The organism is Vibrio celticus (assembly GCF_024347335.1).
GTDB lineage: Bacteria > Pseudomonadota > Gammaproteobacteria > Enterobacterales > Vibrionaceae > Vibrio > Vibrio celticus.
Genome location: NZ_AP025463.1, coordinates 2131143 through 2361828, shown reverse-complemented (window position 1 = coordinate 2361828; position 230686 = coordinate 2131143). Strand labels below are relative to the sequence as shown.

Below are 230686 nucleotides of genomic sequence, written 5' to 3'. Positions count from 1 at the left end.
AAGCATTGCTACTAGACAGATAACTAAAACACCAACTGGGATAACAATCTTATCTACAAATGATAGACGCTTAGCACGCTCTTTGTCACCAATTAGACCGTTGTTATCTAGAAGCATAGTTAATGCCCATGCTAGAACTGGGTTAACAACCGCTGAACCGAAGATACAGATACCGGCTGCTTGAGAATCTTTAGAATCCTTAACCATTTGCATACCTGCTTCAAGTAGAGGTAGAGATACACCTACAAGTAGCGCAACACGCATCACTGGTGGCCATACTGCTACGTCCATTGGGAAACCAAGAATCGCAACAATAATACATAGAGAACCAAGCAAGATTGCGCCGCCAGGAATTGGACGTTTCGCGATAGCTGCTGGGATCATGTAAGTACCCCAAGAAGATGTGATGTTACCACCACCAACCGCAGTACCCACCATTTGACGAACTGAACACATAGTCATTGTGTCATCTACATCCATAAGTACTTTTTCAGACTTTTTAGGGTAGTTCAGTTCTTGGAAGATACGGTGACCTAAGAAGTCAGGTGACCACATCGCTACTGCAAGAATTGCGAATGGTAGAGAAGCGATGAAGTGTTCAACGTTTGGCAAGCCAAGCATCCAACCTTCAGAAGTAGAACCCCACCAGTAAACTGGGTTTAGGTTTGGAATGCCCATTTCAGTTTCGAATACGATGTCGAAGCCAGCGCCTAATACTAATGCAATAGCAAGGCCTGTGAATGCACACACTGGGATAGCCAACCAACGCTTGTTTACTTTTGCTAAGAAAGCGTAGATAGCAATAGTAATAGCAAGAACGATTAAACCAACGTAACCCATACTGCCCGCTTCAACAGTAGAAGATTGAAGACTAACCGCCCATGTTTGAATTGAGTTAATTTGGCTCATGGTGCCCGTTAGGCCTAAGAAAATGAGCAAGCCACCAGCAGTACCTTCCGAAGTTAGGTTAACCAGCTTGGAGCCGCCTTTTAGGAAACTTAGGATTAGACCGAAAACACCAATAAGAATTGCCAATGCAAGAGGGTGAGCACCAGCTAAAGCAATGGTACCAATAAGAGGAATCATTGGGCCGTGGTTACCGGCAAGGTTTGCTTTAGGGTTAAAGAAACCAGAAGCAAGGATACAGAACAGCAGTGCAGGGATAAGCATTTCTACACGAGCGACTTCAATCGCAAACTCTTTACCTAAGTTTACGTGATCCCAAGCTTGAGTTAGGCCATCAGCCCAAGACATCATTACTGCTGAGTACATCGCGATGATACCAATGGTACCAGCAAGTGCAGGAACAAGGTCTTCAAGTTCAAAGCGGAAGTCACGACCAGGAAGGTTTAAACCGAATCGGCGAGGCTTCATGATTTGAAGCTCATGATCTAGATAATCTGAGCGGCTCTCAAATTCAGAAGCAGGGCGGTGTAGCTCTTTATAGCTTTTCTCTTCTACTTCAGAGTTCGCATTGTTCACAACGTCTGACATAGATTCCTCATATTTTTATGTTAGTAATTCTAAAATTGAATTCTATAAGTTCGCGTAATTGCGTTATTTCTTAGTTATAACTCATTAACATTATGTTGCACGGTTTTGATGTGCTTTATGCAGCTAAGTTAAAAGAAATGTTTGGCATTTTTAATGCCTTATTCTTTGCTGAGGAGTCTAACAATCTTACCCTTTAGGGTGATTGATCTTGATCACTTTATGAGTGTATGTGAAAGAAAGCTACAAAACGCAGCGATTCATTAACTTCCCATTGATGAATTGTGTAATTAGTTTTCACAAATTGACGTAAATGTCGTCTTGTAGCAATTTTCATCCTTTATAACTGCGGGTGTTAACGATTGGCTTATTTCTTGCTTTATTTTCGTCAGATATTTAATTTTTGGCGAGCTGTTGCCACAAACAGGACGGAAATCGATGAAAAAAACACAAATGTTGCCACTAGCGGTAATGATCTCAGGACTACTGGTTGGTTGTGGCGGCGGAAGCGGCGGCGGTGGTGGTGGTGCGCCATCAACGAAGTTTGACTTTATGTTTTCTGCCCCGAACACAATTATTGAGAGTAACAATACTTCAAACTGCACAGTCTATGAGCGCGGAGAGAATAGTAGTCAACAGACAACGGTATTGACTTACCAACCTGCGATTGAGTCACAACTAAATAATGAAAATGTGATTGCCTACTACTCGGATGCATCGGGGGCAAGGGTTGGTGATTTAATTGCTCCTAGTAACTTGAAGTTATCATTTACTTTGGAAGGTATACCTGATGATGGCTTTATTACGTTCCAAATTCGTGAAGCTAACAATACGCATTTTACTGCAAATACATTTTCTAAAGAGTACTTAGAAGATTTAACGCTTAGGAATGCGACATTTGGTATGAATCGCGAAGCCGTTAGTAGCTGTAACAAAGGTGAAAACTACAATAGCACCACACGTAATGACTTGTCTTATAGTGCTGTAGTGTCTGAAGGCGGAAACTATATTTTTCAATCGCAGTTAGCTGAAGAGTCGGTACCGACATATTCGATTGATAGTCTAGATGCGCGTACCTTGCCGAATGGGACTACTGAATCAACTATCGTAACGCAGTTCAAGGGTGACTATTTGCATCAATACGGTGTGCGTGATTGGAATAACGCTAATACTCTAGATTTGGTAAGTATGGCAGGAAACAAAGCTCAATTGACGCACACAAATGACTTTGATTACTCGAGTGTTGAGATTAAGGTTAGTCAGGGCGAATTTAGCTACGACATAGTAACGATTCCTAGCACTCAGGCAGATTTTACACATCCAGACACTCCAAGTACTGAAAGTTGGAGCTTGAGCGTTGAGTCGGATACTCCATTAAATGGTTGGAATATTGATGTTAACAAGAAGTTGTATGTTGAAGGCGCTTGGGATGTAAGCGTTGCGACTGATTCTTTATTTGACTTGAATTCTTTGCCAGCTAACTTCCCGACACTATCGGGCAATAATTTAGATCTTGATTTTAGCTTTACGGATGAAGTCGGAAAAATGAGAGTCGCTTATACGACAGAAAGCTTAAATAGCGGCCTACATAAACTGACACATAAGCTGTTTACTCACTTAGAAAATACAGTAGTAGTTCCCGAACTTTATTACTATGACTACTCTAAAACTATAAAGAATGAGTTACAGCTAGATCCATCTGTAGATCCTATCCACCAGACAGTTCTAATCGAAACAGAAGAGTCAGACATTACAGGCTACGACTTCTTGACTGCATTCGCGCACGGTAATGTCACTGATTTGGATGAAGACTTGGACGGGCTTGCTATTAATGAAGTTGCCCTAAATAAAACAGGTGTGAAGGTCCAGAATCAAAACTATTTAATGATTAGCAAATAGTTTGAGTTAACAAAAACGAAACATGAAAGCCCCGTCAATCGGGGTTTTTTTATAATTCTTATTCATGCAATTGAGAGGAAAACGCTACCTAGTGCATAATAAGTCAGAGTGAATCGCTATTTATTCCTAAATGACAGGTTAATAATTTGTTGCATGTTGCTCCGTGGGGTGCTAGTTTGTATCGCATGAAAAGGTCGGAGTACCTTGCATTTTCACAAACTTGGGAGAGAAAGCGCATGAAAGATGTACCAGCGCTGGACATAAAGGATCTACACAAAACGTTTGGTCAAAATGAAGTTTTAAAGGGAATTTCACTTTCTGCGCATAAAGGCGATGTAGTATCGATTATCGGATCTTCAGGGTCGGGTAAGAGTACTTTCCTTAGATGTATCAATCTTTTAGAGACACCTACCGCAGGCGAGATTTGGGTTAATGGCGAATTAATTCAAATGAAAAACAACCGCCAAGGTGTTTCTGTTCCTGCCAATGAAAAACAAGTACAGCGAATCCGTTCTCGTCTGGCGATGGTTTTTCAGGGTTTCAATCTGTGGTCTCACCTGACCGTTCTCGAAAATGTTATCGAAGCGCCTGTTCACGTCTTAGGCGTACCTAAAGCACAAGCGATTGAAAATGCAGAGTTACTACTTAAGAAAGTAGGGCTGTATGAGCGTAAAGATTACTACCCGGGTCATTTGTCTGGCGGCCAACAACAGCGTGCTGCTATTGCGCGAGCGCTAGCGGTTGATCCTGAAGTTATGCTGTTTGATGAACCTACATCGGCATTAGACCCTGAGTTAGTCGGCGAAGTGCTTGGTGTAATGCGCGATCTAGCAGAAGAGGGAAGAACCATGCTTGTGGTAACGCACGAAATGGCTTTTGCTCGTGACGTATCTAACCATGTGATGTTCTTGCATCAAGGTCTAGTGGAAGAACAGGGCGATCCAGCTAAACTGTTTACGGAACCTGAATCCGAGCGTTTACAACAATTTATCTCATCGATTTACTAATCAGAATTGAAATGCCGTTGCCAAGGCAAACAGCGACGGTGTGAACAATAAAACACAACAAGTAAGTTAATAAGCAACAACAAACACAATATTAAAACTAGCAAAACATAAAAACCTAAATCACAGGAGTAGGGATATGAAAAAGTGGTTATTAGTCGCGGCACTTGCTGCAACTGCTGCAACGGGCGTAGCTCACGCAAAAGAATGGAAAACAGTACGCTTCGGTATTGAAGGTGCTTATCCTCCATTTAGCTGGACAGAAGCTGATGGTTCACTGAAAGGCTTCGATGTTGATATGGCTAACGCGCTTTGTACTGAAATGCAGGTGCAGTGTAAGATCGTTGCACAAGATTGGGATGGTATTATTCCTTCTCTACTTGCTCGTAAATATGATGCGATCATCGCGGCAATGTCTATCACGGAAGAGCGTAAGAAAAAAATCGATTTCACTGGTAAATACGCACTTATCCCAAATAAGTTCATCGCTAAGAAAGGCGCAGGCCTTAACTTTGACGATCTAAGTGGTCAAAAAATTGCGGTTCAACGTGCAACAACCCACGATAAATACCTGACAGATAACTACGGTGACACAGTAGAAATCGTTCGTTACGGTTCATTCGATGAAGCTTACCTTGATCTAGCAAACGGCCGTGTTGCTGCTGTACTAGGTGATGCATCTGCTCTAGAAGAAGGTGTCCTAAACAAAGCTGGTGGTGAAGACTACGAGTTTGTAGGCCCATCACTAACGGATCCTAAGTGGTTCGGTGAAGGTTTTGGTATTGCTCTACGTAAGCAAGACAAAGATCTGACTAAGCAATTAGATGCGGCAATCCTTTCACTTCGTGAAAAAGGCATCTACCAAGATATCGCTGCTAAATACTTCAACTACGACGTATACGGTCAGTAATCTCTAGCGCCAATTCTTAAGGGAGAGGCTCTCCTCTCCCTGTCTTACCAACTTTTCGCAGTTCTGTTGGAATTCATTATGTTTGATTTACAAGGATATGAAGCTTCGATCCTGAAAGGGGCGGTGCTTACAATCGAAGTTGCCTTGCTGTCGCTAATTTTAGCTATGGTTCTTGGTATGCTAGGTGCCTTAGCAAAACTCGCGCCTTATCGTTGGGCTCGCGCTATCGCAACCCTCTATACAACCGTCATTCGAGGCATTCCCGATCTAGTCTTGATGATGCTGATTTTCTTTGGTGGACAAATCCTTCTAAACAACAGTTTGTATTCCATCAATGAATGGCTCAATGAGTGGTTCACATCAAGTGATCCTAACCACGAATGGACCGCTTACTTACCTGATTATATCGATGTCAGCCCATTCATTGCTGGTGTCTTAACCATTGGCTTTATCTTTGGCGCTTACATGGCTGAAACTTTCCGTGGAGCAATCATGGCGGTTGATAGCGGTGAAATGGAAGCAGCAAAAGCTTATGGCATGGGCCCTGTCTTAGCATTCCGCCGTATCCTATTACCGCAAATGATTCGTCACGCATTGCCAGGTTTCGGTAACAACTGGTTGGTTTTACTCAAGACTACCGCGTTGGTTTCCATTATCGGTTTAGAAGATATGGTGCGTGTTAGCGCATTGGCGGCGGGTTCAACCAAAATGCCATTTACCTTCTATATGACAGTGGCACTTATCTTCCTATTCTTCACCAGTGTTTCGACGGGCTTACTTAAGTTGGTTGAACGTAAATTCAGCATCCACGCGAGGTAGTTATGGACTTTTCATTGATAATTGAAAGCCTGCCGATTTACCTTAGTGGTTTATGGACAACGGCTTGGATGGTTTGCGTAGCTTTGATCATTGGCTTATGTGTAGCCATACCATTAGCTATCGCTCGTAACAGCCCAAATATGCTGATTAACGCTCCTGCTTGGTCGTTCATCTATTTCTTCCGTGGTACGCCATTATTGGTGCAGTTGTACCTGATTTACTACGGAATGGATCAGTTCTTCCCTGTAAAAGATACACTATGGGAAAATGCATGGTTTTGTGCTTTGGTGGCATTCATCCTTAACACATCGGCATACACAGCTGAAATCATTCGCGGTGCGATTAACGGCTTACCAAAAGGTGAAGTTGAAGCAGCAAAAGCGTATGGCATGAGCACACCTAAGACATACCGACGTATCATTCTGCCAAGTGCACTACGTCGTGCATTACCGGCTTACAGTAACGAAGTTATCTTTATGCTTCACGGCTCAGCCGTTGCAGGTATTGTGACGATTATGGATCTAACGGGTGCAGCTCGTTTGGTTAACTCTCGCTACTATGCTCCGTTTGAATCTTTCCTAACAGCAGGTCTGTTTTACATGGGGTTGACGTTTATCATCATTGCGATTTTCAAATTCGCAGAGAAACGTTTCTTAGCTTACTTAAGACCACTTAGCTAATTACACATCATAATTAACAAAACGGCGCTTCTATAGCGCCGTTTTTTATGAGCAGATTCTGTTGCTGTTGATTACTTAAACGTCGACCAAATTGGCGCGTGGTCAGACGGCTTTTCGATGCCACGCAGTTCGTAATCGATGCCTGCTTCAGTACACTTATCAGCAAGCTTCTGAGTCGCAAGTACTACATCAATTCGTAGGCCGCGGTTGTCCACGAAACCTTTTGAGCGGTAGTCAAACCACGAGTATTGGTCGTTTACTTCAGGGTGCAACAAGCGGAAGCTGTCCACAAAGCCCCAGTCCATCAATGTTTTCAACCACTCGCGCTCTTCTGGTTGGAAAGAACATTTACCTGTTTTTAACCAACGTTTCGCATTAGGTTCACCAATGCCGATGTCTGCGTCGATAGGGCTGATATTAATGTCGCCCATCACAATCACTTGCTCATCTTTGTTGTGATAGTCGTTTAGGTAAGTCATTAAGTCTTTGTAGAATTGGCGTTTGTACGGATATTTTGTTTCATGCTTGATGTTGTCCCCTTGAGGGAAGTAGCCGTTTAGCACGGTAACCTTTTCACCATTTTCATCTTCAAACGTCGCCATGATCATGCGTTTTTGATGGTCTTCATTATCTGTTGGGAAACCCTTCTGCACAGAGATTGGCTCTTGCTTACACAACATTGCCACACCGTAGTGGGCTTTTTGACCGTGGAAGTAAACCTTGTAGCCCATTGCTTCAACATCAGCAATTGGGAAGGCTTCATCGTGCACTTTTATCTCTTGCAGACCAATCACGTCGGGTTGGTGTTTGTCGATAATAGCTTGCAGTTGGTGAAGGCGGGCTCTAAGGCCGTTGATGTTGAAGCTAATTACTTTCATTTGTTTTTATACCTCTCGTAAACCTTTGTTACTGCTTGTCTTTAAAGGCTTTTGATTTGGTGGATTTCATGGTTCATCGTATTTAACCATGCTTAATAATTTCTGTCGCCACTTTGTAGAGACAAAATGGCGACATTAAATGATGTGAATACTTACAGTTACGTAGAATCTATTGAGTCTTTAGTAAATCCAAAAAGAACGCGTATTCAAGTGCGTCTTCTTTTAGTCGTTTAAATCGACCAGAAGCGCCACCGTGACCGGCTTCCATATCGGTTTTGAACAGTAACACGTTGTTGTCTGTTTTCATCTCCCGCAGCTTCGCGACCCATTTCATTGGCTCAAAGTACTGTACTTGTGAGTCATGGAGACCTGTTGTCACCAACATGTGCGGGTAGCTTTGCACTTTTATATTGTCGTATGGTGAGTAACCCAGCATGTAATCGTAGTAGGTTTTATCGTTCGGGTTACCCCATTCGTCATACTCGTTGGTGGTTAGAGGAATCGATTCATCAAGCATGGTTGTCACAATGTCTACAAACGGAACATGTGCACCAATACCACGGTACAGTTCTGGTGCTTGGTTGATGATTGCTCCCATCAATAGACCGCCAGCAGAGCCACCAACGGCGAACACTTTATCTTTTGCGCCGTAGCCTTCTTCAACAAGCCCTTTGGTTACATCAATAAAATCGTTGAACGTGTTTTTTTTGGTCAGCTTTTTGCCGTCTTCATACCAAGGGCGACCAAGCATTTCTGAACCGCGGACATGTGCGATGGCATAAACAAAACCTCTATCCAGTAGGCTTAGGCGAGTTGAGCTGAAGGTAGGTTCAATCGTAGAGCCGTAAGACCCATAGCCGTATTGGTATATTGGGTTAGTGCCGTCTTTCTTGAATAAATCTTTGCGATAAACCAAAGAGACCGGGACTTGCTTACCATCGCGGGCCGTAACCATGATTCGCTCTGATTGGTAGTTATCCGCTTCAAAATCACCTAATACGGGTGTTTGCTTCATGAGCTCGGATTCACCTGTGCTAAGGTCGAAATCATAATAAGTACCTGGCGTGGTTAAGCTGCTGTAATAGATACGAACTTTTGAGTTATCTAATTCATAGTTACTCGTAAGGTAAGCGGCAAATGCGGTGTCGTTAAATCCAAGTGGGAACTCATTGCCTGTTGAGAGTTGGCGAACTTTCACTGTAGACAAGCCATCCGCGCGTTGCTCGTAAACAAGATGGTCATCAAACAACTCGAAATCAACAAGTTGAGTATTGTCGTCCGCTGGGATGACATTGACCCATTTTGAGCGGTCATGCATCTCTTCAGCTGCGACTTTCATTAAACGAAAGTTGACCGCTTGGTAGTTGGTGTAGATGTAATACCAATCACCTAGCTTAGCGATGCTGTACTCTATGCCTGTCTCTTTTGGGTAGAAAGCCTCAGCTGTAGCCTTTGGGTTGTTGGCATCGATGACTGAAACACCGCTGGTTTCTGTGCTCGAGTGCCAAATGTAGACCTGTTCACCATCTTTGCTTTTACTCAAAGAGGTGTAGTAAGCGCTATCGGTTTCTTCGTAGATTAACTCATCGCTTGCCTGAGCTGTGCCTAAAACGTGGCGGTAAACTTGATAACCCAGCAATGTTTGTGGATCTTTTTTGATGTAGTAGAAGGCTTGGTTGTCGTTTTGCCACGCGATAGCACTCGAAGCGCCTTCAATTTCATCTTTTAGGTATTCACCTGTTGTGAGATCTTTAATCTTGATGGTGTAAATTCGTCGGCTCAGCGTATCTTCGCCATAGGCCAACAAGTTTTCGTCTGGGCTGATCGTTAAGCCACCAATACTGAAGAATTCATGCTCTTTGGCTAGCTCGTTAACATCTAAGATGACTTGCTTGTCTGTGCCTAAAAAGTTTTTTTCACGCAGGTGAACTGGGTACTCGTTGTCGCCTGTGACCTTATTCGAGTAGTAGTAACTGCCTTTGCGAACCGGTACCGAATTGTCGTCTTTCGCGATTCGGCCTTTAATCTCTTCAAATAATTGTTTTTGTGCAGCTTCTGTATGTTTCAGCACTGTATCTGCGTACTGATTCTCTTGCTCAAGTTGTTGCAAAATCTCTGGATCTTGGCGTGCATCATCGCGCAACCAGTAGTAATCATCGATTCGGGTGTCACCATGAATCGTCATTGCGTGAGGGACTTTCTTAGCAACGGGTGCTTGGGTTTGTTGAGCGACGAGTTGTGATCGAGAGTAGTGGTTCATGGTTGAGATTCCTTGATTGCTGCATCCGGCGACAAGCGCTATTGATACGGCTAATGTGGTTAAAGCGATACGCATCTATATATCCTTAGTCTGTACCTTACTCGTTTTTATGCCAGCATCCTTTGTTGTGAGAGCTCAGGTACGTTGGTGTTCTTCCAGTGATGTTATTTATAATTGGATTCTGGATATGCACCTTCATCGTAAGTGTCTGTTATTGTTTTCAAAAAATCAAAGCAATGTTAAATGAAATTACTGATACGTGAGAGTGGAAGGAATAAATGTGCAACAAAAAAAGGACACACTTTTCAGTATGTCCCTTTCTTTTGTTTGGCCGGATTTGAGCTTTACGTTAAATAGCCAATGGCATTTCGTTTGAGTGGTCAGGTTTACGATTAACCCAACGTAAACCAAGCATAGCGATGAATGACATTGCAATCATCAAGCAACCGAGTGGCAACTGGTCTTGAGCTGGGAAGAACGACGCCAATAGTGTTGCGATGCCAGCACCCAGGTTTTGCATGCCACCTAAAATCGCGCCTCCAGTGCCAGCGTGGTACGGGAATGGCGAAAGCGCCCCTGTTGTCGCAGCTGGAAATAAGATGCCAGCGCCCAAGAAGTAAATGGTGGCACCGCCAATCAGAGTCAGTGCTGTCGTTTGACCAAACAGACCAGGTATCAACACCACTGTTGAGCCTACCAATATAGCAACCAGACCAACATTCAGTGCGCGGCGCTCAGAGCGACGTTGTGCGATGTAACTAGATAAGCCTGCACCGACTAAGTAACCTGGAATCGGCAAAACAAACAGCAAGCTTACTGTGGTTGCCGGTAAGCCAAGTACGCCACCAAGCAACACACCTGCAGCGGCTTCAAATACGGCTACACCAGCAAATGTTGCGACCAATACCAATAAGAAACCTTGGAAACGTTTATCAGACAGAACAAATTTGTAGCTGTTGGTAACCGATTCATGCTTGCGTCGTTCTTTCGGCAGTGTTTCCATCATGCTCGTCATCATAGTGATCACAACAGCAATACCAAACAGCGCAAGGAATAAGTAGCTAGAACGCCAGCCGAAAGCTTCGGTTAGGTAACCACCTAATACAGGTGCCATCAATGGTGAGAAAATCACACACATGCTAATCAAGCTGTTTGCACGGTGCAGCTCCGCGCCTTCAAAACAGTCGCGAGTCAATGTACGAGACATCGCACCGCCACAACCGATCCCCAAACCTTGGATAAAGCTACCAGCTAAGAACCATTCATATTCGTGAGCGAACAATGCTACCAAAGTACCGATGATGTAGATGATCAAACCAATCACGATGATCGGTTTACGACCTAGGCGATCAGAAAGTGGGCCGTAGACAAATTGCGACAGACCATAAGGGATCAAGTAACACGCCATCACTGCTTGCAGTGAAGATGCCGAAACTAAGAACTCACCTGCCATATGACCGATAGAAGGCACGTACATCGTTTGAGTCATTTGACCTACGGCAGTCAGAATAGCGATTAAAAAGGTAAGTTTCGCTAATGGAAACGAGGCGGACATGTGCGTATCTCTCCAAAAATTAAGACGTAAAAAGCCTTAGCGCTCCATTAAAGGAGAGCCAAATAAATAAAGTGTTCAGGGAATCTAGGCGCGAGATATTAGAGCTTGATTGCAGGCTTAGCAATCAAAAAGTGTGAAGTTGAGCAAGATAAAAACCTATAACTTGGATTATAAAAACTAATCCGAAATCACTACATTTTAAAGATATGAAGGGTGGAGTGAGCTTCCTTTAAATATCGATGTTTTGGCTAAGTCCAAAGCACTAAAACCTAAGCAACATAGCCAATGATTGTATGAGTACATTATTTGGAATCACAGAAAAAAGGAAGAAAATCCGCGCTATTAACATTTGTGTAAACTTTCGTTTTATATGTAAGCAATTTGTGCTGTAATTATCCGCTAAGCTATTCGTCTAACTCATTTACATTGTGTACAGCAATTCGTTGTCGATGTGATAGTTATGGTTATGGAAGTCTTTTGGCTTAAATAAGGATATTAAATGCGCTCTCTATCGGTACAGTGGAAAATAACCCTCTTAGCAGGTTGTTGTTTAATCATTACGTCACTGTCTCTTATTGGTTTCTCGATCTACAACGCAACGAGCAATCAACAAGTCATCAAATCTCAAAGTTCAGAATCAGTGATCAATAAAACTCAGCAGCTGCTGGCGTCTGTTTCTCAGCTTAATGCTCAAGAAACTCAACGTTATGTAGACGAAGCTATTTACCGCGCAGAGATGCTTGCGGCCAGTGCTCAGTTTCTAAAGAACAATGCAGACGAAAACTTTACGCCAAGTGAAGAGCTTCGTACCGCCTTGGATGAAATGGTTCGTCGCTCGGTTTTAAACTTCGACTCTATTCAAGGTGCGTATCTAGTTTTCAAGCCTGATTTACTCGATAGCGAAGATGCGAATTATGTCGATGCTGATTATGTTGGTTCTAACGAAAAAGGTCGTTTTGCTCCTTACTGGAAGGTGGCAGATAACGGTGAAAATGTTCTTGCGAACGTTCTTTCAGAATCTATCTTGAATGATGACAGCAATAGCGAACGTTTTTACTGTCCTTTGTCTTCAGGGCAAACATGTATTAGTACGCCTCGAGTGGTTAACAGCGGAGGTGTGGCACTACTTACGTCCTCTATTTCCGTACCTATCTTAGTCGACGATGTCGCTATTGGTTTTCTTGGTATTGATCTAAGACTCGATGGTTTAACCAGTGTGATTACGCAATCTGACCAGAGCTTGTTTAACGGTGCGGGTAAAGCTTATGTGGTTAGTCTAGATGGTTCGGTCATCGCCTCTGATGATTCAAGCATTGCAGTCGGTTCAACCTTCCAAAGTGACAATACAAACAGTGATTTAATGACCGACTTTATCTTTGGTGGTGAAGTGACAACGCAATGGAGCGAGAACGGTGAGTGGTTACTTGCCTTTGCACCTGTTGTTGCGGCTAACCAAACTTGGGGTGTGTTGTTCGAGATCCCAAGAGAGAGCGTCGTCGCTGATGCCAACAAATTGGACTCCATCATTAGTACTAAGCTAAGTGAAGGCATTAAGACGGAAGTGATTGCCGGTACTGTGTTCATTTTGTTCGGGTTAGCCATCATCGCATTTGCTTCCCTTTCAATTGTGAAGCCTATTCGACAAGTGGTCGAGCGACTTAATGATATTGCTTCTGGTGAAGGGGATCTGACACAGCGTTTAGAGGTTAAGTCTCAAGACGAAATTGGTCAGTTGTCTAAAGGATTCAACTTATTCTTAGACAAGTTACAACACACGATCAAAGAAGTGATTCACACCACTGAACAAGTGGCGAGTACGACAAGCCAGGCTAAAGCATCGGCATCAAGCACTCGAGAAAGCAGTGAATCTCAATTTAAAGAAGTCGATCTTGTGGCGACAGCGGCCGAAGAGATGACTCAAACAGCGGGCTTAGTGGTACAAAATGCAGAAGTGGCCGTTGATGCTGCTTGTGAAGCGAATCATTCTGCTCAACAAGGTCAACAAGTTATCGAGCTTTCAGCCGGTGAAATGAGAAAGCTGGTGGAGCGTATGTCGAGTGCTGTTCCAATTGTTGAAGAATTGGCAAAAAATAACGGCAACATCACCGAGATCTTAAGTGTTATTGAAGGGATCTCTGAGCAAACTAACTTACTGGCATTGAATGCGGCGATCGAAGCGGCTCGTGCTGGCGAACAAGGTCGTGGCTTTGCTGTTGTTGCGGATGAGGTAAGAAACCTCGCAAGTCGCACACAATCATCGGTTGGTGAGATCAGAGCAGTGATCGACAAGGTTCATGCTGGAACTCAAGATGTCGTTGAAGCGATACAAGAAGGTAACATCCTAGCCAATGATACGGCGTTACACGTTCAGAAAGCTGTTGAAGATCTAGGTTCGATCTTTACTTCTATTGAGGCGATCAGTGATATGAACAGTCAGATCGTTCGTGCAGCCGAAGAGCAACAATCGGTTTCCGGTGAAGTAAATCAAAGCGTGGTTAATATTCGCGATTTGAGTGCGAAGATCTTGGAGCAAGCCGCGGCTTCTGAGCAAGTCGGCAATGAAATTGACCAACTGTCTCAACAACAACAGAAGTTGGTCAATCAGTTCAAGGTATAAGCATTAAGCCTTAACCAGTTCTTGAATAGAAAAAGGGACAAATGAAGATTTCATTTGTCCCTTTTTTAATTGTTTCTTTAGAAGCTAGCCAATAACCAGCGGTTGACGCTGCTTACTCTTCGATAAACCAGTAGCCTTTGTTGACCAATTCAGTCACGACAGTTACGCCCGAAGGAGATAGGGCAGTAGCCGAGGTAATCATGGTCTCATCGCAAAGTATGTTGAGTAGCGAAGAATCCGCTTCATCCACCTTAACCACTTCGCCATTGATGTAAGCCGTGTTGCTTTCATTTTCGTGGTAGAGCGCTTTTAAGCCTGATACTCGGTGAATCTCACCTTCAGACTCTAAGTGTTGAGCGATCTCTTCTTGAGTCCATAGTGGCTCTGGAGCAACGATATCAAGCTGGTGGCGTGATTGGCTTAGCAGACAACCCATGAATTCACTGATGGTTTCAGGTTGCTCTAATGCAGATTTCAACATGTCAGTGAGATTGCTTAAATCCGATGAACGAATTTTGCCGTAGCCACCTTGCGTTTTGAATTCTGGATCGTGCAGGTGTACGTCACCCATATCATGAGCAAGCACAAAATCGGCAAAGTTGCTGATCAGCTCTTGTTCTTTAGGAGAGCGGTAGCCAATAGAGTAGCTCATTGACGGCTCTAACGTATTCCCTTCATGTGGGAAACCTGGTGGGATATAAAGGATATCGCCCGGCTCTAAGGTTTCATCAATGATCGGGTCAAAACCTTCAATTTGACGAAGTGCAGAAGCTTGAACAGTCTCTTTGTATTGGCCAACATCTTTAGCGCCAACCTTCCATTGACGTTTGCCCTGACCTTGAATGATGAAGACATCGTATTGATCAATATGTGGGCCTACGCCGCCTTCAGGTGCTGAGTAGCAGATCATGAGATCGTCGAATAACCAGTTTGGTAACGCTTGAAACGCCTCAGTCAGCTGACTTGCGCCTTGGTGCCAGTGGTTCGCTGCTTGAACGATCAGTTGCCAATGAGTTTCGGTTAATTCGCCAAATTTTTTTTCAGAGAATGGACCGTGTTCTGCAGTCCACTGATTGTCGAGGTTAGAGACAAAGCGAGAATCCACTTCTTCTTCCATCGATAAACCAGCAAGTTCTTCCGGCGAAATTGGGTCGACGAAGTTTTCGAAGCCACCCTTTAAGATGGTTGGTTTTTTATGCCAGTAGTTTTCAAGAAACTCGGGCATAGAAAAGCTAAGTTGGTACATGTGAATCCTGTATATTTTTATGCTAGATGCTAGATGCTAGATGCTAGATGCTAGATGCTAGATGCTAGTTTGGCTTGTAAATCTTGCTGAACAATTTTGATTGCTTCTAACGCGACTTTTGGATCGATTTCGTTGCTTTCGAGCAGATAGATCAGGTCGACAGCTAACTTAACTTCTTCTGGTGCATTATCCAGTGGTGATGGTGTGTTATCAGTGTTCATTTCGCTTAGGGTTCTCTAAGTTAATCAGTCTCTCAATATTTTTCATTGAGTCTTCACAGCGTTCTAATCGCTCTTTGGCTAACTGCCAAGCCTCTTCCGCTTTTTTCTTAATGTGGCGAGGCGCAGAATCAAACGCTAATTTTCGTACTCGCACTAAATCGACCAATCGCTTTTGCCAGTCTTGGTGCTGAGCGAGTTCGTTGTATAGGTCGTTAAGGGTTTTCCCGGACTTACTTTTTCGGTCTAAACGTAAATCATGGTTGGCTAACTCTCTTTGGATTGCTGCAATCTGATTTGTCAGCTTTTCTGTGAGGTAGTTGGCTCTGGATGCGGTCAGTTGATTTGTGGTTTGTTCACGTACAATGGTGCGGTACGTTGCCTGAGTTTCAAGTGCATAGGGAAGTAAAACAGAGGCGCCACATTTAAATAAGGCTCGGTCAAACAAGGCTTGATGATAAGCCCCTCGAGATTTATCAACCTGAGAGCAATGGCCAATCAAGGTATCAATGACACTTTTTAGCTTTGAAAATTGATTCATTTCACTTCCCGTTGGCTACTGCCTATAAGTTCACAAACCAAGCTTCGTATGCCAGTTTAATTGCAAGTACGCTTACTACGGTAACAAACACCGGTCGTATAAATGTAGCACCGAACCGAATAGCAGAGTGAGCACCAACAAACGCACCTGCCATTAAACAAAGACCCATGGTTAAACCTAGAACCCAATCAATATGACCAAGAATCGCGAAGGTCACCAAAGAGGTAAAGTTACTGGTAAAGTTCATGGCTTTGGATAGGCCAGAGGCAAGTAAGATGTTTAAGCGGTAAAGCGCCATAGAGCTTACCGTCCAAAACGCGCCAGTTCCTGGGCCAGCAACCCCATCATAAAAGCCAAGAATGAATCCTTGGTACTTTTGCTTTCTCTTAAGTACAGGACAAGGCTTAGGAGACACATTATGACTCACATCTGGAGTCTTATGAAAGATGGTATAGACCGCTGCGGCAAGAATGACTAACGGCAATACCTTCTCTAACCACTCGGTACTAATAGCATCAACAGTGAGTGTGCCGATGGTCGCACCGATTAAAGTAGATATGAATGCATTTACCCAACACTCAGGCTTGAACAGCTTTTTACGGTAGTAAGTGAATGCAGCTGTAGATGAAGCAAACGTTGCGGCCAGCTTATTAGTTCCGAGTGCAATGTGTGGCGGTAAACCAAGTGACAGTAAAGCTGGAACGGTTAACATCCCTCCGCCACCTGCTACAGCATCAATAAAGCCTGCTGCAAATGCAACCAGAGCAAGTATGACCAACATGGTTGGCTCAATCATTTCCATAAATAGCTAGTGTTCTCGTTATCGGCTGATAGGGCAGCCACATGAAAAACCGGTGGATTAGTCATGTTGGGTTGTGAATGCAAGGGCCTAGCGATGAAGGCCCATAACTACCTCAAAGGCAGGGTATATTAGTATTTTATTGTTCTTTTAAAAGGCGGTAGTGAATCGAGTAGGGACTTTCCGTATCGCTTCGTTACTATTCGTCTATCAAGGATCGTGACTTTACCAGAATCTCTTTCCTTACGCAGTAGTCTACCTACAGATTGAATAAGCTTTTTACTCGCATCTGGAACAGTAATCTGCATAAAAGGGTTACCACCGCGTGATTCAATATATTCTGAATGTGCTTGCTCTACGGGAGAGGTCGGAACACCAAAAGGAATCTTAGTAATAACGAGGTTTTCAAGAAGCTCACCCGGTAGATCAAGACCCTCAGAAAAGCTGCCAGTTCCAAAAAGAACGCTGGTTTTACCTTGGTCTATTAGCTTTTTATGTTTTTTTAGAATTTCAGTTCGTGAAGTATCGCCTTGAACCTGCAATGCCCACGACTTTTTAACGAAATCTGTTGCTAAAGCCGCTGCAACTTTGTTCATTTGCCAGTAAGAAGAGAATAGAACGAGATTGGCTTTTTTGTCTTCTATTACCTTAGGCAAAATTTCAATAAGATATTCGGTAAACTGAGGTGCTTGTGGTTCGTACTTCATTGCCGGCACGATCAGCTCAGCCTGATTCTGGTAATCAAACGGTGATGCCAAAGCCAAAAATTGTACGCCATCTTCTGCTTTTTGGCTGATTCCGGCTTGATGACAAAAAAAGCTGAAAGAGTTGAGCGCCCTCATGGTTGCAGATACTAATACCGCGCCAACACAGCGGCTCCAGATTTGTTGATCCAGTTGCCAACCTACCTCTAATGGCGAAACATTCACAACGAAATCGCCTTCGCTTTCTTTATTCAGTTCGAGCCAACGAGCCAAAGGAGCGCCTTTTTCTCTCTTCGGTTCAGCCATTAAGCGCCATACTTGAGCAAGGTTCTCTGTTCTTTGTATATAGAAGCCAATTTCTGCAAGTGCTGGCTCTGCAAGTTTTGCTGAAAGCTCGCCGTCTTTAACTCGTTCTGCAATCAGGTCTGCAATCTTCGCAACGGCTTGACTCGCCTTTTGTGTGAGCTGCTTGAGATCTTTAGATTCATTCTCTAACCACTCAGGTAAGTCGCCATGTTCGAAGCGATACAAGCCGTCTTCAAAGTGGTTAGCGTCAAACTGTTTACTCATTTGAGTCAGGGTAGGGATCAGCTGTTGCACTGAGTCTTGCAGTTCATTTCTAAATCGGTGGACACGCTTCTCGTCAGCGAGGCCTGAAAGCTTAGTGATTGATTGATTCAAACGCTCTAACCACGATGCTGCGCCTTTTAGACTCGCAGCCGCAGAAGAGTGATCTCTGGCTACATGCGGTAAATGGTGAGCTTCATCGAATATATAGATGCTATTTTCTGGTTCAGGCAGTATCACACCGCCGCCTAAGTCAGCATCAGCCATCACTAAACTGTGATTGGCGATAATCACGTCTGCTTTATCTAACTCTGAGCGCGCTTTCTGGAAAGGACAGTCTCTATGCGTGGGCATACTGTTGTTACAGCTGTGCTTATCACTGACAATCATCTGCCAAATCATATTGTCGATGGGTTTTGGCCACGAATCGCGGTCACCATCCCATTTACCTTGGGTTAGGCTGCGGTACATGGTTTGAAGTTGGTCGATATCCTTTTTCTTCGGCTTAGATTCGAACATGGCCATTTGTCCGCCATCAACCCCGCAGGCAGCGGCTAGTTTTTCGGAACAACAATAACGCTGTCTACCCTTCGCTAATATGAAAGAAAACTCTCGATCAGTCAGTCTTCTATATAGAGGGAGATCTTTATTGACGAGCTGTTCTTGTAGCGCAACGGTAGCTGTTGAAATAACTATTTTTCGATTATTGAGCACAGCGACAGGAATAGTAGCCATTAAATAAGCCAGTGATTTCCCGATCCCTGTCCCCGCTTCTGCAACTATCATGCGATTACTTTTGTGGTATTGACCACAAAGTGTCTTCGCTATTTCTGCAACAAGGTAATTTTGAGCACGTCGAGGTACAAAGTTGTCCAACTGATCTTGGAGGTTTTGATAACTGGTGCGAATAGATTTTTGAATTTTAGTAGTTAGCATACTGTGACCTACGTAACGGAGCGAGGATAGTAGCACATATCACTAGTCGGTACATTTACGGTGAAATAGCTTGCTTTTGAATCAAAGGTAGATCTTGTTCACAAAAAAAAACTGAACCTTCAGGAACTTAACTATTTTATTTATGTTGCGAAATATAAATATTAAAAAAGACTGGCTTATAGGTGTTAAATCCTAAAGTGTAGCGTTTTTGTGAGTTATTTGTGGTGTTAAATGCTGTTTTGTTCTTTTTTTGGATTATTATATTTCCTGATAAAACTAAGGATAAGCTGCTCGTAAAACAATGAAAAAAAATGTAAGTGGTTGATTTTGATTGCTTTGTGTTTTTTTTAGGTTTGTTTTTGGTTTATTTGACACGCAGGATAATCTTTTGCAATCTAGACCTCGAAATTTAGTGACGGTGATTAACCAACAAAGAGTGGTAATGACCAGTCATAAAAATAAAAGGGAACCGGGCAAGGATCTCCCATTCTTAGAAAAGGCAGTGGATTTATTATGAAAAAGACTCTATTAGCACTTGCAGTTGTTGCAGCGGCAGGCTCAGTAAACGCAGCGGAAATTTACAAATCAGAAGACGGTTCAGTAGATTTCTACGGTCAACTACGTACTGAGCTGAAAATCTCTGATGACACAAAAGAATATGCTTACAACGATGTTAAAGACATGTTCGAAGGAACAGTTGAGGAAGGTAACACAACTATTGGTGCTGGTGCTTCACGTGCAGGTGTTGATGCAAAATATGCACTTAACGATGATTTAGATATTATCGGTAAAGTAGAATTCTCTACAAAGTCAGATGAAATGAAAATTCGTCAACATATCCTAGGCTTCGCTGGTGACTTTGGTTCAATTAAAATCGGTCAGCAATGGACTGTTGCCGATGATATCTACGGTGCTGATTACTCTTACTTCTACGGTGGTTCTGCTCTAGGTTATTCTAAGCTTAATGGTGCTTTACATGACTCATTGATTAAGTATAACTACAATTCAGATAACTTTTTTGTTGCTGCTAACTACGGTCTAGATGAAAATGATAGCAATCAAGAGCTTGCTGAAATTTTTGTCGGTGGTTCTGCTGGTGATCTAAGTGGTCACGTTGGTTTCGGTAAAACGACAGATGACACTAGTACTGACGCTGATGCTGATAAAATAGAAGATACTTACTTCCAAGCAACTGTTGAGTACTCATTTGGTAAAGCTGGTATTGGTTTTACATACTACAATACAGAAATCAAAAACTCAGAGTATAAAGTCACTATCGATGGTATCTCATTGGCAGGTACATATGCATGGGCTGACAACGCAACAGCTTACGCGGGTTACGAATACACAGATCAAGATACTGGTAACATCAGCGTAGTTGGTGAGTTTGGTGAAGAAGACACTTCTACAGTTATTTATGTAGGTACTGATTACCACTTTAACAGCTGGTCTCGTATCTATGTTGAAGCTGCTTACCTAGACGGTCGTACTCTAGGTTTCACAAACAAAGAATCTGATTCTTTTGTTAATGAGCCAACTATCGCAGACGGTGCTCTAGCATTCGCAACTGGCGTACGTGTTTACTGGTAATATATTAGACTAATAACATATTAGTTTGACTAAATTATAGAGCCCAGCGTAAGCTGGGCTTTTTTGTACTTGATGGATTATTATGAAAATACAAGCAATTACATTAATGTCTGCCATGTTAGTTAGTATGCCTGGAATCTCGGCATCTCTAACTGTCAAAGATACAGTAGACCTTTTAGCTGTTAATATGAAAAAGCCTGAAACCTCAGGTCAGGCCTTCAAAGCATCTACTGTTGTCACTTTAAATACAGGTCAGAACCAAGTCGTATTTCAATACGAACCTGTAATAGAAAAATCAGGTGATCGTAAAAAAGTTTATGGCAAAAACCAGATTGTTACGTTCAATATAAATGCTGATCAAGATGTTGAATTTTTAATGCCTACTTATCGTTCAGTTCGCTCTGCTGAGAAAGGTTTAAAAGATCTGGAGTTTAAGATTGTTGATCAACATGGTGTTGAGGTAGATAAGGTTGTTGATGAGCTTAAATCAAATGGAGTTCAATTAGGCCGGAACTATATTGAAGAGATTCGAGAGTATAATATTAATGGTGGGGTGGCGGCTGTCGCTGTTTCTTATGTTGCCATTGATAATCAAGCAGTAGCACAGCCTGAAAAAATAGTTGAGGCTGTAGCTCTTCCTGTTGAGAGTATGGATAAGGTTCAATCAGAAGAACTAGAACAGCTTCAAGCTTGGTACCTGAAGACTTCAAAAGAAGATCGTAAAGAATTCCGCAAGTGGATGATCGATCAAGATTAATGAAGTTGCACAAAATTGATGAGAAAAGCGAGCGTCTGTTTTAGAAGACCTCGCTTTTTTACTCTTTAATTTAAGAGTTTGATTCCGGCAGAATCAGATCTCTTTCCACTCACCAGGCTGCAGCTGCCCCACATTCATATTACCCATTGAGTAACGGATAAGACGCAGGGTAGGGAAGCCGATATTGGCTGTCATTCGTCTTACCTGACGGTTACGTCCTTCAATGATTGTAATAGCCAACCATGTTGTCGGTATCGCGGCTCTGAAGCGGACTGGAGGATTTCTATCCCACACTTCAGGTTCTTGCATCACTTCGACTTTTGCAGGCAGTGTCATGCCGTCTTTTAGTTCGACACCTTTTCTCAATTTATCTAAATCTCCCTCAGAAGGTGCGCCTTCAACCTGTGCCCAGTAAGTCTTTGGGGATTTTGAGTTTGGTTGAGTCAGCTTAGCTTGAAATATCCCATCGTTGGTCAAGACCATTAATCCTTCGCTGTCGCGGTCGAGGCGACCTGCAGCATAAACGTCTTTCACTGGAATAAAGTCCGCTAGCGTTTTCCTCCCTTCGCCATCTGTAAATTGGCTTAGAGTATCGAAAGGCTTGTTGAACAGAATTACTTTGCGATCTTCGAGCGCTACCTTAGGTTTTGCATTTGTAGGCTTGCCTTTATATCGGTGCTTGCTTGAGTGAGATTTGTTGTGCGAATTGCCAGTGTTATTCTTATCACTGCTTCGGCTTTGTCTATTACCGCTTTGTTTTAATGTTGCACCAGAACGAGCCGGTTTGTCTGAACGAGATGCGCTGCGTGAGCGAGTAGACATGTTAACTACCTTGCAAAAATGTAAACGAAGTGTGCTGAAAAGTTTTCACTGAAACGGAATTGAGCTATCATTTGCGCGCCTAAAAGACACAAAATAGAACAAGTTTATGGACTCTTAAGCCTGATTTGTTTAATTATACCTTCGTGTTTTATTATAACTGGCTCTTTTATTAAAACAATGCACTCACGGATTTGGTTCATGCTGTCATCAAGATTGCATGAAAAATAAGATAGAGTACGACTATCGAGTAAGCAGTTTTCACTCTTTGAGTGGCTTACTGGTCAATTTATAACATGCTCACTATTTTAAATGAGCTTGTAAGAACTATAGGGAAATTTCATGCCTACTGAAAAACCAACGATCATCTATACCATTACAGACGAAGCTCCGGCGCTAGCAACTTACTCTCTGCTGCCTATCATTCAATCTTTTACAGCTTCTTCTGGTATTAACGTTGATACTCGCGACATTTCACTTGCAGGGCGAATTATTGCCAACTTCCCTGACTACTTGAACGACGAGCAACGTATTGGTGATGCATTAGCAGAACTAGGTGAATTGGCTAAGACACCAGAAGCAAACATTATTAAGCTTCCAAACATCTCTGCATCTGTACCTCAGCTTCAAGCAACGATCAAAGAGCTACAATCAAAAGGTTACGCACTTCCTAATTACCCAGAAGAAGCAAACACTGACGAAGAGAAAGCTGTTAAAGCGACTTACGACAAAATCAAGGGTAGTGCAGTAAACCCTGTATTACGTGAAGGTAACTCGGATCGCCGCGCTCCACTTTCTGTTAAAAACTACGCGAAGAAGAACCCACACTCAATGGGTGCTTGGTCTGCAGATTCTAAGTCGCACGTTTCAAGTATGGACGACAAAGACTTCTTCGGTAGCGAAAAGTCAGTAACCATTGAAGGTGCTACAGAAGTTAGCATTGAATTCGTTGGCAAAGATGGCGCGAAGAAAACATTGAAGCCAGCTTTTGCACTGCAAGATAAAGAGATCATTGATGCGGCAGTGATGAATAAGGCCGCTTTGGTTGCGTTCTTCGAAAAAGAAATCGCATCGGCTAAAGAGCAAGGTGTACTGCTTTCTCTTCACATGAAAGCGACGATGATGAAAGTATCTGACCCAGTGATCTTTGGTCACGCGGTTAGGGTTTATTACAAAGACGTATTCGCTAAACACGGTCAGCTGTTTGAAGAGCTAGGTGTTGATGTGAATAACGGCATCGGTGATGTATACGCGAAGATTGCAGCGCTTCCTCAAGATCAAAAAGAAGCAATCGAAGCTGACCTGCAAGCGGTATACGAGACTCAACCACCACTAGCGATGGTTGATTCGGACCGTGGCATTACTAACCTACACGTACCAAGCGATATCATTGTGGATGCATCTATGCCTGCAATGCTGCGTTCTTCTGGTCAAATGTGGGATCCAGAAGGTAAGCAAAAAGATACGAAAGCAATGATCCCAGATCGTAGCTACGCGAGCATCTACCAAGCGGTTATTGATTTCTGTAAAGAGAACGGCGCTTTCGACCCTACAACGATGGGTAGCGTACCAAACGTTGGCTTGATGGCTCAAAAAGCGGAAGAGTACGGTTCTCACGATAAGACTTTCATCCTTGAAGCTGCTGGTCAGGTTCAAGTTGTTGACGCTTCAGGCGCTGTGCTTCTAGAGCAAGACGTAGAGGAAGGCGATATCTTCCGTATGTGTCAAGTTAAAGATGCACCCATCCAAGACTGGGTTAAGCTTGCGGTAACTCGTGCTCGTGCATCGGGTGTTCCAGCGGTATTTTGGCTAGATGCGTCACGCGCGCATGATGCTCAGCTTATTAAGAAAGTTGAAGCGTACCTTCCTGAGTACGATATCGATGGTCTTGAAATTAAGATCCTCGCTCCACTTGAAGCGACTCAATACTCATTAGTTCGTATCAAAGAAGGTCTAGATACCATTTCGGTTACAGGTAACGTATTACGTGATTACCTAACTGACTTGTTCCCGATTCTAGAGCTTGGTACATCAGCTAAGATGTTATCGATTGTTCCACTAATGAACGGTGGTGGTCTGTTTGAAACAGGTGCTGGCGGCTCTGCTCCTAAGCATGTTCAACAAGTAGAGAAAGAAAACCACCTGCGTTGGGATTCCCTAGGCGAATTCTTGGCATTGGCTGCATCTCTAGAGCACCTGAGTGTAGTAACAGGCAACGCTAAAGCACAAGTTCTAGCGGACGCGCTTGATAAAGCAACGGGTGAATTCCTAGACAACAACAAGTCTCCTTCACGCCGAGTAGGTGAGCTTGATAACCGTGGTAGCCATTACTACCTAGCGGCATACTGGGCTAAGGCGCTTGCTGAGCAAACGGCAGACGCTGATCTTGCTGCTGAGTTTGCAGGTGTGGCAAGTCAACTGGCTGAAAGTGAAGAAGCGATTGTTGCAGAGCTGAACAACGCTCAAGGTGTGGCTGGTGACTTAGGTGGTTACTACCTACTTGACGATGCATTGGTTTCAACACTAATGCGCCCAAGCTCAATGCTAAACGCATTTATTGATGCATAGTGATTGGACTCATCGTTAGTCAGTCATGAACGTGATTTGCTAACGAGTTGCTTAGTCTGACAGCTAAGTTATAGATAAAGTCAAAACGAAAGACGCTTTAACGATAATGTTAAAGCGTCTTTTTTTGTTCTTTTGTAATACCTCTAAGACCTAGCTTAATAAGAATACATCCGCGAACTAATGGTTTAGTGAGCAACCTTATAGCCCCAAAACGAAAAAACCGCTCACGTAAGCCTGTATTACAGGTGCTAAATGAGCGGTTTCAATATTCTGTTTACCTTTCAGCCGTTCTTTCAGCCGTTAATGACGAATGCTGGAGGTTAACATGAGTTGGCATTCGCCTATTTTGCGGCGCTGCCTTCTACAGGAACAACGGAGCTAGCATGCGAGCCTTTAGGTCCACTTTCTACTTCATAGTCGACCTGCTGACCAGCCTTTAAGGTTCGATAACCTTCCATTTGTATTGTGGAGTAGTGCGCGAAAATATCGCCGTCTTCACCTTCTGGACAAATAAAGCCAAACCCTTTGGCATTGTTAAACCATTTTACTGTACCTGTAGCCATGCTATACATCCCTCATGCATTTTGTTACTAACGTTGTTATATCAATTGTTGTAAGTGCGATTGATATCATTCCTACCAGCTAAAGAATTTCAGCTAATATCTTGAACCTCGTACATTGCTAACGGAAATTAACGCTACCCTGCGTAATTATTCCTTGTTGTTAATTTTTGAAGCGTGTTACTGATTTTAAATCATGTTGCAAAAATGTATTAAAAAACCCTTTAGCTCCAATGTAGCTAATGATTGAGCACAGTCAATAGCAAATTGGTATAAAAGTGATCAATTTTAATAACAAATCACATTCGAGATTAACTGCAAACTATTAACTAAATAGTAACTTAGCGGTGATCTTATCGTTAGTATCAATAGTTATGGCTTCTTTTTAATCAATCACATATGTTAATCCTGTTAATCGAGATCTTTTATTTGCAGCGATGGAAATGGTGGATTAGGCTCAGTATAGAGGAATATTTTTTGGTACTGTTTCTCGGTGCAGTTTCTTAGTACACCGTAAAGCGTGAATGTGGTAAATTTGAGTTAGGTAAACACTCACGACTTCCGAAAAATAACCCTTAGCAAAGCGATATGAGCAGAAACTTTGAATGGGCATCTCCAGGCTCAGATTTACTGGAGAAAGAAGCAACAAAAGTAAAGCCACCGGCGATGTATAACGTTGTGTTGAATAACGATGACTATACGCCCATGGACTTTGTAATCGAGATCCTAGAGCGATTCTTCTCACTAGATATCGAAAAAGCAACGGAAGTGATGCTCAAGGTTCATTATGAAGGTAAAGCTATATGCGGCACATACAGTGCTGAAATAGCGGAAACAAAGGTAGCGCAGGTCACGATGTACTCAAAGGAAAATGAGCATCCGCTACTATGTACAATGGAGCAAGTATAAATTGCTCGAACAACACTGTTGTTCCCTTAGGAGGTACTTATGCTAAATAAAGAATTAGAGACGAGTTTAAATGGCGCATTTGCTCGTGCGCGAGACAAGCGACATGAATTCATGACTGTTGAACACCTCCTACTAGCATTATTAGAAAATGATGCGGCCAAGGAAGCGCTCCAAGCTTGTCAGGCTGATCTCGATGCTCTTCGCAATGAGCTCGATATTTTTATCGATCAAACGACCCCACTTATCCCTGAAAGCGACGAAACTCGCGAAACTCAGCCAACGTTGAGCTTCCAACGAGTACTTCAACGCGCTGTTTTCCATGTTCAATCTTCAGGTCGCAGCGAAGTAACAGGTGCTAACGTACTTGTGGCTATTTTTAGTGAGCAAGAATCTCACGCGGCATATCTTCTTAAGAAAAACGACATTAGTCGCTTAGATATTGTTAACTTCATCTCACACGGTATTACCAAAGCGAGCAACGAAGGCGACAGTCCTTCATCATCCGATTCATTTGGTGGTGCAGAAAATGCTGAAGAAGCTAACTCTGAAGACCGTTTAGAAAATTTTGCTACTAACCTTAACGAAGTCGCAAAGCAGGGCAATATTGACCCACTAATCGGTCGTGACAAAGAGCTAGAACGCACTATCCAAGTTCTGTGTCGTCGTCGTAAGAACAACCCTCTGTTAGTGGGTGAAGCGGGTGTAGGTAAAACTGCCATCGCGGAAGGTCTTGCATGGCGCATCGTTGAAGGACAAGTGCCTGAAATCATTCAGAGCAGCGTAATTTATTCTCTAGATATCGGTTCACTGTTAGCCGGAACCAAATATCGTGGTGACTTTGAGAAACGTTTTAAAGCGATTCTTAAGCAACTGGAGAAAGAAGAAGACGCGATTCTGTTCATCGATGAGATCCACACCATTATCGGTGCCGGGGCTGCATCGGGTGGTCAGGTTGATGCGGCAAACTTAATTAAACCACTACTAAGCAGTGGTAAATTACGTTGCATCGGTTCAACAACGTACCAAGAGTACAGCAGTATTTTTGAGAAGGAGCGTGCTTTAGCTCGTCGCTTCCAGAAAATCGATATTATTGAACCATCGCTAGACGATACGACCAAGATTCTGATTGGCTTGAAGCCAAAATACGAAGCTCACCACGAAGTGCGCTACACCAATAAAGCGTTGCGTGCCGCTGTGGAGCTGTCTGCTAAATACATTAATGAACGTCACCTTCCAGATAAGGCCATTGACGTAATCGATGAAGCGGGCGCTCGTAGCCGTTTGGCACCTGCAAGCCGTCGTAAGAAAACGGTAAGCGTGGCTGATATTGAGTCAATGGTTGCGAAAATGGCGCGTATTCCTGAGAAGTCAGTATCGTCTTCAGACAAAGATACGCTGCAGAAACTGGATGACCGCATGAAAATGTTGGTATTCGGACAAGACCCTGCAATCGATGTATTGAGCGAAGCGATTAAGCTAACCCGTGCTGGATTAGGTGCAGACAATAAACCTGTTGGTTCATTCTTGTTTGCTGGTCCTACTGGTGTCGGTAAAACAGAGGTGACTGTTCAGCTGTCTAAGTTGATGGGTATTGAGCTTCTGCGCTTTGATATGTCTGAGTACGGTGAGCGTCACTCTGTGAGCCGCTTGATCGGTGCTCCTCCTGGTTATGTTGGTTACGATCAAGGTGGTTTGCTAACGGATGCCGTAATCAAGAACCCGCACTCCGTTGTGTTACTGGATGAAATCGAGAAAGCTCACCCAGATATCTTTAACTTGCTACTGCAGGTAATGGATAACGGCACGCTAACTGACAACAATGGTCGCAAAGCGGACTTCCGCAATGTGATTCTAGTGATGACGACCAACGCAGGTGTGGCTGAAACCGAGAAGAAATCGATCGGCCTGATCCAACAAGATCATGCGCCAGATGCGATGGGCGAAATCAAGAAGGTATTTACTCCTGAGTTCCGTAACCGTCTTGATAATATCATTTGGTTCAACAGCCTTGACCCTAGTGTGATCAGCCAAGTAGTTGATAAGTTCATTGTTGAGCTTCAGGTTCAACTGGACGCTCGTGGTGTGTCTTTAGAGGTTTCTGAGGATGCTCGTCACTGGTTAGCTGATAAAGGCTATGACAAGACCATGGGTGCTCGTCCAATGGGGCGTGTGATTCAAGAGAAGCTTAAGAAGCCACTTGCTAACGAGTTACTGTTTGGTAGCTTGGTTGATGGCGGTACGGTTAAAGTATCCCTGAAAAAAGACGAATTGGATTTCATCTATGTTGGTGCTAAAGAAGAGGTTATGCACTAACGAAGTGATTGATAATTCAAAGGCTTAAATTTAAAACGCATGACTTCGGTTGTGCGTTTTTTTATGCTTGCGAGCTGCGAGCTGCGAGATTGATGTGCTTGTGCAGTAAAAAGTTCAGGCAATAAAAAACGGAGCCTTAAGCTCCGCTTCTTATTGTATTCGCTAATTAAAAATTAACGAGCACGGAAGACGATGCGGCCTTTAGAAAGGTCGTATGGAGTCATCTCAACAGTTACTTTATCACCAGTAAGAATACGGATGTAGTTCTTACGCATTTTACCAGAGATGTGTGCTGTCACTACGTGACCGTTTTCAAGCTCAACACGGAACATTGTGTTTGGTAGAGTATCAAGGACAGTGCCTTGCATCTCGATTACGTCTTCTTTAGCCATCTAATCCTCTTTCGAAATTTGGCGGTTTTCAACGGCTTGATTGTGCCGTTAAAATCAAAATATGTAAAGTTGTCGCGTATTCTACCCTTGCCACCGCTGATTTACTAGCCTTTGATGACGTTGAAATCGTACTTTATAGTTCATCGCAGGGCATTCATCGATTTGATAACCCAAATATAACCATTGTTTTTGTTCTTTCTGGGCATGTTGGATCTGAAATAGAACGCCAAGTGTTCCCATCGAAATGTCTATATCAGGATCGAAGAAGGTATAAAACGCGCTCGTACAGTGAGCCATGATGTCGGTTACGGCGATACCAACCAACTTGTTCTCATCATAGATGTGCATGAACTTTGTAGTAAGCCACTCATTTTTAGAGAATTGTAGAAACTCTTCTTTCTTGGGTGGGTACATGGTTCCCGAACGGTGACGAGCGGTGATATAACGACTGTATAAGTCAAACCAGTTACCATCCATCTCATCTTTCAGTTCCCAACGCAGTGATTTCCCTTTGTTCAGGATCCGTCGTTGGCTTTTGGAAAGCTTTACCTCAGGAATTGAAAGACGAATTGCTTGGCATGCTGAGCAATTATCGCAATGTGGCTTATAAATAGTTGAACCACTGCGGCGAAATCCATTCGCAAGCAGAACTTCATAGTTATCTGAGGTGTGCATGTGTTCGTCAAGCGTGACTGCCACTCTCTCTTCGAGGTGAGGTAAGTAGCTGCAAGCGTGATTGTCTGTTAATCCAATTCTGATTTGTTGTAAATCTGGATTCATTAAGGCATTTCCTTTAGCCATTGGGTTTTAAAGCATGCATCGTTAACGGAGAACTCTTTAAGTAATTGCAGAGAACCTAGGAATTCATCCCTATCAACCTCGATAGCGCCTAAGGATTCCAAGTGAGGGTTCATGACTTGGCAATCAATCAGTTGTCCGCCGAATTGTGTAAAGTGTTCACAAAAGTACCACAGCGCAATTTTAGAGGCATTAGTCTTCAGGCTGAACATCGATTCACCGCAAAAGACTTGGCCTCTTTGTAAGCCGTAAAGTCCGCCGATCAGTTCATCATCTTGCCAAACCTCAACCGAGTGGCAGAAACCTAATGAAGCGAGTTTGCGGTAGGCTGACTGCATGTCGCTGTTTAGCCAGGTTTCTTCTTCGGGTCTTAGTGAAGAGCAATAACCAATTACTCTGTCCGTCGCTTGGTTGATGCTGACTCGGTAATTGTGCTTTCTTTGAAACTTTTTAAGACTTTTTGACGGTTCGAATGTCTTAGGATTAAATACAGCTCGCGGTGCAGGGCTCCACCAAAGTATAGGCTCACCTGGGCCATACCATGGAAATATACCTTGGCTATAAGCGTTTAAAATTCGCATTGGTGATAAATCACCACCGAAGGCGAGCAGACCGTTGGGTTCATCAAGCGCGTCGAAAGGCGAAGGAAACTCTATACTGGTAGTATCAAGTTCGGTTAGGTATATAGTCATAAGTACCGCATTACAGATTAATCACTGACCAAGAGGTCTTTAGGAGTTTTACCATGAAGAAGTTGCTTTGGATTTTACTTGTTTTGCCCATGTTGGCAAATGCAGCTTACAACAGAAACCAAGCTCGACCAGTAAACGAGGTGGTTTATGGTGAGATTGATACGGTCAGATACATCACTCAGCAAGAGATCGTTGAGTCGAAAGCGAATGGTTGGGAAACCTTGTTAGGTGCGGCGATTGGTGGCTTGATTGGTAATCAGTTTGGCGGCGGCACCGGTAAAGAAGTGGCGACAGCTGTCGGTGCAGTAGCGGGCGCGGGTATTGCTCGTAACCGAGGTAACACACAATATAAAGTAGAATACAAACTGGTCGAGTTATTGGTCAAAACCAAAGACGACAAGTTGGTTAACATTATCCAAGATGTCGATAACTCGATGCTGTTCAACCGAGGCGATGATGTACGAATTCTCTATTTTTCAGATGGTGTTCGAGTTGATATCGTGTACTAGTATGCAAATACGACTGATTGGCTAATTAATCATCGGTTTGAGCGGGATTAGCTCTGGAGTTCGTTGGGAAAGTTCGTTAGTCTGCAAGTACGAAGAATTATTCATCACCCGAAAATAAATACGCGCCAGTGACTTCGGGTGGTACAAGGACTATAAGATTTAATGGAAAGCCTTACGTTACAACCAATTCAAAAAGTGAACGGGGAAGTTAACCTACCTGGTTCAAAAAGCGTTTCCAACCGTGCACTTCTTTTGGCTGCACTTTCTACGGGAACCACTCGCCTAACAAACTTGCTAGACAGTGATGATATTCGTCATATGTTGAATGCATTGACTCAGTTAGGTGTTGATTACCAGTTGTCTGCAGACAAAACCGTTTGTGAAGTGACAGGTGTTGGTGGTGTATTTTCAAGTGACAAAGCCCTCGAGCTTTTCTTAGGTAACGCGGGTACGGCGATGCGTCCGTTGGCGGCTGCACTATGTTTAGGTCGCGGTGAATACGTTCTTACTGGTGAGCCGCGCATGAAAGAGCGCCCAATTGGCCACTTAGTAACAGCACTGCGAGAAGCCGGTGCCGACGTTGAATACTTAGAGAACGAAAACTACCCACCATTGAAGATCACAGGTACAGGTCTGAAGAGCGGTACGGTTTCTATCGACGGTTCAATCTCTAGTCAATTCTTGACGGCATTTTTGATGGCTGCGCCCTTAGCTGAAGGTGAAGTGACCATTAAAATTGACGGTGAATTGGTTTCTAAACCTTACATCGATATTACGCTGCACATCATGAAGCAATTTGGTGTGGACGTGATCAATAACGATTACCAAGAGTTTGTGATTCCTACCGGGCAATCTTACTCGGCACCGGGTGATTTCTTGGTTGAAGGTGATGCATCATCTGCGTCATATTTCCTTGCAGCCGCTGCTATAAAAGGTGGTGAGATTAAGGTCACTGGTATTGGTAAAAACAGTATCCAAGGTGATATCCAATTCGCTGATGCGCTTGAGAAAATGGGTGCAGAAATCGAATGGGGTGACGACTACGTTATCTCTCGTTGTGGCGAGCTGAAAGGCATTGATATGGACTATAACCATATCCCAGATGCTGCGATGACTATCGCGACAACCGCATTGTTTGCGAAAGGCACAACGGCAATCCGTAATGTCTACAACTGGCGTGTGAAAGAGACAGACCGCTTGGCTGCAATGGCAACAGAGCTACGTAAAGTCGGCGCTGAAGTGGAAGAGGGTGAAGATTACATCATTGTTAACCCTGTGGCTGAACTGACTCACGCGGCGATTGATACTTACGATGATCACCGTATGGCGATGTGTTTCTCGCTGGTTGCCTTGAGCGATACGCCTGTGACGATTAATGATCCAGGTTGTACGTCAAAGACATTCCCTGATTACTTCGACAAGCTGAAAATGCTAAGTCTATAAAAATGCTTATTATGTAAAGGTTTAGGAACAAAAAAGCTTGCCTAAGTGGCAAGCTTTTTAATTATTGCTGAATTGTAAATTCTTTCGAAAGGTGGTGCGCTAAGTATTTAAACATGTTAAATACCGCGGTTGTATTCTCGGTCGGCATTCCATTGCTGTCTAAGAAGTATTCACCTTTGAAGACGAGTACATCGTCTTTTTCTACTACGCTGTTTGCGCGCATGCCTTCAATGTAGTCATCATGTGATTGGATAATTTGGTTTGCGATAAGCAGTAAATCAAATTCTGCTATTACTTTCTTTGTCATGAGTTTATCTCTGATAACTGAATATAACGTTGAGTTTATGGTGTCGAACTAGAAATTCAATGATTTCACAACCGATTAAGAGAGTTTTTTCAAACATCCACAATTTATTTTGTGATTTACGGCAAAAATAATTGAATGGGGCTCGCGTTAGATTCGCGGACAAGCTTAGTATGAGCCCGTTTAGACGTAATGCCTGATGAATAGGCTCTTGCAAGTATTCTTAGTGAGTACTTTATAGCTTCTTTATATTGTGACCCTTTTATCTATGAGTCGTCGAATTGTCGAGCGATCAGATCCAATTTTGAAAAAAGCGGTTGATCTTCTAGTAATCTCGCACAATAGTAAAAAAAGAAGCAATGAATTTAGAATATCATGCGTAAAAGCCCACAAGCTAAATTGTTGGTGCTGAAGCATCGTGATTAAGGACGTTAGAGTCAATATGGGTAAATCGCTCGTTATAGTGGAGTCGCCAGCCAAGGCTAAAACTATCAATAAATATCTTGGCAAAGACTTTGTCGTTAAGTCGAGTGTAGGTCACGTACGTGATTTACCAACGGCGGGTCAAAGTACTGGTCAAAAGGCTGCTGCAGTTTCAACCAAGGGTATGAGCCCAGAAGACAAAGCTCGTATCAAGAAAGAAAAAGACCGCAAAGCTCTTATCAAAAAGATGGGTATCAACCCATATAAAGAGTGGGAAGCGAACTACCAAATCCTACCTGGTAAAGAGAAAGTCGTCGCTGAATTGCAAAAACTGGCTGAGAACGCAGATCATGTTTATCTCGCAACCGATTTGGACCGCGAAGGAGAAGCTATCGCATGGCACCTTCGTGAGATCATCGGTGGTGATGAAACGCGATACAAGCGAGTGGTTTTTAACGAAATCACCAAGAATGCTATTCAACAAGCTTTCGAAACTCCAGGTGAGCTAAACATCGATGGCGTAAACGCACAACAAGCACGACGTTTTATGGACCGTGTTGTTGGCTTTATGGTGTCACCTCTGCTTTGGAAAAAAGTAGCACGAGGCTTGTCCGCTGGCCGTGTTCAATCAGTAGCGGTAAAACTACTGGTAGAGCGTGAGCGCGAGATCAACGCCTTTATCCCTGAAGAGTTCTGGGATGTGCATGCTGATACTAAAACTGCAGAGAAAACCGACTTTAGACTGCAAGTAGCGCAGAAAGACGGTGTTGCGTTTAAACCTGAAAACGAAGCGCAAACACAAGCTGCTGTTAGCGTTTTAGAAAAAGCGCAATACGAAGTATGTAAACGTGAAGACCGCCCAACCAAGAGTAAGCCGTCTGCACCTTACATCACGTCGACACTGCAACAAGCGGCGAGTACGCGTCTTGGTTATGGCGTAAAGAAAACCATGATGCTGGCTCAACGCCTGTATGAAGCGGGTTACATTACTTATATGCGTACTGACTCAACCAACTTGAGTTCAGAAGCTGTAGAAGCCGCTCGTGAATACATTGGTTCTGAGTACGGCGCGCAATACCTTCCACCTAAAGCACTTGTATACGGCAGCAAAGAGGGCGCTCAAGAGGCCCACGAAGCGATTCGTCCTTCAAGTGTAGATGTTAAGTCGGAAGACCTAAACGGCGTAGACGCAGACGCACACAAGCTTTACTCGCTAATTTGGAATCAATTCGTTGCGTGTCAAATGACGCCAGCTCAATACGATTCAACGACAGTAAGCGTTAAAGCAGATGAGTACACGTTGAAAGCGAAAGGTCGTATTCTTAAATTTGATGGTTGGACTCGTGTTCAGCGTCCAATGGGTAAGAACGAAGATACGATCCTTCCAGCAGTTCAGATCGGCGATAAGCTTGATCTGATCGCGTTAGACCCTAAGCAGCACTTCACTAAGCCACCGGCTCGTTTCACTGAAGCAGCGCTAGTTAAAGAGCTTGAGAAGCGTGGTATTGGTCGTCCTTCAACATACGCATCAATCATCTCGACAATTCAAGATCGTGGTTATGTAAAAGTTGAACAGCGTCGTTTCTATGCTGAGAAGATGGGTGAAATTGTTACTGACCGTCTAGACGGCAGCTTCAACGACCTAATGAACTACGACTTCACTGCTCGTATGGAGCAGAAGTTAGACCAAATCGCAGAAGGAGAAGCAAGCTGGAAAGGCGTGCTGGATAACTTCTTTGAAGATTTCACTGGCGATTTGGAAAAAGCGGATCTTGATGAAGACGCTGGTGGCATGAAGCCAAATCATATCGTGGAAACCGATATTGAGTGTCCGACTTGTAGCCGTAAAATGGGTATTCGTACTGCTTCGACAGGCGTATTCCTTGGTTGTTCTGGTTATGCGCTTCCACCAAAAGAGCGTTGTAAGACAACAATCAACCTGGGCGATGAAGAAGGCATTATCAACGTGCTTGAAGAAGACGTTGAAACAGCAGCACTTCGAGCTAAAAAGCGTTGTCCTATTTGTGAAACGGCAATGGATGCTTATCTAATCGATGATAAGCGTAAGATGCACGTATGTGGTAACAACCCGAACTGTGAAGGTTATGTGGTTGAGCACGGCGAATTTAAAGTGAAAGGCTACGATGGTCCACTTGTTGAGTGTGACAAGTGTGGTTCTGACATGGTTCTGAAGAACGGTCGTTTTGGTAAATACATGGATTGTACCAATGACGATTGTAAGAACACTCGTAAGATTCTGAAAAATGGCGAAGTTGCGCCACCGAAAGAAGACCCGGTACATTTTCCTGAACTTCCATGTGAAAATTCAGACGCGTACTTTGTTCTTCGTGATGGTGCTTCAGGTCTATTTATGGCTGCAAGCAACTTCCCTAAATCACGTGAAACACGTGCGCCATTAGTGGAAGAGCTGGTTCGTTTTAAAGACCGTATCTCACCTAAGTTCCAATACCTAGCATCAGCGCCAGTTGCTGACCCTGATGGTAAGCCGACAGTGGTTCGTTTTAGTCGTAAGACTAAAGAAAACTACGTTCGTACTGAAGTAGATGGAAAACCGTCCGGTTGGACTGCGTTGTACATCGACGGTAAGTGGGAAGTTACGGATAAGCGTAAAAAGCCGAAAGAGAAGTAACTGAACGTTATTGATGAAAAAGCAGCCTAATGGCTGCTTTTTTTTTGATCTCAATATGACTAATTATGCAACTTGTTGACTTGGTGTTTCGTCGGCGGGAATTTATTAAATTCAGACTGCGAAATAAATGACGGCAATTAATCACATCTTCTTATGCAACTTTAACGAGAATGTAACTTAATTAAAATACTGTAACTCACAGATCAGCGTTTAGTTGTATACCTGATGTGTGTCGGGTGTTAATGTAATGTTTCGTCTGGACGGTGTAGTGTGAGCTGCTTTAAGTCTTAGGAAAGCAATCAGCTTACGTACCACAGAATGGCGTATTAAAAATTGAATTCGGCCGAAAAGTCGATAACGTATATAAAACCAAGTGCAAAGAATAGTGCACACATAACAACGTTTGGCTTAGGATATTGTCACTGTATGTGAATGGATATTCGCTAAATACCGAAATAAGTGTTGGTGCTCATCCCCCAGAGGAAGATACCTCTACGAGTACTAACATCGACAAGCTATAGATATATGGAGAATAAAATGGCTGGTGTATTGGGAATGATTCTTGCTGGTGGTGAAGGCTCTCGCTTAAGACCTTTAACTGAATCTCGCAGCAAACCCTCGGTTCCTTTCGGTGGTAGTTACCGCTTAATTGATTTCGCTTTGAACAACTTCGTTAATGCTGATCTAATGAAGATCTACGTATTAACACAATTTAAGTCACAGTCACTGTTCCACCATATGAAAAAAGGCTGGAATATCAGTGGTATAACAGACCGTTTTATCGACCCAATTCCTGCGCAAATGCGTAAAGGAAAGCGTTGGTATGAAGGCACAGCAGATGCTATCTACCAAAACATGGGCTTTATGGAGTTGGAAGAACCTGATCAAGTATGTATTTTTGGTTCAGACCATATCTATAAGATGGACATCAAACAGATGCTTGATTTCCATAAAGAGAAGAAAGCGGCTCTAACAGTATCAGCATTGCGCATGCCGCTTGCTGAAGCATCAGAATTCGGTGTTATTGAGGTTGATGCTGACGGCCGTATGATTGGCTTTGAAGAGAAACCTGCAAATCCGAAGTCGATCCCGGGCGATCCAGAATCAGCGCTTGTTTCAATGGGCAACTACGTGTTCGAAGCGAAAGAGCTTTTTGCTGAACTAACAGAAGATGCTGATAGAGAAGGTTCGACACACGATTTCGGCAAAGACATTATTCCAAACATGTTCCCACGTGGTGACGTGTTTGTTTATGATTTCAGCACCAACCGTATTACTGGTGAGAAAGAAGAAGTTTACTGGCGCGATGTAGGTACGATTGACGCGTACTGGCAAGCCCACATGGACCTTCTTAAGAAAGATGCGCCATTCTCGCTATATAACCGTAAATGGCCTCTACACACTTATTACCCGCCACTACCACCAGCTACGTTTACTGATTCGGCAAATGGTCGAATTCAGATCATTGATAGCCTTGTGTGTAGCGGTAGTTATGTACGTGGTTCGCGTATTGAAAAGAGTGTACTGGGCTTCCGCAGCAATATCGCATCAGCGTGTGATATTAGCGAAAGCATCTTACTCGGTGATGTAAAAGTGGGTGAGGGTTGTATCTTGCGCCGCGTTATCATTGATAAAGACGCAGATATCGCACCGGGTACACAGATTGGTGTAAATCTGACAGAAGACAAAAAGCATTACCACGTATCTGACGATGGTGTCGTAGTGATTTCTAAAGGAGCACGAGTTGGTTACTAAGACTCTCTCGGTACTTTTTGTAGCGTCTGAAGTTGAAGGCTTGATTAAAAGTGGTGGCTTGGCTGATGTAGCCAAGGCACTGCCGAAAGCGTTGCAAACACTCGAACAGGACGTTCGAGTGACTATCCCCGCATATAGAAACATTCCAAACATTGATTCAGCAGAAGTTATTTTATCGACTGAACTCGATCATTGGCCTCATACAGCTTATCAAGTTAAAACACTGAGCGTAGAAGGCGTTCCAGTTTTTGGTATTGAATGTGCCAAGTATTTCGACCGCTCGGAAATGTACGCAGAAAACAATCAAGCTTATGCTGATAACGGAGAGCGCTTCTCGTTCTTTAGTGCAGCCTGTCTTGATATGCTTCCTAAGCTTGGTTTTCAACCGGATATCATTCATGCAAATGACTGGCATACTGGTTTCGTTCCTTTCTTGCTTAAATCGCGTTATCAACAACACGATTTCTTTGAAAATACGCGCAGTGTTATCTCGATTCACAATGCGGTTTTCAAAGGTGTGTTCGCATACGATGAACTTCAATTCCTGCCAGAGATGCACAGTTACCATGCGCCTGAAGCTTCAGTGAGTGACACTCATGTCACTATGCTAAGAGCTGGAGTGATGTGTGCGGATAAAGTGAACGCAGTAAGTCCTACCTATGCAGAAGAGTTGAAAACGGAATTAGGTAGCCACGGTATGGCTGCAGAATTCCAACACAGATCAGCTGATCTGTTCGGCATTTTGAATGGGTGTGATTACGGGGCTTGGAATCCGGAAACTGATGCTTTCCTACCTCGTAAATACAAAGCGACCAAACACAGCATGGCTCGCGGAAAATCAGCTTGTAAGCAAAAACTGCAACAAGATGTAGGTTTACCCGTTGCCGATTGCGCGGTTTATGGCATGGTTTGTCGCTTGACGAATCAAAAAGGTGTTCATTACTTACTGCCTATCATTGAACAGTTTTTGAAAAATGATCTTCAGATCGTGATTGTCGGTACTGGCGATCCGGTTTTGGCGAGTCAATTGAAAGAGCTATCAGCCCTTCACTTAGATAAGTTCTCGTTCGTGGAAGCGTACAATAATGAACTTGCGCACTTGGTTGAAGCGGGCTCTGATTTCTTCTTAATGCCTTCGGAGTTCGAACCGTGTGGCTTAAACCAAATCTACAGCATGGCTTACGGTACTTTGCCGATTGTTCGTTCTGTGGGAGGTTTAAAAGACAGTGTGAATGATTACGATGAGGAACCTGAAGTCGCGACTGGGTTTGCTTTTGAAGAGCCAACACCGCAAGCGTTATTGGCTGTGTTACATCGTTCATTACTGCTTTACGCACAAAACCCATCTGAAATTAAGCGTGTTCAGCTTTATGCGATGCAGCAAGATTTTAGTTGGGAAGATGCGGCTAAAGAATACCTAACTATGTACCATTCAGCATTTTAACTTGTTGACTTAGTTTTAAAATTAGCTGGCGAGCGACAACCGCTCGCAATAAATGAAGGCGCTCTAATTGTAGAGTGCCTTTTTGTTTCCTGGTCAGATCACATCACGTTTACGAAGACAAAGCTTGCAAACTCATTTTAGTCAGGTAGAAAAGGTGAGGTAGGTATTCACATGACTAATGATAGGTTTGACACTATTATCACTTAAAGTTCTTAATAGCGTGATATCCTTAGTCATCGCCTCGTGATGAGGCATAGCTCCATTCCAATAATTAAAGCGATAGGTATGTCTGAGAGTTTACTATTTCATAAAACATTTACTCACCCTACGAGCGATGAGTGGGTTGTATTTGTGCATGGCGCAGGAGGCAGCTCCTCCATCTGGTTCAAGCAGATCAAAGCGTATAAACAGCATTTCAACTTACTTCTCATTGATCTGAGAGGGCACGGTAAATCAGACAATATACTTAAAGGGCTGATTTCGAATCGTTATACGTTCAAATCAGTGACGCTTGATATTCTTAAAGTGTTAGACCATCTTAAGATCCGTTCTGCACATTTCGTTGGCATGTCTTTGGGCACGATTATTGTGCGTAACGTTGCCGAGTTAGCGGCTGGCCGTGTACGTTCAATGGTACTAGGTGGTGCCGTGACTAAACTCAACACTCGCTCTCAAGTGTTAATCAAGTTAGGTAACCTCAGCAAGCACATCATTCCTTATATGTGGTTGTACAGTCTTTTTGCTTACGTTGTGATGCCACAAAAAAGCCAAAAAGAATCGCGTCACCTATTTATCCGCGAAGCCAAAAAACTGTGCCAGAAAGAATTTAAACGCTGGTTTATCCTCACGGCTGATGTAAACCCCTTGATGAAGTATTTCAAAGACAGAGAATTGCCGATCCCAACCCTTTATTTGATGGGCGAACGCGACTACATGTTTATTAAGCCTGTAAAAGAAATGGTCGCAGCGCATGAGTCGAGCGAGCTAGTAGAGATTCCGAATTGTGGGCACGTATGTAACGTGGAAAACCCGGAAGAGTTTAATCAGCGTTCGATTGCGTTTATTCAAAAACAAATTCAGTGATTTTCTAGGCGTGAAATCAAAGATGATTTAATCGAATTGAAATAAAAACGGGAAGCTAATTTTAGCTTCCCGTTTTTATTTGGAGGAGGTATCTGACCGAATCGTTCTATCAGGTCACTGAAACCTTGCTATTCAGGTGAGGCAGCACCGCACTGCCAGCAAGAACCGAATTGCGCTTCGTTGACTTCATGACACTCACCACAACGCCACTCTTCATAGATGATCGAATCTTGCTGCTTTTGGTAGTCATTTACGAGCATGCGAGCTTTACTGGCCAATTCTGGCTCATATAACCATACGTAAGGGTCAGTTTCTTCAGTGAATGGGATTTCCCCTTTCAATCCGAACAACCCCTCACCACGGACTTCACAGGCGATATTCTCGCTTTCTAACAATCCACAGATGATATGAGCTTCTGTCGGATTCGATGCACTGAAGATTTTCATTGAAATAGAACCTTATTCGGCTATCTGTGTTATTTAGCTATTATAAATTATTTAGCTATTATAAATTATTCAGCTATATACGTTATTCCGCCACAGGCGCTGAACGAAACTTACCCATCAACCATTTAGCAACTATTGGGAATATCCCCAATAACGCAAATGACAATAGTACTGAAGGGGAGACGATGCCTGAAAGTGAATCAATTTCTGCGAGCTGAGTACCAGCATTCAAGAAAACCGCCGTCCCCGGTAACATCCCGATCTGACTTGTAATGTAATAACGACTCACTGACATCGGTGTTAGACCCATCAATAGGTTGATAAGGAAAAATGGGAATACAGGAATCAGACGCAGAGAAAATAAGTAAAATGCGCCGTCTTTTTCAACTCCCTTGTTAATTGTCGCCAATTTGTCACCAAACTTGGTTTGAATCCAGTCACGCAACAAGTAACGGCTACTTAAGAAGGCTAAGGTCGCACCGATCGCACTTGCGAAAGATACTAGCAGCAAGCTATTCCAGAAGCCAAATAGCGCAGCCCCTAATAGGGTCACAACAGCGGCTCCGGGAATGGAGAAAGCCGTAATCATGACATACGCGACAAAATAGATAGCGGCAGCAGCAATAAAGTTGCTGTCAATATAGTCATTTAACACAGCTTGTTGGGCCTTAGCATTTTCAAGCGTTAAGTACTGGCCGAAATTGATGCCTAACACCACGATGGTTACGACCAACACAATACCCAATATCATTTTCTTACTCATTGATACTTCCTCTAAATTTTCAATGCATACCGATAGTATAGATAGACAGGCAAAGCATAGATTAACTTTCATCAGATATAAAAAAAGCCGCAGTAAATGAACTGACCCCCAATAGTTGGACACCAATTATTGGGGGTCTTTTTATGTCCAAATATAGCCGAGAGCTAAAATGTATCATTGCTAAGCAATACTTAGATGGCACGTCATCTCTCTACTTAGCAAAACAATATTCAATTTCTTCAAGGCAGATACGGTATTGGGCTCAAGTCTTTGCCATCCATGGTACTGATTCATTTTTACCAACTAAGCATGCCGCGACTGCTCAAACAAAACGAAAAGCATTGAATTTAATGTGGACGAATGAATGGTCTCTCACGCACACTAGCGCAGTATTAAACCTCTCATCCCTGGGATACTCTCTGTCTGGCTCAAACGATTTAATGAGCTCGGTATCAAGGGGCTCAAAATGCGCCAGAAAGGAAGACCCTCAATGAAACAGCAACCTCAACGAACCACTAAGCCTGATAATGAAATGACACTTGAGGAGCTAAAAGAGGAGTTAGTCTACTTACGAACCGAGAATGCTGTTTTAAAAAGTTGGAAGAGTTGGAGCAGGAAAAACCGTCGAACAAAGAAAAAGCGGTCATAGCTCTAACTCTTAAAGGCAAGTACCCGTTGAAGCACTTACTGCAGACTCTACAGCTGGCAAAAAGTGTCTTTTATTATCAGGCTCAAACGAGCAAGCGCCCAAATAGCTACGAACGTGAGCTGCGGTTGATAAAGTCAATTTATCATGAACATAAGGGCCGATACGGTTATCGTCGTATTCATTTAGAACTAAAAAATCAGGGGGTCGCGCTTAATCACAAAACGGTTCAAAGGCTTATGGCTCAGCTCAACCTTAAATCGACGGTCAGGATTAAAAAGTACCGTTCATACCGAGGAGAGTCTGGAACAGCTGCTCCCAACGTGCTTGAAAGAGATTTTAGTGCGACTCAACCCGATGAAAAGTGGGTAACTGATGTCACGGAGTTCAAAGTCAAAGAGCAGAAAGTATACTTGTCTCCAGTTGTCGACTTGTTTACTCAGGAAGTGGTAGCTTATAGAGTGGCCAAAAATGCCTGCTTGCCGCTTGTCACGGATATGCTGACGGAGGCTATATCAACGCTTAAACCCAACTCAAAGCCAATTATACACAGCGATCAAGGTTGGCAATATCGCCATCGACAGTATCAGAAAAAGGTAGCGGAGAGTGGGTTAACGCAAAGCATGTCGAGAAAAGGTAACTGCTTGGATAATGCTGTTGCTGAAAACTTTTTTGCTTTACTCAAAACCGAGATGTATCACAACCAAAGCTTTGAAGATGCAGATGCTCTGATAGAGCAAATTAAAGAATACATCGAGTACTACAATACCAAACGTATAAAAGTGAAACTAAAAGGCCTGACTCCGATAGAATATCGAACTCAGGCCTTGAAAGCCGCTTAACAGAAATGTCCAACTTTATGGGGTCACTTCAAAATGCGGCTTAGTTATGTATATAGATTGCACTGACAAAGTTAATTGACGCGATTGATAAGCTCTTCACGACGCTGCTGAGGTATAACAGACCAATGTGTTCCATTGATCGCGCCTTCTAGCGCCCAAAGTAGTTCAATACTGACAGAAGACGCATGCGATTCTTTGATGGCGTTAAATGCGTTTACAGAGCCAGATTCATATAAACGTTCTACAGAATCGATCCCTGCCTTTTTCAACATACGCTCGGTAGCGAGTCGAAGATTAGGCAGATCCTTGAGTCGGGTCGGCTTGGCAGAAGACTGCTCAGCTTTTTCTTCTTTAGCAAAACCTAGAGACGTGGTTGCAAGCTGCAAGATTTTCTCTTGATCTTGCCAGAGGCCTTCAGGTAAAGCGAAATATTTAGTAACGACAGGGAAACCACGTTTTTTGTAGACGTATGGTTGAAACCCTTGTTGTTCGAATTGTTTCGTTGTGCCTTTGTCTGCGCGTATGTGCAACTGGTCATTTACAACCAGAGCAAACATAGTGTCATCAGCAAAAAGACCGAAGCCACCAAACATTGAGCGTGATTTTATTTTTCCTAGGGACTCAAATAACTTCATCGAGTCCTTTAGTATCGGTTTATCCATGTTATTTATCTCGGTGTATTTGAACTACGCCACCAAATAAGCAGGTCCGAGAGATTAGCAAAATGTTGCAATTAAATTGTCAATAAGCCGTAAATTACTAAATTATTAGTAGTTACTGCATTTTGCCATCGGTAACCCCGCTACCATACCAACGAGTGGTTTAGGCCGGAAGCTTTGCGTCTCACTCTTTCGAGTGGTTTGCCCTGTGCGTGACTGATTGAATAGAATAAAGTTTTTGTTGAATGAAGCTCACAGTTGATATTTCAAAATGTGACATTGCTTCAATTAATGATCTTTCATTTATGCATAAGGGTTCATTATGGTTGCTGATAAAAAAAGCGCACCTAAAGGTGCGCTTGATGAAATTAAACTCGAATTATCAATTAATTTAACGTCTTAACTGTACTTCGTTCAACAATTTCAGGGTGCATTTCGAAGACGCGTTTTTCGTGGTCTTTGTCTTTGATGCGCTCCAATAGAATTTCGAATGCATTCTTACCAACACGACGTTTTGGTTGGTGAACTGTCGTTAACGGCGGAGAGAAGTATTCAGCGAGTTCGATGTTGTCGTAACCGATCACTGAGATATCTTCAGGAATGCGGATGCCTTTTTCTTGCAGTCGGCTCATTAAGCCGAGTGCCATTGTGTCGTTAAAGCAGAATACTGCCGTTGGACGATCTTCCATCTCAACGATTTGTTCTGCAGCAAGAACAGCCGTATCACACTCAAAGTTGCCTTCGATGATCATATTTTCATCAGCAGAAATCTTTGCTTCGTTGAGTGCGCGCTTGTAACCGGCAATACGTTCAACACATGCTGCTTTGTCTAAGTGGCCACTTAAACATGCAATCTTAGAGTGACCGCGTTCAATAAGGTATTTGGTCGCTAGGTAGCCACCTTCTTCTGAGTTATCGATGATCTTATCAGCCTGAGAGCTCTCTGGACCCCAGTCCATGATAACTTTAGGGATGTCAGCGTGACGGTCTAACATCTCTCTTAGTTCTTCAGTTAGGTCAGAACACATAACTAAGATGCCATCTACACGTTTCTCTGCAAGCATTCGAATGTAGTCACGTTGCTTCTCATAGATGCCGCCCGTATTACACAGGATCAAAGTGTAACCTTGACGGTAGCAGTAGCTTTCAACACCATCGATAACTTCAGAGAAGAATAGGTTAGTTGATTGAGTCACTAGCATGCCAATAGTGCGTGTTGTATTACATTTCAAGCTACGAGCAACAGCACTTGGTGCATAGTTCAGTTCATCTACGGCTTTGTTTACTTTTTCTTGAGTTGCTTCTGCAACAAAGCGAGTTTTATTAATTACGTGAGAAACGGTTGTTGTTGATACGCCGGCTAAGCGAGCGACATCTTTTATAGTGGCCATGGTTTTATCCTATTAGAAGCTACTTTCCCAAAGTACGGAATAAAGTAGCCGTTAAGCTACCTAACTAAGAGCTTAAATTTGTAGGGCTCTTTGGGTACTAAAGTGCTAAAAAACAAAAAACCGCTATTGAGCGGCTTGTCTTAACACCGAAATGCTCTGAACTTTAATAAGCATAGCATTTCGTGAATGTTTCATATTTTATCGTTTGCGGTCACAATTTTAGACTGACTAGAAATTACTCGCAATAAAATTCACCCAGAAATCCGGGTGAATTGTCACATTCTGCTGAATTTATTTACCTAGTCATCCAATAAGCTATTCACCGGCTAAATATTGAGTGTCTAATTGACAGAATGCGAGTAGCAAAGATGAGACGGAGGCGTAGAAACCGAATTCATCAACGTCATGACATTTCACGTTGAACTTTGGTACCCAAGTCAGCAATTGTTGTTCGATAAACTGCTGTTGAACGGCAAATGAATTCTCTAGCTCTTCTTCAATATCCGTTTCGTTTGAACGAATGATTAAGTTACCAAGGAAATCGAGTTCAATAGCAATGTGGTCTGCTGGCTCTTTTAGATCTTGGTTCACGACTAAGTTGTGTTTAGCCATGATCTCTTCCATATCTTTTGCTGGCTTATCATTCAAGAGGCCAGTTTCGCCGATATACATTGAAGCGTAAGGAAGAGCGCCGTGTTTATCTGTCTTTAAGAATAGGTCGCAAAAGTCTGCAGACAGTTCTAGCTGAGCATCTTCACGTGTTTGTAGGCGGTTCAGCGCATCCACTAACTTATCAATCGCTGGCTTTAGTGTCTCATTTTCGCCTAAACCAGTTAGGAAAGAACGAATTTCAACAGAGTGGTAGTGATCGAGTTCTTCTTGAGTGAGCTCTTTGGCAAATAAGCTTGATAGCCACCAGTATATTTCTGCTCTTTGCTCGTTGAACGCTTTCGTATCTTTCATTTGTTAGATCCTGACTTAGTCTTGTGATGTTGCTTATATGCATCTTGAAGTCACTTGGGCATAAGCACACCAAGGCTGAATAACAAGGCTATTTGCAAAACGCAAAGTTACTCGTTAGTAGTAATGCCTATATTGAATTGCGATGGACGATAAATAGCAAGGTTTAAGATTGTCTTGTATCAAAAAAAATCCATGTTTCTGGCTTTTATCTTCTGTACCACTAGAATTGTTACTAGTTATGAATAGAATAGTCACTGAAACTATTAAATAAGAAAAGTGGTGTAGATGAGCTATCACGTATTAGTCGTAGAAGATGATGTGGTAACCCGCAGTAAACTGGTTGGATACTTCCAGAACGAGGGTTACACAGTGAGCGAAGCAGAAAGCGGCGCTCAAATGAGAAACGTGTTAGAAGAAAACAACGTTGACCTCATTATGCTGGACATCAACTTACCAGGCGAAGATGGATTGATGCTAACTCGCGAATTACGCAGTCAATCAGACATTGGAATTATTTTAGTTACTGGACGCACGGATAGCATCGACAAGATCGTTGGCCTTGAAATGGGCGCTGACGATTACGTTACTAAACCCTTCGAACTTCGCGAGTTATTAGTTCGAGTTAAAAACCTACTTTGGCGTATCTCTGCTGCTCGTAAAACAGCAGCGGGCGCAGTCGAAGAAACATCAGATGAGTCTGTGGTTCGTTTTGGGGAGTGGACATTTGATATCCCTCGTCGCGCGTTAAGCAAAAACGGCGAACCGGTGAAACTGACCAAAGCAGAATACGAACTGCTAGTGGCTTTGTCTTCTTACCCTAATCAAGTATTAAGCCGCGAACGTATTTTGAATATGATTAGCCACCGAGTGGACGCGCCTAATGACCGTACTATCGACGTATTGATTCGTCGTATGCGTGCAAAAATGGAGTTCGATCCTAAGAACCCACAAATCTTTGTGACGGTTCACGGTGAAGGTTACATGTTCGCTGGTGATTGATTTCCTTCGGGAGTGATTAATCAACAACGACATTTTAACGTAAAAAGCCGAGACATCATTGATGTCTCGGCTTTTTTATTACTCAGCTTTTACTGTTAACGACCAGAGAATCTACAAATACTTGGCGACTCTGTCTGCTCAGATGAGTTTAAAGATTTAATGGGCTTATTGAGGCTGGGCCGCAGAAACTTCACCGTCATCTTCAATTAAGCTGGAAGCTTCTGGAATAACAGGCTCTTCAACAATGTCATTGCTTGTATCTAGCCAATCACGCAGGCTTTGCCAAACCAATCCCATGGTTTCGTGCCAGTAACGCTCAGTCTGCTCAAGGTATAGCGCTTTTGGCATGTACTTATTCCAAGGCTCAACAATACCTTCTTGTGCAAGATAGTTGGTTGGTGCAGGTAGTGGTTTCATGCCTGCAGCATTGAACTCATTCAGTACGCGAGTCATATGGCTCGCTGAAGTCACCAACACCATTCTTTTATTCTTAACGAACGCAGCGGCTTGGCGGGCTTCTTCCCAAGTGTCTTTTGCGGTTTCAAGCAGAATGATGTCGGGCTTTGCTACGCCAAGAGCTAGTGCAACTTTAGCCATCATTCTTGCGTTACTTACTTCAGTGCCTGCGCCATAGCCAGACAAAATGAGTTTTGCACCAGGGTAGAGGCGTAGAATACGAATCCCTTCACTTAAACGCATCAGGCCGGTGCGGCTAAGTTCTGATGTCGGTGGAATTTGGTCGTCTACGACGTGACCACTTCCGAGAACCATCACGTAATCGACGGTTTCATCGACAGGTAAAAATGCGGTGTGTTGCCTTTCCATTGGCATTAAAAGTTGACTAGAAACTGGTTGGAAAGCGATTAGGAAAATACCAGATAGGGCTGAAAGGGTGATTAGGCAACCCGTCTTCCTTTTGGTAGTAAACATCACTAGGGCTAAACCCAGAAAAGCGAGAATTAACATTGCTGGCAGTGGCATCAATAGCGAAGACACTACTTTTTTCAGCTCAAACATATCCGAATAGTCCGAAAAAACATCACTTAGTAGTAAAAAGAGACATCGCCTCTTTATTCCTGAAATTCCTGTGACAGAATAGCAGGCACGATAGGACATAATAACTCAAGTAGCCGTGACTGAAGACCGTAATTTCGACGATATTGCCCACAAATTTGCAAAAAACATTTACGGCTCTGACAAAGGAGAGATCCGTCAGATCATCGTATGGGAAGATTTAGAACAAGCTTTGAGCAAATTTGAGCAATCAGCTTCGCCGCTGCATGTGCTTGATGCTGGAGGCGGACTTGCGCAGATGTCGCAAAAAATTGCCGCGCTTGGGCATAACGTTTTTCTGTGTGACCTCTCTTCTGAAATGTTGAAGCTCGCAGAAGAAAGTATCAGCGGAGCGGGTTTGTTAGAGCAATATCGATTTATTCATTCACCAGTACAAAAAGTCGCAGAACATCTCGATGAAAAAGTCGATTTTGTGATGTTTCATGCCGTAATGGAATGGTTAGCCGATCCTAAAGAGGCACTTGATTTATTGCTTGAACAAGTTAAACCGGGTGGCGTCGCCTCGATAATGTTTTACAACCACCACGGATTAGTCCTGAAAAATGTGATTTGTGGCAACATTCCTCATGTATTGAATGGGATGCCACATCGAAAACGGTTTAAGCTGCAACCACAAAAAGGCTTGAAGCCGGAAGAGGTTTATCAATGGATAGAAGACGCTGGTCTAGAAATCTGTGGTAAATCAGGCATTCGCTCTTTCAGTGACTACATAGGTAATATGGAGTACATGGGCGATTACCAATTTGAAGATGTATTGGAACTGGAAAAACAGCTATGTCGCCAAGAGCCATATCTGTCACTAGGCCGTTATATTCACGTTTGGGCTCAAAAACCTGCGCAATAACAGCGGTGAATGTGGTAAAAGAAGCCACAACATGCGCTATGCAATCGTAAGAAGCCCGCGTCATAAAGAAATAGGCGTCATATCTAATACATTCGATATGACGAAGAACAGTAACAGGAACCACAATGAGTGAAATGACTCAAACTGCCGAAGAGCAGCCAATTGATGAGTTGGTGGGCTGGGTCAAGCAGCATGATTTTTCATTAAACTTGCCACCAGAGCGCTTAGCATTTTTGATTGCTATCGCAGTACTAAGCAATGAAAGGTTCGATGAAGAGTTGGGCGAGGGTGAACTGCACGATGCATTTACCATCGTCACTCGACTGTTTGAAGATACTGGTGAAGCGTCCGCGTTTCGTGCCAACAATGCCATCAACGAGTTAGTTAAACAGAAGTTGATTAGCCGCTTTACCAGCGAAATCACCGATGGTGCGAGTATTTATCGCTTATCACCATTGGCGATTGGTATTTCAGATTATTATTTACGCCACCGTCAGTTCTCTAAGTTGAAACTGTCTATCCAGCTTTCTATGGTTGCGGACGAGATGGCAAAAGCCATTGAAGCAGCACAAAAAGGCGGAACTCCAGGACATTGGAGAAAGAATGTTTACGGCGTGCTCAAGTATTCTGTTGGTGAAATTTTCGATCAGATTGATCTTAACCAACGTGTTATGGATGAGCAGCAGCAAACGGTTAAGCAACAAATTGCCGACCTTCTTAACAAAGATTGGCGAGAGGCGATTAACAACTGTGAAACCTTGCTTTCAGAAACCTCGTCCACGCTAAAAGAATTGCAAGACACCTTGCAAGCGGCGGGTGATGAACTGCAAACACAGATCCTCGATATTCAAGAAATTGTCTACGGTGACGATGAACTCGAGTTCGTTGGCGAAACCCTGTTCGGCTTGCAGATGAAGCTCGATCGAATCACCAGTTGGGGCCAACAAGCCATCGATTTATGGATCGGCTACGACCGCCATGTTCACAAGTTTATTCGTACCGCGATTGATATGGATAAAAACCGTGCCTTTAGCCAGCGCTTGCGTCAATCAGTCACCGACTACTTTGATGCGCCTTGGTTACTGACCTACGCCGATGCTGAGAAGCTGACGGATCTTCGTGATGAAGCGCTTGTGCTTCGTGATGACGAAGTGATGGGACAAGCACCAATCGACGTAGAGTACGAAGAATTTGAGCAAGTGAATGACCTGCTTTCAGATCGAATTGCAGAGATGTTAAAAGCTCACAAACAGCAAGGCGCGCCAATTGATCTTGGCCTTGTGTTACGCGATTACCTCGCTGCACACCCTCGCACACACCATTTTGATTTAGCCAGAATTGTTGTCGACCAAGCCGTACGCTTAGGTTACTCAGAGTCTGACTATCAGGCTATTCAGCCAGATTGGCAGGCAATTAACGATTTCGGTGCAAAGGTACAAGCAAATGTCATTAACAAGTACTGATGATTACATGCCAGAGAAACTGGTAAAAGCGATAGCGAACCCACTGTTCCCTGCGCTAGATAGCATGCTGCGTTCAGGTAAGCATGTTTCAACAGAAGATCTAGATAACCACGCGTTGCTGTCTGATTTCGAAGTGGAACTTCAGCATTTCTATCAACGCTACAATACGGAATTGGTAAAAGCGCCGGAAGGTTTCTTTTACTTGCGTCCGCGTTCTACGTCTCTGATTGGTCGTAGTGTGTTATCTGAGCTCGACATGTTGGTTGGTAAGGTGTTGTGTTTCTTATACCTAAGCCCAGAACGTCTGGCTCATGAAGGTATCTTCACCAACCAAGAATTGTTTGATGAATTGATGTCGTTAGCGGATGAGAAAAAACTCATGAAGCTAGCAACCAACCGTGCGTCTGGTTCTGACTTAGACAAAGAAAAGCTGTTCGAAAAAGTACGTACTTCTCTGCGTCGTTTACGCCGTATCGGCATGTTGATTGCGATTGGTGAAACGGGCAAGTTCCGTATCAGCGAAGCGGTATTCCGTTTTGGCGCTGACGTTCGTGTTGGCGACGATATGAAAGAAGCGCAATTGCGTCTTATCCGTGACGGTGAAGCTGTGGTTCATACCCAAGAACCTAACCAAGGTAGTTTGTTGAATGAAGAACAAGCGGAAGCCACATCAGAAGTAGATGCAGACGTAGACGAAAACGGTCAACAAGACATTTTTAACGATCAAGCTGACTTTGACCTTGAGTCAAACGCTGGCGAACAAACAAAAGTAGAAGGTGAAGCATGATTGAAAGAGGTAAGTATCAATCATTAACCATGGTCAACTGGAACGGCTTCTTTGCGCGTACTTTTGATATTGATGGATTGGTTACAACGCTTTCTGGCGGTAACGGTGCGGGTAAGTCGACCACAATGGCGGCATTCATCACAGCACTGATCCCTGACCAAAGCCTTCTGCATTTCCGTAACACAACGGAAGCGGGTAGCTCGCAGTCATCTCGTGATAAAGGCCTTTACGGTAAGCTTCAGCCAGGCGCATGTTATGCCGCGCTAGATGTTGTGAACTCTCGTAATCAGCGTCTATTGTTTGCAGTAAAACTGCAGCAAGTTGCGGGTCGTGATAAGAAAGTCGATATCAAACCGTTTGTTATTCAAGGCCTTCCAAGCCATGTGAAACCAACGGATGTGTTGATTCAAAACGTTTCAGACAGCCACGCTCGCGTATGCCAGTTGAACGACGTGAAAGCGGCGGTAGCGCAATACGAAGGCGCACATTTCAAAGCCTTCTCTTCGATTGTTGATTACCACTCGCAGATGTTTGAATACGGTGTGGTACCGAAGAAACTGCGTAACAGCAGCGACCGTTCTAAGTTCTACCGCTTAATTGAAGCATCGCTTTACGGTGGTATCTCTAGTGCGATTACGCGCTCTCTGCGTGATTACCTTCTACCGCAAAATGGTGGTGTGAAGAAAGCGTTCCAAGACATGGAATCAGCACTACGCGAAAACCGTATGACGCTAGAAGCGATCAAAACGACTCAGTCGGATCGTGATTTGTTTAAGCACTTGATCACTGAATCTACGAACTACGTGGCAGCAGATTACATGCGCCATGCTAACGATCGTCGCAACAAGCTTGATCAAACCATGAAGTTCCGTGGTGAGCTGTTTGGTTCTCGTGAAACCTTGCTTGATCAAAACAACTTGTTGAACCGCGTTCAAGAAGAACTAGAGTTACTTGTCGATCAAGAATCAGCACTAGAGCAAGATTACCAAGCGGCTTCGGATCATCTGCAATTAGTTCAAACTGCACTTCGTCAGCAAGAGAAAATTGCCCGCTACAGCGAAGATCTAGAGGAGCTTAACGAGCGTCTAGAAGAGCAAATGATGGTGGTTGAAGAAGCTCAAGAGCGAGTACTTCTTGCTGAAGAGCAGGCAACCATCACTGAAGAAGAAGTGGATAGCCTGAAAACTCAGCTTGCTGACTACCAACAAGCGTTGGATGTTCAGCAGACTCGTGCGCTTCAATACCAGCAAGCGGTTCAAGCATTAGAGAAAACTAAGCAGTTACTTGGTGATGAATCTATTACGGCAGAAAGCGCACTAACTCTGGTTTCTGAGCTAAAAGCACAAGAAGAATCAAGCACGCAGACGCTACTGTCTACTAAGCACAAGCTAGACATGTCTTCTGCAGCTTCTGCGCAGTTCGACAAAGCGCTCGCTCTTGTTAAAAGTATTGTGGGTGACGTTGAGCGTAAAGAAGCGTCTCACAGCGCTAAACAAGCGTTAGAGAAAGGCCGTAACGCAAAACACGTTGTTGAAAATGAACAGCAATGGCGAGCTCAGCATCGCGACATGGCTCGTGATGTAGCGCAGCAGCGTCAAGCAAAAGAGCTTGCGACTGAATACCAAAAGCAACACAACATCTCACTGACTGACGAAGCGGTTTTCGATGAAGAACGTGAACGTCACGCGATGCAGATCGAGTCTCTTGAGTACGCTCAAGAAGAGCTGCGTGAAGCGAAGAGTGAGCAACGTCGTGTACAACAAAACCACGACCAAGAGATTCAAAAGCTTGAGTCCATTGCTCCAGCGTGGATCACGGCAAACGATGCACTTGAAGCACTGAGAGATCAAACAGAAGCTGAGCTAGAAGATAGCCAAGCGGTGATGACTCAAATGCAGCAAGTGCTTGAAGACGAAAAGTCTCAAGCGGTAGCAAAAGATCAGTTGGCAACGCGCCGAGCTGAACTTGAGCAAGAGATTGAGCGTTTAGCTTCTCCTGGTGGCTCTAACGATCCTCGCCTGAAAGGCCTAGCGGATACGCTTGGTGGCGTACTGCTTTCTGAGATCTACGATGACATCACGATTGGTGATGCGCCGTACTTCAGTGCGATGTACGGCCCAGCTCGTCACGCAATTGTGGTTTCGGATCTTGATGGTATCAAAGAGAAGCTGCTGGATCTTGATGATTGTCCAGAAGACCTTTACATCCTAGAAGGCGATGTCGACGCGTTTGATGACAGTTCATTCAATGCCGATGAGCTTGAAGGTGCGGTGTGTGTTCAGCTGAACGATCGCCAAATGCGTTACTCACGTTTCCCTGAGATCCCACTGTTTGGCCGTGCGGCTCGTGAACAACGCCTAGAGAAATTGCGCGAAGAGCGTGACGTTGTTGTTGAGAACCACGCGAAAGCAGCGTTTGACTCTCAAAAGCTGAATCGCCTATATCAAGCATTCAACAGCTTTGTTGCGAAGCACCTGCACGTTGCGTTTAACGCAGACCCAGAGCAAGCACTTGCTGCGATTCGTGATAAGCGTAATCAAATTGTTCGTTCTCTGGCTGAGCTTAACTCTAAAGAGCAGCAGCAACGCAGTCAGCTTCTACAAAGCAAGCAGGCACTAGGTGCGCTAGATAAATTAGCTCCAATGGTTCGTATTTTAGAAGACGAAACATTGGCTGAGCGCTTAGCTGAATTAGAAGCACAACTAGAGCGTTTAAGTGAAGCTAAGTCTTACTTGAATACGCACGGTAAAGCGCTTACTTCTCTAGAGCAAATCGTATCTGCACTAGACGCTGACCCAGAGCAGTTCGAAGCTTTGGAAGCCGAGTATCGTCAAGCCGATAACGCGTTACAAACTCTAAAAGGTAAAGTGTTCGCGCTGTCTGATTTGATTGAGCGTCGTCACTACTTTGCTTACGCGGATTCTGTTGATTTGCTTAACAAGAGCAGTGAACTGAGCGAGCAATTAAAAGCGAAGTTGGTTCAAGCTGAACAAGCAAGAACCAAAGGCCGCGATGGCTTGAAGCAAGCTCGCGAACAGATGAACCAATACAACCAAGTATTGGCGGCACTGAAGAGCTCACATCAAGCGAAGCAAGAGACGGTTCAAGAGTTCAAACAAGAGCTACAAGAGTTTGGCGTAAACGCTGATGAAGGCGCTGAAGAGCGTGCTGTACGTCGTCGTGACGAGCTTCAAGAGCGTCTACACACATCTCGCAGCCGTAAGAGCGAATACGAGCGTACGATTACGTCAACAGAACTTGAGATGAAAGCCCTAGCTAAGCGTCTTAAGAAAGTTCAGAAAGAGTACATAGAACTTCGTACCTTCGTTGTTGCAGCAAAAGCAGGTTGGTGTTCAGTACTTCGCTTAGCTCGTGAAAATGATGTTGAACGTCGTCTGCACAAGCGTGAACTGGCTTACCTAACGGCGGGCGAGCTTCGCTCTATGTCGGATAAATCACTGGGTGCGCTACGTCTGGCTGTGGCTGATAATGACGACCTACGTGATTCGCTGCGTCTATCTGAAGACAACGCGCATCCAGAGCGTAAAGTCCTGTTCTACATTGCGGTTTACCAGCACCTTCGTGAGCGTATTCGCCAAGACATCATTCATACGGATGATCCGGTTGAAGCAATCGAAGAGATGGAAGTTGAGCTTGCTCGTCTAACAGAAGAATTGACGCAGCGTGAAAACCGCTTAGCGATCAGCTCTGAATCGGTAGCAAGCATCATCAAGAAAACGATTCAGCGTGAGCAGAACCGTATTCGTATGCTCAACCAAGGTCTGTCGAACATTTACTTTGGTCAGGTTAAGGGCGTTCGTTTGAACGTTAAGATCCGTGAAAGCCACGAGATCTTGCTATCAGGTCTAGCGACTCAACAAGAGCAGCATAAAGACTTGTTCGAATCAACGCGCTTTACCTTCTCAGAAGCGATGGCGAAGTTGTTCCAACGTGTTAACCCACATATCGATATGGGCCAACGTTCTCCGCAAGTTCTGGGTGAAGAGCTACTTGATTACCGTAACTACCTAGAGCTAAGTGTTGAAGTTAACCGTGGTTCAGACGGCTGGTTACAAGCGGAATCGGGCGCACTGTCTACGGGTGAAGCGATCGGTACCGGTCAGTCTATCCTACTGATGGTTGTTCAAAGCTGGGAAGAAGAGTCTCGTCGACTTCGTAGCAAAGACATCGTTCCATGTCGTTTGTTGTTCCTTGATGAAGCAGCCCGTTTGGATGCGAAATCTATCTCTACCTTGTTCGAACTGTGTGACCGTTTAGGTATGCAACTTCTGATTGCAGCACCAGAGAACATCAGCCCAGAGAAAGGCACAACTTACAAACTGGTTCGTAAGGTCTTTAAAGATCACGAACACGTACATGTTGTTGGCCTGCGCGGTTTTGCTCAAAACAAACCGGCATCTCCAGTTCAAGAGCTTATTGAAGAAGCTGAGCAATAAGCTTGATAGCTGAACAATAGCTTTGATAGCTGAGTTATAACCTTGATAGCTCAGCTATAAGCTCGAAAGCGACTCAATAAATTTATTCAAAGCCCCTAATCAATAGGGGCTTTTTTGTACCTTGAATCTAATTCCTTATTTCTTACTTCTACAGTAGAACCTCTCCCGCTTAATCCTCTCTTCGATACTGATAAGACCACTCATACCTTATGGTTATTATCAATGGAACTTGTTTGAGGTCACACGCACAAAACCACAAATAATGTATGGTAATGACATAGATTTAATAATATTAATAATATTGTATTACTTGAATTTTAATTATTGATAACTCGCGTGTGCGAAAGGTAAAGGTAGGACTTAGGTATGATTCAAATCGTTATTGATGGGAAATATCGAATCGTCGAGCAAGGACAAACCGTTCTTGAAGCGGCAAAAACATGTGGTTTGGAGATCCCATCTTTATGTGGTTTGAATAAAACAGCGGATAAAGTACCGTGCGACCTGTGTGTGGTCGAAGTGGATGGCGTTGGTGTTACTCGCTCTTGTGAGCTTGAAGTGTCTAATGGGCTGAATATTACCACTCAGTCAAAACAGTTAACGAACCATCGACAAGAAGCGTTGAATCGCATTATGACCGATCACTACGCTGACTGTGAGGCGCCATGCCAAACAGCCTGTCCTGCTGGGGTCGACATCCAATCTTACCTGCACCATATTGCTCAAAATGATCACATCAAAGCGATTGAAGTGATCAAAAAGACATTACCAATGCCGCTTTCAATTGGTCGTGTGTGTCCTGCTTTCTGTGAAACCGAATGTCGTCGTAACTTGGTTGATGAATCCATCGCGATTCGCCAACTCAAACGACACGCTGCCGACGCGGATTTAGCGGCTCAAGAGAGCTACATGCCAGCTAAGAAACCGAATAAAGGCAAGAGTATTGCAATTGTCGGTAGTGGCCCCGGTGGGCTTACGGCGGGTTATTACTTATCTAACGAAGGCTATGATGTCAGTGTCTATGAGTCGATGCCGCAAGCGGGTGGTTGGTTGCGTTACGGTATCCCGGAATATCGCTTGCCTAAGTCGATTCTAGATAAAGAAATCGAGTTGATGTGTCGCAACGGAATGGTGGTTGAGTGCGGTAAAAAACTCGGTGTTGATTTTACACTGTCTGATTTAAGTAACGATTTTGATGCAGTTTGTTTAGCGGTTGGCGCATCGCAAGCGGTCGAGATGAATTACCCGGGTAGTGAACTCGGCGGTTGTTATTTGGGTGTCGATTATCTGAAAGATTACGTGACCGATCAGCAGTATGTCACTGGTAAAAAGGTCGCAGTAATTGGTGGCGGTAATACCGCGATTGACTGCGCTCGAACAGCGGTTCGTGATGGAGCGGATACTACGCTGATTTATCGTCGTACTCGAGATGAGATGCCAGCAGAAGATTACGAAATCGAAGAAGCTGAACATGAGGGTGTGAAGTTCCACTTCTTAACCAACCCTGCAGAAAACATAGCCGATGAAAATGGCCATGTATCAGAAATACGATTAGAACGAATGGCTTTGGGTCCTGCTGATGCTTCAGGCCGACGCAGCCCTAAACCAACTGGCGAGTTCTTTGTTGAAGCGTTTGATACGGTTATTGCTGCCGTGTCGCAAAAGCCTGATCTGAGCTTTATGGACAATGAAGCGATTAATATTCCTCTTACTCGTTGGAATACCGCAGATGCTGATCCACAAACCATGCATACCGGAACCGGAAATATTTTCAGTATTGGTGATTTCCGACGCGGCCCTGCAACCGCAGTCGAAGCGGTGGGGGATGGGCGTATTGCTGCACAAGCGATCGATCGCTTCTTCCATGGTGATATGGAAAATATTCCGGCTAAACCGTTTAACTCAAGAAAGCACAAACAACTCAAAGCGGTGGATCCTGAGCAATACCAGTCGATACAGCGCATGGCTCGTAAGATCATGCCGGAACTAACGCCCGAACAGCGTGAACAAAGCTTCGATGAAGTAGAAACAGGGTTTGATAATGCCGATGCAATCGCTGAAGCTGCAAGATGTTTAGAGTGTGGCTGCCAAGCAAATACCGATTGCGACCTACGAGACTACTCGACTGAATACAAAGCAACGCAAACCCATCCAGAATACAAAATCGATGTGGCTTCGAATGAGAGTTGGCAGGCGATTCGCGCAGAAGAAGCGAAAGTCGGTTTAACAAGACAAAAATTTTCGGTTGATGACAGTTCTGAGTTCATTATCTTTGACGCCAACCGCTGTATCAGTTGTGGCCAGTGTATCCAAGCCTGTCGAGAACAGAATGTTCATGGCGTTCTAAGCTTCATGAACCAATCGGATGGCAAACCTGCATCAAGACCCGAATGTCGTCCTAACTTTGGCGCAGACAAGACCTTAATGGGCGACTCAAACTGCGTTCAATGCGGATCGTGTATTCAGGCGTGTCCAACTGGTGCAATGGTTGATGCACGTGATAGAAAGCAGGGAGACACAGACGTACTCAAGAAAGTCGATACCATCTGCACCTATTGCGGTGTGGGCTGTAAGCTAACCATGCATATCGATGAGCAGAAAAACAAAATCCGCTATATCGAAGGCGGAGACTCTCCGGTTAATGAAGGCATGTTGTGTGTTAAGGGACGATTTGGCTTCGATTTTGTGGGCAGCGATGCGCGTTTAACCACACCATTAATTCGTAAAGATGGCTGGTTGCAACCTGTAAGTTGGGATGAGGCAGTTAAGCTCATTGCCGAGAAGTTTACTGCGATTAAGCAAGGCTTTGGCAGTAACGCTTTAGCGGGTTTCTCGTCGGCGAAAACCACCAATGAAGATAACTATGCCTTCCAAAAATTCATACGTCGTGAACTCGGCACCAATAACGTCGATCACTGTGCGCGCCTTTGTCACGCATCGACAGTTACTGGTTTAGAGGCTTCGCTGGGCAGCGGGGCGATGACCAATGATATTCCAAGCATCAAGCACTCAGATGTGATCTTTATTATTGGCTCAGACACCACGTCAGCACACCCAATTATTGGCTCGCATATCAAGCAAGCGGTGAGACATGGTGGAGCGAGATTGATCGTTGCCGATCCAAAACGAATCGATATTGCTGACCATGCTGAGCTTTACTTAGCGCACCGACCGGGTACCGATGTAATGCTGATCAATGGTGTGATGCAGCAGATCATCAAACACGGTTGGTACGACCAAGAGTATATCGAAGATCGTGTGGACGGCTTTGATACCTTGCTCCAAGAGGTCATGTCACCAAGCTATTCACTAGACAAAGTGGAGCTGGTAACTGGCGTTAAAGCGGAAGACATCTTCGCAATGGCACGATTGATTGGTACTGCAGAGCGCACAGCGGTGTACTACTCGATGGGCATTACGCAACATACCACTGGTCACGATAACGTTCGCTCTATCGCTAACCTGCAGCTTTTGTGTGGCAACATCGGAATTGAAGGCGGTGGTATCAACCCATTACGTGGTCAATCCAATGTTCAGGGTGCGTGTGACATGGGCGCATTGCCAAACAACCTTCCGGGTTATCAGAAAGTGTATAACCCAATGGTTCGTCAAAAATTTGCGATGGAGTGGGGTGTTTCTGACTTACCGGCTGAAACAGGCTTAACGCTGACCGAAATTATTGATGGTGCGTGTAATCGAGGTGTTCGTGGCCTGTACGTAATGGGCGAGAACCCAGTGCTGAGTGACCCGAACCAAGCGCATGTGATTGAAGGTCTTGAAGCATTAGATTTCCTCGTGGTTCAAGATATTTTCTTAACCGAAACCGCTCAATATGCCGATGTGGTTCTGCCGTCTTGCTCGTTTGCTGAGAAGTCTGGTCACTTTACTAATACCGAGCGTCGTGTTCAGCGTATTAACCCGGCGGTATTGCCTCCAGGTGAAGCGAAAGAAGATTGGGTGATTATCCAAATGCTAGCCAACGCAATGGGCGGTGGTTGGGACTATAAAACCGTTGCTGATATCACCAATGAGATAGCGCGTGTCACGCCACAGTATGCTGGTTTACGTTGGGAGAACATTACGGTCAACGGCGTGCAATGGCCAAGTAATAAGAACAACCCAGATGGCACTCGTATCATGCACCAGACTCAATTTACGCGTGGGCGTGGTCAAATGGAGGCGATTCCGTTTAGATACGCTGCTGAACTACCGGATGCGAAATACCCGTTAGTATTAACGACAGGCCGTATTCTAGAGCAGTTCCACACAGGAACCATGACACGTAAAACCAAAGGGCTGGATAACTTAGCAGGGCCACGTGCAATGGTGAGTGTTCATGATGCTGAGGCGTTAGGTATCTCAAATGGTCAGATGCTTAAAGTATCAACGCGTCGTGGCGAAATAGAAATCGCGGCGTTTGTCACTAAGCGAATGCAAAAGGGCGTGGTGTTCATTCCATTCCATTTTGTTGAATCACCGGTTAACCGTTTGACTACCACAGCGACCGATCCACACGCGAAGATCCCTGAATTTAAGGTGGCGGCTGTGCGTATTGATCCTATTCTTGAGCCTGAAAGTGAAGTAACAGAGGCTTAGTCATATTAGCTAGGTAAAAGACGGCAGACATTAAAAAGCCGCGTAACTCTCAGAGTTATGCGGCCTTTTTATCGAGCTAGCTTCAGTATCAATGGCTGAGTCGTTTCGCTTTTAATTTAGATGAGCTTAGCTTGGAAAAATTTCGCTACCGTGACCGTGAACACCAAATTGCTTAGCAGCGTAGGCAACGCGCTCTGCTGGTTTTGGATATTCAGCGGGTGTGCCCAGGTTTTCAATATGATGCAAGCGAGGTAATAAACCTGCGCCGTTTGCAATCTGTATTGCTAATCCAGGACGAGCGTTTAGTTCCAGTACCATTGGGCCTTCTTCTTGGTCTAAAACCATGTCCGTACCCATGTAGCCAAGGCCTGTCATTTCCCAAGCACTTGATGCAAGTGTCAGCAGCTTTTCCCAATGGGGTACTTGTAGTAGCGCCAACTCTTTACCCGTATCTGGGTGGTGAGTCACTGGGTGGTCAAACTGAACCGCACGAACAGCTTTACCCGTAGCGATACAAATACCTACGCCCACAGCACCTTGGTGCAAGTTAGCTTTACCATCAGAAGCTGAAGTCGATAGACGCATCATCGCCATGACAGGGTAGCCCTTGAATACAATGATTCGTACATCTGGAACACCCTCGTAGCTGAAGCCGTCAAAACACTCGTCAAACTTGATGAGGTTTTCAACTACCGCAACATCGTTCTTACCACCGAGCGAGAAAAGACCTGCGAGAGCGTTACTGATGTGACGCTCTACGTCTTCTTCATTGATAGTCGAACCTGATGGCTTGGTGTAAACGCCGTCCTTGTGAGAAGTCACAACAAGGATACCTTTACCACCACTGCCTTGAGCTGGCTTGATTACGAAACCCGGCCACTCTTTTACCATCTTGTGGATTGTTTTTACTTCAGCTTGATGACCAATCACGCCAATCAGTTTTGGTACAGTAGCACCAGCCTGTTCAGCAATGATTTTCGTCTTAAGCTTGTCATCAACGAGTGGATACTTGGAACGATCATTGTAGCGACCAATATAACTATGGTTACGCTTGTTCATTCCCATTATGCCTTTGTCTTTCAACCTAAACGGTGAAGTAAACTGATCAAACATAACTTAGTCCTCCGCTAGCGGTTTAAAGCGACGAAGCTCGGTTAGACGGTATCCTGTGTAGTTACCTAGTAGCAAGATGGTCGCTAGAATAACAAGCTGTAAACCAATAAAGTTAAACGTTAAGTGCTGAATGAACGGGTTAGTCATGCCTAAGTAAACAAGAACCGCAGTGAATAGAGAACCACCACCTTGTAGCATTACTTCTTTCGCGCCTTCTTCTTCCCAAAGGATAGACATACGTTCGATAGTCCAAGATAGGATGATCATTGGGAAGAACGTAATTGACAGACCTTCAGTCAGACCGACTTTAAACGCGACCACGGTAAACACAGAGATAATCATGATTACCGTAATGATTACGGCGGATATCCTGGCTACCAGTAGCAAGTTGAGTTTGGACAAGTAACTTCGAATGATAAGACCCGTACCAACGATCAGTAGGAAGCCCACAATACCCGTTACCAGCTGTGTTTGAACAAACGCCACCGCAATCAGAACTGGCATGAAGGTACCAGACGTTTTCAAACCGATGATGACACGTAAGAACACAACAATAAGCGCACCGATAGGAATCAGCATGATGGTTTTAAACATCGCCTGCTCTTCTAACGGTAGGCTGTGAATTGAAAGGTTTAATAGCTGGTCAGCCGATACTTTACTGTTGGTTGCTTCAGTCGGGGAAACCTCTTGAGCAATCATAGAGAAGTGAACTTTACTGTTCTGACCACCCATAACATCAAGCAGAGACACATTTGATTCGTCCCAGATAAGTAGGTTTGGTTGAACTTGCTGTTCGCTAGATTCAGGAGAGAAAAGAATCCACTCATCGTTATCCCAAATCTGAATCATGTTCTGAATCGATTGGCGACGACGGCCATCTTCTAGCTCGATAACACCAACCACTTTGTTGTGTATTTTCGCTGCTGAAAGTAGCTTGTGTGTCGCTTCCACTTTGGTCATGTTGTTCAGAATCAGCGCCGAGTTTTGGCTGTCTGGATCATTAAGCGTTTTGATGAGCTCACGAGTGAACGTTAGATTGTCTGCAGAACGCTTTGTTGCCCTATCAATCAGAGCAAGAGACGCCGCTTCTTCCGGACCGTCGAAGCTTGGTTGAACCACTTCACCTTCTGGTGGTGTATCGTTCACTTTAGCTTGGTTGTCTACGAGGAATTGTGTCTTGTAGTAGATGGTTTGAGGACCATCTGCGTAACGAATAGACCACTCAGCACGACGACCTGACTCAGTATTTAGGTAAGAAATACCGTAACCCGGCGATGAAGCCGTTTCGCCGATAAGTGTGTAGTTAGACTGAGTATGAGGAGCTGCTAAGGAAACTTTTGCTTCTTTGCCTACTGCGTTGAACTCGATGCGAGCTTCAACGTCCCAAACCTGTCTGGTTTCCCCTGGAGTCCAAGGTACACCGTAGGTCGTATGTCTGAACATACTCAGTGTTATACCTGCCACGATAAGCAGGAATATAGAGATATAAAATGGAATTCTTGACGTCATAGCTTACCCTACTATTGTTATTTAACTTCCGTTTGTACGTACTTTTTACTTACATCTACTAGCGCTATGTCTTTGATAAATTCGCGCCCTAGTAATACAGGGTGACTCATTTGAGAGCGATCCGCCAATGTAAATTGCGCTTTTTCATGGATTTTTCCAACTTTCACCCATAATTCGATCACAGCTCGACGTTCTGCTTGATCATTGGTTGATTGACGGATTTTTACATAACGTACAACAGGCGCTTCAATCCATTTCTGGTCTTCTTCAGCTTGGGCTTTGTCGTCTAGGTGAAATTTAACCCAGTTCTTACCGTTACGTTCGAATTCTTTGATATCGACAGCGTTTAAAGAAGAGGTGGTTGCGCCAGTATCTACACGTGCATCAAAGCTTTGCTTGATAGAGTCGATAGACACTTTTTCGATGCCGCCAAGGATAGTCGGTTGTGATGTAGGAGCGATAGGAGCAACGGCAACAGCGACAGGTTCTTCTTCCTCTAGCTCTTCAAGAACCTTGTGTTCCATGCTCGTTAGATGGGTATCTAATTGATTAGAAAGGGTAGTGATTTCGTCTTCTAAGCTTTCAATATAGTCACTTTGATTGCTTAGTTGCAGTTCAAGATTTTGAACCTTATTTGCGATGTTTGTCTCTGAGCGGGAAATTGCGTCGAGAGTTTCTTGGTGGTAGGTAGCACCGTTCGTGAGGGTACAACCAGAGAGCAAACCAACCGCCACAATAGACGATAATCGCTTAAACATAAAAAAAACCTTTGAGAATTTGAGAATAGTTCAGACTATTTAGAAGTTTAGCCCACAAAAAAGGATGCGTGAAGCATCCTATTGTAAGAGTCTGGTCATATTGAATCGCAATGTGAGCGCTACGCCAATTATTGCTATTTGAAATAGCTCACTTATTAAACATAAGTCAATTTTTGTTCAATTCGTGAGCTCAGGAAGCAAAGTTCACCGCGAAATTAACGGTGGCTTTTTGACCATGCAAGCAATTGTTGTGCTGCCTTAATAGGCTTGTGCTTTATTTACTCAATATGCCACTGCTTTGTGGGCAGTAAATCTATGGTTTTGTTGCTACCAGAATCGCACGTCTCGGTGCAGGGTGACCTTCAACCGTTTTACTTGGATCGTTCGGATCGAGGTAATCTGGAAGAGAGTTGTGTGTCATCCATTCTGTGGTGCGTTGTTCACCAGTTGTCGTGACATTTTCGTCAACGATTCGTACGTCTTCAAAACCAACTTGTTCTAGCCAGCGTTTCAGTGCGCGAGCTGAAGGGAAGAAGTAGACGTTTCTCATTTGCGCGTAACGGTCAACAGGAACCAGTACCGCATTTTCGTCGCCTTCGATAACCAAGGTTTCAAGAACCAGTTCACCGCCAGACAGCAATTGGTCTTTTAGTTGAATCAAGTGGTCCAGTGGTGAACGACGATGGTAAAGCACGCCCATGCTGAATACCGTGTCGTAGGCTTCTAGCTTTGGCAGCTGCTCGATACCTAGAGGTAAAAGGTGAGCTCGTTGGTCATCACCCATCAACTTACGAATCGCTTCAAACTGAACCAAGAATAGGTGAGAAGGATCGATACCAACCGTTAAGCGAGCACCTTCACCCAGCATGCGCCACATGTGGTAACCATTGCCACAACCTACATCGAGAACCGAACGGTTTTTTAATGGAGAGATATGTGGAAGCACACGATCCCATTTCCAGTCACTGCGCCATTCAGTATCGATATGAATATCGTGAACCGTGTAAGGGCCCTTTCTCCATGGGTGGAACGTCTTTAATAGGCTTTCTAGCTTTTTAAGTTCGCCCGTGTGAAACGGTGTTGAGCTACCAATCGTCACTGAGTTTTTCAGGTCAACTTGGTCTGGCACACCTTGTGGAATCTTGTTTAGTGCACGTAACCAGCGGTCAAAGTCACCGTGCTCTGCATTTTGCCAATCGGTCAGTTGCTGTGGCAGGACATTTAGCCACGGCTGAAGGCGAGTATCTTGGGCAATAAGTTGATAAAAATTGGCAAAATTAAACATAGGTTTTCACTGAGTTGGTGGTGTAGAAATTAAATTTGTCACTCCATTAAGAGTGTGGACAAACATGCTAGAGAATCTCGTTTATCGTGTTTGATAAGAGATCCCCAATTCGTTTGTTCCTCGCTCTTGAGGATGACATTTTAGTACGTGCTAACGGTGTCGCGACTGTTACGTAATCGAAAATATTTACTTTATCGCGAACATTGAACCAAAGTTGAAACATTGGAACCAGACTTCGCTGCTTGAGAAACCAATCTTATCAAATCGCTCTCTGTGAACAGGGATCGAATCCGGGCGCATCACGTTTTCAATTGCGCTACGTTTCTGACTTACTTCTAGCTCGCTGTACCCGTTAGCACGTTTGAAATCATGGTGCAGGTCGATAAGCAGTTCATTTGAGCTTTCATCTTCGAATACGTATTTTTCAGACAGGATTAAGATCCCGCCTGGGCGCAAGCCAGCATGAATTTTCTCAAGCAAAGCGTATCGGTCGTCCGGAGAAAGAAATTGCAGCGTAAAGTTGAGCACCACAACAGAAGCGTCTTTGATTTCCACTTCACGGATGTCGGCTTCAATCACTTCTACCGGCGTGTCACTGCGGTAAGCATTGACGTGCAATTTGCAGCGCTCAACCATGGCTTCTGAATTATCGATCGCGAAAATCGTGCAGCCTTCTTGCTGAATGTGACGACGCATTGAAAGTGTTGCAGCACCAAGCGAGCAGCCAAGGTCATAAATATTTGAATGTGGCTTTACAAAGCGCTCAGCCAGCATGCCGATTGCAGAGATGATATTGCTATAGCCAGGCACCGAACGTTGAATCATATCCGGAAATACTTCAGCAACCCTTGCATCAAAGGTGAAGTCTCCAATTTTATCAATAGGAGCGGAAAAGATATTGTCTGTGTTGCTCATGGCATTTTCTCTCGACAGTCAGCGTAATTGGCACAAAATTCGTACCAAATAAAAGGGGACGCATTTTACGTAAAAAAAGCGCCACTGTCACGAAAACTGAGATTTAGCTCAAGGTTCGAAGCTACTCATAGATGATGAGTTAAAACATCGAGATTTGGTTATTGCCTTTTTGAGCCGGAAACTGAGCCAGATCGGGAAGTAATAATGATGTATTTTCAGACACTTGCTTTTGTAGTCTCTTATAAATAGCAATCGCAAGTTCGGGCGCGTGGTTATTGTCTGGGGTGTGGATCATTAAATAGGGTTGTTTGCCTTCATTGAGCCAGTTTGGGATTTTGGCAAACCAAGGCTTAAAAAACTCAATGTTAGGTTCTTGGTCTGGGTGCCCAATAAATCGAATCATCGGGTTATTGGCGGTCGCAATTGCATGAACAGGAACACGCGGTTTTTTCTGATGCGCATCGATCACCGCTTCTGTGGTGGGTGGCGCAGAGAAAACGGGGCGGCTGTCCATAATGATGCGATTGATGCCTTCCTCAACCAGCCATTGGTTGAAGCGTTTTTCCGCATCGCCCTTATCAAAGAAACCTAGGTGTCGAACTTCGACGCCAAGCTGCATATCTTTTGGGAATAAGGTGCAAAACTTTTGTAGGGCAGGCAGCATGCTGGGCTCAAAACTGTGCGGCAGCTGAATCGTCCATTGACCAATGCGGTCGTGCAGTGGCGACATAGTCATCAAGAACTCTTTGAGCTCTGCTTGGCAGTGTCTGAGTTGCTGCTGGTGGGTGATGAATTTGGGTAGCTTAAACGTGAACCTGAAATCATCGTGACTCGCGGCTTTCCAATTGTGAACGGTAGACATACTCGGCGTCGCGTAAAAGGTCGTGTTACCCTCGACGGTATGAAAAACTTGCGTGTACTTTTCTAAGCGTTCAGCAGGCTTGGTGCCTTTACCGTAGAACTGACTTTGCCACTCAGAATGAGACCACATAGTTAATCCAAGTCTTAGAGGTAAAGTGTCCATCGTTTTTGCACCATTAGTCATCACATCACTGCTTTTAATCGAAATGAAAATCTACTTTACGAGAGTTTTGCTGATTAAGGTACTTTCGAGATATAATTATCGCAATTTTTTCGGTTTTGATGAATCTTTGCGCACTTGATGGGCTAAAAAGCAGCAAAGCCAGATAAAACACAATAAATTCGAATGTGGAAGGTCGATTTTAAGCGAGTTTCCGCGTATAAATGTTCCTTTGCTCTGTAGGGTTATTTTGACACCTACAGCTTGGAAATTAGTAAATTATTAAGAGATTGGGAAATTCATTATGCGTACCCATTACTGTGGTAACCTGAACAAGTCCCTGGCGGGACAAACTGTAGAATTGTGCGGCTGGGTAAACCGTCGCCGTGATTTAGGCGGTCTTATCTTTATTGATATGCGTGATCGTGAAGGCATCGTTCAGGTTGTTGTCGATCCAGATATGAAAGATATCTTCCCGATCGCTAACCAACTGCGTAATGAATTCTGTATCAAGTTTACTGGTGAAGTACGAGTTCGTCCGGACAGCCAAGTAAATAAAGACATGGCTACTGGTGAAGTAGAACTTTACGCGACGGGTCTAGAGATCATCAACCGTTCAGAAGCGCTTCCACTTGACTTCAACCAAACGAACTCTGAAGAGCAGCGTCTTAAGTACCGTTACATCGATCTTCGTCGTCCAGAAATGAGCGACCGTATCAAGCTTCGTGCACGTGCTTCTAGCTTCGTTCGTCGTTTCCTAGATGAGAACCTATTCCTAGACATCGAAACGCCAGTACTAACAAAAGCGACTCCAGAAGGTGCTCGTGACTACCTAGTACCAAGCCGTGTTCACAAAGGTAGCTTCTACGCACTTCCTCAATCTCCTCAGCTGTTCAAGCAACTGCTGATGATGTCTGGTTTTGACCGTTACTACCAAATCGTTAAATGTTTCCGTGATGAAGACTTACGTGCTGACCGTCAGCCTGAATTTACTCAAATCGATATCGAAACATCTTTCATGACTTCTCAAGAAGTACGTAACGTGACTGAGAAGCTTGTTCACGATATGTGGAAAGAACTTCTAGATGTTGAACTGGGTCAATTCCCAGTAATGCCTTTCTCTGAAGCGATTCGTCGTTTCGGTTCTGATAAGCCAGATCTACGTAACCCACTAGAGCTAGTTGACGTTGCTGACTTGGTTAAAGACGTTGAGTTCAAAGTATTCTCTGGCCCAGCTAACGACGAAAAAGGTCGCGTAGCGGTTATCCGTGTTCCAGGTGGTGCTAAGCTAACTCGTAAGCAAATCGACGGCTACGCTGAACACGTAAACATCTACGGCGCGAAAGGCCTAGCTTGGATGAAGGTTAACGACCGTGCTGCAGGCATGGAAGGTATTCAATCTCCAGTTGCTAAATTCCTAAGCGAAGACGTAATCAACGGTATTCTAGATCGTACTCAAGCTGAATCTGGCGATATCATTCTGTTCGGCGCAGACAAAGCGGGCATCGTTGCTGAAGCAATGGGCGCACTTCGTCTTAAACTAGGTACTGATCTAGAGCTAACAGACACATCTGCATGGGCTCCACTGTGGGTTGTTGACTTCCCAATGTTCGAAGAAGACGGCGAAGGTAACCTACACGCAATGCACCACCCATTCACATCACCACTAGGTGTGAACGCGGAAGAGCTAAAAGCGAACCCAGCAGCAGCAAATTCTGATGCATACGACATGGTAATCAACGGCTACGAAGTAGGCGGCGGTTCTGTACGTATCCACAACGCAGAAATGCAAACAGCGGTATTTGGTATCCTAGGTATCGAAGCACAAGAGCAACAAGAGAAGTTCGGCTTCCTACTTGAAGCGCTTAAGTACGGCACGCCACCGCACGCAGGTCTAGCATTCGGTCTTGACCGTCTAGCAATGCTACTTTGTGGTACTGAGAACATCCGTGACGTTATCGCATTCCCGAAAACAACAGCTGCAGCATGTCTACTAACAGACGCGCCAAGCCTAGCGAACCCAGCATCATTGGAAGAGCTAGCAATCGCAGTTAAATTGGCAGAGAAAAAAGAGCAAGCGTAAGCCTGTTATCTTTTCTTGCTGATGAAGAGATCCTAGTTGATAGAGAGCTCTTAATTAATTAGCCAGACTAGCCAGTAAATTAGAAAATGCCCGTTAATTTGACGGGCATTTTTTTTTGCGTTCGATATACTAAGCTCATAAAGCATGTATAAATAATCAGTATTTGAAGTTATGTCTATTATCTTAGGGATTGACCCTGGCTCGCGTATTACCGGCTATGGCGTGATTCGTCAAAATGGTCGCCATCTATATTACTTAGGTAGCGGTTGTATTCGCACTTCCGAAAAAGAACTGCCGGGCCGACTTAAACAAATCTACGCCGGTGTGAGCGAAATCATCACTCAGTTTCAGCCAGATGTGTTTGCGATAGAGCAGGTCTTTATGGCGAAGAATGCAGATTCTGCACTTAAGCTGGGACAAGCGCGTGGCAGTGCGATAGTGGCAGCGGTAAATGCTGATCTCCCCGTTCATGAATATGCGGCTCGTCTAATCAAACAAGCGGTGACAGGCAATGGTGGTGCAGATAAGTCGATGGTTCAGAACATGGTGATGAGCATGCTTAAGTTACCCGCTAAACCACAGGCCGATGCTGCCGATGCTTTAGGCGTAGCGATCACTCACGCCAATACTAATAAAACCTTGGTTGCGCTGGCAGGTAAAGCGACAGGCGCGAGAAAAGGGCGCTACCGTTAATCCCATCCCTCTGCTTTCTAAAAGCTTCCATTACATGAGCCTGACGCCTCGTTTGGCTCATATCAAAACAATACGCCCCTAAATCCTTGATGAAATGAGATCTTTCGAACAGAACCCAGATAATAACATTGTGTATTATTTAACATGTTATTAACATTGGTCGGAGGTCTTACAAGTTAATCAAGGATGATCACTGATGAACCCAATCAAGCTGTGGCGCGTGCTGTTTCTACCTAAAAGCAATGGGTGGGGTAACAACGAAGTCAGACAAGCCGATATCTTATTACTCTTCACTTTTATCGCATTCTTTGTGGGTGTTTATAGCTTAATCAAGTGGACTAAGCACGAAGAGCAACTTCTGATCGCCACATCTGTATTTCTTATCGTATTCGAACTGATCTCTGCACTGCTACTTCGTGTGACGAGTAAGCCGAGCCTTGCACTTAACTTTGGTTTTGTCGGCATGGCGGTACACGCGTTGAACATCATTTATCAAAGTGGTGGGGTTGTGGCTTCCACTCAAGCTTATTGGGTGCCGTTGTTAGTGGTCGCTTTTTTCTTATCAGGAACTCGAATTGTCGCCTTAGTTTGGAGTGGGCTGGTTATCGGCGTGTCACTAGTAATGACCTCAGCACATCTCAATGGATTTGCATTTCCTCTACTTGAGCTAACCCCCGATGCGGTAGTGGTAGAAACTTGGTCTGGTGTGATTATGCCGCTGGTGGTGATCTGCATTGCCCAAGCCTTTACCGCTAAGCAAAAAGAGGTGGCAATCGAAATGGCAGAGGATGCGATTTCAGAAAGCCAACACGTTGCCAACCAAGCGACGCAAAGTGAAGGTCGACTTTCTATTGTCCTAGACCAAGCTAACTCAAACTCTGAAAGCTTACAGGGCGTATCTGTTCATTTAGACCAGCAGTCGCAAGATCTGCATGCTCAAGTTGAGGTGTTGAACATCAATTGTGAATCTCAGGCGAGTGCAGCAGAACAGATGAGCCAACAACTGCATCAAATGACTCAAGGCATCGAAGAATCCAATTCATTTGTGGGCGAACTGAAAGAGCGCAGTGAAGCGGTCGGAACCAAAGCGCAAAAGAGCTCAGAATCACTAGAAGCTTCAACCAGTGCAATCAGCCAGATCATTCAAAGTAATCAAGAAATCATGAAAGTCGCGGACTTGATTACCTCGGTTGCCGAGCAAACCAACCTATTAGCACTCAATGCAGCTATAGAAGCGGCTCGTGCCGGTGAGCAAGGACGAGGTTTTGCGGTAGTTGCAGACCAAGTGAGAGAGCTATCTGCGAAAAGCAGCCATTCCGCGATAGAAATTCGAACCTTATTAGACCGAAGTAAAGAAGAAGTGGAACATGGCAGAGCCATCATTGAAACTACGGCCAATGAAATGAACGGCATTATCTCTGAGGTGCAAACCATCTCGACCGATGTTAATCAGCTCACCAATATTATGGCGATGCAGATGAGCTCATTGAAAGAACTCGATCTCGCCAGTTCAGAAGTGGCGCAGAGCGTTGCAGAAACCAAATCCGTGTCAAGTTTAGTCGCTAATTATGGTTCTGAACTGACCGGGCATGTCACCTCAGTAAAAGAACTGGTCGAAAGCTTAAACAGCGTGGTTTCCCAAGCTAAGCAAGCTTAAATAAATCATCCTAATAAACACAAAGAACTGGATAAGCATCCAGTTCTTTTATATTCTGTCCCTCAAATTATATTCCACCAAGAGAGTGAATTGTGATCGGACGTCTACGCGGTACATTAATAGAAAAACAGCCACCAGAATTACTAATCGAAGTGAGTGGCGTTGGCTATGAAGTTCAAATGCCAATGAGCTGTTTTTATGAATTACCAAATGTGGGCGAAGAGGCAATCATCTACACGCACTTTGTTGTACGTGAAGATGCGCAGCTACTTTATGGTTTTAACACGGTTAAAGAGCGTGCGCTGTTCCGTGAAGTGATCAAAGCAAACGGTGTGGGCCCTAAGCTTGGCCTTGGCATTCTTTCAGGCATGACAGCTAGTCAATTTGTGCAGAGTGTTGAGCGTGAAGACATCTCGACGCTGGTTAAACTTCCGGGTGTGGGTAAGAAAACCGCTGAACGTCTGGTTGTTGAAATGAAAGACCGTCTGAAAGGGTGGGGCGCGGGTGACTTGTTTACTCCAGCGACAGATGCAGCTCCTATTGATTCTATGCCAACCGTTCACGACGCGGAAGAAGAAGCGGTAAGTGCACTACTTGCATTAGGTTACAAGCCGACTCAAGCTTCTAAGGTGATTTCTCAAGTGGCTAAAGATGGCATGACCAGCGAACAGTTGATTCGCGAAGCTCTGAAATCGATGGTTTAATACCCGATATACTTGTTCGACAAAATAGACTCATTCACTTTGCCTTTACACAGCGTCAAGAAGCGCAGAGTCAACAAGAGCATAGTTAGGAATAGCAGAATTTATGATTGAAGCCGATCGCCTTATTGCACCGGATAACCCAGTATTCAAAGATGAAGATGTCATTGATCGTGCAATACGCCCTAAAGCACTTGCTGACTATCAAGGTCAGGATCACGTTCGTGGCCAGATGGAGATTTTCATCAAAGCGGCACAGTTGCGTAACGAGGCGCTCGACCATCTGTTGATATTTGGTCCTCCAGGTTTGGGTAAAACCACGTTGGCGAACATTGTTGCCAATGAGATGGATGTCAACATTCGTACGACTTCAGGCCCTGTTCTAGAAAAAGCAGGCGACCTAGCGGCGTTACTGACCAATCTCGAAGAAAATGATGTCTTGTTCATTGATGAGATTCACCGTTTAAGCCCTGTGGTTGAAGAGGTGTTGTACCCAGCAATGGAAGACTACCAATTAGATATCATGATTGGTGAAGGCCCAGCGGCACGCTCTATCAAGATCGACCTTCCTCCTTTTACTTTGATTGGCGCAACCACTCGTGCTGGCTCACTGACATCGCCGTTACGTGACCGTTTTGGTATTACTCAGCGTCTTGAGTACTACAAGGTTGAAGATCTACAAAACATCGTTCAGCGCAGTGCAGATTGCCTTGGTCTTTCTATGGAGTCCGAAGGGGCGCTAGAAGTTGCTCGCCGAGCTCGTGGTACGCCACGTATTGCTAACCGTCTACTGCGCCGTGTTCGTGATTATGCGGAAGTAAAAGGCGACGGGCATATTTGCCCGGAGGTTGCTGACAAAGCGCTAAACATGTTGGATGTCGATGCTAAAGGTTTCGACTACATGGATAGAAAGCTTCTGCTGGCGATTATGGAGAAGTTTGGTGGCGGTCCGGTAGGTATCGACAACATGGCTGCCGCGATTGGTGAAGAGAGAGACACTATTGAAGATGTGTTAGAACCTTACTTGATTCAACAAGGTTACCTACAAAGGACGCCAAGAGGTCGAATCGCGACCGACAGAGCGTATTTACACTTTGGAATAGATAAACCCTCCAATCGTTAAATTATTCATTTTTAAAGATCCCAGTTGCATAAGCGCTGGGATTTTTTGCTTTTTACTGAATAACAACTCTTTGAGCGAGTCGATAAAAAGATCGAAAAGGGATCTTCAAAAATGGAAACTTTGATTTCAGGTTTGATTTAGATGACAGGAAATGAAATAAGTTGTCATATTTTTTGTTAATACCTTATAGGTAGTTGTAATTCGGATGTTGAGGCGGTGCTGAGCATTTGTCACAGATATCATGCGCTGTTATTAAGACAAGCATAATAGGTGTGATTTTAATCATAATTGTACAAAAATAACTCTAATTTGCTCGAATAAATTTGATACAAATCAACGCAGGGTTCTCCCATAAACCTTTTGAAACATACTGATTTTACCAGTAATATTAGCGCCAGCTATATTAGCTCATGCTTAACAATAATCTAACTATAACGGTACGTTTTTGCTACAAATTTCAACTTGTAATAACAATTACATAAATTGTTTTAACATGGATTTTTGCGGTGAATAATCACACAAGTGTCATTCAGCCGACACAAAGGAGTTACCATGATTGATGTTGTTGATCTGTCGCGATTGCAGTTTGCATTTACAGCGATGTATCACTTCCTATTTGTTCCACTGACTTTAGGTATGGCATTTCTACTTGCCATTATGGAGTCAGTTTATGTAATGACTGGCAAGCAAATTTACAAGGACATGACCAAGTTCTGGGGTAAATTGTTTGGTATTAACTTTGCTCTTGGTGTAGCGACAGGCTTAACCATGGAGTTCCAGTTTGGTACTAACTGGTCTTACTATTCTCACTATGTTGGCGACATTTTTGGTGCTCCGCTAGCTATCGAAGCGCTTGTTGCATTCTTCCTAGAGTCTACTTTTGTTGGCCTATTCTTCTTCGGTTGGGACAGACTGTCAAAGCGTCAGCACTTAGCGGTAACTTGGTTAGTAGCACTTGGCTCTAACTTCTCTGCGCTTTGGATCTTGGTAGCAAACGGCTGGATGCAAAACCCAGTGGGTGCGGAATTTAACTTTGAAACTATGCGTATGGAAATGGTGAGCTTCGCTGAAGTTGTACTAAACCCAGTAGCACAAGTTAAATTCGTACACACAGTAGCGTCTGGTTACACAACGGGTGCAATGTTCATCCTTGGTATCAGCTCATACTACATTCTTAAAGGTCGTGACCTTGCCTTTGCTCGTCGCTCTTTCGCGATTGCAGCGTCTTTCGGTATGGCGGCGATCTTGTCAGTAATCGTACTAGGTGATGAATCTGGTTACGAGCTTGGTGAAGTTCAAAAAGTGAAGCTCGCTGCTGTAGAAGCGGAATGGCACACTGAAGAAGCACCAGCAGCATTTACTGTTTTTGGTATTCCAAACCAAGAGACAATGAATACTGACTACGCAATTAAAATTCCTTACGTAATGGGTATCATCGCAACGCGTTCGCTTGATACTGAAGTAACTGGCCTACGTGACCTACGTGATGACCACGTTGATCGTATCCGTACTGGTATGTACGCGTACGAGCTGCTTGAAAAGCTACGTGCAGGCGATAAGTCTGAAGAAAACATGGCTGCGTTCGACGAAGTGAAAGGTGACCTAGGTTACGGCTTGCTTCTTAAGCGCTACACAGACGACGTTGTTGATGCAACAGAAGACCAAATCCAAATGGCTGCGGATGATTCTATCCCAACAGTTTGGCCTCTATTCTGGTCATTCCGTCTGATGGTTGCTTGTGGCTTCATTATGCTGTTTGTATTCGGTGCTGCGTTTGTTCAAACGTGTCGTCAGAAAATCGAACAGAAACCATGGGTACTTAAAGCTGCGCTATTCTCAATCCCACTGCCTTGGATTGCGATTGAAGCAGGTTGGTTCGTTGCTGAGTTTGGTCGTCAACCATGGGCGGTTGGTGAAATCCTACCGGTTAACGTTGCTGCATCAGCACTGACTATTGAACAGCTTTGGACTTCTCTATTCGCTATCCTGGCACTTTACACAGTGTTCTTGATTGCTGAAGTTTACCTAATGCTGAAATTCGCACGTAAAGGTCCAAGTAGCTTGAAGACAGGCCGTTACCACTTCGAACAAAACGATAACTCTGTTGAAGACAAAGTTAGCCGTTCAGTTGAAGTATAAGTGAGGGAATATTATGTTTGATTACGAAAGCTTACGACTTATTTGGTGGGTATTGATCGGTGTTCTACTGGTTGGTTTCGCCGTAACTGATGGCTTTGATATGGGTGTTGCCGCTCTGTCACCTGTTATCGGTAAGAGCGACACTGAACGTCGTATTATGCTAAACACGATTGCCCCTCACTGGGATGGTAACCAAGTTTGGCTTATCACTGCGGGTGGTGCATTATTTGCTGCATGGCCACTGGTTTACGCAACGTCGTTTTCTGGCTTCTACTTCGCAATGTACGCGACGTTAGCAGCGCTTTGGTTACGTCCACTTGCACTTGACTACCGCTCTAAGATCGAAGATCCAAAATGGCGCAAAACTTGGGACTATGCACTTTGCTTTAGTGGCGCAGTACCACCAATCATTTTCGGTGTGGCATTTGGTAACCTACTACAAGGTGTTCCATTTGAACTGAACGAATTTATGATGTCTAAGTACCATGGTACGTTCTTCGCTTTGCTTAACCCATTTGCATTGCTTTGTGGTGTGTTGGCTCTGATGTTGTTCGTGATGCAAGGTGCAACATGGCTTCAAATGAAGACAACAGAAGAGCTGCACGCTCGTGCTCGTAACGTTGCTCAGATCACTGGCCTAATTGCTATTGCTCTATTCGTTATTGGTGGTTTCTGGGTTCAATCTATCGAAGGCTATGTAATTACGAGCACTATCGATACGTTTGCTGACTCAAACCCATTAAACAAAGAAGTATCACTTCAAGTGGGTGCTTGGATGACAAACTTCGAAACATATCCAGCAATGTGGGCTGCGCCGATCCTTGGTGTAGCGATGCCACTGCTTGCTGTGATTGCATCTCGCTTTGAGCGTGGTGGTTTCGCATTCTTGTTCTCAAGCCTATCGAACGCTGGTGTTATTTTAACGGCTGGTTTTGCAATGTTCCCATTCGTAATGCCATCAAGCCTGAACCCTAACCAAAGCTTGACTATGTGGGATTCAACAGCGAGTGAGCTAACGCTTGGTCTTATGACTGTCGTTGCGGCGGTAATGGTTCCTGTGATTCTTGGCTACACAACTTGGACATACTACAAAATGTTCGGTCGTCTAGATAAGAAACACATCGAAGATAACGACGTTTCAGCTTACTAAGCTAGAAGTTAAATAACTTAGGAGAAATTTTATGTGGTATTTCGCATGGATTTTGGGTGTACTTCTAGCATGTGCATTCGGCATCATCAATGCTCTATGGCTAGAGCATTCAGAAATGATGGACAAAGACAGTGAGTAATCTCGCAGAGCAAATCGCTAAGCTGCATCAACCAATGGATAAGACTCTATTAAGAGCTTTATCCTTGGTATTGGGTTTCATGCATGTTGGTTTAGTGATGTGGGATCCTGAAGCGTATGCGACAAGCATCGGGGGCTTTAACGCGATCATCGGGCCAATGTTTATCTGGGCAGTTTGCTCAAGCATGGTTTACGGTATTGGATTTAAGCCAAGAGCTTGGATGTGGCAGCTACTGTTTAGCCCATACGTTTCACTCACAATTTTGCTCTACCTAACGGTGCTGCGCCTTCTATAAAAGGCAAAGGATTTAGGTTCATAACGATGTGAATCTTTATACTTGTTGGGTTTTTAGCCAAAAAGAGGTCATCTTATACAGATGGCCTTTTTTTTCGTCTGTTAAATCAAAAAATTCACAGCGATATACTATTAATGATAAGGAGTTAGGTTATAGTGAGATCTTTATCGTTTTGGATTGTGGTATCAAATTGCAGGGATTATCTAAGCCATTTACGTGGCCAGTGACAGTGTATTACGAAGACACCGATGCAGGTGGTGTTGTATACCATTCAAACTATCTTAAGTTTTTCGAACGCGCTCGAACTGAGATGTTGCGCTCAATTGGCGTTTCTCAGCAAGTCTTGTTAGAACAAAACATCGGTTTTGTAGTCCGACATATGGACATTGATTTTATTCAAGGTGCGCGCCTTGATGATTCTTTACAAGTCATTACAAATATTTACGAGTTGAAGCGAGCTACCTTGGTCTTCTGTCAAGAGATCGTAAATCCTGATGGCAAAGCATTGTGTAAAGCAATGGTTAAGGTAGCATGTATCGACAATCAAAAAATGAAACCAAAGGCAATGCCAACATTTATTCTTACGGAGCTAACGAATAGTGACTGCTGAAATCTCAATCTTAGGCCTAATTTTAGAAGCTAGTTTATTAGTTAAAATGGTCATGCTAGTTCTTATGGGCATGTCTGTTGTTTCTTGGGCGATGATCATCAAAAGAAGTAAAGTATTATCTCAAGCTTCGAAACAAACAGAAGTGTTTGAAGACAAATTTTGGTCAGGCGTTGATCTTGCAAAATTGTACCAAGAGAGCAATAAACGCAAAGACGAGCTTTCTGGTACTGAAGAAATTTTCTACGCAGGCTTTACTGAGTTTGCTCGCCTTCGTAAATCGAATGCAACATCACCTGACTTCATTATGGAAGGCTCTGGCCGTGCGATGCGCGTTGCTGTTGCTCGTGAAGTCGATGAACTAGAAACTAACTTACCTTTCTTGGCGACCGTTGGTTCTATCAGCCCATACATCGGCCTATTTGGTACGGTTTGGGGCATCATGCACTCATTCATCGCATTAGGTGAAGTGAAGCAAGCGACACTCGCAATGGTTGCTCCTGGTATTGCAGAAGCGCTGATCGCAACCGCAATGGGTCTATTTGCTGCAATTCCAGCAGTAATGGCGTACAACCGCTTCAGCAGCCGAGTAGGCAAGCTAGAGCACAACTACGCGACTTTCTCTGAAGAGTTCCACAGTATTCTTCACCGTCAAGCGATGGCTGGCAGGGAATAATAGATGGCTGGATACCAACCTAAAAAACGCAAAATGACAGCAGAGATTAACGTTGTACCTTACATCGACGTTATGCTTGTTTTGCTGATCATTTTTATGGTGACTTCGCCGTTTGTTACTCAAGGCGTTGACGTTGAATTGCCTCAGGCTTCAACGGCTAAATCGACACAAGACCTACTGGGGGACGACAACGCAAGTTTCATCATCGTTGAAGTGAACAAAGACGGTGAACTTGGCTTGAGCGTTAATGACGAAGAAGTACAGCGTGGTTTATCTATGGAAGATATTATCGTCCGAGTGAAAGCTGAGTTGTCTTTGAAGCCGAATTCTCCAGTGGCGGTTGGCGGTGATGCCGCAACGCCTTACGCTGAAGTGGTTTTATTACTTGATGAATTAAGCCGTGCAGGTGTGCCAAAGGTTGGCCTTTTAACGGATATAAGGGAATAGCTCCGTAGCATTCATGAAAGCGACTAATAAAAAATCCAATAGTTTCAGAAAACCGCTTCTTATTTCACTTGGGCTGCACGTCATTTTATTCGTTGCGCTTATTTGGGGAGCGGATTTCACGATGTCAGAACCTAAGCCGACAGGGCAGATGGTTCAGGCTGTGGTGATTGATCCTCAGTTGGTTCGCCAGCAAGCTCAACAGATTCGTCAACAGCGAGAAGCCGCGAGCAAGAAAGAGCAAGAGCGTTTAGACAAACTGAGACGTGAAAGCGAACGACTTGAAAAGAATCGTAAAGCTGAAGAAGAAAATATTCGTAAGCTAAAAGAACAACAAGCGAAAGAGGCTAAAGCGACTCGTGAAGCTGAAAAGCGCCGAGTTGAGAAAGAGAAACAACGCAAAGCTGAAGAAGCGCGTTTACAGCAAGAGAAAAAGAAAGCCGCTAAAGCCGAAGCTGATCGCAAGCTGAAAGAAGCTGCGTTGGTGAAAGCCGAGAACGAGCGTAAGGCCAAAGAAGCGGCAATCGCAAAAGCTGAACAAGAACGCGTGGCAAAAGAAAAAGCCGCGAAAGAGGCAGCAGACAAAGCTCGCAAAGAGAAAGAAGCCGCTGAACGCGCTGAAAAGCAACGCATAGCGAAAGAGAAAGAAGCGGCAGCCGCAGCAGAGAAAGCCCGTAAGGCAAAAGAAGCTGCAGCAAAAGCAGAAAAAGAGCGTAAACAACAAGAAGCAGCATTGAACGATATCTTTGCTGGGCTTGAAACGGAAGCGACTCAAAACTCTTCAGCAAGACAACAATTTATCACTGATGAAGCGCAACGTTACGGGGCGATCTATACCCAACTGATTCAACAGAACCTGTTGTTAGAAGACAGCTATCGAGGACGCTCATGTCGAGTGAACCTTAAGCTGATTCCAACTGGCTCTAATGCGATATTGGGTAGTTTGAGTATCTTAGATGGCGATAGCCGTTTGTGTGCAGCAACCAAGCGTGCGGTGGCACAAGTGCAATCTTACCCGTTGCCTAAAGACCCAGACATTGTGAACTCACTGAAAGACATTAACTTAACTGTATCACCAGAGTAAAAGGACGAACTTGTGTTAAAGAAACTATTACTGAGTTTTGTTTTCTTAATAGCTACAAGCAGCCAGTTTGCACATGCAGCGCTGGAGCTGGTTATTACAGACGGTATTAACTCTGCAAGACCTATCGCTATTGTACCTTTCCGTTGGGAAGGCACAGAGCCATTGCCACACGATGTATCAGCGGTTATCGCTTCTGACTTACAACGCAGTGGTAAATTCAGCCCAGTTGCAACAAGCAAAATGCCTCAAACGCCTTACAGCGAAGGTGAGGTGAATTTTGATGCTTGGACTAACCTAGGTGTTGATTCACTGCTAACAGGTAGCATCACTAAAAATGCCGAAGGGCAGTATGTGGTGAACTACCAACTGATCGACATTGTTCGTGGTCAACTGACTAAAGGACAAAGCCGCGCACTAAGCGATGAAGGCCAATTGGTACTTTCTAAAGATCACGTGTTGTTCAACAAGAAAGCGACAGTGCCTGGTAAACGTTTGAGAGAGTATGCACACCGTATCTCGGACTTAGTGTATGAAGAGCTAACCGGTGAGAAAGGCGCGTTCTTAACTCGTATCTCTTACGTAGTTGTGAACGACAAAGACCAATACCCATACCAACTGCGTGTTGCTGACTACGATGGCTTCAACGAGCGTTTAGTTCTTCGTTCTAAGCAACCTCTGATGTCACCTGCATGGTCACCAGACGGTAAAAAGCTTGCTTATGTGAGTTTCCAAAATGGCCAAGCGGAAATATTCATCATGAATATTTACACTGGTGAACGTGAGAAGGTGACGTCATACCCTCGTCATAATGGTGCGCCAAGATTCTCGCCAGATGGTAAAACATTGGCATTGGTATTGTCGAAAACAGGCAGCCTTCAGGTGTACACACTTGACCTTGCTAGCCGTAAGCTGACTCAAATTACCCGCGGCCGTTCTAATAATACTGAACCATTCTGGCACCCAGATGGCAAGTCTCTTATTTTCACATCGGATCGTGGTGGTAAACCACAGATTTATAATGTAAATTTGTCCAATAATTCGACTTCTCGTATTACTTGGCAAGGTAGCCAAAACTTAGGTGGCCAGATCACTCCTGATGGTCGATTCATGATCATGGTTAATCGCAACAACTCAGGTTTTAACTTGGCTAAGCAAGATTTGGAAACCGGTGCGGTTCAGGTACTAACAAAAACATTGTTAGATGAGTCTCCAAGTATTGCACCGAATGGAGGTATGGTTATCTATAGCTCTATTTACAACAAAACAAATGTACTATCGATGGTTTCTATCGATGGCCGTTTTAAAGCTAGATTACCGGCAACTAACGGACGCGTAAGAGCGCCTGCATGGTCACCGTTTCTCTAGTGATTTTGATACATTCTTTTAGCTATTGATAGTGTTAACTATTGTGGCATTTAACTATCTATAGCACTCTTAGTCGCTGTAGAAACTAAGTTTGATAACGTAAGGAAAAAAAGATGCAACTTAACAAAGTTCTTAAAGGCTTGATGATTGCACTACCAGTGATGGCAGTAACGGCATGTAGCTCAACTGATGAAGCAACATCTGCAACATCTGGTACTGAAAGCAACCAAACAACTTCAGGTTCAGAAGGCAACGTAGACACAACTGTTGTAACGCCAATTGACGCTAACGGTCAACTGTCTGAGCAAGAGCTTAAAGAACAAGCGCTACGTGAAACTCAAACAATCTACTTCGCATTCGATAACTCTACTATCGCTGGCGATTACGAAGAAATGCTAGCAGCTCACGCAGCATACCTAGTTAAGAACGTTGACATGAACGTTACTATCGAAGGTCACGCTGATGAGCGCGGTACTCCTGAGTACAACATCGCACTTGGCGAGCGTCGTGCACAAGCTGTAGCGAAATACCTACAAGCTCTAGGTGTTCAAGCTGACCAAATCTCTATCGTAAGCTACGGTGAAGAGAAGCCACTTCTTCTAGGTCAATCTGAAGATGTGTACGCTAAAAACCGTCGCGCAGTACTAGTTTACTAATTTTAGTAGACTATATAATTGAGGAATTGCCTCATGTTCAGTAACACAAAGCGAGTCATTTTGCTTTCGTTACTGGCAAGTGCAGCGAACACCGCGTTCGCTGCACCAGCTCCAGTATCCGATCTCAATAGCACCGCAACCAATTCATCCTCCTCCTCTCGATCAGCATCTAACGAATCAGATATTGAGCGTTTAGAGCGCCTGCTTCAAAATCGCAATCTCGTTCAGCTTCAAATGCAACAGCAAATCGACGACATGGCACTGGAGATCAGTGAACTTCGTGGTGAGCTGGAACGAAACAGCTACGATATGAAGCAAATGCTAGAGCGTCAGCGTGAACTGTTCATTGAACTGGATCGCGTAAGAGGCGAGGTGAAAGCAGCAGGAACAGCAACGGTAGCAGTGGCAGCGAGCGAAGGCTCTAAAGACGCTTCTGGTACGTTCAGTACTGATGTGGATGAGCAAACTGCTTATCAAAATGCTGTAGATATGATTCTAAAGCAACGAGACTACACGGGTGCTATCGCTGCATTCCAAAAGTTTCAAAAAGACTTCCCAGATTCTACCTTCACACCTAACTCACATTACTGGTTAGGTCAGCTTTATTTCGCTAAGAAGCAAGATAAAGAAGCCGTGAAGAGCTTCGCTGCTGTTGTGTCGTACAAAGACTCAAACAAGCGAGCAGATGCACTGGTTAAGCTTGGTGACATAGCAGCGCGCAACAACAACGCGACGCAAGCTAAGAAATATTACCAACAAGTCGTAACCGAGCACCCAAACAGTGCTTCGGCTAAAGTGGCCAAAACCCACTTATAACCAAAATAGGGGTGCTTAGGCGCCTCTTTTTTATACCTGTTCACTTCCGTTTAGTGTTTACTTCTCTTGCTAGTGATGACAACGCATCGCCTTGTTTATGCGTTTTAAGCATTAGCTAGCCACCGCTTGCAACCAATCCTTTTTGATCCCAATCGCTGTCCTGTGTAGAATACTCGGATTCTCGGAAGAAGTTGCGTAGAGCAAGAGCAATGAGTCATATACTAGATAAAATCGATACAGTTTACCCGTTTCCGCCTAAGCCAGTTCCATTGAGCGACGCTCAGAAACAGGCCCACATCGCAAACATCAAAAAACTACTTCAAGAAAAAGATGCAGTTCTAATTGCACACTACTACACCGATCCTGAAATTCAGGCTCTGGCAGAAGAAACTGGTGGTTTCGTTGGCGATTCATTAGAAATGGCTAAGTTCGGTAACCGTCACTCAGCAAGCACTTTGATCATCGCTGGTGTTCGTTTCATGGGTGAGTCTGCAAAGATTCTTACTCCTGAAAAACGCATTCTAATGCCAACACTTGAAGCTGAATGTTCGCTTGATCTTGGCTGTCCGGCTGATAAATTTACAGAATTTTGTGATGCTCACCCTGACCACACCGTGGTTGTATACGCGAACACCTCTGCAGCTGTTAAAGCTCGTGCAGACTGGGTAGTGACGTCGAGCATCGCTTTAGAAATCGTTGAAAGCCTAGACGCTGAAGGCAAACCCATTATTTGGGGCCCAGACCGTCACCTAGGTTCTTACATTGCAAATCAAACTGGCGCTGACATGTTGCTTTGGCAAGGGGAGTGTATCGTTCATGATGAGTTCTCAGCTGATGCTTTGAAGAAAATGAAATCGGTATACCCAGAAGCGGCTATTTTGGTTCACCCAGAATCACCAGCAAGCGTGGTTGAACTGGCTGATGCTGTAGGGTCAACAAGCCAACTGATCAAGAAAGCAAAAGAGCTGCCTCATCCACAGATGATTGTTGCGACAGACAAAGGCATCTTCTTCAAGATGCAGCAATTGGTTCCTGAAAAAGAGCTAATTGAAGCGCCGACAGCGGGTGCTGGTGCAACGTGTCGTAGCTGCGCACACTGTCCTTGGATGGCAATGAACGGCCTTGAAGCGATTGAAAACGCGCTTGAGAATGGTGGTGAGCAACACGAAATCTTCGTTTCTGACGAATTACGCGTTAAGTCTCTTATTCCATTGAACCGCATGCTAGATTTTGCAGAGCAGCTAAATGTGCAGGTAAAAGGTAACGCGTAAGCGGTTCTTTTATCTAACCAACGAAAAACCAGCCAATAGTGCTTAATGCCGATCAGTTAAAGCCAAAGTGATCGGTTGAACGATCCTTCAGAGCTGTCAAAATCCAAGTGTATTTAATGCACTTGGATTTTTTTATGGATGTTTCTCAAGCTCTAAACATAATTAATGATTGGAAACCTAGCAACGTTGAAACTTTGTCTGACTTGCTTCCAATTGACCTCATCGACGAAGCTTATTCTCTTACTGATACCGTCACGATGAGAAAGAGGAAATTAACTTTAGAATCCATGGTGTGGCTGCTTGTTGGAATGGCTATCTATAACAGTAAATCCATGAAAGATTTAGTGAACCAACTTGATATTGTCGACCGTACAGGTAAAGCTTTGTCGCACCAAGTGCGTTAACTCAACGTCGAAAGACGTTGGGTGAAGACGCAATTAAAGCGGTCTTTGAGCGAATGACTACGTCATGGTTAAAAAGTGCAAAGTTACCCCAGTGGAATGGATTAACGCTTCTTGGCGTCGATGGCGTTGTTTGGCGAACGCCCGATAACCCGCAAAATGAAAAGGCATTTTCTCGACAAAAAGGGACGCAATATCCGCAAGTGAGAATGGTCTGCCAAATGGAACTAAGCAGTCACATTATTACGGCCAGTGCCTTTGATAATTACAATACAAACGAAATGATATTAGCTGAAAAACTGATAGAAACAACACCAAACCATAGCGTGACAATGTTCGATAAGGGTTCTATTCTTTAGGCTTATTACATAAATGGCAAGACTCTGGCTCAGAGCGTCATTGGCTTATCCCCCTCAAGAAAAATACACAATATGACATTGTTCAATCTTTAGGGCGAAATGACAAACTGGTTCAATTACACAGTAACCCAAGGGCTAGAAAGCTATGGCCTGATTTACCAAAGTCGATAACCGCTCGACTTGTCACTCGTAAAATTAAAGGAAAAGACTACCAAGTATTAACCTCCATGACGGACTCCCTGCGTTACCCATCAAAAGATATTGCAGGCCTTTATGAACATCGTTGGGAAATTGAGCTAGGCTACCGAGAGCAGAAACAATACATGCTTGGAAATCGTCTCACGCTGCGAAGTCGTTTACCAGAACTGGTAAAGCAGGAGTTATGGGGCATCTTGCTTACTTACAATTTAATCCGATACCAGATGGTCGAGCTCTGCTTCAATCTAAAGGAAATTACCTTCCTTATCAACTCAGTTTTAACGGCACATTAGCTCATGTATCTGCGTTACTTGTAGGCTTACCTTACTCAACACCAGGCGCAATACCTCGTCAGCTAAAGGGGTTCCACAACATGGCTGAAAGCTTAATACTTGAAGGGCGAAGGGAAAGGACATTCCCTAGAACAGTTAAACCCAGACCACAACGGTATGCTAAGAACAAAAATGCCGTTCACTCTTAAGTGAACGGCATTAGCCAATAGTGCTGGTTTTTTTGTATCTGCGTATAGGCCACCAATATCAATCTTGTGGTCATGTATCTTTTTCTGATGATACATCTTGTTGATATCGCGTATTTTTTCTAGCATGTAACTAAGAGGAAAAGATTAGAGGCTCGAATGATAATCTGGTTACAACTCAAACGCTGGATCAAAGCAAACATCTTTGTTTTGAACGGCAAAAACTTACTGTTCACTTTTCTTGGCTACATCGCTTTATCGTGGTCGATGCTGTATTTGGCGGGTGAAACAGATTTAACCAGTTCGGTTACCGTATTCGCTTACTACTTGGTGGTGACGGCTTCTACAGTTGGTTATGGTGATTTGTCTCCGACCACGGTAGCGGGGCAGTGGATCGTTATTCTATTTGTGATTCCAGGCGGGTTGAGCCTTTTCGCCGCGTTACTCGGTAAAGTGGCGACAGAAGGTGTTGAATATTGGCGAGCGGGCTTGCTAGGAAAAAGGAGAGTTAGAGTGGACAACCACATTTTGATGTTGGGGTGGAATGAGCAAAGAACCATTCATCTCATCCGCATGCTACAACACGAAGAAACGGGTAAACGACCAATCGTGTTATGTACGCGTTCAGATATCGAGAACCCGTTACCCGGTGAAATTAATTTCGTTAAAGTAAACAGCTACACCGATGGCAAAGAGATGGAGAAAACGGGCATTGAGTCGGCAAGTTGCATCCTGATTGATAATCCAGAAGACGATATTACGTTATCTGCGGCGCTTTACTGTGCCAACCGAAATCCTAAGGCACACCTTCTGGTTTACTTTAAAGACGAAGCGTTGAGCGATTTGCTACACAAGCATTGCCCTAACTCAGAGTGTATTCCAGCTGTGGGTGCTGAGATGCTAGCAAAGGCTGCAGTAGACCCAGGATCAAGTGCGCTTCATCAAGAGTTATTGAGCTCAACAAGAGGTATGACACAGTATTCAACGTACTTCCCTGAAGACGCTGAGCCTGTCACCGTCGCGCCTATTTTCTCTGTGTTTAAAGAGAAGTATCAAGCAACACTGATCGCGATTGATACGGGAAGTGGTATTGAACTCAACCCAGAGTTAGATCAAGTGGTCAGCAGTGGTACTAAGCTGTTTTATATTGCCGACGAGCGAATTGGTGACTTCGATTGGAAAGGCTTCTAAAGCGACTATTTTCATCTCGTCTAGAAACTAAAAAGGGCCTCATAATGAGGCCTTTTGGCATGTATAAAGCTAACTTTTATTGAGCTTCAGCCAGTGCAATTCCGCGCTGAGTTAGACCGCAAAGCATTACAGGAACCGCGTTAAAGATCTCTTCGAACTGCTCTAGGCCTTCGATGCCTTGTTCTGCAAGCGTAGCAATTGACGTTTCTGGATCGTAAAGCATGCTCAGTGACAGCAGGACACCGCCAACGAGTGCGTTATCTTCGCTCTCTTCAGGCATTAGTGTTTCCCAATCGTCGCGAGCAATCTGCCAGCCTTGAAGCAAGCCTTCACAAAAATCACGAGCGGCGGTGTTCACCACTTCTTCGTCGTCTAATTGACAAGCTTCAGGCCAAACCCAAGTCCCTTCGATCAGTTCTGGGCGGGTTTTATTCCAAAGCTCGATGATAACTTCAATGTAGCTTTCTAGCTGTTCACCATCCGTAAAAGGTGCGACTTCTTCGCCACCCCATAAGAACGGTAGCCACTCATGCGGGGTTAACACATTCGGTGCCGCTGCCATTGCAGTGACAAAGCCCGTTGTTTTGTGTTCTGTGATTAGCTTTCCTTCCAACTCTGGAAGCGCAAGAATATCTTGTAAAGTCAAAGTGAGGTACCGTAAAAGGGAACAAATTTGCGCTTATAGTACCAATGAACTTGTGCCAATCAAGCTTCAATCTAAAAAGGCTTGATGTCATGGATGATAAACACTAGGTTTAACAGAAAAGAAAACAATAAAAGAATTATGCAGATACGGTCGTCTTTAAAGAAAAAAAGCATGGTAGCGCTTGGATTATACCTTGCGATGTTTATTGCCATTGTCGGTAGTGTGACGTATTACGTCGTAGAATCCCCTGTGCGCGCCAAATTACAACAAAACCTCGACTTGCGTACGCAACTGTTATCCGCATTGATTACAGAGCCACTCAGTAGTTCTCGAGGCTTCGTAGACAGTCTCGTTGGGTTTGCTCAAGCGCATCGTAACGGTGATGATGTTATTCCGCTCTTTAAGTCCATGTTGGCGGCGAGCGACGATACGATTGTCAGTGCCGGTATTTGGCCCGAACCTTATGCGCTTGATTCTAAAAAGCTTCTCAACAGTTACTTTTTTAATAAAGCCGACGATGGAATAATCGACCAGATATATTCTTACAACAACCCCAAAAATGCCCCTTATCAAGAAGAGTATTGGTACACCTCTGTCGTCAACCAAAAACAAGGCACGATCTCTTGGAGCGATGTCTATATCGATCCATACACACACGTTCGAATGATTACGGCGTCTTCCCCTTATTATTACGACGGTACTTTTGCCGGTGTTGCCACGGTGGATCTCTCGCTCGAAGAGCTGCTTGGTTTTATCAAGAACCACGCCGAAGAATACAACCTTGGCATTACGCTCAGAGATAAGCTTAACCAAGTGTTGGTTTCGCATAACTTTAATCTCGTTGAAGGCATTTACATCAGTAGCAATCAATTTGGTGATTTTGGCTGGCAAGTGGATGTGGTGAACTCCAAATCACGGGTAGCAGACGAAGTGTTTCGTCAGGTGATGAGCATCGAAGGCGGTATTGTTCCGCTGCTACTACTTTGTGTCATGGCGGGGTATTACTTATTGAACCGTTATTTGATTAGTCCAATCACAAGGATTGCAGCACAGGTTGATAGCTCGAAAGCGGGCGAAATCATTGATGTGGATTACTCGAGTGATGACGAAATCGGCCATTTGATTAAAACCTTCAACGAAAAGACCATTTATCTCGAAGCTGAAAAGGTAAAAGCTCAGGCATCCACCAATGCAAAAACTGCTTTCCTTGCGACCCTTTCGCATGAAATTCGCACTCCTATGAATGGGGTATTGGGTACCGCTCAAATCCTATTAAAAACGCCTCTAAATTCTGAACAAGAGAAGCATCTTAAGAGCTTGTATGAGTCCGGCGATCATATGATGACTCTACTCAACGAGATCTTAGACTTCTCGAAGATCGAGCAGGGCAGGTTGGATCTTGATGAAACGCGTTTCCCGCTTGATTCGATCATCGGCAGTATTAACAGTGTTTACTACACATTGTCTTCCGAGAAAGGGCTTCAATTCAAAGTATACTCTGAGGTACCTTCGGGTCGTTGGTACTTCTCAGATAAAGCTCGCCTTCGCCAAATCTTGTTTAATCTATTGAACAACGCGGTGAAGTTCACCTCCAGAGGCTTTGTTGAGGTGTACCTGAAAGAAGTGGTTGAGGGGAGTGACACCTATCTAAGCATTCGAGTTCGTGATACCGGAATTGGTATCTCTAAAGAAGCTCAAAAGCGTATTTTCAAACCGTTTGAACAAGCGGAGTCTTCGACCACAAGGCGTTTTGGCGGTACTGGCCTTGGTCTCGCGATTGTGAAGAAAATTGCCCAGTTGATGGATGGCAGTATTACCGTCACCAGTGAAGAAGGGATAGGCACGAGCTTTGATGTTCGCTTGAAGATTCAGCCATGCCAGCCAGGTGAAATCGAGAGCTTGCCACATAAGAAGTTGGACTATTCAGGCTTAAAGGTACTGATCGTCGAGGACAACCGAACCAATACGGTGATCATTGAAACCTTCATGAGCAGTAAAGGCTTTACCTGTAAGAGCGTCGAAAACGGTGAACTTGCAATACAAGCCGTGGTTGCTGAGCGCTTTGATTTGGTACTCATGGATAACCATATGCCTGTGATGGACGGCGTTGAATCAACCACTGCGATTCGTGCTTTGATAGGCGATGTGTCATCGGTATTGGTGTTTGGTTGTACGGCTGATGTCTTTAAAGAGACTCGCGAGCGTATGCTGGGGGCGGGTGTGGATTATATTATCTCGAAGCCGATTGATGAGCGTGAACTGGATGATGCCTTGTTCCGCTATTCAAATAAGCTTTATCAATACCATGAAGTAAAAGCGGATGAGCTCGATAGCCAAGACGTAAAACCACACGATTCGAAAAGTAAAAGCGAGTCACTGCCTAAACCTGATCTTCGAAACAAAGATAACACTGAAGAGCTGTTAGTGACGCTGTATGTGGCGCTAGAAGACAACAACCTAGAACTGATTCAATTTGCACTACAGAGCCTACGTGTCCACGTTGAACCTATGAACAACGCGGAACTTACTGAACAAGTCGATAAAGCGTTAGAGCAGGTTGCTTTAGGATCACCACCTACACAAGATGTCATTAATATCATTACTGTAAATCTACCGATGGCTTAAATGTTGTTTAATTACGGTAAGTAAATGACGAATTGTCCAATATTTGACCTTGGTTGGATTTTTTGGTGAAAGTGACTGCTTTTAAAGTGGTTTTTGGTTGTTAATTTACAACTTGATTTTTAATTTGGAATGTATGACTACTAATCTTGTGATTTAATAGCGACATTATCTGGTGAGGTGCAAATGTGCCTTGTTTATATGTTACTAAATCACTAATTAAGCAGTGATATATTTTAGGTTTGTCGTCAATGAAGTCTCGTGGTCCATTTTGTATTCGAAACGCAGCTGCGGATACATTTGCTATGGTCGTTTTCTGTTTTATTTCTGGCATGATCGTAGAAGTGTTTATTTCTGGTATGACGTTTGAGCAATCTCTTGCTTCTCGAACGTTATCTATTCCTGTAAACATTGCTATCGCTTGGCCTTATGGCGTTTTTCGTGATTGGTTCTTGCGCAATGGTGCAAAACTTTCAGAAAGCTCATTGATGAAAAACTTGTCTGACTTGATGGCATACGTTTTATTCCAGTCTCCTGTGTATGCGGGTATTTTGTTGGCAGTGGGTGCTTCAGGCGACCAGATCGTTACGGCTGTCACCAGTAATGCCGTTATTTCGTGCGGTATGGGCGTACTTTACGGCTACTTCCTCGATATGTGTCGTAAATGGTTTCGAGTTCCAGGCTACTATCAACAAGCTTAAGAAAAGCAACAAGCGTAAGTGCAGCGAAAGAATGAAATTTGGTTTGTTTTTGATCTAATGAGTTAATTTGTAATCGAACAAACCGAAAAAGCCACTTTTTTTGAGAATGCCCCTTGACCAAAGCAAGCAGAATCAATAAAGTAGCGCCTCGTTGAGTGACATGTTCAACACACAATTTGTGGAAGGATGGCTGAGTGGCTTAAGGCGCTCGCCTGGAAAGCGAGTATACGTTTATAGCGTATCTGGGGTTCAAATCCCCATCCTTCCACCACTATTCAAAACCCTAGCAGAAATGCTGGGGTTTTCTCGTTTTAGAGCCCCTATATTCCACCTCATCTGTATATCTCCCTAGTATCCGTTCCTTTAATCATTTCTTTATAGTTATTACCTCTATTAATACCGTCGCAGAATTAACCATATTAGGTGTTTTTATCATCGATAATCGCTTGATTTTTTGGCATGAACCTAGATTATTAATAGTACGCAATATTATGAATAATCTAACTATTAGGAATCCATAACCTCATGACAGAAACCCTCGTTTCTCCAATGCTCTCTTTTACGATCGCGATTTCGTTACTGTTTATCGGTAAAGGTTTGATTGAGCGATCTGAAGTATTAAGAAAGTACTCACTGCCAGAGCCTGTGATTGGTGGCTTTGTCTGCGCGGCGACCGTAGCGGCGCTTTACTATATTTTTGAAATCCAAATCACTTTTAGCCTAGATGTCAGAGACTTTTTGCTTCTCTACTTTTTTGCTGGCATCGGGCTCCAAGCGGATATTAAAACACTGATTAAAGGCGGGCGACCGTTGTTCATCCTACTGTGTCTTGCTGCCATTTTTATCGTGTTGCAAAACGTAGTCGGAATGGCAGTCGCTTCTGGCTTTGGAATGGATGCGAAAGCTGGCTTGCTGTCCGGCTCTGTTAGCTTAATAGGCGGCGTAGGCACAACGTTAGCGTGGGCGCCAATGTTTGTGGAAGAGTTTGGTATTGCTAACGCCCTCGAACTTGGTGTCGCTTCAAACACGGTTGGTTTAATTGCAGCGTGTGTGATTGGTGGCCCGATTGCCAACTACCTGCTCAATAAACACAAAGTAAGCCCTTCTAATGAAGAAGAGGTTACGGTTGGTGCATTCCAAGAGAGTGAAACAAAAACAGAGCTTAGCCACTACGGCGTTCTGTGGGCGTGGTTGATTCTTAACTTAACACTAATGCTGGGTTACAGCTTGAGTGAAGTTATCGACTCGATGGGCCTAAAACTGCCGTTATTCGTTAGCTGTTTAATCGCAGGTATCCTAATCGGAAACGTCGGTCGCGCATTGTTTAAGAAGCGTCGCACGCAAGAGAAAATCGCTCAAGGCCGAAAAGGCTTAGCGATGATCTCTGATATCTGCTTAGGCATGTTCTTAACCATGGCATTGATGGGACTTCGCATCTGGGATCTTGATGGGTTGTTTGGCTACATCTCTGTGGTCATGAGTATTCAGATCTTGCTTTCGCTGTTGTTTACTGTGTTTGTCGTTTATTACTTGATGGGAAGAAACTACGATTCTGTGGTGATATGTTCAGGCTTCGGTGGTATCACTCTAGGCTCGACAGCAACAGCAATTGTGAACATGACCGCAGTAACTCACCGCTATGGCGCAAGCCCACAAGCGTTCATTGTGGTGCCATTAGTGTGTGGTTTCTTTGTTGATTTGATCAACGCGCTAGTGATCAGTTTCTTTGTTGGTATGTAACTTTGTCGGCTAGTTCATAAACGCAGATTTCAAAGCCTAGCGGTGATGCTAGGCTTTGTTGTATTCAAGTATGAGCATTCTCTTCTACTAAGTGTATGTTTAGCTCCGAAGGTAATTGGCTGCTATTGGTGTATATGCGGTCAAAGTCATTCAGTGACGCTACCTTTAGTGCAGCAAAGCGTCCCCATTTACTGGCATCCGCGACGAGCCAGCTTTCGCGGCTGTTCTTAATAATCGACTTGGATAGGTCTGCTTCAACTTGCTCATGCTCCATGGCGAAATGACTGTCTGTTACTGAGCCACACCCACAGATGCCAATGTCAGCTTCAAAATCGGAAAAGAAGTGAACTACGCTACTGCCTACCATGTCTTGGTGTTCTCGTCTGAACAAACCACCGGCCAAATACACTTCGATTTGTTCATTTGCTTCAAGGATGCGAGCCACCTGAAGGTTATTGGTGATCACTCGTAACGCTGGCTTTGCTAACAAATATTGAGCGATGCGAGTGACGGTGGTACCAATCCCCATCATGACCGTTGAACCTTCGGGTATCGCGTCGGCAACCGCCATTGCAATACTGTCCTTTGTCTCTGACTCAACACCAGCACGGAATCTATAGCTAGTGTTGGTGAGCGTAGTGGGTAAGCTCACGCCTCCATGCACTCTTCGCGCTAGGCCTTGCTCACACAGGTGGTTTACATCACGACGAATGGTTTGAGTGGTAACAGAAAAAAGCTCGGCTAAGTGGTCGATCTGTATATCTTGATTAGCCTTAAGCGTTGCGAGTATTTCTTTCTGACGATGGTTCAGTTCCATAGAAGCTCACTAAAATTGGTTTGGTACGTCGGTGATGATGTTATCGACACCAAGGTTGAAATATTTAGCCGCCAATTGAGGATCGTTCAGTGTCCATATTTTAAGAACTGCGCCAGAAGCTTTGATTGCTTTGGCCGTTTTCTCGTCAAGAATTCGGTGGTCAATATGAATGCTGTACAGATCGAGTGATTTGAGTGATTCCAAGCTGAAATCATTCCACACTTCGCAGATAAAGCCTCGTTTAACTTCTGGCATCATCTGTTGGCAAAGGCTTAGTGCCTCCTTTTTGAAGCTTGAGATGAGTAGCTTTTCAGTAGGGAACTGCTTTTGTTCAATCAGTGCCGCGACTTTCTCAACTAAAGGTTGGATAGCCTTATCGTCGTAAATTTTGATTTCAAGGTTCAAAGTCACATCGAGCTCTAGACACTTGTCGAGCGCTTCACTCAACGTAGGAATAGTTGTCCCCGCGAACTCGCTACCAAACCAACTGCCAGCATCTAGCGCCTTGAGTGCGGTTAAATCTAAGTCTGCAATATTGCCCGTTCCGTTGGTGCAACGATTTACCGTCTTATCATGAAAAACCATTGGGGTGCCATCAGCGCTTAACTGGGTATCAATTTCAATCCATTTAGCACCAGCTTTCGCGGCTTGTTCAATACTCACTAACGTATTTTCTGGTGCTAAAGAAGCGGCACCGCGGTGGCCTGTGATCATAATTCAATCTCGGTGTTCATTTGAAAATTCAGGAAACAGTATCTCTACTTTATTACAGATTTATTATCTATCCGCCATATCTGCTTACTTTATATGAGAGCTAGCTTAAGGGTATTGTACAGAGTTTGTACAATAGTGAGACCTTATGCTCACAATGTTCAAATAGCTAAGATTAATGTTCATATGAATGTAATAATTCGCTTACATACTCTACGAAAACTTAATAACACCCTCTATATTTAGAAAACGATAGCCAAGAAAAGGTGATTAGAAATGAAAAAGCTATTAGGTACAGTAATTATGGCGGCAACGCTGCTTGTTGGTTGTGGTGAAGCTGACAAGGCTGGTTCTGAAGCTAAAGATGAGCCGATTAATATCAACATGAGCCTTGTGTTCACTCAAAATGAATTGTTAACACAAGAACTTATTAAAGCGACCGACAAAATTAGAGAAAGAACCGATGGCTCGGTCAACATTAAAGTTTTCCCTGGTGGTCAGTTACCTGTTTATAAAGATAACTTGGAACAAGTGGTTAACGGCGCAAACTGGATCGCTGTAGAGGATTTGACTTACCTAGGTGATTACGTACCTGATTTTGCAGCGCTTGCAGGCCCAATGTTGTACAACACTTACGATGAATACTTAGCGATGATGGACACTGAATTTGTCGCTGGTCTAAAGGCTAAAGCCGAAGAGAAAGGCATCAAAGTACTGAATGCAGACTACATGTTTGGCTTCCGTCACATGATCACTAATAAAGAGATCGTGAACTCTGAAGGCATGAAAGGCATGCGTATTCGTGTTCCACAAAGTCAGCTATTCATTAGCACGCTTTCAGCAATGGGCGCAGCTCCAGCTTCTCTACCATTCCCTGAAACCTATGCAGGCGTTCAACAAGGTGTTGTTGATGGCCTTGAAGGTTCTATCTTGACGATGTACTCAACCAAAATCTACGAAGTGGCAAAGAACATGTCTTTGACTAAACACTTCCTTGGTACTGTGGGTATCTACATTTCACCAACGCTTTGGGACAAATTTACGCCAGAGCAACAACAGATCATCAACGAAGAGCTAGAGGCAGGTGCTGAATCTAACACTGCTGAGCTAGTTAAACTGGATGTTGAATACACTCAGAAACTTGAAGAGCTAGGCGTTACCTTCAATGAAGTGAATTCTGATGAATTCAACCAACTGACTGCGGATGTATACAACCAATTCCCAACATGGAGCGAAGGCATACACGCGACGATCATGAAAGAGCTAGAAACGCTCCGAGCTGCACAGTAGTTCTGCATAAATTAATTAGTTAATGATTACGGCTTAAATATTCTTAGGCCGTTTTATTCCTGAAATACCACGTTGTATTAGGTATTTCACTGGAGAAGTCTTTTGTTTTTATTGAAAAATATTGAAGAAATCCTCGCTTCTATCGCTATTTCGATCACCGTTTTGGTTGTGATCGTTAACGTCGTCTTGCGTTATGGATTTGGCTTTGTTGTCCCGTGGAGTGAAGAGCTGTCGGTTATTTGCTTTATCTGGGCTGTCTACTTAGGAATTAGCTCCTGTTACAAACACAAGCTTCACATGGGAGTCGATGTGGTGGTTGCCATGTTGCCAGAAAAAGCAAAAATCCCATTTAGGCTATGTGTTTCCGTTTTCCTACTGGCTCTGAACATCTTAATGGCTGTTCTGAGTTATCAGTATCTCATGCTATCTAACAAGGTAACGCCAGTAATGGGCGTGTCATATTTTGTTATCAATGGCGTGCTGTTGCTTTGTTTCTCATTGATGGCGATCCACACCGTTCGATTTATCGCGAGCGATGTCGCTTCTCTAAAGCGCTCTTCTAAGTAGGTACGATTCATGGAAAGCTATCTTCCAATCCTTATTCTGTTTGTTCTGTTTCTTTTGAACATCCCCATCGCGTTTTCTCTGATCGCATCAGCGATGGTTTACTTTCTTTTTATTAATGACTCAATTCCGGTGAGCTTGGTGATGCAGCGCTTTATTAGTTCTGCTGAGTCTTTTCCTTTGTTGGCCATTCCGTTCTTTATCATGGTTGGTTCGGTGATGAACTATGCGGGGATCAGTAAGAGCTTACTTGCCTTTGCCGACTCAATGATTGGCCATAAAACTGGTGGTCTTGCTCAAGTGAATGTCGCACTGAGTACACTTATGGGCGGTATCTCTGGCTCTGCAAATGCGGATGCAGCGATGCAATCGAAGATTCTAGCCCCTGAAATGACCAAGCGTGGTTATGATTTGCCATTCACGGCCGCTGTGACAGCTGCGTCTTCAAGTATCAGTCCTGTGATTCCACCGGGTATCAACTTAATCATTTTTGCGTTGTTAGCGAACGTGTCGGTTCATCAAATGTTTATTGCGGGCTACGTTCCTGCATTTTTGATGGCGCTGTCGCTGATGGTCACTATTGCGTTTATCGCGCGTAAACGTCGTTACAAACCTTCTCGTTCGGAGCCTGCGTCTGCCAAAGAGCGTTTTCATTACTTCCTGAAAGCGATTCCTGCACTGCTGATCCCGTTCGGCATTATCCTAGGCATGCGTTTTGGTTTGTTTACTCCGACAGAAGCGGGGGCTATCGCCGTATTGCTTTGTGCGATTATTGGCATCTTCGTTTATCGTCAACTGGGTTTACGTCATATCCCGCTCATCATGCGTGAAACCGTGCAGGGCACAAGTAGCGTTATGTTCATCATTATCGGTGCCATGGTTTTTGGTTACTACATGACGCTAGAGCAGATCCCACACAATGTTGCTTCTGCTTTGATTGAACTTACCGACAACAAGTTAGTCTTGCTGTTGTTGATTAACGTGCTGCTGTTAGTGGTTGGTATGTTCATCGAAGGCGGCGCTGCAATGATCATACTCACGCCATTGCTGCTTCCTGCTGTACTTAATCTAGGCGTTAACCCGGTTCACTTCGGCATTATCGTGATTGTGAATATCATGATTGGTGGTGTGACTCCGCCATTTGGCTCGATGATGTTTACGGTTTGCTCGATTTTAAAAGTTCGTATGGTCGACTTCGTGAAAGAAGTGGCTCCTTTGTTGCTAGCACTACTCACGGTTTTGATGTTGCTGACTTTCTCTGAAAGCTTGGTGATGTTTTTACCGAATTTGCTTTAACACTGTTTAGTGATTGATTATTTAGAGGTGTAGAAATGAATTCGGTATCGAATGAATTGAACCAAAATTGGAAAAAGATAGATTGGGTGTTAACCGATTTGGATGACACCTTAACATGGCAAGGTCAATTGCCACCTGAAACCTTGATTGCGTTAAGTAAACTGCGTGATTCAGGGAAAAAAGTGGTTGCGGTAACGGGCGCTTGTGCTGGTTGGTGTGATCACATTGCTCAGCTGTGGCCTGTTGATGCGGTTCTCGGTGAGAACGGCGCGTTTATTATGGAAAAGAAAAATGGCTATCTGACATTGCGCTCAGATATTCCTTTACCAGAAATCAGTGCCAATCAGGGTAAGCTGAAAGAACAAGTATTGGCAATTTTGGGCGATTACCCAGAGCTCAGTTTAACGCTGGATCAGTCTTACCGACTGTGTGAGGTGGCAATCGATATCGGTCAAAACCGTCCTAAAGTCGACGATGCCATTATCGAAGAGATTGTCTCTAAGATTCACGCGTTAGGTGCTCATGCGACAGCAAGCTCTATTCATATCAATGCTTGGTATGGTGAGCATTCTAAGAAATCGACATCGACCGCTTTTCTTAAGGAGAAGGGGTTATCTGACCAAGAGATACTTGAGCGTAGTTGCTATGTCGGTGACTCGATGAACGACCAATATATGTTTGAAGCCTTATCAAATAGCGTTGGGGTATCTAACATTCAGCACTATTGGCAACGTCTTGAACACCATCCAGTCGTTGTGATGACTCAACCTGGCGGATATGGTTTTGCCGAGTTTACGGACAAGTTACTCGCGCTAAAATAGTCAGACAGACATGCTCAAACCCTTCATAGACAAAAGTGAAACTACCCTTAAGGTGGTATCTGTACTTTCTGTCTATGAAGGTTATTTTTAATAAGGATTCATTGTCTGTTGGTGTTTTATTTGGTTTCTTGGTTCGATTTAAATAGAAACTAAAAATAATTTATCTTCCCACAAGATCTACTTCCCCTCTTTATTTATCCGCTAATGGCCTATATTTCTGATATCCATTTAATTAGACCTTATTTTCATTTTTATCAGTATTAGCATGAGAAATAGACAGCTCATTCCTGTAAATCTCGCGCGATAGTGATTTATTAACATTGTTGTGATTAACGGAATTTCATTTTTTCGAGTGTCTGTCTGGTATCTTTATTTAGGGTAGAGACCAAAATCTGCTGTTAATATCAAATTTGTCATTGAGATCAGCATCTCACTTTTATTGAATGAATATCACTTTTTTAATCAAAGTTATGTGTATTTTTTGAACCGAAATTCGGTTTTTTTAAGACTTTGTTCACGTTTTTATCAATGGAAAATAAAGGGTTATTGTGTAATTTATAATTTACATCAAGTGTCTAAAAATCAAGGTCTTGTATTATCTTTTTTGTTAATTAACGGAGGTTTTGTATGAATTTGATGTGTGAGATCAATAGAAAATAAATATATTTGGCTCAAAAATGAATCAAACTATAAATTTGGTCGTTTGAATGTTTAATTTTGAGGATATAAGATTGCGACAAACTTTTTCGATGTTGGTTCCAAATGTCTTCAAATAAAAAAATAGTTCGCTTTTTCATAGCGCTATTCGCGTTGCTTGTTCTTTCTGGCTGTCAATCTACAAAACCTGAATGGTATCTAAAGCCTAAAGTAGACAGTGACGAGTACATTCATGCAGTTTCTCAAGCGCGAACTCTATCTCATGCTAAAAAAATTGCTGTAAACAACATCAACGAAAAGTTATGGACTCAAGTCGAGTCGTCTTTTTACATGAGAGACACCGTTCGAGAAACCAATGGTAAGGGTTTTTCAAATAGTCTAGTTGATAACAAAGTTAATACTAAGACTGAATCCTTGACCTTAAATGGTATCGAATATGTACAAATGGAAGAGAATGATCTTGGTGCGTTTGTCGAAGTAAGAGTGAAAAAGTCACTCGTGACTCAACAGTTGATTCGCGAAATAAAAGATCTAAACCGTAAATCTCAAATCGAACTTGATGCGCTTTCTCACGAAGATAAATTACTTTGGTGGTTAGACAATCGCAGTGTTTATCAAACTGAACACGATGTTTCTGTGCGTATCGCAATGCTTTCATCTCTGATTCCTAGTTATAAAGCTGACATCAGCGCAATCGAACAGCTGACTATTACACACCAAAAATTAAGCAGCCAAATTAACATCCGTCTCTCTTCAGATAGAGAGTCAAGAAAAGCAATTGAACTGCTGGGGAACCAGTTATCAGAGTTCAACATCGCGACCTCAACTTCAAAGAACAAAAACCAAACTCATGTGTTGAAAGTGGATTCTGAGCGTCGAAGAAACAAAGTCGGAGACGCGTATATTTCAACCTTGGTCTCTAATGTTAAAATTATAAATAAGAAATCTAAAACAGTGTCTCGTAGTGAAATTATCTCTACAGGAAACTCTGTAACTAGCTACAAATATGCCGACGAAGGGGCTGCTCGCCACTTTGATGAGCAAATAAAAGAGAAAGGGATTTGGACTGCGCTGGGCTTAATTAAATAGCGAACCTCTAGTCCTAGAAAAATAAAATAAACATATTCGGGAGAGAATATATGTTAAAGAAAACGTTAATGGCTAGTGCTGTAATCACTGGTTTAACTGGCTGTGTTATCAAGGAAGATGTTGTTTGTACTCCTGATACGCGTGTAGATATTGAAACTGCTGAAATTCAAATCCCATCTTCAGAAAATATGAAGGTTGTTGTTCTTCCTGTCGACATTGATTTTGAAAACTCTGCTTCGAAAAAAATCCAGTCAGCAATGCGAAATGCAATAGAGACCCAGATTGACGAGACAGGTGCAAACCTTGTTGATCGCAAAATTGCCAACAAAGTAAAAGGTGAAATTAAACTGGCCGAGCGGAGCGGTCGCCTAAGCACTAAAGGTGTACCAATCGCCGATTACGCGATTATTACGGAGGTTACACACGCTGACCTAAGTACATCGTTTAGCGAGCGCCGCACATATAAAAACGATGATGGCGAAACAGTGGAAATCGCGCCTTCATGTAGCTACGACTTTGACGTAGAAGCGGTAGCAAAAGTTGTTGTACTGCCAAGTATGGAAGTTGTTAAGCGAATCAAGCTTGAAGGCGACGAGTATTCCTCTACGGAAACAAATAATTCACGTTGTCCTGTTAGTAACGCGACTTATGGCTCCATGGCTGCTAAAGCAGCAGCAGAAGCGGTCAATTACTCTACCGAACTTAACAAAATGCTAGCGGCAAGTGCACCTGTTCTTGAGATGCGCCAATGTGAGGCGGGCACACAAGTACGCATTGCGATGGGTAAAAACCAGAAGATTAAACCAGGCGCAGATATTTTGTTCTCTAACGCTATGAAATCTATGGAAGGCGAAACTGAAATTCACCCAATCGGTGAAGGCTACGTTGTAAATAATGAGCAAAATGCTGTAACTAACAAGTATTCTTGGGTGGTAATTGATGAAGAAGTATCACTGAAAGTTAAGCAAGGAACAATTAGTAAGGTAGATGCATCAAGCATTGACTGCCCTCTGTTGGATCCATCATGTCATGTCGAAAACTTAAAGAACGAATTTTAATTTATGAAAAAACTACTTATTGCAACTTCACTAGTAGCAGTTCTAGCTGGCTGTCAGAGCAACAACGCGACGGTTAAGGAAGCGCAAAACTTCGCTCCATGTACTTTCCCAGATGCACCTACCGTATCTGCGCCGGGTTGGATTTGTGATGTGATACCAAGCGATATCGCTGCAGCGGCAAAAGGCTACTCCAAGAAGAGTGCAGCTGGTATGAGCGTTATGCGAAAAGTTGCAGTCAATGATGCTCGTGTAAACCTTGCAGCTGAGTTTGAAACTGACGTGAGCAACCTATTCCAAGCGGCTACTGAAGGTGTGACTTCTACATCGGCAGCAGAGGGTGTAACGCTAGTGACTGAAGATGTTCAAGAGACATTCGAGAACATCACTAAGACAGTCGTGAATAAAACGCTTACTAGCAGCCGCATTATCGTAAGCCAAGCAAGCCCAACGGGCGGCTTGTACGTTCTAGTCGGTATGGACCAAGCTGCATACGATGCGAATATGAACAAAGTAATTGATGAAGTTGGTGGTGAAGATTCTGCTTTGTGGGATCAATTCAACAATGAGAAAGCGGCAGCAGACCTTGCGGCGGCGTTCGATGCATTGAAAAAATAACCGCGAACGGAACCGCGATTAGTATTAGTGAAAAAGGCCGCCATTTGAGTGGCCTTTTGTCTCTATACACTCTGGGAGTGAACTATGTACAAAATGATCAATAAGACCGTGTTAGCTGTAGTTATTTCGGCAGCTATTAGTTCTCAGGCATTTGCTGTGTCAGAAGAACAAAAGCAGCAGCTAAACAATGCTGTTGCCAAAGCAAGCCAGTCTCAAGAAGACAAAGTCAAAGAGTTTCATGCTTACGTTAATGCTTATTTGGATGAGTACGAAGCTTGGCGTGATGAATATACTAACAACCTCGATGAGCGCAGAACCGATCTAATCAAGACATGGGGTGAGGGTGAGGTTTCATCTCAAACCAAGCAGGTGGATTACTCTCAAGACGATCAGGTGAAAACTTCAGTCGATTACGAAACTAATACTGCAACAGTATCTGTATTGGTGGATGAAGATAGCAGCCCTGAAGAGATTAAAGCGCTTGTTAAAAACATTCCGGTTGAGGTTGCTGGTCAAAACGTTGAGCTAGCGGAGCTAAAAGCAGAAGACCACGCGGTGCTTTACTCTTTGGAGAAAGAGCAAGAAGAGAAAAACTTCGTTATCCAGCAGACGCAAAGCCAGATGAATGAGTTGGATGTGCAAGCCGAGCGATTGATTTTATCTGATACTGGTATTCCAGACTCTTTTATTTACCAGCGTGCTCATAACAAGAAAATGGCACTACTGGCAAAAGCTCAGGAACGTATTGCGGCGCAAACCAAGCTGTATGACGAAATGCGTGCCAAACATGGTATTGAGGTTAAACGACCAGAGCCAGAAGTTGAGATCGTAAAGCCAGCTGAAAAGGTTGAAGTATCAAAAGAGGTTGCCAAGCTAGAGCCCGCGCCAACAGAAAAGCAGCCGCCAAAAGTTGTGGAAAAAGTCGTCGAAAAAGCGCCACAGCCACAAGTGGTAAAGCCTAAGCCAGCCGTTGACGTTGCGGCGGCCCCGGCTAAGCCGAAAAAAGTGATCAGTTACAAAGTTAAGCTTCCTGAGAACAGCTTAAAAGCGCGCGCGAGCAAGTACAGTGCGTTGGCTGAGAACGAGAGTAAAAACTGGGAAGTTGATGCTGCACTGATTATGGCAATCATGCACTCGGAATCGGCGTTCCGTCCGGATGCGAAATCACACGTGCCTGCGTTTGGTTTGATGCAAGTGGTACCAACCAGTGCGGGTCATGACGTTAACAAACAAGTCCGTAATATCGACGCGCCAATGAAAGTGGCGGATCTGTATCAACCAGTTATCAACGTAGAAACAGGTACGGCCTATTTGGACATCCTAAACAGTAAGTATCTTCGCAAGATAAAGAATGACGAAAGCCGTTTGTACTGTGTCATTGCCGCATATAACACTGGTGCGGGTAATGTGGCTAGAGCGTTCAATAAAGATCGCTCCACCAGTATTGGCAAAGCATCGAAGATTATCAACCAGCTGACGCCTCAACAAGTCTATGATCAGCTAGTGGTTAATCTGCCGTACGACGAAACCAAAAATTACTTGAAGAAAGTAAACAGTCGTATCGCTTTGTATAAGTAATAAATTAGTTAAGCAAAACAACCAAGTACATGTCATTGGCATGTACTTGGATTACCAGTTAATGAATTGAGAGTAGCAATGTTTAAAATTTTCGCTTTAGTATTTATCGGTATCGGCATTTATCTTGGTCTTAATTACAGCGATGAAATTGAAAGCACCATGGACACGGATGCTTTTGAGCGAGTTCAAGAGAAGGCTGAAGATGGTACAGATGCGCTAATGGATAAAATCGACGAGATCAAAGGTTAAAAATGTCTGAAGAGCAAAACAAGGATATTCAAAAAGATATACAGGAAGAGTTACAAGAACTTCAAGACACTCAAGAGTCTCTGTTGGAAGAGCAGAAGAAGGGCGGTATGGCACGCACTATCGGCTTAGTGTCGGTTATTTCCATTGCTTTGGGCGGCTTTAATGACAGCTTTGATGCGCTAGAAAAGATGTTCGATTTTGGTCTTTCTCAAATGACAGACATTCCATCGCATAGAAAGTTGGACAAAATCTATATTCGTTCATCTGCCGAAACCTTAGACCAAACATTTGGTGCGCCTGTTTATATTAAGCGCGCTACAACGGATGATGTGATTAAGTACTACCAGGACGACAACTTCATCCTTTCTGCGATTACTCGAGATAATGCGATCGTCGCTTATCTGGTCTTCCCAAATGAAGACTTTGCTCCAGAAACATTCGAGCATGCAGGTGGTTCTGAGTTTTTTGCACAGACGTTTAGTTCTATTGAAAGTGTCAATGAGATCCGTGCATCGTTTGCAAGAACAGGTAACTACTACATTGAAGAGAATAATGGTGGCGAATTTGGCTACTTGTACTCATCAATCAGTGGTGCGAGTGAGTTTATTTCGCCGATGTCACAAGAGAACAGGAAGTTGCTTTCGGAAGTGGTAGACGCTTTAACAATGGACGAGAACGTTGTAGAAAGCGTACAGTCTTTACGTTTGAATGCGAAACCTAATTTCTATGGTTACAGTACGTTAGGTGTGGGGGCTTTAGAAGAAGCTATTTTGTCTAACACCGAATATCGTTTAATTCATAAGAGTTAACCATTAACACATCAGTTCTAGCTTATGATCAAGCTAGAACTTTATTAGCAGTGGGATTATGGCAAATTTAAAGTTCGAAAGCTTTCTAGAACGGCTTAAGGGTGATGACAGAATCATTATTCAAGCTCATGACTTCCCCGACCATGATGCGATTTCTTCCGCATACGCTTTAGCATACTTATTAAAAAGCAAAGGGTTGCGCCCATATATTACGTTTCATGGTTATATAGATCGAGTGTCACTCAGGAACTTAATAGATTGGTTAGATATTCCAATCTATCAGCCAAAAGATTTGAAACTACAACCGGATGACAAGGTTATTGTTGTTGATGGCTGTATTGGTGAGAAAAATGTCATCGATTTTCCGGGGCTTGAGGTCGGAGTGATCGACCACCATCAAGTGAAAGCACCTGATTTTGTATGGTATTCCGATATACGTTCAAACTATGGTTCAACAGCAACCATAATGGTTGAGTATTATCGTTATTTTTCTCTGCAGATGCCCCAAAATATTGCGACAGCACTATTGGTTGGTCTGAGTTTTGATACCGCAAACTTTACCCGAGGGGTAGGGACTGCAGATCTAAAAGCATTGTTGTATCTTCAAGCGAAGGCCAATAATGATATGGTTAACAAAATTTGTCGTAATCAAGTAGAGTTCCATGAATTAAAACTTTTCTATTCCATGCTCGATAGCTTACGTCGTGAAAAAAACGCAGCATTTGCTGTGCTTCCTGAAGGTTGCCCTAAAAATATGCTTGGCGTGTTAGGTGATTTCTTGCTGAGTGTTGATGAGCTCGATATTGTTGTTCTCACTGCTAGAAATAGAGAGAAGACCTTTATCTCTCTCCGTTCAGAGTGTTCAAAAAACAATGTCGCGAAGATAGTTAGAAGGGCCCTTAATGAAAAAGGGATTGGTTTTGGCGGCGGGCACCCTCATATGGCTGGCGGCATTATCAACAAACAGTTTGAATTCAGCAGTGAACTTGCTTGTGTTTATGACTTGATTCGACCGAACCTTTTACTTGATGCCTAAGTCCATCAGTGAAAATGATTGTTGCTTTACAAGAAGTAACAACTCAAAGGTGATGACGAAAGTTGTCGCCTTTGTTTTATCGACAGCAAGCTAAAACACGTATATCAGCCTTTGATGTGATGTCTTGAAGTGACTCGGTGCACAAGTTAGTAAGTGCAATTACAATCTTGATAAATTGGGATATATGTTCGCAGTAAAATTGTGAGACGCTTGATTAAGTGTTAGTCGAATCACAAGGAAGTTGAATGCACCACTTTAATATCCGTGCTCTTGAGTATTTAAACGCGTTGTCAAAATATGGGTCGTTACGTAAGGCATCTAAGATGATGAACGTTGATCCTGCGGCAATGAGTCGAATGCTGACACAATTAGAAGCGCAAGCGGAAATGAAAGTATGGGAGCGCAACAACCGCCAATCACTGTTAACCGAAGCGGGTAATGAGCTGCTGAATTACTACCGTTCCATTGTTCGTGGAGAGGCGGCAGTGCTTGCTCGACTAACCAAGCTTAAAAACCTGAAAGGAGGCAATGTCAGCATTGCCATCGGTGAAGGGTTTATTACCAACTTGGTGTCAAAACCGATGCAAACCTTCATGACTCGTTATCCTGATATCAATCTTTCTATTGAGATCGCTGGAGCATTGGATGCAGTCAAGATGTTGGAAGATCAACAGATAGACTTTGCGATTACCTATGCGTCTGCACCGCACCCTAAACTGCACTCTCACGTTGAACGCAGCCATCCGCTCGAATTGATTGCTCCTAAGGGGCATTTCCTTACTATGAAAGAAGCACCAGTGGTAATGCAGGATATTCAAGACGCTTCTCTCGCCTTGATCGATAACTCGACTGGTATGGGGAGGCTGGTCAAGCAGGCCGAACAAATGTCCCATCTTACCTTGCAGCCAAAGCTTCAAACCAATTCGGTGACTGCACTGACTAACTTTGTTTCAGCAGGGTTAGGCGTAACCTTTATGCCCAAGCTCACCGTGATCGATGAGATAAAGTCAGGGCAGATTGAAGTGGTTGCGACCGAGTTGGAGATGCTATCGAAGGCGACGGTTAAGGTTCAATCTTTGAAAGGCCGTGCACTCACGCTACAAGCCGAAACCTTGTTGGATTTTTTACTCGAGAACGCCACTTTCTTGAGTCATGACGCTTACAATATCTAGGCTTAATCGATTTACTTAGCGACTCCTACCTAAGCTTTCAAATACCGCCAATATCACAGTTTCAAACTGCCGAATTAGTTTTTAAGTAGAATTGATATTTTATCAACACCATCTCTATTGTTAAGTCAACATGTAAGAAATAAGTTACAAATCATTAACGAAACGAGTTTTAGACTGACAGCTGTGTTCGACAGGTTTTGGCTTTGTCGGGCATTAGGGGAAGAGAATGGAAGTTATTGTAATTGGCAGCGGTGTTATTGGATTGACCAGCGCATGGTACTTGGCAAAAGAAGGTCACTCGGTCACGGTTATTGATCGTCAAGATAGCAGTGGCAAAGAAACCAGTTTTGCGAATGCAGGGCAAATTTCTTACGGGTATTCTTCACCATGGGCGGCGCCTGGTATTCCATTGAAAGCGATGAAATGGCTTACCCAAGAACATGCGCCACTTAAAGTGAAGCCGTCACTTTCTCCTGAGTTGGTGACTTGGGCGACTAAGATGCTCGCCAACTGCAATGAAGCCAAATACGCACAGAATAAATCGCGCATGTTGCGAGTCGCTAACTACAGCCGAGATTGTCTGACTGAGCTAAGAACCAGTGAACAACTGGCTTATGAAGGTAGGCAGAAAGGCACCTTGCAAGTATTCAGAAGCGAAAAACAATTGGACGCTATTCAGCAGGATATGAAGCTATTAACAGAGAGTGGAATCAAACATTCGCTGTTTGACGTTGAGCAATGCCTATCCATTGAACCAGGTTTATCAGATGTGAAAGATAAGCTGGTTGGCGGCCTGTATTTACCACAAGATGAAACTGGTGATTGCCATCAGTTCTGTTTAACCTTGACTGAGAAAGCCAAGCAACTCGGCGTTCAGTTCGTGTTTGATACTGAAGTGGTCAAGCTCAATCATCAGAATCAAACCATTGTGAGTATTACCACGACTCAAGGTGAATTCAAAGCGGACGCTTACGTGGTCGCTTCAGGCAGTTATTCTCGAGACTTGTTGAAGCAAGTCGATTTGTCGATACCTGTCTATCCAGTGAAAGGGTATTCGCTAACACTACCGATCGTGAGTGCAGATAAGTCGCCGACCTCTACAGTAATGGATGAAACCTACAAGGTAGCGATGACTCGTTTCGATGACCGAATTCGTATTGCAGGGACGGCAGAGCTTGCTGGCTTCAATTATCTTATTCCTGAAAAACGTAAAGCCACGATTGATATGGTGATTAAAGATCTTTTCCCACAAGCGGGTGACTTTTCTAAGGCTGAATACTGGACTGGGTTAAGACCAATGACACCAGATGGTACGCCTATCATAGGAAAGACGCCTATCAAGAACCTATTTACCAATACGGGCCATGGAACTCTAGGTTGGACAATGGCATGTGGCTCAGGAAAGATCTTGGCAAGCGTGGTCGGTGGCTCTGCCAGTGATATTAAAACTGATGACTTAAGTATCCATCGCTATATGTAGTGAGATGATGCAGTGATAATTAAACAACCCCATTCTTAAGCTTTAGAATGGGGGTTATGGGTTCTGAGGGAGATGATTATCTGGTGGTGGTTTCTAGCACATGGGTAAATCTATCCCAGGATTTTTGGTCAGCTTCTTGTTGATAGTTGTTTGAGCCGAAGACGGTGAAGGCGTGTGGCGCACCACTATAAGTGATCATCTCATGCGGAACTTTGGTTGATTCAAGTTGAGCGGCGAGGCTTCCAAAGTCGTGCATTGAGATCATGGCGTCTGCTGTGCCATGGAATACGACAACTGGGGCTTTGGTTTGCGAGTAATCTTGTCCTTTCGGTGTCGATAAACCACCGTGGAAGGTAACATAAGCTTTCGAAGGGATACCTGCACGAGCCGCTTCTAAAACGGCAGCGCCGCCAAAACAGTAACCCATCATCACGTTATTATCTAAGTTACCTCCAAGCCTTTCGGCTTCCATTGCTCCCGCATTAAGTAGCGTACGTATTTTTGCTCTGTCTTTATACAGTTCGCCGGTGTGTTGCTTTTTGTCTTTCACTTCTGTTGGACGAATGCCTTTACCAAACAGGTCGATGGCGAACACGTTGTACCCAAGCTCATTGAGCATCTCAGAACGTTTCTTCTCGTAATCGGTTAAGCCATCCCAATCGTGTACTAATAGCACTAAAGGTGCTTGGTCGCTGGCTTCACTCCAATAGCCTTCGTAATCCACTCCATCCACTTGGTAAGTGACGTTTTCTCCTGAAATCGCTGAGATGGGCAGTAAAACTGACAAGCAGCCGAGCATAGTGAGTTTTCGCATACGTTATTCCTTTCGATGACAATTGCCGTTCCAATCGAAAGTATAGATAACGCGATGATTCTCGCCAGATTTCTGTCTTTAATTTGAAGTGTAAGAGTAGAGGTAAAATACGAAAGTGAAACGCTAAAACAGCCATCACGATCAAGTGTGATGGCTGTATGACGGTGTTCTCAGATTACGGAAATTCGAATATCCAGAGCTCGGTGTGACGGGGCAATTACCAGGAAGCGTTAGTCGTGCTACGGCACATATCTGGATATTTTCGCTGATAGCGTGGCAGCATCGATTCGTTACCTAAGATACCGCCTTGGTGAATGTAGATAATGGTTTTAGTTGGGTTATCTTCTTGCCATTGTTCTAAGCATTGCCACATCAATGGGTCGTAAAGCAGGTCAAACTCGATGTCGGTTTGCTCTTGTAGATCCAACCAAGTTTGATAATCCTGTTGATACAATTTTCCAAAGTGGTGTTTGGTTTCGAGCGATAAGATCTGTGGATGTTCGGTTTCACCTAGCTCATTAAATTGCTGCGTTAAATAGTCGCTGCCACCAACACAAGCACACGTTAATACCGGGATGTTGTGCAGCTTTAAATGCTTATGAAGATAGAGAGCTGTGCTACCTGTCCCTGCGGGGAGTGCGACCACAAAATCGTGTTGGTTTTCGAAGCGAGTCCAGCTCAGTATTTCCATTGCCAATTGCTTAACACCATACTCAGCAAGCTGAGAGCGTCCACCCTCTGGTAACACAATGCAGTGGGAGTCAGGTTGTCTTACTTGCTCAATATACTCTTTAGGATGAAGCTCAGAGCCTGTCTCTTTGACTGAAATCACCTTAGCGCCAAGGTCTACTGCACCACGGTAATTACCTATTGGGCATTCTAGTAGCCACTCGGGAAGATGATCGACGTAGAACTCAAGCGTCCAACCTTTGATCTTTGCCAGTGCCGCGAGTGAGAACAGAGAGTTAGCCTGCGCAGAACCATAGCTGATCAAGGTTGTGGTCTCTGGGTGCTCGTCTTCAAGCAGCTTCATGAACTTGCGGGCTTTGTTACCGCAAAAGTGTGAGTGAAGTTGATCGTCACGCTTTAAGAAAAAGGTGTGGTCGTTAAATTGATGCTGAGTTACAGGGCTATTATTTAGTTTCATCGCACTTAAACAAAATGCTGACTAAAGAGCCAGCATTTTTAAATCAAATAGGACGGACGAGTATCTAGTAGCCAGAGGCGGCTGTAAACCAACTAAATCAAGTTTTCGTTCGATATTGACGCGGATGAATCGGCTTGAAAGGTGATCTTGGCTGTGCATCCACCACAGCTGCGATTAAACAATTCAAAGTCCCAATGAAAACGCTGACACAAGTCATCGACAATCAACAAACCTAGCCCGTGTCCATTCGGGTTGTATTGCTCCTGCAGGCCTTCGCCTTGGTCTTCAATAATAAGACTGTCTTGAGAAAGGGTAATAGTTACTGTACCGCTATTAGTGGCTGCAATCGCGTTTCTTAACAAGTTACCGACCAACATATTCATGATCGCGCTGGTGGATTGAATGGTTGGTTCTGATTGAACTTGTAAGGTTATCGCGACTTCCTTCTCGTCAGCCTGCAACGAATTTTTAGAAACGATAGTCTCTAGCTCTTGCTGGCTGAATAAACGTAGCGGTGCATCGTCACTGTTTCTTTCATAGCGAACGAGACCAAGCAGTGCATCGACCATTTCAGACATTTGAACAATGGCTTCATCAATACGTTCAACCTGACGAGATTGAAATTCGGTTGTTTCGCTTCTCAGTAACAGTTTGTTGGCACCACGAGCAACAGTCAACGGAGTTCTTAGTTCATGACTTGAGTAGCGTGCGAAAGCTTGCTCGCGTTTTACTAGAGAATTGATTTCTCTTCTGTATTGATTGAGTTGATCCGTCAACTGACGAAACTCCACCGCCGCATCGTCATTCACTCCAAATTCTTCGTTTAGATTGAGCTTATTGGATTCAAGCTGTTCAGACAGGGAGTTGAAGGGCTCAATCAGCCGTTTAGACAACCGATAGAGCAGAGCTCCGAAGCTGAATATTAGAATAGAGAGAAGGGCTAATACAAATGTGGTGGCATAAACGAGCTCAAAGACACTAAGCTCGACACGGTCTATTTCAGAAAGCAGAACAATAGGGTGAGTTCTACCTTCATGAGTATACTCGCCAACATAGACCATACGAGATTCTGGATCTTCACCGACCTCACCAATGAAATTTTCTTTGCCTTCAATATACTTTAAATACTTTTTCGGTAGATAGGAAAGATCGTTGTAAGCGATAGTCAGGTCATCAATACGAAGCTCTCCACTTTCGCCTGACTGGAATAACCCGACTGCATAGTTGCGGTCAATTAGGATGCGTCTTTCACCCACGCGGTCTTCCGACAAGTACAGGGCTGTGATAAATACCACATAGACAAATACCGACACAATTACGGCCATTAACCCAAAGAAAACCGCTAAGCGGCCCGTTAGGGTTTTTGTGCTTGTAAGAACATTTGAAATCAATTCGATGGCTCCAATCGGAAGCCAACTTTAGGCACCGTAATTAACATCTGAGTGTCAAAAGGCTTGTCGAGTTGATTACGTAACTGATAAATGTGACTGCGCAACACATCATTGTTGGGCTCGTTTTCTTCCCATAACTTGTAGGAAATAGCTTCACGAGTGACTACTTCAGGTGCGCTTTGGCACAGCATCTCAAGTATGGTGTAAGTGGTTGGATTGAGCGCTAGTAGTTTATCTTGGCGGTAAGCTTTACGGGTTTTTTGGTCGATGGTGAGTTCATCGAACTGAAGTTTTGAAGAGGCGACTTTTCCGCGGTAACGACGGACTAACGCGTTCATTCTTGCTTCTAGAATATCCAAATCAAAAGGCTTGGTGAGGTAATCATCGGCACCGTGTTCAAAGCCTTTCAGCATATCTTCTCGGCTATCTAAGGCGGTCAGCATCAAAATAGGTGTCGCGTTACCTTGGTCTCGCAGTTTATTACAAACCGTTAGGCCGTCCATTCTCGGTAACATTAGATCCAATATGATGATATCAAATGAGTTTTCCAACGCGAGTTGTAGGCCAAGTTCACCGTTGTCTGCGTAATCGAGTTCCATGCCAATACACTCAAAATAATCAAACAAGACACCTGCAATTTCACGGTTATCTTCGACTAATAGAACTCGTTTCATTTTGATTCTCATACAGAAATAGACAGTAACATTATCCTGAGTGAGCGTGAAAAATATGTCAATAACATAACTTTCACTTATGGGAGGGTAGATTGGCTTCAGATTAAAAAATAGAAGAACGTATTATGTCTGAACTTCATATTAGCCGCCCTAAGATATCTACATCGCAGATCAATCCTGCGGTCTCTTTGTCTATCATTGTGCCTTTTTACGATGAACAAGAGGTATTGGAAGAGTTCCACTCTCGCCTTACCAAGGTGCTTGATAGCTTACCGATCACGAGTGAGATTGTTTATGTCGACGATGGCAGCAAAGACAACAGCTTGGACTTGGTGAGTTCATTCACTTCAATCAACAGCTCAATCTCGGTGATTGGTTTAAGCCGTAACTTTGGTAAAGAGTCAGCCATGAGTGCTGGCCTTGAGCATTGCCGAGGACAAGCGGTGATCTTGTTAGACGCAGACCTGCAAGATCCGCCGGAGCTGATCCCACAAATGGTTGCCAAGTGGCGCGAAGGTTATGACGTCGTCAATATGCAGCGTAGCCAGCGCGACGGTGAAACATGGTTTAAGAAGTTTTCAGCAGCGAGCTTTTACAAAGTAATGAATGTGGCGGCGAAGATTGATGTTCCTGAGAATGTGGGTGATTTCCGACTGTTAAGCCGGGAAGTTGTCGACCATATCAATCAGCTTCCAGAGCGTAACCGCTACATGAAAGGCATTTTTTCATGGCCGGGTTTCCGACAAGCGACGCTCCAATTTAAGCGTGATGCTCGCTTCTGTGGTGAGACCAAGTGGAACTACCTCAAGTTAATCGGATTGGCGATGGATGGGATTACCTCGTTCTCTATCCGACCTCTGCGTATTGCGACGGCCGTTGGTGGTTTAGTGGCGCTTACTGCTTTTGTGTATGGCGTCTTCATCGTATTCAAAACCATTATGTTTGGTGAGCCTATCACGGGTTACCCGTCAATGATGGTCGTGCAACTTGCCCTTGGAGGTATTCAACTCCTGAGTATTGGTTTAATGGGGGAATACATAGGTCGTATTTTCATTGAAACCAAGAATCGTCCTTTGTATCTGATCCAATCGGTGGTCGATACCCCTGCATTAAAAACACATTTCAAATTAGAGGAGTCAGCATGAGCCTGAACAGAACGCACCTATGGTATTTGTTGGCTTTTGCACTGGTTCTAAGACTCCTATCTTTGGCGACTTATCCGTTAATGGATACTACGGAGGCGCGCTACGGAGAAATGGCTCGCTTGATGGTGGAAACCGGCAATTGGTTAACACCTCAGTTTGATTACGGCATTCCTTTTTGGGGCAAGCCACCGTTGTTCACATGGATGAGTGCTGCTGGTATTGAGCTGTTTGGTTTGAGTGAGTTTGCTGTTCGTGCACCTCACTGGTTAGCGGGAGTAGCGACAATTTTGTTAACCGCTTACATGGCGAAGCGAACTGGGCAAAGTGCGTTGGTTGCCGCGGTAGTGTTGGCGACATGCGGTATTTTCTCTATTGCCGCGGGCGCTGTGATGACAGACATAGCATTAACCTTAGCGATGACCATTGCCATGTTAGGCTTCTACTTGTGTTGGCTAGGAGGAGAGGGTTGGAAAGGTGAAGGCAGTGCGAAGACTAATCGATCTTGGGGTTATGTTGGTTTCATTGGCTTAGCACTAGGCTTGCTTGCAAAAGGGCCAGTAGCGATTGTGATCATGGCTATCGCAGTTTTCCCTTGGTTAGTATTACAACATGGCTTCTTTGGCGCTTTCAAAGTGCTTTGGCAACGCTTTCCATTGTTGTCTGGCTTGGGTGTGATGCTAGCGATTGCTTTGCCTTGGTACATCATGGCTGAAATGGCAACACCGGGCTTTATTGATTACTTTATTGTTGGCGAGCACTTTAAGCGTTTTGTTGTGAGTGGCTGGGAGGGCGATTTATATGGTTCTGCCCATGACCAAGCAAGAGGTATGATCTGGCTGTTTTGGCTTCAAGCGGCTGCGCCGTGGTCGATTGTATTACCTATATTGGCATTTGCTCGACGTAAGAAAATTGCAGAAATTAATACTGAAAATCGCGGCTTGTTTTCATTTCTTGTCTGTTGGTTGATTTCACCTCTGATTCTTTTCACTATGGCGGGCAATATTCTCCCAGCTTACGTCCTGCCAGGTATTCCGGCTCTTGGCTTGTTGATTGCTATACTCGTAGTGGAAAAAGATAAGAAGTGGTTCTCGAGCGTGGCTTTGGTTCTACCTGTGTTACTAATGATTGCGATGGTCTACCTGAATCTCGGCAAGGCGAACGAGAAAAGTGACCGTATTATCTTCGAACAGATTACGGATTCTGCGCCAAGCTTTTACGTGGGTAAACGACCATTCTCTGGGCAATTTTACAGTCATGGTCAAGCGAAAAAACTTCTCGATATCGAGCAGCTAGATGGCATTGATAAGTTCTATCTGATTGGTAAAAGATCTGAAGTGGAAACCAAGATAAAAGAGAACGCATTAACGTGTATTCTAGAGCCAACGGTGAAAATAAAGCGTGCTTTATTCAGCTGTCATAGCTCAAGCATCAAGCCAAATCTATCGTTGAGTCATATTCAAAGTGGCAACGATGTTCAGCGTTAACTCGGGGTTACGAATGTTCAACAACAAGCTTCAAACGCACAGTCAGAGGTTACAGTCCCACCACAAGGTGGTTCGATTTGCTGTGGTTGGTGTTGGTGGGTTTGCTGTTGATTGCTTAGTGTTTGCGTTACTGCATTATGCCGTTGGGCTGCCTTTGATGAGTGCACGGATAGGATCTTTCATTGCAGCCGCCACGACAACGTGGTTTGGTAATCGAGTGCTAACTTTTGACTTCAAAGGGCAGGGTAGTTGGTCAGAGAAGTTGATTCAGTGGCAAAAGTTCATGTTTTCCGCATCGATATCGGCGATACCTAACTTGCTGTGCTTTAAGCTGATGACGGAATTGCTTCCTGCATTTACTGGCGCTCTGTTTATCGCAATGGCCGTTGGTATCTTGGTGGGCATGGTCACTAACTATTTGTTTAGTCAGTATTGGGTCTTCACCCGTTAAGCTCTCTTGTAATCAATTAGCCAAGTGAAACCTTGGGTTAGTGATCGGTAACAGACACAAAAAAGCGCAGCTAAATAGCTGCGCTTTGTATTTTTATGATAACCAAGTAAATGGGGTCGCTATATTAACGCTGTGTTGCGCGCTGGCGATTCTTTCCGTTACTTGCAGGTTTACCACCTTGACCATTACCCGCTTTGCTACGGTTTGGCTTGCCATTCCCGCCGCCATTGCCTTGAGATTGCTGACTAGCAGGGGCTTTTTTGATGAAGCCAGTCGCTGGTTTATTACCATTACCGTTCTGCTTTCCGTTGCCCTGGTTGCCGTTGTTTTGGCTACCTGTTGGCTTCTTACCACCCGGTTTAGGCTTATTGCCACTAGGCTTAGAATGGTTACGTGGGCTTTCGCCACCAAGACCCGGTTGAGCTTTACTGTGCTTAGTTGCGAAACGTTGTGAACCATGACGACCAGACTTACGACGCTGTGCTGGTGTTTGAGCCTCAAAATCTTCTTCTGGCACTAAGCAGTTCGCTTTGTCACCAATTAGGTGCTTTTTACCCATGCTGATCAGTGCTTCACGGATGATCTTCCAGTTTTCTGGATCGTGGTAACGAAGCAATGCTTTATGCAGACGACGTTGACGATCGCCTTTAGGCACTGGAACATCTTCACGTTTTTTGTATTTCACGCGCTTCAGAGGGTTAGTCTCTGAGTAGTACATCGACGTTGCGTTACACATTGGCGATGGGTAGAAGTTCTGTACTTGGTCACACTCGTAGTTGTGCTTTTTCAGCCACATTGCAAGGTTAAGCATGTCTTCATCTTCTGTGCCCGGGTGAGCAGAGATGAAGTAAGGAATTAGATACTGTTTCTTACCGGCTTCAGCGCTGTACTTCTCGAACATCTCTTTGAAACGATCGTAAGTGCCCATGCCCGGCTTCATCATCAGGTCCAGTGGGCCTTTTTCAGTATGCTCTGGAGCAATCTTCAAGTAACCACCAACGTGGTGAGTCACGAGCTCACGAACGTATTCTGGAGATTCAATCGCTAAGTCGTAACGTACACCAGAAGCGATCATGATCTTCTTAACGCCCGGTACTTTTCTCGCAGAGCGGTACAGGTCAATGGTGTGTTGATGGTCTGTGTTTAGCTTTTCACAGATTTTCGGGAACACACATGATGGGCGACGACAGTTAATTTCAGCTTTTGGATCTGAACAACCTAAACGGTACATGTTCGCCGTTGGGCCGCCCAAGTCAGAAATAGTACCTGTGAAGCCTGGTACTTTATCTTTAATGTCTTCGATCTCATCCAAGATAGATTCTTTCGAACGGTTCTGAATGATACGACCTTCGTGCTCTGTGATTGAACAGAAAGAACAACCACCAAAACAACCACGCATGATGTTAACCGAGGTTTTGATCATGTCGTATGCTGGGATTTTCGCTTTGCCGTACATAGGGTGTGGAACACGCTTATAAGCAAGGCCAAACACGTAGTCCATCTCTTCTGTGGTCAATGGAATTGGCGCTTGGTTAACCCAAAGTTCGCGATCACCGTGACGTTGAATCAGAGCACGACCTGAGTACGGGTTTGTCTCAAGGTGCAGAATACGGCTAGCGTGAGCGTAAAGAATACGGTCATTGTTTAGCTTTTCGTAGCCTGGGATACGAACTGCTGTTGTTTTTGCATCGTGACGAGAAGGACGAATCGTAATCGGCTGTGCTTTTACTTCTTCTTTTTCGTCTTTCTTGGTATCACACTGGGTTTCAACTTCGTACGGGTTCACCGGAACGTACGCTTTGTTCGGCTTTTCGATACGAGAAGAGTCAATGATCTTGAAGCCCTCTGGGGCCACAGGAAGATTGATAGCAGTACCGCGGATATTGGTCAGCGTAGACATGTCTTCACCATCAGCAATGCGGTGTGCTACTTCAACTAGTGCACGCTCAGCGTTACCAAAAAGAAGAATGTCTGCTTTTGCATCAAACAATACAGAGCGACGAACTTTATCTGACCAGTAATCGTAGTGAGCCACACGACGTAAGCTCGCTTCAATACCACCAAGCACGATTGGCGTGCCTTTGTAAGCTTCACGACAGCGTTGAGAGTAAACCAGAGTTGCACGGTCAGGACGCTTGCCACCTTCATTGTTCGGTGTGTAAGCATCATCGTGACGTAATTTGCGATCAGAGGTGTAGCGGTTGATCATGGAGTCCATGTTACCCGCTGTGATGCCGAAGAATAAGTTAGGTTTACCTAGCTTCATGAAGGCATCTTTATTGTCCCACTTTGGTTGAGCAATAATGCCCACGCGGAAACCTTGAGCTTCAAGCAGACGGCCGATGATAGCCATACCAAAGCTCGGGTGATCGACATACGCGTCACCAGTTACAATAATAATGTCACAGCTATCCCATCCAAGAGCATCCATCTCCTTTCTACTGGTAGGCAAAAAGGGTGCTGTTCCGTAGCACTCGGCCCAGTATTTTTTGTGTTCGTGTATAGGAGTGATATCGCTGTACATATTTCAACCTCTGATTTTTGAGGCGGGAATTATAGCGGCATGAGCCTAGACTAGCCAGTAGAACATGCCCCTGTTAGTTCTGGTGTCTTTCGTCTTTTTACGGTAAATGGCGACAAAAGAGCCATACAACAGCATAGTTGAAGCCCTGAGTAACGTCGCTAATTTGTGATTTTGATTAGTGTTCGCAGCAGTTTTTGATATTATTCGCGAAAATAAGTCTGAAGAAGTAGATCCACAATGGTCGAAACGTTATTAGTACAATTTGCTCCGATGCTTTTAGGAGCCCAACTGATCTTAACCCTTATCTTGGTGAAAGGGGATATTTGTCCAGGGCAGCGTGGCCGTATCCACAAGATGTTGCCTGCGATTGGCGTGCTGTGGCTTGCCGTCGCTTCAGTAAAAATTGAAGCCTTTCTGGTCGTGTTTGCGATCTTTTACTTCTATTCTCAAGTCCAAACCAAGAAGACACGCGATTCTGGCCCTATTTGGGTGATGTACTTAGCTTGTGGTTTGGCATTGTCTTACGTGGCTATTCAAGCGACGGAACAAGCAACTACTGTTGGCATTATCACTACTGTATTGCTAGTGGCACTGTTAGGCTCAGCGTTTGGACATTTATTGCTGACGATTGCAAGAACACGCTTACAGGCATTTCACCGAGTTCTGCCCGTTGTTGGTGTGCTGACGGGTATGTTAGTGGTTTTGGCGACAGTCGTGAGTGTTTATTCTCTTTCTGAAGCTCAATTAGAGCCTGTGATTTCAACGCTACTGTTCAGCTTTGCTTTGTTAATCTCCGCTATCGTGGTTTGGTGTTGGCATTTATTGTTCGTTAAAACCCCGGAAAAACTGCAACTGACAATTTCGTTACTGATGTTATTGGCGGCAGCTGTGGGTTTAACGCCAGTGTGGGCACTTTAATCGCGCACTTTCATTAATTACGTACGCTCATTAATCACGTATTCTCTTTAAGAAGTGTGATCAGTTTTTTAGCATGGCGTTGGTAAGCGTTCTAAACTTAATTCTAGTCGGTGTGTTCGTAAGGAGTACGAGATGGATTTAAGCAACGTCAAAGGTTTCGATAGCATTATCTTGCTGGGAATCGTGAATGAAAAACTTCGCCTAGAGTGCGATAGCTTTGAAGAGCTGATCAGTATGTATGAAATGGATATAGAAGGTGTCGTGGGTAAGCTGGATATGCTTGGCTATCAATACGACCCATTGACTAACCAGTTTAAGTCTTATCCAAGATAGTCTATTTTCGCGAATCAACAGATATCGAAAATCATCGGTACTGAAACTAAAAAGTCACAGATTATCTGTGACTTTTTAGTTTCTGGCGTTTGCCTATCCGATTTAACACAGGCTTAAGCTAGCCCAATAATGAATCTCTTAAACAACCTCAATGCCATCTAAGTGACTCTTACTTTGCTGTCTTGCTGTGCTAAAGAAAGCCTGCAGGTAACGTTTGTCTTTTTCTGAGTTTCTTACCGCTGCAAACAGTCTTCTTGAAAGCCCTTTACCTAGCGGCTTACTGGCTATCAAACCTTGTCTTGAGAACTCACTGATCGCCCAGTTTGGTAATGCCGCGACCCCTAAACCCGCTGATACCATTTGCACCAACATCAAGGTGTTGTCTGCTTGTTTCCATTTCTTTGGTTCCACACCTGCTGGTTGCAAAAAGTGTTTCACGACGTCTAAACGCTGTTTTTGAACTGGATATGAGAGCATGGTGAGATCGCTAAGATCTTGCGGATCAATGCTCGCTTTATCGGCCAAAGGCGAGTTGATCGCGGTGATAAGGCGCATCTCAAAATCGAACAGCGGTTCGTAGTGAACTTCAGAACGAGGCTGTATATCTGAGGTGATCACCAAGTCCAATTCACCAGCCATTAATGCCGGTAGCGGTTCAAAACCAAAACCTGACGAGAAATCTAGGGTCACGCTTGGCCATGCAACTTGATATTCCTTCAAAGCGGGCATTAGCCATTGGAAGCATGAGTGACACTCAATCGCCATGTGCAATCGACCATTCACATCCTCTTTCAGGCTCGCCAACTCATTCTCTGCTTTAGCGATTCTTGGCTGTATCTCATCTGCGAGCTTAAGCAAGATCTCACCCTCAGAGGTGAATTTCACTGGCCTAGTTTTACGCAGGAAAAGCTGACCATCAATACGTGCCTCTAGGTCTTTCAACTGGTGAGACAGTGCCGACTGAGTCAGGTGAAGAGAGGTTGCAGTCGCGGTTAGTGAGCCGCTGTCTCTTAAGGTAGTCAATGTTCGAAGGTGTTTAAGCTCTATCATGAGTATTCCTCATATTCCCTAAGCCAATTCAATATTTCTTAATAATCACCCTACGGGGTTTTTTATCATTTGTAAACGTCTAGATGTCCAGATGGATTTGGTTTGTTCATCTTCGGTCTGTTCAAGATGAATATTTTTAATAAACAAGATGAATATTTGGACGTTGTTCATCGTTCAGATTAGGTGGCTAGTTTAGCCATCCAGACGCCTTTTTGTAAAAGTAAAAACCATGACAGGCAGTCTGACCGGAAATTAAAATTATCGAATAAGGAACAGGCTCATGACGACAACAACGCATATTCTTGGCTACCCACGTATCGGCGAAAAACGTGAACTCAAATTCACACTAGAGAAGTACTGGCGCGGCGAGATTGGTCAATCTGAGCTCAAGCAGCTCGGCAGCGAATTGAGAAATCGTAACTGGAATGTACAAGCCGACGCGAATCTAAGCTTTGCAACTGCGGGTGACTTCGCATGGTACGACCATGTTCTAACAACGACGTTACTTTTAGGCCATATACCTAAGCGACACGCAGGTGGTAGCGAAGACGAAAAAGCCTTCCCAGACTTAGATACCTTGTTCCGCGTTGGTCGCGGTCAATCTCAAACTCAAATACAATCTCAAAGGCAGCCAACTTGTTGTGGCGCTAAGCATAGCTCTGAAAGCGCTAAAGATGGTGCAGCAGCATCAGATATGACGAAGTGGTTCAACACTAACTACCACTACATTGTTCCTGAGTTCAGTAAAGACGACACCTTTGAAGTGAGCTGGCCGCAGCTGTTCGATGAAGTAAATGAAGCGATTAAAGCAGGACACAAAGTTAAGCCAGTTCTTCTCGGCCCGCTGTCTTACTTATATCTAGGCAAAGAAGTGGAAGAGGGCTTTGACCGTTTAACCTTGTTGCCGCGTTTGCTTACTGCTTACCAAGCGATTCTGGCTAAACTTTCCAAGTTAGGTGTTGAGTGGGTGCAAATCGACGAACCTATCCTTTCTCTGGAACTTGAAAAACGGTGGTCTGATTCATTCAAGTTGGCTTATCAAGTGATTCAAGGCGATGTGAAACTGCTGCTTACCACTTACTTTGATTCTGTGACTGATACGTTAGACAAGATCGTGGAACTGCCCGTCAACGGCTTACACATCGATTTGGCTGCCGCACCGCAGCAACTCGATGAAGTGGTGAATAAGTTACCGGAAGATTGGGTACTTTCTGCGGGTGCAATCAATGGACGCAATGTTTGGCGAGCAGACTTAGCTTCTCAGATTGAGTTACTGCAACCTGTGAAAGAAAAGCTAGGCGATAAACTATGGGTCGCAAGTTCATGTTCACTGCTGCATAGCCCGGTCGACCTTGAGTTAGAAGAGACGCTTAGCGAAGAAGTGAAGAGTTGGTTTGCCTTTGCAAAACAGAAAGTGACCGAGGTGAGCTTATTGGGTGCCGCGTTAGACGGCGACCAAAATGCCATTTTAGCGTGTGAGACTTACAGCCAACCTATCGTTGCACGCAAGAGCGCGACTCATGTGAACAAGCCACAAGTTCAAGCTCGTCTTAGCACGATTACTAAAGCGCTAGCAGAGCGCACTGCTCGATACGCAGAACGTGCCGCGCACCAGTCTGAGGTGTTGGGTTTACCGTTACTGCCAACTACAACCATTGGTTCGTTCCCACAGACAGGCGAGATCCGTGTTCAACGTAGCGCTTACCGCACTGGCAAACTGAGTGAAGCGGAATATAACACTGCATTGAAAGGCCATATTGCGGATGCCGTTAAACGTCAAGAAGCACTGGATTTGGATGTGCTTGTTCATGGCGAAGCTGAACGTAACGACATGGTGGAGTACTTCGCAGAAAACCTAGCAGGCTTTCAAACCACTAAGTTTGGTTGGGTACAAAGCTATGGCTCACGCTGCGTGAAGCCGGCGATTGTGGTCGCGGATATTGAACGAGAAAAACCAATGACGGTGGAATGGTCGACCTATGCCCAATCTCTGACCTCGAAGCAGATGAAAGGGATGCTGACAGGCCCAGTCACTATCTTATGTTGGACATTCCCACGTGAAGATATCTCGCGTAAAGAGATCTCCAATCAATTGGCGTTTGCGCTGCGCGATGAGGTGTCGGATTTGCAAGACGCAGGTATTAACATTATTCAAATTGATGAGCCTGCTATTCGCGAAGGTTTGCCACTGAAAAAGCGTGACCATGCCGAATATTTAGAGTGGGCAGTGGATGCCTTTAAGATTTCAGCAGCGAGTGCCAAGCCAGAGACTCAGATCCACACACACATGTGTTACAGCGAGTTCAACGAGATCATTGATTCAGTGGCTGCGCTAGATGCCGATGTGATTACCATTGAGACTTCTCGTTCGAACATGGAACTGCTGAAAGCGTTTGAAGAGTTCAACTACCCGAATGCGATTGGCCCCGGTGTTTACGATATTCACTCGCCGAACATTCCTTCAGAAGAGTGGATTGTGGGTTTACTTAAGAAAGCGGCAGAAAAAATCCCAGCAGAACGTTTGTGGGCGAACCCAGATTGTGGGTTAAAGACACGCAACTGGGCAGAGACAGAAGCCGCACTAACTAACTTAGTTTCGGCGACTAAGACACTGCGTAAAGAGTGGGAAGCCGCAGAAGCTTGAGCATAACTAATACTAGGGTTTGATTACCCGCTAATCCACGATGAACTACAAAAAAGGCCTCGCAAATGCGAGGCCTTTCTGTGTGATGCTTGTTCGAATCTAGCTGCTGCTCTGGCAAGTATCTTTGCTGATCAGCTTCTCAACCATCAATTGTCCGCGAGTGTTGCGAATCTTGATGTTGTAAGCCAAGCCCATGTCTAGGTTTGCTCTTACTTCTGAGTTGGTGCAGTAGCTATTCACACTCATATCGACAACTTGGTTTAAAGGCTTAGCACCTTTTGCATCTTGGTTGTAAATCATCATGATCTCAATCACGGTGTTTTTCGCAAGCACACGCATGACCGACAGTGGGCCATACTCAATCGGCAGGCCTGCAGATAAAACGCCAGCACGGTGTTGTGCCATCATTTCAAGCTGTCTTTGTTTGTCTTGCTCGCTTGAAGCACAGCCTGCAAGCAGAACCGCTGCCAGTGAGCCAATAATCCATTTTTTCACGTTAAAATACTTTCTTGAATGGTTTTACAATCACATTTTGGTAAACGCCAGCATCAATGTACGGGTCAGCGTCTGCCCATGCTTGTGCATCTTCCAAAGAGTTAAATTCAGCAATCACAGTTGAACCTGTAAAGCCCGCTTCGCCAGGGTTATCTGAGTCAATAGCTGGCATTGGACCCGCTGTTAACAGTCGGCCTTCATCGTGAAGTGTTTGTAGGCGTTCTAGATGTTGTGGGCGAACACTTAGGCGTTTTTCTAATGAATTTTCGACGTCTTGAGAAAAAATCACGTACCACATATTGAGATATCCTTATTTTACTTCACTAAATTGAGGGCGTTTAAATTCGCTATCTTGCTAATTTACGCGAACTAATTGGTATTGGAAGAGCTAATGATAAGAAATTGTGAAATGGTGCGGGAGAGTGAGAAGGTCTTTAGCATTTTTAATCGAAATGGCTAAAGACCTTTCAGTGCGATAGGGCTGTCGAAAGTACTATTTATTGATTGGGCGAGGCTTACCACTTTCATCAACCGCAACGTAGTTGAATGTCGCGCCACACACCTTGTAGCGGTCACCGATACCGTGGTCAAGTACAGGCTTAACCCATACTTCTAAGTCGATATTCATCGAGCTGCGACCAATCTTAGTGCAGTCACCATAAACACACACAACATCACCCACTGAAACCGGCTGTTTGAACTCGATACTCGATACTGAAACCGTGACTATCTTGCCGTTAGAGATCTCTTTAGCCAATATTCCGCCAGCCAGATCCAGTTGAGACATTATCCAACCACCGAATATTTGACCTGCTGCATTGGTATCAGAGGGCATCGCCAAAGTGCGAAGAAGTAAAGAACCAATCGGGTTCAAAGTTGATTGAATAGTCATTGTTGTACTCTTAATGGTATTGATTGTTTTAAATTTAAATAGATGTGTTTGCGGGACTCGCGGTGGTCGTTTTTTAACGTATTCAACGAACACAAACAATCAGTGGCCAATGATCACAAGTATCATTGGCCACTGTTAAATCGCATATTGATAATAATTGTATCAAAAAGGGGATGAGGACTCATCCCTAAGGGTTACTTCTCGTCGGTATTTTTATCCGTTAACTCTTTCTGCTGATCTTTTTGTAGATGCTGGTCTTTTGGTAAATGCCTGTAGATATAAACACCCGTTAGCAAGGTAAATGCAAAAGTAGCGATCAGTAAGCCAAATACTTTGAAGTTGACCCACACATCCAAAGGCAGGTTGAAAGCAACGTAAACATTGAGGATTGCGCACAATGTGAAGAACAGAGTCCAAGCCCAGTTGATCTTGCCCCATACCGAATCAGGCAGTGTGATCTCTTTGCCTAACATACCTTTAATCGCTGATTTGCCCATGATGTGACTGACGGTCAGACCAATAGCAAACAGTGCGTAAACGATGGTGACTTTCCATTTAATGAAGTTGTCATCGTGCAAGAAGATGGTCATGCCACCAAATACGGCAACCATTAGAAAGGTGATGACCTGCATTTTTTCGACTTTCTTGTAGATGAAGTACGTCATAATAATTTGAACTGCAGAGGCAACGATCAAAGCACCGGTCGCGGTATAGATGTCGTACATCTTATAAAGCGCAAAGAAAATAATGAGAGGAATGAAATCAAGAATTTGTTTCATGAGACACTGACTATCCAGTTAGTTGAGTTGATGACAGTCTAACGAAAACTGTCTCGATGCTAAATAGCCCGAGACAATTGGGTGCCAATTAATTCAATCTAACCGCTCATCGTGTTTTACGAGTTTTAACAGGTTATCGCATTGACGAGGTTTGGTAGCGAGGTATCAGCTTCTTGATGTCTTCAAGATAACCTTCGCTTTTCAAGCTGTCTAAGGTGTTTTCGAGTTCTTGTTCGCTCATGGCAAAACACGTCGATTTACCTGTCGTTAGGTCGAGATACTCGTGATATTCACGCTCTGTGAAGTGGCCAATTCTGTCCATTAATAATGTTTTAATTCCATGGTGAATCAAGCCGTAATACGTATGTCTTTGTAAGGTCATAGCCTATCCTCCGTGACAAGCTGCAGTGAAACTGTTGCAACCTGCTGTATATTGGTTGGGTTATCTATGACAAAGCAATTCGAATGCCATTTTCTCCAACTGAACAGAATAAATACCCGACTAAATAGAATTGAACTTCTTTTCAAATAGTTAAAGGAAGGTACGTTCTATTCTCTGACAATCAATACGAAACAGACCTCAAATAGTTTCATTTTGAGAACGGTAAAATTCTCATTATGACGCTCTACTACCGCTTATAGTGTGAGCCTTTCAACGGTGATGCCGCTAATCGACCAGCCAATCAACCAGCGTAGATAAGGATGTATTTTGTCGATTCTTGGGTTGCAGCAAGAAGTAACCATTTCCAGAGAAGACACTGCCTTCGCTCACTTTCACCAATCTACCCAAATCAATATCTTGCTTGGCCAGCGTGATGTCGCCAATGGCAATACCAAACCCTTGAATGGCGGCGTTCATCGCTTGATCGAGTGTCGCGAATTGTTGGTTGTTCTTGCTTGAAAGGTCGTGGCTGCCTATGTGTTCTAACCAAAGTCGCCAATCACTTTGCTCGTTGTTGGCGTGTAGCCAAGTGTATTGGGCAAGCTTGTGTGGCTTGATGATGGTCGACGCGTCGTTGACAAGATGGCTCTGCGTAATGCTTTGTGCTTGGCAAACGGGCGCTAGCTGCTCGTTAAACAATAATTGGCTGACAATCGATTGTTGGTTTGGCTTCTTACCATAGGTAATTACGGCGTCAAACGGATCAAAGCTTGGTTCGAAGACGTGCTTGATGGTCGACGTGAGTTCGACATCAATTTCGGGATAGGCTTGCTGAAAAGACATCAACTTAGGTAGTAACCAAGAGGTAATACAGCTCGGTGCGTTGAGTTTGATCTTAGAGGGAGAGCTAGCCACTTGATTTAGAGCCGATTGCAGCTGATGAATCGTTCCTTGTATCAGGGGAACCAGTTCTTCTCCTTTCGGCGTTAAAGACAACCCACGAGCATGGCGATAGAAGAGATCACAGCTAAGGCTTTCTTCAAACGACAATACCTGACGGCTCACTGCACCCTGCGTAACATTGAGCTCATGTGCCGCGCGTGTAAAGTTGAGATGCCTTGCCGTCGACAAGAACGCGAGTAAGGTTTTGGTAGAAGGAAGTGTGCGATTCATATCTTTACCTATGACTTTTTATCATGGCTATTATGTGATTATTTCGATTCATTTATCAATAGTGTTCTGTTTGAATGTAAATACTTAATCATCATTTGTGATTCAATATGTGTATAAGTCACATTTTTTGAATATGAAGGCAATGATGAAGACATTGTGATTTTGTGAAAGGGATAGCTTCTTGACATCTTTTATTGATAGCTTAGTGCCTCAGGCTGTAAAAAAATTAATACCTTATCAATCGGCAAGAAGAATTGGTGGTGATGGACGTGTCTGGTTAAACGCCAATGAATTGGAAAGCTCGCTGTTTCTAGGAGAAGCAAGCCACAACCGATACCCAGACTTCTTACCACAAGATATTGCTAAGGCTTACCAAGATTACTGTGGCACTGATGCCTCGACTGTTGCTGTTCGTGGTGCAGATGAAGCGATTGATTTGCTGATCAGAACATTCTGTAAACCGGCGAGCGACAACATACTTATCTGCTCTCCAACGTATGCGATGTATGAGTTTTGCGCTGATGCATTGGCGATCGATACCTTGGACTCTCCGTTGCAGGAAGATTTCAGTCTTGATGTCGCTGATATCGTGAATAAGGCAGAACTGGCGAATATCGTGTTTCTTTGCTCACCAAACAACCCAACGGGTAATGTGATTCCTAAATCGGATTTGATTCAGGTACTGGAAGGCACGATTGGGAAGTCGCTAGTGGTCGTCGATGAAGCGTATATCGAATTTGAACCACAAACGTCAGCCGTTAGCCTTATTGAGCGTTATCCGCACTTGGTTGTGATTCGCACCTTGTCTAAGGCATTTGGATTGGCTGCGGTTCGCTGTGGTTTTATCCTAGCGAGTCAAAATGTGATGCAGTATGTCGCGAAGCTGATTCCACCGTATCCGATGCCAGATTGCTCATCGCAAATCGTGCTAGACGCTTTGTCTGATGAACGAGTCTCAGTGATGCAAGACGCGACGCAGAATCTGGTTGAGCTGCGTAACTGGTTTGCTTGTGAGTTAACGCAGTTTGATTTCATCGAGTCTGTTTACCCTTCATCGACAAACTTCATTTTGCTGCGTCAAAAAGCTGGGCACGAAGTGTTCAGTGTCTTGGCGAAGGATGGCATTGTGACAAGGAACCAAAACCATGAACCTGCTTTACGTAACTGTGTTCGAATCAGTATTGGTAGCCAAGAGAGCATGCTAGAAGTGATAACGTCACTAACACGTTACCAAACCGAATTAGAACAGAGTCAACAAGGCAAACAAATTCAACAAGCTCAACATAAAGAAACTCAATCTCAACTCGATAAAGATCATATCTAGGATGGCAATGATGAAAAAGATAATACTAGGACTCGCTTGTGCGGCCGCTTTACTTGGTACAACGGTACAGGCGAAAGAAATCCGTTTGGCGTCGGACTTTACGTATCCGCCATTCAACTATAAAAACAGCGACGGTGTGCCTGTCGGGTTTGATATTGAGATAGCTGATGCCTTGTGTGAGCAAGCTAAACTCGATTGTACTTGGGTTTCACAAAGCTGGGATTCTCTAATTCCAAGTTTGTTGGCAAGAAAGTCAGATGTGATTATGGCTTCGATGCGTATTACTGAAGATCGTAAGCGTAAGATCTTATTTACTGATAAGTACTACCAAACACCAGCCGTATTTGTTGCTGTTAAAAGCGCGGAGTTCAGCGTCGATCAGGCAGGCTTAGCGGGCAAAACCATCGGTGTTCAGCAAGGTACGATTCACGATCGCTACGTAACCGACAAGTTTGGCAGTGTTGCCAACATTAAGCGTTACACAGGGCAAGATGAAGTGTATCTGGATCTGAAAAACGGCCGTCTAGATCTAACCTTCGGCAACTCAGATCAACTATCATTGGCTTTCTTAGATAAGAAAGAAGGTGAGGGCTTTGAATTCAAAGGCAAAGCAGTAACCGATAAAGCTTACATTGGCGAAGGTACGGCGTTAGCACTAAGAAAGCAGGATTCAAAATTGGCGAAACAATTCAATGCCGCGATTGAAGAGATCAGAGCAAACGGTACTTACGACAAGATCGCTGCTAAGTACTTTACGTTTGATATCTACGGGGCTGATTTGTAATTCGTCTAACGCCTAAAAATTAGAACACTAAAAACAAAAATCCGAGGGCTGTAAGGCGCTCGGATTTTCTAGTTTATGCTGGTGGTGTCAATTCAAGTCACCACCAACTTAGCGCTTAATATTACGCTTGCTGTTTTTGTAGCTCAGCTTCTTTCGCTTCGTCTTCAATTAGAGAGTCAACGATAACTGCACATGCTGCATCACCAGTGATGTTCAGAGCAGTACGGATCATGTCGAAGATACGGTCTAGAGCGAACAACAGAGGTAGACCTTCGATAGGGATACCAGCCGCTAGAAGAACCGCAACCACTAGGAAAGAAGGACCTGGAACACCCGCTTGACCAACTGCGCCTAGAGTCGACGTTACGATGATAGCAACGTAAGCGCCCATAGAAAGGTCGATGTTGAACAGCTGTGCAAAGAAGATAGCAACTAGGCCGTAGTAAATTGCATTACCAGACATGTTGATTGTCGCACCAAGTGGCAGAACGAATGAAGCCGTAGAGTTGCGAACGCCAAGTTCTTTCTCTACCGTTTCCATTGTTACTGGTAGTGTCGCCATTGAAGATGCTGTTGATAGTGCAACCGCTTGAGGCTTCTTCATTGCCACTAGGAACTTCTTAGCTGAAGTCTTAGTGAAGATTTGAATCATCAGTGGGTAAGCAACAAAGCCGAAGATAAGAATCGCAGCGATGTAAACAATGAACAGCTTGAACACGACCATAAGCGCGCCAAAACCAAACGTACCTACTGCTTCAGCCATTAGGCCGAATACGCCAAGTGGTGCAATGATCATAACTTTGTTGATCATCCATACCATAGCGTCAACGATAGCATTTACACCGTTGATGATAGGGTCACGTTTCTCTTTTGCTTGTTTAGAAATCGCAATACCAAAGAATAAGCAGAAAACGAGAATTTGCAGAATGTTTGCTTCATTCAGTGATTGGAAAACGTTGGTAGGGATCATGCCAGTGATGGTTGCCCAGAACGTTGGAAGTTCGCCTTTCGCAGCGTATTCTGAAGAGAACATACCTTCAACGCCAGAAACATCGATACCACGACCGGGTTCGAACACTTCACCCATTACAAGCGCTAGTGCTACAGCAAGTGCAGACGTTAGTGCAAAGTAACCCAGTGTTGTTACACCGACTTTACCAGCCGATGAGCTATTACCTAGACCTGCAGCACCTGAAATTAGGGCAACCGCGACTAGAGGAATAACCAGCATCTTGATCAAATTGATGAAGATAGCACCCAGTGGAGCGAACATAGTTGCGCTGTCACCCATCATCGCACCGACTACAGTACCGATGATCATTGCAATAACGACTTGAATGCCGATGTTGCTTAGTAAACTCTTTTCTTTTAACACTTCCATAACCTCTGTGCTACTAAATATAAAAATCCCAGAACTACTCACCAATGTACGATGTACCATTGGATTAATATTTCGCGACGAGTTTTACACGTATCCTTTACATTTATCAATATGAGCAGAGGTGAAAGTCTCTGAAAAACAGGTGGTCTAATGTCATTTGTTGATTTTGCACAACAATGCAATCGTTTGCTTTTTGATTTGTCATTATTTTTATAAATGGTGGTGATGTTTTGGTGGGGTATTATAGATGTGCTACAGGTTTGTATGAGGTGTTGTTTTTATCAGAAATTTAACAATTGAGAGGGTTTGGACGTGTTCTCGGAGAAAAACTCCCACAGCGCAAATTATCGCACTAGTGGGAGCCTATTTATTATTTTTGCGTTGCCGCTTTCATTGGCGTAACAAACTCCGCAAGTGCTTTAAGCATTGCTTCTGGTTGTTCAACGTTATTTTCAATGATTTTCACAACCGCTGAGCCAGAGATAGCACCTGCAGCGCCAGCTACAATTGCTTCTTTCACTTGTTCAGGAGCCGAGATACCGAAACCAAGCAGTGCTGGTGGCGCATCGAACTTGTTCAAACGATCAAGCAGTGCGGTTACTGGCATGTTTGCTTTTGTTTCTGCACCCGTTACGCCAGCACGAGAAAGTAGGTAAGTGTAACCACCACCAAGTTCAGATACTGACTGAAGTGTTTCATCGCTCGCTGTTGGTGGAGCAATAAAGATTGGATGAACGCCAAACTTCTTCGCAGCAGCAACAAATTCGCCGCTTTCATTGGTTGGTACATCAGCAATCAATACTGAATCGATACCTGCTTTTGCGCAGCGTTCGTAGAAGTTCTCGATACCACGTGCGTACACCAAGTTCGCGTACATCAGTAGGCCGATTGGCAGCTCTGGGTATTTAGCGCGAATTTGACCGATAAGATCGAAACACACATCTGGCGTTACTTTAGAATCTAAAGCACGAATGTTTGCACCTTGGATTGTTGGGCCATCTGCAAGCGGATCTGAGAATGGTATACCAAGCTCAAGTGCATCTGCACCCGCTTCAACCAAGGTTTCCATGATCTTAAGAGACTGTTCAGGGTTAGGATCGCCAACCGTTACGAATGGTACAAATGCGCCCTGATTTTTTTCAGCTAAGCGAGTGAAGAGTGATTGATAGCGATCCATTATAATGCTCCTTTCTCTTTAAGAATGTCGTGTACAGAGAAAATGTCTTTGTCACCGCGACCAGATAAGTTAACGACTAATAGCTGTTCTTTCTCAGGGTCGTCGTGAGCCATTTTAACTGCATGAGCCAAAGCATGAGATGACTCTAGCGCTGCGATAATACCTTCTTTACGTGCAATCAATTGGAACGCTTCTAGCGCTTCGTCATCGGTCACGTTGTCGTATTCAGCACGGCCAATCGCATTTAGGTGTGCGTGTTGAGGACCAACTGATGGGAAATCTAGACCCGCAGATACAGAGTAAGACTCTTCTACTTGGCCGTTCTCATCTTGCATCAGTGGGGCTTTCATACCGAAGAAAATACCGGTTTTACCGTGTTTAAGCGGCGCGCCGTGTTGGTCAGTATCAATACCTTTACCAGCAGGCTCTACACCGATTAGGCGAACAGACTCTTCTTCAATGAAATCAGCGAACATGCCGATAGCGTTTGAACCACCGCCAACACAAGCGATAACGGCATCAGGAAGGCGACCTTCACGAGCTAAAATTTGGTTTTTCGTTTCTTCACCGATCATGCGTTGGAAATCACGAACAATCGTTGGGAATGGGTGAGGGCCAGCCGCAGTACCCAGAAGGTAGTGCGCGTCTTCATAAGTTGCAGACCAGTCACGTAGTGCTTCATTACATGCGTCTTTTAGCGTTGAAGAGCCAGAATGAACAGGGATAACCTCTGCGCCCATTAGCTTCATACGGAACACGTTCGGGCTTTGACGTTCAACGTCTTTTGCACCCATGTAAACACGACACTTAAGGCCCAATAGAGCACACGCTAGAGCAGTAGCAACGCCGTGTTGGCCCGCGCCAGTTTCAGCGATGATTTCTTGCTTACCCATACGTTTAGCAAGCAGCGCTTGGCCAAGTACTTGGTTGGTTTTATGTGCGCCGCCGTGAAGTAGATCTTCACGCTTTAGGTACAGTTTGGTTTTTGTACCTTTAGTCAGGTTACGTGCTAGCGTTAGTGCCGTTGGACGACCTGCGTACTCTTGCAGAAGCGTCATGAATTCACTGCGGAACTCAGGATCGGCTTGTGCATCGATAAATGCTTGTTCTAGTTGGTCTAGTGCTGGCACTAGGATCTGCGGTACGTATTGACCACCGTATTCACCGAAGTAGGCATCGAGTTTAGCCATTGTGTTATTCCTTCAATTCTATTGATGTGTATTCACACCAAGTCATTTAATCTTGCTTGAGCTTCGCAAAAGGCAAAGCCCACAAATATGTTTTTAGTTTCTGCTTTCTGCTTTCTGATTTCTAGCGCCGAGTTTGGACTAGTAATTACGAATCGCTGCAAAAGCGCGTTGCAGTTTGTCTGCGTCTTTTTTACCCGGAGCTGATTCAACGCCAGAGTTTAGGTCTAATCCTAAACAACCCAACTTAGCGGCTTGGTTAGCATTTTCTGGATTTAGGCCTCCCGCTAACATGATTGCGCTTTGGTTGTTGATTAGGCTCCAATCGAACGCTTGGCCTGTACCACCCGTTTGAGAACCCACTTTAGTATCTAGTAGGTGACGAGTCACGTTGCTTTCTAGTAATTCTGGTAGCGAGCTCTCAGCATCGGGAGCAACACCATAAGCTTTCCAAATCTCAACGCTTTCAGGCAGTGACTGTTTTAGTTCATCGACATACGCTTGAGACTCATCACCGTGCAATTGCACAGCGAACAGGCCTAGCTCAGAAACTGTTTTCGCAACGTCTGCCACGCTGTGGTTTTGGAACACACCCACGTAGTTCAAAGGTGCGCCGCTCATAGTCAAACGAGCCGCTTCGATATCCACATGACGCTTAGACGCTTCAACGAAAATCAGACCACCGAATACCGCACCAGCTTGATAAGCTTTCACTGCATCATCAGAGTGAGTTAAACCACACACCTTGTTTTCGCCCAGCGTTACTTTACGCACCGCAAGCTCAAGGTTCTTTTCTGCCATTAGAGAGCTACCGATTAGGAAGCCATCTGCAAACGTTGAAAGGTCACGAACTTGTTGATGTGTGTAGATGCCAGACTCTGAAATCACGACTGCGTTTGGAGCCAGTTCGCGAATCAGGGGCGCCAACTCTTTAGTACGGTTTAAATCAGTCGAAAGGTCACGAAGGTTACGGTTGTTAATGCCGATTACTTTCGCGTTTAGAGCGACTGCGCGGTGAAGTTCTTCTTCGTTGCTGACTTCGGTCAATACACCCATGTTGAGTGAGTGAGCGACTTCCGCCAGCGCTTTGTACTCTTCGTCATCTAATACCGATAGCATTAGCAAGATAGCATCAGCTGAGTAATGACGAGCTAGGTACACTTGGTAGGTATCAACCATGAAGTCTTTACACAGGATAGGCTGCTTAGCAATGCTGCGAACCTTAGGTAAAAACTCAAAGTCACCTTGGAAGTACTTCTCGTCTGTCAGCACAGAAATCGCGTTTGCGTGGTTGTTGTAAACCGACGCAATGTAGTCGAGGTCAAACTCGTCACGGATTAGACCTTTTGACGGAGATGCCTTTTTACATTCAGTGATGAAAACTGTTTGCTCTCCGCTCAGAGCATCATAAAAGCTGCGGTCTGTTGCAGCTAGTGACGCTTTAAACTCATCCAATGGCTGAGTCTGCTTACGTGCTTCAACCCATTGGTATTTATCACGAACGATTTTTGCTAATACTTCCGCCATTTCAGCTTCTTTGACTGAAACGTGGGTCGACAGTTTATCGGTAGTCTGTGTCATGTTCTTTGTCTCAATTCGTCGTTCGTTAAGCGTGTGCAGCTAGCTTTTGTACAAGCTCGTACGCTTTGCCAGAGTTCATCGCGTCAATCGCTTGCTGTGCGTTGGCTTTTAGGTCTTCGTGACCAAACAGACGCATCAATAGAGCAACGTTGACTGCCACTGCGCCAACTTGAGCATCAGTACCTTTACCCGTCAGGATATCAGTTGTGATGGCTTTGTTCTCTTCTGGCTCGCCGCCCTTAATCGCTTCAAGAGGGTGAGTGTTCAAACCAAAGTCAGCCGGTGTCACTGTGTATTCGTGAATCTCGCCATCTTTGATTTCAGCAACGATAGTCTCGCTGTGAATCGCCACTTCATCTAATCCGCTACCGTGAACAACCGCAGCACGCTTCATGCCCATTTGCAGCATGGTTTCTGCGATAGGGCGAACCAACTCTTTGCTGTAAACACCCATTAGCTCGATGTTAGGGCGAGCAGGGTTAATCAGTGGGCCAAGAATATTGAAGATAGTGCGCGTTTTCATGGTTTGACGAACCGGCATCGCGTGACGTACACCGACGTGATACTGCGGAGCAAATAGGAATGCTACGCCAAGCTCATCAACAGCCGTACGTGTATCTTCTGCTGTCATCGCTAGGTTGATACCGAACGAATCCAGTAGGTCAGAAGAGCCTGATTTGCTCGATACGCTACGATTACCGTGCTTCGCGACTTTTAAGCCACATGCTGCGGCAACGAACGCAGAAGTCGTAGAGATATTAATGGTGTTGTGACCGTCGCCACCTGTACCTACGATGTCAGCGAAATCGTAATCAGGGCGCGGGAACGGGTTAGCATTCGCAAGTAGTGCTTTTGCTGCACCTGCAATCTCATCGGGCGTTTCGCCTTTGATTTTTAGTGCAGTCAATGCAGAAGCCATCAAGATTGGGTCTAGTTCACCCTTGATGATCACATCAAACAATTGTTGGCTTTCTTCTTGAGTAAGAGACTGCTGTTCGTAAAGTTTATTAATCTGTTCCATGATCGTTTCCTATATCGTCTTTTTCTCAAGAGCCCATTCGATCGCGTTTGCTAGAAGCGTTGCACCGTAGGTCGTCATAATTGATTCAGGGTGGAATTGGAATCCACACACCTTGTCTTGTTCTTGAACCACTGACATCACCAAATCATCGACTTCAGCGGTCACCGTTAGGCTATCAGATACATGCGTTGCCACTAAAGAGTGGTAGCGAGCGATAGCCAGTGGCGAAGGTAAGCCTTGGTAAGTCGCATGGTTTTGGTGTTCCATCATCGACACCTTACCATGAATGATTTCGCCAGCGCCTGCAACGGTGCCGCCATAGGCTTCAACAATTGCTTGGTGGCCTAAGCAAATACCAATCATTGGTACTTTACCTTTTAGCAGCTGAATCAGCTCTGGCATACAGCCCGCATCTGCTGGAGCGCCAGGGCCTGGCGAAAGCAGTGCAACAGGGTTGTCTAGTTCGTTGATCGCCGCTTCAACAACCTTTGCCGGAATGTTGTTACGGTAAATTTTTACGCTGTGACCTAATGAACGAAATTGGTCTACAAGGTTGTAAGTGAACGAGTCGAAGTTATCGATGAATACAATATCAGCCATGATTACGACTCCTTTTTATTTGGTGTGCTTTGGCTTGGTGCCGTATTTTTAGTATGTGCAGCTTGAATCGCAGAGATAACCGCTTGTGCTTTGCCGCGAGTTTCATCGGCTTCTGCTTGTGGATCTGAGTCGAATACCACACCAGCGCCAGCTTGTACTTGCGCCATGCCATCTTCAACGTAAGCAGAACGAATTACGATACAAGTATCTAGAGTCCCTTCACCAGTTAGATAACCGACTGCGCCACCGTAGCTGCCACGACGCGTTTTTTCTACGTCACGAATAAGCTGCATTGCGCGGATTTTTGGTGCGCCCGTTAGCGTGCCCATGTTCATACAAGCTTGGTAAGCGTGCAGGGCATCTAAGTCTTCACGGAGCTGACCAACAACACGAGAAACTAAGTGCATTACATGGCTGTAGCGGTCAACTTTTAGCAAGTCTGCTACGTGACGAGTGCCAGCTTCGGCAATACGTGCCACATCGTTACGCGCTAGGTCGACTAGCATCATGTGTTCCGCGTTTTCTTTCTTGTCGGTACGCAGTTCAAGTTCGATACGGCTGTCTAGGTCGAAATCGATTTGACCGTCAGGGCGCTTACCACGACGACGAGTACCAGCAATTGGGTAAATTTCGATTTGGTTGGTTTCAGTTTCGTACTTCAGTGCACTTTCTGGAGAAGCACCAAACAGAGTAAACAGCTCGTCTTGCATGTAGAACATGTAAGGGCTTGGATTACTTTGCTTGAGTTCTTTGTAAGCCGCCAGTGGAGCAGGGCAAGGTAGCGTGAAGCGACGTGAAGGTACCACTTGGAATACATCGCCTTTAACTACGTACTCTTTTAAATCACGAACCGTTTGGCAGAAGTCTTCATCTGAAACGCTTGGTACAGCGTCAACATTGTCTAGTGGCGTAACTTCTGTGATGGCTTTCAATGACTGACACTGTGTTTGAATGTCGGCTAGGCGCTCTGTTAATTGCGCTTTGATGCTGTCATCTTGAGCGAACAAGCTCGCGTGAAGTAGGCCTTCGTTCTCTTGGTGGTCGAAACGCAATAGTGTTTCAGCTACGTAGAAGACAAAGTCAGGGCAGTTGTTAGTCGCTTCAGCATCACCTAGCGGCTCAAAGTTTGCCACGATGTCGTAAGCGAATAAGCCCGCCATGAATAGCGCGTGTTTGTTATCTGCGTCTTGCTCAAAGCTGTGCTGAACTAAACGTAGAGCATCAAATGAAGAGGCTTCTCTTAAACGTGAGTCTTCGTCTAATTCGTTGCTTGGCTCGACAAAAGTCAGCGTCAAAACGTTATCAGTAAGGTCAGATTTAATTTCTGATTTCACGTTTTGAGTGAGATGTTCGATAAGCGCTTGACCGTTTTCAGTCAATGCTTGAAAGGTTACTTCATGTCCGCGACATACGATGCGAACAGCAGAGTCGATAAGGAGTAGGCTTGTCAGGTTCTGTTTAGATTCAATCTCGGCAGATTCCAACAAAAGACTATCAGTTTTGTTTTCACACAAAGTATGGAAAACGCTGGTTGGATCTTGCGAGTAAGGAACTGAAGAATTGATGACCTCAATGGTTCCCAGCTTTTTGATTTCAATGGCCTTGTTCACAAGACCTCCTTTATGATTCTTTGAATTTCCTGCCGTACATAGTCGCATAAAGATACCTTTCACCCAATCTAGAATATGGTCAATTCGATGATTTGTTAGTCAGTTGAATGTGAGATGTTCGACAAATTAAAAAGCCCGCTATTAAAGCGGGCTTAGTGATAACTTTTTTATAAACAAACTGTTTAACTAGAAGTACACGTTAGCCCACCAAGAACTTGTCCAAGTGCGCCACCAATTAAGCTCAGAACTTGCTTCTACTGAAGAAAGTTCTAAAACTTTATCTTTATGGTTTTGGTTAAATTCTTGTAACATGGTGAACCTATCAAATGTGATACTTCGTATTTGTGTACTAGTTAACTAGTTTTCTGCTTGCGGGTCAAGTGTGTTGACACAAATATAACGATAAAAATTGAAAACAATGAAAAAGAATATATGAGAATTGATCTACATAGTCATACAACAGCCTCAGATGGCCGACTTACTCCACCTGAGCTAATTGACCGAGCGCTTGGCTTTAACATCGAAGCGCTAGCGATTACAGATCATGACACGACTGATGGGCTTGCTGAAGCACGCAACTATATTGCTGATAACAACCTCCCTATTCAGCTGATCAACGGCATTGAGATTTCGACTGTTTGGCAAAACAAAGATATCCATATTGTTGGGTTAAACGTTGATCCTGAGTCACCAGAGCTTAAAGCGCTCATTGAGCAACAGAAGCAACACCGCATTGGACGTGCAGAGATGATTGCTCAACGTCTTGAGAAAGCGACTCGTGAAGGAGTGCTAGAAGAAGTTAAATTGATTGCGGGTGATGCGCCTATTACTCGCGCTCACTTTGCTAAGTGGTTAGTCGACAACGGCTACGCAAAAACCATGCAGCAGGTGTTTAAAAAGTTTCTTACTCGCAATAACCCAGGTTATGTGCCGCCTACGTGGTGTTCAATGAGTGATGCTGTCACGGCTATCCATGCTGCTGGTGGACAAGCCGTGCTCGCTCACCCTGGGCGATATGGCCTTACAGCCAAGTGGGTTAAGCGCCTGCTAGCGGCATTTGTTGAAGCGAAAGGGGATGCGATGGAAGTTGCTCAACCTCAGCAAGCGCAACAAGAAAGACGCACACTCGCGGATTATGCTATACAATACAAACTATTAGCCTCCCAAGGCAGTGATTTCCATTACCCATCTCCGTGGATGGAACTTGGACGGAATCTCTGGCTACCTTCTGGGGTCGAAGAAGTATGGAAAGATTGGGAGTTTCAAACGGTTTCACCATCTGAATAGTCTTTAGGTGAGCCAGCTCCTTCTGATGATAGAGTCGAGAGATTCGATAACGAGGATCAACAATGAGCCAGTTTTTTTATGTACACCCAGATAACCCACAAGCACGCTTAATTACTCAAGCGGTTGCGATTATTCGCAATGGCGGCGTTGTGGTTTATCCAACAGATTCCGGTTATGCGCTGGGCTGTCAGCTTGAAAACAAACAAGCACTTGAACGTATCTGTAAAATTCGTCGCATCGATGACAAGCACAACTTCACCTTGTTATGCCGTGATCTTTCTGAATTATCACTGTATGCACGCGTCGATAACGTGGCTTTCCGTCTACTGAAAGCACACACGCCAGGTGCTTACACGTTTATCTTTAAAGCAACCAAAGAAGTGCCAAAGCGTTTGATGAACGCCAAGCGTAAAACGATTGGTATTCGTGTCCCAGACAACAAGATTGCACTCGACCTGTTGGAAGCGATGGGCGAACCATTGATGTCGACGTCACTGATTCTTCCGGGTAACGAGACTACGGAGTCGGATCCAGAAGAAATTCGTGACAGCCTAGAGCATGCGGTTGATGTGATTTTGAATGGCGGTTACTTAGGTGAGCAACCGACGACGGTTATTGACTTCAGTGACGATGATGCCGTGGTTCTACGTCGTGGTGCGGGCGATCCTGCGCCGTTTGAATAATCGCTTTACTGATTAACAGTCTGTAACGATACAGCAAACCTGCCACAGTAAATAACAAGTGCTTTTTGGCAGGTTATTTGCGATAATACGCGACCGCGATTTGGTCGCGAAAAATTCATTCGACGTCTGTGAAGACGACAATTAGGTAGAAAAGAGTAAATGAGCGAAAAATTACAGAAGGTTTTAGCGCGAGCTGGTCACGGTTCTCGTCGTGAACTAGAAGGTTTAATCAAATCTGGTCGTGTAAGTGTTAACGGTCAAGTTGCGAAACTGGGCGAGCGTCTTGAAGACGAGAACTCAGTGATCCGTATCGATGGCCATACTGTTTCAGGCAAGGCTTCTGAAGAAGTGGTTTGTCGTGTACTTGCTTACTACAAACCTGAAGGTGAGCTTTGTACTCGTCACGATCCTGAAGGCCGCCGTACTGTTTTCGATCGTCTACCTAAGATCCGTGGTTCTCGTTGGATTTCAGTTGGTCGTCTTGATGCAAACACATCGGGTCTTTTGCTTTTCACTACTGATGGTGAGCTTGCAAACCGTCTAATGCACCCAAGCCGTCAGGTTGAGCGTGAGTACCTAGTACGTGTATTCGGTGAAGTGACTGAGCAAAAAGTTAAAAACGTTACTCGTGGCGTACAACTAGAAGACGGCATGGCTCGTTTTGAAGATGTGGTTTACGCTGGCGGTGAAGGTATGAACCATACTTTCTACGTAGCGATTAACGAAGGTCGTAACCGTGAGGTTCGTCGTCTTTGGGAATCTCAAGAAACGACAGTAAGCCGTCTGAAACGTGTACGTTACGGTGATATCTACCTTGATAAGAAACTGCCTCGTGGTGGTTGGAAAGAGCTAGATCTTCAAGAAGTTAACTACCTGCGTGAGCTTGTTGAACTTAAGCCAGAGAAAGAGACACTGTTGGATCTTGATCCTTCAAACACTTCTCGTAAGCGTGAGCGTTCTCGTAGCCAAAAAATTCGTCGTGCTGTTAAGCGTCACGAAGAGCGTGCAAACGCACCAAAAGGCCGTAGCAACCAAACTAAGCGTAAGAAGCCTGCAACTCGCGGTACTACAACACCTGATTCAGGTCGTAGCGCTCCAGCTACAAACAAAGGCAAACCTCAGGCTAATAAAAGTAAGCCTAAACTGAACAACGGTCGCCCGGCTAAACCAGCTAAGCCAAGAACACGTCAGTAATTACATAAGTTCTTACGTGTAAAGCTTCATTAGCTGAAAGCACTGAATACTAAAAAACCTGCTCACTGAGCAGGTTTTTTTACATCTGAATCTTCGGTTTTCATCCGCTCAATACCGCTCGGCATTGAAGGTCACCTTTCACAACTAACAAAGTATCAAGCCCCTTTGAGTCGTCATTCCCTAGAACGAGGAACGAGTGTCATAGGGAATCTCAAGCGCGGCCGAAACAAAAGTCGTCTGTTACTTATGATTCGAGAAGTTATCGCCTTTCGCCAATCGGTCGTAAAGCACAACATTCACTGATGCCGCTAGGTTCATGCAGCCGTTAGTCGGAACGTAAATCGTCTCACGACAGAAATCTGTGATCTCTTTCTTTAGCGTGCCATCTTCTGGGCCAAAAATGTAAAACGCACGTGGTGGGTGCTTGTAATCAGGTAGAGGCTTAGCACCTTCAATCAGATCAACGGCAACCGGCACGCAGCCTACTGGAATAATATCTTTCAGCTCTTCAACACCAATTAAAGGCAGGGCTAGGTGCTTTTCTTTGGTGTCGGTATGGAATTTTCGCGCATGGTCGTAGCGTGTGCCAGTGTAAAATACAGAGTTGGCGCCGTAGCAGCCAGCAGCTCGCATTACTGAGCCAACGTTTTCAGGCGTCTTTGGGTTAACTAGGCCAATGCAGGCATAGCCTTTTGATTGTGTGTCTGTTTTTGCTTTGGTCATAATCAGTGAATCTAACGTTGATGATGAAAGTAGGTAGTCATGATGAGAAACAGCGTGATAAAAATAGCCGAGCAACGGGCTCGGCTAACTTTTAACTCGCGTACATGAATACTTGTTTACTCATGCAGATGAGTGTCAATAGCGGTACTAGTCGCGCTTCCACAGCATGTGACAGAACTTATGCTCTGGATCACGGCTGATTAGCATGCGAGCAAATACGTCGTCTAGAACGTCATCAGCTTCATTCACAAGACCAATGCGCACTTCAGCGTAGATCTCTTTGTCGACTTCAAAGCCAACATGTTCAACCCAATCATCGCCAGTTTCAACAAGCTCTGCTGCGCCACGATCTTCAAACTGAGCTGTGAAAAGAATCACGTCTGCAGGTTCTAGGTTGTCAGGTGCCATCTCTAGGAAGATGTCGTATGCAGTGTCAATTGCGTCGTCATAAGACATTAGGTCGTTAGCTTCGGTCATAATAAGTATCTTAGCTTGCGCGGTTCATGTATTTACGTTCAGCAGTGTTTACTACTACTTTGTCGCCAGTCGCGATGTATTCAGGTACTTGAATAGTAAGACCTGTAGAAAGACGAGCAGGCTTAGTACGAGCAGACGCTGATGCACCTTTGATTGAAGGATCAGTCTCTTCGATAACTAGCTCAACAGATGTTGGTAGCTCAAGCGTTGCAGCGTTGCCGTCGATAAGGATCGCGTACATGCCTTGAGTTTCTTCGTTGATGAACAGCAGTTCGTCTTCGATAGTCTCACCGTTGAAGATGAATTGTGTGTAATCTTCGTTGTCCATGAAGATGTACTCGTTGCCATCAACGTAAGAGAACATTACTGCACGCTTAGTTACGTCAATAGTTTCAACAATTTCGTCGGCCTTGTGGCGAACTTCAGTTTTAACGCCAGTTGCTACATCGTTACCACGGAAGCGGTAAATCTTTTGGCCGCCACGGCCGCCTGGTGTTGTTACTTCGATATCTTTAACGATCACTGTTTTGCTTTCTACTGTGATAGCAAAACCTTTTTTAATTTCACTTGCTCTAGGCATTTTGTGTTTGTCCTTAGTGGGTCTATCCGCTGATTATATCTCGGAGATGCTATAAATAGGAATAGCTTGAATCATAAAGTCACCTAGGCGATCATAGAGTTACTGTTAAATCATGATTTTATTTACCGAAACGACCTATGCAGCTACCTGTTATTGACCCAACACAGCCATTTCAACCTGAATTCCAACCTGTGGTTAACGATCTGATTACCTTCTTAAAAGGTGGATTAGGTTCTAATCTACACAGTGTCTATATTTATGGCAGTGTTGCTCGCAAGCAAGCCGTCGTCGGTCGCTCAAATCTTGATGTGGTTGTGGTGACACATCGCCCGTTTCCTGATCAGCGAACCACGCTGTTGAATACCATTAAATGGCGCTTCCAAAAAAGCTTCCCACAGGTGACTCAAGTGGCGATTAAAACCACCTTGGTGAGCGAGATAGTCGATTTCGACAACATCTTCACCTGGGGCTTTATGCTCAAGCATTTGGCCGTATGTGTGCATGGTGAGGACTTGTCAGATTGCTATGGTGATTTTGAAACGAGTTGGGAAATTGCCAAGCATTGGAATATGGATGCGGAAAACTGGTTAGCGGTGTATCGCAACAAGATAGCCCGAGCTACAACGCCAGAGCAACAAGTGGCCGCGCAAGTGATCATTGCCAAGAAGCTGCTAAGAGCAAGCTACTCCTTGGTCATGTATCGCGATAAGTATTGGTTCGATGATCCTGTAGAATGTGGTCAACAGTTCTTGAAGTATCACCCAGATAGAGAAGTCGAAATTCAAAGGTTGGGTATTTTACTCTCAGGTAGACCGATCCCGAAACGTTCGGTGATTGGTATTCTTGATGGCTTTGGTGAGTGGTTAGTTAAGCAATATCAGAAAACCGAGTTTAGAATCGGATAGAGTTTCTTAATCTATCGATATAAAAAAGCAGAGCGAATTGAACATTCCTCTGCTTTTTTGTTTTGATGAAACCTCGACAATAATCTTAGAATAAACCTAATTGCTGTCCACTGACTCGTTCAAAATCTAACCCGATGAAGGGTAAGATAGCTTCAGCGACGGGTTTAATCTGTTTGTCGATGTAATGCTGATAATCAATACCACTCTTTAAATACTCTTTAGGCTCAGGGCCGCTCAGAGTAATCAAATATTCAATACGTCCTTTGTTTTGGTATTGAAGAGGGCGCCCTAACTGAGCATTGATTTCATCGGCCATACGAGCTGCACGAACCTGCGGTGGAATGTTCTTTTGGTATTCATGTAGCTTACGACGCAGACGCTTCTGGTAAACCAGTAAATCGTCATGTTTACCCGCTGAAGTCTCATTTACAAACTGTCTGACATAGTCGGTAGGGTCTTGGTCATGAAACACCATCTCATACAGGGTTTGTTGGAACTGTTGTGCCAACGGCGTCCAGTCTGTTCTTGCACTCTCAAGCCCTTTGAAGATGATTTTCTCTTGGTCACCTTGATTGATTAAACCGGCATAGCGCTTCTTCGAGCCAGTTTCTGAACCTCGAATGGTTGGCATAAGAAACTTGCGATAGTGAGTCTCATATTCCAATTCGAGTATAGAGGTTAGGTTGTAGGTTTCTTTTAAGTGATTCGTCCACCAATCGTTGATGTAAGCGACAAGTTCACTCCCGATCTCGTCTGCTTTTTGCTGATCATAGCTGCCGTTCAGAGACACGAAGGTTGAATCGGTATCGCCATAAATCACCTGATAGCCTTTGTCTTCGATAAGCACTTTGGTTTGCTTCATGATTTCATGCCCGCGCATGGTAATCGATGAGGCAAGGCGAGTATCAAAGAAGCGACAACCAGACGAACCCAACACACCATAAAACGAGTTCATGATGATCTTAATCGCCTGAGAGAACGCCTTTTCGTTCTTCTTCTTTGCCACATCACGTGCAGCCCAGAGGTTTTCGATCATCTCTGGCAGAAAGTGCTTTGAACGGTGGAATTGACCACCTCTAAAACCCTCGACCGCTTGGTTTTCGTCTGGGCCTAGTTCCAGCTTCAATCCTTCAATCAGCCCCATAGGGTCAATCAGGAACGAGCGGATGATTGATGGGTATAGGCTCTTGAAGTCGAGCACCAAAACAGAGTCGTACAGGTTGGGAATTGAATCCATCACATAACCACCGGGGCTCGCAATCCAGTTCTCAGGCTCTAAGTTAGGTGCGACATAACCCGCTCTGTGTATCTGTGGTAGGTACAAATTAGTAAAAGCAGCAACAGAGCCACCAACGCGATCCAGTTCTACACCGGTTAGTCGAGAGCGCTCAATCGCGAAGTCGAGTAGATGAGTGTGTTCGAAGATTCGGTTTACTAGCACGCAGTCTTGAAGGTTGTACTTGGCGAGCGAAGGTTTATCAAACTTAAACATTCGGTTTATCTCATCCATACGGTCGTGAACGTTGTGGATGTCTTTGCCTTCACCAAGCAGCTCTTGTGATACCGACTCAAGCGACCAAGAACGGAAGTGGTAGGTCGCTGTCTTGAGCATATCGATACCATCCAAAACAACGCGCCCTGGAATCGTGATAAAACCTTGCTGATTTTGAGCGGAACTACGGAAAAAGCTTGGTTGGTTGTCTCTGCCGATGTTGAGCTTCACTTCGTTCCATTCTGAACGTTTGTGCAGTAGCCTAAAATCGAAATCGATAACGTTCCAGCCAATGATGATGTCAGGATCAAATTTAGAGAACCAAGCTATCATTGCTTCGAGTAGCGCTTTCTCGTTGGCAACCCATTGGATATTGGTTTCAGCTTGTTGTGCTTCGCCGACCATGATTACTCGGCTGTCCATCGGGCTGTCTAGGCCAATTGAATAAAGCACGCCTTTTTCCGAACACTCAATATCAAGCGAGACCACAGATAGGCTGGGTAAGTAATCACCTGCTCGGCATTTCGCATTTGAGACTCGGCGATGCTGATTTTTTTGCACAGCAGATCCTGTGAACTCAATACTTCCTTTGATAAAACGTTCCATTAAGAATCGATCGGCGAGTCGAATATCGCTTTCAAAGGTTTGGATTTCTTCGTTGTGAAAGGCTTGCGCTAAACCAAAGCTACTTCTCGACAGTGAGGTGTAACACGCGGCGAGGGGTGTTTGCTCGAATGTGGCTAGTTCTAGAGGCTTAAATTGGCAATCAATCGACTCTTTCGCTGCGATTGCCTGACATGCTTCAACGTCAGATTGAGCAACAAAAAATACCGGTTTTTCATTTTGAATTGTCAGCAGAGTAGGGCCTTGAGGGGTGCTTAACCACAAGTCGATTTGTGTGCGCCCTGAAAAATCTCTTGCTTGTCTTGTGAGTACAAAGCCTTGCTGAATATCCAATGTAGTAACCTATTGAAATGGGGGATCGAATACTACCATCTAGCGACCCTCTGCGCACAACAGGCAGTAAAAATACTAACTAAATTCTAGTTAGTAGAGGCAAATAACGGGACTCTATAAGCAAATAAGTGAAATTGTCGCGAATGGTTATTCAATGGTATTGAAAATATCTCTATCTTATGTAATTTTATTGGGTGTTGTTTTAACTGGTTGATTTTTAGAAAAAGCTTGTTGTTTTAGTTAGCTTATTTGTTAATAAGTACTTGCTAAAGTTCGTGTTTCAGCACATATTCAACAGAGCTTTTTTTTAGTAATTAAGTTAAGATGTACTCAATGCTGCGATCCACTGTTCCTTTGTTCAATTGTTTCAAACAGATGAAACGACACAGTGGTTGCAGAGCCAATTAATAGTGTGGAGATACAAGTTTGATAAATGTTTTCCTTGTAGATGATCACGAGCTGGTTCGCACAGGGATACGACGTATTATTGAAGACGTCCGTGGAATGAACGTAGCAGGGGAAGCTGAAAGCGGTGAAGATGCTGCAAAATGGTGTCGTACTAACAATACTGACGTTATTTTGATGGATATGAATATGCCTGGTATTGGTGGCTTAGAAGCAACCAAGAAAATCTTGCGTTTCAACCCTGATGTTAAAATCATCGTTTTAACTGTTCATACGGAAAATCCGTTTCCAACTAAAGTGATGCAAGCTGGAGCTGCTGGTTACCTTACTAAAGGGGCAGGTCCGGATGAAATGGTAAATGCAATTCGAGTGGTTAATAGTGGCCAACGATACATTTCACCAGAAATTGCGCAGCAGATGGCTTTAAGCCAATTCTCGCCTGCGTCTGAAAATCCATTCGCAGACTTATCTGAACGTGAACTTCAAATCATGATGATGATTACTAAAGGTCAGAAAGTGACGGATATTTCAGAACAACTCAATCTAAGTCCTAAAACAGTCAACAGTTACCGCTACCGCTTGTTCAGTAAGCTGGATATCAGTGGCGATGTAGAGCTGACACATTTAGCGATTAGACATGGAATGTTAGACACTGAGACCCTTTAACACTGAGATCGTATAGTGACCAACTTGTTTGACTCAGTCTCATTCCTCAAGACAGTAACAGAGCAGCCCGGCGTTTATCGAATGTATAACGCCGAGGCTGTCGTTATTTACGTCGGTAAAGCTAAGAACCTTAAAAAACGCCTTTCCAGTTATTTCCGTAAAAAAGTCGATAGTGAAAAAACACGCGCTCTAGTCAGTAATATTGACAAGATCGATGTCACTGTGACGCACACGGAAACAGAAGCGCTCATTCTTGAGCACAACTACATCAAGCAGTACTTGCCTAAATACAACGTACTTTTGCGTGATGATAAGTCGTACCCTTATATTTTTATTAGCGGTCACAAGCATCCTCGTTTGTCGATGCACCGCGGCGCTAAAAAGAAAAAGGGTGAATACTTTGGTCCTTATCCTGATTCCGGCGCTGTGCGTGAGACGCTACACCTAATACAAAAAATCTTTCCTGCCCGCCAGTGTGAAGATACGGTTTATGCCAACAGAACACGTCCATGTTTGATGTATCAGATTGGTCGTTGTGCTGCGCCATGTGTTAGCTCAATCATCTCTGATGAAGAGTACAGTGAACTTATCGACTACGTTCGTCTGTTCCTGCAAGGGAAGGATAAGCTAGTCCTTGAGACGCTCATCGACAAAATGGACACAGCAAGCCGAGAGCTTCGCTTTGAACACGCTGCCGCTTTCCGTGACCAAATCCAAGCGATTCGACGCGTGCAAGAACAACAATACGTATCTGACGATTCAATGGAAGATATGGACGTGTTGGGCTTTGCTCAAGAGAATGGCGTAGCGTGTATTCATATCTTGATGATTCGCCAAGGCAAAGTCTTAGGTAGCCGAAGCCACTTTCCTAAGATTCCCAACAATACGGTGCGAGAAGAGGTCTTTTCGAGCTTTTTAAGCCAATACTATCTTGCGCATAATGAAGCGAGAACCATCCCAACTCGTTTGATTCTCAATGCCGATTTGATGGAAGATGTCACACCGATTCAAGAAGCCTTGTGTGAAGTGGCGGGTCGTAAGATTCACTTCAATACCAACCCTTCAGGTACTCGAGGTCGTTACCTTAAATTGTCGAATACCAATGCATTGACGGCTATTACCACCAAGATTAATCACAAGATGACGATTAATCAGCGCTTCAAAGAGCTCCAAGAAGTGTTGTCGATGGATGCTATCAAGCGCATGGAATGTTTGGATATCAGTCATACCATGGGTGAAAGTACGATTGCGTCGTGTGTGGTATTCAATCAAGAAGGTCCGGTGAAACCGGAGTACCGCCGTTACAACATCACAGGTATTACAGGCGGCGATGATTACGCAGCGATGGCTCAGGCACTTGAGAGACGTTATTCGAAGCAACTCGATGTCGACAAGATCCCAGACATCATCTTTATCGATGGTGGTAAAGGTCAGCTAAACCGCGCTCATGAGATCATTTCTCAATATTGGGGGGATTGGCCGTTTAGACCAAGAATGATGGGTATTGCTAAAGGCGTGACTCGTAAACCTGGTTTAGAGACTCTAGTGACCCTAGAAGGGGAAGAGTTCAATTTACCCAGTGATGCGCCAGCACTACACCTTATCCAGCACATCCGTGATGAAAGCCATAATCATGCGATTGCAGGGCACAGGGCGAAACGTGGCAAAACACGTAGAACCAGCGCTTTGGAAGGAATTGAAGGGGTAGGGCCTAAACGTCGTCAAGCTTTGCTGAAATATATGGGTGGCTTACAAGAACTTAAGCGTGCAACTGTCGAAGAAATAGCCAAAGTGCCGGGCATTAGTCATTCTTTGGCAGAAAACATTTATCAAGCATTGAAACAATAGTAAAAATCCCGCACCATTAAAGCGCAATTAATAAGAGCCCAATAATATGCGTTTGAATATACCTAACATTTTGTCCTTACTGAGACTATTTTTGATCCCAGTATTCGTTGTCGTTTTCTATCTACCTTATCAATGGGCTCCTTTCGCTGCTGCGATGGTGTTTTGGGTAGCAGGTTTCACTGACTGGCTAGATGGCATGCTAGCTCGTAAGTTAGGGCAAACGTCTCGCTTTGGTGCCTTCATTGACCCTGTGGCTGACAAAGTGTTGGTCGCTACGGCTCTTATCCTGATTACTGAGCATTACCACTCGATTTGGATAACTATCCCAGCGGTGACCATGATTGCTCGTGAGATCATCATCTCAGCGCTTCGTGAATGGATGGCTGAAATCGGTAAACGTGCAAGTGTTGCGGTATCTTGGGTTGGTAAAGTAAAAACGGTTTCTCAGATGTTCGCCCTTTGGGTACTTATCTGGCGCTACGACGATTGGATGGTATGGGTCGGATACATTGCGCTCTATGTCGCAACCGTACTTACTTACTGGTCAATGGCACAATACTTGATGGCCGCCAAAGACGATTTGTTAGACGAAAAACATCATTGATGAAGAAGCGAGCTGAGGCTCGCTTTTTTGATCTTTAACCTAAGGTTAAGTTATCAATAGTGGATATCTAATGTGATATAGATCTCCTTTGAATAACCCGCTCACAGTGTGTTTTGAACATAAAGTCAGCTATTTGGCCTGTTTCGTATGAAATCTATTCAAACGAATTAAAAATACAAAAATAATATTGACTCAATCGTCTGAATCCGTAGAATGCATCCCGTACCCAAGAGGATGGCAATGAGCGATTCGATTGGAGTTACTAAGGCGCCTTGGCAGAGTGGCTATGCAGCGGATTGCAAATCCGTGGACCTCGGTTCGACTCCGGGAGGCGCCTCCATTCTTTTTCTTAACTTGATAAGTTAAGAGATATTAAGAATGAAAATGCGATACTAGCTCAGTTGGTAGAGCGCAACCTTGCCAAGGTTGAGGTCATCGGTTCGAACCCGATGTATCGCTCCAAATTTTTTAATGTTGATTGGCGTCAGCATTAAGATGGTGTTTTACTTTTCAGTAATCGGCATCGCAATAAAGAATTGCGTGCCCTGGTGGTGGAATTGGTAGACACAAGGGATTTAAAATCCCTCGGCGTTCGCGCTGTGCCGGTTCAAGTCCGGCCCGGGGCACCATCTATTAAAGTCTTTATCTTGATAAAGCAAATGCGATACTAGCTCAGTTGGTAGAGCGCAACCTTGCCAAGGTTGAGGTCATCGGTTCGAACCCGATGTATCGCTCCAAATTAAGAAGCCCGAACAGAAATGTTCGGGCTTTTTGGTTTCTGGCGTTTAGCTTTTACGTTTAGGAACTCTTGTTGTTCGAATCCGCGCTAAAAATTCATTTCTATTTTGCCTCAAAATTTCGCAATCAAGTTCGTTTTAAAAGCGAGATTCCCTATGAACTCGTTCCTCGTGCTAGGGAATGACGTAGACACGGACAGATGATTAACTTTTCATTCCTTTATCTGTGTAGTGAACTTTGTTGGTTTCAGTGCGAGATTTTCTATGAACTCATTCCTCGCTCTAGGGAGTGACGCCATGACCTCAAAGCTACTCTAGCAACGTTTATAATCCCACGTCGTCATCCTCGGGCGTGAGGAACGAGCGAACCGGGGAGCTCTTGCCGCTTGCTGATTAACTTCAGTTTAATCTATTGCATCAAATAGTTTCTGAACAAAGCAATACATCGACATGTTGTAAGGGACTCCCAATGAACTCATTCTTCACGCGAGGGAATGACGGAAAGGCGCCACAGCCTCAAAGCCATCACTAACACCGCCTGTACACCCACGTCGTCATCCTCGGGCGTGAGGAACGAATGAACCGGGGATCTCTTGCCGGTCTGCTGATTGACTTGTGTTTAATTCATCGCATCAGATAGCGTCTTGAATAAAGCCATACAATGACATGTTGTAAGGGATTCCCTATGGACTCGTTCCTCGCTCTAGGGAATGACGCCATGACCTCAAAGCTTCTCTAGCAACGTTTATAATCCCACGTCGTCATCCTCGGGCAAGAGGAACGAATGAACCGGGGATCTCTTTCTCAAACGATAGTGTGATGATATTTACAGCAATTGCTTAGCCGCAGCTGCTATTTATCAAGCTATTATTAAAAACTATTGGTCGTTCATTTCACTTTATGTTACTTTCCCGCGCAATCTCGGAATGAACAATGTTCAAGAAGAGCAACGATTGCTTCTGGGGGATACGCGTAGTGACCATTCTTGCTGATTGGGACATTACGTAGGGTAGGTATTGGCTAGTCCTTTAGCTGATAGACGGGATACTTATGGCGCAGTTCGCCATGTTAATGGGAAACCCAACATTGAACACACTAATTACAACATTGCTAATCAGCTCTGCATTTCCAAAGGGACCAGCTCCTCATAGCTGCCCGATCCTGCAAAAATGTCCAATTCTTCAAAACAGTAGCATTACTGAACCTTGAGCTCACGCTAACAATTTATCGCTGTCTTAAGACGGCTTAATTTCGTATTCGTCATTTGACTTATGCGAGCGTACAGCTATATCTCATTTCTAGACAATACGTGTACTTCACTATGAACTCTCTCCAAATTTAACGAGAGTTGGTGGGTAATTGCGTCTGATGGAGGTGAGTATGAACACATTCAAGGGGACTTTTATGACTACCGCCTTTGAAGTCGATATCAATACTATCGCAAATTCATTTTCAACTATGGTTCCTATCTTAGAGGGAACGTACGACCTAACACCTGACGCTATTTTGCTAGAGCAAGAACAGCATGAGTCGGATGTTCGCTCTTACCCAAGACGCCTGCCTATTGCTATTAAACGAGCATGTGGCGCTTTAGTTGAAGATACTCGTGGCCAACTCTTTCTCGATTGCTTAGCCGGTGCAGGTACACTTTCTCTGGGTTACAACCACCCTGAGATTAACCAAGCACTTAAAGACCAGCTCGATTCTGGTTTGCCATACCAAACACTTGATATCACGACTCAAGCAAAAGAGACGTTTATCAAGCGAGTTAAAGCTTTTCTTCCTCAAGACTTTTCAAATAACTCGGTTCTTCAATTCTGTGGCCCATCGGGTGCTGACGCTGTGGAAGCCGCGATCAAGCTCGCTAAGCAAACCACAGGTCGCAACACCATGTTTGCTTTCCGTGGTGCTTATCATGGCATGACCAACGGCACCATGGGCATGATGGGTAACCTCGGCACTAAAGAACGTCGTAGCGGCTTGATGTCTGACGTACATTTCATGCCTTTCCCATACAACCTCCGCTGCCCGTTTGGCATTGGTGGTGAAGCGGGTGCCAACGCGAGCATTCGTTACATCGAGCGTATGTTGAATGACGACGAATCCGGCATCATGAAACCGGCTGCCATGATCGTTGAGCCTGTGCAAGGTGAGGGCGGCGTGATTCCAGCTCCGGCATCTTGGTTACAAGGTTTACGTCGCATCTGTGATGAGCATGGCATCCTACTGATCTTTGATGAAATTCAATGTGGTGTGGGTAAAACCGGCCATCGCTTTGCGTTTGAAGAATCTGGTGTTAATCCTGATATCTTGTGCCTGTCGAAGGCGATTGGTGGCGGACTGCCTATGTCGCTGCTTGTATTCGATAAGAGCATTGATACTTGGAAAGCGGGTGAGCACACCGGCACATTCCGTGGAAACCAGTTAGCTATGGTCTCTGGCGCTAAAGCATTAGAAATTATTGAACGTGATGGCTTGGTTGAGCATGCGAACATCGCAGGCCAATACTTACGTCATGGGCTTGAGAAGATTCAATCACGCGTTAGATGTATTGCTGAAGTTCGTGGTAAAGGCCTGATGCTCGGCGCTGAGATCAAACAACCAAATGGTGAGCTTAACAAGTTTGGCGAACCACAATCAGACGGCGAACTAACCCTAGCGATTCAACGAGCAGCACTAGAGCGCGGCTTGATGGTTGAAAAGGGTGGTCGTGATGGTTCGGTCATTCGCTTCCTTCCTCCAATGATTATCTCTTTTGAGCAGATCGACTTTGCACTCCGCGTAATGGAAGAAGCGATCATCGCAGCAGGTGGTGGTTTACAACAAGCCCCAGCTTCAAGCGAACAAACAAACCAAGAATGGAACAAGCATTTCATCCAGACAGGTTTAGGCGGTAGCGACGAATTTGCTAGCGTGATGAACCAAACCACTCAAGCGATGAAAGCGGTTTTTGAACAGGTTGAAACCCCTTATTCGGGTTTAGAACCAAAAGTGCTAGAAGCAGCCATCAATGCTGTCGACCTTGACAACAATCAACACGCTTTGGTTGATGTTGTAGATAGCACTGCAGACCTTGTCGCTGCAAACTCCATCTTCGTGCAACACCCAGACTGTATTGCACACCTTCACACTCCACCTCTTATGGCTTCGGTAGCAGCTGAATCGATTATCGCGGCGTTGAATCAATCAATGGATTCATGGGACCAAGCATCGGCTGCGACTTATGTTGAGCAGCGCGTTGTGGATTGGATGTGTGACAAATACCAACTTGGCGCACAAGCTGACGGTGTTTTCACTAGCGGTGGCACGCAAAGTAACCTAATGGGTTTATTGCTTGCGAGAGACTGGGTCGCGGATAAGCACAATGGCCACTCAATCCAAAAGCTAGGCTTACCAGAATACGCGAGCAAGCTGCGTATCTTATGTTCAAAGAAATCTCACTTCACGGTTCAAAAGTCAGCCTCTCTACTAGGGCTAGGCGAAGCGGCAGTGTGCTGTGTTGACACCAATGCAAACGGCACTATCAAGCCTGACTTGCTAGCCGCAGAAGTGAAAGCGCTTAAAGCACAAGGGTTGATTCCTTTTGCTGTTGTCGGTACTGCGGGTACGACCGATCACGGTGCTATTGATGACCTTGAAGCGATTGCTGACATCGCCAACCAACAAGATCTTTGGTTCCATGTCGACAGTGCTTACGGTGGCGCGCTTATCTTAAGTAGCCATAAAGCTCGCCTGAAAGGCATCGAGAAAGCGGATTCAGTGAGCGTTGATTTCCACAAGTTGTTCTTCCAAACAATCAGCTGTGGTGCTGTGCTGCTGAAAGACAAAGCGAACTTTAAGTACCTACTGCATCACGCGGACTACTTGAATCGCGAGCACGATGAGCTGCCAAATCTTGTCGATAAGTCTATTGCGACTACCAAGCGTTTTGATGCACTGAAAGTCTTCATGACGATGCAAAGCGTTGGGCCAAAGCTGCTGGGTGATATGTACGATCATCTTCTAGAGCAGACGCTTCAAGTTGCAGACCTAATTCAAAACCAAGACGATTTTGAACTGCTTGCTGAGCCGTCACTGTCTACTGTGCTGTTCCGATCGGTGCCTCGCAATGGGCAATCAGCAAACGGTGAGCTAGATTTAGACAAACTGAATCAAACGTTAAGACTGGAAGCACTGACTCGTGGTGTTGCCGTGCTTGGCGAAACGGTCGTCGACGGTAAAAGCGCGCTGAAATTCACTATCTTGAATCCGTGCTTAACGACATCAGATTTAAAATCTCTAATTAACAAAATTCAAACTTTAGCTATTGAGCTAGCAGAACAACAAGGGTAATTAAAACTATGGCTATTCTACAAATTGGTGCAGGCGGCGTTGGTTGGGTTGTTGCACACAAAGCAGCACAAAATAACGAAGTACTGGGTGATATCACAATCGCTTCTCGCACAATCGCGAAGTGTGAAAAAATCATCGAATCTATCAAGGGCAAAAACAACCTTAAAGATTCAACTAAGAAACTAGAAGCACGTTCAGTAGACGCTGATGATGTTGATGCGCTTGTTGCTTTGATTAAAGAAGTTCAGCCGGATCTAGTGATCAACGCTGGTCCTCCTTGGGTAAACATGGCAATCATGGAAGCATGTTACCAATCTAAAGTTTCTTACTTAGATACATCGGTAGCGGTTGACCTATGTTCTGAAGGCCAACAAGTACCACAAGCTTACGATTGGCAGTGGGGCTACCGTGAGAAGTTCGCTGAAGCGGGCATCACAGGTATTCTTGGTGCGGGTTTCGATCCAGGTGTGGTATCAATCTTTGCTGCGTACGCGGTTAAGCACTTGTTTGATGAGATTGACTCAATTGACGTGATGGACGTGAATGCTGGCGACCACGGCAAGAAGTTTGCGACAAACTTTGACCCAGAAACCAACATGCTTGAGATCCAAGGCGATTCTTTCTACTGGGAAAATGAAGAGTGGAAACAAGTACCTTGTCACTCTCGTATGCTTGAGTTTGAATTCCCGAACTGTGGTTCTCATAAAGTTTACTCAATGGCGCACGATGAAGTTCGTTCAATGAAAGAGTTCATCCCAGCTAAGCGCATCGAATTCTGGATGGGCTTTGGTGATGCATACCTGAACTACTTCAACTGCATGCGTGATATCGGTCTTCTTAGCCCAGATCCGCTAACACTGCACGACGGCACTGTGGTTCAGCCTCTGCATGTTCTTAAAGCACTACTACCAGATCCAACATCTCTAGCTCCGGGTTACACTGGTTTAACGTGTATCGGTACTTGGGTTCAAGGTAAGAAAGACGGTAAAGAGCGCAGCGTGTTCATCTACAATAACGCAGACCACGAAGTGGCTTACGAAGACGTAGAGCACCAAGCGATCTCTTACACAACAGGTGTTCCAGCGATTACGGCTGCACTTCAGTTCTTCCGTGGCGAATGGGCTGATAAAGGCGTGTTCAACATGGAACAGCTAAACCCAGACCCGTTCCTAGCAACTATGCCGGAAATCGGTCTAGATTGGCACGTTCAAGAGCTAGAGCCGACAGCTGGTTTACCTCTGATCCACACTTTGAAGTAATTTCTGGCTCTTTGCCCTCGTCGCGTTGTCCTAGTGACAAGGTCAAAGCTCTGCGAATTCCATTCAAAGTCATATGATTGACGAGAACGTATAATTACAAGCCGATGCTGTTGCGTCGGCTTTGTTCGATTATCATGTGCCTTCGTGAACTCGAGGGCCGCAAGGTATTAACATGCAAAACAACGAACTAAAAACGCCTTATTTCATGATCAACGAAGACAAGTTGGTTGCGAACTTAGAGAAAGCCAAGCAGCTGAAAGAGATTTCAGGTGTGAAGTTGGTATTGGCTCTCAAGTGCTTCTCGACATGGGGTGTGTTTGACATCATCAAACCTTACCTCGATGGCACGACAAGCTCTGGTCCATACGAAGTGAAACTTGGCCACGAAACCTTTGGTGGTGAGACGCACGCTTACAGTGTCGGTTACAGCGAAGATGACGTGAGAGAAGTTGCTGACATCTGTGACAAGATGATCTTCAACTCTCAAAGCCAACTTGCCGCTTACCGTCATATTGTTGAAGGTAAGGCTTCACTGGGTTTACGTTTAAATCCGGGCGTGAGCTACGCAGGACAAGACTTGGCGAATCCAGCACGTCAATTCTCGCGTTTGGGCGTGCAAGCTGACCACATCAAACCAGAGATCTTCGATGAGATTAATGGTGTGATGTTCCACATGAACTGTGAGAACAAAGACGTTGATGCCTTCATCGGCCTACTTGATTCAATCTCAGAACAGTTTGGTGAGCACTTAGATAAGTTGGACTGGGTGAGCATGGGCGGTGGTGTGTTCTTCACATGGCCTGGCTATGACATCGAAAAACTCGGTCTTGCGCTGAAAGCCTTCTCTGAAAAGCACGGCGTTCAGATGTACCTTGAGCCGGGTGAAGCGATCATTACTAAAACAACTGACCTAGTTGTAACCGTCGTTGATATTGTCGAGAACGTAAAGAAAACGGCGATTGTGGATTCAGCAACTGAAGCACACCGTCTTGATACGCTTATCTACAATGAACCAGCATCGGTATTAGAAGCCTCAGAAACAGGCAGTCACGACTATGTGATTGGTTCATGTTCATGTCTAGCGGGCGATCAGTTCTGTGAAGCGAGCTTTGATGAGCCACTTAAGATTGGTCAAAAGCTACACCTGTTAGACAGTGCCGGCTACACCATGGTGAAACTGAACTGGTTCAATGGCCTTAAAATGCCATCAATCTACTGCGAACGTAGCAGTGGCGAAGTTCAGAAGCTAAATGAATTCGGTTATGAAGACTTCAAACGCTCATTATCACAATGGTCAGTTAAGTAACTGAATTATTAGGGCGTGTTGATCTTTGCTGTACATTTCGCGTTCAACAATACATCGGTAGCCACATTAACATGAATGCCAGCGATAACATGCTGGCATAATTCCTTTCTAGCTTGTCATATCTACTTGAAATAGCTCGATAATGCTTAATTCTCCCAAAGGCATTTTCGACCAAGTGACGATACTTGTATAAACACCAATCCATACTGTCTTTGTCTATATCTTGTCCGTAATTGCGTTTAGCAATTACCGTTTCTCCGCCACGTTCCTTAACAAAAATACGGAAAGGTTCGCTGTCATATCCTTTATCACAAACGATGGTATTAACTTCATCGAGTTGCTCAACTAAGCTTTCGGCATGCACTATATCGTGGCGTTGTCCCTCTGATAAATCAAAGCAAATCGGCAGGCCACCACTATCTACGGCTAAGTGAATTTTGGTTGAGTTGCCCCCGCGACTTTTTCCTATTTGCTCTGAACTTTCAGTAGCTGCACCTGTACTATGCTGATGTGCTCTAACTATAGAGCCATCAAGAAATACCCATTCAAAATCAGCCATGTTAGATAAGCTTTTGAAAAGATTATCTAAAATCCCTTTCTTTGACCAAAGATTAAATCGTCTGTAAACGGTACTCCACTCTCCGAACTCAGAGGGTAGATCTCGCCAAGGAATACCTGTTCTCATTCGATAAAGTATTCCTTCAAATGTCATTCGATGTTCAGTTTTATCGTAAATACGACCTGTACTTTTCATAACTTGGAGTAGCAGTTCCCAGCGAATATCAGTTAGCATTGTTCTTGGCATGGTATTGGTTATGGTTTTACTTTTGGCGAAGCAAATTATAACTCTTTACCATGCTGTTCAAAAAACACTCACGAAAGATCAACACGCCCTAGTTCAGAGCAATAAAAAGAGCAGCCAATGAGCTGTAATGCCGTTCACTTAAGAGTGAACGGCATTTTTGTTCTTAGCATACCGTTGTGGTCTGGGTTTAACTGTTCTAGGGAATGTCCTTTCCCTTCGCCCTTCAAGTATTAAGCTTTCAGCCATGTTGTGGAACCCCTTTAGCTGACGAGGTATTGCGCCTGGTGTTGAGTAAGGTAAGCCTACAAGTAACGCAGATACATGAGCTAATGTGCCGTTAAAACTGAGTTGATAAGGAAGGTAATTTCCCTTTAGATTGAAGCAGAGCTCGACCATCTGGTATCGGATTAAATTGTAAGTAAGCAAGATGCCCCATAACTCCTGCTTTACCAGTTCTGGTAAACGACTTCGCAGCGTGAGACGATTTCCAAGCATGTATTGTTTCTGCTCTCGGTAGCCTAGCTCAATTTCCCAACGATGTTCATAAAGGCCTGCAATATCTTTTGATGGGTAACGCAGGAGTCCGTCATGGAGGTTAATACTTGGTAGTCTTTTCCTTTAATTTTACGAGTGACAAGTCGAGCGGTTATCGACTTTGGTAAATCAGGCCATAGCTTTCTAGCCCTTGGGTTACTGTGTAATTGAACCAGTTTGTCATTTCGCCCTAAAGATTGAACAATGTCATATTGTGTATTTTTCTTGAGGGGGATAAGCCAATGACGCTCTGAGCCAGAGTCTTGCCATTTATGTAATAAGCCTAAAGAATAGAACCCTTATCGAACATTGTCACGCTATGGTTTGGTGTTGTTTCTATCAGTTTTTCAGCTAATATCATTTCGTTTGTATTGTAATTATCAAAGGCACTGGCCGTAATAATGTGACTGCTTAGTTCCATTTGGCAGACCATTCTCACTTGCGGATATTGCGTCCCTTTTTGTCGAGAAAATGCCTTTTCATTTTGCGGGTTATCGGGCGTTCGCCAAACAACGCCATCGACGCCAAGAAGCGTTAATCCATTCCACTGGGGTAACTTTGCACTTTTTAACCATGACGTAGTCATTCGCTCAAAGACCGCTTTAATTGCGTCTTCACCCAACGTCTTTCGACGTTGAGTTAACGCACTTGGTGCGACAAAGCTTTACCTGTACGGTCGACAATATCAAGTTGGTTCACTAAATCTTTCATGGATTTACTGTTATAGATAGCCATTCCAACAAGCAGCCACACCATGGATTCTAAAGTTAATTTCCTCTTTCTCATCGTGACGGTATCAGTAAGAGAATAAGCTTCGTCGATGAGGTCAATTGGAAGCAAGTCAGACAAAGTTTCAACGTTGCTAGGTTTCCAATCATTAATTATGTTTAGAGCTTGAGAAACATCCATAAAAAAATCCAAGTGCATTAAATACACTTGGATTTTGACAGCTCTGAAGGATCGTTCAACCGATCACTTTGGCTTTAACTGATCGGCATTAGCCAATGAGCTGCTCTTTTTTGTTCTTCAATTTTGTTTATTTAGCTTTCAATCATCACTCGAGTATCTTCACTGAGCGTTTCTAGCTCGTTGACGACATCATCAATCAGAACTTCAATTGGCAGTTTAACGGCGATTTTTGATGTGAATAGGCTTGAGCTAACACCGCCACCACCTGCGATAAATACGCGGTGACAGTCCATATCGAGAATACTGATCCCTTGTCTATCCAATACATGAGTCACTTCGTTGACGATACCTGCTCGGTCGTTAGAATCGAGTCTTAGGTGATGGATTGTGTCTTGAGCATTGTGCGTATGATCGGAATCGACAAACTGCACGATGAGATCCGGATTGGCGCTAAACGCTTCTTTGACAATCGATTCGTTGATGGCTGGAAGTTGAACCTTTAGTACGCCAGCGACTTGGTCTTCAATAAAGTTCACTTTACTGATGAGCCATTTGCCGTCGTTTTCGTGAGTAACCGCAGCAAGCTGTTTGATTGTTGCTGGTGATGCTTTTCCGATAAAGTTTACGATAAATGTACTGTTCATATCAGCCCCCAAGGTTTCAATTATTCTTTGCTAATTAAATGTTTGATATCACGCGATAAAGTTCTTTAATTTCAGTGTAGAAGGTTACATCGAACAATGTTTGACCTAGGTCAATTTTTGAAACTAAGCTTCGATGCAAAAAAAGAGAATGAAGAGTAGGGCACAAAAAAAGCGGCTAGAGAGCCGCTTTTTAGAAGAATTGTCACTGTGACTGATGATCCAGCAACTTATATTCAATAACTTATATTGAGTAATACTAGAGACGAATTAGAACGTTACTTTGAAGTTCATACCAACAAACTGAGAGTCGTATGGTGCGCCAGCATCGTAAGCAAAACGCGCAGCGTCTTGGTTATCCCACCAAGGGTTAGTATTCAGGTTCACTTCTGCGTCACCGCCCCATGCATCACTTACCCAGTAATGAATATGACCAACAGGGTTAAGGAAGAATAGCGACACATCACCCATCGTTTGAGAGCCCATCACTTCGCCACCTGAAGCAATGATATCTTGCTCGGTTTCTAGCATTATTTCACCCACAACCGCACCGAAGAAAGGTGTGATGAAGAGATCTTGCCATGAAGGTACTTCAGCAAATGCTTCTACGCCGTATTCCCAGAAGAACGTCGACATAGTCCAAGAGTATAAGAATGACTCAAACTCGTCGTAACCTGCGTGTCGAGCTGCGGTGTAGTAAACACCACCGAAATATGGGTGCATTACGTAGTTTAGGAAGTGTTCGTCACGGTCCCATACTGGGCCTTCAGAAACGTTATCTTTCCACTTTTTACCTAATGAGCTGATATCACGTTGGTCATCATCCCACTTAGTAATACTTTCAGGGAGCAGAGTCATTAGACCCACTGTCGCGACACTTAAGCCTAGAATGGTGTAGGTTTGACCCATTAGGTAATCCCAATCTTTCTCCTGGCTCACCAACATGTGTTTTGGTTGTTGGATTGAGAAGTCGTACTCATCACTCGATTCGCTCAGTGCGTAATTGGTACTAGGCTTGTAGGTATACAAGTTGTCATTAAAACAGTAATCTTGAGCACATTCATCCGAGTAAGAAAGGTTGATTGGCTGGTCGAAGTCGTATTGGCTTGCAACCGAGTTAACTGACATTAGCATTGAAAATGCAGCAGTAACCTTTGTTAGTAACGGTGATTTGGCCACAAGGGTCTCCATGAGAAAGTTTGGAATTGATCAGGGTCACAATTATCTATTAAATGCCTGATTTAGGGAACTAATAATTTATCATAGACTGAACCTTAAGCATTAAGACCAGCATAAATCCCGTCTAACGTGATGTTTTTCTTTGACTTCCTCTGGGCGGACTTTTGTGCGTTCTTAAATATATAGCTAGAGGCCCATTCCAGTTTATTGCCTATTTCTGACCATGCCTTGTGGCTGATACATTCAAATATGGGCAACAGCCACACATCCACATTTTTTGCCGCCTTAAACAGCGAGACCGATGGCATTATCTGAAGCGCAGTACTGCGCCTGATGATCAGCGAGAGTAAACTGGCCCAGATAAGCCCATCAACGATGGCCTTTTGTGCGGTGACAAATCGTTGCCAGTTTGTGTGAGATTTTAATTCTTTAAAAAGCAACTCCACCTGCCATCGACAGCGGTAGATCGCCATTATGTCATCAGCAGTATAGGTACCTGAAGGCAAGTTAGTTAACCAAATACAGAATCGCTTTTCTTCTGCAAACCAACGTCTTACCACTCTAAATTCTTGCTTACCACTACGAACTTTAAGGTCGAGTACCTGTGAGCGATTAGTACCTCGAGTGATGTCTTTGAGCTTCTTTCCTTCTAGTTTAGATAAATGCCGGCCCTGACCGTTTCTCGCTTCTATAACATGAGGATTCAGGGACTTTGCTCCTCGAAAATATAGAAACCACCATACAGTTCAAGCTCAGTAAAGAATTGGAAGTCAGGGTACCCTGCGTCAGCCAACAACAATTTGTTACTCATTGTTTTGGGGCGGGCAAAAGTCTCTTTCTGATGCTGTATCAGCGCTGATGCTCATTGCGACTGGAGAAAAGCTTTTTAAAGACATTGTCATATGGCATTCAACTGCGGCTGGATTGCGTTTAAATCGGCTCGGGTAAACGTTCGAAAGGTCACGATGAATGTGGAAAGAGCTACCATCTTGAAGCAGCACATCATCAAAGGTGGCGAGTTTATCTGGTAGGTTGGCACTCTGCTGGCGAGCAAACTGAGCTATCGCTCGCATGGCCAATTGGCGCATGAATATCGGAAATTCTTCTTTTCTTAACTGGTTATGGTAGGGCTTATAAGCCACAGTATCTTTAGCGCTTAAGCACATCCCATTGAATTGCCTTAGTAAATCGGCAATAGATGAGCAGTTTCCTTTGCTCAAAGCGGCCACTAGGCTTACTACTAGCTGGTCGGGTAAGATAGCCCGACATCGCTTCATAAGTCCTGTACTTTTCGCCATTTTTTGAAGGCTATCAGCATTAAAGAATTGCTTAAACTGCTTTTGTAGGGAGATAATCGTCATCGGCTTCACGGTTGATATGGGTGGTTTGTTTGGCGACGATTATCTGATCATAAATGAAGCCTTTTTTCTATCTAAATAAATAGCTTAGAGCTTAAGATCCTGTCTATGAATGAACCTTACTCGAAGAGGCTTCATGAAAGCTTCTTCTGCGGTAGGTAGTGCAGCCGCACTCGCGGGCGGTATCGCTTTACCTTTCAAATCCAAACCAGTAGCGGCTGCAGTTGCTGAGAATGTGGATGAGAAAATCGTATGGAGTGCATGTACTGTAAACTGTGGCTCTCGCTGCCCTTTACGTATGCATGTACAAAACGGTGAAATCAAATACGTAGAAACAGACAACACAGGTACTGACGAATATGGTCATCACCAAGTTCGTGCGTGTCTACGTGGTCGCTCTATGCGCCGCCGTGTTTACAACCCAGATCGCCTGAAATACCCAATGAAACGTGTTGGTAAACGTGGTGAAGGCAAATTTAAACGCATTAGCTGGGAAGAGGCTTATGATGAAGTCGCTGGTACTATGCAACGCCTTATCAAAGACTATGGCAACGACACTATCTACCTAAACTATGGTACAGGCACCCTTGGCGGTACGGTTACTAAATCTTGGCCACCAGCACAAACGCTAATTGCTCGTCTAATGAACCTAAGTGGTGGTTACCTAAACCATTACGGTGACTACTCAACAGCGCAAATCGCGAAAGGCTTGAGCTACACCTACGGTGGTTGGGCAAACAACAACTCTTTCTCTGACCTAGAGAACACCAAGCTTAACATCCAATTTGGTAACAACCCTGCCGAGACACGTATGTCTGGCGGCGGTCTAATCCACCACTATGTAGAAAGCAAAAACAAATCGAACGCAAGAACGATCATCATCGACCCACGATACACCGATACTGCCGGTGGCCGTGAAGATCAATGGATTCCAATTCGTCCTTCTACAGATGCGGCATTGGTAGCGGGTCTTGCACACGTAATGATCACGGAAGACCTTGTCGATCAACCGTTCCTAGACAAATACTGCGTAGGTTACGACGAGAAAACTCTGCCTGCATCAGCGCCTAAAAACAGCGACTACAAATCTTACATCCTAGGTTTAGGTGAAGATGGCGTAGAAAAGACACCACAGTGGGCTTCTAAGATCACGGGTATTCCAGTAGATACCATCGTTAAGCTTGGCCGTGAAATGGGCACAGCGAAACCATGTGCGATTCACCAAGGTTGGGGCTTACAACGCACTGCGAACGGTGAGCTAGCGTGTCGTGCAATCGCGATGCTGTCACTACTAACCGGTTCTGTCGGTGTATCAGGCGGTTCAACAGGTGCTCGTGAAAGCGACATCAATATTCCGTTTGTTCGCTTCCCTACTGTGCCAAACCCAGTTGAAACGTCTATTTCAATGTTTATGTGGACAGACGCAATTTACCGTCATCATGAAATGACCGACATCACTGATGGTGTTCGCGGTGCAGAGCGCCTTAAGAACCCAATCAAGATGATCTGGAACTACGCAGGTAACTGCATCATCAACCAGCACTCAGACATCAACAAGACACACGCGATTCTTCAAGATGAAAGTGCGTGTGAAATGATTGTCGTGGTTGATAACCATATGACTTCTTCAGCAAAATACGCCGATATCATCCTGCCAGACTTAACAACGTCTGAGCAAGACGACTGGTGTATGGATGGTAAAGCATCGAACATGCCTTACTTCATCTACGCGCAGAAAGCGATTGAGCCTCAGTTTGAAGCGAAATCTATCTACGAGATGTGTACTGAGCTTGCTAAACGCATGGGCGTAGAAAAAGAGTTCACCGAAGGCCGTACTCAAGAGCAATGGATTGAGCACCTGTACGCAGAAACTCGTAAGAACGATCCAACCCTGCCAACCTTCGAAGAGATGAAAGAGCTGGGTATCTACAAACGTAGCTACGACCATCACTACATCGCTTACGAAGACTTCCGCAAAGATCCTGAAGCGAATCCACTGACCACACCAAGTGGCAAGATCGAGATCTACTCAGAGCAACTGGCTGATATCGCGAAGACTTGGAAACTGAAAGAAGACGAAGTGATTCACCCACTTCCTATTTACGCGGACTCTTTCGAAGGCCATAACGATCCACTCGCAGAAAAGTACCCGCTTCAGCTAACTGGTTTCCACTACAAGGCTCGTACGCACTCAACTTACGGCAACGTTGCAGAAATCAAAGCAGCAGCACCGCAAGAGTTGTGGATTAACCCAATCGATGCAAAAGAACGTGGTATTGAAAGCGGCGACATGGTGAGTATTTTCAACGACCGTGGCGAAGTTCACATTCCAGCGAAAGTGACACCAAGGATTCTTCCTCGAGTTGTCGCACTAGGCGAAGGTGCATGGTACGCACCGGATGGTCAGAAGATCGACCATGCAGGCTCTATCAACGTGTTGACGACTCAGCGCCCGAGCCCACTTGCTAAGGGTAACCCTCAGCATACAAACCTAGTTCAAATCAAAGCGCTAAAGAAAGCATAAGGTAGGTTGGAATGAAACAATACGGCTTTTACATTGATTCAAGTAAATGCACGGGTTGTAAAACCTGTCAGCTTGCTTGTAAAGATTATAACGATCTAGACATCAAAACGAACTACCGTCGCGTATACGAATACGCAGGTGGTGGCTTCACTCAAGATGGTGATACCTGGGTTCAGAAAGATGTCTTTTCTTACTACCTGTCTATCGCTTGTAACCACTGTACTAACCCAGCGTGTGTGAAAGTGTGTCCTTCGGGCGCGATGCACAAACGTGATGAAGACGGTTTGGTTGTGGTTGATGAGAGCGTTTGTATTGGTTGTCAGCACTGCAGCAATGCGTGTCCTTACGGCGCACCACAATACAATGCTAAGAAAGGTCACATGACTAAATGCGATGGTTGTTACCAACGTGTTTCTGAAGGCAAACAGCCTATCTGTGTTGAATCTTGCCCACTTCGTGCATTGGAGTTTGGTGAAATCAATACACTTCGCGAGAAGTACGGCTCTGGTGCGGATGTGGCTCCACTGCCATCTTCAACAGAAACGCTACCGAACATCGTGATTAAGCTGAACAAAAACGCGAAGCCGACTGGCGATACCAGTGGTCACCTAGCAAACCCGAAGGAGGTGTAAGATGATTTTTCATGAGTGGTCTTTAATCTTCTTTACGGTGCTGGCGCAAACTGCAGTTGGTGGTTACTTACTTATTAGTGCTCGCGCACTGGTACTTGGTCATGACGAAGAGAAACTAAACAGCTACAAGGTTCCAATGTTCATTCTATGGGCACTGATGGGGCTTGGCTTCATGTTCTCGACAACGCACCTTGGCTCTCCACTGCGCGCGTTTAACGCTTTTAACCAACTAGGCTCAGCTTGGCTGTCTAACGAAGTATTTTTCGGTGCGGCATTCTTCGCAGTAGGTGGTCTTCAATGGTTACTGTCTGTGGTTAAGAAAGGTGGCGTAGCTATCCAGAAAGCACTGATGGTTGGCGCGATGGTGTTGGGTGCAATCTTCATGTACGCGATGATCAACGTATACATGATCAACACAGTACCTACGTGGGACAACATCTACACACCACTGAGCTTCATCATGACGATGGTTGTGGGCGGTTTATTGCTGTCTCAATTCGTGATTATATTCGCTAACGACAGTCGCTTTACGGTTGACCGTAACATCACCATGCTGGCTGTGATTGCTGTTGCGATCAGCTTGCTTGTGACAGTAGGAAAACTGAACCTAATCGGTGACATCCAAACTTCAGCTGCAAAAGCGTCTGAGTTAGTCGATGGTTTAGGTAGCTATGTAATTCTTCAAGTGGCGCTGCTGATGACAAGCTTGTTGATTTGGATTCTACCTATGCTGAACAAAGCAAAAGTGAACCCAGTTAACCTTGGCTTAGCACTAGTACTGTTCTTGGCTTCAGAGTTAATCGGCCGTGGTTTGTTCTACAGTCTACATATGACAAGCGGTTTGTAATCACGCATTACGTGTAAACATCACTGCTTGTTTGGTTATCTAGAAGGCTAGATAAACAAAAGGCCCAACACCTATTTAGATGTTGGGCCTTTTTATTGCGTTTTTTCTAGCGTTTTTAGTACAGACTTAACGAGTTCGCTTACATACTTACTTAATGATAGCTGCTGGAATAAACATGTCTTTCAATCGCTTAACCGAAGAGTAAGTGCCAAACATCGGTTTGTTGTCTAGGTGCCTTCTCAGCATATCGGCTGCTACGGTTTTGATTATGGTACGTGCATCTTCACGCTTGTATTGACGGTAGAACTCCAGCACTTGCCCCCACTCGCCTGCTTCGCTCGACAACGCAATACTAAAAGTATTACCCTCTAACTTACCCGTTACTAAGGCTAACTCTGTGCCGCACTTTTCTCTTGTGGCACCAGCCAGTGCAAACGTCGCCGCTAGTGGATCGCTCTTTTCAAGCTCACTCTCTTTTGGCTCCGCCATAACCCAAGAGTGGCCGAAGCAATCTTCAACTTGCTCATTCGATTGCAGCCAAGCCGATAGCGCACCTTTAGTTGACACTTCCGATACCGACAGCGTCTTCTTTCTCTCAGCCATAATGTGGCCGATATGATCGATCATCGGCTCATCAACACTGACAACGTTGCTTTCCAACAGCTTGTACACCATTTGCAGCAGCTTAACGCGAGTTTCTAAATCCGACTTAGGCCCAAATAGTTTCACTTCAATAAACGGCAGATAAGAGCGGTAACCCAATTCATAACCTTGAGGCAATTTCAGCTGGTCTAACACGTCTGAGATGCCAGATTCGGACAAACCAAAGGTAAACAACCTGCTGCATTCAGAAGCGACCACTTGAGGATAAGTACGAGCTAGGTCAGGGATAATTTCAAAGCTCACCATGCGCTTAAATTCACTGGGTACTCCAGGTGTGAAATAAAAAGTCGCATCGTTAATCTTAAGTTTGAAGCCACATGCAGTGCCGACAGGGTTATCGACGATTTCCGAGTTTGCTGGCAGCAAAGCCTGCTTTAGGTTGCTATCAGGCATCGGCATACCACGCCCGGAAAACATCTCTTCCATACGCGCCAGCCATTCAGGGAACATAATGAGTTTCTGCTCTGAGGCAGCGGCCGCAGCTGCTGCACTCATATCATCGGTTGTCGGGCCTAAACCACCATTAACGATAACCACATCATAGTTAAAGCTCAGCATCAGCAGTTCTTCAACAAGAGCATTCATTTGATCACCCACAGTTGAGCGCTTAGCAAGAGCAAAACCATGCTGATAAAACTCAGCAGACATCCAAGCTGCGTTTGTATCTACAATGTCTCCATGAAGAACTTCTTCACCTGTGCTTAACATTGCGATTTTCGTCATATTTCTATCCCTTGTTGTCATAAAAAGACACTGCATTATTTACAAACTGGTCTATGGTTGAATTTGGAGCAATTCGCCTTTTCACTAATATTAATAATGTTAAACCTAAGGTTTTCTTAGGAAAAGCTATAAATTATTCATAGACAGGATCTTAAGCTCTAAGCTATTTACTTAGATAGAAAAAAGGCTTCATTTATGATCAGATAATCGTCGCCAAACAAACCACCCATATCAACCGTGAAGCCGATGACGATTATCTCCCTACAAAAGCAGTTTAAGCAATTCTTTAATGCTGATAGCCTTCAAAAAATGGCGAAAAGTACAGGACTTATGAAGCGATGTCGGGCTATCTTACCCGACCAGCTAGTAGTAAGCCTAGTGGCCGCTTTGAGCAAAGGAAACTGCTCATCTATTGCCGATTTACTAAGGCAATTCAATGGGATGTGCTTAAGCGCTAAAGATACTGTGGCTTATAAGCCCTACCATAACCAGTTAAGAAAAGAAGAATTTCCGATATTCATGCGCCAATTGGCCATGCGAGCGATAGCTCAGTTTGCTCGCCAGCAGAGTGCCAACCTACCAGATAAACTCGCCACCTTTGATGATGTGCTGCTTCAAGATGGTAGCTCTTTCCACATTCATCGTGACCTTTCGAACGTTTACCCGAGCCGATTTAAACGCAATCCAGCCGCAGTTGAATGCCATATGACAATGTCTTTAAAAAGCTTTTCTCCAGTCGCAATGAGCATCAGCGCTGATACAGCATCAGAAAGAGACTTTTGCCCGCCCCAAAACAATGAGTAACAAATTGTTGTTGGCTGACGCAGGGTACCCTGACTTCCAATTCTTTACTGAGCTTGAACTGTATGGTGGTTTCTATATTTTCGAGGAGCAAAGTCCCTGAATCCTCATGTTATAGAAGCGAGAAACGGTCAGGGCCGGCATTTATCTAAACTAGAAGGAAAGAAGCTCAAAGACATCACTCGAGGTACTAATCGCTCACAGGTACTCGACCTTAAAGTTCGTAGTGGTAAGCAAGAATTTAGAGTGGTAAGACGTTGGTTTGCAGAAGAAAAGCGATTCTGTATTTGGTTAACTAACTTGCCTTCAGGTACCTATACTGCTGATGACATAATGGCGATCTACCGCTGTCGATGGCAGGTGGAGTTGCTTTTTAAAGAATTAAAATCTCACACAAACTGGCAACGATTTGTCACCGCACAAAAGGCCATCGTTGATGGGCTTATCTGGGCCAGTTTACTCTCGCTGATCATCAGGCGCAGTACTGCGCTTCAGATAATGCCATCGGTCTCGCTGTTTAAGGCGGCAAAAAATGTGGATGTGTGGCTGTTGCCCATATTTGAATGTATCAGCCACAAGGCATGGTCAGAAATAGGTAATAAACTGGAATGGGCCTCTAGCTATATATTTAAGAACGCACAAAAGTCCGCCCAGAGGAAGTCAAAGAAAAACATCACGTTAGACGGGATTTATGCTGGTCTTAATGCTTAAGGTTCAGTCTATGAGCACTTTATAGGTAGTTTTGTTTTTGTCTTTTAATATTTAAATATTGATTGATAGGTATCAAATAAGTATGAAATTTAAATCTTATGAATTGAATGTATAAATTAGATCAAAGAATGGAATGGTTTAATTAATATAATTATCTTTAAAACCTATTACGGTATAAATAATAATGATTATCGATACGCACAAACTGTTGGGTTCGCTATTTTATAAAGCGATAAATAAAGAACAGTTGTTAACCATTGTCGAAGCCTTGGTTGAGAGTGAAGTTCTATCAGAAGAATGTCTGCTGGCACTGAGAAGTGAGCAGGAAATCGCCTTGTCTGCGGAATTTAGTCGCTTGTTTGAAGGCGTTGGAGACATGCCAGCTCCACCTTGGGGCTCTGTATACCTAGATAAAGACCGTGTTGTATTCGGCGCGTCGACTGTGGAATATCGCCAGTTCTTAGAGTTGAATCAGATTGAGTTGGACACAGGATTAAGAGAGCCAGAGGATCAGTTTGGTTTAATGCTATTCGCCCATGCATATTTGTTAGAAAATAATAATATTAATTCAGCCAGTGAATTACTTGAGTGCCATTTATTACCTTGGTCTTCTGTTTATTTGGATAAATTAAATACAGCATCAGATTTATCATTTTATAAGCAGCTATCAAGTGATGTAATAGATTGGTTTAAGTATTTAACATCTGAATATAATTTAAACGTTGCTACTAAAAAGTTATATATCGACTAATGTCTGAACAAATAAATTCAAATAGACGCGGTTTCTTAACTCGACTTTCTAAACCGGTTAAAGCAGCCGCGAATTATGAAGAGATATCACAGCGCTTGCACGCAAGGCCGCCAAGAGCGGTCGACGAGGTGCTGTTTGAGTGTCTTTGCGACGGTTGTGAGCTGTGTGAGCAAGCGTGTCCGAATAGCGTTATTGAAATGCTAGAGGGCAGTGCGCTGCTGAATTTGGATTACAACAGTTGTTCTATGTGTAACAAATGCACTGAAGTGTGTCCGACTGGCGCACTTCATCCAACGGTCACACCTTATATCGACCTCAAGCCGAGTTTTGCTGATAGCTGCAATAATTACATGCAAATGGATTGTTCAGCATGCCAAACTGCGTGTTCAGCAGGTGCGATACACATCGAAGTAGGAGAGTTGCCTACAGTGGACAAAGATAAGTGTAACGGCTGTGGAGAGTGCCGAAGCGCTTGTTATATTGGCTCTGTGACTCTTAACCTGACTCGGCAATAAACGTTTGGCTTTGTATGACGCAAGCCAACAGGAAGACTTTGGTTGAGCAATAGACGAGTCGTCTTACGATACCTAAAGACATAAATAGAAAAGGGTCCGCATTCCTAAAGGAAGCGGACCCTTTTTAATTCTTATTGAAGATATTCGAACAAAGCGACCTAAAGCCAGTTGGCTTATGCGCGTTTTTGCTTGTTTCTATGAATAACGTTACTCAGCGATAGCTCAGTCTTTGCTTTACAGATGCAAGGCAATATTTCATTACCTTGCGTGTAAGCCATAGCAAAACCAACGTACTCGACCTCTCCAGAATCCAACGTGCAACGGCAAGCGCCACAGTGGCCATCTCGGCAGTTGTATTCTGGCTCTAACCCCGCTTGTTCCATTGTTTCCAATAGAGTGTTTGAAGGGTTAGATTCAATAGAAGTCAGCTTGTTGATTTTGATTGTTGGCATTACAGCTCAAATCCTTCAAAGTCGTCAGCTTTTACTTCGTTGTCGATTTGGCCAACTAGGTAAGAACTGATTTCTGCTTCTTGTGGAGCAACTTGAACGTTATCTGAAGACAACCAAGCGTTGATCCATGGAATCGGGTTCGACGTTGCTGCTGGGTAAGCAGTACCTAGACCAACAGCCTGCATACGGATGTTGGTAATGTACTCAACGTATTGGCAAAGTATGTCTTTGTTTAGACCAATCATAGAGCCATCTTTGAATAGGTATTCTGCCCACTCTTTTTCTTGCTCAGCCGCTTCTTTGAATAGGTCGAAACACTCTTGCTTACATTCTTCAGCGATCTGCATGAATTCGAAGTCATCTTGACCGTTACGTAGCAAGTTGATCATGTGCTGTGTACCAGTAAGGTGAAGTGCTTCATCACGAGCGATTAGCTTGATGATCTTCGCGTTACCTTCCATTAGCTCACGTTCAGCGAATGCAAATGAACATGCGAAACTTACGTAGAAACGAATCGCTTCGAGTGCGTTTACAGACATTAGACATAGGTAAAGTTTCTTCTTCAGGTCGTGAAGTGAAATCTTAACGTCTTCGCCGTTGATGCTGTGGTTGCCTTCACCGTAGCGGTGGTAGTCAGCCGTTAGCTTGATTAGGTCGTCGTAGTAGAAAGCGATGTCTTTAGCGCGCTTTAGAATCTCTTCGTTTTCAACGATGTCGTCGAATACTACGCCTGGATCGTTCACGATGTTACGGATGATGTGCGTGTAAGAACGAGAGTGAATCGTTTCAGAGAAAGACCAAGTTTCAATCCAAGTTTCAACTTCTGGTAGAGATACCAGTGGAAGTAGGGCAACGTTAGGGCTGCGGCCTTGGATAGAATCTAGAAGCGTTTGGTACTTCAAGTTAGAGATGAAGATGTGCTTTTCATGCTCAGGAAGCTTGTTGTAGTCGATACGGTCGCTAGACACGTCTACTTCTTCTGGACGCCAGAAGAAAGAAAGCTGCTTCTCGATCAACTTTTCGAAGATTTCGAATTTTTGTTGGTCGTAACGTGCAACGTTTACCGACTGACCCAAGAACATTGGTTCTTTTAGTTGGTCATTTTTTTGCTGAGAAAAAGTACTGTAAGCCATAAATGCCTCAAATCCTTTAAAGACCCGTAATAAAACGGACCCTGTTAATGCTTTAAACCCAGAGAAGATAACGCTTCTCTGGGGTCTTAATGTTTATTGCGGTTTAGATCTTACAACCGCCGCCTTCACAATCTTCTTCCGGCACTTGAACTGCATCGCCTTGGTCGTCTTTAGCACCATCACGAGTGTTATGGTAGTAAAGCGTCTTAACACCGTACTTGTACGCTGTTAGTAGGTCTTGAAGCAGCTTCTTCATTGGTACTTTACCGCTGTCGTAAACACTTGGATCATAGTTAGTGTTTGCAGAGATAGCTTGGTCAACGAATTTTTGCATGATACCCACTAGGTGTAGGTAACCGTCGTTAGAACCAATGTTCCAAAGTAGCTCGTAGTTCTCTTTAAGATTTAGGAAATCTGGAACCACTTGCTTCAGGATGCCGTCTTTCGATGCTTTCACTGATACGTAACCACGTGGTGGCTCGATACCGTTAGTCGCGTTCGAGATTTGAGACGATGTCTCAGAAGGCATAAGCGCTGTTAGCGTAGAGTTACGCAGACCGTGCTCCATGATCTCTTCACGTAGAGAATCCCAATCGTAGTGCAGTGGCTCTTCACATACTAAGTCGATATCTTTTTTGTAAGTATCGATTGGCAGTAGGCCTTTCGCGTAGTTGGTCTCGTGGAAAGATGGGCAACGACCTTGCTCTTTCGCTAGTTCAACAGATGCTTTTAGCAAGTGGTATTGAATTGCTTCAAAAGTACGATGAGTCAGGCCATTCGCGCTGCCATCAGAGTACTTAACACCATTCTTAGCTAGGTAGTATGCGTAGTTGATTACACCTACACCTAAAGTACGACGGTTCATTGTCGACTTGTATGCAGCTGGAAGCGGGTAGTCTTGGTAATCAAGCAGTGCATCTAGAGCACGAACAACCAGCTCAGAAAGCTCTGCTAGGTCGTCTAGTTCATTGATTGCGCCAAGGTTGAATGCTGAAAGCGTACATAGTGCAATTTCGCCTTCGTCATCTTCTACGTTAGAAAGTGGCTTAGTAGGAAGCGCGATTTCTAGACATAGGTTCGATTGACGAACAGGTGCAACTTCAGAATCAAACGGGCTGTGTGTATTACAGTGGTCAACGTTCTGAATGTAGATACGACCAGTAGAAGCACGCTCTTGCATTAGCAGAGAGAACAGCTCAACGGCTTTAACCGTTTCACGCTTCACTGAAGGATCGTTTTCGTACTTAACGTATAGCTCTTCAAAACGGTCTTGGTTTTCGAAGAACGCATCGTAAAGGCCAGGTACGTCTGAAGGTGAGAACAGGCTGATGTTGCCACCTTGAACTAGGCGAGAGTACATAAGCTTGTTCAGTTGTACGCCGTAATCCATGTGACGAACACGGTTCTCTTCAACGCCGCGGTTGTTTTTCAGTACTAATAGAGACTGAACTTCACCGTGCCATAGTGGGTAGAACACTGTTGCTGCACCGCCACGAACACCACCTTGAGAACAACATTTTACTGCTGTCTGGAAGTATTTGTAGAAAGGGATACAGCCCGTGTGGAACGCTTCACCATTACGGATTTCAGAACCAAGCGCACGGATACGACCTGCGTTGATACCAATACCAGCACGTTGAGATACGTAACGAACAATTGAGCTTGCTGTTGCGTTGATTGAATCAAGGCTGTCACCACACTCGATCAGTACACAAGAACTGAATTGACGAGTAGGCGTACGTACACCAGACATGATCGGTGTAGGTAGAGAAATCTTAAACGTAGACGATGCGTCGTAAAAACGTTTGATGTAGTCAAGACGAGTCGATTTCGGGTATTTAGCGAATAGACACGCAGCAACTAAAATGTAAAGGAACTGAGCACTCTCGTAGATTTCTTTCGTTACACGGTTTTGCACGAAGTATTTACCTTCGAGCTGCTTAACCGCTGCGTAAGAGAAGTCTAAGTCACGTTTGTGGTCGATGTACTCGTCAAGCTCTTCGAATTCAGCTTTCGTGTAGTCTTCCATAAGGTGGCTATCGTATTTACCCATATCAACCAGTTTTGCAACGTGGTCATACAGTGCAGGCGGCTCGTATTCGCCGTACGCTTTTTTACGTAGGTGGAATACAGACAGACGTGCTGCTAGATATTGGTAATCAGGAGTCTCTTCAGAGATTAAATCCGCTGCTGACTTGATGATAGTTTCATGAATGTCAGTAGTGGTGATGCCATCGTAAAACTGAATGTGAGCTTTCAATTCTACTTGTGATACAGAAACATTGTGCAAGCCTTCAGCTGCCCATGTAATCACGCGATGGATCTTCTCTAGATCGATCGTTTCTTTGCGCCCGTTACGCTTGGTAACAGTAAGTTGTTGGTTCATTCTGCTTAATTTCCCTAACAAAACTGAACAAGGCCGTGTTTTTGTGTATTTCTTTGTAATTTTTGTAAATTACGTTTCGGCTTTGTGATCTTGGTCTACCCATACATTGTAGTTCAAACACAACATATAGGGGTCATTTGTTTGTTGGGTTACAAGATAGTGCTACAACTGATATTTTTCAAGGTAAAGAAATGGGGTTGCTTGTGGATAAGTGGTGGATTGAAAAAAAACTGTAAGTGACCACTAACTGATGAGGTTAGATGTGACTTGATTGTATAAAAGTCGGCTTTTAATGATGCTTTATTTTTGCACGCCCATAAAAAAAAATCCCTTGATCTTTGAGCAAAATGGGCAATGGATTTTGGGCGATTAAATTTAAATCGAGGTGGTCAAAATGGAAGCTAGCGCACGAAATTTAGACTGAAAAAAGTCGCAAAGTTATGGTAATTGCAACTCTTTTCATTCGTCTTTTTTACAAAAGGTTTTACGGTAGGGCTACCGATATTTTTTAGCCAAAGTTTTGCGTGTGGACGATGTAGTTTACGTCTACATTTGTGCCTAAACGATAAGTGTCCGTAAGAGGGTTGTAGTGCAGCCCTGTAATCCCTAATTCTTGCAGCGGCGTGTTATCGACCATCTTGATAAGTTCAGCAGGGCGAATGAACTTCTCGTGCTCATGAGTGCCTTCTGGAACGATCTTCAATAGCTTCTCTGCACCAACAATCGCAAACAAGTAAGATTTGAAGTTACGGTTCAATGTAGAAAAGAACACGTGGCCGCCCGGTTTGACCAATTTCGAACAGGCAGTGATAACAGATTGCGGGTCTGGAACGTGTTCAAGCATTTCCATGCACGTTACCACATCGTACGTCTGTGGGTTTTGTTCTGCGTGGTCTTCGATAGTGCTCTGGATGTAATCGAGCTTGGTGCCAGTTTCCAATGCGTGAAGACGCGCAACTTCTAGCGGTTCTTTACCCATGTCTAGGCCAGTCACTATCGCGCCTTCTACCGCCATGCTTTCTGCAAGAATACCGCCGCCGCAGCCAACATCGAGGACTTTCTTGCCAAATAGGCCTTCCGTCTTCTCTAATACGTAATTTAGGCGCAGTGGGTTGATTTGATGTAGCGGCTTAAATTCGCCTTCTAGATCCCACCAGCGTGACGCCATGTCTTCGAATTTCTTGATTTCTGCTGGGTCTACGTTCTGTGATTTAGTCATAATCGGCATTTCCAAGTTAAATAATGCATCCATGAAATTGCAGGCATTATAACTTGCCTTTTCGCGCTGACCAGAAGATCTACAATTTTGCTAGTTTATTGGATGTAAAGTGACCATGTTTCAGCAAGATATGATGCGGAGGTGCAATTTCTCATCAATTGATTGGCTACAAGGGTCACAAGATGGTAAAAGGAGAGGGAAAGTGATGCCTCCGTAGGTAAATTTGTGTTATATTTTTCGGTCTTATACGTATTCAAAAATACGATCTGACTATAGAGGGAAAATGGCTCTATGAGCGATCTAGCGAAAGAGATCACGCCCGTAAATATTGAAGATGAGCTTAGAGGTTCATACCTAGACTACGCGATGTCCGTCATCGTTGGTCGTGCCCTTCCAGATGTGCGTGATGGCCTAAAACCAGTACACCGCCGCGTTTTGTTCGCGATGAATGTACTAGGTAATGATTGGAACAAACCATATAAAAAGTCTGCTCGTGTAGTAGGTGATGTAATCGGTAAATACCACCCGCATGGTGATAGTGCTGTATACGATACAATTGTTCGTATGGCTCAACCGTTCTCACTGCGTTACATGCTAGTTGATGGCCAAGGTAACTTTGGTTCTATCGATGGCGACTCCGCGGCTGCAATGCGTTATACCGAAGTTCGTATGGCGAAAATTGCTCACGAGCTACTGGCTGACCTTGATAAGGAAACTGTGGATTACGTACCGAACTACGATGGTACAGAACAAATTCCAGCAGTACTTCCTACAAAAATTCCTAACCTATTGGTAAACGGTGCTTCTGGTATCGCAGTAGGTATGGCTACCAACATTCCACCACATAACCTTGGTGAAGTTGTTGATGGCTGTTTGGCTTACATCAATAATGAAGAGATCACTATTGATGAGCTAATGGACTACATTCCTGGTCCTGACTTCCCAACAGCAGCACTTATCAGTGGTCGTAAAGGCATCGTTGATGCTTATAAGACTGGCCGCGGTAAGGTTTACATGCGTTCAAAAGCGGATATCGAAGTAGAGAAGAATGGTAAAGAAACCATTATCGTTACTGAGATCCCTTACCAAGTAAACAAAGCTCGTTTGATCGAGAAGATTGCTGAACTGGTTAAAGATAAGAAAGTAGAAGGCATCAGTGCACTGCGTGACGAATCTGATAAAGATGGTATGCGTATTGTTATTGAATGTAAGCGTGATGCAGTAGGCGAAGTGGTTCTAAACAACCTATACGCTCAAACTCAACTGCAAACGACTTTCGGTATCAACATGGTTGCGTTGAACAACGGTCAACCACAGTTGTTCAACATCAAAGACATGCTTAAGTGCTTCGTAGACCACCGTCGCGAAGTTGTGACACGTCGTACTATCTTCGAACTGAAGAAAGCGCGCGATCGTGCACACATCCTTGAAGCACTGTCTCTAGCACTTGCTAACATCGACGAAATCATTGAGCTTATCCGTAACGCTCCAACACCAGCTGAAGCAAAAGCTGGCTTAGTTGCACGCGGTTGGGATCTTGGTAACGTTGCTTCAATGCTTGAGCGTGCTGGTACTGATGCGGCTCGTCCTGATTGGTTGGAAGACCAATACGGTATCCGCGATGGCCAATACTTCCTAACGGAAACACAAGCACAAGCTATTCTAGAACTTCGTCTTCACCGCCTAACTGGCCTTGAGCACGAGAAGATTCTAGACGAGTACAAAGCACTTCTAGAAGAAATCGCTGAGCTAATGCACATTCTTGCAAGCACTGAGCGTTTGATGGAAGTTATCCGTGAAGAACTTGAAGCGGTACGTGAAATCTATGGCGACGAGCGTCGTACAGAAATCACAGCGGCAGTTCATGACATCGACATGGAAGAGCTGATTGCTCAAGAAGACGTTGTAGTAACGCTTTCTAACGCAGGTTACGTTAAGTACCAAATCCTAAGCGACTACGAATCTCAACGTCGTGGTGGTAAAGGTAAGAGTGCAACTAAGATGAAAGATGAGGATTACATTGAGCGTCTGCTTGTTGCTAATACTCACGATAACATCCTATGTTTCTCTACTCGTGGTAAGACATACCGCCTGAAAGTTTACCAACTACCATTAGCAAGTCGTACTGCTCGTGGTAAGCCTATCGTGAACATTCTTCCTCTAGAGGAAGGTGAACGTATTACGGCTATCCTGCCAGTTTCTGAGTTCTCTAACGAGAAATTCATCTTCATGGCAACGGGTGACGGTACAGTTAAGAAGACATCACTGGATCAATTCGCAAACGTACGTGCTAACGGCCTAATCGCAGTTAACCTACGTGACGACGATTCACTGATTGGCGTTGATATCACTAACGGTGATAGCGACATCATGCTGTTCTCTAAATCGGGCAAAGTTGTTCGCTTTAACGAGGACAAAGTACGAGCAATGGGCCGTACTGCCTCTGGTGTTCGTGGTATGAAGCTTCCAGAAGACGATCAAGTGGTTTCACTGATTGTTCCTTCTAACGAAGGCGATATCCTAACTGTGACTGAAAACGGTTACGGTAAGCGTACTGAGCTAGCAGAATACCCAACGAAAGGCCGTGCAACGCAAGGTGTAGTATCTATCAAAGTCTCTGAACGTAATGGCCCAGTTGTTGGCGCTGTTCAAGTTGAAGAAGGCGATGAAATGATGATGATCACCGACGCAGGTACGCTAGTTCGTACTCGCGTAGCGGAAGTTAGCCAAGTTGGTCGTAACACTCAAGGTGTAACACTGATTCGTACTGCTGAAGACGAGAATGTTGTAGGTCTACAACGTATCGACGAAGTAGAAGAAGCTGAGATTGTAGAAGGCGAAGCTGAAGAAGCTGGTGCTGAAACTATCAACGCTGAAGTTGCTGAATCAAGTGAAGAGCAAGCATCAGATGCTTCTGACTCTGAAAGTGATAGCGAGCAAGACACTGAGTAATCTCTATTACGCTAAGTAATTAAGCTTACCATTGAAAAAACCGAGCCTAAGGGCTCGGTTTTTTATTACCTGTTATTTGTGGAGCTTGGTGTGACTTTATAACAGAGCCGTGATCGATAAAATCTCGATAGCTAAACCTTGATCAATATAGAGGAGAGATGAAAACGATAGAGTAGGGAGTGGATAGAAAGGAGTGTGGAATGGACATCTGGTTGTTGGTTGCGTTGGTACTAATGAGCTTGTTTTTGATTGTGGTCGTCATTGCGGCGAACAAAAACAGCAGTCATCTAAAAAGCAATGTAGTGATTTCGATTACTGCGGTCGCTTTGAGCGTGCTTGTTTGGTCTCAACTGAAACAAGAGATACCTCAACTTCCTTTAGATGATAACAATAGTTACACGGCAACAGATTTCCAAGATGAGCTTCAGCAAAGCCTCAAACAAGATCCGAATCAATCCGACTTGTGGTTTAAGCTTGGTGGTGTGTATATGCAGAAAGGGGAATTTGATGCAGCGTTCACCTGCTACGACTATGCGATTCGGTTAGATCCTCAAGCACCTTCGGGCCTCTATGCAGCCAAAGCAACGGCACTTTACTATCTTAGTTCACAAGCGATGAGCGATGATGTGAATGCGTTACTGGATCACTCCATGCAGCTTGATCCCAATGATCGTACGGCATTGATGCTGATTGCGACCGATCACTTCATTAGCATGCGTTATCAACAAGCGATTGATGCATGGATTCAAATCCTCGACTCCAATCAAAAGGGGATTGATCGCGTTTCGATTATTCATTCGATTAACCAAGCCAAACAGATGATCCGTTAAGCTTGGCATAATCGCTAGTCGTTAATCGTTTGTTTTTAGTTATTTACTTTCCTGCATTTCAATCAACCCACCTGCGTTATGGATTTGAGTAAACCCTTGAGCTCGCAAGAATTGATAGGCTTGTCCTGATCGATTGCCACTGCGGCAATACAAAACGATCGGTTGGTCTTTATCTATCTTAGCGAAGTGAGTAGCCACTTCAGAAAGAGGGTAGTTGATGGCGTTGTTTAGATGCCCTTGTTCGAACTCTGCTGGTGTTCTGACATCAACCACTAATGCGCCTTTCTCTATTAATTCCCACCCTGTCTCAGCACGCTCAGAAGCGTGAACGCCTGAACTGAGCAGTGCGATACATAATGCTGAAAGTGAAAGTAAGGTTTTCATTGTCTATTCCTTGAATTGGCGAGTGGATTGGGGAGGAGATATTGATGTGTATTGCCCCAAACCTAAAAAACCAGCCACACAATAATAGTGTGACTGGTTTTTACCTAATGGTCTAATTGAAGAAACTAGTATTCGTAGCTGGCTTCACGCTTTTCAGCTTGCTCTTCCCATTTAGGAACAACTGTGTCTAAGAAGTGTTGTTTCTCAGCGTTCATCTTATCCATGTCCATTCCAAGCGCTTTTTGAGCCGCTTCTTTGGTCGAGATGTCTGGAATCTCGATTGGATCAGTGATGCCTTTCTTTGCCAGTAGGCGAACAATCTTAGTACGAGCATCGGCTGCGCGGTCAACGGCAGTACCTAGCACTTCTAGAGCGATTTCAGGAGCGTGCATATGAACGCCATGAGATGCAATAGCGTAGTCCCAGCGCCATTGAGCATGACGGATATCCAGTAGGATAGGCTCCATCTCTTGCTCTGTCGCACCTGCTTCCCATGCCGCGCCTGCTTCAAAGTGAGCGGCAACGATTTGTTTCTCAGCGGTCAGCTTCATGTTTAGCACTTGAGCTTTACGGCTTGAAACGATGTTACGCATGGTTTCTTTAGATTGAGTGTGACAGTTTGCACACGTATCTTCGAAGCGGTCGAATGGGTTACCCACTTTATGGTCGGTATAAACGGTGCCATCTTCTTTGGTTACTTTCGGCATATGACAGTCAGCACAAACGACTTTGTTCTTACCGTGGATGCCTTCACGCCATGTTTCGAAACCTGGGTGCTGTGCTTTCAGCATGGGTGCTTTCGATACTTTATGCGTCCAATCTTTAAAGTTGATTGCATCATAGTAGCGTTCCATATCGCCAACCGTTGTGCCTTGATCCCAAGGGAACTTCACGCCTTTGGTTGGGCCTGTGAAGTAATATTCCACGTGGCACTGAGCACAAACAGAAGCTTGCTGGTCTAAACGGCTTTGCTCATCAAACTTTTTACCAATCGCTTCAAATGCACGTTCAACATAAGGACGTGTCACCTTCAGTGCTGGTTCACCATTTTTAAAGCCTTCGCTTTGGGTATCGTGACAATCTGCACAGCCAATAGGATTCACAATCTCGTTGCCAAGACGTGCCCATTTACCTTCAAAATAACCGTCTTCACCACGCTCTTCGATAACACGTGCTACGTCTGGGCTTTTACAACTCCAACACGCCATTGGCATAGGGCCTGAGCTTTCGTCCGTTGGGCCGCCAGTACGGAGCGTTTGTCTTACATCGTCAATCGCATAAAAGTGACCACGTGCTTTGTTGTAATCTTTTGCGAAGCCGTAGCCAGCCCACATGATAACCATGTTTGGATCTTCTTTTAGTGCGTCTTCAATCGTTTCGCTTTCTGAAGTTTGTCTCCATGAATGATATTGATCTGGGTGGTTTTGCTCGAACTGATCGTTACGAGGATCGCCAATTTCTTTTTGTTCAGACGCAGCAAAACTGGTCGCGCTTGCTAATGACGCGCTAACCATTAATAGTGCTGTGACTGAATTACGTATCCAATGCTTTTTCACAGTGATATCTCCAATATACTGATTTTTATACCAAGCGTTGTGAGTTTGCTATTCAAATTAAGAACTGGAGAATTCCTGTTTATATTAATTCATAAACAAACACATTTTGTTACGTGTTGGATATAGATTGTCCCAGATCAATTAATGGCAGTGACCTTAGTCACGTTGAAGTTTATATAACCCTAAAGTGGTACTGGTGGTTAGATTAATTAGAATTTAACTGAGAATTATTATCATATATAACAATCAATTACCTAAATTGACCATGGTATAAATAGGGTGATTACGTTCACAGATTAACCTATCGAAATTTCGTATTACCCAATTAGAGGTATATTCTAACTATAGAAAGCGTTGTGGCTTATCCAAAATAAGAATTGATATCATTTAAACGGTAATAATATCGTTTAAGGGTACTTTTGTTTAACCGGAATATTATTTAGTTGAGAGTTAAATAATGCCGGTATAAGGAAAGGATAAAATGGGCAATATTAAATTGGCCATAGTCATAATGCTTAAATCCCTTCTAGCATTCTGCCTCTATGGTTATTCCATTCATGCTGTTGCTGAGCCTGCTGTTACGCCAGTAGGAGAATCAACAAGACATGAAGTCGAATTAATCCGTGACAAAGACTACAAGTGTGTTCAGTGCCATAAAGATTCAAAAGAAACGGTATTGGGTTCACATGGTGAAAGTGCACACGCTTTGCTTGGCCGTGAAGTAAATTGTACTGACTGTCATAGTTCTATTAGCCCCGACCACCGCGAAGGCGCGCCTAAAGTGGTGAAGTATCGTGAGGCTCAATCACAACCAGGGGCCGACAAGGTTTTCCTAGATCCTAGCTTAATTTTAGATGCGAATAGCCAGTGTATTGATTGTCATAAGCCTGACGATCTGCGCGAAGCGAGCTGGACCCACGACGTTCACGCACAAAATTTAACGTGTTCAAACTGCCATGATGTTCATGCGACGGAAGCCAAGGTGTTGGGCTTAGATAAGAAGCAAACCATCAAGCTGTGTGTGGATTGCCATTCAGACTTCAACCAGAAGAAAGAAGGGGAGTAATCTATGAGCTGCTCAAGAAGAAACTTTTTAGCTGGCGCGGGTGCCGTTATTTTTACCACAGGTGTTGCGGGAACGGCGGCGGTGACAAGTCGTAAAACCTTGGCCAATGTTCAAGAGGATGGGGCTAAGCGTTATGGAATGATTCATGACGAGACCGCGTGTATTGGTTGCACCGCTTGTACAGAAGCTTGTCGTGAAGTGAACAAAGTGCCTGAAGGCGTATCGCGCTTAGAGATTATTAAGAGCGAACCCCAAGGCGAATATCCAAATGTTGATTACCGTTTTACTCGTAACTCTTGCCAACATTGTGATAACGCACCCTGCGTGATGGTTTGCCCGACAGGTGCAGCCTATAAAGATGAAAAAACCGGCATTGTCGATGTTCATCAAGAGAAGTGTGTCGGTTGCGGTTACTGCTTGTTAGCTTGTCCGTATCAAGTGCGTTTTTTCCATCCAGAGAACAAATCCGCAGATAAATGTAACTTCTGTCGTGATACCAATCTTGCACAAGGGAAGTTGCCGGCTTGTGTCGAATCTTGCCCGACCAATGCGCTAGTATTTGGCGATCTAAATGACCCTAAGAGTGAGATAAACCAGGTGCTTAAATCTGAGGTGGTTTACAGAGATAAAGCTTATCTCGGTACTCAACCAAAACTCTATAAAGTGCCACACCAAAAAGGGGAGATCTGATTATGAGTGCATGGGACACAGCTTTTCAGTCTGGTACCGTGGTATGGGACTGGATTATAGCTATCTATCTATTTCTCGCGGGGATGTCGGCGGGTGCCGTAATGATCGCCATTTACCTAAAACGTAAGGTCCTTGAAGGCGATCCTGCTCATAATGGTGTGTTAAAGGCGACCGCTTTTCTTGCGCCATTTGGGATCATTTCAGGCCTACTGATCTTGGTTTTCCACCTGACAAAACCGTTATCCTTTTGGAAGATCATGATCTTCTATAATCCAACGTCTGTGATGTCGATGGGTGTGATCTTATTCCAAGTGTATATGGTGATCTTATTTCTTTGGATCGGCATTATATTTAGAGATCAAATCGTCGTATTTTTAAATGACCAAACATGGTTAAAAGGACGACTCGATTTCGTCGGTAACTGGATTGGCAAATTAGAAGTATTTGAAAATGCTTTGGAAATATTCTTAGCTGTTCTTGCTCTAATGCTTGCCGCTTATACCGGATTCTTGCTTTCAGCTTTAAATACCTTCCCACTGTTGAATAACCCCGTGCTGCCGATTTTGTTCTTATTCTCGAGCTTATCTTCGGGAGCGGCGGCGTGTATTTTATTTGGTGTGTTGGTCTTTAAAGAATCACCTCATAGCCCGAGTATTTCATGGATCCACGGGTTCGAACGTCCGGTCGTGATGTTTGAGTTGTTTGTTCTGATTACTTTCTTTACTGGGCTTATCTTCGCTGGTGGCCAAAGTGAGCAAGCCGTATGGAACGCCATCGGCAGTGGTTTCTGGGCGAGTTGGTTCTGGTACGGCGTTATCGGTGTTGGCATGGTTCTACCATTGTTGCTGAATGCCGTTACACCAACCTCGATCCGCCATAGCTCGGTGTATATTTTCTCGGTGACTTCACTAAGCCTAATGGGTGTATTAATGCTGCGAACTTTTGTCCTTTATGCAGGGCAGTTAACGATAGCTTAATTTCGCTCAAGTTTATTAGTGAGCAGATGTTGGATACTAAATATCTGCTTATTAATGAACATGCTTTAAATAAACATGAGATGCGTGTTCAGATCGGCTCTGCTCAAGCGGAGCCTTATTGAGGTGATATGGTCGGTTCTTTGGGGCTGTTTAGTTTGGTGTTGGTTGCTGTACTCAGCAGCATTATTGGTGTGCATTCGTTTTACCAAGTGCTAAATAAACGGACGCAAAATCTAGGTTTAATCCGCAGTTTCTCTCTTTCAAATGCGCTGTTTTCTCTCACTTCTGTCGCATTGCTTGGCTATGCCTTTGTCAGTGATGACTTCTCTATTCTCTATGTCGCTGAACATTCAAATACTCAATTACCCTCATTTTTTAAGCTCGCAGCCGTATGGGCAGGTCATGAAGGTTCCTTGTTATTTTGGGTACTGACGATCAGCGTCTGGTCTGGCGTTATCGCCTTACAAAAACAGTATTCGAATGAATACCAAAGCCGAGTGCTATGGGTGATGAATCTACTGCTCGCGATATTTGCTTGGTTCACCTTATTCGCATCAAATCCGTTTGAAATGAACTCGATCTTGCCGCTAGAAGGGCGTGACCTTAACCCCATGCTGCAAGATGTCGGTCTGATTTTTCACCCTCCATTGCTTTACCTTGGCTATGTCGGCTTTTCTGTGGTGCTGGCATTTGCTGTTGCCGCTTTGCTTGTTGATCCTATTGAGTTTGATTGGGTTGCCCATTGTCGCAGTTGGTGTTTAGTCGCTTGGATCTTTTTAACTGCAGGGATCATTCTTGGTTCTTGGTGGGCGTATTACGAATTAGGTTGGGGCGGCTGGTGGTTCTGGGACCCGGTTGAAAATGCCAGCTTGTTGCCGTGGCTTACTTCGACCGCTTTACTGCACAGCCTAGGTGTTGCAAAGGGCAAACAGCAGTTGTTGAAATGGTCTCTCAGTCTTGCTTTCATTACGTTTTGTTTGAGTATCTTGGGCACCTTTATTGTTCGTTCTGGCGTACTCACATCGGTACACGCTTTTGCCGTCGACCCAACCAAAGGTATCGCACTGCTTCTTATATTAGTTCTGGTACTGGTGAGTTCATTTTCTCTGCTTATCGTCAGAGGAGAGTCTTTTGAATCTAATCCGATTACTAGCTTCGCCAGCAAAAGCTTTTTGAGCTTAGTTGCGGTGCTTATTTTTGTTCTCGCGACTGCTGTCGTGGTGTTCGGCACGTTTTATCCTATGGTCTTTGAGTTGCTTGGCCTGGGAAATATCTCGGTCGGTGCGCCTTACTTTAATCTCTTGATTGCACCTTTGGCTTTGCTTGCGTTGGCTGTCGTCGGCCTTGTTCCATTGCTGAGTATCAAACTTCAAGCAACTAAAGGCGTGATTGCCTCGTTAGCTGTGGTGTCATTTGTGCTTGGGTACATTTGTTATTCTTGGCAAGTGGAACAGGGACATCTACAAGTGATGGTGCTGCTGACTTGGGGGCTGGCATTCTGGGTTTTATTGACGCACGTTTATGGTTTAGTGGTTACGCGCAGTTCCAAGTTCCAACGTAAAGTCTGGGTGATGACCTTTGCTCATGTTGGGGTAGCAGTATTAGCGGTCGGTGCTGCCATGAATAGCTACCACTCGTTTGAGCGCAGCTATAAGTTAAGCCCAGGCATAGAAGTCGAATTCATGGATTGGACACTTTCTCATCGTGATACTGAGCTGTATGTCGCTTCAAACTTTACCGCAGAAAAAGCGATACTCAACCTAGAGTTTGGCGAGCAGCGCTTTTCTATTTCGCCGGAAAGAAGACATTACCAAGTTCGAGTCATGAACATGAGTGAACCCGCAATGAAATGGTTTTGGCATGGCGATGTTTATATCACCATGGGTGAGAAAGTCGATTCCACCGCTTACGCATTTCGTGTTCAGTATAAGGCGTATGCGCGCTGGATCTGGTTTGGTGGGCTGTTCTCCATTATCGGTGCTTTGCTCTCATTGACTCATCGTAAAAAGAAAACCGTTAAGGCGTCACAGTATGCATACCAGCGTTCGTAACAAGCTAATTAGTCTAATTGCCTTAGCATTGATTGTGGTGCTGGGGTTTGTCTTTGCGCTTGATAATAAGCAGCAGTCGACCATTGTGTCTGAACAACGAAGGGCATTTCCAGAATTTACATCGAGTGCGTTAGTAAATAGTGAAGGCGTCAGTGGTCAGCAGAAAATTACGCTCGCTGATGTCACGCAGCATCCTTATCAACTGGTTAATGTGTGGGCTTCTTGGTGCGGGATATGTAAAACCGAACACGCCTTTTTGCTTCAACTTCACGATAAAGGCATTCCCATCGTTGGGCTTAATTATCGAGATAACTCTGGGGCTGCGATTAACGTGTTATCGAACGATGGCAACCCGTACTCAACCGTGATCAGTGACCCGCAAGGCAAGTTAGCGTTAGAGTTGGGCGTAATCGGCACACCTGAAACGTATTTGGTTGATGCCAATGGCCAGATCATTAAAAAGCTATTGGGCGTGATTAATGAAATGGTATGGAAAGATGAGCTTGCGATGTATTTTGATGGTGTGAATGGATGATGAAGTCTCTAATACAAACGTTGTTTATGCTGTCAGCTCTTTTAGTGATTAGCCTTCCAACCATGGCTGAAGATCTGTTTACTGCCAGTAATAAAGAGACAAGTATTCAAGTTGAACTGTTTGAGTTTGAAAACCCAGAACAACAGCAACGTGCTATTAGCTTGGCGAAAACGTTACGCTGCCCACAATGTCAAAACCAAAATCTGATTGAATCCAACTCACCAATAGCAAAAGACTTACGTCTTGTCGTGTTCAATATGGTGAAAGCAGGGGAGAGTAATAGTGAAATTACTCAATATATGACGGAAAGATTTGGTGAGTTTGTACTTTATAAACCGGCAATGACGGCTTCAAATCTATTACTTTGGTTGCTACCGAGCCTATTACTTCTCTTATTTATATATTTATCAGTAAAAAGTGTTAGGAAGAGCTCATAAAAATTGTGTATTACTGTTTACCAATTGACCTGTATTTTGTAACATTAACCGATTATAAAGGCTAAGCACTGCTATATAAGGATGTATCTGTGGATAACGTAATCTCAAATTTAAAGAAAGAGTTCCATACTCGTGTCCAGTCAGATAAATGGGCAGAGAGATACAGTGCTAAGTCGAGCATTTCTACGCTTACGCAAGAAGAGCTAACTGAATTAGAGAATGCTTGGGTGCAACTTGTCATCTGGAAGCAAACTCAAGTAAGTTGAGCGTTCAGTAAAAATGCAGTTTTAGCCGCAACTGATTAATTTATAACCCCATGTTGGTCATCCCAATGTGGGGTTTTTTCTTACTTGAAAAATAATTGTTATATTATAACAATTTGTATGAGGTCGACCTTGAAAAAAATTGTTAACAGCCTCATAGTGTCTATCATTAGATAGTCCACTACAAAATATTGCCTAGACATATCATGTAGTGTTGTTAAATACATCGAATTTTCAAGTGAGTATAGCTATGGCGGAAGTACGTGCCAGAATAGATTTCAAAGTAGGGGTAACAAGCAGTATTGATGCTGAACTTCTGTCTTTTCATGGATTGAAAACAGATAAAGAGCATGTTGCTGTGATATTTAAATCAGCAGATAAAACACAAGACATACCTCTTGTTCGTATGCACTCTGAGTGTCTTACTGGTGATGTTTTCCATTCTTCTCGATGTGACTGTGGCGAACAGCTAGACGAAACCATTAGAATTATGGGTGAAACGGGTGGCGTGATCCTTTATCTTCGCCAAGAAGGTCGTGGTATTGGTTTGTACAACAAAATCGATGCGTACCGTCTGCAAAGCGAAGGCATGAACACCTATGAAGCCAACAACCACCTAGGTTTTGGCGATGACCTACGCGATTTTACTGAAGCTGCTGAAATGCTACGCGCTTTAGGGACTACAAAAATCCGCTTAGTCACCAACAACCCTAAGAAGATCAATGAGCTAAAATCCTTTGGTATTGAGATCGAAGAAGTGGTGAATACCTCTGCTCATATCAAGTCGGGTAATGAAAGCTATCTGAAGGCGAAAGTCTCACACGGTAAGCATAACCTGGATATCTGATTAGCCTCCTTTGTTGCGCATAACACAAAAATGTTCAAAGACCTCACAAATGTGAGGTCTTTTTGTATTTATCTTGCAATAAAATTGTAAGTTTGTATTATTCCAATCCGTAGTGTAAATGATAATGGTTTGCACTATTACTACGAATAATAATTTAAAGCTCAACAAGGATGCTTCATGACCATTAAATCTTTAGTGACAAAAGCCGTAACTTCGTCACTCATTTTTGCCTCTGCTTCTTCTTTCGCAGCAGTAACTCAAGATCAAGTTGTAGAACATTACGCAGATATTGCACATGCAGTGTTTGCAGATTCAGTAATTACAGCAAAAGCGTTGAACTCTTCTATTGATACCTTTTTAGCTTCTCCTTCTGCTGGCAACTTCGAACAAGTAAAACAAGCTTGGCTTGAGTCTCGCGTACCATACCAACAGTCAGAAGTATTCCGTTTCGGCAACGCTGTTGTTGATGATTGGGAAGGCCAACTAAACGCATGGCCACTAGATGAAGGCCTGATTGATTACGTTTCGACTGATTACCAATATGAACTTGGTAACGAAGGCGCTAGCGCAAACATCGTGGCTAACAAGACTTTCCAAATTGGTCAGACTACCGTTGATGCAACTAACATTACTCCAGAGCTAATCGCAGACTTGAACGAGATCGGCGGTTCTGAAGCGAACGTAGCGTCTGGCTACCACGCAATTGAATTCCTACTTTGGGGCCAAGATTTAAACGGCACAAACGGCGGTGCAGGTGAGCGTGCTTACACTGATTTCGTTGTTGGCGCTGAGTGTACTAACGGCAACTGTGACCGTCGTGGCGCATACCTAAAAGCATCTGCTGAGCTACTTATCCAAGACCTAGAGTGGATGGAAAAGCAGTGGGCTGAAGGCGAGAAAGGAAACTACCGTGAAGAGCTTCTTTCTGAATCAAGCGAAAATGGTCTACGTAAAATGCTGTTCGGCATGGGTTCACTGTCTCTAGGTGAGCTAGCGGGTGAGCGTATGAAGGTTGCACTAGAAGCAAACTCTACTGAAGACGAGCACGATTGTTTCTCTGACAACACGCACAACTCTCACTACTATAACGAGCAAGGCATCTACAACGTTTACACGGGTCTATACAAACGTGAAGACGGTACTCTGCTTTCAGGCCCAAGCCTGTTCGACCTAGTAGAGCAAAAAGATGAGCAAGCTGCGAAAGAGATTCAAAAGCAGTTTGATCTAGCACGTGCACAAGTAGGCGAATTAGTAACGTCTGCAGAGAAAAATAACCAGCACTTCGATCAGCTAATCGCTGCTGACAACGCTGCAGGTAATGCACTAGTAAACAAAACGATTGTTGCTCTAGTGTCTCAAACAGCGGCAATTGAGCGTGCTGCGGGTTTGATTGGCATTGATAGCCTTAACCCAGACACAGCGGATCACGAGTTCTAAGAACCCGAGCCGAACACAAATATAAGGGCTCTCATTGGGCCCTTAATTGTTTGCTACTCAAAAAAGTCACTCCCACATAAAAACTAAAATCAAAAACACAGCAAGGCAATGTATGAAGTCGTATCTCTCAGCCTCACTATTAACCGCACTGTTTTTCTTATCTCCGCTACACGCCCATGAAACATACTCTGGTGGCAAAACAACCGTGAAGAAAGAGGGAGCGAACGCTTTTTCTCTTCCTGCTGCCAACCTACCCATGAGCAAACGCTTAGATTTCAGCGTAGGTAACAGCTTTTTTAGAAACCCTTGGGTACCCGCACCTTCATCAACCGATGCGCGTGATGGACTTGGCCCACTGTTCAACACCAACGGCTGTCAAAACTGTCATATCAAAGATGGTCGTGGTCACGCGCCAGAAAAAGGCGATGAGAATGCGGTTTCAATGCTGGTTCGCTTAAGCATTCCAGCGGAAACGCCAGAGCAGAGACAAGCCTTCATTCGAGATGGTGGTATTCCTGAGCCGACATACGGTGGTCAGCTACAAGATTTTGCGCTTCAAGGTGTAAAACCAGAGGGTAAAGTGAATATTAGCTACACGGATGTTCCTGTTGAATTCCAAGACGGCACTGTCGTTACTCTGCGTAAACCCATTTTAAAGATTACTGAACTTGCTTTCGGTGAAATGCACCCTAAAACAGAATTCTCAGCTCGAGTCGCGCCGCCAATGATTGGCCTTGGTTTGCTTGAGAGTATTCCAAAAGAAACGATTCTAGGATTTGCAGAGCAGCAATTGGCTGACAAGCAAGGTGTGTCGGGTAAAGCTAACTATGTTCTTGATGTTCAAACTAATGAAATGGCGCTAGGTCGTTTCGGTTGGAAAGCTGGTCAGCCAAACTTAATGCAGCAAAACGCGGCGGCATTTAACGGTGACTTAGGCCTGACAAGCCGCTTATTCCCGAATGAAAACTGCACATCAGCGCAATCAACCTGTGATGATTTTCCAAATGGTGGAGAGCCAGAAGTCAGTGACAACATTTTAGATTTTGTTGAGTTCTATTCGCAGCATCTCGCGGTTCCTATTCGTCGTAATGTCGATAACCCAACGGTTGTTCAAGGTAAAAAGCTGTTCAAAGAGATTGGTTGTCAAAGCTGTCACCAAGCTGAAATTCGCACAGCAGAGCGTGAAGGCTTGCCTGCTCTTTCGAAACAGTTGATTAGCCCATACACCGATATGCTTTTGCATGATATGGGTGAAGGTTTAGCCGACAATCGCCCAGAATATCTTGCCAATGGCCAAGAGTGGCGTACCACACCACTTTGGGGATTAGGCTATACCAAAGAAGTTAATGGTCATACGTTCTTACTTCATGACGGTCGCGCAAGAAACGTTATGGAAGCGGTACTTTGGCATGGTGGCGAAGCAGAAATGGCAAAACAAAAAGTATTAGCTTTGAGTCGCAGTGAACGCGAAGCACTACTAGCGTTTTTGGAATCATTATAGGCTGTCTTGAATTCAGTTAAGCCAACGGCTTAGTTACTTAAGAAAGCCGCTAACAAAAGACTGACTACCGCTGAACTTGTAGTAATAACAGGTCAGCGGTCGTTTCATATTTATTGAACTCATATAATTAAAAGAAAAACTAGGAAGTAAGGTAACAGCATGGCACATAAATTTTTGTTAATGCCTTTATCGGTATTAGTCATAGCAGGCTGTCAATCATCGGGTGAGCAAGCCGCTTCATCTGAGGTTAACGGTGTCTCTTATCAAGCAGACACAACCAATCATATTAGTCGCAGTGTTTATCAGCAGGAGTTTGATTCTGCCGTCCTATTCGCCAAGCAAGCCAACGAGCTGGAAGCCTTGACGCAAGGGTACTGCCAAACTAATGATGTTGAGTTAGATGCTTTGAAAAATCAGTGGCAGCTCACCATGAACAGTTGGATGGCACTGCAAGGACAAGAAAGAGGCCCAACGGCGGCACTTGAAGATAGCTGGAATGTTCAATTCTGGCCAGACAAAAAAAACACCACCGGCCTAAAAATGCGCCAGTTGACTCAGCAAGATAAAGCTTGGTCTCAAGATGAAATTGCTCAACAGAGTGTGACGGTTCAAGGACTAGGTGCGTTGGAATGGTCGCTTTATGACGAACAATCTCCACTACTGCAAGATAAAGCGTCTGGCTGTCTATCTTCACAAGCTATCGCACAAAACTTGGCAATGAAATCGGCCTCTATTGCTGAGGCTTGGCAGGTTAACCCTTGGTTAGCGTTAGACGAGATGCGTTGGGAATCTGAATACATCGCTTTACTAACTAACCAACTTGATTACAGCATGAAAAAGCTGAGTCGCCCAATGGCTAAAATTGGTCATCCCCGCCCTTACTTCTCGGAATCATGGCGCGCTCAAACCTCAATGACTCAGTTGAAAGCGAACGTAGCGGCGCTAGAGAAATTGTACCTAGCTGAAGGTAATGGTCTTGATGGTTTATTGAGAGAGAAGGGCTTAAATGACCTTGCCGATCGTGTTGCTGCCCAGTTCACGCTAACGTTAGATACTTGGCCTACAGACTCTAGCTTGTTTACTCTATTACAGAGCAAAGAAGGCTACCGAGAGGTGCTGACTCAATACAACAAACTAGAACGTTTGAAGTACCTGATTCATGAAGAAGTGGCGATAGAGCTTGGCGTGGTAATAGGATTTAATGCTACCGATGGTGACTGATACTACGCGAAGAACGTTACTCAAGGCTGCGCTGGGTTGTGCAGCTGTTCCATTGCTTCCGTTTGGGTGTGCGACTCGAAAGGATGGGGCAACTCGAAAGGATGGCATGAGCACATCTAATGATCCCCAACTGATTGGCTGTGCGCTGAATGGGCGAGGTCAATATTCTGCGGTTGTGGCTGACGAATTTGGTATGCCACTGAGCCAACTTCCCATCCCCGATCGTGGCCATGGCGTCGCGATTTGCCCAACCTCATCGCATGCGGTGGTTTTTGCTCGTCGCCCTGGTGACTATTTTATGGTGTTTGACTATAAAAATGGTCAGCAGATCAATATGATAGTGAAAGGTAACAACCGCCACTTCTATGGTCATGGCGTTTACTCATTGGATGGTAAGTTACTGTATGCCACCGAAGGGAAAACGGACACCAGCCAAGGCGTGATTGGCGTTTACGATGTCGCGCAAGGCTATCGTAAGGTCGAAGAGTTCACTGGTTTCGGTATCGGCCCACATGAAGTGATCATCATGCCTGATGGTAATCTCGCGATTGGAGTTGGTGGCGTTCATACTGATGGCAGAACACCGAAAAACTTGGATTCCATGCAACCGAGCTTGAGTTATGTTTCCCCTGAAGGTGTGTTGCTTGATCAGGTTGAATTGCTAGACAAGAAGCTGAGTATTCGACACTTAGCCCATGATGGTGCTGAAACGGTGCTTTGTGGTCAGCAATATCGTGGTGAGCCAGACGAGTTTCCTTCGCTTTTGGCGATGCATACCAAAGGCGGGCAGTTTGAATCACTGAACGCAGAGCCTGAGCAATGGGCAAGATTTAATCACTACATCGCAAGTATTGCGGCGTCAGATGATTGGATTATCGCGACCTCGCCAAGAGGGAATTGCTACGGTATTTGGTCTAAAGAGAGCAAAGAATTAGTCGAGCTGTCTGCACTGTCGGATGCCTCTGGTGCCGTGCTACTTGATGGAGAATTTCGACTCAGCTCTGGGGCGGGCAGTGTGGTTAGCCAACGCAAGCCTTATGAGAAATCAACTCAGCAATCATCGGTCCAGTGGGATAACCATTGGAGTTCTATCTGATTTATAAAGCCGCTTAAAAATAACATGCTTACTCCTATATCTTTGCCATACTTATGGGATGATTGATGATTGATGATTGATGATGGAGTTAAGCATGTTCGCGAAATACTTCTGTGGATTACTAGTTTTAGTCTCTGTGCATGCATGGAGCTATACGAGTTCTGACGAGAGCCGCTTCATTCCGGCTGATTCAGAACTCTCTTTCATGCTTATATATCCAGAGCTCACACAGAGTATCTATCAAGACACTTCTCTGCCTATCCTTTGGGATTCTCCTGAGCTGGTTAAAGCGTTTGAGTTCCAATTGTCGCTTCTTGAACAAGCGCAAATGGCACCGCTTTTTGAACGACAACTCAAGCAAATCCGCCAGTATCAATCTCGTCGTCAATGGCAAGAGTTAGACATCTTACTCACCGATACCTTTATCTATTACCTAAGCTACGTTGAAAACGCGCCGCTTGCCGGTAAAGAATGGTACTTCTCGGGTAAGCTGCATTCTAAATTGCCTCCACCTTCGCCGCATATTCTGATGAGACTGAAAAGCAGCGTTGCTAATGATTACTTATTGGAGATGGTGTTGTCTTACGCGCCGCCTGTCGGGGATTTTGACCAATTTAAGGCGACCTATTCCGTGTTGGAAACCGCGTCTGAACTCAATATCGAACGATACAGACAGAAAGGATTGAAACGCTTGGGAGACTCGCTCTCGGACAAAGCGACTTTGGTTGAGCGTATTGCATTGGTCGGCGTTGATACCTCGATGATCGCGGTCGATTTCCCTGAGTTCGATCGAGATCTGCAAAAGGCGATTAAATCTTTCCAACGCATGCACGGCCTTACGGATGATGGGATCATCGGGCCAGACACGATCAAGTGGATCAATATGGGTTTTGATGATCGGTTGAGTTCTTTGGCTCTGAATGCAGAACGCGTTCGTTTGTGGCCAAGAGACCGAGACTCTCTTATCGTGGTCAACGTGCCTAGCTTTGATATGAAGTATTGGGAAGATGGCGAAGAGGTGTTTGAGTCTAAAGTCGTGGTAGGCAGAAAATCGCGAAAAACGCCGCTTTTAGAGATAAACCTAGATTCGGTCATTCTAAACCCGACTTGGAACGTGCCATGGAAAATCATGGTCAAAGACATCCTGCCCAAAGTAAAAGCCGACGAAAGCTATCTTGAAACGAACAACTTCCAAGTGATTGACGGTTGGCGTTCAATGGAAACCGTCGACACCACCGAGATAGATTGGCAGACCATCAACTTCAATTCTTTCCCATATCGAATGCGTCAGCAGGCAGGCTCACGCAACGCACTAGGCTTGTATAAGTTCAACACTCCCAATAAGCGCGCGATCTATCTGCACGATACACCAAGTAAAGGTCTGTTTAATGACGACTTCCGAGCTTATAGCTCAGGTTGCATACGTGTTGAGCATGCAGAAGAACTGGCTGAGTTGTTGTTTGCGACCAAGGTAAGGAAGGTACCGAACCAAAATAGCGACCTTGCGCCGAATACCAAGGTTCGTCTCAAGAAGCGAATTCCAGTGCACATCATCTATCAAACCGTGTTGTTTGAAGAAGGAGGTATACAATACCGCGGCGATATCTACCAATATGATAAAGAGGGTGGTTGATTAAAACATGACCAATAAAGGTGATCTTGACCGAAAAATGACAACCAAGCTTCTATTGATAAAATTATAATGAGTATCAATAACTAACCGTGTAAAGGTTACAAATACTAACGTTTTGCGCGGTTTTTGTACGTTGACGCAGCAAATTCCATTATGTATCGTGCATTTTTCGTTCGATCTAATTGGTTTTTTTGCTGTATGTCTCAAAGTTTATTTTCACGCCGTCAGTTTCTGACTTACGCTGGTGGTACTGCTGTTGTCGCCTCTCTTACTCCTTCTATCGCTTTCGCTTCATACCCGGATCAACCAAGAACGATTAGCATGAACAATCTTCACACTGGTGAACGATTAGAGACTTGTTATTTCGATGGCACTAACTATGTTGGTGACGAGATGGCACGCCTTAGCAAACTGTGTCGCGATTTCCGTCGCAATGAAATCCACCCAATGGATAAGAACCTGTTTGATCAAATCACTCAGATTCAAAACGTGTTGGGTATTCAAAAAGAAGTTCAGGTGATCTCTGGTTATCGTTCTCCGGCGACTAATGAAGCCCTTCGTTCTAAGTCGAGTGGTGTCGCTAAGAAGAGTTACCACATGCTAGGTAAAGCGATCGATTTCCGTATCGATGGCGTTGACCTTAAAGAGCTGAGAGACGTAGCGAAAAGCTTGAACGCGGGTGGTGTCGGTTATTATGCGCGTAGCAACTTTATCCATATCGATACTGGTCCAGTCCGCAGCTGGTAGAGCTAAGCTGAGTTATTGAGTGATACGGTAGGCACTTGTCAAAGTAGACATCCAATGTCATAGTTTGCCCAAATTTCAGTTTGTTCTAATAACTCGGTTTATTGCTGCTCAGTTTGTTTCTGTTTAGTTTGTTATTGTTGGGTTTGTTACCAATAACATAGCGATATTCGAGTTGTTCACCAGATTCGCTCTTTAAGGTTTGTATATGTCTCTTAAGTATCAAGTTGTACCTGTTACCTCTTTCTCTCAGAACTGCTCGATTGTGTGGTGTGATGAAACCATGGAAGGCATCGTTGTCGATCCGGGCGGTGATGTTCAACAACTCGCGGCTATCATTGAAGAGCTCGGTGTTAAGGTTGTGAACTTGGTACTGACGCACGGTCACTTAGATCATGTTGGCGGTACGGTACCACTTGCTGAGATCTTGAAGGTGAATATTGTTGGCCCACATAAGGCTGATAACTTCTGGCTACAAGGTCTAGAGAATCAAAGTCAGATGTTTGGTTTCCCTCTGTGTAAAGCTTTTGAACCAAACACTTGGTTAGAAGAGGGCGACAAAGTCACTTTTGGTAATCAAGTTATCGATGTGATTCACACGCCGGGTCATACGCCAGGTCACGTTGTATTGTTCAGCGAGCAAGCTCGTTTAGCGTTTGTGGGTGATGTGTTGTTCAATGGCGCAATTGGCCGTACTGACTTCCCTCAAGGTGATTTCAACACGCTTATCTCTTCAATCAAGACTAAGCTTTGGCCACTAGGCAGTGACGTAACATTCGTTCCGGGCCATGGTCCTGAATCGACATTCGGTCGCGAGCGCGCATCAAACCCGTTCGTCGCAGATGAAATGCCTCTGTACTAATTAAATCTTTGATTTACCGACCGATTATTTGTGTCGATTGATTGAAAATGAAGCTTAGCTTTTGTCCTGAAAGCTAAGCTTTTTTATTGCGTGTGAACTTACTGGTAAACCTTAATCAGAAAGACGTTCAGCGGCAGCCAAGTAGCGTCGAGCCAGCCCCACAAACTCTTCTCCACTCATATTCAAATCATGGGTTGATATGAAAATGTCATAACCGTGGAAACCCCTTTGATACTTCATTCTGTTGGCAAGCATCGCCTGTAATCCAGAATAGTCTTTAATAACCGCGTTTTGATTGTTTGTTTCATTCGGTGAATCAAGATTGTCCTGTGACTGGTTATTGTTGAAATCAACGTCGTCGGTATTCTGCGACTCTTTATATTGGCTTAATTCAACACAGCCGTTTTCGGTACAACGCGCGTGGTAATGCGATGAGTCGAGAACCATATCCTCAAAGTTGGACTCTTTGCCTGCTTGTTTGGCTCCTAAGTACAAAAGTGCTCGTTGGCTGAGCAATAATTCACAGGTGATTTTTGGACAAATCGAATCGAGGTAGGGCGAGTAATCTTTTACCTTAATTCCGACCCACGGAAGGGGTTGATGCCAACCATCTTGTTCATAAGTGCAAAGACCAATTTTTTGGATGTTACTCCATTTTAAAACCCAACCCCCTTTGTAAAAGTGCTGCTGAAAATGAGTCGGGGTAAGTGTGAACATCACTCGGCTGCGCAGCATCAAATAGTAGCCGGTTCCCAGAAGGGCAATACTGCAAAAAGCACCCACGATCAGTAACTTTGGATTGTCACTGTAGAGCGCAACGATCAAGCAAACGAAGCCTAAAATAACGGCGAGGATACGGTACGAGCGAGTGAATGAAGGCAAAGAGAAATTAGTAAGGTGACGAGTGTCCATAGGCAACACCAAGTTTTCATATTTTTGTCTGGATGGATAACCAGTGTATATGACCCTGAATTGATAAGTCGATGTTTAAATAATAGACGCTAGTAGACAATATCGGTATTTTTCGTCGACTTTCGACGCTTCACTCTACAAATAGCTCCTGTTTTTTGGTATAAATCGCGCTTCAAATTTTCACCACTGCGAAAAGAGCAGTGAACTGGAGAAATATTCAATGAGACTTGCTCATAAGCGTAAGGTGCAGGCTAAACTGCAGAAACGCACTAAAGCGGCTGTAGTTAAAGCAGTGGCAACGCCGAAACAAGCGAAGCCTGTCGCAGAGAAAGTTGTAGCAGAAAAAACTGTAGCAGCAAAACCAGCGGTAGAGAAAGCAGTAGCAGCAACTAAAGAAGTTGCAGTAGCACTGACTCCTAAGCAACAACAAGTTCTAGACATCGTTGTTAGCAATGCTGAAGGCATTAACCCTAAAGGTATCGGCCTAGAAGCTGGTCAAGAAGACGCGAAAGCAGCTTCATGGGCAACAGGCGCATTGAAAAAACTTCTTGAAGAAAACCTAGTAGCGAAAGAGCAGCTAGCAGGTAACAAGGTTATCTACAAAGCTATCTAGTCCTGTGGGATTACATTCGCTTCGTTAAGTTTTTAAGCCTCGATTTTCGAGGCTTTTTTGTATCTGGCACATTCTGCCAAGTCCGAGCCCAAATCCAAGCCTAAACCTAGGCTCTATAATCTCAATTCCAATTCGATATACGGCTTAACTGATTAGTGTTGTCTCGTGTCAGAGCTTCGAATCAGCAAGCACTAAAGTAGGGCGTTAGCTAGGTAGAGTAAGAGAGCAAAGCCTTGATTGTTTTCTCTAAAATACAGCAATGAATAGAGCTTCATCACGAAATGGCAATCAATTGTTAAGAGTATTTAATTATTAATACTTAGGTATTTATCAATACGCATTGCCTTGATGAATATCCAAACTCCTTTGAAATCGACACTATTCAATCATCTCCTACGTAGTTCTACTTAATCCTTTGGTCTAATACGTAACTTTGTTAACGCCATGCGTGCGTGCTCTCCCTGATATCTTGTTGCCTCATCACGGTGCACTCTTATGTTGAATCATAAAAAATGCTCATAGAAAGAGTGTTAACCCAACAAAGGACGTGAACATGAGTCTCATTTCTAACTCCCTCACACGAGTTTTTAAAAACGTTGCAGTAACTGCTGCGGCTTGTTTAGCTTTGGTCGCTACTGGTGCTACAGCCGCTGATAAGGTTTACCGTTTAAAACTTGCGGAAACTTGGGGACCAAACTTCCCAGTTTTCGGTGATGCAACCAAAAACATGGCGGCGATGGCTGAGAAGATGTCGAATGGTCGACTGCAAATCAGAATCGATTCAGCAAACAAACACAAAGCACCTCTTGGCGTTTTTGACATGGTTAAGTCTGGTCAATACGACATGGGTCACTCAGGCTCTTACTACTGGAAAGGTAAAGTTCCAAACACTCTTTACTTCACTTCTATGCCTTTCGGTATGACGCCAGCAGAACAATACGCGTGGTTCTATCACGGTGGTGGTATGGAGTTAATGGAGCAGGTTTACTCTCCACATAACTTGATGTCTTTCCCTGGTGGTAACACGGATATCCAGATGGGTGGTTGGTTTCAAAAAGAGATCAACAGCGTTGAAGATCTACAAGGTCTGAAAATGCGAATCCCAGGCTTTGCGGGTGAGATTCTTGCAGAGCTAGGTGCGAAACCGACGAACATTGCCCCGGGTGAGCTTTACACCTCTTTGGAGCGTCGCACAATCGATGCACTGGAGTGGGTAGGTCCATCGCTTGATCTACGTATGGGTTTCCACAAAATCGCGCCTTACTACTACACAGGTTGGCACGAGCCGGGTTCAGAGCTTCAATTCCTAGTGAACAAGCGTATATGGAACAAGCTTCCTGAAGACCTTCAAGAGATCTTGCGTGTTGCCATGCGTACAGCGGCTTATGACATGTACACACAAGCTACGCACGAAAGCGGCAAGAACTGGGTTTCAATGAAAACAGAATACCCAGATGTACAAGTAAAAGATTTCCCGCCTGAAGTAATGTCGGCACTGAAAGAAGCGAACGATCGACTACTTGCTGCCCATGCTGAGAAAGATGAGTTGGCAAAAGAGATCCAATCTTCACAAGCAAGCTACCTAGAGCAAGTGCGTTCATGGACGGATATTTCACACAGAGCTTATCTAAATAGCCAAGCGAAATAATCGACAGTTGTTGAACTGAATCTAAATGAACCCGAAGCTTTTCTTATTGAGTATTTAAGAGTGAATAAGCCGAGGGTTCATTTTAAACATAATAACTAAGCAGGATAGATCCTGTAATACGCCCAAGAACCCTTTCTACGTCGTGCCTATTGCTAGCTATAAACTGAATTGTTTTTAGTTTGGTTAGCTGTACTGCGCGATGTCTTTTCAAATTCCATGGAGTCGGGAATGCGAAGTCTAATTTATATTGAACGCCTGTTTAATCGTATCGGTGACGCACTGGGATGGCTTTCCAGTATGTTGTTTATTCTACTAATCGCTAACGTTGTGTATGACGTTGTCATGAGATATGCGTTCAATGATGTCTCAATCGCTTTCCAAGAGATGGAATGGCACCTTTTCTCAGCCGTTTTCCTATTAGGTGTTCCTTATGCCATCAAGGCTGGTGGTCATGTGCGAGTGGATGTGTTCTACGAGCAACTGAGCTTCAAGGCACAAGCGATTATTGACCTGCTCGGCACACTGATCTTTCTGATGCCTTTTTGTTTGCTGGTTGCTTGGTTTGGTATTGATGTGGCCAAAGAGAGCTATAACCTCGGCGAAACCTCAGGTGACCCGGGTGGCTTGCCATATCGCTGGATCATCAAAGCTATGATCCCGCTGTCATTCTTCTTAATGGCACTCAGTGGCGTAGGTTTAATCCTGCATTCGCTGAACAAGATTTTTAATCCGCACCTTATCCATGCAAACAATACTCATACAAAGAATAAGTAGAGGCTGAACATGATTGGAATAGTAATGTTTTTCGTAGCCTTGTTTGCACTTTTACTTGGCTTCCCAGTGGCGTTCACCTTTGGTGGTATCGCGTTAATCTTTGGTGTTTGGGCTGAGGGCATCGAAATGTTTGCCTTCATGCCATATCGAATTCAATCAATCATGGAAAACACGGTGCTGATGGCCGTTCCATTGTTTGTTTTCATGGGGCTTGTTCTACAAAAGACCAAACTTGCTGAGCAGTTGCTTGAGTCTATGGGACGACTGTTTGGTGGTGTGCGTGGTGGTATCGCAATCTCGACGGTACTTGTAGGTTCTCTGCTTGCCGCTTCTACTGGCGTAGTAGGGGCTTCCGTAGTGGCGATGGGGCTTATCTCCCTACCTGTAATGCTTAAGTACAATTATGACAAAGGCTTAGCCTGCGGCACTATTTGTGCGTCTGGTACGCTAGGGCAGATCATTCCACCTTCCATCGTATTGATTCTATTGGGTGATGTTCTAGGTGTTCCAGTAGGCGACTTGTTCCAAGCGGCGATTTGGCCGGGCGTGATGCTGGTCGGCGCGTACATCGTTTATATCTTGATATACGCAAAGCTACACCCTGAAGCGGCTCAACCTATTGAACGTGATGACTCCATCAGCCGTAAGCAAGAAGTGTTTAATGCACTGAAAGCGATTCTTCCGCCTCTAGCGTTAATCATTGTTGTACTGGGCTCTATCTTCGCAGGTGTTGCTACGCCAACAGAGTCAGCGGCATTAGGTGGCGCGGGCGCGATGATACTTGCACTGCTTTACGGTCAGTTTAGTTGGTCGATGGTGTATGACGCATCGAAAGAGACGGTGAAAGTAACCGCGATGGTATTTGCTATTTTGTTGGGTGCAACGGCATTCTCAATGGCGTTTACCTACACTGGTGGTGACTATCTGGTTGAAGAGTGGATGCTACAGCTACCGGGTGAGAAATGGGGCTTCCTGATCATTACCATGTTAGTGATTCTGATTTTGGGTTTCTTCATCGACTTCGTAGAGATCTGTTTCATCATCGTGCCGATCATTGCGCCAGTTGCTGAACTGATGGGCATCAACATGACATGGTTCGCTATCCTTATCGCGATGAACCTACAAACCTCCTTCTTAACGCCGCCATTTGGCTTCAGTTTGTTCTATTTGAAAGGCGTAGCACCAAAAGGTGTGACAACTAAGGACATCTACCGAGGCGTGATGCCGTTCATTCTGATTCAAATCCTCGTACTTGGATCACTTCTCGCTTTCCCATCTTTCTATGGAATGTGAGTGAAGCCTAGAATGTGAATGATATGTTTCAACGGTTATCTATAAATTGCTAAAGTAAAACGGCTTATTGATGTTCAGTAAGCCGTTTTTTGTGAGGGAAAGGAATGCCTCTAAAAGCCAAGCTGATTTTGCTGACGCTGCTCCCGTTGCTACTGGTAACGGCGAGTATTAGTTGGATCTCGCTGCACCAGACTAAAACGTTAGGTGCTAAAGAAGTCGAGATCTTTAGAGATAGCCTAATCAAGTCGCGTGAAAACGCCCTCAAAGATACGGTTGACCTCGCGTTCGACGCCATAGAACACATTTATAACGACCCAAATATCCAAGAAGCTCAAGCCAAAAACAAAGTTCGAACCATATTGTCTAAACTTAGATATGGCTCGGATGGGTATTTCTTCGCATACGATCGCCACGGAACCAATTTGGTTCATCCAATTCAGCCAGAATTGATAGGCCAAAACCTACTCCAACTGCAAGATGAAGATGGCGACTTTCTGATAGAAGCTCTGTTAAGAGAAGCGCAAACCGGAGGCGGGTTTCACCAGTATTTGTGGCAAAAACCCTCGACTGGAGAAGTGGTGTCTAAGCTGAGCTACGCTGCTTGGTTAGAGCGTTGGGACTGGATGATTGGCACCGGCTTGTATATTGAAGATGTACACCAAGAAGTGGCTTCGATGCAGGCTGCGATTAACAATAATATTGAAACCACGTTCTTTTCGATTGTGGTGATTTTGAGCGTGACAGTCGCGGTCATCATCGTACTGACCTTGGCCATTAACATGCATGAACATCGGATTGCGGATAACAACCTAAAGGAACTGGCTCATAAGACGGTGATGTTCCAAGAAGACGAGAAGAAGCATCTAGCACGTGAGTTGCATGATGGTATTAACCAATTATTAGTGTCGAGTCGTTGCCACTTAGAACTGCTCGGTAATAAGCTACAAAATGAAGACCTCAAAGCCCATTTGAATAAGTCGCAGCATTCACTGATGCGAGCGATCGAGGAAGTGAGGCACATTTCACATCAACTTCGCCCAAGTTCGTTGGATGACATAGGCTTAGAAGCGGCGTTGTCTTCGCTGTTATTAGATTTTCAGGCGCACTCGGGTATTGAAGTGGAAACCTTGTTTAGTACTCAACAGGGCAAGTTGAAATCTGAGGCTGCGACAACCTTGTATCGAGTGGTGCAAGAGTCGCTGAATAATATCGAGAAACACGCGCAAGCGACTAAAGTAACGGTTATCGCGCAGCAAATTGGTAATGTGCTGCAGCTATTGATTCAAGATAACGGCGTCGGTTTCAACACCTATAAAGCGATGGAAAAACGAGGGATCGGGCTGCGTAACATGAGAGAGCGAGTGGAGTTCATCGGTGGTGACTTTGAACTGATGAGTGAGATTGGCCTCGGAACGGAAATTACAGTGTTACTGACACTAGAGGGATTAATGAATGAGTGAAGTTATTCGAGTTGTGATTGCTGATGATCACCAAGTGGTACTGGATGGCTTTATGGCGAGATTGGAACTCGAGCCAGATATTAGCGTGATAGGTACCGCCAGTAATGGGCTAGAAGCGGTAGAGGTGGTTAAGTCTCTGCGCCCTGATGTAGTGTTGATGGATATCAGCATGCCTATCATGAATGGCATTGATGCCACCCATCTGATCAAAGAAGAAGACCCAGAAGCCAAGGTACTGATGCTGACCATGCATAACAACCGTGAATACATCATGAAGGTGATGCAGTCGGGTGCTGTCGGCTACATGTTGAAAGAGATTTCGGCTGAAAAAATGGTGCAGGCAATCAAAACGGTCAATCAAGGTTCGACCTATTTCTGTGAAAAAGTCACGCAGAATTTGTTTACTCAGCCGATTACTCCTACGCCATCGGTCAAGAATCCATTGAGCAGACGTGAAGAGGCTGTGCTGAAATTAGTCGCAAAAGGGGAGAGCAGTAAAGAGGTCGCAAAGGCGCTGAATATCAGCTATCGAACGGTAGAAACCCATAGGCAAAATATTAAGCATAAGCTCGATATTCACTCTACGGCAGAGCTTGCAAAATATGCGGTCAGCTCCGGGCTTGTGGACTGATCTTACGCTAAATAACGTTAAATGTGTAATTTAATTACTAAATGTGTAATTTAATTACTAAATGTGTAATTTACGCCTCCTTTATGGAGGTTTTTTTAGTATTTTTGCGACAGGTTGATATTCTTCTTTTCGAAATTTAAGCGCCGAATGCAATGTTGCAAACTGTGCGCTGCAAATTAGAGAGGAAGCATGGAGCCTGTAAAAGATAGGTATAGTATTGAAAATACCGATTATACAGTAGGACAAGATAACGTTCAGAAATGGGGTTTTGATGTTCATAACCCAGTATTTGGAATCAGTGCAGGGGCGATCATTCTCTTCCTGTTGGCACTTCTAGTCTCAGACCCTGAAACCGCAAAAGCGGCGCTTGATGGAATCAAATGGAAAGTCATTGGTAACTTCGATGGTTTCTTCATGTGGGCAGCAAACATCTTCGTAATTTTCTGTTTTGCCCTCATTGTCTCCCCGTATGGCAATATACGTATTGGTGGCAATGATGCCAAAGCAGAGCACTCAAACCTATCTTGGATGTCGATGTTATTCGCCGCAGGAATGGGTATTGGCTTAATGTTCTGGGGTGTGGCTGAGCCAGTGGCTTACTTCACTGGCTGGTATGAAACGCCACTAGGTGTTGAAGCTTACTCTCCTGAAGCGGCTAAGTTGGCACTTGGTGCAACCATCTACAATTGGGGCTTACACGGCTGGTCTATTTACGCTGTTGTTGCTCTAGCGCTTGCCTTCTTCACTTTCAATAAAGGTCTGCCTCTTTCAATCCGCTCGATTTTCTATCCTATCTTGGGTGACAGAACTTGGGGTTGGTTTGGTCATATCGTTGATATAGTGGCGGTACTGGCAACCTTGTTCGGCCTTGCGACATCGTTAGGTTTAGGCGCTCAACAAGCAACAAGTGGTATTAACCATGTATTTGGTACCGATGGCGGTATTGGCATGCAGCTGATTGTTATCGCAGTGGTTACTTTCTTAGCGACAATGTCCGTGGTTCGTGGCATCAACGGTGGTGTAAAGCTTCTGAGTAATGTGAACATGCTGGTTGCTTTGGGCTTACTTATCTTCGTTACCATCGCTGGTGGCATGGCGGGTATTAAAGCAATCCCAACCGCGCTAATGGGCTACATTGAAAACTTCATTCCCTTAAGCAATCCTCACGGTCGTGATGACGAAACGTGGATGCAAGGTTGGACGGTATTCTACTGGGCATGGTGGATGTCTTGGTCACCATTCGTAGGCATGTTCATCGCTCGTATCTCTAAAGGTCGAACGATTCGTGAATTCATCGTTGCTGTATTGTTCATCCCAACGACAGTAATCATCATCTGGATGGCTATTTTCGGTGGCATCGCGATTGATCAAGTGGCGAACAAGGTGGGCGAGATTGGTGTGAATGGTCTGCAAGATATTACACTTTCTCTTTTCCATACTTACGATGCTCTGCCAATGAGCTCTGTGCTTTCAGTGGTATCGATTGGTTTGATTATGGTGTTCTTTATCACCTCTTCTGATTCAGGCTCATTGGTTATCGATAGCATTACCTCTGGCGGTAAAGTGGATGCACCGGTTCCACAACGTGTATTTTGGGCGTTGATGGGCGGCGCGATTGCAGCGGTTCTACTGTGGGTTGGTGGTACGGAATCTATTCAAGCACTGCAAGCTGGAACTGTATCAATGGCGCTACCATTTGCCTTCATATTATTGCTTATGTGCCTAAGCTTATTGCTAGGTTTACGAACTGAAAATCAATTGGTTAAGCACCAAAATGCTTTGAGTTAAAAGTATTTTTGATAAAAAGGTCGACAGGGTCGACCTTTTTTTCGTCATAAACTTGAGTAATTACGTGAATATTGTTTGAAATTCCATCGAGCCGATTCTGGTTTACTGAAAACAACAAGTTAACCTGCTAAACTTCAGACATCCAAGTATTTGAATTATTGTGACAACAGCTTGTACTACTTGGATCGTAGGTTCGAGTTTGTAATTAAGTCGCAGGTAAGTAAGGAATACGAGGTCAATAGACCCTAATAGTATTCCGTAGAGAGGGATAATGACTAAAGGTATAGATAAATACAGTATCGACAGTACGGATTACACTGTCGGTCAAGATAACGTCCAAAAATGGGGTTTTGATGTTCATAACCCAGTATTTGGTATCAGTGCGGGACTTATCGCTTTGTTCCTGATCGGTGTTCTTATTACAGATACCGCTTCAGCAAAGGCTGCACTAGATGGCGTTAAAGGCCAAATTATCAATTCGTTTGATTGGCTTTTCATCTGGTCGGGTAATATTTTCGTAATTTTCTGCTTAGGTTTGATTGTTTCTCCGTACGGCAAAATCCGCCTTGGTGGTGTTGATGCGACGGCAGATTACTCATTCTTCTCTTGGCTATCGATGCTGTTTGCCGCAGGTATGGGTATCGGCTTGATGTTCTGGAGTGTGGCTGAGCCAGCGGCTTACTTCACGGGTTGGTTTGAAACTCCGTTAGGTGTTGAACCAAACACACCAGAAGCTGCAAAACTAGCATTGGGCGCAACCATGTATCACTGGGGTCTACACCCTTGGGCGATTTATGGCGTAGTAGCACTGTCACTTGCGTTTTTCTCTTACAACAAGGGATTGCCTCTTTCTATCCGTTCTATCTTTTACCCAATTTTAGGTGATAGAGCTTGGGGCTGGGCAGGTCACATTGTTGATATTCTTGCTGTACTTGCAACGCTATTTGGTCTGGCGACATCGTTAGGTCTTGGTGCACAACAAGCGGCAAGTGGTATTCAGCATGTATTCGGTATTGAAGCGGGCTTAGGTCTGCAAGTTATTGTGATTACAGCGGTGACTTTATTGGCGGTAGTATCAGTACTTCGTGGTATTGATGGTGGCGTTAAAGTTATCAGTAACATCAACATGTTGGTTGCTTTCCTACTGCTTATCTTAGTGGCTCTAATCGGCTATGCGGTGACTCTAGGCTCTATCCCAACAACATTGATGGCGTACATTGAAAACATCATTCCGTTGAGTAACCCTCACGGTCGTGAAGATGAAACGTGGATGCACGGTTGGACTGTATTCTACTGGGCTTGGTGGATCTCATGGTCTCCATTCGTAGGTATGTTTATCGCACGTGTTTCTAAAGGTCGTACCGTTCGTGAGTTCATCACAGCAGTACTGATTGTACCGACTACAGTAACTATCATCTGGATGTCAGTATTCGGCGGCATGGCGATTGACCAAATCGTGAACAACGTTGGTATTCTTGGTCAAGACGGCCTAACAGATGTATCACTAGCAATGTTCCAAATGTTTGATGCACTGCCGTTCGGTACTCTGCTTTCAATCATTGCGGTTGTATTGGTTCTAGTATTCTTCATTACATCGTCTGACTCAGGCTCTCTAGTAATCGACAGCATCACCGCGGGTGGTAAAGTTGATACGCCTGTGCCTCAACGTGTGTTCTGGGCGTTCCTTGAAGGCGCGATTGCTGTGGCTCTATTGTGGGTTGGTGGTACTGAAGCAGTACAAGCTCTACAAGCGGGTGCAATCTCGACGGCATTGCCATTCACCATCATTCTATTACTGATGTGTGTGAGCTTGCTAATGGGTATGCGTACAGAAAAACGCTAGGCTTTTTAAGCTGAAATCTACTGCAATTTATACGCAGTAGAACGGTAAATAATATGAAGGCAGAAGAGGAAACTCTTCTGCCTTTTTTATTTCTTCTTTACCGTGTTTTCTTGTCTCTTTTTAACATGTGAAGTGCGATAAAAATTCTAATAACCGTAGAGATAATGCCGCCTTAAATTTGGCGACAAGCCAAGGAATTGACATTAGGTAAGCTTATGGTTTGCTTAAAATTATATTCCAATATTAAATTGTGAAATCGCTCGAATTTAATACTAATATTGGGTAGTATGCGCGAGATTTCCCACCACTCGTGAAACTTTGACATGAAACTAACACTAAAGCAGAAGTTGATAAGCGCTAGCCTATCTGCTGTTGTCGTTATGGCTACAGCGTTGACTTGGTTGTCAGCAAACCAATTATTTGAACAGACTCGTAATGACGTATACCTACGAGCTGAAAGCGTATCTGAAGCAGCATCTGAAGGTATTAAAAACTGGATTGATATCCGTACTGATATCGCATCAGCATTTAATGACTTTTCACGAGAGGATGATGTTGTTCCTTTCCTTAAGCAAGCTCGTGTAGCGGGTGGCTTTGACGATATCTTTTTAGGTACGCCAGAAGGTGGAATGTACCGTTCACATCCTGAACGTAATCGTGCAGATTACGATCCTCGTCAACGTCCTTGGTACCAAGAAGCAAACGCTGCAGGTAAGCAAATCATTACTACGGCTTACCATGATGCAATCACTAAAGCACTGATAGTAACCATCGCAGAACCTGTTCGCCACAACGGCCAACTTGTTGGTGTTGTTGGTGCAGACGTACTTATCGACCAATTGGTTAACGATGTAATCAGCCTTGATGTTGGTGACAACGCTTACGCAATGCTCATTGATGCCTCTGACGGCACATTCCTAGCGCACCCAGATTCAGCACTAAGCTTGAAGCCAGTAAGCCAGCTTTCAAACGATATCTCTATGCCTATCATCGAGAACGCAGTGCGTACGGGGAGCATCGAGATCATCAAAGAGCGCGGCGCTGACAAGCTGCTTTACTTCACGAAGGTGCCTAACACTAACTGGATCTTCGCGGTTCAGATGGACAAAGCAACAGAAGAAGCGAACCACTCAACGCTACTTACTCAGCTGATCATCACTGCTGTCATTATTACGCTCATCGTAATCGTACTTGTGTCTTGGTTAGTAAGCTTCCTATTCCGCGACCTAAACCGCGTTTCAGCAGCACTTGAAGAAATTGCTTCAGGTGAGGGCGACCTTACTCAACGTCTTGAGCCTAAGAGCGACGACGAAATTGGTCAACTTGCTGCAAACTTCAACCGTTTTGTGGGCAACATGCACACCATGGTGATCAAGCTAAGCGAAGTATCTGCTGCGCTGGGCAACCAAGCGCGTCAAACGGCTTCTCAAGCTGAAGAACGTAGTGCTCGTATCCAAATGCAACAAGACGAGATCAACATGGTAGCAACAGCCGTTAACGAAATGGCTGCAGCAACACAAGAGATCGCAGGTAACGCGGACCACACTGCACAGAACTCATCTGAAGCGGTTGGCGCGTGTGAGCACGGTACTGGTCAAGTAACACAGACTCAAAGCTCTATCCAAAACCTTGCTCAAGAAGTTCAAATCGCAACCAACGTGATTCTCGAGCTTGAAGAGCACGGCAACAGCATCAACGCTATCTTGTCTAACATTCAAGGTATTGCAGAACAAACGAACCTACTTGCACTTAATGCCGCTATTGAAGCTGCACGTGCCGGTGAGCAAGGTCGTGGTTTCGCAGTAGTTGCGGATGAAGTTCGAGTTCTGAGCCAACGAACACACGGTTCAACGCAAGAGATTCAGCAAACTATTGAGTTGCTACAAGGTACAACAGGCAAAGCGGTTAGCATCATGAACGATAGCCGTAGTCTTGCTGAAACCAGTGTTGATGACGCGAACTCAGCGGCTGCAAGCCTAACGCAAATCCATGCTGCTGTTGAACGCATCAGCGACATGGCAACACAGATTGCTTCTGCTGCAGAAGAGCAAGCGTCAGTAACGTCTGAGATTACTCGTAACACTGAGGGAATCCGTGACGTATCTAACGAGCTAGCAGACGAAGCGCACCAAGCTGCAGAGCAAGCCGCGCAACTTTCTGAGCTGTCTCACGAGCTAGAGAGCGAAATCAGCCGCTTCAAGCTGTAACCGATAATTTGAAAGCCGAATGTGAATATCACATTCGGCTTTTTTGTGCGTGCTAGTTAGAGTTATGAACTCAAACTAGTTATTCGGGTAACCTGGAAACTTAGCTTTAAGGGCCGCACGAGTCGGGAAGTACTGCTCCATAAATTTCACCATCGCAGGGTCGTTCGCTTGTAGCTCTGTGAAGGTTGCAGAACTTAACTCTTGCGCGTTGTAACCCTTATAGTTCAGGTCATAGTAGGCATACAGAGAATAGGCTAGGTACTCTTGGTCGTATGACTCAGCGTCTAAATCAGCTTCAACAATCGTCGAGTCTTTACCGTTTGGAAAGTAAGAGCCGGCAAGAATCGCTTTCTCATTCAGTTCATCTAACTCCTTCTGCATCACACCCCATTTCGATGAAGATGATTGCACCGCTAGGTTCATCACACCGTAATCGTGTACAAAGTGAATGATCTCTTCAAACGCAGCGTCTCTTTGAGTGACTAGATCCGGTTTATTCTCGCCTGTTGTTATGTCAGTAGTTTCAGTCGCGAACAGATCTTGGAAACGGTAATTTTCATCTAAGAAGTCACCGCCATCTCTGTCAGACCAATCTTCATCGTAAAAGAATCCCATGGTCGCTTTGCTGTCGTAAATTGCCTTAGTCACTTCAGCAGGGAAGCTATCAAGGTAGTGCTCCATGATGTTCTTAACGTGAGCGACCTTTGCTTCCGAATTGTTTGCAGATTTGTCTTCAATTAATAGTGGGATCTTATAGCCATGAGCTTCTACGCAAGTTCGTTGCTTGATGCCATTTGTAAGCAGCTCCCCCGTTGTATTTGAGATAACAGAACAGTCAGCTGTAGGCACACGTGAGAATGTCTCTGAGGCGCTTTGAGCAAAGGATGGAACAAATTGAATGCCATTGCTCAGAGTGTTGCCAACTCGAACGTAGAGGTTCATTGGCCTCATTTGGTCGATATTAAATTTTATGCCGCTGTTATCAATAATGAATTGCTTATTGATGGTCACGGTGTCCGATTTTTTCCATCGAATGACGTTGTTTATGTCGTTTTCAACCTCAGCGATAGCAAGCTTTTCAGGTGTCTTTGTTGCGTTAAAGTTTTCGTAGTAAATATCGAAATTTTCAACGTTAAACGTTTTACCCGCTGAGTTTGTTACTGTTACAGAAAAGGTAATATCAGCATCGTTTTGGGTTTTGTAGTTGCGCTCAGGAACGCCGTGAATTTGTGCGAAGCTGCCGCTAGATTTTAGATTATTACCATACTGAGTAATATCAATGTTCACGTTCTTGTCTGTACCCGCAGCAATCGATTTCACGCTGAATTGCAGTGAGTAATTACTTCCTAAGCTAACCACTGAGCTAGCGCTTGATGCGTCGATGACATTCTTTGATGCGCTCGTGTTATTGCTGTCGCTGCCGCCGCATGCAGTGAGCATCGTAGTCAGAACTAGAGTTGGAATTGTGAGTTTGTGTACCATAGGGGACCAAGTTATCTGCAAGCTATAAAGCCAGCATGTTACAAGAAATGGCATTTGCTCTTAGTAAGCTTTTGTAAGTAATGTATTAATAGTGCTTACAAATAAGCAATAAGTGATTGGCGGTGGTTATTTGTTTGAGCTGCTCGAGACTAGGGCGTGTTGATCTTTCGTGAGTGTTTTTTGAACAGCATGGTAAAGAGTTATAATTTGCTTCGCCAAAAGTAAAACCATAACCAATACCATGCCAAGAACAATGCTAACTGATATTCGCTGGGAACTGCTACTCCAAGTTATGAAAAGTACAGGTCGTATTTACGATAAAACTGAACATCGAATGACATTTGAAGGAATACTTTATCGAATGAGAACAGGTATTCCTTGGCGAGATCTACCCTCTGAGTTCGGAGAGTGGAGTACCGTTTACAGACGATTTAATCTTTGGTCAAAGAAAGGGATTTTAGATAATCTTTTCAAAAGCTTATCTAACATGGCTGATTTTGAATGGGTATTTCTTGATGGCTCTATAGTTAGAGCACATCAGCATAGTACAGGTGCAGCTACTGAAAGTTCAGAGCAAATAGGAAAAAGTCGCGGGGGCAACTCAACCAAAATTCACTTAGCCGTAGATAGTGGTGGCCTGCCGATTTGCTTTGATTTATCAGAGGGACAACGCCACGATATAGTGCATGCCGAAAGCTTAGTTGAGCAACTCGATGAAGTTAATACCATCGTTTGTGATAAAGGATATGACAGCGAACCTTTCCGTATTTTTGTTAAGGAACGTGGCGGAGAAACGGTAATTGCTAAACGCAATTACGGACAAGATATAGACAAAGACAGTATGGATTGGTGTTTATACAAGTATCGTCACTTGGTCGAAAATGCCTTTGGGAGAATTAAGCATTATCGAGCTATTTCAAGTAGATATGACAAGCTAGAAAGGAATTATGCCAGCATGTTATCGCTGGCATTCATGTTAATGTGGCTACCGATGTATTGTTGAACGCGAAATGTACAGCAAAGATCAACACGCCCTAGAATCACAGACAACAAAAAGCCCGAGCATGAGCTCGGGCTTTGAATGGTTTTCTTTATAGCTTAAGGAGAAGCTAGATTGCCTGACGAAGTTGGAAATAACGACCTTCTTCGTTTAACAGCTTCTCATGAGAGCCGTTTTCAACAATCTCGCCTTGTTCAATCAGAACGATAGAATCCATAGATTCCAGACCAATCAAGCGGTGCGTAATGAAGATAACCGTCTTGCCTTCGAAGTGCTTCTCGAACAGTGCCATGATGCTCTGTTCAGTTTGCTTATCTAAGCCTTCTGTAGGCTCATCAAGAAGCAGGATAGGGGCATCATGAAGGATTGCACGTGCAATACCAATACGGCGCTTCTCACCACCAGACAGTTGACGACCACCGTCACCTAACCAGCTATCAAGTGCGTTATTCTCAAGCAACTTTTCTAGACCAACGTCTTTAAGGATGTTCGCTAAGTGATCATCGGTCGCTTCTGGTTTTGCAATCAACAAGTTGTCACGCAAAGTACCATTTAGAATGTCGACACGTTGGCTTACTACACTGATTGATTCACGAAGCTGTGATTCATTCCACTGCGTCAGTTCAATGCCCGCGATTGAGATGTAGCCCTTTTTAGGATCCCAGTAGCGAGTCAGAAGCTGAATCAGAGTCGATTTACCAGAACCCGTTTGACCCACAATCGCAACCTTGTGCGTGGCAGGAATCGTTAGGTCAACAGCGTTCAGAACATTGCGCTCAGAGTCAGGGTAGTTGAACGTCACGTTTGAGAACGTAATATCAAGCGGCTTGTTGATGTCGAGTTTCTCTTCAGCAAACTGAACTTCAGGTTCCGACAGAATCACTTCGTTCAAGCGACGAGCAGAAGACAGGGTTTGACCTAAATGCTGGAACGCGCCTGCGATAGGCATCAGCAGTTCAAAACTTGCCATGGTTGCGAATGCCATTAGCGCGATGAACGGGTCTGGTGCATTACCACCCACACCGTCAGCCGCAAGCCAAAGCATAAGAACAAGCGTCAAACCGTTGAACAGCATCAGTGCTGCTGACGCCATACCGGTTAGGTTGGCATTCACAAACTGATTCGCCATCAGCTTGCGTTGCGTTTCTAGAATTGCATTACGGTAACGCTCTTCTGCACCGAATAGAGTCAGTTCGCTGTAGCCTTCAATCCAATCTAGCGTAGTCACACGAAGATCAGCTTTGTTCTGTGTCAGTTCGCCGCCGTTACGCTTACCCAGCTTGTAGAACAAGACAGGCCAAACTAGCAGCATGATCAGAAGGATAGAACCCAAGATCAAACCAAGCGAACTATCGAACCACATCAAGAATAGAGTCAGGAAGAAAATCCCAAACACACCAACTGTTACAGGGCTTACTAAGCGCAAGTACACGTGATCCATGGCATCAACATCAGCAACCAAACGGTTGAGAAGGTCAGCATCACGAAGGTTCGAAATACGACCTGGGATCAGCGGAGCCAGTTTCTTGAAGAAGAAGATACGTAGATCAGTTAATAGCTTGAATGTTGCATTGTGGCTGACAACACGTTCCCCCCAACGACCCGCAGTACGGCTCATCGCCAAACCACGTACGCCGCCACCCGGTAGCATGTAGTTGAAGGTTTCACGTGCAATCGTAAGGCCTGCAACCGCAGAAGCTGAAATGAACCAGCCTGATAGCGTTAACAAGCCGATAGAGGCCGACAGAGTAGCAAAAGCCAATAGCATGCCTAGCGATAGGCCAAACCAATGCTTTTTATAGAGTTTCAGGTAAGGCAGTAAATCACGCATCTAAATTACCCTTATTGTCTTGTTGAGCTAAGTTCGCGTTCAGCATCTCTTCAAACAAACCACCCGCAGTCGAAAGCTGAGAGTAATGACCTTGTTCAACCAGACCACCATCGCGCATCACCAGAATATTATCGACTGATTTAAGAGGAGCGAGTTGGTGCGTCACAAGTAGGGCAGTGCGGCTTTCAATGTTGCTATTGATGCCTTTCATCACTAACTGTTCACTACGAGTATCTAGGCTGGCTGTTGGTTCATCTAGCAACCAGAATTGGCCGTCTTGGAGCATTGCGCGAGCTAGTGCCAAACGCTGAGATTGACCAACAGACAGGCCGCCAGAGCGATCAGAAATCATGTAATCCAAGCCGTGCTCGTTAACGAACTCGCTAGCAAATGATTGCTCAAGTGCATTTTCGACAACTTGGTCAGCAATATCATGCTTACCTAGAGTGACGTTGTCACGAATACTGCCGTGCAACAACAATGGGTTTTGACCAACCCAGCTAATGGTTTTACGCCAAGAGGCTAAGTCTAAGTCACGCAGTTCAACGCCATTGATTTTCAAGCTTCCTTCATAAGGCATGAAACCAAGAATAGCGTTGATCAAACTTGTTTTACCCGCACCACTTGGGCCAACTAACGCAGTCGATTGACGAGTGTTAAGCGCAAACGAGATAGGGCCAACCAATTGAACACCTTCAGGGCTCAACACTTTTAGATCTTGAGCTTCAATATTGATGCCTTGAGCCGGATCGAGCTGAGTGTCGCCTGATTTAACCTTAGTGATGTCTGTTTCTAGGAACTCGACAATACTTTCGGCTGCGCCAACCGCTTGTTGTTTCGCATGGTAGAAAGTACCTAAGTCACGCAGAGGTTGGTAAAACTCTGGCGCCAAGATAAGGATAAACAAACCTGCGAATAGCGTAATGCCTGCGCCGTAGTGACCGAAGTTAAGCTCACCGATGTAGGTGAAACCAAAGTAAACCGCTGTCATTGCGATAGAGATCGACGTGAAGAACTCAAGCACAGCAGAAGACAAGAAAGCGATCTTCAATACATCCATAGTACGCGTTCTGAACACTTCAGATGCACCTTTCAATACTTCTGTTTCAGCGTTGGTACGATCAAATAGACGGATGGTTGTCATTGACTGCAAACGGTCGTAAAAGTGACCTGAAAGACGCTGAAGCGCTTTGAAGTTTTTACGGTTTGCATCGGCTGCTTTCATACCAACCAATGCCATGAACATCGGCACCAGTGGCGCAGTCAGCAAGAAGATCAGACCTGCTGCCCAGTTAACAGGGAACACCACAACCAAAATAATGAATGGAATCATTACCGACAGAGACATCTGAGGTAAGTAACGAGAGAAGAAGTCTTGCATGTCTTCTACTTGTTCTAGCAACAGGGTTGCCCACGTACCGGCAGGTTTGCCTTTAATGTAAGCTGGGCCTAGCTCACGTAACTTATCAAGGATGAGTTGCCTTATATAGACACGGATCTGTTCACCACAGCGATAACCTGCGATTTCACGTCCCCATGTACAGCCAGCACGGCCAACGACCGATAATGCCAAGCCTGCGAAATGACCAACCAGTTCAGATTTATCGACGTTCTCGATGATCAGCTGGTGAAGAATAGAGGCGAGAAGAGCTGCTTGAGCAATTAAGAACACGCTTGAAAGTACGCCAAGGCTAATCGCAATCATAAGCCAGCGTTTCGCTAACTTACTCTGTTGCTTAAGCCACTTGTTCAAGCTGCGTTGTTTTTTCTTATCCATTATGAAGGCTTAATGATAATTATTATTTGTTGAGGGCGGCTAGTATACAAAAGAAAGCCCAGTGGATATACCACTGGGCTCTAGGGATTTACAACAAAATGTGATGACGCCCTGCATCTACTGAGGCGAGAGCACCGATAATCAAATCTGCAATCTCAGATTTACTTATCGTTAAGGCCATCTAGGAAGCGTTCAGCATCCAGTGCAGCCATACAACCTGTACCAGCAGAAGTGATTGCTTGGCGGTAGTTGTGGTCCATTACATCACCTGCAGCGAACACGCCTGGGATGCTGGTTTGCGTTGCGTTACCTTCAAGACCAGACTGAACGATGATGTAGTCATCTTTCATGTCCACTTGGCCTTTGAAGATTTCAGTGTTTGGTTGGTGACCGATAGCAATGAATGCGCCCATTACTTCGATATCTTCCGTTTTGTCAGACTGAGTATCTTTAATGCGAACGCCCGTTACGCCCATATCGTCGCCTAGAACTTCGTCTAGTGTGCGATCAGTGTGAAGAACAATGTTGCCGTTCTCTACTTTGTCCATCAAACGTTTCACTAGGATCTTTTCAGCGCGGAACGTGTCACGGCGGTGAACTAGGTGAACTTCAGACGCGATGTTAGATAGGTAAAGTGCTTCTTCAACAGCGGTGTTACCACCACCCACAACTGCAACTTTCTGGTTGCGGTAGAAGAAACCGTCACACGTTGCACAAGCAGAAACGCCGCGGCCTTTGAATGCTTCTTCAGAATCTAAACCTAGGTACTTAGCTGATGCACCTGTTGAGATGATCAATGCATCACACGTGTACTCGCCAGAATCGCCTTTAAGACGGAAAGGGCGGTTTGAAAGGTCTACTTCGTTAATGTGGTCGAACAGGATCTCTGTTTCAAAGCGCTCTGCGTGTTCTTTCATGCGATCCATTAGAGCTGGACCCGTTAAACCTTCAGCATCACCCGGCCAGTTTTCCACCTCGGTTGTGGTTGTAAGCTGACCACCTTGCTGCATACCAGTAACCAGAACTGGGTTTAGGTTTGCACGAGCAGCGTAAACTGCAGCTGTATAGCCAGCAGGGCCAGAACCAAGAATCAATAAATTACAGTGCTTTACGTCGCTCATGAGGACTCCGAAATTGAAATTGTTTTTATTTATAATCGCTTAGGATTGTATGGAAAATATGGAGGCAATAAAAGGTTAAACAAGGGCTGAAGTGTAATTAATCGTTATACGTTAGAACTTAATGAAGACAAACGTTTTCGTGGCTTAAAGATCGGCGAAACCACCGTCTTCCTCATGGATTGTTGCTGCCGCCTTTTCGATTTCGAACCGGCATATCAAAATACGCCTAAATAACTGTATATAAAAACAGTATATAACTATGGGATTATAGGCAAGGTTTGATAGGCAACGTTAAAAAGATGAGGAACGAGCAATGAACTTACTCCCAACAGGCACACAGCTAGGTAAATTGGAACTACTGGAAGTGTATCAAGACGTCTTAGGGCCGAAGTGCTTCACGGTTAAGAATGAAAATACCCAAAGGTTTATGGTGTATTGGAGTGGGGATTACGACAACGGCCAGTGCATTAAGTGGGCTTATATTCCGGTAACCAAACCATTGCTAGCCAGCTTGCTAAACAAAGAAATGAGCTTTCACGATGCGTTCCACCATTCAGACAAGCTGTACTTAGCGACTATCTACACAAACGAAGTAGGGAAGCCCGCGAAAGTCGAACTGCTAAACGCAGCGAACAAGCACTTAGTAAACCTACCGCCCGTTGATTTTGAACTCGACCTTGAAGATGCTTGTATGTTTTAGTTTGCACAAGGGGACTTACGGGCTCTGAAACTCACAATTGGACATTTCTGTGTCAGTGGTCTTGCTAAATTAGGGCGTGTTGATCTTTGCTGTACATTTCGCGTTCAACAATACATCGGTAGCCACATTAACATGAATGCCAGCGATAACATGCTGGCATAATTCCTTTCTAGCTTGTCATATCTACTTGAAATAGCTCGATAATGCTTAATTCTCCCAAAGGCATTTTCGACCAAGTGACGATACTTGTATAAACACCAATCCATACTGTCTTTGTCTATATCTTGTCCGTAATTGCGTTTAGCAATTACCGTTTCTCCGCCACGTTCCTTAACAAAAATACGGAAAGGTTCGCTGTCATATCCTTTATCACAAACGATGGTATTAACTTCATCGAGTTGCTCAACTAAGCTTTCGGCATGCACTATATCGTGGCGTTGTCCCTCTGATAAATCAAAGCAAATCGGCAGGCCACCACTATCTACGGCTAAGTGAATTTTGGTTGAGTTGCCCCCGCGACTTTTTCCTATTTGCTCTGAACTTTCAGTAGCTGCACCTGTACTATGCTGATGTGCTCTAACTATAGAGCCATCAAGAAATACCCATTCAAAATCAGCCATGTTAGATAAGCTTTTGAAAAGATTATCTAAAATCCCTTTCTTTGACCAAAGATTAAATCGTCTGTAAACGGTACTCCACTCTCCGAACTCAGAGGGTAGATCTCGCCAAGGAATACCTGTTCTCATTCGATAAAGTATTCCTTCAAATGTCATTCGATGTTCAGTTTTATCGTAAATACGACCTGTACTTTTCATAACTTGGAGTAGCAGTTCCCAGCGAATATCAGTTAGCATTGTTCTTGGCATGGTATTGGTTATGGTTTTACTTTTGGCGAAGCAAATTATAACTCTTTACCATGCTGTTCAAAAAACACTCACGAAAGATCAACACGCCCTAGCAATTCATGAATAATTACAGGTATGGAAAGTCATTAACTTGGTGTCCTGCGTGAATGGAACAGATCACATTTAACGCCGCAAGAAGAGGCGCGCTTTAGCGCGTCCTTCTTGCTTGCCTTGTTATGCCTGACGCCTAAACGCAATGGACATTTTTTGATGTACTACATTGATCATTTCTTCAGTCACTTCAAAATCTTCTGGGTAGAAAAGTCGTGGTTCTCGACCAGACCGTTTACCTATGATTTTGTGACTCAATTTCCAATACAGCGTGTCATTGTCATCTTCGATTATTTGGATGCTCAGTTGATATTGGATGCGCCACTTTTCTCCATTTGCTCTCCAGCGTTGGGTCCCCAGCTTCTTTGGTAAGGTAGTCGCCGTAAAAAAAACCTCACTTGGAGTTACAGAGTATCCGGAATCTTCTAATGTGCGCATGGCTTTAGATAAATATTCACTTTTGCTGCCACCAGCACTTGCTATCGGCTCAAATTGAAGCTCAAAAGGGTCTGAATTTTTTACAGCCAGACCTGCACAGCCAGATAAGTAAGCAACCAGCAATAGCAACAATATTGAATCAAAGATTTTCATTGTTACTCTCCCCGTTCTTGAAGTAGTAGCCCATAACGAAACCAACCGGGCCAAGCAGGAAGTTCGCTTTGTTCAAATTTTCAAAGAAAGCGGAAATATCACCATCAGTATGAAAAAGAGACCAGAACAACATAACTAGGACTACAGTTGCATACAGGCCAACAATGGATAGAGCAATCGTTGTTCTTGCTTTTTCTTCCACTATAATTCTCCTATGGCATAGACATAATGACCCCCACGAAAGGTGCTAGCCTCCAATATCGTGGGTTAGCTTAAAGCCAGAGCCATAATTAGTGCGTCAAACAACTAAATTTGGAGGCTAGCATGAATAAAGATAGCATAATTTTTATTGGCTTAGATACGCATAAGTCATTTATTCAAGTCACTGTATTACAAGAACATCGTGGGGCAAATCCACTACACCTTGGCCGTATTAAATCGAATAAGTCCGCGTTGATTAAATTGGCCAAACAGCTGCAATCTAAGTATCCCAAAGCCACTCTGCACTTTGTTTATGAAGCAGGACCATGTGGTTACTGGACTTATCGCTTGATGACGAGCCTTGGACACTGCTGCTATGTCGTCGCTCCATCACTTATACCTAAAAACCAGGCGATAGAGTTAAAACCGACAAACGAGACGCTGCAAAGCTCGCCAAGCTGTTAAAAGCCGAAGAGCTCACACCCATCTATGTACCGGAAGCAGAAGATGAAGCCATTCGAGACCTCTCGCGTGCCAGAGAAACCGCAATGAAAGATCTCAAAGACGCAAAATTCCAACTCAAAGGCTTTCTTCTTCGCAATAATATCCAAGCGACGGTGAATGATAACTGGTCTAAAAAGCATCTACGGTGGCTAACCGACCTCATTCTTCCTCATCATAGTCAGCAAATCGTTTTACAAGAGATGATCATTACCATCAATGAGCGAATGCAACGGCTTCAACGACTCGATAATGAACTACTCCATCAGGTCAAAAACTGGCGATACTATCCTGTGGTGAAAGCCATTCAAGCTATGCGTGGCGTCAGGTTACTCGTAGCACTCGGCACAATAGCCGAACTGGGTGACTTACGACGATTTGATCATCCAAGAAAGCTTATGGCTTACCTCGGACTCGTTCCAACTGAAAACTCTAGTGGAGGTAAAACTCGTCGTGGCAGCTTAACAAAGTGTGGCAACAGTCGGGCCAGACGGTTGCTGGTCGAAGGCGCACATACCTATAAGCACAAAGCGAACATCTCTGTAGAGCTCCAACTAAGGCAAGAAGGACTGCCTAAAGAGATCGTCGATATCGCTTGGCAGGCCCAGCAAAGGCTATGTCGTCGTTACCAACGACTGCTACAAAAAGGTAAACACCGAAATGTCGTTGTGGTCGCCATCGCTAGAGAGATGATCGCTTACATCTGGGCGATTGCTCGTGAAGTTGTCGTCAGCGATGTGGATCCTAAAACTCGAATCGCTCGATTACCGGCATGAAGAAAGAATTAGTGTTATCGCATTGGATAAAGCATCGGGAGTGGCACAAACACCGACGGCGTTAGGACGGCAATATAGCTTCGGCTATTTTGAACCACGAGCATAGACTGAAGACAGGTGCCACGACGGAACAAGTAAGGTAGGCTCTACTCATCAAACGATGAGCAATCCACGTATATCAGCATGAGAACCGACGACATTACTTGCTTCATCTATGCGGTAACACTATCCCCTAAGCAACAAGAAAAGCTCTGATAATACAGGAGAGAAACTTCTACGTTTTTAATTGACAGTGGGGGTCATATCAACGCCTCATTAAGTGGAAATTAATGGTTGCCGTATAATAGCGAATCGACGGCCAACTGTTAACTTTCCATTAAAATGACTTGTCATATTTTGTCTTCGACAATAAGGGATTCACTTTTCGCAGTAGAGTTTTGGTATCGGCCAAGCATCAGGACTGGATCCGTGAAGATTACCTGTTAAGCGATTTCAGCAATGGGTCCAAAATCACCAAATGCATGGCCAAAGCTGACGGATCAGCCTAAAATATTGTGATACCAAGTACATGCGGATGGCTGTTGGGATCATTAAAAATGCCACCCTTAATGCTGCGCTCAACTGTCTCCATTCTTGCGGAGTATTGATATAGCAAATAATAGTCCTTTTCTAACGTCATTGACGGCTATCTTACTTTGTGCTGTCACACCTAAACGATTTTAGCGATTAGACTAACAAGGTCATCGACCACACCCAACACGCCAATAACGTTGTCTGCAACTTGATTGCGCTGCTCAATATTCTTCTCGATCTGATTGAGTTTGGACGTGGAAGTCTTGATACCCGCCGTAATCGTTTTAGCATCTAGCAACCAATCACGCATGGTACTTGCAATCAATTCATCAATCGCGCTACCTAGTTCGGTGCGCTTACCCTTCACTGTAATGAGGTCTTGCTTCGCTTGAGCCATCTTTTTGGCCTTGTCTGCATCCTGCTCTTTTTTTGCATCCTCTAAAACCGTGTACAGATCGACCACGATGTAATTTAATTTGGAGTAAGCATCATTCATGTCGCTAATCAGCTGCTTTTTCTTTACTAGATCCATAGTGCGCTTTCCTTAATATACAGGTATCAGTTCAAAGTGGCCGCTGAAGCGGTTATAAGCGCATCGACTGCTTCGCGCATCTTTTGTGCTGCCGTTGCTTTCTGTTCGGCAACGACCTTCAAATCTAGTGCTTTCTTCTCTAGCTCCCCAGCGACTTTGGTCTTCTCAACATCGCTAGGATTAGAATCAGCGGCTATTCGTGCAGCGACTGCTTGTACCTGCACCTTGGCATACTCATGATTTGCCGCGATTGACTCTGCGTTCAAAACGTCCACCTGTGCCTGTGCAGGCTCCAAGTTGCGCTCGAGTAATAGCTGTTCATTGGTTTTTTTCGCGTCATCCGCGATCGTCTTCAATTGCTTACCGTAGTTCATCATCGTTAGTACAGCAGTCATGGGTTCGCCCGGTGATTTTACTGCTGTTACCAATTGAGAATGAGCTTTGGGGAACGATTCTGCGGAGTGACGAAGCGCCTTGAGACTGTTAAGTTGGGCATAATATGTACGGTTGAGCGCCATGTACTGTTTCGTCGCAGCGCTCCGACTTTCAACAAATAGATCTGAAAAAGTGCCGACACGTTGATTGTATTCATTCTCCAGGCTAACTTCTATCACCCCAATAGCACTGATGAAACTACCTGAAAACAACTCTATCTGGCTCTGGTTCTCTTCCAACGCAGCAATCAATTCTGAGTCCTTCTTGCCTTCGAGATAGATATCGAACGCTAGAACCGCAGCAGTCGAAAATATGCCGCTGTTCTCTGCCGCTTGTGAATGAGCATTTTCATCTTTGGGTTCACCCTTAAGTGCAAGATAAGCAGCAAAGCCATTCGCATTGAGTTCATTGACCTTTTTAGTAAACTCATCCTCACTCATGGCATCCTTACCTGACAATGTAAGCAACACATTAGCATAGCCAACCATCGTGTTGTTCATTTCATATAGACCGAGCTTGAAGCGTTCTTGTTCAAGATAGAGAGGCGCCTTTTCAATTACATCAGTTCCCTTAGTCTTATCCACTATAATTTCATGAGCGTCCATAAACTGAGCCATTGTTGAGCTTTTGTCAGCTTCAAAACGCGCTGCGGTCATTGGGATCAATAAATCTATCGCCGCATCTGAACCATCTCTAAGGGATTCGGCTGAGTTCTGAAAGGCCAAGAAAGGTTTAGTGTTTGTAGTCGATGAGCACCCGATAAGGGTCATAAAGCCGAAAAGAATAATGATGTTAAAGGCGAGCAGTCTCGCAAAACTTCCGTGTCGTTGCATGGGATAGATTCCTAACAAAGGGTTTATTATCCAATACGACACAATTTGGCTCCTCTACCAAAGTAGTCGCCAAGATCCAAAGTTGTCCAGTTGTAGTCTCAAATTTATTGTGTTTTTTTGAGGTCCCCCCTTTCCCTAACAAATGTCCCAAAACGAACTTAATCGTTCTATGACATTAATATAGATTCAATTTGCAACGCTTCAGTAAGTGGAGGCTCACTTTGGGGCAGAAGCAAGCTTGCCACATACAGTTCTTAGCTTTAAACTAACGTTGAGAGCCTCGGGTATCCCTGCTTTTTCTTGGATGTACTATTTACTGTCTGGCCAGAAGTAATTGTATCGAATTGAACTTGGCTTAATTGCAAAGCAGACCACCGAGGACATATGATAAGTCTAGGTGCTTTCCCTTCCATATACTTTGGTGATAAAACACCCGACGCTGCACACAGAATGTGCTCCCTCTTCGTTTTGAATGACAAACATTCTGTAGCTGTTTACAAAGCCATAGGCATTGCCTGTGGCTTTGTCGTATCTGGGACTAAAAAAACTGGTGCAACAGGCTTACACACAAATTAATCTATTGATAGTTTCTTATGCTCTAAACGTTTAGGGGCAAAAGTGTGTCGCTTCGCGCAGTCAACACAATAGTCTGCCCCTATAGTGTGTTAATCAGAAGCACGTATGCCCCTTCTTACAGAAAGCAATATTTCAGGTGGTTTTAACTTCACATCGCAACCTGCGCATCGCAACTTGCGATGTGGGTAATCACTTAAGAAGCACCCGCGTAAACTACAAAGGATTAGTAATTAAAGTCAATAACTTAAACCTAATAACACTATGGTATTACTAATAATTAGGCTTCGAGTTGAGAGAGCACATCGCATAAAAAAGCTCTCCAGAATTGAGAGCTTTGATGGGTTATCGGTAGTATTGGTTTTGGCGCTTCGAGTTATACTTCCAACTTTTTGCTAGGCCATACACATAAGACGGGTAGTCGTCCCATGGGTTAGCTAATGCTCTTCCTCGCGTGCGCGCAGCTTAACTGGGTACTCTCTGCACTCAATCTTATGAAGAAAGTAATAGCTCTTTTCCTGCTTGGTAGAAAAGTGCTTGTGGGTTCCACTACGAACGCTCGGATAAAGATCCAAAAGGTGTTGGCGCTGGTATTTAATGCGCTCTCGGTACTGCTGTTTTAGCTGTTTCATTTGCCCTCCAGGTTTACATTACCTAGAAGGGGTCCTCTGCAAAGTAATTCATTCTGGCCTCCCCAATGTGCCTTTAGTGAAAATGTAGCCTATGGTTTCTTCAATTACATGGAAGAGAAAGCCGAGATCACTCTCTGCTTAAATGCCCCAAGTCGAAGCTCATCAAACATTCCTAATGCTCCATAGAGACTATTTGAACTTTCTGTACTGCTTTCCCAAGATACTGTTGTTCTCGCGCTGTTTTGGGGCTCAAGCGGAGGCGCGACACTTAAGCTATTTCGTCGACCAGAGAACTCTGTTTCGATAGGTTTCCCCATACTTACATAGAGACGAGACTCAGGAATATCCTGTTCAATCCTTTCAGAAAACTCAATCAGGCTTTGCTCTGCAAAAGTGAATAACCACGCTTGTTGGTTTATTGTATTATTCACACGAAGTATTCGTCCGAGCACCTGCCTGAAATACAATTCAGTTTTGACTGAACTCATATGGCAACATACTTGAAGGCGCGGAATATCAGTACCCTCACTGATCATACCTACACTAACAATCCATTGTGCGTCGCTTTGTCGATAACGCTCTATTTCTGCTAGCGGCTCTTCATGTCGATAAGTGACGATAGCAACGGTTTGCCCAAACTTTTGAGATAGTATCTCTTTGATTGTTTGCGCATGTTGAACCGAAGCTGCAACAATCAGCCCACCGGCATTGGGTGATCTGAGACGTACTTTTTCTAGCTGCTCACATCCTAAACCGAGTAGATATTCCATCGCCTCTTGGTTGTGAATAACACTCTGGTAGGATGCTTTTGTCTGTTTAAGCATCTCTAATATTGATGAAAAGGATTCGACTTTTTCTCTACTACTAACAGACAAGTGTTCATTATCAACCAAGACGATTTTGGGCGTTCTACAAACACCATCAGCTATAGCTTGTTTAAGAGTGTATTGGTAATCGACAAGAAGCTGTCCGTCTGGGTCGCTGTACTCACCCATCACAATGGGTAAAGAGTCTGAACGCCACGGTGTACCTGAAAGTGCGAGGGTAAAAGTAGCAAGCCCTTGAATCTTAGTGAGAACTTGCTGCCCCCAAATGTTCGCATTTTCAACCTCAGAGCCAGAGCAATGGTGTATTTCATCAAAGACAACAAAGACCCTGTGATTTCGCAATGTTTGCCAAAATTCGTCATTGAGGAATTGGATAGATTGGTATGTTAAAGATTGCCCGACAGATCCCATGCCACCATTAAACGTACACTTAAGTCTCGACGAAAAGGTTCTTTTTATACCATCAGAAACCGTCAACGATGGTGAGAAGCACAATACAAGGTCTACCATGTCACTTTGTAACAACCTTGACGCAATATTAGCGGCAAGCACTGTCTTACCTGCTCCAGGTGTAGCTTGGCAAAAGAAATGGGAGCAGTTGGATTGATATTTTTTCAACGCTCTGTCAGAGCATTCACTTTGCCACTTCCTTAACACTGTTCATTTCCTTCATAGAGAGTATTAAGAACCTTTGTTAAAACGTTCACTTTTCCGAGCAATAAAGCGGCGCGCTCTTTAGCCTCTTGATGCAAAGGGGCCAGTTTATTCTCTAGCTCAGGAAATCGAGATACGATCGACTGATACTCGTCAATCTCCCCAAGTATTATTTCCAATTCGCCCTTATATTCGTTACGTTCATTGCTTAAAATGGAATAGTTTTGAATGGGTACTTTAGGCTTCATATCCGCTTGGTTATTCGTTGTTACATTGTTATGTAACTCTTTAAATTGTTGCGTTTGAAAGTAGCGTTTTTTCCGGCCTGAGCCCTCACTTCGCAACCAACTTTTCTTTTCAAAGTGAAAAATTGCTCGGTACACCTTTTTGTGAGCTTCGGCAGAATTGGAGTCCACATTATCAAGGGATAGCCACAAATCTCTCGCTTCTAGCACGGTGAATCCATCTAACCCATTTTCTATCAATAACTTGTGCATGACAGCACTAATTCTTCGAGCCCGTTTCATTTCCAAAATTACACCAACCAAAAACTAAGGATTGCTTAGTATACAGAAATCCATAAAACTAAGAAAATCTTAGTTAACTTGAGATCAGAGAAATGAAATCTAAGTGTCATTTAAAAACCCAATCCCAGAGCGACTCAAACAAGCTCGAAAAAAAGCAAAGCTCTCTCAAAAATCCCTGGGAGAAAGCATAGGTATGGATGCAAGTTCAGCAAGCCCTCGAATGAATCAATACGAGAAAGGCAAGCACGCCCCAGATGTTCAAACCTTAAAGCTAATCGCCGATGAGCTTGGTGTGCCGCTCAATTATTTCTTCTGTGAAGATGAAAGCTCTGCTGAACTGGCGTGCATGATCTATGAAATGACAGAGAGCGAAAGAAAGAAACTTATTGCAGCACTGAGCCAGAAGAAAGACTTATAATAAGAGAGTTTACTTTAAGTAATACTGATGTTGCTTATGGCGGGAGAGTGAAGTAACGGCAAATTCAAAAGTTATGAACAAAGCTCTGGGTTTAGGTCAGGGCGGGAGCATACTTTGATGGATTTATAACCCAAAGAATACTCTAGCCCGATAATCGTCGTTCCATGCCGCTTTTTTCAATTTCACTTTTTGGCTTGGCGCACCACAGTCACATTGCTTGAGCATATTCATCACAAAGCGCCTGAACAACGCTATGTTTTCCACTGCACCATCTAAAGTGATGCGTGAACTATCCTCTTTAAAAACAACATCTAACACGTAATGCTGACTGTTCTCGATCCGCCAATGCTGGCGAATATAATGACCCAGGAGTTTGTTGTTCGGCGACAAAGAACTAATGTAGTAGGACGTATCTACAGTGCCTTTACCGTTGATCACTCGATGGCGCTCCACTGCTATGATGCTTCTTACCGTTGGCCACTTCTTAGCTAAGTCATCGGGCAATTTAGCCTTGAGCTGAAACACGTATCGCTCTTCACTGCGACCATGTTTTTTCTCTTTGATTTCGGTGACTATTTTCTCTTTGCCAGCATCAAAACTGTTTGAACTGCTCCACAACAGCCGCTCGAAGCTTGGGCTGATTATTCTTAACCTGGACGACGACATGTGCCTGTTTGTCTTTGATTTTCTCTAGTGTTTCACGCTGGCAATGTAAGGCGTCAACCGTGACAACGCTACCCTTTACATTAATAACATCAAGCATTTGGCGTACAATGTTTATCTCACCATTCTTGTTCTCAGTCGGCTTCTGGCTCAGAACTAGACCACGCTCGGTATCGTAAGCGGTGACCAACTGCAACGCAGTTTTTCTGTCGTTACGATAGGAGCCCCGCAACACCTTACCGTCAAATGCGATAATGGGCTTGTTATGGCTAGTTCGCTGCTCGTTTATCCAAAGGGCTAAAGCTTCGAGCAGTGACTCAGCAACAACGGAACGCAAGATGCGAGCTATTGTGTGTCTACGAGGGATACCATGTTCGAAAGGTCTATATTTCCTTAACCAATCGAGCTTTTCTTCTCCATAAAATTCAATGTCTTGCCAACCTTCACATCCCGATGCGATAGCGCTAATCACTAGAAACATGACATCGATGAGGTTGTGTTTCTGATTGATGTCCGAGCGAGTGTCTTCGACGACAGATAAGTATTCAATAAGGTTCAAAATTGCTGTGTATCTGAGGATTTGCCACTATTAGATCACATTAGTTAACAAAGTGCGATCCCGCCCTGGGGTTTAGGTATGCTTATTAAGAACTTAACAGGTAGGTTATGTGAGGTAAGTGATTCCAGCCTGATTTTAAGTAATAACGTAGTGATAGCGTCTTATGCTATCCAAATTGTCTATGAGGTTCGTATCTATGCAGTTTCTGGACAAAAGCGTTTCATTCAATTATCTAAATTAGCTATAAATGAATTAATCCAAGTATGGCAAACACACATAGTTGGCGCTAACGAGCACCAACACAATGCATAGCCGCGACAACCACTGAACCCAAGCAAAACGAATTTGCGGAGTATTGGGAATCACTCTTAAATGCTTTCTACCTGTCTACAAGTTGAAATACTCGACGCTTAATTCCCTAGGAGCCTCATCCTTAATGTCATAAATAAAGCTTGCATTGATATTAATACGGAACCCAAATAGTAATTTTGCGATACCATTAATTTTATCTATCTCAACCTCGATAAACTCATGTAGAGACTCAATTTCTTCCATGTGTTGATTGTACTCAACTTCATCAATCGATATTGTCATATTGATACCACGCATCTCGTAGTAGCAACTAATGTAAACATCATCACCTGATAGTTTGCTAACTGAATGAATTTCAGGATCTTCGACACCATCCCAGTTGACAACATCTATGTCTAGAACATCGGTTAATCGATCAGAAAATAAGTTTGTTGAAAACAGTTCTGAAAGCTGCGAGTTTTTCATACCTTCAAGGTAATCATCCGTTTCATCGATAAAAAAGTCATCAAGTTCATTGATTAGTGCGAGTTTGTCGATCGCGTGATCATCTTTATCAATTTTATCAATTTTATCAATTTTATCATTAACAAAATCATATAGATTAAGGTATGGGGTAATTTTTGCTTTTATTTCATATTCATCTATATCTTTTTGAAGGTCTGGGTGAAATCTTATTTTCTTTTTTTTAACTTCAAAAAAGTCAGATTTATTATTTGTAATAAAAATTATTTCACCATTTATATCCTTTTCTTTCAAGTATTCTAGGAAAGAAAGCCATATCAACGTATCTCGATACCCCTTCTCCTGACCAGTAAAGGGCTTCGTAGCTTTCAGCGCCCTATTAACAACTAAAGATTGTGAGATACTTTCATAATTTATGGAGTCAATCCAGTCTACTTTATTAGACAATATTTCATTTAAATCATATATATCAACACCCAAGTCATCTGGGGAGAATTTAATTTTTTTGGAGTTAAGTTTCTCCATTTTCTTTACTAATCGTTCAATTTCTAGTACTGATTCTTCGAGTTCTCGATTCCTAATATTTTCAACTTCTTTAACAACTAGCTCTGAAAGTAATAAATCTTCGTTTTCATTATTTAAATAGTGAAACATAAGTTTAAAGTTTGGGTTATTAGCAAACCAGTTGTTATAAAAAACATTCGTATCCAAGAAAATCTTCACTTACTACTCCAAATTTTAAACCTGATAATTAATAGCTAACACCGCACTCTTGGGCAAGCTTGTTTAATAGCAGCGGCTGGTTGGGTAATGGATATTATAAAATTAATATCATATCCATTAAACGTATGGTTTGGCCACTTTTCTACAACCAGTGAAAATTTCTTATCCAAAAGTATTTCAGAATATGGCTCACATTGTGAAATAGCCATTTTCATTTTCTTAGACAATGGCTTATTCAAGCTAGAGATGCTCAAAGCTTGCGCGATTTCCTCTAGCTTTTCTCGCGCCTGTCGAGATCTAGCATCATCATTCACGTTAACTTTGAGCTTAAGTATATTTGCAACTTCTTCAGAGCCTTCAACGTAGTAAGAAATATTATTCTGAATAACTGCGTATTTCGGTGATTGCGATCGCTCGTTTCGGTTTATTCCGATCACCTGATCCTACCGTTTTTCCCTCTTCTTATTTTTACTCTAAGTGATCGGATTGCGCCAGTTTTCTCATTGACTCACCTCCCAGTTCTATTCTATGACTATTGTGTACTAGCCGATCCATTAGCGCGTCCGCGACGGTGGCGTTGCCGATCATGTTGTACCACTCCCTTACAGGTAACTGGCTGATGACGATTGTGCTGCTGTTTTGATAACGCTCTTCCAGCACTTCTAATAAGTGACCCGCATGCTCTTGAGTGAGTTTTTCCATCCCCCAGTCGTCGAGGATCAGTAAGGCTTTCTTAGCCAGCGATTGGAGTTGCTTTTGATAGCTACCATCCAGACGACCAGCGGTCAGGTCGTCAAGCAAGCGAGTTAATCGGTAGTACTTAACCGTTTGTTGTTGGTCACAGGCGCTGGTTGCCAGTGCGCAGGCAAGATACGTTTTGCCTGCGCCTGTTGGGCCTGTAACCAAGATGTTCTGGTGTTTGTATAGATAACTGCCCGTCAGAAGTTCGCTCATCTGTTTACGATTGAGGTTTCGTCCCTCCTTATAGATAAGTTGGCTCGGCTGCGCATCTACTCTCAGCTTGGCTTGTCGTTTTAAGCGTTGGATTTTGCTCTGATTGCGATTCAAGATCTCGCTTTCCAGAAGTAGGCTTAGCCTTTCCTCGAAGTCCAGTTCTGCGTAGGTGGTCAGTTGCTCTTGCTGCTGCTCTAATGCTTTCGCTGCATGGCTCAAGCGTAGGGTTTTGAGTTGGTCGTTCAGTGCATTCATATCCTTTCTCCTAGTGATAACTGTTCGGGCCACGAACATTGCTATGAACAAGATTTGGCGTACTCGTGTTGTCTTTACTCAGTTGTCCTTCACGATTGTTTTTCAACAAATTGCTGATGAAGGTGTAATTGGATTTTGTCAGCATCAGCGCATCTTTACAGGCTTGCTCTAGGCGCGATTCGCCATAGGTTTTACTGAGGCTGAGCAAGCCAAGGCAGGAACGATAAGACTGCTCTGGATGAGGCTTGGAGTTCAGCATCTTATTGACGACTTCTCGTGTGGCTGGGCCGATATTGGCTCCCCAGCTAAGCAAGCGCCCTGGCGACCACTTCTGATGTTGATGGTTGCTTGGCATGTGCTCTGGTTGGGTGCTGTTTCCTCGCTCTCTTTGGCTACGTGGATGCTGGGCCACCAAGTTACCTTGATGGTAGATCTGCACCAGGCGATTAGAGGCTTCCAACTCGACATGGTGACCAACAAGTTGATGGGGAACCGAGTAGTAATGACGGCGATATTCGATGTGATAGTCAGGGCCAACTTTGGCTCGTTTAGTTTCGGTATACAGGTAACGCTGCCTAGGCAGTGGCTTTAATGCAGGTTTGTCGAGTTTATCGAACAGCGCTTGGCGGCTGGCGCCATACTGTTTCATCTCACGCTGATTTAACTCATTCATGAGTTCACGGATGGCGAGATTCAACTCTTTAAAAGTGTGGAAGGCTTGGTGTCGCAACCGCATCATGATCCAGCGTTCTACTAGGAGCACGGCATTCTCTGCCTTGGCTTTGTCTTTCGGTTTGTAGGGGCGAGCAGGCATCACGGCTGTTTGATAGTGATTAGCCAGCTTTTGATAGCTGTCGTTCAGTCTCGGCTCATAACGATTGGCTTTGGTGACTGCGCTGCGTAGGTTATCGGGAACTAAGAGTTGTGGTACGCCACCGAAGTGTTCGAACGCATTCGCATGCGCCTCTAACCAGTAGGGCTTCCCTTGGCTGGGAAGGCTTCAACATAAGTGTAATTGGACGCGCCTAAAGTCGCGACGAACACCTCCGCTTCGCGCACTTCGCCTGTGTCAGGGTTGACCACCTGAAGCCGAGGCCCACAGTAATCGATAAACAGTTTATCACCTGCAACATGAAGCTGGCGCATGCTGCGTTTTTGGGTTTTGAACCAACGAGTGAAGTGCTCGCAGAACTGAGTGTAAGCGTAAGCTTGCTCTTGATATTGCTC

191 protein-coding genes, 5 tRNA genes, 7 pseudogenes, 1 riboswitch and 1 other annotated feature (2 of these 205 only partly in view) are annotated in these 230686 nt (G+C 44.3%); of the genes and pseudogenes, 119 read left to right on the top strand and 84 right to left on the bottom strand.

Annotation, left to right across the window (positions count from 1 at the left end; all coding sequences use genetic code 11):
• Positions 1-1494 carry the 5' portion of a DUF3360 family protein gene (locus OCV19_RS10610; protein WP_065677223.1) on the bottom strand. The gene continues 48 nt to the left of window position 1, outside the view, so only the first 1494 of its 1542 coding nucleotides appear in the window; the start codon lies at positions 1492-1494; its stop codon lies off the left edge, out of view.
• 435 nt (positions 1495-1929) lie between these two features.
• Between OCV19_RS10610 and OCV19_RS10605 the strand changes: the two genes are divergently transcribed.
• From OCV19_RS10605 to OCV19_RS10585, 5 genes are all read left to right on the top strand, one after another.
• Positions 1930-3390 carry a hypothetical protein gene (locus tag OCV19_RS10605; RefSeq protein ID WP_065677224.1) on the top strand — a complete coding sequence of 487 codons (1461 nt, stop codon included), beginning with the start codon at positions 1930-1932 and terminating at the stop codon, positions 3388-3390.
• A 236-nt stretch (positions 3391-3626) separates the two neighbouring features.
• Positions 3627-4397, top strand: coding sequence for an ABC transporter ATP-binding protein (locus OCV19_RS10600; protein ID WP_004736532.1), 771 nt, complete (start codon positions 3627-3629; stop codon positions 4395-4397).
• A gap of 136 nt (positions 4398-4533) precedes the next feature.
• Positions 4534-5304 carry an ABC transporter substrate-binding protein gene (locus OCV19_RS10595; RefSeq protein ID WP_016791554.1) on the top strand — a complete coding sequence of 257 codons (771 nt, stop codon included), beginning with the start codon at positions 4534-4536 and terminating at the stop codon, positions 5302-5304.
• Positions 5305-5382: 78 nt separating this feature from the next.
• A complete protein-coding gene (locus OCV19_RS10590) occupies positions 5383-6123 on the top strand; it encodes an ABC transporter permease (protein ID WP_004736534.1) in 741 nt (246 codons plus the stop codon).
• Between the two features lie 2 nt (positions 6124-6125).
• The gene (locus OCV19_RS10585; protein ID WP_004736535.1) at positions 6126-6803 is read left to right on the top strand and encodes an ABC transporter permease; all 678 of its coding nucleotides are present in this window, start codon (positions 6126-6128) and stop codon (positions 6801-6803) included.
• A 71-nt stretch (positions 6804-6874) separates the two neighbouring features.
• Here OCV19_RS10585 and xthA read toward each other — a convergent pair whose 3' ends face one another.
• The 3 genes from xthA to emrD form a co-directional block, all read right to left on the bottom strand.
• Entirely contained in the window at positions 6875-7681 is an 807-nt protein-coding gene (gene xthA / locus OCV19_RS10580) for an exodeoxyribonuclease III (protein ID WP_010437369.1), read from the bottom strand.
• Between the two features lie 169 nt (positions 7682-7850).
• On the bottom strand, positions 7851-9941 hold the full coding sequence (locus OCV19_RS10575; RefSeq protein ID WP_065677225.1) for a S9 family peptidase: 2091 nt from the start codon (positions 9939-9941) through the stop codon (positions 7851-7853).
• A 349-nt stretch (positions 9942-10290) separates the two neighbouring features.
• Entirely contained in the window at positions 10291-11496 is a 1206-nt protein-coding gene (gene emrD, locus OCV19_RS10570) for a multidrug efflux MFS transporter EmrD (protein ID WP_065677226.1), read from the bottom strand.
• A 499-nt stretch (positions 11497-11995) separates the two neighbouring features.
• On the opposite strand from emrD, the gene OCV19_RS10565 reads away from it, so the two are divergent.
• Positions 11996-14113: a methyl-accepting chemotaxis protein gene (locus tag OCV19_RS10565; protein WP_065677227.1), complete on the top strand. Its 2118-nt coding sequence runs from the start codon at positions 11996-11998 to the stop codon at positions 14111-14113.
• A gap of 112 nt (positions 14114-14225) precedes the next feature.
• Here the strand turns inward: OCV19_RS10565 and OCV19_RS10560 are convergent, their stop codons facing one another.
• The 5 genes from OCV19_RS10560 to dinG all read right to left on the bottom strand — a co-directional run bounded on the left by OCV19_RS10560 (position 14226) and on the right by dinG (position 19124).
• Positions 14226-15359 (bottom strand): ribosomal protein uL16 3-hydroxylase, encoded by a 1134-nt coding sequence (locus OCV19_RS10560; RefSeq protein WP_065677228.1) that lies wholly within the window; start codon positions 15357-15359, stop codon positions 14226-14228.
• 50 nt (positions 15360-15409) lie between these two features.
• Complete coding sequence (gene rsmS, locus OCV19_RS10555) at positions 15410-15580, bottom strand: pleiotropic regulatory protein RsmS (RefSeq protein WP_017055021.1); 171 nt, start codon at positions 15578-15580, stop codon at positions 15410-15412.
• Complete coding sequence (locus tag OCV19_RS10550; RefSeq protein WP_065677229.1) at positions 15570-16118, bottom strand: primosomal replication protein; 549 nt, start codon at positions 16116-16118, stop codon at positions 15570-15572. The genes rsmS and OCV19_RS10550 overlap by 11 nt, the downstream gene beginning before the upstream one ends.
• A 22-nt stretch (positions 16119-16140) precedes the next feature.
• Positions 16141-16920, bottom strand: coding sequence for a sulfite exporter TauE/SafE family protein (locus tag OCV19_RS10545; RefSeq protein ID WP_017062114.1), 780 nt, complete (start codon positions 16918-16920; stop codon positions 16141-16143).
• Between the two features lie 128 nt (positions 16921-17048).
• On the bottom strand, positions 17049-19124 hold the full coding sequence (gene dinG, locus OCV19_RS10540; protein WP_065677230.1) for an ATP-dependent DNA helicase DinG: 2076 nt from the start codon (positions 19122-19124) through the stop codon (positions 17049-17051).
• Positions 19125-19637: 513 nt separating this feature from the next.
• Here dinG and OCV19_RS10535 point away from each other — a divergent pair.
• Complete coding sequence (locus OCV19_RS10535; RefSeq protein ID WP_065677231.1) at positions 19638-20714, top strand: porin; 1077 nt, start codon at positions 19638-19640, stop codon at positions 20712-20714.
• A gap of 82 nt (positions 20715-20796) precedes the next feature.
• Entirely contained in the window at positions 20797-21471 is a 675-nt protein-coding gene (locus tag OCV19_RS10530; RefSeq protein ID WP_050654186.1) for a YccT family protein, read from the top strand.
• 93 nt (positions 21472-21564) lie between these two features.
• On the opposite strand, the gene OCV19_RS10525 is transcribed toward OCV19_RS10530, so the two are convergent.
• Positions 21565-22293, bottom strand: coding sequence for a pseudouridine synthase (locus OCV19_RS10525; RefSeq protein ID WP_065677232.1), 729 nt, complete (start codon positions 22291-22293; stop codon positions 21565-21567).
• Positions 22294-22632: 339 nt separating this feature from the next.
• On the opposite strand from OCV19_RS10525, the gene OCV19_RS10520 reads away from it, so the two are divergent.
• A complete protein-coding gene (locus OCV19_RS10520) occupies positions 22633-24858 on the top strand; it encodes an NADP-dependent isocitrate dehydrogenase (protein ID WP_065677233.1) in 2226 nt (741 codons plus the stop codon).
• Positions 24859-25199: 341 nt separating this feature from the next.
• Here the strand turns inward: OCV19_RS10520 and cspD are convergent, their stop codons facing one another.
• Positions 25200-25421 carry a cold shock domain-containing protein CspD gene (gene cspD, locus OCV19_RS10515; RefSeq protein WP_004736548.1) on the bottom strand — a complete coding sequence of 74 codons (222 nt, stop codon included), beginning with the start codon at positions 25419-25421 and terminating at the stop codon, positions 25200-25202.
• Positions 25422-26006: 585 nt separating this feature from the next.
• On the opposite strand from cspD, the gene clpS reads away from it, so the two are divergent.
• Complete coding sequence (gene clpS / locus OCV19_RS10510) at positions 26007-26327, top strand: ATP-dependent Clp protease adapter ClpS (RefSeq protein WP_004737430.1); 321 nt, start codon at positions 26007-26009, stop codon at positions 26325-26327.
• A 39-nt stretch (positions 26328-26366) separates the two neighbouring features.
• Positions 26367-28640 carry an ATP-dependent Clp protease ATP-binding subunit ClpA gene (clpA, locus tag OCV19_RS10505; protein ID WP_048607331.1) on the top strand — a complete coding sequence of 758 codons (2274 nt, stop codon included), beginning with the start codon at positions 26367-26369 and terminating at the stop codon, positions 28638-28640.
• Between the two features lie 173 nt (positions 28641-28813).
• Here clpA and infA read toward each other — a convergent pair whose 3' ends face one another.
• The 3 genes from infA to aat form a co-directional block, all read right to left on the bottom strand.
• The gene (infA, locus tag OCV19_RS10500; protein WP_001040192.1) at positions 28814-29032 is read right to left on the bottom strand and encodes a translation initiation factor IF-1; all 219 of its coding nucleotides are present in this window, start codon (positions 29030-29032) and stop codon (positions 28814-28816) included.
• An 81-nt stretch (positions 29033-29113) separates the two neighbouring features.
• Positions 29114-29812: an arginyltransferase gene (locus OCV19_RS10495; protein ID WP_065677234.1), complete on the bottom strand. Its 699-nt coding sequence runs from the start codon at positions 29810-29812 to the stop codon at positions 29114-29116.
• Entirely contained in the window at positions 29812-30522 is a 711-nt protein-coding gene (gene aat / locus OCV19_RS10490; RefSeq protein ID WP_048607327.1) for a leucyl/phenylalanyl-tRNA--protein transferase, read from the bottom strand. The genes OCV19_RS10495 and aat overlap by 1 nt, the downstream gene beginning before the upstream one ends.
• A gap of 53 nt (positions 30523-30575) precedes the next feature.
• Between aat and OCV19_RS10485 the strand changes: the two genes are divergently transcribed.
• Together OCV19_RS10485 and aroA are read left to right on the top strand one after the other, a co-directional pair.
• Positions 30576-31031, top strand: coding sequence for an outer membrane lipoprotein (locus OCV19_RS10485; RefSeq protein ID WP_065677235.1), 456 nt, complete (start codon positions 30576-30578; stop codon positions 31029-31031).
• A gap of 162 nt (positions 31032-31193) precedes the next feature.
• Complete coding sequence (aroA, locus tag OCV19_RS10480) at positions 31194-32474, top strand: 3-phosphoshikimate 1-carboxyvinyltransferase (protein ID WP_065677236.1); 1281 nt, start codon at positions 31194-31196, stop codon at positions 32472-32474.
• 61 nt (positions 32475-32535) lie between these two features.
• Here the strand turns inward: aroA and OCV19_RS10475 are convergent, their stop codons facing one another.
• The gene (locus tag OCV19_RS10475; protein ID WP_017062104.1) at positions 32536-32781 is read right to left on the bottom strand and encodes a YciN family protein; all 246 of its coding nucleotides are present in this window, start codon (positions 32779-32781) and stop codon (positions 32536-32538) included.
• Between the two features lie 439 nt (positions 32782-33220).
• On the opposite strand from OCV19_RS10475, the gene topA reads away from it, so the two are divergent.
• The 4 genes from topA to OCV19_RS10455 all read left to right on the top strand — a co-directional run bounded on the left by topA (position 33221) and on the right by OCV19_RS10455 (position 40133).
• A complete protein-coding gene (gene topA, locus OCV19_RS10470) occupies positions 33221-35851 on the top strand; it encodes a type I DNA topoisomerase (protein WP_048612738.1) in 2631 nt (876 codons plus the stop codon).
• Positions 35852-36376: 525 nt separating this feature from the next.
• The gene (gene glgC / locus OCV19_RS10465; RefSeq protein WP_080582251.1) at positions 36377-37606 is read left to right on the top strand and encodes a glucose-1-phosphate adenylyltransferase; all 1230 of its coding nucleotides are present in this window, start codon (positions 36377-36379) and stop codon (positions 37604-37606) included.
• On the top strand, positions 37596-39050 hold the full coding sequence (gene glgA, locus OCV19_RS10460) for a glycogen synthase GlgA (RefSeq protein WP_065677237.1): 1455 nt from the start codon (positions 37596-37598) through the stop codon (positions 39048-39050). Before glgC ends, glgA begins: the two co-directional genes overlap by 11 nt.
• A 285-nt stretch (positions 39051-39335) precedes the next feature.
• The gene (locus tag OCV19_RS10455; protein ID WP_017062100.1) at positions 39336-40133 is read left to right on the top strand and encodes an alpha/beta fold hydrolase; all 798 of its coding nucleotides are present in this window, start codon (positions 39336-39338) and stop codon (positions 40131-40133) included.
• Between the two features lie 128 nt (positions 40134-40261).
• On the opposite strand, the gene OCV19_RS10450 is transcribed toward OCV19_RS10455, so the two are convergent.
• Positions 40262-40579, bottom strand: a complete 318-nt coding sequence (locus OCV19_RS10450; protein WP_017062099.1) for a putative signal transducing protein — start codon at positions 40577-40579, stop codon at positions 40262-40264.
• 82 nt (positions 40580-40661) lie between these two features.
• A complete protein-coding gene (locus OCV19_RS10445; protein WP_048664679.1) occupies positions 40662-41342 on the bottom strand; it encodes a TVP38/TMEM64 family protein in 681 nt (226 codons plus the stop codon).
• A 143-nt stretch (positions 41343-41485) separates the two neighbouring features.
• Between OCV19_RS10445 and OCV19_RS10440 the strand changes: the two genes are divergently transcribed.
• Both OCV19_RS10440 and OCV19_RS10435 read left to right on the top strand, forming a co-directional pair.
• Positions 41486-41836: a transposase gene (locus OCV19_RS10440; protein ID WP_261875670.1), complete on the top strand. Its 351-nt coding sequence runs from the start codon at positions 41486-41488 to the stop codon at positions 41834-41836.
• Between the two features lie 112 nt (positions 41837-41948).
• On the top strand, positions 41949-42830 hold the full coding sequence (locus tag OCV19_RS10435) for an IS3 family transposase (RefSeq protein ID WP_261875669.1): 882 nt from the start codon (positions 41949-41951) through the stop codon (positions 42828-42830).
• 71 nt (positions 42831-42901) lie between these two features.
• On the opposite strand, the gene OCV19_RS10430 is transcribed toward OCV19_RS10435, so the two are convergent.
• From OCV19_RS10430 to torD, 3 genes are all read right to left on the bottom strand, one after another.
• Entirely contained in the window at positions 42902-43492 is a 591-nt protein-coding gene (locus OCV19_RS10430; protein WP_019820997.1) for a TfoX/Sxy family DNA transformation protein, read from the bottom strand.
• A 127-nt stretch (positions 43493-43619) separates the two neighbouring features.
• Positions 43620-43705: riboswitch (cyclic di-GMP riboswitch) on the bottom strand.
• Between the two features lie 170 nt (positions 43706-43875).
• Positions 43876-44880 (bottom strand): HTH-type transcriptional repressor PurR, encoded by a 1005-nt coding sequence (gene purR / locus OCV19_RS10425; RefSeq protein ID WP_017062096.1) that lies wholly within the window; start codon positions 44878-44880, stop codon positions 43876-43878.
• A gap of 315 nt (positions 44881-45195) precedes the next feature.
• Positions 45196-45843, bottom strand: a complete 648-nt coding sequence (gene torD, locus OCV19_RS10420) for a molecular chaperone TorD (RefSeq protein WP_019820999.1) — start codon at positions 45841-45843, stop codon at positions 45196-45198.
• Between the two features lie 285 nt (positions 45844-46128).
• Here torD and torR point away from each other — a divergent pair, with 285 nt between their 5' ends.
• Positions 46129-46842: a two-component system response regulator TorR gene (gene torR, locus OCV19_RS10415; RefSeq protein ID WP_017067841.1), complete on the top strand. Its 714-nt coding sequence runs from the start codon at positions 46129-46131 to the stop codon at positions 46840-46842.
• A 165-nt stretch (positions 46843-47007) separates the two neighbouring features.
• Here the strand turns inward: torR and elyC are convergent, their stop codons facing one another.
• The gene (elyC, locus tag OCV19_RS10410) at positions 47008-47859 is read right to left on the bottom strand and encodes an envelope biogenesis factor ElyC (RefSeq protein ID WP_065676976.1); all 852 of its coding nucleotides are present in this window, start codon (positions 47857-47859) and stop codon (positions 47008-47010) included.
• 115 nt (positions 47860-47974) lie between these two features.
• Here elyC and cmoM point away from each other — a divergent pair, with 115 nt between their 5' ends.
• The 5 genes from cmoM to fdhF all read left to right on the top strand — a co-directional run bounded on the left by cmoM (position 47975) and on the right by fdhF (position 60063).
• The gene (gene cmoM / locus OCV19_RS10405; protein WP_065676977.1) at positions 47975-48760 is read left to right on the top strand and encodes a tRNA uridine 5-oxyacetic acid(34) methyltransferase CmoM; all 786 of its coding nucleotides are present in this window, start codon (positions 47975-47977) and stop codon (positions 48758-48760) included.
• A gap of 125 nt (positions 48761-48885) precedes the next feature.
• Complete coding sequence (gene mukF / locus OCV19_RS10400) at positions 48886-50223, top strand: chromosome partition protein MukF (protein ID WP_017055049.1); 1338 nt, start codon at positions 48886-48888, stop codon at positions 50221-50223.
• Entirely contained in the window at positions 50204-51010 is an 807-nt protein-coding gene (gene mukE, locus OCV19_RS10395) for a chromosome partition protein MukE (protein WP_019821010.1), read from the top strand. Before mukF ends, mukE begins: the two co-directional genes overlap by 20 nt.
• Positions 51007-55467 (top strand): chromosome partition protein MukB, encoded by a 4461-nt coding sequence (mukB, locus tag OCV19_RS10390; protein ID WP_065676978.1) that lies wholly within the window; start codon positions 51007-51009, stop codon positions 55465-55467. The genes mukE and mukB overlap by 4 nt, the downstream gene beginning before the upstream one ends.
• A 366-nt stretch (positions 55468-55833) precedes the next feature.
• Positions 55834-60063 carry a formate dehydrogenase subunit alpha gene (gene fdhF / locus OCV19_RS10385; protein WP_065676979.1) on the top strand — a complete coding sequence of 1410 codons (4230 nt, stop codon included), beginning with the start codon at positions 55834-55836 and terminating at the stop codon, positions 60061-60063.
• Between the two features lie 126 nt (positions 60064-60189).
• Here the strand turns inward: fdhF and OCV19_RS10380 are convergent, their stop codons facing one another.
• From OCV19_RS10380 to OCV19_RS10355, 6 genes are all read right to left on the bottom strand, one after another.
• Positions 60190-61176, bottom strand: coding sequence for an alpha-L-glutamate ligase-like protein (locus tag OCV19_RS10380; protein ID WP_065676980.1), 987 nt, complete (start codon positions 61174-61176; stop codon positions 60190-60192).
• A 3-nt stretch (positions 61177-61179) separates the two neighbouring features.
• Positions 61180-62685 (bottom strand): inactive transglutaminase family protein, encoded by a 1506-nt coding sequence (locus tag OCV19_RS10375; protein ID WP_065676981.1) that lies wholly within the window; start codon positions 62683-62685, stop codon positions 61180-61182.
• 17 nt (positions 62686-62702) lie between these two features.
• Positions 62703-63443, bottom strand: coding sequence for an ATP-dependent zinc protease family protein (locus OCV19_RS10370; protein ID WP_065676982.1), 741 nt, complete (start codon positions 63441-63443; stop codon positions 62703-62705).
• Between the two features lie 313 nt (positions 63444-63756).
• Complete coding sequence (gene cmoB / locus OCV19_RS10365; protein WP_050643797.1) at positions 63757-64728, bottom strand: tRNA 5-methoxyuridine(34)/uridine 5-oxyacetic acid(34) synthase CmoB; 972 nt, start codon at positions 64726-64728, stop codon at positions 63757-63759.
• Positions 64729-64914: 186 nt separating this feature from the next.
• Positions 64915-65643, bottom strand: coding sequence for a carboxy-S-adenosyl-L-methionine synthase CmoA (gene cmoA, locus OCV19_RS10360; RefSeq protein WP_017062083.1), 729 nt, complete (start codon positions 65641-65643; stop codon positions 64915-64917).
• A gap of 139 nt (positions 65644-65782) precedes the next feature.
• A complete protein-coding gene (locus OCV19_RS10355; RefSeq protein WP_083994347.1) occupies positions 65783-66688 on the bottom strand; it encodes a DUF72 domain-containing protein in 906 nt (301 codons plus the stop codon).
• Between the two features lie 280 nt (positions 66689-66968).
• Between OCV19_RS10355 and aspS the strand changes: the two genes are divergently transcribed.
• The 19 genes and pseudogenes from aspS to OCV19_RS10260 all read left to right on the top strand — a co-directional run bounded on the left by aspS (position 66969) and on the right by OCV19_RS10260 (position 86190).
• Complete coding sequence (gene aspS, locus OCV19_RS10350; RefSeq protein WP_017062081.1) at positions 66969-68747, top strand: aspartate--tRNA ligase; 1779 nt, start codon at positions 66969-66971, stop codon at positions 68745-68747.
• 171 nt (positions 68748-68918) lie between these two features.
• The gene (ruvC, locus tag OCV19_RS10345; protein ID WP_004736470.1) at positions 68919-69440 is read left to right on the top strand and encodes a crossover junction endodeoxyribonuclease RuvC; all 522 of its coding nucleotides are present in this window, start codon (positions 68919-68921) and stop codon (positions 69438-69440) included.
• 196 nt (positions 69441-69636) lie between these two features.
• Positions 69637-71097, top strand: a complete 1461-nt coding sequence (locus tag OCV19_RS10340) for a methyl-accepting chemotaxis protein (RefSeq protein WP_065676983.1) — start codon at positions 69637-69639, stop codon at positions 71095-71097.
• A 92-nt stretch (positions 71098-71189) separates the two neighbouring features.
• The gene (gene ruvA / locus OCV19_RS10335; RefSeq protein WP_065676984.1) at positions 71190-71801 is read left to right on the top strand and encodes a Holliday junction branch migration protein RuvA; all 612 of its coding nucleotides are present in this window, start codon (positions 71190-71192) and stop codon (positions 71799-71801) included.
• Between the two features lie 103 nt (positions 71802-71904).
• Positions 71905-72921 carry a Holliday junction branch migration DNA helicase RuvB gene (gene ruvB / locus OCV19_RS10330; protein ID WP_017062078.1) on the top strand — a complete coding sequence of 339 codons (1017 nt, stop codon included), beginning with the start codon at positions 71905-71907 and terminating at the stop codon, positions 72919-72921.
• Positions 72922-73473: 552 nt separating this feature from the next.
• The gene (cydA, locus tag OCV19_RS10325) at positions 73474-75060 is read left to right on the top strand and encodes a cytochrome ubiquinol oxidase subunit I (protein ID WP_017062077.1); all 1587 of its coding nucleotides are present in this window, start codon (positions 73474-73476) and stop codon (positions 75058-75060) included.
• A 13-nt stretch (positions 75061-75073) separates the two neighbouring features.
• Positions 75074-76210 carry a cytochrome d ubiquinol oxidase subunit II gene (gene cydB, locus OCV19_RS10320; protein ID WP_048607292.1) on the top strand — a complete coding sequence of 379 codons (1137 nt, stop codon included), beginning with the start codon at positions 75074-75076 and terminating at the stop codon, positions 76208-76210.
• A 31-nt stretch (positions 76211-76241) separates the two neighbouring features.
• Positions 76242-76349, top strand: coding sequence for a cytochrome bd-I oxidase subunit CydX (gene cydX / locus OCV19_RS10315; protein WP_000270284.1), 108 nt, complete (start codon positions 76242-76244; stop codon positions 76347-76349).
• The gene (gene ybgE / locus OCV19_RS10310; protein ID WP_017055065.1) at positions 76342-76644 is read left to right on the top strand and encodes a cyd operon protein YbgE; all 303 of its coding nucleotides are present in this window, start codon (positions 76342-76344) and stop codon (positions 76642-76644) included. Before cydX ends, ybgE begins: the two co-directional genes overlap by 8 nt.
• A gap of 172 nt (positions 76645-76816) precedes the next feature.
• A complete protein-coding gene (ybgC, locus tag OCV19_RS10305) occupies positions 76817-77254 on the top strand; it encodes a tol-pal system-associated acyl-CoA thioesterase (RefSeq protein WP_017067533.1) in 438 nt (145 codons plus the stop codon).
• The gene (tolQ, locus tag OCV19_RS10300; protein WP_065676985.1) at positions 77244-77927 is read left to right on the top strand and encodes a protein TolQ; all 684 of its coding nucleotides are present in this window, start codon (positions 77244-77246) and stop codon (positions 77925-77927) included. The genes ybgC and tolQ overlap by 11 nt, the downstream gene beginning before the upstream one ends.
• 3 nt (positions 77928-77930) lie before the next feature.
• Positions 77931-78374 (top strand): protein TolR, encoded by a 444-nt coding sequence (gene tolR, locus OCV19_RS10295; RefSeq protein WP_065676986.1) that lies wholly within the window; start codon positions 77931-77933, stop codon positions 78372-78374.
• Between the two features lie 13 nt (positions 78375-78387).
• Positions 78388-79455: a cell envelope integrity protein TolA gene (gene tolA / locus OCV19_RS10290; protein WP_065676987.1), complete on the top strand. Its 1068-nt coding sequence runs from the start codon at positions 78388-78390 to the stop codon at positions 79453-79455.
• A gap of 12 nt (positions 79456-79467) precedes the next feature.
• The gene (gene tolB / locus OCV19_RS10285; protein WP_065676988.1) at positions 79468-80820 is read left to right on the top strand and encodes a Tol-Pal system beta propeller repeat protein TolB; all 1353 of its coding nucleotides are present in this window, start codon (positions 79468-79470) and stop codon (positions 80818-80820) included.
• A gap of 113 nt (positions 80821-80933) precedes the next feature.
• Positions 80934-81476: a peptidoglycan-associated lipoprotein Pal gene (gene pal, locus OCV19_RS10280; RefSeq protein WP_017062069.1), complete on the top strand. Its 543-nt coding sequence runs from the start codon at positions 80934-80936 to the stop codon at positions 81474-81476.
• Between the two features lie 33 nt (positions 81477-81509).
• Complete coding sequence (ybgF, locus tag OCV19_RS10275; protein ID WP_017072257.1) at positions 81510-82292, top strand: tol-pal system protein YbgF; 783 nt, start codon at positions 81510-81512, stop codon at positions 82290-82292.
• A gap of 209 nt (positions 82293-82501) precedes the next feature.
• Positions 82502-83563 (top strand): quinolinate synthase NadA, encoded by a 1062-nt coding sequence (gene nadA, locus OCV19_RS10270; RefSeq protein ID WP_017062067.1) that lies wholly within the window; start codon positions 82502-82504, stop codon positions 83561-83563.
• Between the two features lie 134 nt (positions 83564-83697).
• Positions 83698-85002 (top strand): annotated as a pseudogene (locus tag OCV19_RS10265) (IS4 family transposase).
• Between the two features lie 156 nt (positions 85003-85158).
• The gene (locus OCV19_RS10260) at positions 85159-86190 is read left to right on the top strand and encodes a potassium channel protein (RefSeq protein ID WP_065675513.1); all 1032 of its coding nucleotides are present in this window, start codon (positions 85159-85161) and stop codon (positions 86188-86190) included.
• Positions 86191-86266: 76 nt separating this feature from the next.
• On the opposite strand, the gene OCV19_RS10255 is transcribed toward OCV19_RS10260, so the two are convergent.
• The gene (locus OCV19_RS10255; protein WP_065675512.1) at positions 86267-86836 is read right to left on the bottom strand and encodes a UPF0149 family protein; all 570 of its coding nucleotides are present in this window, start codon (positions 86834-86836) and stop codon (positions 86267-86269) included.
• A 138-nt stretch (positions 86837-86974) separates the two neighbouring features.
• Between OCV19_RS10255 and OCV19_RS10250 the strand changes: the two genes are divergently transcribed.
• From OCV19_RS10250 to gltS, 4 genes are all read left to right on the top strand, one after another.
• Positions 86975-89461 (top strand): hybrid sensor histidine kinase/response regulator, encoded by a 2487-nt coding sequence (locus OCV19_RS10250; protein WP_442478159.1) that lies wholly within the window; start codon positions 86975-86977, stop codon positions 89459-89461.
• Between the two features lie 248 nt (positions 89462-89709).
• A complete protein-coding gene (locus tag OCV19_RS10245) occupies positions 89710-90159 on the top strand; it encodes an L-alanine exporter AlaE (RefSeq protein WP_017062062.1) in 450 nt (149 codons plus the stop codon).
• Positions 90160-90339: 180 nt separating this feature from the next.
• Positions 90340-90430 (top strand) — tRNA-Ser (locus OCV19_RS10240).
• Positions 90431-90684: 254 nt separating this feature from the next.
• Positions 90685-91899 carry a sodium/glutamate symporter gene (gene gltS, locus OCV19_RS10235; protein WP_048612760.1) on the top strand — a complete coding sequence of 405 codons (1215 nt, stop codon included), beginning with the start codon at positions 90685-90687 and terminating at the stop codon, positions 91897-91899.
• A 64-nt stretch (positions 91900-91963) separates the two neighbouring features.
• Here the strand turns inward: gltS and OCV19_RS10230 are convergent, their stop codons facing one another.
• Both OCV19_RS10230 and OCV19_RS10225 read right to left on the bottom strand, forming a co-directional pair.
• Entirely contained in the window at positions 91964-92716 is a 753-nt protein-coding gene (locus OCV19_RS10230) for a DeoR/GlpR family DNA-binding transcription regulator (RefSeq protein ID WP_052879051.1), read from the bottom strand.
• Positions 92717-92725: 9 nt separating this feature from the next.
• Positions 92726-93430, bottom strand: coding sequence for a glycerophosphoryl diester phosphodiesterase (locus OCV19_RS10225; protein ID WP_052879052.1), 705 nt, complete (start codon positions 93428-93430; stop codon positions 92726-92728).
• A gap of 273 nt (positions 93431-93703) precedes the next feature.
• Between OCV19_RS10225 and OCV19_RS10220 the strand changes: the two genes are divergently transcribed.
• The 13 genes from OCV19_RS10220 to OCV19_RS10160 all read left to right on the top strand — a co-directional run bounded on the left by OCV19_RS10220 (position 93704) and on the right by OCV19_RS10160 (position 107141).
• Positions 93704-94717 (top strand): C4-dicarboxylate TRAP transporter substrate-binding protein, encoded by a 1014-nt coding sequence (locus OCV19_RS10220; RefSeq protein ID WP_065675510.1) that lies wholly within the window; start codon positions 93704-93706, stop codon positions 94715-94717.
• A gap of 102 nt (positions 94718-94819) precedes the next feature.
• Entirely contained in the window at positions 94820-95284 is a 465-nt protein-coding gene (locus tag OCV19_RS10215; protein WP_052879053.1) for a TRAP transporter small permease, read from the top strand.
• Between the two features lie 9 nt (positions 95285-95293).
• Positions 95294-96577, top strand: coding sequence for a TRAP transporter large permease (locus OCV19_RS10210; RefSeq protein WP_048612770.1), 1284 nt, complete (start codon positions 95294-95296; stop codon positions 96575-96577).
• A 35-nt stretch (positions 96578-96612) separates the two neighbouring features.
• Positions 96613-97398, top strand: a complete 786-nt coding sequence (locus tag OCV19_RS10205; protein ID WP_065675509.1) for an HAD-IIB family hydrolase — start codon at positions 96613-96615, stop codon at positions 97396-97398.
• A gap of 762 nt (positions 97399-98160) precedes the next feature.
• The gene (locus tag OCV19_RS10200; RefSeq protein WP_065675508.1) at positions 98161-99144 is read left to right on the top strand and encodes an LPP20 family lipoprotein; all 984 of its coding nucleotides are present in this window, start codon (positions 98161-98163) and stop codon (positions 99142-99144) included.
• A 50-nt stretch (positions 99145-99194) separates the two neighbouring features.
• Positions 99195-100202, top strand: a complete 1008-nt coding sequence (locus tag OCV19_RS10195) for a hypothetical protein (RefSeq protein ID WP_065675507.1) — start codon at positions 99195-99197, stop codon at positions 100200-100202.
• Positions 100203-100205: 3 nt separating this feature from the next.
• Positions 100206-100817, top strand: coding sequence for a lipoprotein (locus OCV19_RS10190; RefSeq protein ID WP_065675506.1), 612 nt, complete (start codon positions 100206-100208; stop codon positions 100815-100817).
• An 84-nt stretch (positions 100818-100901) separates the two neighbouring features.
• Entirely contained in the window at positions 100902-102395 is a 1494-nt protein-coding gene (locus tag OCV19_RS10185; protein WP_065675505.1) for a transglycosylase SLT domain-containing protein, read from the top strand.
• 78 nt (positions 102396-102473) lie between these two features.
• Entirely contained in the window at positions 102474-102644 is a 171-nt protein-coding gene (locus OCV19_RS10180) for a hypothetical protein (RefSeq protein ID WP_017062042.1), read from the top strand.
• A gap of 2 nt (positions 102645-102646) precedes the next feature.
• Entirely contained in the window at positions 102647-103453 is an 807-nt protein-coding gene (locus OCV19_RS10175; protein ID WP_017062041.1) for an ETEC_3214 domain-containing protein, read from the top strand.
• A 58-nt stretch (positions 103454-103511) separates the two neighbouring features.
• Positions 103512-104489 (top strand): DHH family phosphoesterase, encoded by a 978-nt coding sequence (locus OCV19_RS10170; RefSeq protein WP_017062040.1) that lies wholly within the window; start codon positions 103512-103514, stop codon positions 104487-104489.
• Positions 104490-104734: 245 nt separating this feature from the next.
• Positions 104735-105661 (top strand): LysR family transcriptional regulator, encoded by a 927-nt coding sequence (locus tag OCV19_RS10165; protein ID WP_065675504.1) that lies wholly within the window; start codon positions 104735-104737, stop codon positions 105659-105661.
• A 226-nt stretch (positions 105662-105887) separates the two neighbouring features.
• Positions 105888-107141, top strand: a complete 1254-nt coding sequence (locus OCV19_RS10160; RefSeq protein ID WP_065675503.1) for a D-amino acid dehydrogenase — start codon at positions 105888-105890, stop codon at positions 107139-107141.
• A gap of 76 nt (positions 107142-107217) precedes the next feature.
• Here the strand turns inward: OCV19_RS10160 and OCV19_RS10155 are convergent, their stop codons facing one another.
• The 4 genes from OCV19_RS10155 to OCV19_RS10140 form a co-directional block, all read right to left on the bottom strand.
• Entirely contained in the window at positions 107218-107955 is a 738-nt protein-coding gene (locus OCV19_RS10155; RefSeq protein ID WP_065675502.1) for a dienelactone hydrolase family protein, read from the bottom strand.
• A gap of 217 nt (positions 107956-108172) precedes the next feature.
• Entirely contained in the window at positions 108173-109102 is a 930-nt protein-coding gene (locus tag OCV19_RS10150; RefSeq protein ID WP_065675501.1) for a pyridoxal-phosphate dependent enzyme, read from the bottom strand.
• A 92-nt stretch (positions 109103-109194) separates the two neighbouring features.
• Positions 109195-110493 (bottom strand): sensor histidine kinase, encoded by a 1299-nt coding sequence (locus OCV19_RS10145; RefSeq protein WP_065675500.1) that lies wholly within the window; start codon positions 110491-110493, stop codon positions 109195-109197.
• A complete protein-coding gene (locus OCV19_RS10140) occupies positions 110490-111167 on the bottom strand; it encodes a response regulator transcription factor (protein ID WP_017062034.1) in 678 nt (225 codons plus the stop codon). The genes OCV19_RS10145 and OCV19_RS10140 overlap by 4 nt, the downstream gene beginning before the upstream one ends.
• A 125-nt stretch (positions 111168-111292) precedes the next feature.
• On the opposite strand from OCV19_RS10140, the gene OCV19_RS10135 reads away from it, so the two are divergent.
• Genes OCV19_RS10135 through OCV19_RS10125 form a run of 3 tightly spaced genes read left to right on the top strand, consistent with a single transcriptional unit; the run spans position 111293 to position 114247 of the window.
• Positions 111293-112312 (top strand): glycosyltransferase family 2 protein, encoded by a 1020-nt coding sequence (locus tag OCV19_RS10135; protein ID WP_065675499.1) that lies wholly within the window; start codon positions 111293-111295, stop codon positions 112310-112312.
• Positions 112309-113796: an ArnT family glycosyltransferase gene (locus OCV19_RS10130; protein WP_065675498.1), complete on the top strand. Its 1488-nt coding sequence runs from the start codon at positions 112309-112311 to the stop codon at positions 113794-113796. The genes OCV19_RS10135 and OCV19_RS10130 overlap by 4 nt, the downstream gene beginning before the upstream one ends.
• On the top strand, positions 113783-114247 hold the full coding sequence (locus tag OCV19_RS10125) for a GtrA family protein (RefSeq protein WP_065675497.1): 465 nt from the start codon (positions 113783-113785) through the stop codon (positions 114245-114247). The genes OCV19_RS10130 and OCV19_RS10125 overlap by 14 nt, the downstream gene beginning before the upstream one ends.
• 124 nt (positions 114248-114371) lie before the next feature.
• Here the strand turns inward: OCV19_RS10125 and OCV19_RS10120 are convergent, their stop codons facing one another.
• Positions 114372-116678: a YgiQ family radical SAM protein gene (locus OCV19_RS10120; RefSeq protein ID WP_065675496.1), complete on the bottom strand. Its 2307-nt coding sequence runs from the start codon at positions 116676-116678 to the stop codon at positions 114372-114374.
• A gap of 330 nt (positions 116679-117008) precedes the next feature.
• Here OCV19_RS10120 and OCV19_RS10115 point away from each other — a divergent pair, with 330 nt between their 5' ends.
• Both OCV19_RS10115 and OCV19_RS10110 read left to right on the top strand, forming a co-directional pair.
• Entirely contained in the window at positions 117009-117689 is a 681-nt protein-coding gene (locus OCV19_RS10115; protein ID WP_017069996.1) for a hypothetical protein, read from the top strand.
• Positions 117690-117821: 132 nt separating this feature from the next.
• Complete coding sequence (locus OCV19_RS10110; protein ID WP_065675495.1) at positions 117822-118022, top strand: DUF4250 domain-containing protein; 201 nt, start codon at positions 117822-117824, stop codon at positions 118020-118022.
• A 138-nt stretch (positions 118023-118160) separates the two neighbouring features.
• Here OCV19_RS10110 and OCV19_RS10105 read toward each other — a convergent pair whose 3' ends face one another.
• On the bottom strand, positions 118161-119072 hold the full coding sequence (locus OCV19_RS10105; RefSeq protein WP_065675494.1) for a LysR substrate-binding domain-containing protein: 912 nt from the start codon (positions 119070-119072) through the stop codon (positions 118161-118163).
• 280 nt (positions 119073-119352) lie between these two features.
• On the opposite strand from OCV19_RS10105, the gene metE reads away from it, so the two are divergent.
• Positions 119353-121716, top strand: coding sequence for a 5-methyltetrahydropteroyltriglutamate--homocysteine S-methyltransferase (gene metE / locus OCV19_RS10100; protein WP_065675493.1), 2364 nt, complete (start codon positions 119353-119355; stop codon positions 121714-121716).
• Positions 121717-121815: 99 nt separating this feature from the next.
• On the opposite strand, the gene OCV19_RS10095 is transcribed toward metE, so the two are convergent.
• From OCV19_RS10095 to OCV19_RS10070, 6 genes are all read right to left on the bottom strand, one after another.
• Positions 121816-122211, bottom strand: coding sequence for a GspS/AspS pilotin family protein (locus tag OCV19_RS10095; RefSeq protein WP_017105190.1), 396 nt, complete (start codon positions 122209-122211; stop codon positions 121816-121818).
• 1 nt (position 122212) lies between these two features.
• Positions 122213-122509 (bottom strand): YciI family protein, encoded by a 297-nt coding sequence (locus OCV19_RS10090; protein ID WP_004741234.1) that lies wholly within the window; start codon positions 122507-122509, stop codon positions 122213-122215.
• Positions 122510-122704: 195 nt separating this feature from the next.
• A complete protein-coding gene (gene yciA, locus OCV19_RS10085; RefSeq protein ID WP_017061510.1) occupies positions 122705-123103 on the bottom strand; it encodes an acyl-CoA thioester hydrolase YciA in 399 nt (132 codons plus the stop codon).
• A 194-nt stretch (positions 123104-123297) separates the two neighbouring features.
• A complete protein-coding gene (locus tag OCV19_RS10080) occupies positions 123298-123882 on the bottom strand; it encodes a septation protein A (protein ID WP_065675492.1) in 585 nt (194 codons plus the stop codon).
• A gap of 133 nt (positions 123883-124015) precedes the next feature.
• Positions 124016-124264: a hypothetical protein gene (locus OCV19_RS10075; protein ID WP_017069991.1), complete on the bottom strand. Its 249-nt coding sequence runs from the start codon at positions 124262-124264 to the stop codon at positions 124016-124018.
• Between the two features lie 285 nt (positions 124265-124549).
• The gene (locus tag OCV19_RS10070; protein ID WP_065675491.1) at positions 124550-125437 is read right to left on the bottom strand and encodes a LysR substrate-binding domain-containing protein; all 888 of its coding nucleotides are present in this window, start codon (positions 125435-125437) and stop codon (positions 124550-124552) included.
• A 181-nt stretch (positions 125438-125618) separates the two neighbouring features.
• Between OCV19_RS10070 and hisC the strand changes: the two genes are divergently transcribed.
• Both hisC and OCV19_RS10060 read left to right on the top strand, forming a co-directional pair.
• A complete protein-coding gene (gene hisC / locus OCV19_RS10065; RefSeq protein ID WP_065675490.1) occupies positions 125619-126761 on the top strand; it encodes a histidinol-phosphate transaminase in 1143 nt (380 codons plus the stop codon).
• A 10-nt stretch (positions 126762-126771) separates the two neighbouring features.
• A complete protein-coding gene (locus tag OCV19_RS10060) occupies positions 126772-127545 on the top strand; it encodes an ABC transporter substrate-binding protein (RefSeq protein WP_065675515.1) in 774 nt (257 codons plus the stop codon).
• 121 nt (positions 127546-127666) lie between these two features.
• Here OCV19_RS10060 and OCV19_RS10055 read toward each other — a convergent pair whose 3' ends face one another.
• The 8 genes from OCV19_RS10055 to OCV19_RS10020 form a co-directional block, all read right to left on the bottom strand.
• Positions 127667-128986, bottom strand: a complete 1320-nt coding sequence (locus tag OCV19_RS10055) for a dicarboxylate/amino acid:cation symporter (RefSeq protein ID WP_306345535.1) — start codon at positions 128984-128986, stop codon at positions 127667-127669.
• A gap of 310 nt (positions 128987-129296) precedes the next feature.
• The gene (trpA, locus tag OCV19_RS10050) at positions 129297-130103 is read right to left on the bottom strand and encodes a tryptophan synthase subunit alpha (protein WP_065675488.1); all 807 of its coding nucleotides are present in this window, start codon (positions 130101-130103) and stop codon (positions 129297-129299) included.
• Positions 130103-131293, bottom strand: coding sequence for a tryptophan synthase subunit beta (gene trpB / locus OCV19_RS10045; protein ID WP_017067402.1), 1191 nt, complete (start codon positions 131291-131293; stop codon positions 130103-130105). Before trpB ends, trpA begins: the two co-directional genes overlap by 1 nt.
• 138 nt (positions 131294-131431) lie before the next feature.
• Positions 131432-132871, bottom strand: a complete 1440-nt coding sequence (gene trpCF / locus OCV19_RS10040; RefSeq protein WP_065675487.1) for a bifunctional indole-3-glycerol-phosphate synthase TrpC/phosphoribosylanthranilate isomerase TrpF — start codon at positions 132869-132871, stop codon at positions 131432-131434.
• A 25-nt stretch (positions 132872-132896) separates the two neighbouring features.
• Positions 132897-133892 carry an anthranilate phosphoribosyltransferase gene (gene trpD, locus OCV19_RS10035; protein ID WP_065675486.1) on the bottom strand — a complete coding sequence of 332 codons (996 nt, stop codon included), beginning with the start codon at positions 133890-133892 and terminating at the stop codon, positions 132897-132899.
• Between the two features lie 9 nt (positions 133893-133901).
• On the bottom strand, positions 133902-134492 hold the full coding sequence (locus tag OCV19_RS10030; protein ID WP_010438041.1) for an aminodeoxychorismate/anthranilate synthase component II: 591 nt from the start codon (positions 134490-134492) through the stop codon (positions 133902-133904).
• Positions 134493-134494: 2 nt separating this feature from the next.
• Complete coding sequence (locus OCV19_RS10025; RefSeq protein ID WP_065675485.1) at positions 134495-136102, bottom strand: anthranilate synthase component 1; 1608 nt, start codon at positions 136100-136102, stop codon at positions 134495-134497.
• Positions 136103-136227: 125 nt separating this feature from the next.
• Positions 136228-136342: a sequence feature (Trp leader region), on the bottom strand.
• Positions 136289-136414, bottom strand: a complete 126-nt coding sequence (locus OCV19_RS10020) for a trp operon leader peptide (protein WP_009848753.1) — start codon at positions 136412-136414, stop codon at positions 136289-136291. It overlaps the preceding feature by 54 nt.
• Before the next feature lie 120 nt (positions 136415-136534).
• Here OCV19_RS10020 and rnm point away from each other — a divergent pair, with 120 nt between their 5' ends.
• From rnm to rluB, 3 genes are all read left to right on the top strand, one after another.
• Positions 136535-137389, top strand: coding sequence for an RNase RNM (gene rnm, locus OCV19_RS10015; RefSeq protein WP_017069983.1), 855 nt, complete (start codon positions 136535-136537; stop codon positions 137387-137389).
• Positions 137390-137451: 62 nt separating this feature from the next.
• A complete protein-coding gene (locus OCV19_RS10010; RefSeq protein ID WP_009848751.1) occupies positions 137452-138072 on the top strand; it encodes an L-threonylcarbamoyladenylate synthase in 621 nt (206 codons plus the stop codon).
• Between the two features lie 159 nt (positions 138073-138231).
• Entirely contained in the window at positions 138232-139266 is a 1035-nt protein-coding gene (gene rluB / locus OCV19_RS10005; RefSeq protein ID WP_065675484.1) for a 23S rRNA pseudouridine(2605) synthase RluB, read from the top strand.
• Positions 139267-139506: 240 nt separating this feature from the next.
• Here rluB and OCV19_RS10000 read toward each other — a convergent pair whose 3' ends face one another.
• The 3 genes from OCV19_RS10000 to efpL all read right to left on the bottom strand — a co-directional run bounded on the left by OCV19_RS10000 (position 139507) and on the right by efpL (position 141046).
• Positions 139507-139989, bottom strand: coding sequence for an RNA methyltransferase (locus OCV19_RS10000; RefSeq protein ID WP_017061495.1), 483 nt, complete (start codon positions 139987-139989; stop codon positions 139507-139509).
• 147 nt (positions 139990-140136) lie between these two features.
• Entirely contained in the window at positions 140137-140466 is a 330-nt protein-coding gene (locus tag OCV19_RS09995; protein WP_004741258.1) for an HI1450 family dsDNA-mimic protein, read from the bottom strand.
• 10 nt (positions 140467-140476) lie between these two features.
• The gene (gene efpL, locus OCV19_RS09990; protein ID WP_017055115.1) at positions 140477-141046 is read right to left on the bottom strand and encodes an elongation factor P-like protein EfpL; all 570 of its coding nucleotides are present in this window, start codon (positions 141044-141046) and stop codon (positions 140477-140479) included.
• A gap of 137 nt (positions 141047-141183) precedes the next feature.
• Here efpL and OCV19_RS09985 point away from each other — a divergent pair, with 137 nt between their 5' ends.
• On the top strand, positions 141184-141951 hold the full coding sequence (locus tag OCV19_RS09985; RefSeq protein ID WP_048659598.1) for a nucleotidyltransferase family protein: 768 nt from the start codon (positions 141184-141186) through the stop codon (positions 141949-141951).
• Between the two features lie 85 nt (positions 141952-142036).
• On the opposite strand, the gene OCV19_RS09980 is transcribed toward OCV19_RS09985, so the two are convergent.
• Complete coding sequence (locus OCV19_RS09980) at positions 142037-144400, bottom strand: DNA polymerase II (protein ID WP_065675483.1); 2364 nt, start codon at positions 144398-144400, stop codon at positions 142037-142039.
• 426 nt (positions 144401-144826) lie between these two features.
• On the opposite strand from OCV19_RS09980, the gene uvrY reads away from it, so the two are divergent.
• From uvrY to nspC, 10 genes are all read left to right on the top strand, one after another.
• Entirely contained in the window at positions 144827-145471 is a 645-nt protein-coding gene (uvrY, locus tag OCV19_RS09975; RefSeq protein ID WP_004729778.1) for a UvrY/SirA/GacA family response regulator transcription factor, read from the top strand.
• A 15-nt stretch (positions 145472-145486) separates the two neighbouring features.
• The gene (uvrC, locus tag OCV19_RS09970; RefSeq protein ID WP_086738313.1) at positions 145487-147319 is read left to right on the top strand and encodes an excinuclease ABC subunit UvrC; all 1833 of its coding nucleotides are present in this window, start codon (positions 145487-145489) and stop codon (positions 147317-147319) included.
• A 46-nt stretch (positions 147320-147365) separates the two neighbouring features.
• Positions 147366-147923 (top strand): CDP-diacylglycerol--glycerol-3-phosphate 3-phosphatidyltransferase, encoded by a 558-nt coding sequence (gene pgsA, locus OCV19_RS09965; protein ID WP_017061490.1) that lies wholly within the window; start codon positions 147366-147368, stop codon positions 147921-147923.
• Positions 147924-148189: 266 nt separating this feature from the next.
• Positions 148190-148263 (top strand) — tRNA-Cys (locus tag OCV19_RS09960).
• A gap of 46 nt (positions 148264-148309) precedes the next feature.
• Positions 148310-148385 (top strand) — tRNA-Gly (locus OCV19_RS09955).
• 80 nt (positions 148386-148465) lie between these two features.
• Positions 148466-148552: transfer RNA gene (locus OCV19_RS09950), tRNA-Leu, on the top strand.
• Positions 148553-148584: 32 nt separating this feature from the next.
• Positions 148585-148660, top strand: a tRNA-Gly gene (locus OCV19_RS09945).
• A 1380-nt stretch (positions 148661-150040) separates the two neighbouring features.
• Positions 150041-152992: a pyridoxal phosphate-dependent class III aminotransferase gene (locus OCV19_RS09940; RefSeq protein ID WP_170926835.1), complete on the top strand. Its 2952-nt coding sequence runs from the start codon at positions 150041-150043 to the stop codon at positions 152990-152992.
• An 8-nt stretch (positions 152993-153000) separates the two neighbouring features.
• Complete coding sequence (locus tag OCV19_RS09935; RefSeq protein ID WP_050621275.1) at positions 153001-154251, top strand: carboxynorspermidine synthase; 1251 nt, start codon at positions 153001-153003, stop codon at positions 154249-154251.
• Between the two features lie 172 nt (positions 154252-154423).
• Complete coding sequence (gene nspC, locus OCV19_RS09930) at positions 154424-155557, top strand: carboxynorspermidine decarboxylase (protein WP_065675481.1); 1134 nt, start codon at positions 154424-154426, stop codon at positions 155555-155557.
• A 43-nt stretch (positions 155558-155600) separates the two neighbouring features.
• Here nspC and OCV19_RS09925 read toward each other — a convergent pair whose 3' ends face one another.
• The 5 genes and pseudogenes from OCV19_RS09925 to OCV19_RS09905 all read right to left on the bottom strand — a co-directional run bounded on the left by OCV19_RS09925 (position 155601) and on the right by OCV19_RS09905 (position 160986).
• Complete coding sequence (locus OCV19_RS09925; protein WP_086738309.1) at positions 155601-156362, bottom strand: IS5 family transposase; 762 nt, start codon at positions 156360-156362, stop codon at positions 155601-155603.
• 138 nt (positions 156363-156500) lie between these two features.
• Positions 156501-157805: pseudogene (locus OCV19_RS09920) on the bottom strand (IS4 family transposase).
• A gap of 131 nt (positions 157806-157936) precedes the next feature.
• Complete coding sequence (locus OCV19_RS09915; protein ID WP_004733356.1) at positions 157937-158449, bottom strand: glycine cleavage system protein R; 513 nt, start codon at positions 158447-158449, stop codon at positions 157937-157939.
• A 267-nt stretch (positions 158450-158716) separates the two neighbouring features.
• The gene (locus OCV19_RS09910; protein WP_065677762.1) at positions 158717-159625 is read right to left on the bottom strand and encodes a DUF3943 domain-containing protein; all 909 of its coding nucleotides are present in this window, start codon (positions 159623-159625) and stop codon (positions 158717-158719) included.
• Positions 159626-159720: 95 nt separating this feature from the next.
• Positions 159721-160986 (bottom strand): annotated as a pseudogene (locus OCV19_RS09905) (IS4 family transposase).
• 109 nt (positions 160987-161095) lie between these two features.
• Here OCV19_RS09905 and OCV19_RS09900 point away from each other — a divergent pair.
• Genes OCV19_RS09900 through OCV19_RS09890 form a run of 3 tightly spaced genes read left to right on the top strand, consistent with a single transcriptional unit; the run spans position 161096 to position 164986 of the window.
• Positions 161096-163507 carry a DmsA/YnfE/YnfF family dimethyl sulfoxide reductase gene (locus OCV19_RS09900; RefSeq protein WP_065677526.1) on the top strand — a complete coding sequence of 804 codons (2412 nt, stop codon included), beginning with the start codon at positions 161096-161098 and terminating at the stop codon, positions 163505-163507.
• Positions 163508-163518: 11 nt separating this feature from the next.
• On the top strand, positions 163519-164139 hold the full coding sequence (locus OCV19_RS09895; protein ID WP_004733360.1) for a DMSO/selenate family reductase complex B subunit: 621 nt from the start codon (positions 163519-163521) through the stop codon (positions 164137-164139).
• Position 164140: 1 nt separating this feature from the next.
• Positions 164141-164986, top strand: coding sequence for a dimethyl sulfoxide reductase anchor subunit family protein (locus tag OCV19_RS09890; protein WP_065677525.1), 846 nt, complete (start codon positions 164141-164143; stop codon positions 164984-164986).
• Between the two features lie 147 nt (positions 164987-165133).
• Here the strand turns inward: OCV19_RS09890 and OCV19_RS09885 are convergent, their stop codons facing one another.
• A complete protein-coding gene (locus OCV19_RS09885; RefSeq protein WP_065677524.1) occupies positions 165134-166372 on the bottom strand; it encodes a CinA family nicotinamide mononucleotide deamidase-related protein in 1239 nt (412 codons plus the stop codon).
• 246 nt (positions 166373-166618) lie between these two features.
• Here OCV19_RS09885 and OCV19_RS09880 point away from each other — a divergent pair.
• The 3 genes and pseudogenes from OCV19_RS09880 (at position 166619) to napF (ending at position 169150) form a co-directional block, all read left to right on the top strand.
• Positions 166619-167884, top strand: a pseudogene (locus OCV19_RS09880) (IS4 family transposase).
• Positions 167885-168068: 184 nt separating this feature from the next.
• Positions 168069-168635 carry a molecular chaperone TorD family protein gene (locus OCV19_RS09875; RefSeq protein WP_065677611.1) on the top strand — a complete coding sequence of 189 codons (567 nt, stop codon included), beginning with the start codon at positions 168069-168071 and terminating at the stop codon, positions 168633-168635.
• Positions 168635-169150, top strand: coding sequence for a ferredoxin-type protein NapF (napF, locus tag OCV19_RS09870; RefSeq protein ID WP_065677612.1), 516 nt, complete (start codon positions 168635-168637; stop codon positions 169148-169150). The genes OCV19_RS09875 and napF overlap by 1 nt, the downstream gene beginning before the upstream one ends.
• A gap of 173 nt (positions 169151-169323) precedes the next feature.
• Here napF and yfaE read toward each other — a convergent pair whose 3' ends face one another.
• The 4 genes from yfaE to ubiG all read right to left on the bottom strand — a co-directional run bounded on the left by yfaE (position 169324) and on the right by ubiG (position 174373).
• Complete coding sequence (yfaE, locus tag OCV19_RS09865; RefSeq protein WP_010438115.1) at positions 169324-169602, bottom strand: class I ribonucleotide reductase maintenance protein YfaE; 279 nt, start codon at positions 169600-169602, stop codon at positions 169324-169326.
• Positions 169602-170735: a class Ia ribonucleoside-diphosphate reductase subunit beta gene (nrdB, locus tag OCV19_RS09860; protein ID WP_017063554.1), complete on the bottom strand. Its 1134-nt coding sequence runs from the start codon at positions 170733-170735 to the stop codon at positions 169602-169604. The genes yfaE and nrdB overlap by 1 nt, the downstream gene beginning before the upstream one ends.
• Before the next feature lie 103 nt (positions 170736-170838).
• Entirely contained in the window at positions 170839-173121 is a 2283-nt protein-coding gene (gene nrdA / locus OCV19_RS09855) for a class 1a ribonucleoside-diphosphate reductase subunit alpha (protein WP_017060992.1), read from the bottom strand.
• Between the two features lie 508 nt (positions 173122-173629).
• A complete protein-coding gene (gene ubiG, locus OCV19_RS09850; RefSeq protein WP_170926849.1) occupies positions 173630-174373 on the bottom strand; it encodes a bifunctional 2-polyprenyl-6-hydroxyphenol methylase/3-demethylubiquinol 3-O-methyltransferase UbiG in 744 nt (247 codons plus the stop codon).
• Between the two features lie 258 nt (positions 174374-174631).
• Between ubiG and gyrA the strand changes: the two genes are divergently transcribed.
• Both gyrA and OCV19_RS09840 read left to right on the top strand, forming a co-directional pair.
• Complete coding sequence (gene gyrA / locus OCV19_RS09845) at positions 174632-177292, top strand: DNA topoisomerase (ATP-hydrolyzing) subunit A (protein WP_048613586.1); 2661 nt, start codon at positions 174632-174634, stop codon at positions 177290-177292.
• Between the two features lie 200 nt (positions 177293-177492).
• Positions 177493-178122 (top strand): TPR domain-containing protein, encoded by a 630-nt coding sequence (locus tag OCV19_RS09840; protein WP_065677614.1) that lies wholly within the window; start codon positions 177493-177495, stop codon positions 178120-178122.
• Between the two features lie 39 nt (positions 178123-178161).
• Here the strand turns inward: OCV19_RS09840 and OCV19_RS09835 are convergent, their stop codons facing one another.
• Both OCV19_RS09835 and nrfA read right to left on the bottom strand, forming a co-directional pair.
• Complete coding sequence (locus tag OCV19_RS09835) at positions 178162-178506, bottom strand: rhodanese-like domain-containing protein (RefSeq protein WP_065677615.1); 345 nt, start codon at positions 178504-178506, stop codon at positions 178162-178164.
• A gap of 125 nt (positions 178507-178631) precedes the next feature.
• Positions 178632-180062: an ammonia-forming nitrite reductase cytochrome c552 subunit gene (gene nrfA / locus OCV19_RS09830; RefSeq protein ID WP_170926850.1), complete on the bottom strand. Its 1431-nt coding sequence runs from the start codon at positions 180060-180062 to the stop codon at positions 178632-178634.
• Positions 180063-180543: 481 nt separating this feature from the next.
• Here nrfA and nrfB point away from each other — a divergent pair, with 481 nt between their 5' ends.
• From nrfB to OCV19_RS09755, 15 genes are all read left to right on the top strand, one after another.
• Positions 180544-181128: a cytochrome c nitrite reductase pentaheme subunit gene (gene nrfB / locus OCV19_RS09825; RefSeq protein WP_065677617.1), complete on the top strand. Its 585-nt coding sequence runs from the start codon at positions 180544-180546 to the stop codon at positions 181126-181128.
• A 3-nt stretch (positions 181129-181131) separates the two neighbouring features.
• Positions 181132-181818: a cytochrome c nitrite reductase Fe-S protein gene (gene nrfC / locus OCV19_RS09820; RefSeq protein WP_048613593.1), complete on the top strand. Its 687-nt coding sequence runs from the start codon at positions 181132-181134 to the stop codon at positions 181816-181818.
• A 2-nt stretch (positions 181819-181820) separates the two neighbouring features.
• Positions 181821-182795 carry a cytochrome c nitrite reductase subunit NrfD gene (nrfD, locus tag OCV19_RS09815; protein WP_065677618.1) on the top strand — a complete coding sequence of 325 codons (975 nt, stop codon included), beginning with the start codon at positions 181821-181823 and terminating at the stop codon, positions 182793-182795.
• Between the two features lie 128 nt (positions 182796-182923).
• Positions 182924-184846 carry a heme lyase CcmF/NrfE family subunit gene (locus tag OCV19_RS09810; RefSeq protein WP_065677619.1) on the top strand — a complete coding sequence of 641 codons (1923 nt, stop codon included), beginning with the start codon at positions 182924-182926 and terminating at the stop codon, positions 184844-184846.
• A complete protein-coding gene (locus OCV19_RS09805) occupies positions 184827-185381 on the top strand; it encodes a DsbE family thiol:disulfide interchange protein (protein WP_065677620.1) in 555 nt (184 codons plus the stop codon). Before OCV19_RS09810 ends, OCV19_RS09805 begins: the two co-directional genes overlap by 20 nt.
• A complete protein-coding gene (gene nrfF / locus OCV19_RS09800; protein ID WP_065677621.1) occupies positions 185378-185818 on the top strand; it encodes a heme lyase NrfEFG subunit NrfF in 441 nt (146 codons plus the stop codon). The genes OCV19_RS09805 and nrfF overlap by 4 nt, the downstream gene beginning before the upstream one ends.
• Positions 185819-185907: 89 nt before the next feature.
• Positions 185908-186084 (top strand): hypothetical protein, encoded by a 177-nt coding sequence (locus OCV19_RS09795; protein WP_017632056.1) that lies wholly within the window; start codon positions 185908-185910, stop codon positions 186082-186084.
• Positions 186085-186331: 247 nt separating this feature from the next.
• Complete coding sequence (locus tag OCV19_RS09790) at positions 186332-186928, top strand: GTP cyclohydrolase II (protein WP_009848836.1); 597 nt, start codon at positions 186332-186334, stop codon at positions 186926-186928.
• Positions 186929-187105: 177 nt separating this feature from the next.
• The gene (locus OCV19_RS09785; protein ID WP_065677622.1) at positions 187106-188365 is read left to right on the top strand and encodes an imelysin family protein; all 1260 of its coding nucleotides are present in this window, start codon (positions 187106-187108) and stop codon (positions 188363-188365) included.
• Positions 188366-188477: 112 nt separating this feature from the next.
• Positions 188478-189866: a di-heme oxidoreductase family protein gene (locus OCV19_RS09780; RefSeq protein ID WP_065677623.1), complete on the top strand. Its 1389-nt coding sequence runs from the start codon at positions 188478-188480 to the stop codon at positions 189864-189866.
• 159 nt (positions 189867-190025) lie between these two features.
• Positions 190026-191087, top strand: coding sequence for an imelysin family protein (locus OCV19_RS09775; protein ID WP_086738411.1), 1062 nt, complete (start codon positions 190026-190028; stop codon positions 191085-191087).
• Positions 191077-192183, top strand: coding sequence for a DUF1513 domain-containing protein (locus OCV19_RS09770; RefSeq protein WP_065677625.1), 1107 nt, complete (start codon positions 191077-191079; stop codon positions 192181-192183). The genes OCV19_RS09775 and OCV19_RS09770 overlap by 11 nt, the downstream gene beginning before the upstream one ends.
• Positions 192184-192277: 94 nt before the next feature.
• Positions 192278-193816: a L,D-transpeptidase family protein gene (locus OCV19_RS09765; RefSeq protein WP_050643844.1), complete on the top strand. Its 1539-nt coding sequence runs from the start codon at positions 192278-192280 to the stop codon at positions 193814-193816.
• A 198-nt stretch (positions 193817-194014) separates the two neighbouring features.
• Complete coding sequence (locus tag OCV19_RS09760; RefSeq protein WP_048613171.1) at positions 194015-194563, top strand: YcbK family protein; 549 nt, start codon at positions 194015-194017, stop codon at positions 194561-194563.
• 205 nt (positions 194564-194768) lie between these two features.
• Positions 194769-195422: an MBL fold metallo-hydrolase gene (locus OCV19_RS09755; protein WP_050643845.1), complete on the top strand. Its 654-nt coding sequence runs from the start codon at positions 194769-194771 to the stop codon at positions 195420-195422.
• Positions 195423-195533: 111 nt separating this feature from the next.
• Here the strand turns inward: OCV19_RS09755 and OCV19_RS09750 are convergent, their stop codons facing one another.
• A complete protein-coding gene (locus OCV19_RS09750) occupies positions 195534-196334 on the bottom strand; it encodes a DUF2982 domain-containing protein (protein WP_065677626.1) in 801 nt (266 codons plus the stop codon).
• A gap of 220 nt (positions 196335-196554) precedes the next feature.
• Here OCV19_RS09750 and OCV19_RS09745 point away from each other — a divergent pair, with 220 nt between their 5' ends.
• The 9 genes from OCV19_RS09745 (at position 196555) to OCV19_RS09705 (ending at position 208591) form a co-directional block, all read left to right on the top strand.
• Entirely contained in the window at positions 196555-196947 is a 393-nt protein-coding gene (locus OCV19_RS09745; protein ID WP_065677627.1) for a hypothetical protein, read from the top strand.
• 553 nt (positions 196948-197500) lie between these two features.
• Complete coding sequence (locus tag OCV19_RS09740) at positions 197501-198595, top strand: TRAP transporter substrate-binding protein (RefSeq protein WP_065677628.1); 1095 nt, start codon at positions 197501-197503, stop codon at positions 198593-198595.
• Between the two features lie 228 nt (positions 198596-198823).
• Positions 198824-199369: a TRAP transporter small permease subunit gene (locus OCV19_RS09735; RefSeq protein ID WP_052879091.1), complete on the top strand. Its 546-nt coding sequence runs from the start codon at positions 198824-198826 to the stop codon at positions 199367-199369.
• A 9-nt stretch (positions 199370-199378) separates the two neighbouring features.
• On the top strand, positions 199379-200662 hold the full coding sequence (locus OCV19_RS09730; protein WP_019821215.1) for a TRAP transporter large permease: 1284 nt from the start codon (positions 199379-199381) through the stop codon (positions 200660-200662).
• 104 nt (positions 200663-200766) lie between these two features.
• Entirely contained in the window at positions 200767-202122 is a 1356-nt protein-coding gene (locus OCV19_RS09725) for a cache domain-containing protein (RefSeq protein ID WP_048613616.1), read from the top strand.
• Positions 202115-202753, top strand: a complete 639-nt coding sequence (locus tag OCV19_RS09720; protein WP_017060961.1) for a response regulator transcription factor — start codon at positions 202115-202117, stop codon at positions 202751-202753. Before OCV19_RS09725 ends, OCV19_RS09720 begins: the two co-directional genes overlap by 8 nt.
• A 189-nt stretch (positions 202754-202942) precedes the next feature.
• A complete protein-coding gene (locus tag OCV19_RS09715) occupies positions 202943-204541 on the top strand; it encodes a BCCT family transporter (protein WP_065677629.1) in 1599 nt (532 codons plus the stop codon).
• A gap of 271 nt (positions 204542-204812) precedes the next feature.
• The gene (locus OCV19_RS09710; RefSeq protein ID WP_017060963.1) at positions 204813-206384 is read left to right on the top strand and encodes a BCCT family transporter; all 1572 of its coding nucleotides are present in this window, start codon (positions 204813-204815) and stop codon (positions 206382-206384) included.
• 323 nt (positions 206385-206707) lie between these two features.
• Positions 206708-208591 (top strand): methyl-accepting chemotaxis protein, encoded by a 1884-nt coding sequence (locus tag OCV19_RS09705; RefSeq protein WP_065677630.1) that lies wholly within the window; start codon positions 206708-206710, stop codon positions 208589-208591.
• Positions 208592-208666: 75 nt separating this feature from the next.
• On the opposite strand, the gene OCV19_RS09700 is transcribed toward OCV19_RS09705, so the two are convergent.
• Entirely contained in the window at positions 208667-210073 is a 1407-nt protein-coding gene (locus OCV19_RS09700) for a hypothetical protein (RefSeq protein ID WP_065677631.1), read from the bottom strand.
• Positions 210074-210314: 241 nt separating this feature from the next.
• Here OCV19_RS09700 and OCV19_RS09695 point away from each other — a divergent pair, with 241 nt between their 5' ends.
• Positions 210315-211076 (top strand): IS5 family transposase, encoded by a 762-nt coding sequence (locus OCV19_RS09695; RefSeq protein WP_086738309.1) that lies wholly within the window; start codon positions 210315-210317, stop codon positions 211074-211076.
• A gap of 106 nt (positions 211077-211182) precedes the next feature.
• Here the strand turns inward: OCV19_RS09695 and cydC are convergent, their stop codons facing one another.
• The 3 genes from cydC to trxB all read right to left on the bottom strand — a co-directional run bounded on the left by cydC (position 211183) and on the right by trxB (position 215802).
• On the bottom strand, positions 211183-212904 hold the full coding sequence (cydC, locus tag OCV19_RS09690) for a heme ABC transporter ATP-binding protein/permease CydC (RefSeq protein ID WP_065677679.1): 1722 nt from the start codon (positions 212902-212904) through the stop codon (positions 211183-211185).
• The gene (gene cydD / locus OCV19_RS09685; protein ID WP_065677678.1) at positions 212897-214681 is read right to left on the bottom strand and encodes a heme ABC transporter permease/ATP-binding protein CydD; all 1785 of its coding nucleotides are present in this window, start codon (positions 214679-214681) and stop codon (positions 212897-212899) included. The genes cydC and cydD overlap by 8 nt, the downstream gene beginning before the upstream one ends.
• A gap of 161 nt (positions 214682-214842) precedes the next feature.
• Positions 214843-215802, bottom strand: coding sequence for a thioredoxin-disulfide reductase (trxB, locus tag OCV19_RS09680; protein WP_004733400.1), 960 nt, complete (start codon positions 215800-215802; stop codon positions 214843-214845).
• 313 nt (positions 215803-216115) lie between these two features.
• Here trxB and OCV19_RS09675 point away from each other — a divergent pair, with 313 nt between their 5' ends.
• On the top strand, positions 216116-216502 hold the full coding sequence (locus OCV19_RS09675) for a DUF6575 domain-containing protein (RefSeq protein ID WP_065677677.1): 387 nt from the start codon (positions 216116-216118) through the stop codon (positions 216500-216502).
• Between the two features lie 104 nt (positions 216503-216606).
• Here OCV19_RS09675 and OCV19_RS09670 read toward each other — a convergent pair whose 3' ends face one another.
• From OCV19_RS09670 to OCV19_RS09660, 3 genes are all read right to left on the bottom strand, one after another.
• Positions 216607-217368 carry an IS5 family transposase gene (locus OCV19_RS09670; protein ID WP_086738309.1) on the bottom strand — a complete coding sequence of 254 codons (762 nt, stop codon included), beginning with the start codon at positions 217366-217368 and terminating at the stop codon, positions 216607-216609.
• 213 nt (positions 217369-217581) lie between these two features.
• Positions 217582-218049 (bottom strand): hypothetical protein, encoded by a 468-nt coding sequence (locus OCV19_RS09665; RefSeq protein WP_065677687.1) that lies wholly within the window; start codon positions 218047-218049, stop codon positions 217582-217584.
• Positions 218036-218251, bottom strand: coding sequence for a hypothetical protein (locus OCV19_RS09660; RefSeq protein WP_065677688.1), 216 nt, complete (start codon positions 218249-218251; stop codon positions 218036-218038). Before OCV19_RS09660 ends, OCV19_RS09665 begins: the two co-directional genes overlap by 14 nt.
• Positions 218252-218373: 122 nt before the next feature.
• Between OCV19_RS09660 and OCV19_RS09655 the strand changes: the two are divergent.
• Positions 218374-219527 (top strand): annotated as a pseudogene (locus tag OCV19_RS09655) (IS110-like element ISVisp2 family transposase).
• A 709-nt stretch (positions 219528-220236) separates the two neighbouring features.
• Here the strand turns inward: OCV19_RS09655 and OCV19_RS09650 are convergent.
• The 5 genes from OCV19_RS09650 to OCV19_RS09630 all read right to left on the bottom strand — a co-directional run bounded on the left by OCV19_RS09650 (position 220237) and on the right by OCV19_RS09630 (position 225113).
• The gene (locus OCV19_RS09650; protein ID WP_065677689.1) at positions 220237-220632 is read right to left on the bottom strand and encodes a hypothetical protein; all 396 of its coding nucleotides are present in this window, start codon (positions 220630-220632) and stop codon (positions 220237-220239) included.
• A 26-nt stretch (positions 220633-220658) separates the two neighbouring features.
• A complete protein-coding gene (locus OCV19_RS09645; protein ID WP_065677690.1) occupies positions 220659-221900 on the bottom strand; it encodes a hypothetical protein in 1242 nt (413 codons plus the stop codon).
• Positions 221901-222910: 1010 nt separating this feature from the next.
• Positions 222911-223105, bottom strand: a complete 195-nt coding sequence (locus OCV19_RS09640; RefSeq protein WP_240508219.1) for a hypothetical protein — start codon at positions 223103-223105, stop codon at positions 222911-222913.
• A 104-nt stretch (positions 223106-223209) separates the two neighbouring features.
• A complete protein-coding gene (locus tag OCV19_RS09635) occupies positions 223210-224589 on the bottom strand; it encodes a DEAD/DEAH box helicase (RefSeq protein ID WP_065677692.1) in 1380 nt (459 codons plus the stop codon).
• The gene (locus OCV19_RS09630; RefSeq protein ID WP_061026026.1) at positions 224583-225113 is read right to left on the bottom strand and encodes a hypothetical protein; all 531 of its coding nucleotides are present in this window, start codon (positions 225111-225113) and stop codon (positions 224583-224585) included. The genes OCV19_RS09635 and OCV19_RS09630 overlap by 7 nt, the downstream gene beginning before the upstream one ends.
• Positions 225114-225216: 103 nt before the next feature.
• Here OCV19_RS09630 and OCV19_RS09625 point away from each other — a divergent pair, with 103 nt between their 5' ends.
• Positions 225217-225531, top strand: a complete 315-nt coding sequence (locus OCV19_RS09625; protein WP_061026023.1) for a helix-turn-helix domain-containing protein — start codon at positions 225217-225219, stop codon at positions 225529-225531.
• 123 nt (positions 225532-225654) lie between these two features.
• Here OCV19_RS09625 and OCV19_RS09620 read toward each other — a convergent pair.
• The 5 genes and pseudogenes from OCV19_RS09620 to istA all read right to left on the bottom strand — a co-directional run.
• A pseudogene (locus OCV19_RS09620) lies at positions 225655-226753 on the bottom strand (ISAs1 family transposase).
• Between the two features lie 387 nt (positions 226754-227140).
• Positions 227141-228250, bottom strand: coding sequence for a PIN domain-containing protein (locus OCV19_RS09615; protein ID WP_065677725.1), 1110 nt, complete (start codon positions 228248-228250; stop codon positions 227141-227143).
• A 35-nt stretch (positions 228251-228285) separates the two neighbouring features.
• On the bottom strand, positions 228286-228687 hold the full coding sequence (locus OCV19_RS09610) for a hypothetical protein (RefSeq protein WP_065677724.1): 402 nt from the start codon (positions 228685-228687) through the stop codon (positions 228286-228288).
• A gap of 31 nt (positions 228688-228718) precedes the next feature.
• Positions 228719-229459, bottom strand: coding sequence for an IS21-like element ISVch3 family helper ATPase IstB (gene istB / locus OCV19_RS09605; protein ID WP_065677598.1), 741 nt, complete (start codon positions 229457-229459; stop codon positions 228719-228721).
• Positions 229460-229469: 10 nt separating this feature from the next.
• A pseudogene (gene istA, locus OCV19_RS09600) lies at positions 229470-230686 on the bottom strand (IS21 family transposase) (it continues 315 nt past the right edge of the window).

What these genes read in the sequence shown, in the direction of transcription:
- OCV19_RS10605 (WP_065677224.1), top strand. Translation starts at nt 1,930, where the DNA reads ATGAAAAAAACACAAATGTTGCCACTAGCGGTAATGATCTCAGGACTA.
- OCV19_RS10600 (WP_004736532.1), top strand. Translation starts at nt 3,627, where the DNA reads ATGAAAGATGTACCAGCGCTGGACATAAAGGATCTACACAAAACGTTT.
- OCV19_RS10595 (WP_016791554.1), top strand. Translation starts at nt 4,534, where the DNA reads ATGAAAAAGTGGTTATTAGTCGCGGCACTTGCTGCAACTGCTGCAACG.
- OCV19_RS10590 (WP_004736534.1), top strand. Translation starts at nt 5,383, where the DNA reads ATGTTTGATTTACAAGGATATGAAGCTTCGATCCTGAAAGGGGCGGTG.
- OCV19_RS10585 (WP_004736535.1), top strand. Translation starts at nt 6,126, where the DNA reads ATGGACTTTTCATTGATAATTGAAAGCCTGCCGATTTACCTTAGTGGT.
- xthA (WP_010437369.1), bottom strand. Translation starts at nt 7,681, where the DNA reads ATGAAAGTAATTAGCTTCAACATCAACGGCCTTAGAGCCCGCCTTCAC.
- OCV19_RS10575 (WP_065677225.1), bottom strand. Translation starts at nt 9,941, where the DNA reads ATGAACCACTACTCTCGATCACAACTCGTCGCTCAACAAACCCAAGCA.
- emrD (WP_065677226.1), bottom strand. Translation starts at nt 11,496, where the DNA reads ATGTCCGCCTCGTTTCCATTAGCGAAACTTACCTTTTTAATCGCTATT.
- OCV19_RS10565 (WP_065677227.1), top strand. Translation starts at nt 11,996, where the DNA reads ATGCGCTCTCTATCGGTACAGTGGAAAATAACCCTCTTAGCAGGTTGT.
- OCV19_RS10560 (WP_065677228.1), bottom strand. Translation starts at nt 15,359, where the DNA reads ATGTACCAACTTAGCTTTTCTATGCCCGAGTTTCTTGAAAACTACTGG.
- rsmS (WP_017055021.1), bottom strand. Translation starts at nt 15,580, where the DNA reads ATGAACACTGATAACACACCATCACCACTGGATAATGCACCAGAAGAA.
- OCV19_RS10550 (WP_065677229.1), bottom strand. Translation starts at nt 16,118, where the DNA reads ATGAATCAATTTTCAAAGCTAAAAAGTGTCATTGATACCTTGATTGGC.
- OCV19_RS10545 (WP_017062114.1), bottom strand. Translation starts at nt 16,920, where the DNA reads ATGGAAATGATTGAGCCAACCATGTTGGTCATACTTGCTCTGGTTGCA.
- dinG (WP_065677230.1), bottom strand. Translation starts at nt 19,124, where the DNA reads ATGCTAACTACTAAAATTCAAAAATCTATTCGCACCAGTTATCAAAAC.
- OCV19_RS10535 (WP_065677231.1), top strand. Translation starts at nt 19,638, where the DNA reads ATGAAAAAGACTCTATTAGCACTTGCAGTTGTTGCAGCGGCAGGCTCA.
- OCV19_RS10530 (WP_050654186.1), top strand. Translation starts at nt 20,797, where the DNA reads ATGAAAATACAAGCAATTACATTAATGTCTGCCATGTTAGTTAGTATG.
- OCV19_RS10525 (WP_065677232.1), bottom strand. Translation starts at nt 22,293, where the DNA reads ATGTCTACTCGCTCACGCAGCGCATCTCGTTCAGACAAACCGGCTCGT.
- OCV19_RS10520 (WP_065677233.1), top strand. Translation starts at nt 22,633, where the DNA reads ATGCCTACTGAAAAACCAACGATCATCTATACCATTACAGACGAAGCT.
- cspD (WP_004736548.1), bottom strand. Translation starts at nt 25,421, where the DNA reads ATGGCTACAGGTACAGTAAAATGGTTTAACAATGCCAAAGGGTTTGGC.
- clpS (WP_004737430.1), top strand. Translation starts at nt 26,007, where the DNA reads ATGAGCAGAAACTTTGAATGGGCATCTCCAGGCTCAGATTTACTGGAG.
- clpA (WP_048607331.1), top strand. Translation starts at nt 26,367, where the DNA reads ATGCTAAATAAAGAATTAGAGACGAGTTTAAATGGCGCATTTGCTCGT.
- infA (WP_001040192.1), bottom strand. Translation starts at nt 29,032, where the DNA reads ATGGCTAAAGAAGACGTAATCGAGATGCAAGGCACTGTCCTTGATACT.
- OCV19_RS10495 (WP_065677234.1), bottom strand. Translation starts at nt 29,812, where the DNA reads ATGAATCCAGATTTACAACAAATCAGAATTGGATTAACAGACAATCAC.
- aat (WP_048607327.1), bottom strand. Translation starts at nt 30,522, where the DNA reads ATGACTATATACCTAACCGAACTTGATACTACCAGTATAGAGTTTCCT.
- OCV19_RS10485 (WP_065677235.1), top strand. Translation starts at nt 30,576, where the DNA reads ATGAAGAAGTTGCTTTGGATTTTACTTGTTTTGCCCATGTTGGCAAAT.
- aroA (WP_065677236.1), top strand. Translation starts at nt 31,194, where the DNA reads ATGGAAAGCCTTACGTTACAACCAATTCAAAAAGTGAACGGGGAAGTT.
- OCV19_RS10475 (WP_017062104.1), bottom strand. Translation starts at nt 32,781, where the DNA reads ATGACAAAGAAAGTAATAGCAGAATTTGATTTACTGCTTATCGCAAAC.
- topA (WP_048612738.1), top strand. Translation starts at nt 33,221, where the DNA reads ATGGGTAAATCGCTCGTTATAGTGGAGTCGCCAGCCAAGGCTAAAACT.
- glgC (WP_080582251.1), top strand. Translation starts at nt 36,377, where the DNA reads ATGGAGAATAAAATGGCTGGTGTATTGGGAATGATTCTTGCTGGTGGT.
- OCV19_RS10455 (WP_017062100.1), top strand. Translation starts at nt 39,336, where the DNA reads ATGTCTGAGAGTTTACTATTTCATAAAACATTTACTCACCCTACGAGC.
- OCV19_RS10450 (WP_017062099.1), bottom strand. Translation starts at nt 40,579, where the DNA reads ATGAAAATCTTCAGTGCATCGAATCCGACAGAAGCTCATATCATCTGT.
- OCV19_RS10445 (WP_048664679.1), bottom strand. Translation starts at nt 41,342, where the DNA reads ATGAGTAAGAAAATGATATTGGGTATTGTGTTGGTCGTAACCATCGTG.
- OCV19_RS10440 (WP_261875670.1), top strand. Translation starts at nt 41,486, where the DNA reads ATGTCCAAATATAGCCGAGAGCTAAAATGTATCATTGCTAAGCAATAC.
- OCV19_RS10430 (WP_019820997.1), bottom strand. Translation starts at nt 43,492, where the DNA reads ATGGATAAACCGATACTAAAGGACTCGATGAAGTTATTTGAGTCCCTA.
- purR (WP_017062096.1), bottom strand. Translation starts at nt 44,880, where the DNA reads ATGGCCACTATAAAAGATGTCGCTCGCTTAGCCGGCGTATCAACAACA.
- torD (WP_019820999.1), bottom strand. Translation starts at nt 45,843, where the DNA reads ATGAAAGATACGAAAGCGTTCAACGAGCAAAGAGCAGAAATATACTGG.
- torR (WP_017067841.1), top strand. Translation starts at nt 46,129, where the DNA reads ATGAGCTATCACGTATTAGTCGTAGAAGATGATGTGGTAACCCGCAGT.
- elyC (WP_065676976.1), bottom strand. Translation starts at nt 47,859, where the DNA reads ATGTTTGAGCTGAAAAAAGTAGTGTCTTCGCTATTGATGCCACTGCCA.
- mukF (WP_017055049.1), top strand. Translation starts at nt 48,886, where the DNA reads ATGAGTGAAATGACTCAAACTGCCGAAGAGCAGCCAATTGATGAGTTG.
- mukE (WP_019821010.1), top strand. Translation starts at nt 50,204, where the DNA reads ATGTCATTAACAAGTACTGATGATTACATGCCAGAGAAACTGGTAAAA.
- mukB (WP_065676978.1), top strand. Translation starts at nt 51,007, where the DNA reads ATGATTGAAAGAGGTAAGTATCAATCATTAACCATGGTCAACTGGAAC.
- fdhF (WP_065676979.1), top strand. Translation starts at nt 55,834, where the DNA reads ATGATTCAAATCGTTATTGATGGGAAATATCGAATCGTCGAGCAAGGA.
- OCV19_RS10380 (WP_065676980.1), bottom strand. Translation starts at nt 61,176, where the DNA reads ATGTTTGATCAGTTTACTTCACCGTTTAGGTTGAAAGACAAAGGCATA.
- OCV19_RS10375 (WP_065676981.1), bottom strand. Translation starts at nt 62,685, where the DNA reads ATGACGTCAAGAATTCCATTTTATATCTCTATATTCCTGCTTATCGTG.
- OCV19_RS10370 (WP_065676982.1), bottom strand. Translation starts at nt 63,443, where the DNA reads ATGTTTAAGCGATTATCGTCTATTGTGGCGGTTGGTTTGCTCTCTGGT.
- cmoB (WP_050643797.1), bottom strand. Translation starts at nt 64,728, where the DNA reads ATGTTTAATTTTGCCAATTTTTATCAACTTATTGCCCAAGATACTCGC.
- cmoA (WP_017062083.1), bottom strand. Translation starts at nt 65,643, where the DNA reads ATGAGCAACACAGACAATATCTTTTCCGCTCCTATTGATAAAATTGGA.
- OCV19_RS10355 (WP_083994347.1), bottom strand. Translation starts at nt 66,688, where the DNA reads ATGACTAATGGTGCAAAAACGATGGACACTTTACCTCTAAGACTTGGA.
- aspS (WP_017062081.1), top strand. Translation starts at nt 66,969, where the DNA reads ATGCGTACCCATTACTGTGGTAACCTGAACAAGTCCCTGGCGGGACAA.
- ruvC (WP_004736470.1), top strand. Translation starts at nt 68,919, where the DNA reads ATGTCTATTATCTTAGGGATTGACCCTGGCTCGCGTATTACCGGCTAT.
- OCV19_RS10340 (WP_065676983.1), top strand. Translation starts at nt 69,637, where the DNA reads ATGAACCCAATCAAGCTGTGGCGCGTGCTGTTTCTACCTAAAAGCAAT.
- ruvB (WP_017062078.1), top strand. Translation starts at nt 71,905, where the DNA reads ATGATTGAAGCCGATCGCCTTATTGCACCGGATAACCCAGTATTCAAA.
- cydA (WP_017062077.1), top strand. Translation starts at nt 73,474, where the DNA reads ATGATTGATGTTGTTGATCTGTCGCGATTGCAGTTTGCATTTACAGCG.
- cydB (WP_048607292.1), top strand. Translation starts at nt 75,074, where the DNA reads ATGTTTGATTACGAAAGCTTACGACTTATTTGGTGGGTATTGATCGGT.
- cydX (WP_000270284.1), top strand. Translation starts at nt 76,242, where the DNA reads ATGTGGTATTTCGCATGGATTTTGGGTGTACTTCTAGCATGTGCATTC.
- tolR (WP_065676986.1), top strand. Translation starts at nt 77,931, where the DNA reads ATGGCTGGATACCAACCTAAAAAACGCAAAATGACAGCAGAGATTAAC.
- tolA (WP_065676987.1), top strand. Translation starts at nt 78,388, where the DNA reads ATGAAAGCGACTAATAAAAAATCCAATAGTTTCAGAAAACCGCTTCTT.
- pal (WP_017062069.1), top strand. Translation starts at nt 80,934, where the DNA reads ATGCAACTTAACAAAGTTCTTAAAGGCTTGATGATTGCACTACCAGTG.
- ybgF (WP_017072257.1), top strand. Translation starts at nt 81,510, where the DNA reads ATGTTCAGTAACACAAAGCGAGTCATTTTGCTTTCGTTACTGGCAAGT.
- nadA (WP_017062067.1), top strand. Translation starts at nt 82,502, where the DNA reads ATGAGTCATATACTAGATAAAATCGATACAGTTTACCCGTTTCCGCCT.
- OCV19_RS10260 (WP_065675513.1), top strand. Translation starts at nt 85,159, where the DNA reads ATGATAATCTGGTTACAACTCAAACGCTGGATCAAAGCAAACATCTTT.
- OCV19_RS10250 (WP_442478159.1), top strand. Translation starts at nt 86,975, where the DNA reads ATGCAGATACGGTCGTCTTTAAAGAAAAAAAGCATGGTAGCGCTTGGA.
- OCV19_RS10245 (WP_017062062.1), top strand. Translation starts at nt 89,710, where the DNA reads ATGAAGTCTCGTGGTCCATTTTGTATTCGAAACGCAGCTGCGGATACA.
- gltS (WP_048612760.1), top strand. Translation starts at nt 90,685, where the DNA reads ATGACAGAAACCCTCGTTTCTCCAATGCTCTCTTTTACGATCGCGATT.
- OCV19_RS10230 (WP_052879051.1), bottom strand. Translation starts at nt 92,716, where the DNA reads ATGGAACTGAACCATCGTCAGAAAGAAATACTCGCAACGCTTAAGGCT.
- OCV19_RS10225 (WP_052879052.1), bottom strand. Translation starts at nt 93,430, where the DNA reads ATGATCACAGGCCACCGCGGTGCCGCTTCTTTAGCACCAGAAAATACG.
- OCV19_RS10220 (WP_065675510.1), top strand. Translation starts at nt 93,704, where the DNA reads ATGAAAAAGCTATTAGGTACAGTAATTATGGCGGCAACGCTGCTTGTT.
- OCV19_RS10210 (WP_048612770.1), top strand. Translation starts at nt 95,294, where the DNA reads ATGGAAAGCTATCTTCCAATCCTTATTCTGTTTGTTCTGTTTCTTTTG.
- OCV19_RS10205 (WP_065675509.1), top strand. Translation starts at nt 96,613, where the DNA reads ATGAATTCGGTATCGAATGAATTGAACCAAAATTGGAAAAAGATAGAT.
- OCV19_RS10200 (WP_065675508.1), top strand. Translation starts at nt 98,161, where the DNA reads ATGTCTTCAAATAAAAAAATAGTTCGCTTTTTCATAGCGCTATTCGCG.
- OCV19_RS10195 (WP_065675507.1), top strand. Translation starts at nt 99,195, where the DNA reads ATGTTAAAGAAAACGTTAATGGCTAGTGCTGTAATCACTGGTTTAACT.
- OCV19_RS10190 (WP_065675506.1), top strand. Translation starts at nt 100,206, where the DNA reads ATGAAAAAACTACTTATTGCAACTTCACTAGTAGCAGTTCTAGCTGGC.
- OCV19_RS10185 (WP_065675505.1), top strand. Translation starts at nt 100,902, where the DNA reads ATGTACAAAATGATCAATAAGACCGTGTTAGCTGTAGTTATTTCGGCA.
- OCV19_RS10180 (WP_017062042.1), top strand. Translation starts at nt 102,474, where the DNA reads ATGTTTAAAATTTTCGCTTTAGTATTTATCGGTATCGGCATTTATCTT.
- OCV19_RS10175 (WP_017062041.1), top strand. Translation starts at nt 102,647, where the DNA reads ATGTCTGAAGAGCAAAACAAGGATATTCAAAAAGATATACAGGAAGAG.
- OCV19_RS10170 (WP_017062040.1), top strand. Translation starts at nt 103,512, where the DNA reads ATGGCAAATTTAAAGTTCGAAAGCTTTCTAGAACGGCTTAAGGGTGAT.
- OCV19_RS10165 (WP_065675504.1), top strand. Translation starts at nt 104,735, where the DNA reads ATGCACCACTTTAATATCCGTGCTCTTGAGTATTTAAACGCGTTGTCA.
- OCV19_RS10160 (WP_065675503.1), top strand. Translation starts at nt 105,888, where the DNA reads ATGGAAGTTATTGTAATTGGCAGCGGTGTTATTGGATTGACCAGCGCA.
- OCV19_RS10155 (WP_065675502.1), bottom strand. Translation starts at nt 107,955, where the DNA reads ATGCGAAAACTCACTATGCTCGGCTGCTTGTCAGTTTTACTGCCCATC.
- OCV19_RS10150 (WP_065675501.1), bottom strand. Translation starts at nt 109,102, where the DNA reads ATGAAACTAAATAATAGCCCTGTAACTCAGCATCAATTTAACGACCAC.
- OCV19_RS10140 (WP_017062034.1), bottom strand. Translation starts at nt 111,167, where the DNA reads ATGAAACGAGTTCTATTAGTCGAAGATAACCGTGAAATTGCAGGTGTC.
- OCV19_RS10135 (WP_065675499.1), top strand. Translation starts at nt 111,293, where the DNA reads ATGTCTGAACTTCATATTAGCCGCCCTAAGATATCTACATCGCAGATC.
- OCV19_RS10130 (WP_065675498.1), top strand. Translation starts at nt 112,309, where the DNA reads ATGAGCCTGAACAGAACGCACCTATGGTATTTGTTGGCTTTTGCACTG.
- OCV19_RS10125 (WP_065675497.1), top strand. Translation starts at nt 113,783, where the DNA reads ATGTTCAGCGTTAACTCGGGGTTACGAATGTTCAACAACAAGCTTCAA.
- OCV19_RS10120 (WP_065675496.1), bottom strand. Translation starts at nt 116,678, where the DNA reads ATGGATGCTCTTGGATGGGATAGCTGTGACATTATTATTGTAACTGGT.
- OCV19_RS10115 (WP_017069996.1), top strand. Translation starts at nt 117,009, where the DNA reads ATGGTCGAAACGTTATTAGTACAATTTGCTCCGATGCTTTTAGGAGCC.
- OCV19_RS10110 (WP_065675495.1), top strand. Translation starts at nt 117,822, where the DNA reads ATGGATTTAAGCAACGTCAAAGGTTTCGATAGCATTATCTTGCTGGGA.
- OCV19_RS10105 (WP_065675494.1), bottom strand. Translation starts at nt 119,072, where the DNA reads ATGATAGAGCTTAAACACCTTCGAACATTGACTACCTTAAGAGACAGC.
- metE (WP_065675493.1), top strand. Translation starts at nt 119,353, where the DNA reads ATGACGACAACAACGCATATTCTTGGCTACCCACGTATCGGCGAAAAA.
- OCV19_RS10090 (WP_004741234.1), bottom strand. Translation starts at nt 122,509, where the DNA reads ATGTGGTACGTGATTTTTTCTCAAGACGTCGAAAATTCATTAGAAAAA.
- yciA (WP_017061510.1), bottom strand. Translation starts at nt 123,103, where the DNA reads ATGACTATTCAATCAACTTTGAACCCGATTGGTTCTTTACTTCTTCGC.
- OCV19_RS10080 (WP_065675492.1), bottom strand. Translation starts at nt 123,882, where the DNA reads ATGAAACAAATTCTTGATTTCATTCCTCTCATTATTTTCTTTGCGCTT.
- OCV19_RS10075 (WP_017069991.1), bottom strand. Translation starts at nt 124,264, where the DNA reads ATGACCTTACAAAGACATACGTATTACGGCTTGATTCACCATGGAATT.
- OCV19_RS10070 (WP_065675491.1), bottom strand. Translation starts at nt 125,437, where the DNA reads ATGAATCGCACACTTCCTTCTACCAAAACCTTACTCGCGTTCTTGTCG.
- OCV19_RS10060 (WP_065675515.1), top strand. Translation starts at nt 126,772, where the DNA reads ATGAAAAAGATAATACTAGGACTCGCTTGTGCGGCCGCTTTACTTGGT.
- OCV19_RS10055 (WP_306345535.1), bottom strand. Translation starts at nt 128,986, where the DNA reads ATGGTACATCGTACATTGGTGAGTAGTTCTGGGATTTTTATATTTAGT.
- trpA (WP_065675488.1), bottom strand. Translation starts at nt 130,103, where the DNA reads ATGGATCGCTATCAATCACTCTTCACTCGCTTAGCTGAAAAAAATCAG.
- trpB (WP_017067402.1), bottom strand. Translation starts at nt 131,293, where the DNA reads ATGGCTAAACTCGATGCCTACTTCGGTGAATACGGTGGTCAATACGTA.
- trpCF (WP_065675487.1), bottom strand. Translation starts at nt 132,871, where the DNA reads ATGACACAGACTACCGATAAACTGTCGACCCACGTTTCAGTCAAAGAA.
- trpD (WP_065675486.1), bottom strand. Translation starts at nt 133,892, where the DNA reads ATGGAACAGATTAATAAACTTTACGAACAGCAGTCTCTTACTCAAGAA.
- OCV19_RS10030 (WP_010438041.1), bottom strand. Translation starts at nt 134,492, where the DNA reads ATGGCTGATATTGTATTCATCGATAACTTCGACTCGTTCACTTACAAC.
- OCV19_RS10020 (WP_009848753.1), bottom strand. Translation starts at nt 136,414, where the DNA reads ATGTTACAAGAATTTAACCAAAACCATAAAGATAAAGTTTTAGAACTT.
- rnm (WP_017069983.1), top strand. Translation starts at nt 136,535, where the DNA reads ATGAGAATTGATCTACATAGTCATACAACAGCCTCAGATGGCCGACTT.
- OCV19_RS10010 (WP_009848751.1), top strand. Translation starts at nt 137,452, where the DNA reads ATGAGCCAGTTTTTTTATGTACACCCAGATAACCCACAAGCACGCTTA.
- rluB (WP_065675484.1), top strand. Translation starts at nt 138,232, where the DNA reads ATGAGCGAAAAATTACAGAAGGTTTTAGCGCGAGCTGGTCACGGTTCT.
- OCV19_RS10000 (WP_017061495.1), bottom strand. Translation starts at nt 139,989, where the DNA reads ATGACCAAAGCAAAAACAGACACACAATCAAAAGGCTATGCCTGCATT.
- OCV19_RS09995 (WP_004741258.1), bottom strand. Translation starts at nt 140,466, where the DNA reads ATGACCGAAGCTAACGACCTAATGTCTTATGACGACGCAATTGACACT.
- efpL (WP_017055115.1), bottom strand. Translation starts at nt 141,046, where the DNA reads ATGCCTAGAGCAAGTGAAATTAAAAAAGGTTTTGCTATCACAGTAGAA.
- OCV19_RS09985 (WP_048659598.1), top strand. Translation starts at nt 141,184, where the DNA reads ATGCAGCTACCTGTTATTGACCCAACACAGCCATTTCAACCTGAATTC.
- pgsA (WP_017061490.1), top strand. Translation starts at nt 147,366, where the DNA reads ATGCGTTTGAATATACCTAACATTTTGTCCTTACTGAGACTATTTTTG.
- OCV19_RS09940 (WP_170926835.1), top strand. Translation starts at nt 150,041, where the DNA reads ATGAACACATTCAAGGGGACTTTTATGACTACCGCCTTTGAAGTCGAT.
- OCV19_RS09935 (WP_050621275.1), top strand. Translation starts at nt 153,001, where the DNA reads ATGGCTATTCTACAAATTGGTGCAGGCGGCGTTGGTTGGGTTGTTGCA.
- nspC (WP_065675481.1), top strand. Translation starts at nt 154,424, where the DNA reads ATGCAAAACAACGAACTAAAAACGCCTTATTTCATGATCAACGAAGAC.
- OCV19_RS09925 (WP_086738309.1), bottom strand. Translation starts at nt 156,362, where the DNA reads ATGCCAAGAACAATGCTAACTGATATTCGCTGGGAACTGCTACTCCAA.
- OCV19_RS09915 (WP_004733356.1), bottom strand. Translation starts at nt 158,449, where the DNA reads ATGAACAGTACATTTATCGTAAACTTTATCGGAAAAGCATCACCAGCA.
- OCV19_RS09900 (WP_065677526.1), top strand. Translation starts at nt 161,096, where the DNA reads ATGAACCTTACTCGAAGAGGCTTCATGAAAGCTTCTTCTGCGGTAGGT.
- OCV19_RS09895 (WP_004733360.1), top strand. Translation starts at nt 163,519, where the DNA reads ATGAAACAATACGGCTTTTACATTGATTCAAGTAAATGCACGGGTTGT.
- OCV19_RS09890 (WP_065677525.1), top strand. Translation starts at nt 164,141, where the DNA reads ATGATTTTTCATGAGTGGTCTTTAATCTTCTTTACGGTGCTGGCGCAA.
- OCV19_RS09885 (WP_065677524.1), bottom strand. Translation starts at nt 166,372, where the DNA reads ATGACGAAAATCGCAATGTTAAGCACAGGTGAAGAAGTTCTTCATGGA.
- OCV19_RS09875 (WP_065677611.1), top strand. Translation starts at nt 168,069, where the DNA reads ATGATTATCGATACGCACAAACTGTTGGGTTCGCTATTTTATAAAGCG.
- napF (WP_065677612.1), top strand. Translation starts at nt 168,635, where the DNA reads ATGTCTGAACAAATAAATTCAAATAGACGCGGTTTCTTAACTCGACTT.
- yfaE (WP_010438115.1), bottom strand. Translation starts at nt 169,602, where the DNA reads ATGCCAACAATCAAAATCAACAAGCTGACTTCTATTGAATCTAACCCT.
- nrdB (WP_017063554.1), bottom strand. Translation starts at nt 170,735, where the DNA reads ATGGCTTACAGTACTTTTTCTCAGCAAAAAAATGACCAACTAAAAGAA.
- nrdA (WP_017060992.1), bottom strand. Translation starts at nt 173,121, where the DNA reads ATGAACCAACAACTTACTGTTACCAAGCGTAACGGGCGCAAAGAAACG.
- ubiG (WP_170926849.1), bottom strand. Translation starts at nt 174,373, where the DNA reads ATGGATGCATTATTTAACTTGGAAATGCCGATTATGACTAAATCACAG.
- gyrA (WP_048613586.1), top strand. Translation starts at nt 174,632, where the DNA reads ATGAGCGATCTAGCGAAAGAGATCACGCCCGTAAATATTGAAGATGAG.
- OCV19_RS09840 (WP_065677614.1), top strand. Translation starts at nt 177,493, where the DNA reads ATGGACATCTGGTTGTTGGTTGCGTTGGTACTAATGAGCTTGTTTTTG.
- OCV19_RS09835 (WP_065677615.1), bottom strand. Translation starts at nt 178,506, where the DNA reads ATGAAAACCTTACTTTCACTTTCAGCATTATGTATCGCACTGCTCAGT.
- nrfB (WP_065677617.1), top strand. Translation starts at nt 180,544, where the DNA reads ATGGGCAATATTAAATTGGCCATAGTCATAATGCTTAAATCCCTTCTA.
- nrfC (WP_048613593.1), top strand. Translation starts at nt 181,132, where the DNA reads ATGAGCTGCTCAAGAAGAAACTTTTTAGCTGGCGCGGGTGCCGTTATT.
- nrfD (WP_065677618.1), top strand. Translation starts at nt 181,821, where the DNA reads ATGAGTGCATGGGACACAGCTTTTCAGTCTGGTACCGTGGTATGGGAC.
- OCV19_RS09810 (WP_065677619.1), top strand. Translation starts at nt 182,924, where the DNA reads ATGGTCGGTTCTTTGGGGCTGTTTAGTTTGGTGTTGGTTGCTGTACTC.
- OCV19_RS09805 (WP_065677620.1), top strand. Translation starts at nt 184,827, where the DNA reads ATGCATACCAGCGTTCGTAACAAGCTAATTAGTCTAATTGCCTTAGCA.
- nrfF (WP_065677621.1), top strand. Translation starts at nt 185,378, where the DNA reads ATGATGAAGTCTCTAATACAAACGTTGTTTATGCTGTCAGCTCTTTTA.
- OCV19_RS09790 (WP_009848836.1), top strand. Translation starts at nt 186,332, where the DNA reads ATGGCGGAAGTACGTGCCAGAATAGATTTCAAAGTAGGGGTAACAAGC.
- OCV19_RS09785 (WP_065677622.1), top strand. Translation starts at nt 187,106, where the DNA reads ATGACCATTAAATCTTTAGTGACAAAAGCCGTAACTTCGTCACTCATT.
- OCV19_RS09780 (WP_065677623.1), top strand. Translation starts at nt 188,478, where the DNA reads ATGAAGTCGTATCTCTCAGCCTCACTATTAACCGCACTGTTTTTCTTA.
- OCV19_RS09775 (WP_086738411.1), top strand. Translation starts at nt 190,026, where the DNA reads ATGGCACATAAATTTTTGTTAATGCCTTTATCGGTATTAGTCATAGCA.
- OCV19_RS09770 (WP_065677625.1), top strand. Translation starts at nt 191,077, where the DNA reads ATGGTGACTGATACTACGCGAAGAACGTTACTCAAGGCTGCGCTGGGT.
- OCV19_RS09765 (WP_050643844.1), top strand. Translation starts at nt 192,278, where the DNA reads ATGTTCGCGAAATACTTCTGTGGATTACTAGTTTTAGTCTCTGTGCAT.
- OCV19_RS09760 (WP_048613171.1), top strand. Translation starts at nt 194,015, where the DNA reads ATGTCTCAAAGTTTATTTTCACGCCGTCAGTTTCTGACTTACGCTGGT.
- OCV19_RS09755 (WP_050643845.1), top strand. Translation starts at nt 194,769, where the DNA reads ATGTCTCTTAAGTATCAAGTTGTACCTGTTACCTCTTTCTCTCAGAAC.
- OCV19_RS09750 (WP_065677626.1), bottom strand. Translation starts at nt 196,334, where the DNA reads ATGGACACTCGTCACCTTACTAATTTCTCTTTGCCTTCATTCACTCGC.
- OCV19_RS09745 (WP_065677627.1), top strand. Translation starts at nt 196,555, where the DNA reads ATGAGACTTGCTCATAAGCGTAAGGTGCAGGCTAAACTGCAGAAACGC.
- OCV19_RS09740 (WP_065677628.1), top strand. Translation starts at nt 197,501, where the DNA reads ATGAGTCTCATTTCTAACTCCCTCACACGAGTTTTTAAAAACGTTGCA.
- OCV19_RS09735 (WP_052879091.1), top strand. Translation starts at nt 198,824, where the DNA reads ATGCGAAGTCTAATTTATATTGAACGCCTGTTTAATCGTATCGGTGAC.
- OCV19_RS09730 (WP_019821215.1), top strand. Translation starts at nt 199,379, where the DNA reads ATGATTGGAATAGTAATGTTTTTCGTAGCCTTGTTTGCACTTTTACTT.
- OCV19_RS09725 (WP_048613616.1), top strand. Translation starts at nt 200,767, where the DNA reads ATGCCTCTAAAAGCCAAGCTGATTTTGCTGACGCTGCTCCCGTTGCTA.
- OCV19_RS09720 (WP_017060961.1), top strand. Translation starts at nt 202,115, where the DNA reads ATGAGTGAAGTTATTCGAGTTGTGATTGCTGATGATCACCAAGTGGTA.
- OCV19_RS09715 (WP_065677629.1), top strand. Translation starts at nt 202,943, where the DNA reads ATGGAGCCTGTAAAAGATAGGTATAGTATTGAAAATACCGATTATACA.
- OCV19_RS09710 (WP_017060963.1), top strand. Translation starts at nt 204,813, where the DNA reads ATGACTAAAGGTATAGATAAATACAGTATCGACAGTACGGATTACACT.
- OCV19_RS09705 (WP_065677630.1), top strand. Translation starts at nt 206,708, where the DNA reads ATGAAACTAACACTAAAGCAGAAGTTGATAAGCGCTAGCCTATCTGCT.
- OCV19_RS09700 (WP_065677631.1), bottom strand. Translation starts at nt 210,073, where the DNA reads ATGGTACACAAACTCACAATTCCAACTCTAGTTCTGACTACGATGCTC.
- OCV19_RS09695 (WP_086738309.1), top strand. Translation starts at nt 210,315, where the DNA reads ATGCCAAGAACAATGCTAACTGATATTCGCTGGGAACTGCTACTCCAA.
- cydC (WP_065677679.1), bottom strand. Translation starts at nt 212,904, where the DNA reads ATGCGTGATTTACTGCCTTACCTGAAACTCTATAAAAAGCATTGGTTT.
- cydD (WP_065677678.1), bottom strand. Translation starts at nt 214,681, where the DNA reads ATGGATAAGAAAAAACAACGCAGCTTGAACAAGTGGCTTAAGCAACAG.
- trxB (WP_004733400.1), bottom strand. Translation starts at nt 215,802, where the DNA reads ATGAGCGACGTAAAGCACTGTAATTTATTGATTCTTGGTTCTGGCCCT.
- OCV19_RS09675 (WP_065677677.1), top strand. Translation starts at nt 216,116, where the DNA reads ATGAACTTACTCCCAACAGGCACACAGCTAGGTAAATTGGAACTACTG.
- OCV19_RS09670 (WP_086738309.1), bottom strand. Translation starts at nt 217,368, where the DNA reads ATGCCAAGAACAATGCTAACTGATATTCGCTGGGAACTGCTACTCCAA.
- OCV19_RS09665 (WP_065677687.1), bottom strand. Translation starts at nt 218,049, where the DNA reads ATGAAAATCTTTGATTCAATATTGTTGCTATTGCTGGTTGCTTACTTA.
- OCV19_RS09650 (WP_065677689.1), bottom strand. Translation starts at nt 220,632, where the DNA reads ATGGATCTAGTAAAGAAAAAGCAGCTGATTAGCGACATGAATGATGCT.
- OCV19_RS09645 (WP_065677690.1), bottom strand. Translation starts at nt 221,900, where the DNA reads ATGCAACGACACGGAAGTTTTGCGAGACTGCTCGCCTTTAACATCATT.
- OCV19_RS09640 (WP_240508219.1), bottom strand. Translation starts at nt 223,105, where the DNA reads ATGAAACAGCTAAAACAGCAGTACCGAGAGCGCATTAAATACCAGCGC.
- OCV19_RS09630 (WP_061026026.1), bottom strand. Translation starts at nt 225,113, where the DNA reads ATGAAACGGGCTCGAAGAATTAGTGCTGTCATGCACAAGTTATTGATA.
- istB (WP_065677598.1), bottom strand. Translation starts at nt 229,459, where the DNA reads ATGAATGCACTGAACGACCAACTCAAAACCCTACGCTTGAGCCATGCA.